Here is a 228,739-nt window from a genome sequence, read left to right as displayed (position 1 = left end):
GATGACCTGCTCTTCTACTGACCGCGATTTTGATTATTCGACAATCCCGCTGTTTGATATTGTCAGCGCCTATCGTGCGCCTGCTTTTACCATGTCGCGCAATGGCCCCATTTCCGGGACCTCGGTCATGGGCGTCATACGCCCGGTGTTTGACCGGCAAGGTGGGTACCTTGGCTATGCCAGCGCCTGGTTGCCGCATGAAAAACTGCAGATGCTGAAAGATGCCGATGAAATCACAGACCCCAACGACGTGCAGTTCTGGACCTTCAACCGCGAAGGCGACATCCTGACCGCAAGTATGGGGATTGATAACGTGGGCAGCGTATTGCCGACCGGGATCACGCTGGACAGTTTTATCGGCAAAGAAGCGCGGGTCTTTACCGCCAGCTCGGTATTGGGGGCAAAAACCACCTATGCCGTGCTGCCACTGGTCAAGGAACAGCTTTACCTGATGTCAAGCTGGCCAAGCAAATCCGCCAAATCTGCCATGCCTTTCGGGCTGGGGCCAACATGGTTTCCGATATTGCTGTGGATTGCGGGGCTTGGCATGTCGGTTTGGGCGGCGGAAATTCTGGTTGTGCGCCATGTCCGCGCTTTGCATCTGTCGATTTTATACTTCACCCGCGGGCAGCGCCGACACACTGAGGTTTCATTGAAAGGGGCGCCGCTTGAATTGCGGGAAATGGCCGACGCTTATTCGACGATGACAGATGACATAATGCGCAATGAGGCGAGCCTGGAAGACGAGGTTCATCAAAAAGAGGTGCTGCTGCGTGAGGTGCATCACCGGGTCAAGAACAACCTGCAACTGATTGCCTCGATCATGAATATGCAAATCAGGCAAGCCCGCACCCCCGAGGCGAAAGGGCTGCTGAAAGGCTTGCAAGAACGGATCATGAGCTTGGCCACGATCCACCGCGGCCTGTATCAAACCACCGGCCTGTCGGATATTTATGCACAGGAATTGCTGTCTGACATAACCCGCCAAACTGTAAACATCGCGACGGGGCCGGGGCGGCAGATTGATGTCTCAACCGATTTTGATGATATTCGCCTGACCCCTGATCAGGCCGTGCCGCTGTCCTTGCTGCTGACCGAGGCGCTGACGAATGCCATCAAATACGCCCGCGCGCCAAATGGGGGCCGCCCCAAGCTGGCCGTTTCGATGAAGCGAGAGCCAAATGGGCTGGCCGTATTGGATGTGACCAATACCGTTTTCGAGGCGCCCGCGATGACGGGTGACGGGGTTTTGAACACCAGCACCGGCCTGGGCGCGCAATTGCTTGTGGCTTTTGCACAGCAGATCGGTGGAACCCTGAGGCAGGCGCATGAAGCCGAGTCTTACCGCCTTCAAGTCGTGTTCAAGATCACCGACCTGTTGAAAGCTGAAAATCGCGCAGCCCCACCGGATGAAGATGACACGGGCAATGAGCCGCCAACTGCGGTTTGATCTGCCCATTCATGGCGGCGATTCTGTGCAAGGGGGACCAGGGGCTGTGGTTTGTGGCCACTTGCACTGCCAAAAGCAAAATAGTCACATTCCCGCAGCAGGGCCGGGAACCGACCGCCGCGCCGCACGTTCTCTATGTATGAAAGGCCTGCAGCGGGCGGGCCATTTGCAAGGAGACAGCCATGAATATGGATCAAATCGAAGGCAAGTGGAAACAGATCAAAGGTGCCGCCAAAGAGCGTTGGGGCGAACTTACGGATGATGATCTTGATCGCATTGAAGGCAAGCGCGATCAGTTGATCGGCAAGGTGCAAGAGCGCTACGGCCATTCCAAGGAAGTGGCCGAGCGTGAAGTGGACGAGTGGATCAGCAAGGCCTGATTGCACAACGATCTGATCCGGCACGCCTTGTTGGAACGGATTGGCCCAATACCGCTTGCGGTGCTGTTCGAAAGGTTCGGATGGCACTGCAGGCGGCTTTTTTATGGGGCTTATGGTTACGGTAACGCGTTTCGCCTTATCCCTTGAAATCACCCCGCGCATACATGTCACGCAGCAGGTTTTTCTGCACCTTCCCCATGGTGTTTCTTGGCAAATCCGGCACCAAGAAAATCTCTCGGGGCAGTTTGAATTTTGCCAGGGATTTTTCTAGCGCAGCGTGCAGATCCGCGACCGCAATACCCGGCTTTTCCGCTACCACAATCGCCACCGGGCTTTCCCCGAAATCCGGGTGCGGCACGCCGATCACCGCTGATTCCACAACGCCGGGCTGATCATCCAGCAGGGTCTCGATTTCCTTGGGATAGATATTATACCCCCCTGCAATTATCAGATCCTTGTTCCGACCCACGATCGAGACATAGCCATCGCCATCAATCACCCCCAGATCGCCGGTGATGAAAAACCCGTCCGGCCGCAATTCCTCGGCGGTTTTTTCGGGCATCTGCCAGTAACCTTTGAAGACATTTGGCCCGCGCACCTCAATCAGGCCAATCTCTCCTTGCGGCAGGTCTGCGCCGGTGGCCGGGTCAGTCACCTTCAGCTCAACCCCTGGCAGGGCCATGCCGACGGTGCCTGCACGGCGTTCACCCTTATAGGGGTTGGAGGTATTCATATTGGTTTCCGTCATGCCATAGCGTTCCAGAATCCGATGCCCGGTCAGCGCCTCGAACTGACGATGGGTTTCGGCCAGAAGCGGGGCCGAGCCGGACACGAACAACCGCATATGCCGGGTAAGATCACGGGTGAAACGCGGGTGGCTTAAAAGCCGTGTATAGAAGGTTGGCACCCCCATGAGGGTGGTCGCCGCTGGCATCGCGTCTATCAGCGCATCCACGTTGAAACCGGGCTGAAAGATCATCGAGCCGCCGACAACAAGCGTGATATTGGTGCCGACAAACAGGCCATGTGTGTGAAAGATCGGCAAGGCATGCAACAGCACATCTTGATCGGTGAACTGCCAGAAATCGGCCAGTACCCGTGCGTTTGACAGCAGATTGTCCTGGCTTAACATCGCGCCCTTTGATCGCCCGGTCGTCCCCGATGTGTATAGGAATGCTGCCAGATCATCCCCTTGGCGGGGTGTAACGGCCTTCAGCGGGGTGCGTGTATCGGCGGCTTGGGCAAAACTGCCTTCGCCCTTTGCCCCAAGGCTGCGGAGCGTGGCGCCCGCTGCTTGTGCCACCGGGGCCAAAGCCGCTTCATCGGCGGGCCGACACAAAAACAGCCGCGCGCCAGAGTTCTCGACGAAATAGGCCACTTCGACGGGTGTATAGGCCGTATTCAATGGCAAAAAAATCACACCCAACTGGGCGCAGGCGGCATAGACGGCCAGGGCATCAGGCGATTTGTCAATCTGAACGGCAAGCCGGTCGCCCGCTTGCAGGCCCAGCGCCGTGATCTCTGCCGCAAATCCTTGCCCGCGTGTCAGAAAGTCGGCATAGGACAATGTGCTGGTGCCAAGGTGCAAAAACGCATCTTTGCGGCCGGAATGACGGCCAAAAAGCGTGTCGTAAAGCGGGTTTGTCATGGTGGGGCCTTTTGTGCTGACGCGGTTCGTTTCAAGTTTCCGCTATCTGGGTGGCATCGTAAAGGTATCGCTGCACCAATCGCTTGGCTTTTGACGCGCGGCCTGCCTATAAGCGCGCAATCCGACCATAGCCGAAAGCAACGCCTGATGACCATTTTCCTGCATCAAAACGATCTGCCCGATGGGCTGAACCTTGGCGCGCTTGTCGCGATTGATACGGAAACCATGGGGCTTGATCCGCGCCGCGACCGATTGTGTGTGGTGCAACTTTCAGCCGGCGATGGCAATGCGCATCTGGTGCAGATTGCCAAGGGCCAAACCTCGGCCCCGAATCTGGAAAGGTTGCTGACCGACCCGGCCGTGACCAAACTGTTCCATTTTGGCCGCTTTGATGTGGCCGCTTTGCTGAATGCGTTTGGCGTGGTTACGGCGCCGGTTTGGTGCACAAAGATCGCATCGCGGCTGATTCGTACCTTTACCGACCGGCATGGGCTAAAATACCTGCTGGCCGAACTGGTGGGCGTGGATGTGTCGAAACAGCAGCAAACCTCGGATTGGGGGGCAGTGCAACTGACCGATGCGCAAAAGGAATATGCGGCCTCTGACGTGCTGTATCTGCACAAGCTGAAAGAGGCGCTGGAGGCGCGTCTGATCCGAGAGGACCGGATGGATCTTGCAAACCGGCTGTTCCATTTTCTGCCGACCCGCGCCGAATTGGACCTTATGGGGTATGATACGCCGCTGGATATCTACCATCACTAAGCGGATCGGCGCCGTTCTTGCGGGCATCGCTTGGCCCTTTGGCGTGTAACGACTATTCTGATGGTGCAAACAATCGGCCCGAGGGCGCAATGACTGGCCATGACAATTTTCACTCGACCGCCGTTGCCTGGCTAAAGATTGTCTTGCCGCTGCTGGCGCTTGCGATCTTGTCTACGCTGTTTCTTGTCTCGCGCACGATTGACCCGTCAGATGCCATTCCCTTTGCCGAGGTCGATATTGCCGACCGCATCCGCGAACCCCGGTTGACCAGCCCGACCTGGGCTGGCGTTACCGATGATGGTGCCGCCCTGACGATTGCCGCCGATGAGGCGCGGCCGCAGCAAGCCACGGGGGCGGGTGCCAGTGCTGCAGCCCTGATCGTTGACCTGAAAACCCCGGACGGCGCCCGCACACAGCTTGTTGCGGCGCGCGGGCTGCTGGATACAAAGCTGAATACGCTGCTGGTTGAGGGCGGAGTGACAATCACCACCTCATCCGGCTATGCCCTGCAAACCGAGGCGATGACCGCCGCACTGGATCGCACGTCCTTGGTCAGCGAAACCGCTGTTGCAGGCCAGGGCCCCGCCGGAGATCTGACGGCTGGCGCGATGGAAATCACGCAGATGCGTGATGGATCCGGCAGCTATGTTCTTGTTTTGAAAAACGGCGTAAAACTGCTATATCAACCCCCAGAGCAATAAGACATTCAGGACAGGGCATGTTACAGGCGTTTCGGATCACGACATTTTTGGCATTCATTGCCCTATCTCCGGCCTTGGCGCTTGCGCAGGGGGCCAGCGTTGCCTTTGGCGGTCTAAAGCAAGATACCACACTTCCCGTAGAGGTTTCGGCTGATCAGCTTACGGTCAATCAGGCCGATGGAACCGCAGTATTCGTGGGGAATGTGCTGGTTGGCCAAGGCGAAATGCGGCTTTCGGCGGGCCGGGTCAAGGTGGAATACACCAGCGATGGCAGCGGCATATCCAGGCTGTTCGCCAGCGAGGGCGTGACCCTGATCAACGCGACCGATGCCGCCGAATCCCAAGAGGCGGTGTATACGATCGACAGCGGCAATGTGGTGATGACCGGCGAAGTGCTGCTGACGCAGGGCGGCAATGCACTGTCGGGGCAAAAGCTGGTGATTGACCTAAAGGCCGGAACCGGCGTGATGGAAGGCCGCGTGCAAACCGTCTTTCAGCCGGGCAAGGCCAAGAACTGATGCCCGCGCCCGAGCTGAGAGTGACCGCCGGGGATGCGGGGCTGCATATTGAGAACCTGCGCAAAAGCTATAAAAAGCGGCCGGTGATCCGGGATGTTTCGATGCATCTGAACCGGGGCGAGGTGGTGGCGCTGCTTGGGCCGAACGGCTCGGGTAAAACGACGTGCTTTTATGCGATTGCGGGGCTGGTCTCACCCGAGGGCGGTCGGGTCTTGATTGATGGGCAAGAGGTGACGGGCCTGCCGATGTATCGCCGCGCCCGGCTTGGCATTGGCTATTTGCCGCAAGAGGTCAGCATTTTTCGGGGGCTGTCGGTTGAGGATAACATTCTTGCCGTTCTGGAAATCACCTTGGACGACCGGCACAAACGGCGTGAGCGGCTGGAAGAACTGTTGTCGGAGTTTTCGATCACCCACCTGCGCCGCGCCCCGGCCCTGGCGCTTTCAGGCGGGGAGCGGCGGCGGGTTGAAATTGCACGCTGTCTGGCGGCAGATCCGAAGTATCTGCTTTTGGATGAACCCTTTGCCGGGGTAGACCCGATCGCCGTTGGCGAAATTCGCCATTTGGTCGGTGACCTGAAACGCCGCGGCATTGGCGTGTTGATCACCGATCACAACGTCCGCGAAACGCTAGAGATCGTCGACCGCGCCTATATTTTGCATGATGGCACGGTGCTGATGAGCGGTACAACCGAAGAGGTGGTGCGCGATGAAAATGTGCGCCGGGTTTATCTGGGGCAAAATTTTCGGATAAGCTGAATCGGCCTCTTGATTTTTGTATCTCCTTAACAGGTTTGTGGAAGTTTGGTCTGGGCGGGCAATTGCGATAGTTTTCACAAGACCCCATTGACAAAGCGGCCTTCTGTGTCGCCAAATACCTTGGATGCAAGCACGAACCGAACCGCTCTACGATCTTTGGATTTTTAGCGTAACTGCCGAAGAAAAAAGGGTTTTAGTTGGGCGGGGGGCGTGCCTAAAACCCATCGACAGGCCCTTTGCAAGGTGCAGGGACGCTTTGTCGAACCAAGCAGGAGGGACTATGCGGTATCAGATCAGCGGGAAGCAAATCGACATTGGTGAAGCACTTCAAACCCATGTGAAGGCAGAGCTTGGCGAGACGGTTGAAAAATACGCCCAGCGCCCAACCGAAGCCATCGTCGTTTTCTCACGCAATGGCCATGAACTGGTTTGCGAAGCGACGATCCATCTGTCCACCGGACTCAATGCGCAGGCCAGAGGGCATGCGACCGAAATTTATGCCGCGTTTGAATCCTGTCGCGAAAAGATGGACAAGCAGTTGCGCCGCTACAAGCGCCGTTTGCGCGACCACCATCGTGATCGTGTAACGCCTGTTGAATTCGACGGCGGTTCCTCTTATATACTTGCCGCGAATGAGGAGCACGGGCAGGACGAGCCCGAGTCACTTCAGCCGATGATCATTGCCGAGATGGAGACCAAGGTTCCGACCGTCTCTGTTGGCGAAGCGGTCATGCAGCTGGAACTGGCCGAGCAGCGGATGCTGGTGTTTCGCAATTCAAAGCATGGCGGGGTAAACGTCGTTTACCGTCGTGATGACGGGAACGTCGGTTGGATCGACCCGCGACATACAAAGTAAAACGCCCTTTGTGGCGTGGGATAAAAAGCGGACCATGGAACTTACCCATATTTTGGCACCCGGTGCCGTACGCATCGTTAGCCATCTGACCAGCAAGAAGCGGCTTTTCCAGGAAATCGGAGAGGTTATGGCGGCTGTCCATGGTCTGAATGCTTCCATCGCCATTGATGGCTTGCAAGAACGCGAAAGCCTTGGCCCTACAGGTGTGGGCCATGGCATCGCGCTGCCACACGCGCGCTTGCAAGAGCTGGACAAGATTACCGGGGTGTTCTTACGCCTCGAAAAACCTTTGGATTATGACTCGGTTGATCGTCAGCCGGTTGATCTGGTCTTTGCGCTGTTTGCCCCCAAGGATTCCGGGGTAGACCACCTGAAAGCCTTGGCGCTGGTGTCGCGCACCATGCGAGATGCGGGGATCTGTTCCAAATTGCGGGCCAACACAGACCCTTCAAAGCTTCACGTGATTCTGACCGAGGCGCGTGCGCCGCTTGCTGCGGCCTGATCAGGCCAGTGGACACGTCAGCCTTTCGTGAAACCCTGCGCAACCGCGCCCTTGCCGAAGGGTTTTCGGGTATGGGCATTTGTGCGCCTGATGCGACCCCGGATACTGCCGCGCGATTGTCCGATTACGTTGCCCTTGGCCGTCATGGCCAAATGGGCTGGATGGCCGAACGCATGGCGTGGCGCGGGTCTGCCGCAGCGCTTTGGCCCGAGGCGCGGTCGGTTATCATGCTGGCCGAGGTCTATACACCCGAAGGCAACCCGCGCGATGTTTTGGCCCAGCGCGACCGCGCGGCAGTATCGGTTTACGCCCAAGGGCGCGACTATCATGATCTGGTGAAAAAGCGTCTGAAACGCGTGGGGCGCTGGATGGTAGAGACAACGGGTGCCGAGATTAAGGTCTTTGTGGATACCGCCCCGGTGATGGAAAAGCCGTTGGCGCAGGCGGCGGGTTTGGGCTGGCAGGGCAAGCACACCAATCTGTTATCGCGTGATTTGGGCAGTTGGTTCTTTCTGGGGGCGATTTTCACCACGCTTGACCTGCCGCGCGACGTGCCGGAAACCAGCCATTGTGGCAATTGCACTGCCTGCCTTGATATTTGCCCGACCAAGGCATTTCCTGCCCCCTATCAGCTGGACGCGCGACGCTGCATTTCCTATCTGACGATTGAACATAAAGGCCAGATAGACCCTGAATTGCGGCCGCTGTTGGGGAATCGTATTTATGGCTGTGATGATTGTCTGGCCGTTTGCCCGTGGAATAAATTCGCCGTCACCGCCTCAGAAATCGGCTATGCCCATCGCATCGGCGCGCCGCCCCTGACCGAGCTGGCCGCATTGGATGATGCTGCGTTCCGCACCCGGTTTTCCGGCAGCCCGGTCAAGCGGATGGGCCGTGACCGCTTTTTGCGCAATGTCCTTTATGCTATCGGAAACTCTGGCGACCCGGCGTTGATTGCCACGGCACAACAGCATCTGTCTGACCCGGATCTGGCGGTTGCAGATGCCGCCGCCTGGGCCATAGAGCGCCTGTCTTGACCGACAGCATGCGACCCGCCGCGCAACTTTCAGGCGACTCGCGCCGATTTTCATGCTAGGCTGCACGCGTGAACCCCTGTGGGAGGATAGTATGACCAAGCACCTTGCAGATCATCGCAGCGCGCCTCAGACCGCCCGGAAAAAGCATTTCTGGGCTATGGAAAAGCGCGGCGAAACCGATAGGCCACATCCGGCGATCAGCGCGCTGCGCCAAAGACCGCAAGCGCATAATGAAAGCGCCCGTATGGTGCATTATTTGCGGATCGAACGCGGCGCGACCACCTGAGGTTGGTGCCGAATATGCCCAGCGCGGCCAAACCCGATGCGGGTTGCGCCCAAACAGATACGGGGCAAACGTAAACCAGAACAGAGGCGCGTTTGGCCTGACGCAGCAGGCCAAACGCAAAACGCATTACCTGCGAACCAACGCCTCATACTCGCTGGAAATATCACGGGTCAGTTGCCCAACTTCAAAGTTGTAATCACCGATCTGCCCAACGGGCGTGATTTCGGCCGCAGTCCCGGTTAACCAGCATTGCTGCATGCCTTCCAATTCGCCCGCTTCGATCCGCCGCTCTTGCACCTCGATGCCCTTTTCCTTCAGCATCTCGATCACGGTTTGCCGGGTGATGCCGTTCAGGATGCCGTCGGCCAGCGGTGTATGCACGATGCCATCCTTGACGAAAAAGATGTTTGCGCCCGTCGCTTCGGCCACATAGCCGCGATAATCAAACATCATCGCATCCGAGCAGCCCTTAGCCTCTGCAGCGTGTTTTGACATGGTGCAAATCATATATAGCCCCGCAGCCTTGGCCGCGTGGGGGATGGTTTCCGGGCTGGGCCGCTTCCATTTCGCGATGTCCAGCTTGGCACCTTTCATTTTGGCATCGCCATAGTAATTCCCCCACTCCCACACAGCGATTGCCAGATGGATCGGGTTGCGCTTGGAGGCAACGCCCATATCTTCGCCCACACCGCGCCACGCCACCGGGCGCACATAGGCGTTGGTCAGCCCGTTGGCCTTCAGGGTGGCTTCCTTGGCGGCCTCGATCTCGGCGACTGACCACGGCAATTCCATATCCAGCAATTCACCCGATTTGCGCAGCCGCTCGGAATGCTGAACCGATTTGAAAATCTTGCCGTTATAGCACCGCTCGCCCTCAAACACGGATGAGGCGTAGTGCATCGCGTGGGTCAGGATGTGGACCTTGGCGCTGCGCCAATCAACCAATTCGCCATCCATCCATATTTTTCCATCGCGGTCGTCATATCCTGCCATTTCAGTACACCTTCCCAAATTTTTGTAAATGTTGCGCATTCTGGTCAATGGTTGACATAAAGTTGCGCAAAATCGAAAAATTCGTACCAGTTGAGGCTTGGAAAGTCAACAAGGCTGACATAAAATGTGCGCATGGAATTGAGCGAGGCGGGCGATGGAACATTCTCATGCGGGCGCAAGCCATAGCGAAAGCTTGCTGTTTCTGACAGATGATCAGTTGCGCAAAGGGATTGAGGCGATGTTTTTTGCCTATCGTGGTTTCACCGCCGACCCTGACCGTATTCTGGAGGGGATGGATTATGGCCGCGCCCATCACCGCGCCTTGCATTTCATCCATCGCAGCCCCGGCACCACTGTCAACAACCTTCTCGGGATTCTGGGCGTTACCAAGCAATCGCTGAACCGGGTCTTGCGCGCGTTGATTGAGGATGGTCTGGTAGAAAGCCGGGTTGGCCGTGCGGACAAGCGTGAACGCCATTTGCATCTGACCACAAAAGGGGCCGAGCTGGAGCGCAGCCTGTCTGACGCCCAGCGCGCCCGCATGCGCGCCGCCTATCGCGCGGCTGGGCCGGGGGCGGTACAAGGGTTTCGCCAGGTGCTTGAGGCAATGATGGACGAGAACGCGCGGCGGCACTATCAAAGCCTGAAGGAGAGCACAGTATGATACCCGATCCACAGGCCCATCTGCTGGTTGTTGATGATGACGAGCGTATTCGCGGCTTGCTGCAAAAATTCCTGATGCGGCATGGGTTTTTGGTCACCATTGCCCGCGATGGCGCGCAGGCCCGGCGGCTGCTGCAGGGGCTGGAGTTTGACATGATCATTCTTGACGTGATGATGCCCGGAATTGATGGCATCGCCTTGACCCGCGAGCTGCGCGAAACCCTGTCGGCGCCGATCATGCTGCTGACGGCGCGGGGCGAAACCGCCAGCAGGATAGACGGGCTGGAGGCGGGTGCTGACGACTATCTGTCAAAACCGTTTGAGCCGAAAGAGTTGCTGCTGCGTATCAACGCCATCTTGCGCCGCGTGCCGCAGGCACAGGCCGAGATCGGGCCAAAAATGTTGTATCTGGGAAGCGTGCGCTATGATGTGGATCGTGGCGAGCTGTGGCAAGGCGGCGACCCCGTGCGCCTGACGGCAACCGAGGCCCAGTTGATGCGGGTTTTTGCGGCGCAACCGGGCCAACCGATCAGCCGTGAAACCCTTGCGGGTGATCTGGGCCGAGTAGAAAACGCCGAGGAAAAGAGCGGCCAGGAACGCGCTGTCGATGTTCAAATTACCCGCCTCCGGCGCAAGATCGAAAACGACCCCAAGCAACCGCGTTACCTGCAAACGGTGCGCGGCGCAGGCTATATGCTGGCGCCAGACTAGCGCGCCCAGCGGTAAATGTTTACCAGTGACCTGTGATCAACCTTCACCATTTTGAATTCTGGAATATCAAATGACCTTACGACTGCTTCTGCCAGCCCTCGTTTTTGCCGCATTTACCCTTCCTGCCACCGCCCAAAACCTTGTCAAATGGGGCGAGGCGGGTGGCTGGGATGTGCTGGTAGACCCTTCTGTCGGCAATGGCTGCCTGATCGCCAGCGAGTTTGAGGACGGCTCGGTTGTGCGCGTTGGCATCGACGCCGAAAAAGACGAAGGCTATGTGATGGCCTTCAATGCCGCCTGGGGTGATATTGTGGAAGGTGAAACCTATCCGATTTCTTTCGATCTGGATGGCGAAGAATATGAGGGCGAGGCGCTGGGCGTTTGGCTGGATAATACCCCTGGCATCGAAATCGCCTTTGACAGCGAAGAGTTCATCATGGATCTGGCGCTGAAAAATACCATGACCCTGTCGCATGACGGCGAAGTTGTCATGGCAATTGATCTTTCCGGCTCTTTCGCCGGGCTGGAACAAGCCATCGCTTGCCAAGAGGCGCAGGGCAACTGACGCCTTTCGGGCCTTTTGCCGCGTAGAAGAACGCCCTGCGGCAAACCGGCCGAGGCTGAATGAGTGCCTTGAAACCTTCACCAGCGCCCGTCCATTCGGGCGCCGGTCTTGCCAAAGGCCTTTCAATGACAACTGCATTTTTTACGCATCCCGACTGTGATCTTCACCAGGAACCGCCCGGCCATCCTGAACAGTCTGCACGGCTGGTGGCAGTCAGGGCGGCGCTGGCCGATATGGATTTGCTGCGCCTTGATGCACCTTTGGCCAGGGAGGCAGATGTCATGCGGTGCCATCCGGCGCAGTACATCGCCCGCATCCGCGCCGCTGTTCCCGCGCAGGGCTGGGCGCAGATTGATGGTGATACCTACCTTGCCCCCGGCAGCATGCAGGCGGCTTTGCGCGGTGTGGGCGGCGTTTGTGCTGCGGTGGATCTTGTGCTTGCGGGCGGGGCGGCCAACGCCTTTGTTGCCACGCGCCCGCCGGGGCATCACGCCGAACGTGATACGGCCATGGGGTTTTGCCTGTTCGGCAGTATCGCCATTGCCGCCAAACACGCGCTGGACCATCACGCATTGTCCCGTGTGGCGATTGTGGATTTTGACGTGCATCACGGCAACGGCACCCAGGATCTGCTTTGGGATGAACCCCGCGTGCGCTTTGCCTCGTCCCATCAGATGCCGCTTTACCCCGGCAGCGGGGCGACGCATGAGGTGGGGGCGCATCGCCAGATCATTAACCTGCCCTTGCCCCCCGGCAGCACCGGGGCCGATATGCGTGCCGCCTACAGCGCCCATATCTTGCCGCAAATCGACGCCTTCGCCCCCGAATTGATTCTGATTTCGGCGGGGTTTGACGCGCATCGCGATGACCCGCTGGCCAATCTGAACTGGGCAACCACAGATTTTGCCTGGCTTACCGCACAGATTTGCGATCTTGCGGATCGCCATTGCGCGGGGCGGGTGGTATCGGCGCTTGAGGGCGGTTATGATTTGCGCGCGCTGGCGGCCTCTGCCGCCGCCCATGTGACAGTATTGAAGGACCGCGGACATGACCGATACGCCAGCCAGTAAGCCGACCGACAAGCCGGTAGCAGAAATGACCTTTGAAGAGGCAATGACCGCATTAGAGCAGGTCGTGACCGCGCTGGAACGTGGTGAGGTGCCGCTGGAGGCGTCAATTGCGCTGTATGAACGCGGGGCCGCGCTCAAGGCGCATTGCGCCAAAAAGCTCAAGGATGCCGAAGACAAGGTTGAAATGATCCGCGCCAAGGATGGACAGGCCAACGGCACCACCCCGGCGGAGGGGATGTGAGCTTTTCCACCCTTTTGGCGGCCTCTGCGCACCGGGTACAGACCCGGCTTGATACCGCATTGGCGGCGCTTGATGATGAGCCGGTGATTCACGCGATGCGCTATGCGTGTCAGGGCGGCAAGGGGCTTCGCGGGTTTTTTGTGCTGGAATCGGCTGCTTTGCACGGCATTTCGGCTGATAATGCCGTCGCTGCCGCCGCTGCGATAGAGGCGATGCACGCCTATTCTCTGGTGCATGATGATTTGCCTTGCATGGATAATGATGCGCTGCGCCGGGGCCTGCCCACCGTTCACCGCAAATGGGATGAGGCGGTTGCCGTGTTGGCTGGTGACGCGCTGCAATCGCTGGCGTTTGAATTGCTGACCGACCCCGCGCTGGGCGCAAACCGGCTTGATCTGATCGCAGGTATGGCGCGGGCGGCAGGGGCGCGCGGCATGGTGCTGGGGCAAGCGTTGGATATAGCCGCCGAAACTGCCACCACCCCGCTGACCCTGGCGCAAATCACCCGGCTGCAGTCGGGCAAGACCGGGGCGCTGTTTGAATGGTCGGCCACGGCGGGCGCAGTACTGGCCGGGGCCGACCCCGCCCCTTTGGGGCGTTACGCTGCCGCCACAGGTCTTGCCTTTCAAATCACCGATGACATCCTGGATGTAACGGGCGATGCCAGCAAAACAGGCAAACGGCTGGGCAAAGATGCCGAGGCGGGCAAAGCAACCTTCGTTTCGCTTTTGGGGTTGGAGGGTGCAAAAGCCCGTGCAGCGGCCCTGATTGATGACGCAAAAACCGCCCTTGCGCCTTACGGTGCGCGGGCAGACACTCTCATCCTGGCGGCACGTTTCGTGATCGCGCGCGAAAGCTAGGCCCAAGGGGGCGCCCATGACTGATCAAACCACCCATCGACCCAAAACGCCACTGCTGGACCGCGTGACCCTGCCGTCCGACCTGAAGGCCCTGTCTGACCGCGAATTGCGGCAACTGGCCGATGAATTGCGGGCCGAAACCATTTCCGCCGTGTCAGTCACCGGGGGCCATTTGGGCGCAGGGCTGGGCGTGGTGGAGCTGACCGTGGCACTTCATGCCATTTTTGATGCCCCGCGTGACAAGATCATCTGGGATGTGGGGCATCAATGCTATCCCCATAAAATTCTGACCGGGCGGCGTGATCGTATTCGCACCCTGCGCGCGGAAGGGGGGCTGTCTGGCTTTACCAAGCGATCCGAGTCGCCCTATGACCCTTTTGGCGCGGCCCACAGCTCTACCTCCATTTCAGCGGCTCTGGGCTTTGTGGTGGCTGCCGATCTGGGCGGCGACCCCGGCGATGCGGTGGCTGTGATCGGTGATGGTTCGATGAGCGCGGGCATGGCGTTTGAGGCAATGAACAACGCAGGCGCGCTGAAAAAGCGGCTGTTTGTGGTGTTGAATGATAATGAAATGTCCATCGCCCCGCCGGTTGGCGCGATGTCGTCTTACCTGTCGCGCCTTTACGCCGGTGCGCCGTTTCAGGATTTGAAAGCCGTGGCCAAAGGGGCTGTCAGCTTTTTGCCCGAACCGTTCCAGGAAGGCGCGCGCCGGGCCAAAGAGATGCTGAAAGGTATGACCATCGGCGGCACCTTGTTTGAAGAACTGGGCTTTAGCTATGTCGGGCCGCTTGATGGGCATGATCTGGACCAGTTGCTGCCGGTTTTGCGCACCATCCATGATCGCGCGACCGGGCCGATGCTGATTCATGTGATCACCAAAAAGGGCAAAGGCTATGCCCCGGCCGAAAGGGCGCGCGACAAGGGCCATGCGACGGCCAAGTTTGATGTGCTGACTGGCGAGCAGAAAAAGGCCCCCTCCAACGCGCCAAGCTATACAGCCGTGTTTGCGCAGGCGCTGATGGCTGAAGCCGCGCGGGATGATAAAATCGTCGCGGTGACGGCGGCAATGCCGGATGGAACCGGGTTGAACCTGTTTGCCGAGCGTTTTCCCCGGCGCTGTTTTGATGTGGGCATTGCCGAACAACACGCCGTGACCTTTTCGGCGGGAATGGCGGCGGGCGGGCTGAAGCCGTTCTGCGCGCTGTATTCGACCTTCTTGCAACGCGGTTATGATCAGGTCGTGCATGATGTGGCAATTCAGCGGTTGCCGGTTCGGTTCGCGATAGATCGCGCGGGGCTGGTTGGCGCTGATGGCGCAACCCATGCGGGGGCGTTTGATGTGGCGTTTCTGGCAAACCTGCCCGGCATGGTGGTGATGGCCGCTGCGGATGAGGCCGAGCTGGTCCATATGGTCGCCACGGCCGCCGCGCATGACGATGGGCCGATCGCCTTTCGGTTTCCCCGTGGTGAAGGCGCAGGGGTGGAAATGCCGGAACGCGGCATCCCGCTGGAAATCGGCAAGGGGCGGGTTATGCAAGAAGGCAGTCGGGTTGCGATCCTATCCTTTGGAACGCGGCTGTCAGAGGTGACGCGCGCCGCCGAAAGCCTGGCCCTGAGGGGAATCACGCCGACGGTTGCGGATGCCCGGTTCGCCAAGCCCCTGGATCGGGATCTGATCTTGAAACTGGCGGCCGAGCATGAGGTTCTGATCACCGTGGAAGAGGGCGCAATCGGGGGGTTTGGCAGCCATGTCGCCCAGCTTTTGGCAGAAGAAGGCGTCTTTGATGCGGGGTTGAAATATCGGTCGATGGTGCTGCCGGATATCTTTATTGATCAGGCCAGCCCCGAGGCGATGTACAAGGTTGCAGGTCTGGATGCGGCGCAGATAGCAGACAAGGTTCTGGAGGTTTTGGGCGTGTCGGTGGTGGGCAAGCGCGCCTGAGATCCGTCGCGCGAAAGGCGTGTCTGGATTTCCCGGCGTCACGCGATGAAGCTGGGCTTTGATCTTTTGGGGTCATTTTTCCGCGCGCGCCAAACTGCCTGCTGTGCCATGCGCCAAATCGGTTGATAAAGATTGCTTTGGGTGCCCGGCCTTGAAAGGGCCGGCGAGCCCCCGAAATTGCCGGTGCAACCTTTGCCCGATCTATGCCTGATTGCGTGCAGCCGCCTCAACTGCCACGGTAGGTAGAAAAGGAATAGGGCGAAAGCAAAAGTGGCACATGGTAATGGCTTGCCTCGGACATTCCAAACCGCAACGGTATCTGGTCAAGAAACTTTGGCTGTGCCAGATCAAGCCCGCAACCTTCAAGATAGGCGCCTGCGAAAAACACCAATTCATAGGTGCCGGTCACGAATTCAGAGGCTGGCAGAATATGGCTGTCGGTGCGGCCGTCTGCATTGGTGACAAGCGTGCGCAGCAGCGTTCTTTCGGCGCCGTCGATCCTGAAAAGGTCTATCTTCATACCTGCGGCGGGGCATCCGCGCGCGGTATCAAGAACATGTGTGGTCAGATATCCAGCCATCTTGGCCTCCTATGAATGCCCTGTCAGTTTGTCCTGTTTCATGCATTTATTGCAGTGCAAACCTGCAATAGGCTGCTTCAAAAATTAATTGAAAGCTTTTCGAATTGCTCTGGGTTACGTTGGTAAAAACAGCAAGAGGGCCCCTGCAACAATGAACCGATATCCCCGCGATTTCCGAGGCCATGGTGCCAAACCGGTTGACCCGAACTGGCCAGATGGGGCCAAAATCGCCGTGCAATTCGTGATCAACTATGAAGAAGGCGGAGAAAACTGCATTCTGCATGGAGATGCGGCATCCGAGGCGTTCTTGTCCGAAATCGTTGGCGCGGCGGCTTGGCCGGGGCAACGCCACTGGAACATGGAATTTATCTATGAATACGGGGCGCGGGCCGGGTTTTGGCGGCTGCATGACCTGTTCACCGAAATGAACATCCCCGCAACCGTTTACGGCGTGGCCACCGCCCTTGCCCGCAACCCCGAACAGGTTCGCGCCATGCAGGCCGCCGATTGGGAAATTGCCAGCCACGGCCTGAAATGGATTGAATACAAAGACTATGCCGAGGCGGATGAGCGCGCCCATATGGATGAGGCAGTGCGCCTGCATACCGAAGTCACCGGCGCGCGCCCGACGGGATGGTATACGGGCCGTTGTTCGGCCAATACCGTGCGTTTGGCTGCCGAGGAAGGCGGGTTTGATTATGTTTCCGATGCTTACGCCGACGACCTGCCCTATTGGGAGCAGTACGGCGAAAAGGATCAGTTGATCATCCCCTACACGCTTGATTGCAACGATATGCGCTTTGCAACGCCGCAGGGGTTCAATTCGGGCGATCAGTTTTTTGCCTATCTGAAAGACAGCTTTGATGCGCTTTATGCCGAAGGCATGGCGGGCAAGGCCAAGATGATGAATATCGGCCTGCATTGCCGCCTTATTGGCCGCCCTGGCCGGATCATGGCGCTGCGCCGTTTCATGGACTATGCCAAATCGCATGCTGACGTGTGGTTTGCCCGCCGCATCGACATTGCGCACCATTGGCAAAAAACCCACCCGCCCGTGCATTTTACCCGCCCCAGCCAGATGGACAAAGACACGTTCGTCAAAGCCTATGGCAGCATTTTTGAACATTCCCCCTGGATCGCGGAACGCGCCTGGGCGCTGGAGCTGGGCCCTGCCCATGACAGCGCCACTGGTCTGCACCATGCGCTGACCCGCATGTTCAGGTCTGCAAGCCCCGATGAACGTCTTGGCGTGTTGACCGCCCACCCCGATCTTGCCGGAAAACTGGCTGCCGCGGGGCGACTGACGGCTGAAAGCACATCAGAACAGGCAGGGGCCGGGCTTGACAACCTGACAGATGCCGAGCGGGACATGTTCACCACATATAATCAACGCTATGTCGCCACACATGGGTTTCCGTTCATCATCGCGGTGCGTGACAATACCAAAGCCTCGATCAAGACGGCATTTGAACGTCGTATCGAAAATGACCGTGAAACTGAATTCGCCGAGGCCTGTCGCCAGGTGGAGCGGATTGCGGAGCTTCGCCTAAAGGATGTTTTGCCCCAATGACCCAGGTTCTGACTGTCGTTCCGTTGAATGCGGCTGATTTTGCGCCTTATGGCGACGTATTGGACGCGTCGGGTGCGCCCGATAAAATTATCAACGCGGGCATGTGTGGCCGGTTTCACAACCGCGCCAGGCTCGATTTCGCGGATGGCGCTGCGGGGATCAGCATTTTTGATGCCAAGGCCCGGCACCTGCCACATGTGGTGGATATGGTAGAGCGCCACCCGGATGGAAGCCAGGCCTTTATCCCGATCAGCCAGACCTGCTTTCTGGTTGTCGTTGCTGATGACCTGAACGGAACGCCAGTCAATCCAAAGGCATTTTTGACCCAACCGGGCCAATCCATCAACCTGCATCGCGGCATCTGGCATGGGGTGCTTGCACCTTTGGCAAAATCCGGCCAATTTGCTGTGATTGACAGGATCGGTGCTGGGCCCAACCTTGAGGAACATTGGTTCACCGACCCTTTTGTCATCGAGTCCGTTCCTGTCTGACAGGCAGTTTTTCCCATTCCATCCATCCCATCCCCATTCCGGAGATTGCCCGAATGAACGATAAGCCAACCGATATCGACCAGATCGAAACCCAGGAATGGCAGGATGCCATTGCCGATGTGATCGAGAGGGATGGTGCAAATCGCGCCCATTTCTTGTTGGACAAGGCCGTACAGCAAGCCCGCGCTGCAGGCGCAACCTTGCCATTTTCCGCGACGACCCCATATCAAAACACCCTTGCGGCCGATGATCTGCCCGAGTTTCCGGGCGATCTGGAAATGGAATGGCGCATTCGCACCATCAACCGCTGGAATGCGATGGCGACGGTGGTGCGGCGCAATAAGGAAAGCAGCGAATACGGCGGGCATATCGCGTCTTTTGCATCCTCGGCGGTGATGTATGACATCGGGCTTAACCATTTCTGGCGGTCAAAATCGGCCATTCATGGCGGCGACATGGTGTTCTTTCAGGGCCATGCGATCCCCGGAATTTACGCAAGGTCGTTTATGGAGGGGCGGATTGACGAAGAAACCCTGACCAACTTCCGATCAGAGGTGAATGGCAAGGGCCTTTCCTCCTACCCCCACCCGTGGCTGATGCCCGATTACTGGCAGTTTCCCACCGTTTCCATGGGGCTTGGGCCGCTGATGGCGATTTATCAGGCCCGTTTCATGAAATACATGCACAACCGGGGCCATATCGACATGGCTGACCGCAAGGTCTGGTGCTTTCTTGGCGATGGCGAGATGGACGAACCCGAAAGCCGTGGCGCGATCAGCCTTGCGGCGCGTGAAGGTCTGGATAACCTGATCTTTGTGGTCAACTGCAACCTTCAGCGGTTGGATGGTCCGGTGCGCGGCAACGGCAAGATCGTGCAAGAACTGGAAGGCGATTTCCGCGGCTCTGGCTGGGAGGTCATCAAGCTGCTTTGGGGCCGGGGCTGGGATGACCTGCTGGAAAAAGACACATCCGGCAGGCTGCGTCAGTTGATGGATGAAACGGTTGATGGTGATTATCAAACCTTCAAATCCAAGGATGGCGCCTATATCCGCAAAAACTTCTTTGGCAAATACCCCGAAACGGCAGCGCTTGTTGCCGATTGGACGGATGACCAGATCTGGGCCTTGCGCCGGGGCGGCCATGACCCGGAAAAGGTTTACGGGTTGTTCAAGCGTGCAACCGAGGTTAAAGGCCAGCCAACCTGTCTGTTGGTCAAAACCGTCAAAGGTTACGGCATGGGCACGGGCGGCGAAGGGCAGAACACCTCGCACCAGCAAAAGAAACTGGCCGAAGATCAGCTTCGCGCCTTCCGCGACCGTTTCAAAATTCCGGTCAGCGACGAAGATCTGGGCAAAGCCCCCTTTGTTACCTTGAACAACGCGCAAAAGGCCTATCTGGCCGAACGCCGTCAGGCGCTGGGCGGTGATTTCCCGAAACGGGTCTGGCGCGATACGCCTGCGCTGCAAATCCCGCCGCTCAGCGCGTTCAAGGCGCAGTTGGAATCATCCGGTGACCGTGAAATTTCAACCACCATGGCCTTTGTGCGGATTTTGACAACGCTGCTGCGGGACAAGAATATCGGCAAGAATATCGTGCCGATTGTGCCGGATGAATCGCGCACTTTCGGGATGGAGGGGCTGTTCCGTTCGGTCGGTATCTACAACCCGCTGGGCCAGCACTATACCCCCGAAGACGCCGAGCAGATGATGTATTACCGCGAAAGCGAATCCGGTCAGGTGCTGCAAGAGGGCATCAATGAGGCCGGCGCCATGGCGGATTGGGTTGCGGCGGCGACGTCCTATTCCAACCACGGCGTCGCTATGGTGCCGTTCTTCATCTATTATTCGATGTTCGGTTTCCAGCGCATCGGTGATCTGGCATGGGCCGCAGGTGACAGCCGGTCGCGCGGCTTCATGCTGGGTGGCACGGCGGGCCGCACCACCTTGAACGGCGAAGGTTTGCAGCATCAGGACGGCCACAGCCATATCCTTGCCGGCACCATCCCCAACTGCATCACCTATGACCCGACCTTTCAGCATGAGGTCGCTGTGCTTATCCAGCACGGTATGGACCGGATGTATGCCAAGCAAGAGGATGTGTATTTCTACCTGACCTTGATGAATGAAAACTATCTGCATCCCGAAATGCCGGCCGGATCCGAAGAAGGGATCATCAAGGGCCTGTATCGGTTGAAGAAAACCAAACCCGGCAAGCTGCATGTCAACTTGCTTGGCTCTGGCACCATTCTTGTGCAGGCGATGCATGCCGCCGATATGCTGGCGGCCGATTTCGGCGTGACGGCTGATATCTGGTCGGCAACCAGCCTGAATGAACTGGCCCGCGATGGTCAGGATGCGCTACGCCACAACCGCCTGAACCCGCTGGGCAAGCAGCAGGTGCCTTATGTGACCACCCTGCTGGAGGGCGTCAAAGGCCCGATCATTGCCGCCACCGACTATATGAAAAACTATGCCGAGCAAATCCGCGCCTTTGTTCCCGGTCGTTACACCGTATTGGGGACTGATGGTTTCGGCCGTTCCGACAGCCGCGTAAACCTGCGCCGCTTCTTTGAGGTGGATGCAAACCATATCGCCGCCGCCGCCATGGTCGATCTGTTCCGCGACGGCACGATTGATGAGAAAACATTGAAAGCGGCGCTTGCCAAATACGAAATCGACGGCACCAAGCCGAACCCCCGTTTGGTTTGATCGGGTAAAAGGAGAGAAAATATGGCTATAGAAGTCCAGGTACCCGACATCGGCGATTTCAACGATGTTCCCGTTATCACCATTCTGGTCAGTGTTGGTGATACCGTCGCCGCCGAAGACCCGTTGATCGAGCTGGAATCGGATAAGGCGACGCTTGAGGTGCCATCGCCCAGCGCGGGCAAGGTTGCCGAAATTCGCGTGAAGGAAGGCGACAAGGTTTCCAAAGGTTCGGTTATCCTGATGCTTGAAGCCGAGGGCGCAGCCGCGACCCCTGCATCAACCGAGCCGGCCAAAGCCGCCAAAGCCCCTGCTGCGGCACCTGCCCCTGTTGCCGCCCCGGCACCTGTCGTTGACAGCGGCTTTGGCAAGGCGCATGCCTCGCCTTCCATCCGTGCCTTTGCGCGGCAGTTGGGCATTGATCTGACCACAGTAAACGGCACAGGCCGCAAAGGCCGTATTCTGCGCGAAGATATCACCGCCCGCTTCAAAACCACTGCGGCCCCGGCAAGCGGTGGGGCGGCTGCGGGCGGTATGGGCATCCCGCCGATGCCCGTCATTGATTTTTCCAAATTCGGCCCGGTCGAAGATGTCGAAATGCCGCGCATCAAAAAGCTGTCTGGCCCCGCGCTGCACCGCGCCTGGCTGAACATTCCGCATGTGACCGTTAGCGAAGAGGCCGACATCACCGAACTGGATGCTTACCGCAAGGAACTGGATACCGCCGCCAAGGCCGATGGCTACCGCGTTACGCTGTTGTCCTTTGTCATCAAGGCCTGCGTTTCGGCGCTGAAAGAACATTGGGAGGTTAACTCCTCGCTGCATCCAGACGGCGACAAACTGATCAAGAAAAACTTCTACAACATCGGTTTCGCCGCTGACACGCCGCAAGGCCTGATGGTTCCGGTGATCAAGGATGCCGACCGCAAAGGCATCATCCAGATTTCCAAGGAACTGGGCAGCCTTTCGGCACAGGCGCGCGATGGCAAGCTGAAGGGCCCCGATATGCAGGGGGCGACCTTTACCATCTCGTCGCTGGGCGGCATTGGTGGCACCGGGTTCACCCCGATTGTCAACGCGCCCGAAGTGGCGATTCTGGGCCTGACCCGCGCCAAAATGGCGCCGGTCTGGAATGGCACGGAATTTGTGCCGCGCCTGATGCAGCCGCTTGCGCTGTCGTTTGACCACCGCGCGATTGATGGCGCGCTGGGCGCGCGGTTCAACGCCAGCCTGAAACACCTGCTCGGCGATGTGCGCCGGCTGATGTTGTAAGGGGGGCATGGGAAAATGGATATCAAAGTCCCCGATATTGGCGATTTCAAGGATGTTCCTGTCATCACCATTCTGGTTGCAGTTGGTGATACCGTCGCCAAGGAAGACCCGCTGATCGAGCTGGAAAGCGACAAGGCCACGCTAGAGGTGCCTTCGCCCGCGGCCGGCAAGGTTGTTGCGATCACGGTGAAGGAAGGCGACAAGGTTTCCCAAGGCTCGGTGATCATGGTGCTGGAAGGCGCGGCGACCAGTGACGCGCCCGCACCAGCGGCGGCACCGCCGGCAGCCGCCCCAACCGCCGTTGCCCCCACGGGCAGCGCCACCGGCAAGGGTGACATCCACGCCGAAGTGGTCGTTCTCGGCTCTGGTCCCGGTGGCTATACGGCGGCGTTCCGCGCGGCTGATCTTGGCAAATCGGTGGTCTTGATTGAAAAAGACAGCACCCTTGGCGGGGTCTGCCTGAATGTGGGCTGTATCCCGTCCAAGGCGCTCTTGCATGCCGCCAAGGTGATTACCGAGGCCGAGGAAATGGGCGCGCATGGCGTCAGCTTTGCCAAGCCAAAGGTTGATCTTGACACGCTGCGCGGTTGGAAATCTTCGGTTGTGACCAAGCTGACCGGCGGGCTTTCGGGCCTTGCCAAGGCGCGCAAGGTGACGGTTGTCACTGGCTATGGCACGTTTACCGGCCCCAAGATGATTGAGGTTCAGGGTGCGGATGGCAGCAAAACCGTCAGCTTTGATAATTGCATCATTGCGGCGGGGTCCGAACCCGTCGCCCTGCCCTTCATCCCCAATGACGACCCGCGCGTGATCGACAGCACCGGCGCGCTGGAATTGGCCGATATTCCAAAGCGGTTGCTGGTGCTGGGCGGCGGTATCATCGGGCTGGAAATGGCCTGTGTCTATGACGCTTTGGGCAGTAAAGTGACCATTGTGGAATTGATGGATCAGATCATTCCGGGCGCGGATAAGGATATCGTCAAACCGCTGCACACCCGCATCGCCGGGCGCTATGAAAAGATACTGCTGAAAACCAAGGTCACGGCGGTTGAGGCGCAAAAATCCGGCCTCAAGGTGACGTTTGAGGATGACAAGGGGGCAACCACGACCGACACGTTTGACAAGGTTCTGGTCGCAGTTGGTCGCCGCCCCAATGGCAAGCGGATCAATGCCGAGGCCGCAGGCGTTGCGGTGGATGAGCGCGGCTTTATCGCGGTTGATAACCAGCAGCGCACCGGCCAGCCGCATATTTTTGCGATTGGCGATGTGGTTGGCCAGCCAATGCTGGCCCACAAAGCTGTGCATGAAGGCAAGGTTGCCGCCGAGGTTTGCGCCGGGCTTCCACGCTATTTTGATGCCAAGATCATCCCTTCGGTGGCCTATACCGACCCCGAGGTTGCATGGGTTGGCGTGACCGAGACAGAGGCCAAAGCCAAGGGTATGAAAATCGGCAAGGGCGTATTTCCTTGGGCCGCGTCTGGCCGGGCGCTGTCTATTGGCCGGTCGGAAGGCATCACCAAGCTGATCTTTGACCCGGTCGATGACCGTCTGATCGGTGCGGGCATTGTTGGCCCCAACGCGGGCGAGTTGCTGTCAGAAGTGGTTGTCGCGATAGAAATGGGCGCAGATGCGGTTGATCTGGGGCATTCCATCCACGCGCATCCCACGCTTTCTGAAACCATAAACTTCGCAGCCGAGATGTTTGAAGGCACGATCACCGACCTGATTCCGCCCAAAAAGAAACACTGAACGCGGCGCAGCACACTGAAAAGGCCCCCGTTTGGGGGCCTTTTTCATTTCACGGCCATGTCGCGCTTATCCCAACAAGATCGCCAAGGCCGGCAGCCAGCCGGTAAAGATACCGCTGAACAGCGTAACCGCTGCGGTCGCGTTTGAAATCGGCTTTTTCAGCGTCAGTAGCAAAAAGAACATGAACCACAGCACGGCCCAAACACCCCATGACAGCGCCAGCCACAGATTCAGAAAGCCATCAGCGCGCCAGCTATCCTGAAGGCAAACCGGAACCACGGTAACAGCGACAAACAGGCTGAACCAGCCAAGCCCGCGCCCATCAACCCCCGTTAACCGGTTATAGGCAAACCACAGATAGGTGGTTGAAAACAGCAGCGTCAGGGCCGCCGATTTTACCGCCATGATATCTTGCGCCCCAATCGCGGTGATCGCCGCCACGCTGGCCGTAATTCCTGCGACGGCCAGATTGATCAGCACGATCTCTTTGTCGGAAATCCGCCCCCACATCCAAAGGCTGTTCAAAACAAGAACCGCCCCGACAAACAAAAGTGCAAGCCCTGTCAGCATGGCCTCAACGCTCCGATGAATAAGCACCCGAAAGGGCGCATTGGAAAAGGGGAAGGCGCCCTGAACGCCTTCCCCGATGTTTCGCTGTTTAGCGCCAGGCAGGCCTAGTGACCACCGTCATTTGCCAAAGCGGCTTGCCGTGCTTCTTCATCAGTTGCGGCAGTCGCACCATTGAAAAAGAAATTCAGCGCAACCGCCATGATGGATGCCAGCAAGATACCGCTGTCGATCAATGGATGGATCACATGGGGCATGTGCATCTTGAAGTCAGGCGCGATCAGGGGGATCATGCCAAAACCGATAGAAATGGCAACGACAAACAGGTTGAACCGGTTGCCCTTGAAGTCAACGCTGCCCAGAATACGAATACCCGTTGCCGCAACCATCCCGAACATCACAAGCCCGGCACCACCAAGCACGGCAGTCGGCAAAGCCTCGACCAGGGTTGAAACCTTTGGCGTCAGGCCAAGCACGATCATGATCAGACCGCCGGTGATACAAACCCAACGGCTGCGCACACCGGTTACACCCACCAGACCGACGTTCTGGCTGAACGAGGTATAAGGGAAGGTGTTGAAAATGCCGCCAATCAAGGTGCCAAGGCCATCGGTGCGCAGGCCAGCCGTCATCATCGCAGGCGTGACCTTTTTGCCGGTCATATCACCAAGGGCCAGAAACATGCCCATGGATTCGATCATCACAACGATCATCACCAGCACGAATGTAATGATCATGACCGGATCAAAGATTGGCATGCCAAAATGGAATGGCAGGATGATACGAACCCAGGCTGCCTCTGCCACGTTACCAAAATGCATCATGCCAAGCAAACCTGCCAGAACGCCACCAGCGATGATACCGCATAGCACGGCGATGTTGGACAAAAAGCCCTTGGCATATTTTGCCACCAGCAAGATAACGACCAGCACAGCAGCGGAAACCGCAATGTTCAGGCCGTTGGCATATTTGGCGTTTTCCAGCGTTTCATCCAGCCGCAACCCTTTTGGCATTTCAGGAATGACACCCGGTGCCAGATCTTTGAGCGCGTTCAGCCAGGCGATATGCTCAGGGTTGACAATTTTTGGCGCTGTCGGGCCAACCGGCACACCAAATATCCACTGAATACCAACGCGCATCAGCGTGACACCAATAACCAGAATGATCGTGCCGGTCACAACCGGCGGAAAGAACCGCAGCATTCGCCCCATAAACGGCGCAATAAGCATGCCAACAATGCCAGCGCCGATAATGGCCCCAAAGATCATCCGCGCGCCCTCGGCCCCCGGATTGGCCAGCGCGATGGACACCATCGGACCAACCGACGCAAAGGTAACGCCCATCATAACCGGCAGACGAATGCCAAACCACGGCGTCAGACCATAAGATTGAATGATCGACACGATCCCGCAGACAAACAGGTCAGCCGAAATCAGAAAGGCAACGTCTGCCGGATCAAGTTTCAGCACGCGGCCAATGATCAGCGGCACCGCGATGGCCCCGGCATACATGACCAGAACGTGTTGCAGGCCAAGCGTAAACAGCTTGGCCGGGGGTAGCATTTCATCCACTGGATGGGTTTTTGATGACATTATGGAACTCCTCCTCTTGTTCCGTTTCTTTTAAAGCTACGGCTGAGTCTTCAGCCGTAGCTCTCGACACTCATCCCCGCCAACGCCGCCAGATTCAGCAAACCGCGCACTGTGATAGAGGGGGTGGCAATATGGACGCGATTGCCCATACCCATCAGGATCGGGCCAACCTCGATGCCTTCGCCCACTGATTTCAGGATGTTGCGGGTGGCCCCGGCAGCATCGGTATTGGCGTAAACCAAAACATTGGCCTTGCCGGTCAACCGCCCGCCGGGGAATAGCCGTTCGCGCAAGATCGGGTCCAGCGCGGCATCTGTGTGCATTTCGCCCTCATATTCAAAATCGAGCTTTGCGGCTTGCAAAATGGCCAACGCCCCGCGCATCCTGCGCCCCGAAGAGCTGTCAAGATTGCCAAATTGCGAGCCAGAACACAGGGCTATCTTTGGAACAATCCCGAACCGCCGAACATGGCGGGCGGCTGCGATGACGGTTTCCGCAATCTGCTCGGCGGTTGGTTCGATGTGAACATGGGTATCAGCAACAAACAGCGGGCCTTTTTCCAGCAAAACCAAAGACATCGCACCCACCGGATGCACGAGCTCTGATGACAGGATGTCGGTGACATGCTGCAAATGCCAACGATATTCACCAAAGGCCCCGCAAATCATCGAATCCGCATCGCCGCGGTGAACGGCAATCGCCGCGATTGCGGTGCTGTTGGTCCGCAAGATGGCGCGTGCCAGATCGGGGGTCGCCCCGCGCCGGTGCATGATCTGGTGGTAGGTAGACCAGTAGTCGCGATAGCGGACATCGCTTTCGGGGTTGATCAGTTGGAAATTGACGTCGGGGCGAATTTCAAGCCCGGCCCGTTCCAGCCGGTTGACGACAACCTCTGGCCGCCCGATCAAGGTAACCGCATTGCCGATTTCTTCTGCGATTGCCTGGGCGGCCCGCAAGACGCGCTCATCCTCGCCTTCGGCAAAGATGATCCGGCGGCTTGCCGATTTGGCTGACGCATAGATGGGCCGCATGACCAGCGACGAGCGGATAACCTTGCCGCGCAAACCTTCGCGGTAGGCATCAAGATCAATCTTGCGGGTGGCAACGCCGCTTTCAATGGCGGCTTTTGCCACGGCATGTGCAATCACCGGCAGCAACCGCGGGTCAAACGGTTTGGGTATCAGATATTCCGGGCCAAAAGTCAGCGCCTCGCCGGCATAGGCCTGGCCGACAACCGCATCTGCAGGCTCGCGTGCCAGCCCGGCAATCGCCTCGGCGCAGGCCAGTTTCATTGCTTCATTGATCTCGGTTGCGCCCACATCAAGCGCGCCGCGGAAAATGAACGGAAAGCACAGTACGTTATTGACCTGATTGGGATAATCCGAGCGGCCCGTCGCAATCAACGCACCCGGAGACGCCGCGCGCGCCTCTTCTGGCATGATTTCTGGCGTGGGATTGGCAAGCGCAAAGATAATCGGGTTCGGGGCCATCTTGGCCACCATTTCACCTGTCAGCAGGCCGGGGCCCGACACGCCAAGAAACAGGTCTGCGCCTGCCATCGCCTCATCAATTGTGCGCAATTCGGTATCGCGCGCGAATTCGGCCTTTTCGGCGGTCAGATTGTTGCGTGCCGTATGCACGACGCCCTTGCTGTCAAGCATGGTGATATTGCTTTTCGGCACCCCCATAACCATGAACATTTTCAGGCAGGCAATACCGGCAGCCCCCGCCCCCAAGGCCACAACCTTTATGTCACCGACCTTTTTGCCCGCAACCCGCAGCGCATTCATCGCTGCCGCAGTGGCCACGATCGCCGTACCATGCTGATCATCGTGGAAAACCGGAATATTCATCCGCTCTTTGCACAGCTTTTCCACCAAAAAGCACTCTGGCGCCTTGATATCTTCAAGGTTTATCGCGCCAAATGTCGGCTCTAACCGGCAAATCAGATCGGCCAGTTTTTCAGGGTCCGTCTCATTCACTTCGATGTCAAAACAATCAATGCCTGCGAATTTCTTGAACAGAACTGCCTTGCCTTCCATAACCGGCTTGGAGGCCAGCGCGCCGATATCGCCAAGGCCCAGAACGGCAGTGCCGTTGGAAATAACCGCAACAAGATTGCCTTTGGCGGTATAGCGGGCGGCGTCGCTGGGGGTCTTTTCAATTTCCAGACAGGCCTCGGCCACGCCGGGTGAATAGGCGTTTGAAAGATCGCGGCCGGTTGCCATTGGCTTGGTCGCGCGAATTTCCAGTTTTCCCGGCTTGGGGAACTCGTGGTAATCCAGGGCCTCCTGGCGGGCTGCGGCTTTCTTATCTTCTTGTACAGACATTATTTTCTCCTGACTAGAGACACGCAAGGACGCGCGTCCAGCATGCGGTTGGAACGACCACTTTTGGTATCATATCAGCCGAAATTCCACTGTGGCCCAGAATCTACGCAGCTTGCATGATGATCTCTGTCGAGGCCCCGGGGGCTGCGTTTTTGTGTGGCGTTCCTCTGCGGCGCTTTTGCCCTAAAAATCAACCTCGATGGCAACCCCTTTGGCAATCGCCAGATCAACCGCCGCCGCTGCGACCGCCAAGTCCTGCAAGCCAACGCCGGTGCCGTCGAACAGTGTCACCTCGGCCTCGGTCTTGCGGCCCGCATGGGTGCCGTTGATCACCGCGCCCAATTCGGTAATGGCGGATTGATGCAAGCTGCCCTTGGCAATCGCGTGCTGGCATTCGCCAATCGTCACCGATTGCGCAATCTCATCGGTAAAGACGCTGGCACGGGCGACCAGTGCTGCTTCGACCTCTTGCTTGCCTTTGGTATCGGTGCCCATGCAGGCGATATGCGTGCCGGGTTTGACATGGATGTCTTTCAGAATTGCAGTATGTGCAGACACGATGGTCACGATCACATCCGATTGCGCGCCAAGCGCTTCCAGCGAAACACTGTCAAACGGCAGGCCGATCTCATCGGCCACAGCCTTTAGCGATGCCAGTTTTTCAGGGCTGCGGTTCCAGGCAATGACCCGCTCAAACCCGCGCTGCTCGACTATGGCGCGCAGTTGGAACGCGGCCTGATGACCCGCACCGACAATGCCCAGAACTTTGGCATCCTTGCGCGCCAGATAGGCGACCGAAACAGCGGCGGCGGCGGCAGTGCGCAACGCGGTCAACAGGTTACCCCCCACGACCGCCCGGCATTTTCCGGTATCTGCGTCAAACAAGAACACGGTGGATTGGTGGTTGGTCAGCCCCTTGGCCATATTGCCCGGCCAATAGCCACCGGATTTCAGCCCAAGATGAAGCGCCTGACGGTCAAACCCGGATTTGAACCCATAAAGCGCATCGGCGTGGCCGATCGCCTCACGGATCACCGGAAAATTATAGGCAGATTTGGATGCCATTGAAGCAAACACACCCGCAACCGCCTCAAAACTCGCCTTGCGGTCCATTAAACCCGCAATCATCGCCTCAGGAACAATCCACATAGCAGCCCTTTCCACAAGGCAAAGGCCTTGCTTTCTTTTCGGTAAAAATATCCCACGGGGGTCTTGGTTGGTACGCCACTGGTTCGAGAACCAGCCGAGGCGGGGGCGTAAAACCCCCGCGGTTGATCACAAGCCCGATCTTAAAACGCTTTGCCGCGGGCTGAAACCGGCCAAACCACCTCAACCTTGCCGCCACGAACACCGACATACCAATCATGCACATTGCAGGTCGGGTCACAGTGGCCAGGTACAAGCCGCAGCTTGTCATTGACCTTCAGCACCCCATCAGGGTCGCTTACCACGCCATGCTCATCCGAACATTTCAGGTATTTCACGTCATCGCGGCCAAAGATTGTGGGCAGGCCGCTATCAACCGACTGCGCCTTTAGGCCCGCATCCACGATTGCCTTGTCCGCCTTGGAGTGGCTCATGACTGTTGTCAGGATAAACAGCGCATTTTCCCATTCTCCCTGGTCAATCCGCTTGCCGTTTTCATCCAGAATACGGCCATAGTCAGCATCCATGAACGCATAGGATCCGCACTGCAGCTCGTTGTAGACGTTAGAATTACTTTCGAACTGATAAGACCCGGTTCCACCACCGCCAACGATATCGCAGTCAAGCCCGTTGCTTTTCAGGCCCTGAACCGCATCTGCCACCTGTGCGATTGCCAACGCCAGCTTTGCCTTGCGGTCAGCGAAAATATCCATGTGCTGCATCGCGCCCTGATAGGCTTGGATGCCAGCAAATTTCAGGCCCGGTGCTGCGTCAATCAACTTGGCAATATGCACCACGTCCTGGGTGGTGCTTACGCCACAACGGCCGGCACCGCAGTCAATCTCGACCAGACATTCGATCTGCGTGCCATGCCTGACAGCGGCAGCCGACAGATTGGCAACATTCTCGGGGTCATCGACACAGACCAGAACACGGCATCCCAGCTTGGGCATGCGGGCCAGACGGTCGATCTTGGCAGGGTCGGTTACCTGATTGGAAACCATCACATCCTTGATGCCACCGCGCGCGAATACCTCTGCCTCGGATACTTTCTGGCAGCAAACACCGACAGAGCCGCCCAGTTTCTCTTGCAACTTGGCCACATCGACCGATTTGTGCATTTTTCCGTGCACGCGGTGGCGCATGCCGTGTGCCTTTGCGTAATCCCCCATCTTTTTGATGTTGCGCTCCAGCGCGTCCAGATCAAGGATCAGGCACGGGGTCTGGATATCCGCCTCATCCATGCCCGGCTTTGCGGGAATGTCATAGCCCACGTCGAATTTGTCAAAGTTCACAGATGCGTTCATTTCAAGCCTCCAAATTCAGGGCGCTGCCAAGGCAGCAGATCAAGATCGACGTTGCCGCCGGTAATCACCACGCCGACGCGCATGCCGGCAAAGATCTTTTTGTTTTTAAGGATAGTCGCCAAAGGCACCGCACTTGATGGCTCCATCACAATTTTCATCCGTTTCCAGATCAGCTTCATCGCCTCAACGATGTCTGCTTCTGATGCCGTCAGAATGTCGGTGACGTGATTGGAAACGAAATGCCACGTCAGGTCTTTCAGCGGCACTTTCAACCCATCTGCGATGGTTTCGGGCGCATCATCCGCAATGATGTGCCCGGCTTTGAAGCTGCGACAGGCGTCATCGGCCTGCTCCGGCTCGGCGGCATAAATTTTTACCGATGGTGCCAGATTGGACAGGGTCAGACAGGTGCCGGAAATCATCCCGCCACCACCGATCGGGGCGATAACCGCATCAAGCCCTGCGACCTGCTCCAGCATCTCGCGCGAACAGGTGCCTTGCCCGGCGATCACACGATGATCGTTATAGGGATGCACAAATTCGGCCCCGGTTTTCGCGACAACCTCGGCGAATACCGCCTCACGGCTGGTGGTTGATGGCTCGCATTCCACAACCACGCCGCCATAGCCGCGCACAGCGTCTTTCTTGGCTTGCGGGGCGGTATGCGGCATTACGACTGTGCACGGAATGCCCCGACGCCCGGCCGCATAGGACAAACATGTCCCATGGTTGCCGCTTGAATGGGTGGCCACGCCGCGCTTTGCCTGCGCATCCGTCAGGCCGAACACGGCATTAGAGGCCCCGCGTGCCTTGAACGCACCTGCCTTTTGCAGGTTCTCGCATTTGAAGAACAGCTCGGCCCCTGTCAGGGTGTTGATGAACTCTGACGTCAAGACCGGGGTTCGGTGGATATAAGGCTTGATTCGCTCATGCGCGACAAGCATGTCGGCGAGGGTGGGGATATACATCTTGGGTCGGTCCTTTCTTTACGCGGCCAAACGGCTGCTTTTGCCAGACCCGATACGGTAGTATTCCTGCGCCGCAGCAACACCCGAACCCAGTTTTATCGCCAGCCCCAGATCAACCATCACCATCTCGGCCGTCGCCAGGCCCGATAACATCATCGCATCCGTCAGGCTGCCCAGATGGCCGATGCGGAACAGTTTGCCCGCAACCTCGCCAAGGCCTACACCAAAGGCCATACCATAATCGCGGGCGGCCACGGTCACGATGTCGGTCGCGTTGAACCCTTCGGGGGTGCAAATCGCCGACACGGTGTCGGAATAAACATCAGGACTGGTTGCGCACAGCTTCAGCCCCCAGGCCGCAACGGCCAAACGCACGCCCTCGGCGATGCGGTGATGGCGGGCAAAGACATTTTCCAGACCCTCGGCCTGAATCATCTCCAGCGACAGTTTCAACCCGTTCATCAGGCCAACCGGTGGCGTATAGGGAAAGGCGTTGTTGGCATAGCCCTTGGCCATGTCCCGCACATCAAAGAAGGTCCGTGGCAGCTTGGCGGTCTCAACCGCTTTCATCGCTTTTTCGCTAAGGCCGACAATCGCCAGACCGGCAGGCAGCATGAAACCCTTTTGTGACCCGGTAACGGCAACATCAACGCCCCATTCATCCATCCGAAAATCCATCGAGCCGATAGAAGATACGCCATCCACAAACAGCATCGCCGGGTGACCTGCTGCATCCAGTGCCTTGCGCAGCGCGGCAATATCCGATTTCACGCCGGTTGCGGTTTCATTATGGGTTGCCAGAACCACCTTGATCTTGTGGTCCTTGTCGGCACGCAGCGCGTCTTCGTATTTGTCGGCAGGAATACCATTGCCCCACGGGGTTTCAACCACGGTCACATTCAGGCCATGACGCTGGCACATATCAATCCAGCGATGGCTGAACATGCCGTTGCGGGCCGCCAGAACACCGTCGCCTGCTGAAAGCGTGTTGCTTAATGCGGCTTCCCAGCCACCCGTGCCGGTCGATGGAAAGATGAAGATATGGGCGCTTTCAGATTTCAGAACCTTGCGCACACCGTCAAGGCAAGGGTGCAAGATCTTGCCGAACACAGGCGAGCGGTGGTCAATCGTCGGCATGTAACAGGCCTGCCGAATAGCTTCGGGCATGTTGGTCGGGCCGGGAATGAAAACAGGGTTCTGAAAGCTCATGACAATCTCCTCGTTTGGGTTAATCTATTTGTAGGGCGCACCATATTTTTTCACAATTTTTTTGAAAACAGATTTCATTTTGCATGAATGAGTCTATTGTTGTTTATTTACAGGTATTTGTAATTTTTCACTGATTGTATGGAATTATCAGGAAAAATTTGATGGTGTTGATAGAAAGCTAGGGAAAGATGATAATGGACAGCGATAACCGTAACCGAGGCCGCCCGAAAAAGTTTCAGGAGTCTGAAACCCCGATCACCATTCAAGCCGTTGACCGTGCGATTGATGTCTTGGAGGCGCTGTCCAAAGGCGGGGCCTTGACCCTGTCGGAACTGGCCAAGCGGATGGATCAATCGCCCGCTACGCTTTACCGTGTTCTGTCCACCTTTCAGGCGCGGGGCATGGTTGAAAACGAACCGCTGACGCAAGAATGGTCTGTTGGGGCCAGCGCCTTTCGCATTGGTGCCAGCTTTTTACGGCGCAGCAACGTGACCGCCCGCGCCTTGCCCGCCATGCGCCATCTGATGGAAGCAACGGGCGAAACCTCAAACCTTGGTATTGAAAAATCGGGTATGGTGATCTTTATCAGTCAGGTGGAAACTCACGAATCCATTCGCGCCTTTTTCCCCCCCGGCACGCAAGCCCCGATGCATTCATCCGGCATCGGCAAGGCCCTGCTCAGCACTTTTTCGGATGCCCGCCTGCACAAGTTTTTACAAGACGGCCCGTTTGAAAAATTCACCCCGCAAACGATTGTGACACAAGATGGGCTGTTGTCCGAAATGCAGGCGATCCGTGCCAAGGGTTTTGCCTTTGACAATGAAGAGAAAAGCAACGGCATGCGGTGCATAGCCGCCCCCATACTGAATTTTCAGGGGCAAGCCGTTGCCGGGATTTCCATTTCTGGCCCCTCGCACCGCGTTACGCAGGATAATGTTGCGCAGTTTGGGGCCTTGGTCAAAGCCGCCGCCGAGGACGTGTCTCGTAGCCTCGGCGCCGAACTTTAGGGGGAACGCCGCTGCGGTTATCTGGCCAACCCGCCCGAGAACCGCATGTGCCGGTTCACATCCTTATAGAGAAGATAGCGGAATGGCCCCGGCCCACCAGCGTAGCAAGCCTGAGGGCAAAAGGCCCGCAACCACATATAATCGCCGGCCTCTACCTCGACCCAGTCTTGATTAAGCCGGTAAACCGCCTTGCCTTCCAGAACGTAAAGCCCATGTTCCATCACATGTGTTTCCGCAAAGGGGATAACCGCGCCGGGCTGGAAGGTTACCACTGTCACATGCATATCATGCCGCATATCGGCCATATCGACAAACCGGGTGGTCGCCCATTTGCCATCGGTGCCCGCCATCCCGGTGGGGGCCACATCATTTTCGTTGGTCACAAACGCCTCTGGCACATCCAGACCATCGACGTATTCATACGCCTTTCGGATCCAGTGAAACTTGGCCGAGGCCTGACTGTTGTTCTTGATCGTCCAGTTGCAGCCCGGCGGCAGAAACGCGTAACCGCCTTCGGTCATCACATGGGTCTGGCCTTCGATCGTAACGTCTATCGTGCCGGTCACAACGAACAGAACCGCCTCGGCAGTCTTGTCCAGCTCGGGCCGGTCAGAGCCGCCACCCGGCTGTATATCGGCAATATATTGCGAAAAGGTTTCGGCAAAACCTGACAGCGGCCGCGACAAAACCCAGAAACGTGCACCCGTCCAGAAAGGCAGAAAGCTGGTTACGATGTCACTGAACGTGCCTTTGGGAATAACCGCATAGGCATCGGTAAACATCGCCCTGTCGGTCAACAATTGCGTTTGCGGCGGAAGCCCCCCGACCGGCGCATAATAGGAATTTTTTGACATGACAGGCCTTTCTGGAAATCCACCCACAAGATCTATCCAACAGGTTTCGCCGCCACTTTCCAATGAGATTGTGTTGATTGATCACGAGATGATCTTACAAAAAAAAATTGGCAATATGCGGGCGTTTCAGGCCATCAGCCTTGTAAAGGCAAGCCTGACCAGCCGCGGCAGAGAAAGCGGCCCAGCCACCAGGCCAGCCCGGTCTTTACTTTGCCCCCCAGGTATCGGTCAACCGATAGCCTTCGGGCCAGGGGTCAGATGGGTCAAGCATATGCTGGTGGATGCCGGTTATCCAACCGCGCCCCGACAGTTCCGGGATAACGGCGGCATGGTTGCCCACCGTCGTTTCGCCCACAATCCGCCCGGCAAAGGTAGAGCCGATCACCGACACGATTGTCAGCCGATCTTCTGGCCCCATCTGCCCTTTGGCATGCAGCACCGCCATCCGTGCCGAAAGTGCCGTGCCGGTGGGGGAACGGTCTACCTTGCCGGGCTGGATCGCGACTGCTGATCCCGCCCGCAATTCATTCCCGTCGCGCGTGACCGGGCCCGCAAACAGGCAAAAGGAAAAATGTGTCCAATCGGGGTTTTCAGGGTGGTGAAAGCGCAGTTGTGCATTGGCGGCATTGGTGATTTTTACCCCCATCCTGGCGATGAAATGCGCCTCATCCGCCACCAGATTCAGCCCCAAGGCCTCGGCATCGACGATCACGAAACTGTCGCCGCCGTAAGCGGTATCAACGGTCAGGGTGCCAAGCCCCTCTACCTCTAGCGTCACGCCCAGTTCGGCGGCGAAACTGGGCAGGTTTTGCACGAAAATCCGCTCGGCCTTGCCATTCTTGCACTCGGCGCGCACATGCACCAAACCGCCCGGTGCCTCCAGCACCATATGGGTTTCCGGTTCCTGCATCGGAAACAGGCCCCCATCCAGCAGCACTGTCGCCACGCAGATAGAGTTGGACCCAGACATCGGTGGCGTATCCTCCGGCTCCATGATGATAAACGCAGCATCGGCGCGCGGGTCGCGTGGCGGCACCAGCAGGTTCACATGGCGAAAGACACCGCCGCGCGGCTCATTCAGGACAAAGTTGCGCAGGGTCTGATCCTGCGCAATCCAGCGCGATTGCGCCCAGATGGTATCGCCGGGCGGGGGCAGAACGCCGCCCACAATCACATCGCCCACTTCGCCTTCGGCATGGGCCGAGATGACATGAATGGTCTTGCTGCTGCGCATTTTATACCTCTTTTAGCCAATCGGGTGGGGTTGCCGGGGCCTGCCCCGTGCGCGCCGCAATGGCGCAATCGGCAAGTGACCCAAACCGCACCGCGCGGCCACTTAGCCCCGGTGCGTAATGGGCGTATTTGCCGGAATTGGTCATCAGGGTTTTGGCGGTGGTGGGAAAGACCGGCTCGGTGATCGAACACCAGCAGATATCCGGGATGACCCGCGCGCCAAACGATTCCAGCCGCGCCAGCGTGCCATCGGCGCGAATATCGGCCAGCACGTTCTGGCCCACAGTTACAATCACCTCGGTCGTTGCAGCCCGCGTACCTGTGGCCAGTTCAGCCAGCGCGCGGCATTCACTGGCCGCGAAATGTGGGCTGCCAAAGGCAACCAGATCAACCTGCCGTGGCGCTTGGTTCAGCTCGGCCCAGACGCGGGCCAGATCGGCTGGGGTGACGGTGATACACTCATCCGGCATCACAAAATCGGACGCCTCGGGCGTGTGGCCCGCGACATGCAGCATTGGCGCGGCCGAGGTGGTGCCAAAGGCCGCGCACATCGCTTTCAGGTCATCCTGGCTGGGCGCTGTACCTTCCAACCCGGTAAGCACCGGAATCCGGTCGGGCGCCAACTGCCCCGCGATATAGCCCAGCATCGGCCAAAGCGCATCGTCATGGCCGGCGGGCAGATCAACATGCAAGCGGCGGCGCGGCGCACGATTGGCGGGCAAATAGACGCCCGATAGTGGCGCGCGGCCTGTCATTGCAATGAAAAGATCAAGATAATCCGGGTGTTTTACCGTCCGCGCCGCCAGCACCGTATTGGCAAAAATCACCGCATTTGATTCCGACCAGCCGATATTTTCCCCGGCTTTCGGGGCGCTGTCCAAAAGATAGGGCGCACAGGTGAAACTGGGCCGCGCCCCCATTTGAACATAGGCATCGGCCAGACGCGCGGCCTTTAGCCCGAACACCGGCGGCACGCCTTGGTCGCGCCAATTGCCATGATCGACCGAGATCGCGTTGATCGTGGTCGGTATCGTCACCCGCCCCCCCATCTGCGCCATGGTTTCGGCAAAGCGCAGGTTGGCTTCATTGGCAAGGATACAGCCGTCGATATGGCCTTGGGTTACGTCGATCAGGTCGGTGGCACCTTGCAGCGCCGCCATGGCACAGATCACCTCCATCGCGATGCGTTGGGCGGGGCCATCATCACCACGCAGCATCGCACGGTCTGCATCGGTCAGCGCAAGATCGGGCACTGGCAACGCCGCCAATGGCAGGGCCATACCATCAACCATCAGCGCCTTATCAGTCAGCTCGGCGGTTTTGGCGGCCGCTGCCTTGGCAAAGCTCGCCGCCTCCAACCGCAAAACCGGGATAGGCCGGTCAAACATCCGCGCCGCGATCATGGCGCCAAGGGTCACAACATCCTCGGCCTCGCGAAATACAAAGGCAGCAGGGGCAATGCCGTTCAGCGCAAGGTCAAGCATCACGCCGCTACCGCTGCATGACCCGCGCGTCGTGGGCATCACCAGCACGCGGCCAGAAATTGACTGCCCATGCAGCGGATGATGCGCGTCGATCACCAGCCCCGTCAGCGGGTCAACCCCGCCCCAAAAAGACAGGCCCTCAGCCGTCGCCAGAATATCACCCTTGGCGCGACCGGGGATAACCGCGTATCCCGTCACTTTACGACAAAGCCATGCGCAAAGGGGTCGCGATCATCAATGAATATGGTGTTGATGCCGGTCACCCGCGCCCATCCGGCGATTGAGGGGATAATGGCGGGCTTGCCAGCGACAGTTGTCGCCGCCTCTACCCGGCCCTTGAACAGCGATCCGATGATGCTTTCATGCACAAATTCATCGCCCACGGCCAGCTTGCCCTTGGCCGCCAGTTGCGCCATCCGCGACGATGTGCCGGTGCCGCAGGGTGAACGGTCAATCGCCTTGTCACCGTACAGCACCGCATTGCGGCCATGCGCCGATGGGTCACGCGCAGCACCTGTCCACAAGATATGGCTCAGCCCGCAAATGGCGGGGTGTTCGGGGTGGATGAACTCATACTTTTCATTCAGCGCATCGCGCAGCTTGCGGCCCAGATGCACCAGCTCGCCCGCCGAGTAATCGGCCATATCGCGGAAATTTTTCTGCGGGTCCACAATGGCATAGAAATTGCCGCCATAGGCCACATCAACCACCACTTCGCCCATGCCCTCGACCTGCGCCGTCAGCCCTTCGGAATGGAGGAAGCCGGGGACGTTGGTCAGGCGCACTTCTTCGATAAAGCGGCCTTCCTGTTGGTAGGTTACATCAACCCGCCCCGCAGGCGTATCCAGCCGCAAGGTGCCGGGGGTGGACGGGCGGATAAGCCCGTTTTCCAGTGCAATCGTCACCGTGCCAATCGTGCCATGCCCACACATCGGCAGGCAGCCCGAGGTTTCAATAAACAGCACGGCAACATCACAATCATCACGCGTTGGCGGGAACAGGATTGATCCCGACATCTGGTCATGGCCGCGGGGTTCAAACATCAACCCGGTGCGGATCCAGTCATATTCCGCCAGAAAATGCGCGCGCTTTTCCAGCATGGTAGCGCCTTTCAGCATCGGCGCGCCGCCAGTGACAAGGCGCACAGGGTTGCCGCAGGTATGGCCGTCAATACAGGGGAAAGTGTAGGTCGTCATGGTGTCAGCTTTCAAAAACGCGATGGAGCGAAGGGGGTAAGATCAAGGCCGGGCGCTTTGCCCGCCAGCAGGTCTGCGACAATTTCGGCTGTGCCTGCGCATTGGGTCAGGCCCAGATGGCCATGACCAAAGGCGCAGATCGTGTTGGGCTGGCCGGGCAGCGCACCAATCGCGGGCAGGCTGTCGGGCATGGACGGGCGAAACCCCATCCATTGCACCCCGTTTGAGGTATCAAGCGCGGGCAAAAACCGTTTGGCTTTGGTCAGCATCGCGTCGGCGCGCGCATAGTTCGGGGGCAGCTTCAACCCGCCCAATTCCACGGCGCCGCCAACCCGAATACCCGAAGAAAGTCGCGTGATAACAAAGCCATGGCCGCCAAATGTGACCTGACAGCGCAGATCAATAGCAGAGGCGGGCAGGGTGGTGTTATAGCCACGCTCGGTTTCCAGCGGAATTTTTACGCCGGCGGTCCGGGCCAGCAGATGCGAGAACGCCCCCGCAGCCAGCACCACACGGCCTTTCATTACGCCCGCCGATGTTTCCACGCCATCCGGCAACAACCGCAGCGCCTCGGCAATCACGACCTCGCCACCATTCGCGCGAAAGCGTTCCGCCAAAGCGATGGTAAAATCCTTGGGGTCAGCAATTGAAAACCAACCCGGCGTAAAGGTGGCATGGGTAAAGCGGGCATCAAGGCCGGGTTGCTTGGCGGCAATCGCCTCGCCGGTCAGATGCTCAAACTCAATCCCCGCCTCGGCGCGTGTGGCCCAGCTTGGCAGGCTGGCGTCAAATTCGCCCTTGCCCTCATAGACTTGCAACTGCCCATCGCGGCGCAGCATTGACGTCAGGCCATGCTGCGCCAAAAACGGCTCCAGCGCGGCCTTTGACAGGGCCATCAACCCGGTTTGCGCGATGGTCGATGCCCGTACTTGCCCCGGCCAGCTTGCCCGCCAAAACCGCAGCATCCACGGCGCGATTTTCAACGCATAGCGCGGTGGCACCGTCAGCGGGCCCAGCGGATCAAGCAGCCATTTCGGCGCTTGCCGGATCACGCGGGGCGAGGCCAGCGGCAGAATGTCGGTAAAGGCAAACGCGCCCGCATTGCCCGCCGACGCCCCCGCGCATACCCCTTCCCGGTCAATCACGCGCACTGAAAACCCACGCGCCTGCGCAGCAAGCGCAATGGAAAGCCCCACCACACCCGCGCCGATAACGACGACCTTTGCCGATTTCATGGTCTTATGCTTTCGTTAGCGAATGTTTGACAGAAACGCTTGCGTTTCCGGGTGCTGCGGCGCGCCAAAGAATTCGGCAGGCGGTGCAATCTCGGCCATGATGCCCTTGTGAAAAAACGCCACCCGGTCCGACACATCGCGCGCAAAGCTCATCTCATGCGTGACGCAGATCATGGTCATGCCCTTGTCGGCCAGCATTTTCAGCGTATCCAGCACCTCACCCACCAGCTGCGGGTCAAGCGCCGAAGTCACCTCATCAAACAGCATATAGTCGGGCGACATCGCCAGTGCGCGCGCAATAGACATACGCTGTTGCTGCCCACCCGAAAGCCGCCCCGGATAAACCGCCGCTTTTTCTGCAAGGCCCACCGCTGTCAACTGCTTCATGGCAATTTCTTCGGCCTCGGCCTTGCCCATCCCCAACACCTTGCGCGGCGCGAGCGTGACGTTTTCCAGCACCGTCAGATGCGGAAAGGCGTTGAACTGCTGAAACACGATGCCGATCTTGCGGCGCAGCTTGTTCAGATCGGTGGATTTCGCGTGAACCTCGGTGCCATCAACAAGAATGGTCCCGGAATTGATCGGCTCCAAGCCGTTGATACAGGTCAGCAGCGTGGATTTGCCAGAGCCGGACCCACCAATAACAGAAAGCACTTCGCCGTTTTTAACCGTCAGGTTGATGCCTTTCAGCACCTCCAACGCGCCAAAGGATTTGTAGACGTCTTTAATCTCAATCATTGGACCACCGTTTTTCCAGATAACCACCCAGACGGGCGATTGGGAAGCTGATAAGGAAATAGAACAAACCGCCAATGGTCAGCAGGAACAACGGCTCTTGCAGGCGGGTGATCAATATCTGCGTCGATTTCAAAAGTTCGGTTACCTGCACCACATAGACCAGCGCGGAATCCTTCATCACGCCCAGCGCAAGGCCAATCCAGCTTGGCAAGGCCACGCGCGTCGCCAGTGGGGCCACGATATAGCGCATATCCTGAAACCAGTTCAGCCCAAGCGACCGCGCGGCGCGGCGGGTGGTAAACGGTACCGCCTCAATCCCGCCCCGCACGATTTCCGAACAATAGGCGGCGGTGTAAAAGGTCAAAACCCCGCAGGCCACCGTAAAGCCCGAGATTTGCAACCGCAGCACAATCCCCAGAAACGCATTGACCAGCACTAGCTGGATAAGCAGCGGGATTGACCGGAAAATATCCAGCACAAAGGTAACCGGCGCGCCCCACCATGGGCCAACCTGATAGCGCAGAACCCCAAAGAATATGCCGAAAATCGTGCCCAGAAACACCGAGATGATGGTGACAAGAATGGTTATCCAGGCGCCTTGCGCCAGAAACATCACATCCTCGAATGACATTGACGTGTTAAACATGGCCAGCCCCCTCAATACCGAAAGAGGCGGGCTGCAAGCAACCGTGCGCCAAAATTGATGACTTTGACGATGATATAGAAAATCACCGCTGCAAGCGCGAACAGCTCAAACGTGCGGAAGGTCAGCGCGTTCAAATCCTGGGTTACGCCGTAAAGGTCATAATTCATGCCAACGGTGACCCCAAGCGAGGTCATCAGCACCGCCCAAACCATCTGGTTCGACATTGGCAAAAACGAAATCCGCAGCATTTGCGGCAAGATCACGGTGTTGAACGCCATGATCGGCGGCATGCCAAGTGACCGCGCAGCACGGGTTTGCGTTTCGGGAATGGCCTTCAGCGCGCCACGGAAATTTTCCGCCAGATAGCCCGCGTTGTTAAAGGTGATGCCGATCAGCAGCGAGGTGAAAGGGCTGAAATGGATGCCAAAACTTGCCACACCAAAATGCGCCATATAGATCTGAAACAGGGCAGGGGTGTTGCGGGCCACTTCGACCCATGACACGGCAATCGCATTCAGAAACTTGTTACCCGAAAGGCGAAACCCGGTCAGGGCGACGGCAAGCAAAATGCCCAGCACCATCGACAGAATGGCCACTTCCATAGTGACCAGTGCGCCTTCAAGCATTTGCGGAAGTCGGGCAAGCGCCTGATTCCATTGAAAGGTATAAGAGAACATCGCCACCTCTTTTCAGCCAGAGCGGAAAGGGCGCGCAGGTTGCCCCACGCGCCCGGTATCGGCGATCAGATCAGCGCGAAACGCCCTTGACCGTCAGGTCTGCGGGAACGCCTTCGCCAACCCACTTCTTGTAAAGCTCGGCATAGCGGCCGGTCCGGACCTGCTGGTTCACAAACAGATCAAGATAGTTGATCAGGCCATATTCCTGACGCATGGTGAACAGGGCCACATAATCCGGCACCATCGGCGCTTTATCAACAATCGACACGCCGGGGAACTTGCCCGATTTCACGTTGGCTTCCGCGACTTCAACAGTTGAAACCGTTGCGTCAATCTGGCCCTGGCTTAGCGCCAGGAAAACATCGGCCTGTGTCTGGTAGGGGCGCAATTCACCCGCACCCCATTCCTTGATCTGGCCTTCAATCCAGATCGCTTCATAGGTGCCGGCTGTTGCGCCGATAACCTTGCCCTTCATGTCTTCCCAGGACTTCATCGCGGCTTTTTCATTGCCGACAACGGCGTTTTCAAACGCATAGTAGGGGATAGAGAAGCCAACGGTTTTCGCCCGCTCCAGCGTGTCGGAGGTCGAGGCCACGCCCACATCAACCCGGCCACCCATCAGCGCAGGAATACGCTCGGGGAACGGTGTTTCAACGATTTCAGCTTTTACGCCAAGTGCGGCGGCAAGATCGTTGCAATAATCAACGTCAAAGCCGATCGGGTTATTGGCATCGTCGCGCATCCCCATCGGCGGGAAGTCAAGCACAACCGCACAGCGCAGCGTGCCTGACGAAATGATATCGTCAAGCATGTCAGCGCTTGCAGCCGAGGCCAGGCAGGTTGCGGCAAGCATGCCGCCCAGAAGTACGGATTTTTTCATAAGTCTCTCTCCCAAGGTTTGGATCGTTTTTTGATTCGTGGCTTTGACTGACTATGTGGCCGCTTTGGCAATGGCGCAAGCTGAAATAACGAAAATATACTTGATGTATACAAATCTCTTGCGTCTTTACAAAGCCCCCCACCAAAAGGCGGGGGACGATTGGCACAGTTTACTGCGGCGACAGTCAGAGTCAAATTGCGGGCAACAGCCCTTGCGGCATGTTCTGATAGGCCACCGGGCGCAAGAAGCGTCGGATGGACAGCGTGCCAACGCTGGTTGCGCCAAAGTTGGTGCTGGCCGGGTAGGGGCCGCCATGCACCTGCGCATCAACCACCTCTACCCCGGTTGGGAAGCCGTTCACCAAAACCCGGCCTGCCTTGCGCTCCAACACCGGGCGCAGACGAAGGGCGGCGTCCATATCGCCCGCATCCATATGCAAGGTCGCGGTCAACTGCCCGGCAAAGCCTTTGGCCAAAGTGACCATCTCATCCACTGACCCCACGCGCACGATCAGGCCAAGCGGGCCAAAAACCTCTTCGGCAAGGTCGTGGCTGGCGGCAAAGGCTGCGCCTGTGGTTTCGAACAGGTTTGGCTGCGCCTCACGCCCTTCGGACTTGGCACAAAGAATCGGCTTTACGCCCTTGGCACCGGTAAAGCGGGCCTCGCCCTGATGATAGGCGTCGGCAATGCCGGGGGTCAGCATGACCTGCGCTGGAACCTTTTCCAGCGCGGCCTTGGCGGCGGCAGTGAATATGTCGGCCTGAGGGCCGTCAATCACCACAGCAATTCCGGGGTTGGTGCAAAACTGCCCCGCGCCCATGGTCAGCGACCCCGCCCAACCCGCACCGATTGCTTCCGCCCGCGCTGCCATCGCTTCTGGCAACAAAAACATCGGGTTGACCGAGCCAAGCTCGCCAAAGAAGGGAATCGGCTCGGGGCGTTGCGCGCATAGATCAAACAGCGCCCGACCACCCGCCAGACTGCCGGTGAAGCCAACGGCCTTGATCAGCGGATGCTGCACCAGCGACGTGCCAACGTCGCGCTTGCCGCCCTGGATCAACGAGAAAACACCCTTTGGCATCCCGGTCTTTTCAATCGCGGCCTTGATTGCCTCGGCCACGATTTCTGCCGTGCCCGGATGGGCCGAATGGCCCTTCACGACCACCGGGCAACCTGCTGCCAGCGCCGCTGCCGTATCACCGCCTGCAGTTGAAAAGGCCAAGGGAAAGTTGGACGCACCGAACACGGCAACCGGGCCGATGGGCTGCTGCATCATGACAATTTCAGGCCGGGGGGCGGGTTGGCGATCAGGCTGCGCCGCATCATGGCGGCGGTCCAGGTAATCACCCTTCAGAATATGGTCGGCAAACAGCCGCAACTGGCCAACGGTGCGCCCACGCTCTCCTTGCAAACGTGCGGCTGGCAGGCCGGTTTCGGCAGACCCCACTTCGGTAATCGCGTCGCCGCGTGCGTCAATCTCATCCGCAATGGCATTCAAAAACGCCGCCCGGTCGGCGCGGCTGGAATAACCATAGGTCCAGAACGCATCCTCTGCCGCCTCGGCCGCGCGGTTTACCAGCGCAACCGTACCGACTGAATAGTCATGGGCGGGGCCGGTTGCCGGCTCTGACTTAAAGCTCTGCTCGCTGCCGACCCATTCGCCTGCGATCAAATGCTTGCCATGTGGGGTAAATGTCATGTTCATGCCCTTTCCGGTTTCCGCGCCCCTTGCTGGGTGCGGCTATTGCTGTCCAAATCGGGGCGCAGATGGCTTGCCCCTGCTGTTGATTCATGCATACAATATGTATGCAGAAACGCAACCGCTTTCTGCGATACCACTAGCCGACCCTGCGACAGGACACAATCAAAGGAGCGTCAGGATGACCACGAAAACCACGCTAACCCCCGCCGAGTTGTTGACAAAAGTAGAGGCTATTTTCCGCCAAAGCGGCCTTTCCCCAACCCAGGCCGGAGCCGTCGCGCGCGTTATTGTCGCAGGCGAACGCGACGCCTGCAAATCGCATGGCATCTACCGGATCGAGGGCTGTTTGCGGACGCTCAAGCAAGGCAAGGTTGATCCCAATGCCGAACCCACGCTGACGCAAGACGATAGCGCAATCGTTCGGGTTGATGCCAAGGGCGGCTTTTCCAACCCGGCGTTCGAGTTGGGCGCGCCCGTTTTGGCCGCGCGGGCCAAGGCGCTTGGCATTGCCGCCCTTGTGATCAACGATTGCACGCATTTTTCGGCGCTTTGGCCAGAAGTAGAGGCCCTGACCGCCCACGGGCTTGCCGCTATTGCCATGTGCCCCAGCTATGCCACGGTGGCCCCGACAGGTGGCACCACGGCCCTGATGGGAACGAACCCGCTGGCCTTTGGCTGGCCGCGTGCGGGCAACCCCTATGTGTTCGACTTTGCGACCAGCGTCGCGGCGCGTGGCGAGGTGGAGCTGCACCGCATTGCCGGCACACCTCTGCCCGAAGGCTGGGCCATAGACGCGGATGGCAAGCCGACCACTGATCCCACAGCGGCGCTGGCTGGTGCGCTTTTGCCATTCGGTGGGCATAAGGGCTCGGCCATCTCGATGATGATTGAATTGCTGGCGGGCGTGATGATCGGCGATATGACCAGCCCCGAGGCGCTGGCGTTTCTTGGCACCATGACGGTTGCCCCGCGCCATGGTGAATTGATCATCGCCTTTTGCCCCGAGCGTTTCGCTGCCGCCAAAGGTGGCGTCAACCTGGCCAGTGCCGAGGCGCTGTTTGATGCGGTTCTGGGCCAGGGTGCGCGGCTGCCGTCGGGCCGGCGTTTTGCCGCCCGACAACTGGCAGATGCCGAGGGGATTCATCTTACGGCGGATGAAATGGCCATTCTGGAGCGGCTGTACAAGGGCGGTTTGGACGCGGTATCATAAGGCACTAAAAAAATGGCCCGCTCGGATGAGCGGGCCATTTCAATCAATCTGCCAAGCTCAGGCGACGGCGCCCGGCAGTTTCGACCATTCTGCATACCATGTGCGGAACAGTTCCAACTGCGCCTTGGCAAAGCCCTTCTGGCTATCCGACAGTTCATCCGTCTCGATGAAATGCAGGTCATAGCCAGCATCGCCGTTCAGAACCAACAGATATTTGAAGAACAGTACCAGATCCACGCCAACGTCAAAAGTTGACAGCACGGCAAGGGCTTGCTCCAATTCCTGTGCACGCTGGCGGGCCATGGCGTTGCCTTTGGCGGCGGCTTGCGACAGGCGCACAAGGTTCAGCACTTCGGCGGGCAGCACGCCACCAATGCCGGTAATCGCGCCGGTTGCCCCGCAATTCACAAAGCCATGAACGACGCAGGTATCCACGCCCACCATCAGCTTTACATCATCATCACGGCTGGTGATGAATTCGGCTGCATAAGACATCGCGGCTTCGCCGCCGAACTCTTTGAAACCGATCAGGTTCTTGTGGTCCTTGCGCAGTTCGGCGAACAGGTCGGCGCCGGTTGCAAAGCCGTAATGCGGGCTGTTGTAGATCACGGCCGGCAGATCAGGTGCGGCGGCCAGAATCGCCTTGAAGTGGTTTCTTTGGGCCGGAATGGACGAGCCGCGCGACAATACCCGCGGAATAACCATCAACCCATGTGCGCCAACCTTTTGTGCATGGGCAGCATGGGCCACAGCCGAGGCAGAGTTGACGGCGCCGGTGCCCACGATCACGCGCAGACCGGCCTTGACCAGCCGCTCTACCCCTTCCATCCGCTGCGCATCGGTCAGCAGCGGCCAATCGCCCATCGAGCCGCAGTACACAACTGCCGACATGCCCGCCGCGATCAGCTCTTTGCCCTTGGCGACCAATGCGTCAAAGTCAGGGCTGCGATCGGCTTTGCATGGGGTCATCAAGGCGGGGATCGTGCCGGAAAAAATATCTGATGTCATTGGGGGCTCCTTGGTTTGCGATTCTGGCAATGTGGGTTTTCAGCAGGAATCATGCTTGTTTCAGAAGCTATAGTGCATTGCATACTATTTGTCGACACAAAACATGCGGGGCGCAGATCATGTGGCACTTGAACGCCCTTGGCAGTTCCCATATCCAGACGACAGGAAAAAGGATGAGGCATGGGCAATCCACCATCAGCCACCAAACCAGACCGGAGACGGGGTTCTGGTGTCAAGCATGTTTATGACGTGCTGCGTGATGAAATCATTGATCTGGCGCTGGCACCGGGCAGCCCGATTGATGAGATTCAGCTTGCGGACCGTTTTGAAATGTCGCGCACCCCGATCCGCGAGGCTTTGGTGCGCTTGGCGGCTGAGGGGCTGGTGACCACGCTTCCCAACCGCTCTACCGTGGTTTCAAATATCAATTTTCTGACCATGCACACGTTTTTCGATGCGCTGTCGTTGATGTACCGCGTCACCACCCGGCTTGCGGCGGAATATCATACGGATCAGGATCTCGAGATAATCCGCGCCCTGCAGGCCGATTTTGCGCAGGCGGTCCAGCAGCAAGACGCGCTGACGATGATCTCGACGAATCGCGATTTTCATGTTGCCATCGCCGCTGCCGGGCAAAACACCTATTATGAGGGCTTGTTCATCCGCCTTATGGATGAGGGGCGGCGGATTTTGCGGCTGTATTACCAATCCTACCACGATCAACTGCCACAGCAATATGTTGCCGAACATGAAAGCATGATCGCCGCGATTGCCGCGCGGGATATTGAGGGCGCGGACAAGCTTGCCCTTGAACATGCCAATCAGATTGTCGCGCAGATACAGCAGTTGATCGCCATTGACCGGCGCCAGAAAATCACCCTCTGAGCTTTGCCTGATGTGCAGGAAGTCAGATCAAGGCGCGGACCGCCGCCGAAGCGGGGCCGGTAGCGTTTTGCCTTCAACCTGAACTTAACCCCTCACATAGCGCGGTGAAACCTGCGATTTCAGGCAGCGATATGTGAGGAAGGCTTCAAGGCAAAACACTTTAATGCGCTATGCGCCCTTTAAACATAGCGGCTGACGATGTTTTCCAATTTTTCTTGCTGCCCTGACACTGGTTTTGGGGCGAGGGCCGCCGCTTCTGCCCGTGCGGCAATGTTTTCCAGCGTTGCCCCTTCGGCCAGCATTGCCTGTGCGGCGTCGGTTTCCCAGCCAGCATAGCGCGCACGGCGCGGCCCCTCCAGTGCATCATCCGCAAGCATCGCATGGGCCGCTTTCAAGCCGCGTGCGCAAATATCCATGCCGCCGATATGGGCAGCGATCAGATCACTTGCATCCAGCGATTGCCGCCGCAGCTTGGCGTCAAAATTCGTGCCGCCCGTGGTAAAGCCGCCTGCCATCAGCACCTCATAATAGGCCAGCGCCGCCTCGGAGGGCGAGTTGGGAAACTGGTCTGTATCCCAGCCCGACTGGTAATCATTGCGGTTCATGTCGATGGATCCGAAAATCCCCAGCGTTCGCGCCATCGCCAACTCATGCTCGAACGAATGGCCCGCAAGGATGGCGTGGCCTTGCTCGACATTCACTTTCACCTCATCTTCCAGCCCGAACCGTTTCAGAAAACCATAAACCGTGGCCACGTCGAAATCATATTGATGTTTGGTCGGTTCCTGCGGCTTCGGTTCGATCAAGATCGCGCCTTTGAAGCCGATCTTGTGTTTGTAATCGACAACCATGCTTAAAAAACGGCCCATCTGCGTCAGTTCACGCGACAGGTCGGTGTTCAGCAGGGTTTCATAGCCTTCGCGGCCCCCCCATAGCACATAGTTTTCGCCCTGCAGGCGGTGGGTCACATCCATGCAGGTTTTCACGGTTGATGCACAATAGGCAAACACATCCGGGTCCGGGTTGGTCGCAGCCCCCGACATATAGCGCCGGTTAGAGAACATATTGGCCGTGCCCCACAGCAGTTTCGGGCCACCCTGCGCCATCATTTCGGCAAAGTAATCGGCCATCTCATTCAGGCGCTTGTGGCTTTCTTGCAAGCTGTCGCCTTCGGGGCGCACATCATGGTCATGAAAGCAGAAATACGGCACGCCAAGAATGCGGAACATATCAAAGGCAGCATCGGCCTTTTGCCGGGCAAGTGCCATGGTATCGGCAGGGAACCAAGGGCGTTCAAACGTCTGGCCGCCAAAGGGGTCATTCCCCTCCCACACAAAGTTATGCCAATAGCAGACCGCAAAACGCAGATGCTCTTGCATCGTTTTGTCACCGACAACCTCGGCAGGGTTGTAGTGCCGAAACTGCATTGGGTCGGTCGTATCGGGGCCACCATAGGTGATTGCGGGGATGTCAGCAAAATATCCAGTCATCATATGTTCTCTCGGCAATAAAGGTTAAGTCGGATTTTCCCGGCATCGGGTGGCAGGTCGCGCCCCTCGGTCAACTGGCGCATGATTTCTACTGCGGCGGCCGTTGCGGCCAAGGTGTCTTGATCCAGCACCAGGGTAATCGTGCCATCGCGCAGCCCGGCGCGTGAGGTGGGTGTCAGCTCATGGACGATGGTTACAGGCTTGGGTGTGATGGCGTTGACGGCCCGCACCAAGCCACGGTTTCCCGCCCCGATCGCGTAGATGCCAGCAAGCGGTCGCGCGGCAGCCGCAGCCAGAACAAGACGCTCAACCGTTGCTGCGTCATCACTGCCCTCCACGACTGGCAGCAACCCAAGGGTTTCAAACCGCTCTTGCATGACCAGCCGAAACCCCATGAGGCGTTCTGTGTGATCCCGTGATGTCAAGGAACCGGCAATCATCAAGACCGGCCCGGCCCCGTGGACAAACCGGCCCATGAATTCGGCGGCAGTTCGGCCTGCCGCCACATTGTCAATGCCAACATAGGCGCTGCGCCCGGATTGCGGCAAATCGGCGACCAGCGTCACAACCTGTATTCCGGCGGCCATCAGCCGGCTGACCTCTTCCTGAATCTCTGGCGATTCGCTGACCATGAGCGCAACCGCATCACAGTCCAGACTTCGCAAGACGGCGACCTGACCCGCGACATCGAAGGCGCGGGTTGGTACGATCTGGATCAGGATTTGTCTTTGCATCAGATGACTGCGTTGCGCTTCGATGGCATTTTGCAACAGCGCAATGAACCCGGTGTCGCCAGCAGGCACGACAAAGCAAAACCTGTAAACCCGGCGCTGTGACAGATTGGCCGCCGCCAGATTGCGTATATAGCCTGATTGGGCAACCGCCGCCCTGACCTTGGCAATCGCCTTGGCCGACACGCCCTTGCGATTGTTCAGCACACGGTCAACCGTGGCCAGGCTTACATCAGCAAGCGCTGCAACATCGCGCACAGTTGGACTGGTCATGGTTCACGCCCTCAATGAACCAGCAATTTAGAAACGTATTTGAGGTACGTCAATCAAATTAGTGATGATGCACGTCATTTGTGGCGTTGACACAACCAGACAGCCTGCCAACAGGCTGTGTTCTGGTCGTGGCCAGCGGGTTTGCGCCATGCAACAGGTGCTGGCTGGCGCCGCGCCTTGCCCCACAACCCGCAAGGCCGATCACATGGCCTTGATCATCGGGGGCCCAACCTTTGGCTTGACTAAGGCCGCAGCGCAGTTTCATCTTGACCAAACCATCTTGGCGACCAATCAGGGCAGCGCCCCGGTTTCGCGGATGACAGCAAGGCACATCATGACCATCTATTCCCTCGGCTCTATCAACATTGACCATGTGTACCGTGTGCCGCATCTTGCCCATCCCGGCGAGACGCTTGCCGCCATCGGTTACAGCATGGGCCTGGGCGGCAAGGGCGCGAACCAATCGGTCGCGGCCGCGCAGGCAGGGGCCAGAGTGTTGCATATCGGGGCCGTCGGTAAAGAGGCCGATTGGGTGCTGGGGGAATTGCAAGGCTATGGGGTCGATACCAGCCATGTTCAGCAGCTCGCCACGCCCACCGGCCACGCGATCATTCAAGTTGACCTTGCAGCAGAAAACACGATCACGCTTTTTGCGGGCGCCAATCGGCAAATCACCGAGTCTCAGGTCGCCAAGGTGTTGGCCACGGCCCGCCCCGGCGATACCCTGCTGATGCAGAATGAAACCTCGGCGCAATCCGCCTCTGCACGGCTTGCGGTTGGTATTGGTCTGCGTACCCTCTATTCCCCCGCCCCGTTTGAGCTGGCCCCCCTGAAAGAGGTGGTGCCCTACGCCGCGTTGTTGTTGATGAACGCGGGCGAGGCAAAGGAAATGGTCGCAGCCTTTGGCGGCTTGCCCGATTGCGATGTCATCATTACCAAAGGCGCGGATGGGGCCGAGTGGCACAGTTTGGGCGTGGACCCGCTGCACATACCGGCCTTTCCGGTCATTCCGGTTGATACAACGGGCGCGGGGGATTGCTTTGCGGGCACCATTGCCGCCGCCCTTGACGCGGGAATGGACCGCACCCAAGCCCTGCACCGCGCCGCCGCCGCAAGCGCGCTGCAAGTCACCCGCCCCGGTGCCGCCGTTGCCATGCCCAGCCGCGCCGAGGTCGATGCGTTTTTGTCCTCAGCGCCTTAGCGCGTGTGGCACATGCTTGCCTTCAGTCAATGCCCCGAACGCGTTAAAGCGTTTCGCCTTGAACCTGCCTTACATATCGCGGCCTGAAATCAAATATTTCAATGCGTTATGGGGCAGGCCTTGGTTCAAATCAAAGGTGAAACGCCATATGCGCCGCAACCATTGGTTCGGGGCACCGGCTGGCTTCGGGCCTCTGGCGGGCGCAACAGGCTTTAATGGGTAAACGGGGCCGCCGCGCCCCAAAGCTCTTTCACGCGGGCATCGCGCCCGCAGGCCTTGCGGTAGAATTTGTAAGCCTCTGACTGCCGTTTTGGCCCCCCACGCGTAAGGACGATATTGCCCCCTTTGTAATAATCCTGATGATAGTCTTCGGCGGTGTAAAACGGCATTGCAGGCGTGATCGGCGTTACGATCTTTTGCCCCAATGCTTTTTCTGCCTTGCTTTTCTCTGCCTGCGCCGCCGCCGTCTGGTCTGGATTTAGCGGAAAAACCGCCGTGCGATAGCTTTCGCCCCTGTCACAGAACTGCCCGCCCGCATCGGTCGGGTCAACCGAGCGGAAAAACATCTCCAGAATTTTGGCATAGCTGATCTGGGCCGGATCGAATGTTATCGTGACCGCTTCATAATGCCCGGTGCCACCCCGCCCCACCTGTTTATAGGTCGGGTTGGTCGTGGTTCCGCCAGTATAGCCCGATACAACCGACTTCACCCCCGGCACAGATTCAAAATCCGATTCCACGCACCAAAAACAGCCCCCCGCCACAATCGCCTTTTCTGTTGCGGCCTGCGCCGTGCTTGCAGCCAGCGCCAACAGGGCCGCCACTATCCAGTTCTTCATTACCAACTCCCTTTTTCTGCCCAGCTTTCAGCCTGCGCGCACAACCGCTGCAACCGCAACGCACTGGCGCGTTACCTCACAGCAAGGTGAAGCAGAGGGGCAGAGTTCATCGTGGGAAAATATCTTTGGAAAGACGCCAGACAGGAAACAGGCCGCCACCCTTCACAAAGGCCGGGCCAAAATGAATAGGCCGCGCAAGTTTTTGCGCGGCCCTACCAAATGCCCGGTGCCTGTAGCAAAAACCGCTGTCGGTTACTTTACCCGCGCGTTGCGGGTTGCGATCAGTTTTAGCCGCAGCGCATTCAACCGAATGAACCCCGCAGCGTCTTTTTGGTCATAGGCACCGGCATCGTCTTCAAACGTGACATGAGCCTCTGAATACAACGAATGATCTGACCAACGGCCCACACAGCTTGCAAGGCCTTTGTACAGTTTCAGGCGAACCGTGCCGGTAACATGCTCTTGGCTTTTATCAATCAAGGCCTGCAACATTTCCCGCTCGGGGCTGAACCAGAAACCGTTGTAAATCAGTTCAGCATAGCGGGGCATGAGGCTGTCTTTCAAATGCCCTGACCCGGAATCCAGCGTGATCTGCTCCATTGCGCGGTGGGCTTCCAGCAGCACGGTTCCGCCGGGGGTTTCATAGATACCCCGCGATTTCATTCCGATAAAGCGGTTTTCCACAAAGTCCAGCCGTCCGATTCCATGGGCACCGCCCAATTGGTTCAGCTTGGTCAGGATCGTGGCTGGCGACATCGCTTCACCATTGATCGCGACAGCATCGCCCTTTTCAAACGTCACCTCGATGTATTCGGGCGTATCGGGGGCGTTTTCTGGCGAAACGGTGCGCTGATACACATATTCCGGCGCTTCAACGGCCGGGTTTTCCAGCGCCTTGCCCTCGGACGATGTGTGCAAAAGATTCGCATCGACCGAGAACGGCGCCTCGCCCCGCTTGTCCTTGGCAATCGGAATCTGGTTCGTTTCCGCAAATTCCAGCAGTTTGGTCCGGCTGGTCAGATCCCATTCCCGCCAAGGCGCAATGACCTTGATCGCGGGGTCCAAAGCATAGGCTGAAAGTTCAAACCGTACCTGGTCATTGCCCTTGCCCGTCGCACCGTGGGCCACGGCATCGGCGCCATGTTCATGGGCCAGTTCAACCAAACGCTTGGAGATCAACGGGCGGGCGATAGAGGTGCCAAGCAGATAGAGCCCTTCATACAGGGCGTTTGCGCGAAACATCGGGAAGACGAAATCGCGGACAAATTCTTCGCGCACGTCTTCGATATGGATGTTTTCGGGTTTGATCCCCAACAACACCGCTTTCTGGCGTGCGGGTTCCAGTTCTTCGCCCTGGCCCAGATCGGCGGTGAAGGTCACGACTTCGCAGCCGTATTCAGTTTGCAGCCATTTCAGGATGATCGAGGTATCAAGCCCCCCCGAATAGGCAAGAACGACTTTTTTCGGGGTAAATGGTGTGGCGGCAGACATGGGATTCTCCTTCGCGATTTCCCCGCGATTACTGGGAATTTGGGCCGAGGGCAAGCGGTGGGGCGCAAGACGCGTGCTATTGGCAATGGCTATCAGCCGCGGCACGCGTTTTTTTGCGCTTTGGTCTGGCTTGTCTTTGGCGGCAGGATCGGTCTAATCGGGGCTATGAGTGATTTTGCCCAAGCTGCCCGCCATGCCACCGCCGCCCTGCGCGATCTGTTTGATCCGACGCCGCTGCAACGCAATGACCATTTGTCGGCACGCTATGGAGCCGAGATCTGGCTAAAGCGTGAAGATCTGGCACCAGTACGATCGTATAAAATTCGTGGTGCCGTGAACGCGATGCGTAAAATGCGCAGCACCAACCCGGCACAGGGGCAGTTTGTTTGTGCAAGCGCTGGCAACCACGCGCAGGGCGTGGCCTATGCGTGCCGTCATTTTGGGGTGCGCGGGACGATTTTCATGCCGGTCACCACGCCCCAACAAAAGATTGATAAAACCCGTACTTTTGGCGGTGACAGTGTCGATATCGTGCTGTCGGGCGATTATTTTGACCAGACGTTAAGTGCAGCGCAATCGTTCTGCGCGAATATCGGGGCACATTTTCTGTCGCCGTTTGATGACCCTGATGTGATTGAGGGGCAGGCCAGCGTTGCGGTGGAAATATTGGAGCAATTGGGCGGCGCACCGGATTTTGTGATCCTGCCCGTTGGCGGCGGCGGGCTTGGCTCGGGTGTGACAGGGTTTATGCGATTGGTCGCGCCACAGGTGCAGTTTCGGTTTGTAGAGCCCTTGGGCGGTGCCAGCTTGACGGCCGCACTGGCAAACGGCGCACCAGTGACGATTCCAAAGATGAATTCCTTTGTCGATGGCGCGGCTGTGGCGCGGCTTGGCACATGTACTTTTGAGATGTTGAAATGGGTTGACCCGGCGCATGTGCTGCTTGCGCCCGAGGATCGGATTTGCGTGACGATGCTTGAGATGTTGAATGTGGAAGGCATTGTGCTGGAACCGGCCGGGGCGCTTTCGGTGGATGTGCTGCCGGAACTGACTGAACAGATCAAAGGGAAAACGGTGGTTTGCGTCACCTCTGGCGGGAACTTTGATTTTGAGCGGCTGCCGGAAGTGAAGGAACGGGCGCAGCGCTATGCCGGTTTGAAAAAATATTTCATCTTGCGCATGCCGCAGCGCCCCGGTGCTTTGCGCGAATTTCTGCTGATGCTTGGCCCCGATGATGACATTGCGCGGTTCGAGTATCTTAAGAAATCAGCGCGAAACTTTGGTTCGGTTCTGATCGGAATCGAAACCAAAGATGCGGATAACTTTCGGCAATTGTTTGGCAATATGGAAAAGGCTGGATTCAGCTTTCGTGACATCACCGCAGATGAAGCGCTTGCCGAATTCCTGATTTGATTTCAGGCGGCATCTTCAGCCTGTTTGCCTGCCGCAAAAGCAATTTTTGATTGCTCATACGCGGTTACCACCATGCCAAGATCTATGCCGCCAGATTGTCCGCTTGCCGCCGCTTTTTCGCCGGTCTGGCAGAGGGCCGCAAGTTTGCTGAAACCAAGGTTCAAAGCGCTGCCTTTCAGAAAATGAAGCGCCGCTTCAATAGCTTGAGGCGTAGTGTCTTTTTTGATGTTTTTGATAACCGCATCGGTTTCTTCTAAAAAGAGCTGGGCAACTTCGGCAAAATCTTCTGCACCGATTTCGTCACGAAGCTCACACACACGTTCCCAATCAATCATAATCACCCCCAAAGGTTTATTGCTTCCACACCCACGCAAAGAAGTGTGCGGGGCGATGTTTAATAATTGGTAAGGCAAAACCGGCCAGAAATTGCGAATTTTAGCTTTCACCACGCCTTAAGCTTTTCGCCGCATACCGATGAAAAGTTACGCAAAGGAAACCCGGTGGCTTTGATGGTGCCAGAAAAACAGCAGATGCCATACGCGGTGGCGGCAGTGAGGCGGCATGTGTTGGTGGTGGATGATAGCCGGGCGCAGCGGCGTATTTTGTCATTGGCACTGGCGCGTGGCGGATACCGGGTAACCGAGGCTGATTCCGGGGTTTCGGCGCTGGCACTGTGCCGGGAAACCGCGTTTGATATCGTGTTGAGCGATTGGATGATGCCCGAAATGAACGGCCTTGATTTTTGCCGCGCTTTCAAGGCGTTGCCGCGTGACGGCTATGGGTATTTCATTCTGCTGACCTCCAAATCCGAAAAGGGCGAGATTGCCGACGGGCTGGATTGCGGGGCAGATGACTTTCTTGCCAAGCCGGTCAATTTGGGAGAACTGCGGGCGCGTTTGCGTGCAGGTGAGCGGATTTTGGGCATGCAATCGGAACTGATGGCAAAGAACCGGCTTGTCGGATCAACCCTCAGCGAGTTGCAGAAGCTTTATGATTCGCTGGATCGGGACTTGATCGAGGCGCGAAAGCTGCAACAAACGCTGATCCGTGAGCGTTTTCGTGATTTCGGGCGCGGTGAAGTGTCGGCGCTGCTGCGGCCGTCGGGGCATGTTGGCGGTGATTTGGTTGGCTTTTTTGAGATTGATTCGCATCGAATCGGCGTATTTTCGGTAGATGTCTCGGGGCATGGCGTTGCGTCTGCGATGATGACGGCGCGCTTGTCGGGGCTGCTGTCCGGGTCTTCGCCCGATCAAAACGTGGCTTTGACGATTGATGTTTTTGGCCAGCGCGATGCCCACCCGCCCGAGGAAGTGGCGGCGCGCCTGAATCGGATGATGTTTGAGGATATTCAGGTTGAGCAGTATTTCACCCTGGCCTATGCCGATATCAATTTACAGACGGGGCACTTGAAACTGGTGCAGGCGGGCCACCCGCATCCGGCGCTGATTCGGAAAAATGGTGCGATTGAATATATTGGCGAGGGGGGGATGCCGATTGGCCTTATCCCCTATGCCACCTATGAGCGGGTTGAGGCCTATCTGGCGCCGGGCGATCGTCTTTTTCTTGTGTCTGACGGCGTTACGGAATGCCCGTCACCCCGTGGTGAGGAACTGGGCGAAGACGGTTTGACCCGCATCCTTCAAGCGAATCAGGGCATGGAAAACCCAGCCCTGCTGGAGGCGCTTATTTGGGATCTTTCCACCCATTTTGGTGGTGAGGACTTTCCCGATGATGTGTCTGGTGCCCTGTTTTTGATGAAAGGCTAGACGTTACTGGACCCGTTTGATGAAATTTTCCATCATCGCCCGGTCGCCGGGATTGCCCAGGGCAGGTGCCGCCCCTGACAGTGGCAGCCAAAGCGGTGAATGGAACGGCTCTGTTGGTGCAGATATTCGCAGCGTTGGACGGCCGACATAGATTGTGCACAGTTTTTCGGCCCACAGGTCGTATTCGGGCATATAGGTGAACCGGCGAAAGGCACCCAAGCGGAAATGCAGGGTCATATGCCAGCCGGTTTCTTCAAAAACCTCACGGTGAAGGGCCGCAATCGGATGTTCTCCGGCATCAATTCCACCGCCGGGAAGCTGGATTTCAGGCTGTGGTTTCGCCTGATGCGTCACCAAAACCGCGCGATTGCGTACCAAGATGGCATAGACGCCTGGGCGCCTGGTGTAGGTTTGACCGGGTTTTGGCGCCTCGCCGTAGCATTTGATCATGGGTAAGCCCTTGGTCCTGTGGTTGCCGTACCTATATGTTCGCGGTATGCCAAGGCTGGCTTGCCAAGGGAACCCCATGACCATCGGAACAAAAATTGCTTGGGACGATACCGTCCTGCCATTTCAACTTGATCACTCTGACGTCCGTGGCCGCGTTGCGCGGCTGGATGTTGCTTTGGACTCGGTGCTGAAGCAACATGCATATCCACCGCAAATAGAGGCGTTGGTTGCGGAAGCCACGCTTTTGACAGCGCTGATCGGCCAAATGATCAAGCTGCGCTGGAAATTGTCGCTGCAAATTCGCGGCAATGGCCCGGTCAGCTTGATTGCAACAGATTATTATGGCCCTACCGATGACGGCGAACCTGCACGGGTGCGCGCCTATGCCGGCTATGACCGCGCGGCCGATCTGAGCGAGGCCGAGCCATTCAGCCTGATTGGTGAGGGATTTTTCGCGATCTTGATAGATCAGGGTGAAGGCACGGTACCCTATCAGGGAATCACGCCGATTGCAGGCAGCTCGCTTTCTGATTGCGCCGAGACGTATTTTGCGCAGTCCGAACAGTTGCCAACGCGGTTTCAGTTGAGTTTTGGCAAAACCACCCTGCCGGGAGAGCTGGCGGCGTGGCGGGCCGGGGGGGTGATGCTGCAGATGATGCCAAAAGCCTCGCCGTCTATTCAGGGTGAGGGGGGCTCGGGTGTCGGCGGGTTGCTGGCGCATCAGGATTTGCTGGCGGACGACGAGGGCGAAAGCTGGGCCCGCGTGAATATATTGCTGGATACGGCTGAGGACGCCGAGCTGCTGGGGCCAGATGTCGCGCCGACCGATCTTTTGGTGCGTCTGTTTCACGAAGAACAACCGCGCGTGTTTGACCCGCAACCCATCCGCTTTGGCTGCACCTGTTCTGAAGACCGGGTGCGCCAGTCGCTGTCGATCTATGGGCAGGAGGATATTGCCGAAATGACAACCGATGAAGGGGTTTTGACGGCGGATTGCCAGTTCTGCGGCGCGCATTATGTGCTGGATCCGAAAACGCTTGGGGTGGGGGCCGATGACGCCTGATGCCAGATGATATATGATGCTTTGGGCCGGGCGCTTGAACGCGATACCGGCGCATCATCGGATTTTGACCTGAATCCGGGTCTTGTCTTGGCCGAGGGGCGAAAACTGCGGGCCGCAGCCGTGTTGATTGCGGTGCAAGACCATGCCAACGGGCCGCGCGTTTTGCTGACCAAGCGGTCGTCGCACCTAAAGCACCATCCCGGCCAGATTGCTTTTCCGGGTGGCAAGGTTGAGGTCTATGACGCCAGCCCTACCGCCGCCGCGTTGCGCGAAGCGACCGAGGAGGTCGGTTTGCCCGCGTCCTTGGTGCAGGTCATTGGGGCCTTGCCCTGCCATGAAACCGTCACCGGGTTTATGGTGACGCCGATTCTGGCGCATGTTTCGGCGGCATTCGACCCGGTGCCCGAGGCGGGCGAGGTAGAGGAAATCTTTTCAGTGCCTTTGGAATACGTCATCAATCCTGCCAATTTTCAGGTAGAGGCAAGGTTGTGGCGTGGGGATTGGCGGCGCTATTATACCGTGCCCTATGGCCCGTATTACATATGGGGCGCCACTGCGCGGATTTTGCGCGGATTGGCCGAAAGGATGGCGTGATGCGGGTTTTAGGGGAATGGTTGCACCATCCGGGCACGCAGGCGCTTTGTGCTACGCTGGCGGCTGGCGGCTTTCAGGCGCTTTTCGTCGGTGGCTGCGTGCGCAACGCGCTTTTGGCAGAGCCTGTAAATGATATTGACATGGCAACCGACGCACGCCCTGAAATTGTCAGTGATCTGGCCAAAAGGGCTGGTTTCAGGGTGGTCCCCACAGGGATAGACCATGGCACTGTGACAGTCATCGCGCAGGGGGTCGCGCATGAGGTGACGACCTTTCGGCAAGATGTCGATACGAATGGCCGCCATGCCGTTGTGCGCTATTCAACCTTGGTGGCCGACGATGCCGCGCGGCGCGATTTTACGATGAATGCCCTATATGCGCGGGCGAATGGAGAGGTTGTTGACCCGTTGGGTGGTTTACCCGACCTTGTGGCACGTCGTGTACGGTTTGTTGGCAATGCCGATCTGCGTATCACCGAAGACTACCTGCGCATTTTGCGGTTCTTTCGGTTTTTTGCGTGGTATGGCGACCCGGTGCAGGGTGTGGATGCCGAAGGGCTTGCCGCCTGTGCGGCCCATTCTGCCGGAATAGCGACGCTTTCGCGCGAACGGGTGGGGGCAGAGTTTCGCAAATTGCTCTCGGCGCCCGATCCATCGCTTGCTGTTGCGTCAATGGCGCAAGCGGGGGTTTTGGCAGCGGCCTTACCGGGGGCCAATGCACGGGCTTTGCCGCTTGTGGTGCATTTTGGTGCCGATTCCTGGGTGGCACGATTGGCCGTCCTTGGCGGAGAGGTGGAAACCTTGCGGCTTTCGCGCGGTGACTTGGCTGCCATCAAGATCATCCGTGAAGAAATCGGCAGCCTGCGTTCGGCACAAGAGCTTGGCTATCGACACGGGCAAAAGCGCGCCGAGCAGGTTATTCGCTGCCGTGCAGCGATGTTAGAGACAGAATTGCCCGAAAATTGGAAAGCGGATGTCGCCAAAGGGGCCGCTGCGGTGTTCCCGGTCAAGGCCGCTGAGTTGATCGAGGCCTATCAAGGCAAGGCGCTTGGCGAGCAATTGCGCTGTCTGGAACACCGCTGGATCGCCTCGGGCTTTGCGCTGACAAAAGCCGAGCTGCTGGGCTGAGTGTTTCCCTTTCGCGCAAGGGGGGCTATATCGGGGCAAGCGCCGCATGATTTGAGCGGCGGCGGCTGCCATCGCTGAAATTGGCAAGCACCGCGCGCTTTTGGCGCAAGGCGGGCTATATGCAAAGGTCTGAGATCGGCAATCTGGCGGATTTCTGGGGCGTAAGAGGAAACGGCATGAATATTGTGATGCGCATCGGCGGTTTGATCCAGGCCTTTCGTCCGGCAGACGGCCCACCACCGCAAAACCTGGCTGCATTCTTTCGCTGGTGCCTGAGCGGTAGCTGGCCGATGCTGTGGGTGGCCGGGGCGCTTTCGGCGGTCGCGGGGGCTATGGAGGTGATTTCCGCGCTGTTTCTGGGCTGGGTGATTGATGCCGCCCTGGCGTCGGGCGCAGAGGTGTTTTTCACCGATCATTTCTGGCTGTTGTTCGCCTTTGTCGGGTTTTACCTGATCTTGCGGCCCTTGGCCTTTGCTGCTTCGGCGGCATCAAACTCGATCATTGTCGGGCCCAATGTGCTGCCTTTGGTGCTGTCGCGGCTACATCGCTGGACCTTGGGGCAGGCAGTGACCTTCTTTGACAATGATTTCGCAGGGCGGATTGCGCAAAAACAGATGCAGGCGGCGCGTGCCGTCACCGATGTTGCGACCGAGGTGATCAACACCGTGGCCTTTGCTTTGGCCTCGGTTATCGGGTCGGTGGTGTTTTTGGTGTCGATTGATTACCGTGCGGCGCTGGCATTGGCGGTTTGGCTGGTGGTCTATGTGCTGACCATACGCTATTTTATGCCGCAGGTGCGCAAGAATTCGGCGGCGCGTGCTTCGGCCCGTGCGATGGTGACGGGGCAGGTGGTCGATACGATTACCAACATCAAAACCGTAAAGCTGTTTGCCCATGCCGCCTTTGAAGATCGCGTTGCCCTGAAGGCGATGCAGGTGTTTCGTGACCGGTCGCTGGAATATGGCCGAATTTCCACCGTGTTCCGCTTTGTCTTGATGACGCTGGCAGGGGCGCTGCCGTTGCTGCTGATTGGCGGTACGCTGTGGCTGTGGTCGCATGGGTTGGCCACGGCGGGCGCGATTGCGGCGGCGGGGGCAATTTCGATGCGGATCGCGCAGATGTCGGGCTGGGTCAGCTTTACATTGATGTCGATCTACACCTCAGTCGGTGAGGTGGAGGACGGGATGCGCACGCTGTCGGTTCCGCATACGCTGGCCGATTCGCCGGGGGCTGTGGCCCTTGCGCGGGTCAAGGGCGAGGTGACGTTTCAGGATGTGTCCTTTGCCTATGGCCGCAAGCGTGGCGGGGTAGAGCATATCAATTTGACCATACGCGCCGGCGAAAAACTGGGAATTGTGGGCGCGTCAGGCGCGGGGAAATCGACCTTGGTTTCCTTGTTGTTGCGGCTTTATGATACCGAAAAAGGCGCTGTTTTGATTGATGGGCAGGATGTGCGCGACGTGACGCAAGAAAGCCTGCGGCGGCAGATTGGCATGGTGACGCAGGAAACGGCGATGTTCAACCGATCCGCCCGCGACAATATCAAATATGGCCGCCCCGATGCCGAGGATGCCGAGGTGATTGATGCCACCCGCGCCGCCGAGGCGCATGAGTTTGTGGAGCATATGATCGACCACAACGACCGCAAGGGGTATGATGCCTATCTTGGCGAGCGTGGTGTCAAGCTGTCGGGTGGGCAGCGCCAACGAATCGCGCTGGCCCGAACCTTTTTGAAAGATGCCCCGATTCTGGTGCTGGATGAGGCGACAAGCGCGCTGGACAGTGAGGTGGAGGCGGCGATTCAGGAAACCCTGACCCGGGTGATGGAGGGCAAGACCGTGCTGGCGATTGCGCACCGTTTGTCGACGATTGCCGCGATGGACCGCATTGTGGTGCTGGACAATGGCCGCATAGTCGAAGAAGGCAGTCATGATACGCTTTTGGCCCTGAATGGGCTATACGCGCGCTATTGGAACCGCCAATCCGGCGGCTTTATCGGATCGGAAGAGGCGGCAGAGTGAAACTAACCATCGAACGGCTGGGCCATTTGGGCGATGCAATTGCGCAGGGCGAAAATGGCCCGATTTTTGTGGCGCAGATGTTGCCGGGAGAAGTGGTCGAGGGCGAGCTTGCAGGCGACAAGCTGCTGAACCCGCGAATCCTTACGCCCTCGGCTGACCGGGTTCGCCCGCCTTGCGCCCATGCCCGCACCTGCGGCGGGTGTTTGATGCAGCACGCGACCGATGATCTGGTGGCGGCGTGGAAAACCGAAGTGGTGCGATCGGCGCTTGCCGGGCAGGGGATAGATGTGCCGCTGCTGCCGATTCTGACCTCGCCCCCCAAATCGCGGCGCAGGGCAACGATTGCGGGGCGGCGCACGAAAAGCGGGGCGATGCTTGGGTTTCATGCGCGCGGCTCTGATGCGCTGGTTGCCGTGCCGAATTGCCTTTTGTTGCACCCTGATCTGATGGCCACCTTTCCGGCGCTGGAAGCGTTGGTGATTACAGGCGGCTCGCGCAAATCCGAACTGGCCCTGACCATTACGCGCAGCCTTGCGGGGCCGGATGTTTCGGTTGCCGGGGGCAAGCCGCTGGATGGGCAGTTACGGCTGGCGCTGGCGCGGGTGGCCGAGGCGCATGGATTGGCGCGCCTGACCTGGGAGGGTGAGGTGGTCGCGCTGCGCACCGCCCCAATGCAGGCGATGGGCCGCGCCAAGGTTGCGCCGCCGCCGGGTGCGTTTTTGCAGGCCACTGAACAGGGGCAGGCCGATTTGCTGGCGGCAGTACAACAGGCTGTGGCAGGGGCGAAGCGGATTACGGACCTGTTTGCAGGCGCGGGCACCTTTGCCTTGCCCTTGGCCGAACGGGCCGAGGTACATGCGGTTGAAGGCGATGCGGCCATGATCGCGGCGCTGGACAAAGGCTGGCGGCAGGCCGAGGGGCTAAAACGTATCACGTCTGAGGCCCGCGATTTGTTTCGCCGGCCGCTGGAACCGGATGAGTTCAAGAACGTGCAGGCCGTGGTTATTGACCCGCCGCGCGCAGGGGCCGAGGCGCAGACCAAGACCCTCGCGCTGTCCAGGGTGCCGATCATTGCTTCGGTGTCGTGCAACCCGGTTACCTTTGCCCGCGATGCCCGCATCTTGCTGGCGGCTGGCTACCGCCTTGACTGGGTTCAGCCGATTGATCAATTTCGTTGGTCAGCGCATGTGGAGCTTGCAGCGCGCTTCAGCCTGTAGAATATGGCGGCTTAAACCTGAAATCGAAATGAGTCCCCAATGATACTGCGCCAGCGTGTTGCTTTTTGGATCAGCAAGCCCTCGACCCAGCGGCTTATTACGGCGGTAATCATGTTCAACGCCGTCTTGTTGGGGTTGGACACATCTGAAACCGTCATGTCCAGAATCGGGCCGATGATAAGCGCGCTGGATACGCTTTGCCTGATTATTTTCATTTTAGAGATTTCGCTGAAACTATTTGCTTTGGATGTCCGGTTTTTCAAATCGGGGTGGAATATTTTTGATACTCTGGTTATCGGCATTGCGATTCTGCCGGGCGCGCAGTCACTGTCTGTTCTGCGGGCGCTGCGAATATTGCGGGTGCTGCGGGTCATCTCGGTCGCGCCCTCGTTGCGCCGGGTGGTCGAAGGCTTTGTAACGGCGCTTCCCGGAATGGGGTCGGTGTTTTTGCTGATGGCGATCATTTTCTACATCGGCTCGGTCATGGCGACAAAGCTGTTTGGCCCAACCTACCCTGAATGGTTTGGCACAATCGGTCATTCAGCCTATTCCTTGTTTCAAATCATGACGTTGGAAAGCTGGTCTATGGGCATCGTGCGCCCGGTGATGGTTGATTACCCCTATGCCTGGGCGTTTTTCGTACCCTTCATCATGATGACCACATTTGCGGTTGTGAACCTTTTGGTGGGCCTGATCGTGAACTCGATGCAAGACGCGCATAATCAGGCCGAAAACGAGCGAACCGACCAGTACCGAGAGGATGTGCTTGGTCGTCTGATGGCGATTGAACAACGTCTTGTCGAGCAGGAGCAGGCGAAAACCAACGCCAAGATAAACGATTCGTGAGCCGGGCGCTTGGGCGGGCCGGTGCTCTGGGCGAATCATGCAAGCCGCACTATGGTCATAAAAAAATAACCGTTCTGCGGATAATGAGGCATGACATGCGGGTAATAAAGCTGGTTGCAGCGCTCTTTCTTATTTTGGGATTGGCAGCCTGTGGCAGCGATTCAAAATTCAAAACCTACAACGGGCCTGCGGTAACGAAAGTTGTCGTTCATAAGGGGGCGCGCAAGATGCAGCTGTTCCATAATGACAAAGTGCTGAAAACCAATGAAATTTCACTGGGTTTTGCCGCGTCGGGTCACAAACAGTTTGAAGGCGATGGAAAAACGCCCGAAGGTGCGTATTTTATCGACCGCCGCAACCCCAACAGCCGCTACCATTTGTCGATTGGAATCAGCTATCCCAACAAGGCTGATATTGCCTTTGCAGAATCCCAAGGCAAAAAACCTGGGGGTGAGATTTTCATCCATGGAAAAACCGGTGATGGCGGGCGGAACAAGGGCGATTGGACCTTTGGCTGTATCGCAATTCCCGACCGCGAGATGGAAAAGGTTTATGCCATGGTGCGTGATGGCACCCCGATTTACATCTATCCCTGAAACAAGGCCGTTTGCCACGCAAAAGGCCCCAAACACAGGTTAAGGTGTCTGGGGCCTTTGGGGGGGCGCGGTTCAGGCCAGGCGAGTGTTCACGCGCCGGTTACCATCGTCCACCATATCTTGCCGGAAGGTTCCTGGAACCAGGCGAATCCGATTTCACGGGCCTGCGGGTCCATTATCACCTCACGCGTGTCCGCTTTGCTCATCCAGGCGGAAAGGGTTTCCAGCTCTGTCTGGAAGGTCTCAGAGATATTTTCACCGACCAGCCGCCCGGTATAGCCAACACGGTTGACCCGATCCAAGGGTGACGACCCGTCTGACCCGAAATGCCAGGGCCGATTCTGAACCGACATGTCGCGCGAATGTGTGGCCGCCGCGGCGTTCAGCTGGGCATTGTATTGCAGCGGCGTTGCGCCTTTTGCGGCCCGCAGGGCGTTTACCGAATCAAGCAGGTGGAAGGGAATTTTGGCCTCTTGTTGGCTGGAAATGCGATAAATCTGGGGCAATGGCCGCCCATCGGCGCCCACCCTGATTTCGCTGCCTGTGGTACAGGCGGCAAGCGTAAAAGCAGCACAGACTGCGACAACTGACAAAGTTTTCATTTCATTCCCATCCGGTGCAAGCGAGTCCTGTCTTTAACGCTTTGTCACAGCATGAGCAAATGCAACCCTGCATTTTACCGCCGATCCACGCCACTGTGATTTGAAAGCCGCGTCAAAAGGCTGTACTTTGCTGCCATACGCTTGAAAAGGAGTCTGGCGCATGAATGCCGACCGCACAAAATACTTGAATCGCCGGGCCCTGATGGGTGCGGCCGCTGCAAGCCTGGGCTTGGCGGCGGTGCCAGCGCTGGCGCAAGACAATTCCACAGAAATGGATGCCCCGAGTACGGGACCGGTTCACAACAACACATCCAGTTTTCGGATGCTGGATTGGCGCCCTTATTTCTCTGATACGCGGAATGGTGCGATTCTTGTTGATACTACGTCGCGCGCGCTGCATTTCTGGTCTGAGGATCAGTCGATTTACAAGCTGTACCCGACCTCTGTGCCGCTGACCGAAGATTTGACCCGTCGTGGTCGGACGGAGGTTGTACAAAAGGTTGTTGGCCCCACTTGGCGCCCCACCCCTGCGATGAAAGAGCGTAATCCAGAATGGCCGGATTTTGTGCCCGCCGGCCCGGAAAACCCACTTGGAACGCATGCGCTTTACCTGTCGTGGACCTATTACCGGATTCACGGAACCCATGACACACGCAAAATTGGCCGCCGGTCTTCGAATGGCTGTGTCGGGCTGTACAATGAGCATATTGCAGTGCTGTTCGGCCTGACCAAGGTGGGAACACAGGTTTTGCTTGTCTAGAACGCCTGAGGCTTGTGAATATGTTGGGAATGACAGGGGGCCAGTGGCCCCCTTTTTGCTGGCATTGTCTTTAAGCCTGCTGAAACTATTGGCCTTAGGTGGCCGATAGTGTTGCTAAATTGACGATACCGGCAAAGGACAAATCATAATTCAACGACCCAGATTGCAATCTTTCCCGCAAGCTGGTTAGAAAAAACCACGAGGTATAGTCTTGGGTGTGCGGCATCGTCCTCTGAAAAATTCGGTGACGCACGAAAACTGGAGGTTACTATGAAGAAACTTGCACTCGCAGCGGCTTTGTCCGTTGTTGCATCGACCGCTTTCGCTGGTGGTATGGCTGAGCCTGTAATGGAGCCCGCAGTTGTTGAAGCTGCGACTTCGTCGTCGGCTGGCGGGATCATTGTTCCGCTGTTGCTGTTGCTGGTTATCGCAGCCGCTGCATCGAAGTAATCCTAACCGGATTGCATCGAATTAAAGGGCGGTAGGGAAACCTGCCGTCCTTTTTCTTTTTGCCGTGCGTTTGGCGGTTTTCGGTTTGGCATGCCACGCTTTTGCAAGCCATCACAGTTGCCAAGGCGGTGCCGAAAGGGGCCTTGGGGCAGTTGTGGCCAAGCCTGCCCCAGGGTTTTACAAAAGCCTTTTGCGGCGCGCTATTCTACCCAGCCCATAAGGTTTTGCTTGATCACGGCCACAAGCGCCGCGATATGCGCGGCCTCATCATTCAAACAGGGAATATAGGTAAAGCTTTCGCCCCCTGCATGTTCAAACGCCTCTTTGATTTCACCGTTGATTTCTTCCAGTGTTTCAATGCAATCGGCGGAAAAGGCGGGCGCGATGACGGCAATGCGTTTCTTGCCTTGCCGGGCCAGTTCGGCAACATGCTCTACCGTATAGGGTTTCAACCATTCCTCACGGCCAAAGACCGACTGAAAGCTGGTATCAATATCGGCCTTGTCCCAGCCCAACCGTTCCCGCAACAAGCGCGTGGTTTTGGCGCATTGGCAATGGTAGGGGTCGCCCTCCATCAAATAGCGGATCGGCATGCCATGATAGCTGGCAACCAGAACATCGGGGCGGTGGTCAAGCGCCGCATAGGCCCGCTCAACAGATCCGGCAAGCGCGTCGATATAGGCGGGGTGATCAAAATACTCGGGCACGGTACGCGCGGCGGGTTGGCGTTTTTCCTTCATCAGCGCAGCGAAAAAGGCATCATTCGCGGTGGCCGAGGTTGCGCCTGCATAATGCGGATACAGCGGAAAGAACAAGATTTTTTCACAGCCGGCCGCAACCATCGCCTGCACCTTTGACGCGGTAGAGGGATTGCCGTAGCGCATGCAGAAATCGACCATCACGTCATCGCCGTAGGCGGCGGCAATTTCCTTGGCGATGGCGGTTGTCTGGTCGCGTGTGATCGTCAGCAGCGGGCTTTCGTTTTTCTCATGATTCCAGATCAGCTTGTAATTCGCGCCCGAGGCAAAGGGCCGCTTGGTCAAAATCACCAGTTGCAGCAACGGTTGCCAAATCCAATCCGAGATGTCGATGACGCGTTTGTCCGACAAGAACTCGTTCAGATAGCGGCGCATTGACCAGTAGTCATAGTTGTCGGGCGTTCCAAGATTGGCGATCAGGACGCCGATCTTGGGGGCCTTTACCGGGGGGTGATCGGCAGGGGCATGGGCCAGCCGCCCTTGGCCTGCGGGAATGTCGGGCTTATTATACATGGCTTGCGGCATGGCGGCGCTCCTGTTTCTTTTCATCTGCTTGGCAGATAAAGCGTTGTGGCCTGGGGTCAACCTTCGCCCTTTGTCGCAGGCAGCGGAATTTCCGGGGCGTTCAGCGCCTCAGCCAGCCGCTTGGTCGCAGAGCCGGGGCGCAGCGGTTTTTGCTGGCTTTCATGCGGGGCCCAGCCTGTCAGAAAGATCATCTCGAAGGTAGCAGCGATTCTGTCGTCTGCAACGGCGTAGCTTTGGGCGTAAACTGCGGCGGCTTTGGCAAACACAGCGCGCCGCGTCGGGTGGCGCAGCCGGGCGGTCAGGGCATTGCCTTCGCCCATCGCGCGCAGGTCGTGCATCAGGTGATAGGCGTCGCGGTAGTGAACCTTGCGGGTGAACCCATCCGCCACCGGCAGGGCAAAGCCCGCGCGTTGCAAAAGCCCGCCCAGATCGCGGATTTCGGCCATGGGCAATATCCGCGGTGATAGCCCGCCGGTTACTGTGGCCTCGGCCTCGGCAAGGCAGGCCCGCAATTCATGCAAGGTTTGCCCGCCCAAAAGCGCAGCCAGAAACAGACCATCCGGTTTCAGCGCCCGCAGGCATTGAATAAGCTGCCCTACCGGGTCATTGGCCCAATGCAGGCCCATCGCATGGATAACCAGGTCATGGGCGCAGGGCTCCAGCGCCAAAACCTCATCTTCCGCGACAATATGCGCTTGGGGAAAGGCGTCACGCCAGAAAACCGGAAAACCCGTGATAATCGCCACTGACGTAAACGTCTTGTTAACCTCTGTCAGCCTTTCCTTGATCTCATCACGCAAGTCCTCATGCAAGAACAGGGCGGGCGCGGGCATTGCCACGGCACGGGCGCGGTTTCGGGTCAGGGCTTTGGTATCTGTAAGGATGGGCGTTTTCATGCGCCGGACAATAGGAGGGATGGGTGGGATTGCAAGCCATGCTGCGATTGATTTATCCACCGCAATGTCTTGGCTGTGATGAACTGGTTACATCTGATTTTGGCCTTTGCGGGCGGTGTTGGCGCGATACTCCGTTTATTGCTGGTCTGGTTTGCGATGCGTGCGGCCTGCCACTACCGGGCGAAGATACTGGCCACGCGGTTCATTGCGATGATTGTCTGACGCTGCCACGGCCTTGGGTGCAGGGCCGTGCGGCGCTGCTTTACAAAGACAATGGCCGCAAGATGGTGTTGCAGTTGAAACACGGTGATAGGCTGGATCTGGCAAAGCCCGCGGGTGCATGGCTGTTTCGGGCCGCAAAACCGCTGTTGCGCCCAGATACTTTGATCGCGCCTGTCCCGTTGCACTGGCTTCGCATGCTGTGCAGGCGTTACAACCAATCTGCTCTGCTTGCGGCCTCGTTGGGGCGTTTGGCGCAACTGGACCATTGCCCCGATTTGTTGATTCGCCCCAAGCGCACCCCCAGCCAGGAAGGGCGCGACAGGCATGCACGTTTCGAAAATATGCAGGATGCGATTCATGTACACCCCCGCCGTGCCGGGCGCCTGCAAGGCCGGCATGTTCTTTTGGTCGATGATGTCATGACTTCGGGGGCCACACTTGCCGTGGCGACCGAGGCCTGCCTTGCTGCTGGTGCAGCCCAGGTTTGCGTGTTGGTGCTGGCACGCGTTGCGAAGGATGCTTAAACGCCTATAGTCACAGGGAGCAATCGGGACGATCAAGGGAAATCTGCGCATGAAACCTGTCGAAATCTATACCTCGCCGCTCTGCGGCTATTGCCATGCGGCCAAGCGGCTGTTGACCAAAAAGGGCGTGACATTTACGGAACATGACCTCTCGCGTGATCCCGCTTTGCGGGCGGTGATGATGAAGCGGGCAATGGGGGGCCGCACGGTGCCGCAAATCTTCATCGGTGACCTGCATGTCGGCGGTTCGGATGATCTGCACGCGCTGGAGCATGCGGGCAAGCTTGACGCGCTGTTGGCGGGGTAAGCGATGCGCATTGGTCTTGTTCAGCTTTGCGTCAGCGATGATCCGGCGGCAAATCTGCCGAAAACCATTGATCTGCTGCGCGAGGCGGCCGCTGGCGGTGCCCTGTTCATTCTGACGCCCGAATGCACGAATGGTCTGTCCTCTAGCCGCGACCACCAGGCGGCGGTGTTTCACCATGAGGCGGGCGACCCAACATTGCAGGCGCTGCGCGATGAGTCGGCGCGGCTTGGGGTTTGGCTGTTGATCGGCTCATTGGCCTTGTTGACCGGGGATGCCGATGGCCGTTTTGCCAACCGCTCTTTCCTGATTGACCCGAAAGGTCAGATCGTCGCGCGGTACGACAAGATTCATATGTTCGACGTGGATGTCTCGGAAACCGAGCGCTACCGCGAATCGCAGGGTTATCGGCCCGGTGATCAGGCGGTGTTGGCCAAAACCCCTTTTGGCGCGGTGGGGATGACCGTGTGTTATGACCTGCGCTTTGCTGGTCTTTACCGCCGGTTGGCGCAGGCCGGGGCGCAAATCCTTACTGTTCCGGCCGCGTTCAATCACATTACAGGGGCAGCCCATTGGGAAGTTTTGTTGCGCGCCCGCGCGATCGAGACGGGGTGCTTTGTGCTGGCACCCGCGCAAAGCGGCTTTCATCCCGAAACCGCAGGCGGCAAAGGGCGGCGTACCTATGGCCACAGCCTGGCCATAGCCCCATGGGGAGAGGTGCTGGCCGATGCGGGCGAGGGTGTGGGCGTGACTTATGCCGAGATTGACCTTGACCGCGTGGCTCAGGCGCGGGCACGGGTGCCCTCGCTTGCGCATGACCGGGTGATCAAAGGGCCGTAATGTCAGAAAATGCCGAAGACCTTGCCGTTGCCCTGTTTGGAGAGTTGTTCATGGCCGACCAACTGGCCCGCAACCGCATTTCCAAAGTGCTGCCGCGTGGGATGGAACTGTCGCATTTTGGGGTGTTGAACCATTTGGCGCGGGTGGGCGACGAAAGATCCCCTGCACAACTGGCCCGCGCGTTTCATGTGACGCGCGGGGCCATGTCGAACACGCTGAGCAAGCTGGAATGGGCGGGCCATGTGCATATCCGCCCGGATTGGGATGATGCACGGCGCAAATTTGTGGCAATCAGCCCTTCGGGGCGCGCGGCGCGGGATGCGGCGGTGCAGGCGGTGGCCCCGCTGATTGCTGAATTTGTGACAGATCTGGGGGCGGATCGCGTGCGCGCCTTCATGCCGGTGCTGCGAGAGTTGCGCACCCGGCTGGAGGGCAATGAGTAGGAATGGATGACAACTGAAGCCACACCACTGTTGATCGTCGGGGGGACGGGGCGGATTGGCCGCGCCCTGCGCCGGCAGGATACGGCGTTTGAGGCAGCCCATCTGCGGCCCATCTGGCAATCTCGGGCACAGACACCGGGGTTTATGGCATGGGACATTCTGGCAGAGCAGTGCCCGGCAGGTGCTGCGCGGGGTGTGGTGCTTTGCCTGGCGGGGGTTATTCGAGGCGGGCCGACGGAACTGGCACGAAATGAAGCCCTGGCGCTGGCAGCCTGCAGCGCGGCGGCAGAGCAGGGCGCACGGCATGTATTCCTGGCGTCGTCAGCCGCGATCTATGGCCCTTCGGACAGCGCGTTGAGCGAGCAGGCGCGCCCGGCGCCCCCCGGACCATACGGCGCGGCAAAGCTGATGATGGAAAGGGCGGCCGCGCGGGTGGCGCGCGATTGGCACAGGGCAGATGGGCCGGGGCTGACGATTTTGCGCATCGGGAACATTGCGGGGTTTGACGCGCTTTTGGGGGGGATGATACCCGGAACGCCTGTGTGGCTTGACCCGGTTGAGGGGCAAAGGGGCGGGCCTGTGCGGTCATATATCGGGCCGCTGACGCTTGGCGCTGTTTTGGCGCAGCTGATGGGGTTGGCCGCCACTGGGAAACGCCTGCCACGGGTGTTGAACATCGCCGCCGCCCCGGCCGTCAGCATGGCCGACTTGCTGGTGGCTGCAGGGGCTGATTGGGGCTATGGCCAGCCTGACCCGGCAGTGGTTCCTCGGGTCGAGCTGGATACAGGCTTGCTGAGGCGCTTGGTGGACATGCCTGCGCAGGCCGGACAAGCGGCGGCACTGGTGGCTGAATGGCGGAGCATGGCGGAATGAGGTCGAGCAAACGCATATTGGATTTGGCTCTGGTCGTCATTTTGTCGGGGGTTCTTGTGATCCCGTTTTCAATTCTGCTGGTCGTGATGTTGGTTCGCCAAGGCTTGCCCCTGTTCTATGTCGCCGAGCGGATGAAGGGCGTCGGGCAACCCTTTTGGTTGTGGAAGCTGCGAACCATGACCATAGCTGCCGCCGATTCGGGTGTTTCGGGGGGCGATAAGGCGGGCCGGATCACACCGATGGGTGCCTTTATTCGCCGGGCGCGCATGGATGAAGTGCCCCAGCTTTGGAACGTGTTGAAAGGCGATATGAGCATTGTCGGCCCCCGCCCCCCCTTGCGCGAATATGTCGAGCGGTTTCCAGATATTTACGCCGCAGTCTTGCAAAGCCCGACGGGGATAACCGGTTTGGCCAGTTTGCATTATCACGCGACCGAAGAACGGCTGTTGGCGGCTTGCCGCACCGTGGAAGAAACCGACCGCGTCTATGCCGGGGTTTGCATTCCGGCAAAGGCGCGTCTGGACCTGCTGTATCAGCGCAACTGGTCACTTTGTCTTGACCTTGTGCTGATCTGGAAAACAGGAACGGGGATCTTGATAAAACGCTTTTTCAAGGGGTATCGGGGCTAGCCTTGGCATCGGTATGGTCTTTGTGGAAATCATGGGTGCCTCCGGCGGGGATATTTTACCCAAAGAGAACGCGGGAGGGGAAAGCGGGGCGCTGGAAGACGTATCGGCAGGGGGCAGGGCAATTTTATCTGGGCCCATCCGTGACTTGGCATCATAATGTAGCAAAACAGGTTGCAACGTTAGCGCAACCGTTGCAACGTGACAGCATAAGAACACCAAGTCAAAAAATATCCTGGGAGGGGAATCATGCGTTACTACACTCTCGCCGCGTCCGTCGCGGCACTGTCCGTTGGGCTTTCGGCTGGCGGTGCAATGGCCGCTGGAAAACTGAACTTCTATTGTTCGGCGCAAGAGGATTGGTGCCAGCTTATGGCCCGCAGCTTTGAAGAAGCCTCGGGGATTGATGTTGATATGACCCGCAAATCCTCAGGCGAGACGTTTGCGCAGGTAAAGGCCGAAGAAGCGAATCCAAAGGGGGATGTTTGGTGGGGCGGCACGGGTGACCCCCATTTGCAAGCTGCCGAGGAAGATCTGACAGAACCCTATATTTCACCGATGCGCGACCAATTGCACCCTTGGGCGATTGCGCAGGCTACCTCGGCGGGCGATAAAACCATCGGTATCTATTCCGGCGCGCTGGGCTTTGGCTATAATACCAAACTTTTGGCCGATAATGGTCTGGCCGCACCCGCCTGTTGGGAAGATTTGACCAAGCCGGAATTCAAGGGCAAGGTGCAGATGGCGAACCCGAATTCCTCGGGTACGGCCTATACCGCACTTGCGACGATGGTACAGTTGTTTGGCGAGGAAAAGGGCTTTGACTATATGAAGCGCTTGCATGCCAATATCAACCAATACACCAAATCCGGCTCTGCCCCGATCAAGGCGGCCGGGCAGGGGGAAACCACTGTCGGCATCGTGTTCATGCATGATTCTGTGGCGCAAACCGTTGCCGGCTTTCCGATCGCGACAGTCGCCCCCTGCGAGGGAACGGGGTATGAGATTGGCTCGATGTCGATCATCAAAGGCGCGCGCAACATGGATGAGGCCAAGCAGTTTTACGATTGGGCGCTTTCAGCCGAGGCGCAGACCCTTGCGCTGCAAGTGAATGCGTTTCAGGTGATGTCGAACAAGGGCGCGCAATCGTCGGACAAGGCCCCGAAACTGGATGAGATCAAGCTGATTGACTATGATTTCAAGCTCTACGGCTCTTCTGATGAACGCAAGCGCCTGCTTTCAAAGTGGGATAACGACGTGTCCACTCTGCCGCAGTAATCCCTTTGCGCATCGTTACAACCGAACGCACGCGCCACCCGGTCTTGATCTTTTGGATCCTTGCCGGGTGGGTCGGATATCTCCTCCTCCCCTGGTATGGGGTGGAGGATTTCTATACATTCGAATGGCTGTTTGATGGCTATCCGATGCATTCGGATTATGCCCCGGCTGCGGTATTGATCGCGCAGGGAAAAAAGCTGTGGCTGGCGCCAATGGTGCTGGCGTTGATCGCGCCGCTGTTCGTGATGCACCGGCGCAAGACTGACCCGATTTATGGCAAGGTGCTGATTGTTGCGGGCGGCTTTGGCTTTGCATGGATGATTGCGCAGGGGCTTGGCATTGGCTTGCGCGGTTTCTCTTATGGGTGGCTGACGGCGCTGTTTGGCCCGTTGGAGGACCGGCAATTTGGCATGGGATATGGCGCGTTGGTCGTCGCCTCCTCGTTTCTGTTTCTGTTTACCCAAGGCATTGCAGCGCGTGGCGCGGTGAATGGCGATGTGTTTGTGACGGCAGCGATTGGTGGCGTGATCACGATCGTCAGCATCTTTGTGTTTTTCCCTATCATCAAGATGCTGGGGGCCGCATTTGTTTCAGATGATGGAGGCTATTCGGTTGTCGAATTTCTGGGCAAGTTCGTAGACCGGCGTATTTGGGGGCTTGGCTGTTTTACCGGCACCAATTGCGGTTCAGCGTGGAATTCGCTGTTTCTGGCGGTGTTGGTCGGGCTGATTACCACCATTTTGGGCCTGATTTTCGCACTCGTCCTCACCCGGTCAAGTTTTAAGTACAAGCAGGCTTTGCGTGCGTTGACGGTGCTGCCGATTATCACACCGCCTTTTGTCATTGGCCTTGCGCTGATCTTGTTGTTCGGCATGTCTGGCACCGTCACTCAATGGGTTTCTGGCCTGTTGGGCATACAGCCGACCCGCTGGCTTTACGGCCTTCCGGGGCTGTTGATCGCACAGGTTCTGGCCTTTACCCCAATTGCCTTTTTGGTGATGATCGGCGTGGTTGAGGGCGTTTCGCCCAGCATGGAAGAAGCGGCGCAAACCCTGCGGGCAAATCGCTGGCAGGTGTTTCGGACGGTCTCTTTGCCGCTGATGCGCCCCGGTCTGGCGAACGCGTTTTTGCTGGGTTTCATCGAGTCGATGGCCGATTTTGGTAACCCGCTGGTGCTGGGCGGCAATTTCGATGTGCTGAGCACCGAAATATTTTTTGCCATCGTCGGCGCGCAATATGACCAAAGCCGCGCGGCGATTCTGGCGATGGTTCTTTTGGGTTTCACCCTTGGCGCATTCTATTTGCAACGCTTCTGGCTGGGCAAGAAAAGCTATACGACCGTCACCGGCAAGGGTGATGCCGGGGTGCACCCGCAGATGCCATTGGGCCTTGCGCTGCCGGTTTACGCCATCGCGGCGCTGTGGGGGCTGTTTACCATCGGGGTCTATGTTTACATCGTCTACGGCTCTTTCGTGCAGCTTTGGGGGGTGGATGACACGCTGACCTTCAAGCATTATCTGACCGCTTTTGCCGTAAGCTGGGGTGATACCGGGTTCCGCTGGACCGGATCGGCCTGGGACAGTTTCTTTACCACGATCATGATCGCAACCATTGCGGCGCCCTTCACGGCTGCGGTGGGGTTGATTACCGCCTATTTGCTGACCCGTCAGGATTTTGCCGGCAAGAAATCGTTTGAATTCGGGACGATGCTGTCTTTTGCCATTCCGGGCACGGTGATCGGGGTTGCCTATATTCTGGCGTTCAACGTTCCCCCGATCGAGATTACCGGGACGGGGATCATTTTGATCATCAGCTTTGTGTTCCGCAACATGCCGGTTGGTGTGCGCGCGGGGATTGCGTCGATGAGCCAGTTGGACAAGTCGCTGGACGAATCTTCGCTGACGCTTGGGGCGAATTCGTGGCAAACTTTCCGGCTGGTCATTCTGCCCTTGCTGCGCCCCGCGATTCTGGCCGCATTGGTGTATAGTTTCGTGCGCGCGATGACGGCGATTTCGGCTGTGATCTTTCTGGTTTCGGCGCGCTATGACATGGCGACCAGCTATATCATCGGGCGGGTTGAGAATAACGACTATGGGCTGGCGATTGCCTATTCAACGGCGCTGATACTTGTGATGCTGATTGCGGTTGGGCTGCTTCAGCTGGCGGTTGGGCGGACAAAAATCGGGCGGCGGTCGTCATCACATTCCGGAGGGCATTAACATGGTCAAGATCAACGCCAAGGCCGCCTCGGTCAGTTTTCGAGGCGTGACCAAGATTTACGGGCGCGATGTGGTGGCTGTGGACAACATTGATCTGGAGGTGGCTGCGGGGTCTTTGGTGACATTGCTGGGGCCTTCGGGCTGCGGAAAAACCACGACATTGCGGATGATCGCCGGGCTGGAGATGGCCAGCAAAGGGCAGATCTTTATTGGCGACAAGGATGTGACCACCCTGCCGGCTACGGATCGCGATGTGTCGATGGTGTTTCAATCCTACGCGCTGTTTCCACATATGACGGTGATGGAAAATGTAAGCTATGGCCTGAAGTTTTCCGGCTTTGACAAGGCGGAAACCAAGGATCGGGCGGTGGCTGGGTTGGGGTTGGTTGGGTTGACAGGCTATGGCGACCGATTGCCAAGCGAACTTTCGGGCGGGCAGCAGCAACGGGTCGCGGTGGCACGCGCGCTTGTCCTGGAACCGCAGGTTTTGCTGTTTGATGAGCCGCTGTCGAATTTGGATGCAAAATTGCGGCGACAGGTACGCGAGGAAATCCGCGAGATTCAGCAAAATCTGGGCCTGACGGTGGTTTATGTGACCCATGATCAGGAAGAGGCGCTGGCCGTTTCGGACGAAATTGTCGTGATGCGCAATGCGGGAATCGCCCAGAAAGGCACGCCGCGGGATTTGTATGAAGCCCCGGCAAGCGCCTTTGTCGCAGATTTTATCGGCGAGGCGAATTTGATCCCCTGCGAAATTCTATCCGTCTCGGGGGATATGGCCGAGATTGGCATCGGGTCGTTCCGCCATTCTTTGAATTCCCGTGGGTTAAAGCCCGGAAAGGCGAGGGTTGCGGTGCGGCCCAGCCGGGTCAGAATCGGCGCGGACGGGCAGGGGATGCCCGCCAGAATCGCCAAGGCGACCTATGTGGGCAGCCGGATGGAATATACGGTTGAGGCCGAGTTTGGCAGCCTTTTTGCGGTTCTGGATGACGTGACCCGACCGCTGAAAATCGGGGATGAGGTCATGCTGTCTTTTGCTGCCTCGGGGCCGGTTCTGGTGCCTGAATAGGGGCGGGTGCCGTTCCGGATCAGCCGATATGAAAATTTATGGTCTACCGCCCCGGTGCCGACCCTTGGCGCAGCGTTCCGGCAAAAAAACCTAAATCGCCAATACCCTGCCGGGCTACGCGCCGTTGGGATGCTGGCGGTCAACGAAGTATCATGTATTTCCCGAAACCTTTAAATCCCGCGCCGTGATATGGCTTGCCAATATGTCGCGCATGGTTTTAGGTGAGGGCGTTCTCGGGGCGGGGCGCAATTCCCCACCGGCGGTAATAGCCCGCGAGCGCCCTTGTCATAAGGGGTCAGCAGACCCGGTGTAATTCCGGGGCCGACGGTATAGTCCGGATGGAAGGAACAACGGCTGCGGTGGTTTTTACTGCCTTGGCTGCGCCTTGGGGGCCTTACAGGTAACGGGAAGGTTCCTATGACTGAAAAACTGACTATCGCCTTTATCAAGGCGCGCTGGCACGCCGGGATCGTAGATCAGGCTTTGCTGGGATTTATAGAGGAAATGAAGGCCGCCGGGCGTGATGCGCATGTGGTGACCTATGACGTGCCCGGCGCGTTTGAAATGCCGCTGCTGGCGCAAAAACTGGCGGCGACCGGCAAGTTTGATGCCATTGTGGCAGCGGCTTTGGTGGTCGATGGCGGAATTTACCGGCATGATTTTGTGGCTGCTGCCGTGGTAAACGGGCTGATGGAGGCGCAGATGAAAACCGGGGTTCCGGTGTTTTCCGTCAGTCTGACGCCGCATCATTTTCAGCCGACGAATGAGCATGTGAATTTTTTTGCCCAGCATTTCCTGACCAAAGGCGCCGAGGCCGCGCAGGCGGTCTTGGCTGTGGTGGGTATTGATGTGGATGCGCCACTTGCGATGGGCAGCACTGCGGCCCCGGCCCCGCCAGAGCCGAAGACGAAGGGTAAGTAAAGCGTCAGGATCGGTAAGACTGATCGGCCAAGCGCTTGATTTCGTCAAATAATTCAGCGGTGGCTACGATAACGCGGCCACCGTCTCTTATCATCGCATCGGCATTTTGCGCCTCAACCCTGCCGCCCGCCTCTTCGATCATCAACTGGCCTGCAAGGCAGTCCCATGCGTTCATATGTTCTTCGACATAACCCAGCAGCTTGCCCTGCGCGACATAGGCCAGGCTAAGCGCGCCCGAGCCATTGCGCCAAAACACGCCGCCAGCCTTGGTGATCAGGTCAATCAGGGTGATGACAGCGCCGCCTGCACGGGTCCGGCCCGAAAAGCCAACGCCAAGCGAGCCGTTGGTCAGCGGGCGGCCCTGTAGCACCCGGATCGGTTTGCCATTGCAAAAGGCACCGCTGCCGCGCTGCGCGTGGTTGCATTCGTCATGCACAGGGTCGTGAATAACGCCCACCACGGTTTGCGCGTCTTGCACGATGGCGATCGCGACGCACCATTGCGGAATGCCGTGAATGAAATTGGTGGTGCCGTCGATCGGGTCGATGACCCAGGTAAAGCCAGAGGTGCCTGTGGTTGCTTCCTCCTCCTCGCCTACGATGGCATCCTTGGGAAAGGCCGCCGCGATGGCCGTGCGGATAAGGGCCTCGACATTTTTGTCGGCCTCGGACACGAAATCCTGATGCGATTTGGATTCGATTGTTAGGGTATCAAAGCTGTTGAAATACGTCAGGCCAAGTGCGCCAGCTTGCCGCGCGATGGATTGGGCGGCGGTATAGCGGCTGGTAATTTCACTGGTCATGGCAGGCCCCCTGTTATGCGTGGCCAGCATGCCGAAACAGGGGGCCGATGCAAGCAGGTTGTCTTGCCCAAATTTGACTTTTGTAAAAACCACCCCGGCATTTTTGTCGCCGGTTCGTCGAATATAGTGGGGCGATTGGTCGATATACTAGGCGCTGGCAAGATCGCCCCATACATCCAGATGTTCGGCATCATTTCCGGCCTGCGGGCGGCCTGACGCCAATGGTGGCGCGGGCCTTGCCTCTCGCCAAGGACGAAATCACCGGACCAGACAGGATCGCCATCAGACAGCGGGACCAGTCCGGCATCGGGCAAGGTCAGCATGAATGCGGCAAAGCCTGCGCGGGGCCGATCACCTGGCAACACTGATAGTGCCGGGTGAAAACGACGGCCTCGTCCATCTTGGCTGGCCGCGGCACTTCCCCGCGGGATTTCACGCCTTTTGCCATGGGTCTATCGCCCCCTCTCAGCCGCCGAGGGTGACCTTGACTTCCGAAGCCCTGCGTTTTGAAAAAACGGATGTGGATAGGGTCGGCATCTGCCCCCGCCAATGCGCCAAAGTTAAAGGTGGCAACCGCAAGCGTCGGGTTGCCCCAGCCAATTTCAGAATGACAGAGGCGTCGGGTGCAAAAACAGACACGGAAACCGTGTTGCCGCTTTCAGCAATTTTTGGTGCAGTCAGGCTAACGCCTGTACCATCGGCGACCGACCACTCCCGATAGGAAAAACGCGACCATCAGCAAAATGCAGGGCGGCAGAAAGCTCCAAAACCCGGCAAGTGCCGCGCCTGTCCTGCCCGTTTTCTTTTCGGCACAAATATCCCACGGGGGGTCCGGGGGGTGTGAAACCCCCCGGCCTTTCCCAAAGGGTTGCCCTATAAGGGCTTGCACCCACACTTATTCATATTACAATGTGAATATGTCTTGGCGGGTCATCACTCATGCTCATCACTGCCAAAAGCCACTTGTCTGCGCTGCACCCCTGCCTGTTGGCGGTAGCTTTTGCAGTGCCGAGGGTCGCTTTGGCGCAGGGTCTGACGCTGTACATGGTTGAACAGCCCGGTTGCATTTACTGTGCGCGCCGGGATACCGGGGGCGGTGATGCCTCTCACAAGGGCACCGGGTGGCAGGCCGCATCTTTGCAGCGCATCCAGTTGCGCGACCCACTGCGCCAAGATGTCCGCCTTGCCCGCAAGGCGGCTTTCACGCCGACCTTCGTTCTGATGCATGATGGGCAAGAACCGGAGCAGGCTGGGGGATACCTCGGCGAGGATTTCTTTTACGCGGTGCTGGGGGTGGGGCCGAAAAACGCCGCTCTTGCGCCCGACCAATTGACGTGACTGGCTTTATTTGTGGTGGCGCGGCTGTTCGTGCCATAAGCGGGCAAAGTCAAACGGGCCGATCGCCCAAGGGAGAGCGCGGGGCATGCCGCCTGACACAACCAGATCAATACCCCAGACCGGCGCAACCTGTGCCGCAATTCCGCCTGAAAAGATGCTGGAAAACGCTGTCGATGCGGCGAACTTCCTGAAGGCGCTCGCGCATGAGGGGCGGTTGATGATCCTGTGTCACCTGTCCTCGGGGCCGAAAAGCGTGACGGAATTGGAAAACCTGTTGTCGTCGCGACAGGCGGCGGTCAGCCAACAGCTTGCCCGGTTACGGCTGGAAGGGCTGGTTTCGGCGCGGCGAGAGGGCAAGGCGATTTTTTATTCCTTGCGAGATCCCAAGGTCATTCGGGCCGTAGCCCTGGTTTACGAAATGTTTTGCAACCCAAGCTGATCATCGCCAAAGGGACTCTGCATGGGAAGTTTTCCCTTTGGCCTATGGCTGGCTTTGGTGGGGCCGGTTGCAGCGCCGGTTACGGGGCTTGTGCGGGGCCTTGCTGCGGCTTGCGGCAGTTGATTGGGGGGTATCAGCCGGGTCAGGCAGGCGCCGCGATTGTCAGCTTTACCCCCGCCTGTTTCAGGCTGCTGGCTGTGGGGCCCGAGACGGGCGCATCGGTGACCAGCGCATCCAGCCCATCAAAGCCGCAAACCGTGACCAGCCCGCGCCGCCCGAATTTGGTCGCATCGGTCACCAGCACGCGGCGTTCGGCGCGTGCCAGCAGGGCGCGGGCAAATTCGACCTCGGTTGCCTCATAATCCATCACCTCGGCCCCGGTGACGGCCCCGGCTGAAATAAAGGCATGGGTCGCGGAAAACCCGTTCACAAAGCGCACGGCCGCAGCCCCCAGCACCGCCCCGCTGTCACCGATGATTTCGCCCCCCGCCAGAAACACCCGGTTGCCTTCGCCCCCCGCCAGCGTCCGGGCGGCATCGGTGGAATTGGTGATGATGGTCAGCCGCTTATGCCTGGTCAGCGCGCGGGCAAGGAAACTGGTCGTGGTGCCGGTGTCCATCATCACCGCGTCACCATGGCACACGCTTGCGGCAGCGGCGGCGGCAATCGCCTGTTTGGCGGCGGCATTTTCACGCATGCGGCGGCGAAACGGGGCCTCACCCGCCTGCAAAGACAGGCTGATCGCGCCGTGCATCCGCAACACCGTACCGCCATCAACCAAAGGGCGTACATCGCGGCGGATGGTTTCAAGGCTGACATCCATCGCCTCGGCCAGTGCCGAGATGGTCACGGTGCCTTCGCTATCCAGTATCTTCAAAATCTCGGCATGGCGTTTTGACAGCATGGTTTGCCCTGGGTATGTGCCCGTTATTTTGGCTCTACCCCAGAAAATCGGGCATAACCAGTCATAAAAAACACATAAACCCACAAAATACATTTGACTCGTGTACAGAGCCGCGCGTTACTTGGTGGAATAAGTGCAAAGTATTGGAAGGGGGGAGATGACAATGACGCATAAATTCCGTTTGGCCGTTTCAGCCATGGCGATAGTGGCGGGGGCTGCAGCAGGCGGGGCCGCAGCGCAGGAAAGCAGCGACCCGATCAAGCTGACGTTGCATGATTGGACGGGGCAGTTGATCACGACACAGATCATGGGATCAGTCCTGCAAAAGGCCGGCTATGCTGTGGAATATGTGCAGGCCGATTACCTTGCGCAATTTGCCGGGCTGGAAACCGGCGATCTGCATCTGGCGATGGAGATGTGGGAAACCACCGGGCGCGATGCGATGGACGTTGCAACCGCAACCGGCAAGGTTGTCAACCTTGGCCCGACCGGGCTGAAAGCCAAGGAAGAATGGTGGTATCCGGCCTATATGGTCGAGCAATGCCCCGGCCTGCCGGATTGGAAGGCCCTGATGGAACCCGCCTGCGCCGAGGCGTTTGCAACTGCGGAAACCGCACCAAAGGGGCGCTATCTGGGCGGCCCGGTAACATGGGGCGGTTTTGATGAGGAACGGATAGAGGCGCTGGACCTGCCGTTTGAGGTGATTCATGCAGGCACCGATGCGGCCCTGTTTGCCGAGCTGGAATCAGCCATTCAGCGCAAGGCCCCGGTGTTGCTGTGGATCTACGCGCCGCATTGGGCCCCCGCGAAATATGAGGGCGACTGGGTCGCCTTTCCGGAATACACGCCCGAATGTTACAGTGACCCGGCCTGGGGCATAAACCCCGATATGGCCTATGATTGCGGCAAACCCTTTGGTGAGATTTGGAAAGTGGCTTGGGCAGGCATGGCGGAAAAATGGCCGGGGGCCGAAAAAGCGGCAAAGGCATTCACCATTGATAACACAGAGATGGGCGCGATGATTACCGAAGTTGATCTGAACGGCCAGACGGTCGACGCCGTGGTAGCCGATTGGATGACCAAGAATGAGGCGCGCTGGTCGGGCTGGATCAACTGATCTGGCGCAGCCCCTTTGGCTGCTTCCCGCGATCCCATCACGGGGGGCGGCCTGCCTTTTGATCGGAGATTTGCGTGACTGACCCTGCGCCAAAGCTGCTGTGCCGCGATGTTTGGAAGATTTTTGGCCCGAATGGGGCGGGTGTGTTGGCCGATTTGGGGGCCGATGCCACGGGGGCCCAGTTTGATGCGCGCGGCCATGTGGCGGCGGTGCGGGCGGTGGATTTGGCAGTGAATGAGGGCGAGGTTTTTGTCATCATGGGCTTGTCGGGTTCGGGAAAATCAACGCTGGTGCGGTGTTTGTCACGGTTGATAGAGCCAACCTCGGGTGAGATCTGGTTTCTGGGCCAGAATTTGCTGGCCGCCAGTGACGCTGAAATGCGGCACCTGCGGCGGCACAAGATGGGGATGGTGTTTCAGCATTTCGCGCTGTTGCCGCATATGTCGGTTTTGCACAACGTCGCGTTTCCATTGGAGGTGCAGGGCGTGGCCCGTGCCACCCGCGAGAGTACCGCCAGAAAGATGATCGCCCTTGTCGGCCTTGCCGGGCGCGAAGATGCCTTGCCGCGCCAGCTTTCGGGCGGGCAACAGCAACGGGTCGGCATTGCGCGCTCGCTTGCGGCCGACCCCGAGCTGTGGTTTCTGGATGAGCCATTCTCGGCGCTGGACCCGCTGATCCGGCGCGAAATGCAGGATGAATTCATGCGCCTGCAATCGGTGCTGAAAAAGACCATCGTGTTCATCACGCATGACTTCGATGAGGCGATACGCCTGGCCGACAAGATCGCCATCATGAAAGATGGCGCAGTGGTGCAACAGGGCACACCCGAAGATATCGTTTTGAACCCGGCGACCGATTATGTTGCCGAATTTACCGGTGCGGTGCCGCGTGCCAAGGTGGTGCGGGTGGCCTCGGTTATGCGGGCCGCTGGTGGGGCTGTGCCGGCGCTGTCGATTGCCGCCAGTGCCAAGGTGGCCGAGGCAGCGCCGCTGTTTTTGACCGAAACCGTGCTGCGCGTGGTGGATGCGCAGAATGAGACCCTTGGGCATTTGCAGCGCGAGGATGTCGTTGCGTTGATGCTGGGGGGCTAGGCGATGCGGGTGGCGGCGATCTGGGTAGGGGTTTTGGGGCTGTTCTGGGCGTTTGCAGCCTTGGCCCGGCCGTTGCTGCCCTGGGCGTTTGACTGGCCGAAAGCCATGGTGATGCCCGCCGCCAAGTGGATTTCCCGGTTTACCAAATGGCTGTTGAATGACGCGAGTTTCGGGCTGTTTACATTTCAGGAACTGACGCGCTGGATTTCGGCGATGGTCGAGGCCCCCTACCGCATTGTCACGGGGGCGTTGTCAGAGGGATGGGGCGGGCTGCCGCCGCTGTCCTGGCTGGCCGTGGTTGTGTTGGTGGTGCTGGTTGGGCATCGGGCAGGCGGGCTGCGCCTGGCGCTGTTGTCGGGGGCGTGCTTTTTGTTTGTTGCGATCTTTGGGCAGTGGACATCTGCAATGATCACGCTTGCCTCTATCTTGATTGCGGTGCCGATCGGGGTGGCGGGCGGTATGGCTTTGGGGCTTGCAGCCTATCGCTGGCCGGGTTTTGCAAAGGCGATAACGCCAGTATTGGACCTGATGCAGACCATCCCGGTTTTTGCGTATCTGGTGCCGATTCTGATCTTGTTTGGCTTTGGCCCGGTGGCGGCGGTGATTGCGACGGTGATTTATGCAATGCCGCCGATGACGCGGATCACGCTGCTTTCCTTGCAGCGGGTGCCGGATGAATTGCGCGATCTGGGCAATATGGTTGGTTGTACAAACCATCAGATGACCTGGCGGGTGATGGTGCCATCGGCCAAGGCAGGGCTGATGGTGGGGGTCAATCAGGTTATCATGCTGTCGCTGAACATGGTGATTATCGCCTCGATGATCGGGGCGGGGGGCCTTGGGTTTGATGTGTTGGCGGCCCTGCGGCGGCTGGATTTCGGCGCGGGGCTGGAGGCGGGGTTTGCCATTGTTGCGCTTGCGATTGCGCTGGACCGCATTTCGCAGGCCCTGGCGCAAGAGCGGGTGATTACAGCCACAGCCCGCAATGCGTATTTGTGGGCGGCGTTTGCGACGATCGGGCTGGCGGCGGTGCTGGCCTTGGTTCTGCCGGGGGTGCAGCGCTATCCCGAGGGCTGGCAGCTTTCGACCGGCACATTCTGGGGCGGGGTGGTCGAATGGATCAACGTCAATTACTTCGACATGCTTGAGGCTGTGAAAAATACGCTGCTGCTGAATGTGCTGATCCCGTTCAAGCGGTTGTTGATCGGGTTGCCCTGGGCCGGGGTCGCGTTGCTGTTGGGCTTTGTTGGCTGGCGGTTGCAGGGGTGGCGTCTGGCCGGATTGGTGGCTGTGCTTGTGGTGCTGATCGCGGCCACCGGGCTGTGGGACAAGGCGATGACCACGGTTTATCTTTGCGGAATCTCGGTGGCAATTGCGATGCTGATCGGGTTGCCGATTGGCGTTGCGGCAGCGGAACGCGACAGCCTGTGGCACTGGGTGCGGCTGGCGATTGATACGCTGCAAACCTTGCCGTCCTTTGTGTATCTGATGCCTGCGGTCATGCTGTTTCGGGTGGGTGATTTTACCGCGATGATTGCCGTGGTGGCCTATGCGATTGCGCCGGCCATCCGTTATACTGCGCTGGGCTTGCAAGGCGTGGACCCGCGCTTGATAGAGGCAGGGCGGGCGATGGGTTGCACGCCGTGGCAAATACTGACGCGGATCAAACTGCGCCTCGCCCTGCCGGAAATCATGCTGGGCGTGAACCAGACCATCATGTTCGCGCTGTCGATGCTGGTGATCACAGCCCTGGTCGGCACGCGCGACCTGGGGCAAGAGGTGTATATTGCGCTGACCAAGGCGGATTCCGGGCGCGGTTTGGTGGCCGGGCTTGCGGTGGCGTTCATCGCAATCATTGCTGATCGGCTGATCGGCGCTGCGGCGGCACGCGCACGGGCGCGGCTGGGGATGGCGGGGGTGGGCAATGATACCTGACCGGATATTGGCGCTGCCCTGCTGGCAGGGTGATGTGGTGGCGGAACCGCTGTCGGGGGGGCTTTCAAACGAGATTTGGAAGGTAACGGATGCGGCGGGTGCGCATGTGGTGCGCTTTGGTGTCGATTACCCGTTTCACCACGTCAGCCGTGCGCGCGAGGCAATGGCGTCGCGGGCCGCCCATGCTGCGGGTTTTGCGCCTGCGGTGGAATACTCTGCGCCGGCGGTGATGGTTTCGGCGTTCATTGAAGCGCGAACATGGACGGCGGCGGATGTGGTGGCGCAGCCCGAACGGGTCGCGAATTTTCTACGAAAATTCCACCAAACCATGCCGGAATATGTGCGCGGTGAGGCCGCGCTATTCTGGGTGTTTCATGTTGTTCGTGACTATGCGCGGGTATTGGCCGGGTCATGCCATGCCAAGGCCTTGCCCGGATTTCTGGCGCTTTCCGCCGCGCTGGAGGCGGTGCAGGTACCGCTGCCGATTGTGTATGCCCACAATGACCTGCTGCCTGCGAATATCCTGGATGACGGCGCGCGATTGTGGCTGATTGATTATGAATATGCCGGGTTTTCGACGGGTTTGTTTGATCTGGCGGGGGCCGCGTCAAATGCCGGAATGACGGCAGAACAATCCCTGATCCTGCTGGAAACCTATTTCCAAAAACCGCCGGATGCTGGCCTGTTGCGCGCTTTTGAGGCGATGAAATGCGCGGCGCTGCTGCGCGAAACCATGTGGGCCATGGTCTCGGACCTGCATTTGTCGGCACCGGGGGCCGATTACGGCGCCTATATCCGTGAAAACCAAACCCGTCTGACCACACAGATTGCCGCCTATGAGGCGCATTATGGAAAGCTTTTGCCATGACCCTGCCCACCCATGCCCAAATTGTCGTTATCGGGGGCGGCATCATCGGATGTTCGACCGCCTATCATCTGGCCAAAGATCATGGCGCCGATGTGGTGCTGCTGGAGCAGGGCCGCCTGACCAGCGGGTCAACCTGGCATGCGGCGGGGTTGGTGGGGCAGTTGCGGTCGTCGGCCTCGATCACCAAGGTCTTGAAATACTCGGTTGATTTGTACAAGCGGCTGGATGCCGAAACCGGGCTGGAGACGGGTTGGAAGATGACGGGCTGTTTGCGGCTGGCGACGAATGAGGATCGCTGGACGGAATACAAACGGCTGGCGACCACGGCGGGCAGTTTCGGGATGGAGATGCATCTGATCTCAGCCGCGGAGGTCAAGCGGATGTGGCCGTTGATGGATGTGTCCGATCTGGTCGGGGCCAGTTGGTTGCCGACGGACGGCCAGGCCAGCCCGTCAGATATCACGCAATCGCTGGCCAAAGGCGCGCGGATGCATGGGGCCAGGATTGTTGAAGGCGTGCGGGTGACGGGCTTTGCGATGGACGGCGCGCGGATAACCGGCGTTCACACCACAAAAGGCACGATTATGGCGGAAACGGTGGTCAATTGTGCGGGGCAATGGGCGCGGCAGGTGGGAAATATGGTGGGCATCAACGTGCCGTTGCAGCCGGTCAAACATCAATACATCATCACCGACCCGATTGCGGGCCTGTCGCCCGATGCACCGACGTTGCGTGACCCGGATCGGCGCACTTATTTCAAGGAAGAAGTTGGCGGGTTGGTGATGGGCGGCTATGAGCCGAACCCGCAGCCTTGGCTGACGGATGATGTGCCCGATGATTGGGAATTTCGCCTGTTTGGCGATGATTTCGACCATTTTGAGCAGCACATGGAACAGGCGATGTTTCGTGTGCCTGCGCTGGCGGATGCGGGCGTCAAGCAGATGATCAACGGGTCAGAAAGCTTTACCCCGGATGGCAATTTCATCCTTGGTCGCGCGCCGGAATGTGAAAACATGTATGTCGGCGCGGGGTTTAACGCCTTTGGCATCGCCTCGGGTGGGGGCGCCGGCTGGGTGCTGGCCGAATGGGCGATGAGCGGCGAGGCACCGCTGGACCTGTGGGCCGTGGATATCTTGCGGTTTTCACAGATGCACCGCGATCGGCAGTGGGTTTGCGCCCGCACGCTGGAGGCTTACGGCAAGCATTACAGCATCGGCTTTCCGCATGAGGAATATACCTCTGGGCGGCCCCGTATCGTCTCGCCTCTCTATGCGCGGTTGCAGGCACAAGGGGCGGTGTTCGGCTCTAAACTGGGGTGGGAGCGGCCAAATTGGTTCGCGCCGGAGGGGGTGGAGGCGTGCGATATTTATTCCATGGGGCGGCAGAATTGGTTTGAGGCGGTGGGGGCGGAACATGCCCATGTCCGAAACCATGCAGGGCTGTTCGACCAAAGCTCATTTGCGAAATACGAGCTGTCGGGGCCGGGGGCCACCGATGCGCTGGCCCGGCTTTGTGCGGGGCATGTAGGGCGGCCCGTGGGGCGTGTGACCTACACCCAGCTTTTGAATACCCGCGGCGGGATTGAGGCAGATCTGACCGTGGCGCGGCTGGCCGAGGATCGGTTTTATATCGTTACGGGAACAGGGTTTCGGACCCATGATATGGCGTGGATTGCCAGCCATTTGCCAGACGAGGGCTGCGTGTTGCGCGATGTGACCGAAGATTTCGGCACCCTGTCGCTGATGGGGCCCAAAGCGCGGGATATTCTGGCACTGGTGACGGCGCAGGATGTGTCCAATACGGCGTTTCCCTTTGGGGCGGTGCAGGAATTGACCATCGCTGGCGCGGATGTGCGGGCGCTGCGCCTGACCTATGTCGGAGAATTGGGCTGGGAGTTGCATGTGCCGATTGCCGCGATTGGCAAGGTATATGACGCGCTGATGGTGGCGGGTGCGGCGCATCGGCTGCGGCCTGTGGGGTACAGGGCGCTGGAAAGCCTGCGGTTGGAAAAGGGCTATCGCGCGTGGTCGTCGGATATCACACCGAATGACACACCGATGGAGGCAGGTTTGGGCTGGGCTGTGCGCAAAACCAATGCGGGCTTCATCGGAGCAGAGGCCTTGGCGAGGCCGGGGCCGCTGACCAAGCGTTTTGCGGGCTTTACGCTGGAGGATCACGCGGTGGTTCTGGTGGGGCGTGAGACGATTTTGCGCAACGGTGAGGCGGTGGGCTATCTGACCTCGGGCGGCTACGGCTATACCATCGGGAAATCGGTTGGCTATGGCTATGTGCGCAATTCCGGCGGGGTTAGTGACGATTTTCTGGCCGCCGGCAGCTATGCTTTGGTTGTGGCATCCCAAACCTACCCGGCGCAAATCATGCTGGAGGCGCCGTATGATCCCTCCAATTCACGCGTGAAGACGTAGGACGATAGCGCGGCTGGGGGCGGTTGCGGCCTCGCCCGGCATCGAGATGTAGGGCGCGGTTTCCTCGGCCAAGGTTAGCAGGCCCTCGCCCGCCAGTCGCGCTATTTCAGTGGCAAACCCGCCTTCCCAAACCGTGCCTTTTACCGTGGCCACGATGACGCCACCGGGGCGCGTGATGCGAACCAGTTCGGCCAGGGCCTCGGCCCCGACATGGCCTGTGGTAAAGACGCCTGTGCACAAAACCGCCGCATAGGCCCCGGCTGCAAAGGGCAATGCGGTGCCAAGGGCGATGGTGTGCAGCTTGGTGTAAACGCCTTTGCGCGCGGCAACCGCCAACATCCCCGCCGAGATATCAAGCGCCTCAACCACCGGATAGCCGATGATCCCCATCCACTCGCCGACCATGCCGGTACCCGCGCCCGCGTCCAGAATCGGCCCCGCACCGGGCGGCAGGTGCCGGGCCAGAAGGGCCAGCGCGATTGAGGGGTGGCGGTAGCCCGCTTGCCGCATTTCGGCCTCATAGGTTTCGGCCCAGTTGTCATAGGCCTGCGCCACCTGCGCCGGGTTGCTGGCACCGTAAACCGCGCCCAGATGGCCATCGTGTTTGTCTTTCCCCACGGTTCCTCCTGGGTTTTGCCCCTGCAGTCGTTACCAACAACTATAGCCAGATCGCGGCATTTGTGAAACCGTGATGATAAGGTGGTGGAGGAGAAACATGATGGATGATAGCGCAGAGGTTCGGGAAATTATTGGCACTATTCCAGCGTTTTCGGGCTATTTGGGCCCGGTGGAAAGGTTGGGTGGGCTGACCAACCGTGTTTACCGTCTGGGCGATCTGTGTCTGCGCCTGCCGGGCAAGGGAACCGATGCCTATATCGACCGCGCGAATGAGGCCGTTGCCGCCGAGGCGGCGGCGCAGGCCGGGATTTCGCCCGAAGTGATCTTTGCCGATGCGCAAACGGGGGTGATGGTAACACGGTTTATTGCCGATGTGGTCACCATGACACCCGAAAACTTTGCGATGCGGCGGGGGGCGGCGGCGCGGGTGGGGGTGGCATTTGCACGGTTGCACAGCTCTGGCGCGGTGTTTCCGTTTCGGTTTGAACTGTTTGCCATGATTGATGACTATCTGGCGCTGTTGGCGACCAAGGATGTGGCCTTGCCCGATGGCTATCATGCTGTGGTGGCCGAGGCGGGGGCGGTGCGTGCCGCATTGGCGCGTGCGCCGGTGGCGCTTGTTCCTTGCCACTGCGACCCGCTGTGTGAAAACTTTCTCGATACCGGCGAAAAGATGTGGATCGTGGATTGGGAATATTCCGGCATGAATGACCCGATGTGGGACCTTGGTGATTTTTCGGTAGAGGCTGGGCTGAGCGCTGCGCAAGAGGATGAATTGATGCGCGCCTATTTCGGTGGGGTGCCAACGGCGGCGGATCATGGGCGGATGGTGGTTTACAAGGCGATGTGTGATCTGCTCTGGACGCTGTGGGGGCTGATCCAATTGGCCGACGGCAATACCGCCGATGATTTTCGCGCCTATGCTGAAGGGCGCTTTGCGCGCTGCAAGGCGCTGATGGCCGACCCGCTGTTTGCGGTGCATCTGGCGGCGATAGGCTAGGCTTTGGTGGCCCAAGGGGTGTTGCACCGAGTGGCTGCGGCCTTGCCCGTGCCAATGGGCTGGCATAGGCTGGCCAGTGGCCGTGGGGCGTTGATGCGGTTGGAGCAGGGAGAACAAGATGCTGTTGGATGAAAGCGCAAGCGGGGTTTATGTGATTGCGGTAACCCCATTCTTGCCGGATGGTGCCGTGGATATGGCAAGCACCGACCGGATGGTGGATTTTTATCTGGAGGCAGGTGCTACCGGGCTGACGGTTCTGGGGATCATGGGCGAGGCGCCAAAGCTGACGGGCGAGGAAAGTGCCGCCTTTGTGCGGCGGATTTTGGCGCGGGTTGCTGGGCGTGTTCCGGTGATCGTAGGGGCCTCGGCGCCCGGATTTGCGCAGATGGAGGGGCTGACGAAATCAGTCATGGATGACGGTGCCGCGGGGGTGATGATTGCACCGCCGGGGCATTTGCGCACCGATGACCAGATTGTAGGCTATTACGCCCAAGCGGTGGAGTTTATCGGGGATACGCCTTTTGTGGTGCAGGATTTCCCCTTGGTGACCGGGGTGCAAATGTCGGTTCCGGTGATAACGCGGATCGTGCAGGATTTACCGACATGTGTGTGCCTGAAGCATGAAGATTGGCCGGGGTTGGAAAAAATCAGTGCGCTGCGCAAGGGGCTGGATCGGCGGGTTTCTATTCTTTGCGGCAATGGCGGGGTTTTCTTGCCCGAAGAAATGGCACGGGGGGCCGATGGGGCGATGACGGGGTTTGCCTATCCGGAGATGATGGTTTCGGTGGTAAAAAACCATCGGGATGGCACGCCGGAACGGGGGCGCGACCTGTTTGACGCCTATCTGCCACTGGCACGGTTTGAGCAGCAACCGGGGCTGGGGCTGGCCATTCGCAAGCATGTTTTGGCAAAAAGAGGCGTGATTGCCCATACCACACAAAGGCGGCCCGGGGCGGGGCTTTCACCGGCGGGGGTGGCAGAGGTGGACCTGCTGATGGGGCGGTTGACGCAGCGTTTGGCAGAGTTGGGCTAGGGCTGCAAGCCCCGCCCCGGTTTAGTCGCCCCGCAGTGCCCATGGGCCGTGGCGGCCTGCGCCGCCATCCGTGCGATCAAAGCCATGCGCACCAAAGAAATCACGCTGGGCCTGAATCATGTTGGCGGTGGAATGCTGGGTGCGCATCATGTCAAACCATGCGAGCCCCGAGGCCAGCGCCGGGACGGGCAGGCCATGCAGGGCGGCCTGCGCCACCACTTTGCGCAGGGCGCTGTGGGTGTTTTGCAGATGATCGGCAAAAAACGGTGCCAGTATCAGGTTGCGGGCCGGGTCTTGGGCCAAAGCTGTCGCCATATCATTGAGCATGGTCGAGCGGATGATGCATCCCATCCGCCAGACCTTTGCAATCTCGGGCAGCGGCAGCGACCAGCCGAATTCGGCAGAGGCGGCAGTGACAAGGGCGAAACCTTGGGCATAGCACAGGATTTTGCCCGCGATCATTGCGTGTTCAAGGTCTTTTATCGTCAGGGTGCCGGGGGGCAGGCCTTGGGGGGCCGCGCCGAAATGGGCCTGCCCCTTGATGCGCTCGTCAAGCCTTGCCGAAGTGTTGCGGGCCATGACCGCAGCCTCGATCACCGGAATCGGGGCAGACAGGTGTTGCGCCTCAATCACGGTCCAGCGGCCTGTTCCCTTTTGCCCGGCGCGATCAAGGATGACATCAATAAGGGGTTGGCCGGTTTTGGTATCGGTGACGGCGGTAACAGCGGCAGAAATCTCTATCAGGTAGGATTGCAGCGGGCCGGCATTCCACGCGTCAAACACCGTGGAAATCGCAGGGGCGGGCATCGCCATGCCGTCCCGCATGACGCCGTACACCTCGGCAATCATTTGCATGTCGGCGTATTCGATGCCGTTGTGTACCATTTTGACGAAATGGCCCGCGCCCGCCTCGCCCATCAGGGTGGCGCAGGGGGTGCCTTGGTATTTGGCCGAAATCGCCTGCAAAATGGGCTCAATGCGGGCCCAATCCTCGGCGCGGCCGCCGCCCATGATCGAGGGGCCGTGGCGTGCGCCGTCTTCGCCGCCCGACACGCCAATGCCAAGAAAGCGCGGGCCGCCCTTGGCGGCATTTTCGGCGCGGCGGTTGGTGTCGCGGAAGTTGGCGTTGCCTGCGTCGATGATCATATCGCCAGCCTCCAGCAAGGGGGTCAGCGCGGCGATCTGATCGTCAACCGCTTGGCCCGCCGGGACCATCAGAATGATCGCGCGCGGGGCTTTCAGCGCGGCAACCAGTGCCTGCAGCGTCTGGGTCGGGGTGATCTTGGGGGCAAGCTCGCCTGCGGTTTTGACGAATTTATGCGTGACCTCTGTCGTGCGATTCCAGACCGCGATGGCAAAGCCCTTTTCGGCGATGTTCAGGGCAAGCATCGCGCCCATGGTGCCAAGGCCGATCAGGCCGATATCAGATTGGGTCATGGCTGCTGTGCTCCGCTTTGGTTTGGCGTGTTTGTATAAAGGCTGGTGGGGGCCGCGATGTAAAGCAGGTGCTTGGGGGTGATGTCAGCGGCAGGAATTCTGCCCGGCAATGCGCATTGGGCGTTTGCCCCTGTCGCGGTCAGCAGGCACGGCTATCTTGCGGTTCTGTTCGTGTTGCGGCTTGGCATCGGAAATGGCCATTGCGGATTTGCCTTCGGGCTGATTGACTGGGCGCAAGCTGCGATTGAGCAGAGGTTAGCCAATGGGGATTGTTATGGAATTTTTCGAAGATTCGAAGGTGTTGAACGATGCCGCGATTTTGACAATGCTGGATGCAGGCTGTGCCAAGGCCGGGGAAATGGGGCAGCCGCAATGCCTTGTGATCGTTGATGCTTCGGGGGTTGATCTGGGCGTGATGCGCATGCGCGGGGCCAAGTTTCTGTCGCTGAAATCGGCGCGGGCCAAGGCACAGACCGCCGCCAGTACCGGCGCGCAAAGCGCCAAGATCCCTGAGGGAATACGCGCGGCACTTGCGCAGGCTACGGGGGGGGGGCTGTGACCGGGCTGGCTGGCGGGTTGCCGATATTTGTGGCTGGCCGGTTGGTGGGTGGCGTTGGCGTTGGCTCGGGTAGCGGCATACAGGATATAGAGGTCGCCGAGGCGATGTTGGCCGCGATTGGCGCTGACCCGGCCTAAACGGGGCTGCGTTGGCTTTAAATCTGTTTGGGCAAATAGCGTTAGTGGCAGGACCGATTCCCAGAACATGCCTATTGCGGCCCGCGCGCAGGCTGTGAGGAAAACCTTGGGGTATCTGTCAGCACGGGTTGCCGCCTATCGGTAAGCCCGTGCAAAGCAGTCGGGCACCGTAATTGTGCGCCGTCACACCACGGGAACGGGGCCTTTGTTCTGCCGGCATGCGAGGGCATCAGCGTGCAACCCAAATGCCTTTTTACCGGAACCGCGGCTTCACTTTCATGTGGCGGGCCCACGCTTGCAGAGTCAAACAGCCCGCAGCGCTTAGCCTATTGAAGCGACTTCAATCTGATGTTGCAGTCTTGCGAATTTCGCGTCTACGAGGGCCAAAAACTGCGTTGCAACCCGTGACGGCTCGCGCAAGACAGGCAGGAGCAAGTCGTAGCGGAAGGGTTGTTCTGGCTGCAGCGGGCGGGCGACAATCCGACCTCTGTCGACAAAATTAAGCGCCGTCACCGGCTCTACAATCGACACGCCGGCACCATTGGCCACCAGTTCACAAATGGAGGCTGAAAGCTGGGCCACGGCCACCAAGCGAGGGTGCGCGTTTCCCAAGGCCAGAAACGCATCTGTCTCGGACCGTGTGGTGATTTCGGCCCCTAGCGCAATGAAGGGTTGGTCGTGGAAATCAGCAGGCTCCAACCGGGTATTTTTTGCCAAAGGGTGGCCGACGGGCAGCACAGCCATCATCGGCGCGGTACAAATCGGTGTGCGGCGCACGGCGGGATGATCGGTTTCAAGCGCTGCAAAACCCAGATCGAACTGCTGCGAAACCAGATGTTGCAATACCGCTTGTGAGCTGCGCGCACGCAGCGACACGACAATGCCAGGGGCAGTCTTTGCAAAATCTGCCATCACTTGCGGCAAGAATTGCAACGCCAGCGCGGGCATTCCGGCAATCGAGAGGCTGCCTTGCCGAAAATCGCGGATATCACGAACCACGCGCGAAATCTCGGCCAGCCCGACGAAAGAGCGTTCAACCTCCTCATAAAGCGCCAGCGCCTCGGCGGTGGGGACCAGGGTTCGGCCAGCGCGTTCAAACAGCCGAAAGCCGACTGCCTGTTCCAGATCTGCGATCTGGCGGCTGATTGAGGGTTGCGTGGTGTTGAGCAGGGCCGCCGCCGTTGTGACCTTGCCGCTTTCAATCACGGCACGGAACGCTTCGAGTTGGCGATGGGAGAGGCGATGCAACATCGCCAATACATATCACAACCGTATGGGTTTTGTAAAAAGAAGAATTATTCGTATGAATGGTTTTATGCGATTTTCTGAACGGGAGGAATCGCATGGGCCAATCAGACATCACCATTATCGGCGGCGGCGTTGTGGGCCTGTCGGTGGCGCTTGGCCTGCTGCGCGCGGGGCAAGTGGTGACGGTTCTGGACGGTGCGGATGGTGACTTTCGCGCCAGCCAAGGCAATTTCGGGCTGGTCTGGCTGCAAGGCAAAGGGGCCGGTTTTGCGCCCTATGCGCGCTGGACGGCGCAGGCCGTGGCCGCATGGCCAGAGTTCGCCGCAACCTTGCGCCAGGTATCGGGCCTTGACGTGGCGCTGTCGCAGCCCGGCGGATATGAGTTTTTCACCGATGCGGCTGAATTGGCTGATTTTGCGGCTGGTTTGGAACGTCAGCAGGCCAATCTTGGCTATAAAGCCCATGAAATCTTGACGGGTGACGACCTGCGCCGGGATATTTCCGGCATCGGGCAAGGTGTGGTGGGTGCCAGTTTTTGCCCCCGCGATGGTCATGTGAACCCGCTGCGCTTGCTGCGCGCGCTGCGGATTGCGGTTGTGACGATGGGCGGGCGGATTGTCGCAGATGCCAGCGTGACAAAGATCGCGGCGGCCTCGGGCGGTGGTTTTGATTTGACCTTGCAGAACGGCACAAAGCGGGGTGCGGGCAAGCTGGTTCTTTGTGCCGGGCTTGGTGCAGCACCCCTTGCCACTGATCTTGGTTTTACCGCACAAATCCGGCCGCAGCGTGGTGAGTTGCTGATTACCGAAAAGCTGGCCGACCGGCTGCCCTTTTTGTCCAGCACGATCCGGCAGGTCGATGAGGGGGGGGTGCAGATCGGCGGCACCCATGCCGATGCGGGGCTGAATGACGCAGAAACGCTGGGCATGATGACGGGCCTTGCGCGCCATGCGGTTACGGTCTTTCCGGCGCTGGCGGGGGTGCGGGTGGTGCGGTCCTGGGGCGCGTTGCGGGTGATGTCGGCCGATGGCTATCCGGTTTACGCGCGCTCTGCGCTGCATCCAGATGCCTGTTTGGTGACCTGTCACAGCGGCGTCACGCTGGCGCCGCTGCATGCTTCTGACCTGACGGATTGGATTGTGAACCGCACCAGTGCACCAGAAAAGGGGGCTTTCGATGACACGCGTTTCGCGCTTTCAACCGCGGCCTGAGGGGGCATTGCACCTGACGCTGGATGGTGCGCCCCTGCGCGCCCATCCCGGCGACAGCCTTGCCGCCGCGTTGCTGGCCCATTCGGGGGCCGCCAGCCGCACAACGGGCCGTAATACGCCGCGCACAGCGTTTTGCATGATGGGGGTGTGCTTTGACTGTCTGGTCGAGGTGGACGGCCAGCCCAATGTGCAGGCCTGCATGACCGAAGTGCGCGACGGCATGGCCGTGCGCCGCCAGATGGGTCTGCGCAAATTGGGGGCAGCCGATGTTTGACGCCGATCTGATCATCATCGGTGCGGGCCCCGCAGGCATGGCCGCAGCCGTAACCGCAGCACAGGGTGGCTTGCGCGTGTTGATGCTGGATGAACAGCCCCGCGCCGGTGGGCAGATTTACCGCAATGTCGGGAACGGCAAGGCGCGCGCATGGCTGGGCAAGGACTATGCGGCCGGCAAGGTTTTGGTGACGGTGCTTGATCATCCAAATATCCGCATCGAATTTGGCGCGATGGTTTGGCGGGTGGAAACGGGCCCGCGCGTGATCTGGTCGCAAGGCGGCATCAGCCATATCAGCACAGCCGCGCATTTGCTGCTGGCAGGGGGCGCGCAGGAACGCCCGATGCCGTTTGCGGGCTGGACCTTGCCGGGCGTGATGCCCGCAGGGGCCGCGCAAATCTTGATGAAAACGGCGGGGCTGTTGCCGCGCGATGCGGTTCTGGCAGGTTCTGGCCCGCTGCTTTATCTGATCGCGGCGCAGATGATTGATGCAGATGCGCCGCCCAAGGCGCTGGTGGAAACGCAGACGCGCGCGATGCTGCTGCGCGCCCTGCCGCATTTGCCGCGCGCGCTGATGGCGTTGCCGGTGCTGGTCAAGGGCCTTGGGCTGTTGCAGAAGATCAGCGCCGCAGGGGTGCAGCGTTATACCGGGGCTGCCGCGTTCCTTGCCGCCCAGACCGACAGTGGCGATATCGCCTTTTCCTTTACCGCCGGGGGGCGCAGACAGCAGTTAGAGACGCCACTTTTGCTGACGCATCAAGGCGTTATACCCGCCACCCATATCAGCCGCGCCGCAGGGATTGGCCATCGCTGGAATGATAGGCAACAGGCGTTTGAGCCCATCACCGGCCCTTGGGGGCGCACTGATAAGGCCCAGATTCACATCGCGGGCGATGGTGCAGGCATTGGCGGGGCAGATGCCGCACAGGCCACGGGCACGCTGGCCGCGCTTGATATCTTGCACCTCTCGGGCCGCATCAGCGAAGACAACCGCGACCAACGCAGCACTGCCCCGCGTGCCGCCCTGACCCGCGCCCGCGCGCTCCGTCCGTTTCTGGATACCGCCTATGCCCCCTTGCCCGAATTTCTGGCCCCCACAGGCGACACCATCATTTGCCGCTGTGAGGAAATTACCGCCGCCGACATTCGCCAATCGGTGGATGAGGGCGCAAACGGCCCCCGTCAGGTCAAAATCGCAACCCGCGCCGGGATGGGGCCGTGCCAAGGCCGCATGTGTGAGGTGACAACGCGCGGCATCCTTGCCGCTTGCGGCGCCCCCCCCGGCCCGGCCCGTGCGCGCAGCCCGATCAAACCCATAACCCTCGGCGAACTCGCCACCTTGCAGGAGCCTGTATTATGACCGAAGCCGCCCTGAAAGTCGTTGATCTGCATAAAAGTTTCGGCGCGCATGAGGTGATAAAGGGTGTCTCGCTAGAGGCGAAAAAGGGCGATGTGATCGCCATTCTGGGTGCCTCTGGTTCCGGCAAAAGCACGTTTTTGCGCTGTATCAACCTGCTGGAGACGCCCAATTCCGGTGATGTCTACCTTGCCGGGGAAAAGATGCGGATGACCCGCAACCGCCATGGTGAAGTGATCCCCGCCGATATTTCCCAGGTTGAACGGATGCGCGCCCGCGCCGCGATGGTGTTTCAGGGGTTCAACCTGTGGTCGCATATGACCGTGATGGAAAACGTGTTGGAAGGCCCGCTTTATGTGCGCAAAATCCCAAAGGCGCAGGCCCGCGAACAGGCCATGGCCTTGCTTGCCAAGGTTGGGCTGTCGGATCGTGCCGATTATTACCCCGCGCATCTGTCGGGCGGCCAACAACAGCGCGTCGCCATTGCCCGCGCCTTGGCGATGGACCCCGATGTGATGCTGTTTGATGAACCCACCAGCGCGCTTGACCCCGAATTGGTCGGCGAGGTTCTGGCTGTGATGCGCGATCTGGCCGCCGAGGGTCGCACCATGCTGGTGGTCACGCATGAAATGGCCTTTGCCCGCGATGTATCGACCAAAACCGTGTTTTTGCACAAGGGCGAGGTCTGTGAGGCCGGCCCGCCCGATCAGTTGTTTGCCAACCCGCAAACCGACCAGTTCCGCGCCTTTCTGGCCCGGATGAATTGACCCTGAACCCGCAACCGAAAAGGAAATCCCATGTTTCGACGCACCCTTCTTTCCACCTTTGCCGCCCTGATGCTGGCCACCCCCGGCTTTGCCGCCGACCCGCTGCGAATCGGCGTTGAAGGTGCCTATCCGCCGTTCTCGTTCAAAGAGGCAGACGGCACACTTGCTGGCTTTGATATCGACATCGCCAAGGCGGTTTGTGCGCAGATGCAGCGTGACTGCGAGATGGTCGAACAGGAATGGGATGGCATGATTCCGGCGCTGAAGGCCAAGAAATTCGACGCCATCGTCGCCAGCATGTCGATCACCGAAGAGCGCAAGCGCCAGATTGATTTTTCCGCGAAATACTACCAAACCCCGGCGCGTCTGGTTGCCAAAAAGGATGCAGGCTTTGAAGGCACAGCCGAGGGCCTGACCGGCAAGCGCATCGGCGTGCAGCGTGGGGCAACCCATCAGTGCTACGCCGAAAAGATGTTTCCGGGCGCGGAAATCGTGATGTATGGCACGCAAGAAGAGGTGTTCCGCGATCTCGCACTTGGCCGCATTGACGCACAGCTTTCTGACAGCCTGATTGCGCAGGAAAGTTTCTTGTCTACGGGCGAAGGTGCGGATTACGGCTTTCTTGGCGGCGACCATCTGGATCTGGAATGTTACGGCGAAGGCGTAGGGATTGCGGTGCGCAAGGGCGATGACGCCCTGCGCGAGGCATTGTCTGCCGCGATTACCGCGATCCGTGACGATGGCACCTATGCCAAGATCAACGATGCCTATTTCCCCTTTGACATCTATGGCGGCCGTCCGACTGGCAACTGACACAAACAGGGGGCCGCTATTGGCCCCCTTCCCCACAAGGAGACAGCGATGGACCTGATCTATGAATATCGTGCGCAATTGCTGTCTGGCACCTTGCTGACGGTGCAACTGGCGCTGGCATCCCTGGTGATTTCGGTGGCCTTTGGCCTGCTGGGGGCCTGGGCGAAACTATCCTCCAGCCGCATCGCGCGCCGATTTGCCAATGCCTATACCACGCTTGTGCGCGGTGTGCCGGACTTGGTGCTGATCATGCTGGTGTTTTACGGCGGTCAGGTCACGCTGAACAATCTGGGTGAGGTGTCGGGCCTGTGGGGCTATATCGAGATCAGTCAGTTTGTCGCGGGTGCGGGCACCATCGGCGTGATTTTCGGCGCTTATTTCACCGAGACCTTTCGCGGCGCGATCATGGCGATTCCGCGCGGGCAGATTGAGGCGGGGATCAGTTGCGGTATGCCGCGCGGGCTGATCTTTCGCCATATCATCTGGCCGCAAATGGTGCGCTTTGCCCTGCCGGGGTTCACCAATACCTGGCTGGTGCAGTTGAAAACCACAGCGCTGGTATCAGTGATCGGGCTGCAAGATCTTGTCTACAACGCCTTTACGGCGGGCCGTTCAACCGGGCAATTGTTCACCTTCATGGCCGCCGCTTTCGTGATCTATCTGGCGCTGACCGCGATTTCTGATGTCGCGCTGCGGGCGCTTGATCGGCGCTATAGTGTTGGTGGGGTGCGGGCATGATGGAACAGTTCCTTGCATGGTTCCCGCTGGATATCAGCCTGATTGCGGCCAATTTTGACCGCTTTCTTTATGGCGTCTGGATGACGCTGAACCTGACCTTTTTGTCGTTGATTCTTGGCGGGCTGCTGGCAATACCCATGGCAATTGCCCGCGCCAGCCGTCACCGTATCCTTAACCCGATTGTCTGGGCCTATACTTACGTCTTTCGTGGCACGCCTTTGCTGGTGCAAACCTACCTGATCTATTACGGCGTTGGCCAGTTTGAGGTGATCCGCCAAAGCTGGCTTTGGGACCCGATTCTTTCCTCGGCGTGGTGGTGTGCGCTGATCGCTTTCACCCTGAACACCGCCGCCTATTCAACAGAACTGCTGCGCGGCGCGATCGTCGATACGCCGGTGGGCGAGGTAGAGGCCGCGATTGCCTCTGGCCACAGCGCGCGGGGCCGTCTGCGCCGGATCATCCTGCCATCGGCGTTTCGCCGCGCCATTCCCGCCTATTCCAACGAGGTGATCTTTATGCTGCACGGTTCGGTTGTGGCCAGCACCATCACGCTGCAAGATATTTTGGGCGTCGGGCGCTGGCTGAATGGCCGCTATTACCTTGCCTATGAAGGCTTTATCACCGCAGCCGGGCTTTATTTCCTGATTGTGCTGGCGATCACCTTCGCCTTTCGCGCGGCCGAACGCCGCTATCTGCGGCATTTGGGCCGCCGCGCGGTTCCGGCCTCAGCGGCCTGAAAGCGGGCGTTTCGATCACGGATTGCAAGCACCTCATTTTCGCACCCTACGCGGGCCTAATTCTTGAAACTTGGCGCAAGACCGCCGTTGATTAGGCCGGACAGGGTGCACGATTATCGCATCGTGCACAAGCGCTGATTTTGGCGTGGGGGATGCAAGGGGCCAAGCCCCGCCATGCGCGTTGCCTGACGAAACACCCTTTGGCCAAAGGCCTGCTGTTGCCGCCGATTGCCCTGCTGATTCCCTGCGCGTCCACTGTTTTGTTCCACAGGCAAGGCCCCGTCTTGATCGGCGCCCGGCTGTAATTCCGCCTTGGTGGTACGCAGGTTGTGGCAGTTGGCGCCTGCTTCAATTTGCGCCTTTCCACCCTTAACAAAAGTCAAGGCTGCAAGGGTACTATACAGTCCATACACCATTTGTCTCACCAGCAAATGGAGAGTGATAATGTCACTTAGAATCACCAATAGAACATCGAGCCTTGCGCTTGGCGTTGGCTTCGCGCTTACGCTCAGCGGCTTTGCAGGGGCCGCGCTTGCAGAAGTGCCGACCCTTAGCGACGAAGCCTTTGAAAGCTCCAAGCAGCTTTACTTTGAGCAATGTGCGGGTTGTCACGGCGTGTTGCGCAAAGGCGCGACCGGCCAAAACCTGGAGCCGCATTGGAAGAAAACCGCAGCCGATGGCACTGTGACCGAAGGCGGCACAGTCAAACTTGGCCAGGAACGTCTTGAAAAGATCATTACCTGGGGCACCGAGGGCGGCATGAACAACTTCTCGGATATTTTGTCCGAGCAGCAGATCAAGGATATGGCAACCTATATCCAGATGGATGCGCCTAAACCCCCGGAAATGTCGCTGACGCAGATGCAAGCGACCCGCAAGGTTTATGTCGAAGAAGCCGACTATCCGACCGAGCCGCTGCATGGCCGCAACTGGCAAAACTTCTTTGTTGTGATCGAACGCGACGCGGGCAAAGTGGCCGTGATCGACGGCGACACCAAGGAAGTGCTTGTTCACATCCCGACCGGCTATGCCGTGCACGTGATGAAAGCGTCCGAGCATCATGCGCTGTCCGAACCTGAAAATCCGGGCCGGTTCTGGTACACGATGGGGCGTGACGGCAAGATGACCAAGATCGACCTTTGGCAGACGCCAGACAAGATGTTGGTTTCCGAAGTCAAGGTTGCCTATGATGCGCGCGACGTCGCCGTATCGGGTGATGGCAAATATGTGATTGGTGGGGCATACTGGCCGCCGCATTTCGCGATTGTCGACGCCATGACCATGGAGCCGCTCAAGGTGGTATCGACCCGCGGTGTCAACGTCGATGGTGACTATGTGGAAGAAGCACGTGTTGCCGCGATCTACACCACCCCGAACGAGCCGACCTGGATCGTCGCAGTCAAAGAGCTCGGCCAGCTTTGGCAGGTTCACTATGACGACATCGACAATCTGCGGATCGACAAGATCGACAGCGCCAAGTTCTTGCATGACGGTTTCTTTGACCCGACAGGCCGCTACTTCCAGATCGCGGCAAACGCATCGAACAAAATGGTTGTGGTAGACACCGAGACGCACAAGCTTGAGGCGATGATCGACGTGGCCTCTTTGCCGCACCCAGGTCCGGGCGCGAACTGGGATGACCCGAAATGCGGGCCGGTTTCAGGAACAACCCACCTTGGTGTTGGCACCGTAAGCGTTTGGGGCAACGACCCCAAGGGCCATCCGGATAACGCCTGGAAGCTCTGCTATGAGGTTGAAACCGATGGCGCGGGTCTGTTTATCCGGACGCACCCCAACTCCAAGTATATCTGGGCCGACCAGACCAAACACCCCGAGCCGGAAATCCAGCAATCGGTGAAGGTCATCTCGAAAGAGACCGGCGAAGTCGTGAAAACGATCCAGATTACCGAAGACGAAGGCTCTGCTGCGGTTCACTTTGAGTTCAACGCAGATGGCACCGAAGTTTGGGTCTCCAAATGGAACCTGTCGGACTCGTTGGAACCAAACGGAGAAATCGTCATCTATGATGCCGAAACTCTGGAAGAAACTGGCCGTATCAAGGGGCTTTATGCACCAACCGGCAAGTTCAACGTCTTCAACCGGTCGAACCACGTCACCTGACGCGACCTGACCTTACTACAGAAGGGCGTGCCAAGGGCTCGCCCTTCTTCAATCCGGCGGGAACATCGGGGACTCGCACAAACAATATCCCCCGTGACACGAGGCCGCTCAAACAGCGCCAGGACGGAGCCCAAGCATGACATCGAGCAACAATCCCGAACCAAAAAAGCCAATCTGGCGCCGATACTTCCTTTGGGGAATGCCGATCGCAGCTATCGCAGGGATATTCGTTGCGGGCATCGTTTTCTGGGGCGGTTTCAACACCGTGATGGAAGCCACCAACAAGATGGAATTCTGTGTTGGCTGCCACGAAATGAATGATTACCTTTATTCGGAATACGAAGGCACGGTGCATGATGTGAACCGTTCGGGTGTGGGGGCTGCCTGTGCTGATTGCCATGTGCCCAAGGATTGGACACATAAGATGATCCGCAAGATCCAGGCCTCACGCGAGGTTTGGGGCAAGATCACCGGCACCATCTCAACCCCGGAAAAATTTGACGCCAAGCGCCTGCATCTGGCGCAGCGCGAATGGAACCGGATGAAGAAAACCGATTCGCGCGAATGCCGCAACTGTCACGGCTTTGATTCGATGATGCCCGAATTTCAACAGCCACGGGCGCGTCAGCAACACCTGAATGCGATGGAAACCGGGCAAACCTGTATTGATTGCCACAAAGGCATCGCCCACAAGGATCTGCGCGACCGCGCTGATGGGGACTATCTGGAGGCGTTGGAGGCACCAAACCCGGCGTTCATCCGCGAGGTGCCGCAGGCCTATCTTGACAGCCTGGCCTTTATCACCGCCAAAGAAGCCGAAGAAGCCGAAGTTGCCAAGGCAGCGAAACAGGCAGAGCGTGACGCGATCCAGACGCATATCGAGGAGGCAGTTGCTGCCGCCCGCGCTGAAGACGCGGCCAGTGCAGCCGGTGCCGCAGCCGATACAACCACCACCACCACCGCAAGCACAAGCGCTGGTGGCGCTGTTGCCGCCGATGTGGATTGGAGCGCGGTTGCGACTGCTGATCTGACCTTGTTCTATCCGGGGCAGGCGTCTTTTGAATGGGTACAAAACGGCAAGACCCATGGCGGCGCGCGGCCCTTGACCAAGGGTGGTGATGCGTGTTCAACCTGCCACGCCAAAGAGCTGGAAACGATTGGCAACAAGATCGTTGCGGGTGGTGATCTGGAGCCAACCCCGATCCCCGGCAAACGTGGCACAATCGACGCAACGCTTCAGGCCACCCATGACGATGCCAATATCTATATCCGTCTGCAATGGCCGGATGCCGGGCACCACCCCGCCCCCTTTGTCGAGGGTGGCAAGATGGACCCCGACAACCAGATCAAAGTGGCCATGATGATTGCCGGAACCGGTATCGAAATGGGCGAACAGGTCGGGTGCTGGGCCTCGTGTCATGCGGATAACAGCTATATGCCCTTTGATCCCGGTGCAGAGGCGATTGGTGCCAATGCCGATGTGGCAGCCCGGCTTGGGGCTACCACCACCATCACCAAATACCTGAGCGAAAGCCGCAGCGATGTCGAAATCAGCGGTAAGGGTGGCAAACCGCAAGGCGGTTGGGACAAGCTGAAATCCGCGACAGATATCGACCAATATCTGGCCGATGGCACTTTCCTTGACTTGCTGCGGGTCAACGCCGATGGCAGCTCCAGCAATGGCTATCTGCTGGAAAGCCGGACCGTGAACGATGGCGAGATGGCCGCAGAGGCAAGCCTGTCGGGTGGTATCTGGACTGTGGTTTTCTCACGGCCGCTTAATTCGGGCGCGCCAGGGGATGTGCCGCTGGAGGCGGGCAAGACCTATACCGTTGGCTTTGCCATCCACGATGATTATGCCGCTGCACGCTTTCACCATGTGACGCTGAACACCAGCCTTGCACTGGATGATGCAGCCGCTACAATCAACGTGACCAAGCAATAAAGCAAAGGGCGGCGGCCGGGTTTGATCTGCCGCCGCCCTTTTTCGTCAGGAGGTTTACATGAACGCCGTACCGACCCTTGTTCTTGGACTGGTAATGCTGCCCCTGGCACCTGTAGCGGCCTTCGCCAATGCCGATGAAGAGGCGGCCAAAACCGCCGCAATCTGCGCCGAGGCTGAGGAGCGTTATGTCGAGATTTTCGGTCATCCCTCGTCCGAGGAAGAGGGCGTGACCGTTGTGACCATGTATAAATACAATTTCTGCCCGGCTGAAATCACGGTGCCGGTGGGCACAACGGTGCGCTGGGTCAATGTCGACCAGCGCACCAGTCATAGCGTCATCGTCAAAGAGTCCGGCATGCCGGAATCCGACCGTGCCTTTCCCGAGGAAAGCATCGAGTTCACGTTTCTGGTGGCCGGACCACAAGATTATCTCTGCGGCCCCCATTGGAAGACCCAGAACATGATTGGCATGGTCACCGTCGAACCGTGATCGCCGCGTATGATCAACAGCAACCGGCCCTGACGCAGGTCAAGGCCGGTTGCTGTTGATACCCAGCCTGGCCCAGGGGGCAGTGACAACCCGGCGATTGTGGCGGCGCAGGCGCAACCGGAACCCGCCCAATATGAACTGGCTTCGACTACCATGCGGGCGCCGCATTTTGGCGTGGTGACCAATGTCTTGCTGTCCGAAGGCCAATTCATGGGCACAAGCCGCTCAGCAAGTGACGTGCCGCAAATTCCATAAAAGCATCGACCGTGAAGACTGCGCCAGCGTAAGGCCATGGTGCATGGCGGTATCGTCGGTCAAGAAAACCCAAGACCTGTTATTGCAGTGCCGGAAAATACTCGGCTGGTGACAGGTGGATATGGTCGAAACCTTGATCATCGCGGGTCAAAAGCGCGACCTTTGGGCCAACAACGCTTTGCTGGTTTGGTCTTGATTTCAACAAGACAGCCTGTCGGATTGCCAGTATGCCTTGTTGGACAGGGTCGTCAAACGATGCAGCAAGAACCTGCCCGTTTTGCAACCCTCGCAAGATCGCGTGGCTCATATAGGTTGATACCAGAATGGGCCGGGTTGGGTAGGTTTGCGTGGCAAACAGGCCAAATGCGGCCTCGATCGCGGGGGCATCGCCGATAAGGTAATCTGCATCGGGGTGACGCATAAGGGCGGTTTCGACAAGATCCAGCTGCGCACGAAGGCCGGTATCGGCTTGGAACACGGCAAGAATTGTGACCGAACCACCTGCAAGGCCATCGCGTAATCCGGCCTCCAATGGCCCGGTCCAACCCGCTTCGGCGGGGCCCGTCAGGAACAGGGCGGTTTTGGGGGGCGACCCTGCCGGGTGCAACTGGCGCAAATACCGACCCGCGGCACTGCCCATATCCCGCCAATCGACACCAATACGCCCGCTCAGCGCATCGGAATGCAGCGCATTGACCAGCCCAAAGACGGGAACACGCTGTGCTGCCCGCGTGATTGCATCGGTAAGGTCGGGATGATCCGAGGTGACCGCACCAATAAGGATGGCATCAACACCCCGTGCCAGACAGGCATCAAGCTGGGCAATCTGCGTCGCGCGGGCGCGGTATCCGCCTGCCTCATAAAACAAAAGCGCCACATTCTGCCGCGCCGCTTCCTGCTCTAGCCCAAAGCCGACGCCCAGCCAGTAATCATCCTTGAAATGCGGGACAAGCACGCAAAACAACGGGCGCGTATCGGCACGCCCATGAGATGGAAAATACACAAGGCTTACAGCAATTGCGCAGATTGTGCAGACACAGGCAGTCACATACTGTCGGCCCATGCGACGAATGAATTTTGACACGCGGCTGACCCAAATTCTAAGCGCCATGGCGGCGCTGGCCATCATGGTGGGTGTCGCTGCGATTGGCGTCAACCGGTATTTGGTGCGGGCACAGGACGATCTTGTTCAATCCAACCTGCCCGCTATGGAACTTGCCAGCAGGATCGGCGCCTCGGCCGAGGTGGTGGGGTCGCTGGCCTCGGCTTTCGTGCAAGCAGACACCGACGATGCCATTGACCAGATCGCCACAGCCCTGTCGCAGGCGGTCATCAGCATCGAAGACGGGGCGCAGAGGTTGGAGGAGATGAGCCCGACTGGAAATCGTGACCTGCAAAGCCTGCGTGCCAATGAGGTCGTATCCCGGATGACCGCGAATGCGCATCAAGACGTGCAGCTTGCAACGCGCATTCGCGCCACGGCCCTTGAGATTGCAAAAGACGGGGTGCAATTGGATGCCCTGATCGAGGCGGGAACCGATCTGGCCCGTATTCGGATCACGGCAGCCATTGCCGACCTCTATTCATCACGAGGGGCCGATCCGCGCCCGCCGTTGGATGCCTTGGCAGACCGCTATTTCTTTGCGTTTGAGCGATTGACAGAACTGGCGCGCATGGTCGATGCAACCCGGCTGCAGTTTCAGCAGGTGCCGTCGATCACGACGTCACAGGCATTAGAGGCGGCCCGCGCCGACCTGTCAGCGCGGCTTGACTTGGCAACGCGCCGCGTGGTCTTTTTGCCATCCCCTTTGGCCGCGGCGCAAGCGTCAGCCCATTTTTTGCGGCAAAAACAGGCTGTTGCAACAGGCGGTTTGATTGACCTGCAACGCGACAGGATCACGCTGCAGGCGTCAATTGCGCAGGATCGGATGCTTTTGCAAAAGACCGTGGCAACCCTGTCAGCGCGGGCGCATCAAGTGCGCGACGCGGTTCAGGCAAAAGGTTTGGCACAAATCTCAGTTGCCAAGCAACGGTCAACCTATGTGATTTTTGTGTTGGTTGTCGTGGTTGTCGCTGCGGTGATTGCCGGGATGGTGCTGTGGCTTTATGCCCGCAGGCAATTGGTTTCACGGCTGGGGGCCGTTTCGCGCCGCATTGTTGCCGTGGCCGGCGGGGATTACGGCGCGCCGATCACCATCAGTGGACATGATGAGATTGGCCGTGTGGAAAAGGCGCTGAACATTTTGCGCCGCCGTGCCCGCGATGCAGGGCAGTTGCGTGACAGTCTGGAACAGGCCGTGATCGCGCGGACCGGCGATGTTGTGGCGCATATGCAAGCCTCTGACATAGCCCGCGCTGCGGCCGAGGCCGCCGATCGCAGCAAGACCGAATTTCTGGCCCGCATGAGCCATGAAATCCGCACGCCCCTGAACGGCATCATCGGCATGCTTGATTTGTTGGCGGTCGATGAACGGGATATGGCGCGCAAGCCCCGCATTCTGACAGCGCTGAACTCTGCCCGTGAGCTATTGGATATTACCAATGATATTTTGACCTATGCCAGCGGCGAGGATCGCAGCAATCGCGGCAATCCGGTGCATTTCAAGTTGCGGGAACTTGTCGGGCAGATGGGCCATCAATTGCAATCCTTAGCCGCGCCAAAAGGGCTGGAGGTGGTGGTGGATCTGGCCGATAATGCACCGCTGGCCGTGTTCGGGGATGTGGTGAAAATCCGTCAGATCGTTGGTAATCTGATGTCGAATGCGGTGAAATACACCAAGCGCGGCGTTGTTTCTTTGACCGTTGATCACGCCGTGGATGATCGCAGGAATCAGCCGGTGGTCAGCTTTACCGTGGCCGATACCGGAGTCGGGATGACACGAGAGGCGATTGCCCATGCGTTTGATGCCTATACGCGCGCCGATTCTGCCAAGCGCGCGGGGATAGAGGGGCTTGGGCTTGGGCTTGCGATTTCGCGCAATCTGACCGAGGCGCTGGGTGGGGGGCTTAGTGTCGAAAGCGCGGTGGGGGTGGGCAGCCGTTTTACGCTGACGGTGCCGTTGCTGATGGGTGACGCGGCCCTTGCCGGGGCAGATGATGCGCCCGCGCCGCAAGCCAATATGGGGCATGAGGTGTTGGTGATTGATGACCATAAGGTAAACCTTATGGTGGCGCGGGGCTATCTGGAAAGGCTCGGGTGCCGCGTTACCGAGGCTGCCACCGGCGCCGCCGGATTGAAGGCTATGGCCAAACAGCGCTTTGATCTTGTGCTGATCGACCTCGACTTACCCGACATGCGCGGCGAAGACGTGGCGCAACGGAGTGTCAAAGACGAAAACGCCCCGGTATTGGTCGCGCTGACGGCGCATTTAATCGCGGACACGTCTGAAAACCGACTGCGACTCGGCGTGGCGCGAATCATGTCGAAGCCAATCTCGCCACGGGTGCTGGCCGAGGTGCTGGCCGAGGTTGGGGCCAATGTTGGGGACAGATGCGCAACCGCCCCTGTGCGCTTGGACCACGCAGAGGTTTTCGCAAGCCTGATACAAGATATTTCAGATTTGGGGGCAGAGACGACCGGGCTGATCGTGCAAGAGTTTCTTGCGGATTTGCCGGCTGCTGTTGCCACAATCCTGTCCGCCCCGGCAGAGGGCCAGCGCAAGGCCGCACATAAACTGAAAGGGGCTGCGTCAAACTTTCGGCTGGACCAGTTTTGTGCCGCCTTGGCGCAGGTTGAGGCGGCCAAAGACGGCGCAGACGCGGATTTGCTGGGGGTGGTGCAAAGGCAGGCATTGGCCGCAGCGGCTGCGCTGGAAGGCGCGGCAAAAGAGGCGGGGCTTCAGCCCTTGGCTGGGTCGACGAAGTGATAGCCTTGGCCGTGTTCGGTCAGTATCCATTCGGGGTTTGTGGGGTCTTTTTCCAGCTTTTTGCGCAACCGCCCCACGACCACATCAATCATTCTGTCGTTTGATCGCAACGCGTCTCGCCCCATCATCTCGGCCAAGCGGGCGCGGCTAAGGGTTTGGCCGGGGTGATCCGCCAGCGCGGACATCACGTCAAATTCCTGTTTGGTAAGGGGCTCTACCCTTGCCGCAGAAACCAGCCTGCGGCGGATACGATCAAAACACCACGGCCCGAAATAATCCACTGCGGCAGCGCCTTGCGGTGCCTGCCCAATATCGGCAATGCGCGCCAGAAGGTTTTTGATCCGCGCCGCCAGTTCCCGTTTGTCAAAGGGCTTGGTGACATAATCATCGGCCCCCATTTCCAGACCGACAATCTTGTCTACCTGATCATCGCGTGCCGTCAGCAAGATGATACCAACCCGCGAAACCGTGCGTTGCTCGCGTGTTATGGTCAGGCCGTCTTTGCCGTCAAGATTGATATCGACCAGCAGCAGGTCGGGCGGGTCGGCGCTGATTATATCTTCCATATCGGCGGCGTTTTCAGCCTCGCTCACGCGATGCCCCTGTTCGCGCAAATAGGCTGCAAGGCGCATGCGCGTTATGCGGTCGTCTTCAACGATAAGGATATGTTGGGCCATGTCGGCACTATTACAAATCTTTACATCATCGAACAAGCCCCCATGCGCAAGATCAAGACAGCGCAAAGCGCATAAGAATAATCTGTGCTCAAAGAAACAGGTATTGGAGGACCATATGTCACTGACCACACCAACCCGCCGCGGATTTTTGCAAGGTGGCGCTGCGTTTTTCGGGGCTGCGAACCTGATGGGCACCACAGCGCTTGCTGGCCTTGACCCCAACTCATTTGAAAATCGCATCTTCCACGCAACACATTTTGGCGCGTTCGAGGCGATTGTGCGTGACGGCAAGATGGTTGCGATCGATTCCGTCGAGGCCGTCGACAAGCGCCCGACATCAATGTTGAACCTCGGCATCATGGACCGCACCTATGACAAGTCCCGCATCAACTATCCGATGGTCCGCAAGTCCTATCTGGAAGGCTGGGAAACCGGTGACACCAAGCCCGAGCTGCGCGGCCGCGAAGAATACGTCAAGGTTGACTGGGACACTGTATGGAGCCTGACGGCGAAAGCCCTGCTCGACACTGCCGCCAATCATGGCAATCAGGCGATCTTCAGCTCGTCCTATGGGGGCTGGTCGAACGCAGGCAGCTTCCGCCCCAACGTGCTGCAAGGGCGTTTGATCAACCTTATCGGTGGCTGCACCAACACGGCGGGTGACTGGTCTGCCGGTGCGTCGCAGGTGTCATTGCCGCATATCATCGGTGATATGGAAGTTTACTCGCCCCAGTCTGCGTGGGAAACCATCCGCGACGAATGTGACGTGTTCGTTCTGGTCGGTTGCGACCCGGTCAAGAACAACCGGATCGAATTCACCGTGGCTGACCATGATATGTCCCAGCGTTGGGAAATGATCCGCGATGCAGGCGTCAAGTTCATCTCGATCAACCCGCAGAGAACGGCCTCGGATGAGGTTTTGAACGCTGAGTGGGTCAAGATTGTGCCGAATACAGACGTGGCACTGTTCTGTGCCATGGCCAACCATGTGCTGGAAATGGGCCTGCAAGACCAAGCCTATATGGACAAGTATACGGTCGGTTCCGAAAAATGGATCGCCTATGTCAAAGGTGACGACGACGGCGTGGCCAAAACACCTGAATGGGCGGCCGAAATCACCGGCATCGACGCGGCGAAAATCCGTGAACTGGCCGAACTGTTCGCCAAATCCAATACAAACATCGCGGGTGCCTGGTCGTTGCAACGCGCCCAACACGGCGAGATGACCCATTGGGCCATTATCAACTTTGCGTCCCTGACAGGTAAAATCGGCAAGCCCGGCTGTGGCGTTGGTTTCTCGTGGCATTATGGTGGTGGCGGTATGCCGCAATCTGGCAAAGGCACACCTGTTGGCATGTCTCAGGGGCGTAACTTTGTCAAAACTGTTTGCCCAGCAAGCCGTATCACCGACATGTTGGAAAACCCTGGCAAGGAAGTGTTCTATAACGGAAACACCCACACCTATCCGGATGTGAAGGTGATCTTCAACGCTGGCAACAACTTCATGAGCCACCAGCAGGATACCAACCGCCTGATCCGCGCGCTTGAAAAAGTCGAAACCATCGTCAGCGTCGACGTCTGGTGGACCGCAGCAACGCGTTGGTGTGACATCGTTATGCCTGCGGCATCGACGCTGGAACAAGACGACATCAGTGTCGGCGGCACCTACTCCAACGACAAAATCTATGCGATGAAGAAGGTGATCGAACCCATTGGCGACAGCCTTCCAGATTACGAAATCTTTGAAGGTCTGGCGGACAAACTCGGCCTGTGGACGCAGTTCACCGAAGGCGAAGACAAGATGTATCACATCAAGCTTGCCTATGAGGCGACAGATGCATCCAAGCATGTGCCTTTCGAGGAATTCTGGGAAAAAGGCTATGTGCGCCAAGAGGTGCCAGAGGCCGCGCATAAGTGGACACGCCACGGCGCGTTCTACAATGACCCCGAAGGCAGCCCGCTGCACACGACATCCGGCAAGATTGAAATGTTCTGCGAAGATTTCGCAAAACTTGAGATCGAAGATTGCCCCGGCATGCCGATGTGGATGGAAAAGCATGAGTACCTCGGCAATGCCAAAGAAGGTCAGTTGCACGTTGTATCGCCGCACCCGTGGTTCCGCCTGCACAGCCAGATGGACCAGTCGGAAAGGCTGCGCGAACTCTATAAAATCCAGGGCCGCGAGCCGGTTCGGATCAACTCGGAAGACGCCGCCTCGCGCGGTATCGAAGATGGCGATCTGGTCGAGCTTTACAACGATCGCGGCACAGTGATTGCCGGCGCGGTTATCAGCGATGATATCATGCCGGGTGTGGTCTCGATCTATGAAGGGGCATGGCCATCGCTTGACAGCAAGGGGCGCTGCAACTCGGGTCTGGTCAACTTCCTGACCTCGACACAGCCGTCGTCCGGTCTGGCGCAGGCGACAACTGCCAACACCGTGCTGTGCAGCATGCGCAAATGTGAAGACCCTGACGGTCCGAACATGGCCTATGAAAAGCCTGCGATCATCGAAGACATGGAGATCGCCGAGATCGACGAAGACAAGCTGGGCCTTGACCGTCTGGAAGCACTGACCGAAAAGCTCTATGCTGGTATGGGGCCGGGTGAAAAGATGTATTACGAGCGCTGCACTGTTTGCCACGCGCCTCGTGAAGTCACCCACTTTACCACGCAGCAGTGGAAGGGCATCACGCCGTCGATGTTCCCACGCGCAGGCCTAAATGACGACGAGGCTGAACTTGTCATGGAATTCCTGATGAAAAACGCCTCTGACGCGCCAAAGTAAAGCGTCACGGCAGGGGGCCGGTTCTCTGGCCCCCCGCCTTTCCCCAAGACCAAGGAAAACCCCCAATGCATATGGCCCATATCCCCAGCGGATGCGGCTGCGACAGTCTTTCGTCGCGCGCCGATATGATGAGCGTCACCGACGCGCTGGACCGCGCGCTGGCGCTGGTCGCACCGATTACAGATACGCAGCCTGTGGCCGTGGGGGATGCCCTTGGTCGCAGCACTGCTGCGCCCGTGCGCGCCACAAGGGCGATGCCGTTTTTTGACAATTCCGCGATGGACGGTTTTGCGCTGCGCCGTGCAGATCTGGCGGGGCGGTGCTGTTTGCCCATCGCTGGCACCGTTGCTGCGGGCGATGCCCCGCGCGACTTGCCCCAAGGGGCGGCGTTGCGTATTTTCACGGGCGCACCCTTGCCTTTGGGTGCCGATGCCGTTGCGATGATCGAATCCTGTATCGACAAAACCCATAAAGTGCATTTCAATTGCACCCCCACCGACAGTGAAAACATCCGCCGCGCGGGCAGCGATCAGGCCGCAGGGCAGGAATTGCTGCGCGCAGGTATCCGCATTGCGCCACATCACATCGGCCTGTTGGCGGCCAACGGGATTGCGCAGGTCGATGTGATCCGCCGCCCCCGCGTTGCAATCTTTTCCACGGGTGATGAGGTGCAAGATGGCACCTGCGCCCCCGGCCAAATCCCCGATGCCAACCGCCCCATGTTGATGGCGCTGGCACGGCAAGCGGGGGCCGCGGTCACCGATCTGGGTATCTTGCCCGATGATGCCGCCGCCACCGCTGCCGCCTTGCACGGGCTTGGCGCGCAGTTTGATCTGATCTTGTCTTCGGGTGCCGTTTCCATGGGTGGCAAGGACCATATCCGCGATGCGCTGACCGCTGCGGGTGGCACGGTTCACGGCTGGCGCGTGGCGTTGAAGCCGGGCAAGCCGGTGATGTTTGGAACCCTTGGTCGCGCTGCGTTTACCGGCCTTCCGGGCAATCCGTTCGCGGTGTTTGTGGGCTTTCATATGTTCGCGCTGCCGCAAATTGCCCGCCTGCTGGGGGCAAGGCCCGCCCCCTTTGCGCCAGTTCCTGCCGTTGCGGGCTTTGATTGGTCGCGCAAACCGGGCCGGGCCGAGGTGTTTCCGGTGCGCCTGTTGGCCTATGCCGAAAACGGCCTGCCTGTGTTGCAGCGCCTTGGCCACAGCGTCTCGGCCACGCTTTTGCCGTTGGGTGATGCAGACGGGCTTGCCATTGTTCCCGCCGAAACCAACCAAATTCAGTCAGGTGCGCGCCTGTTTTGGCGCCCGTTCTGTGCTAACGGAGGTCTATGATGCGTTTTGTTTCCCTTGCGGCTATCCGCTTTGACCATGGCGACATTGACGGCTTCTTGGCAACCACAGCCCAAACACTGACCGGCATGGGTTACCGTGTGCGTGGTGCGTTGCAAACGCGCGGGGCTGTTGGGGGCGAATGTCACTGCGCCGATATGGACCTGACAACGCTGGGTTCAAACCGGGTTTTCCGCATTTCGCAACCCTTGGGGAACGGCTCACACGGCTGCCGCTTACATCCCGGTGCGCTTGCGGAATGTTCCGCCTTCATCGAACAGGAATTGGGGCAGGGTGCAGACCTGCTCATCCTTAACCGCTTTGGACGCGGCGAAAGTGAAGGGCGCGGATTTCGCGATCTCATTGGCAAAGCCATCGCATTGGGGGTGCCTGTCCTTACGGCTGTGCGCCCAACCTATGCCGAGGCATGGGGCGCGTTTGGCGCAGGCATGGCCTGCGACCTGATGATGGATCAAGATGCCGTGTTGAAATGGTTCGCAGAAGTTCACGAGGCCCGCGATGCCGCTTGATATGCCGCCAAAAGCGCTGCGGGATCGCTGAGAGCTGCGCCGATCATACCGATCTGCAAAAATGGTCGGTCGGGAAAAGGGGGGCTGCCCGGCGACGATAGCCAGAAAAACCAACCCCCGCCCGCCACTCCGGCAGGGCGTTTTGAAAGCGTTGGCCCCGATGCCATGCCCAAAGCCGGGCCGCGGCCAAGATGCGCTTGCCGGTTCAACCCCAAGGCCCTCGGGGGCGGGGGCGCATCGCGGCAAGCGCCCCCGCCCCCTTTGGGATGTTTTTTGCCGAAAAGATCGCGGTTCAGTCGCAGGGCGAGATTTCCCAATTGTCGATGACAGAGATTGCCTCCTCAGCGGTTTCCACAAATCGAAAAAGGTTCAGGTCTTCTGGTGAGATGGTTCCCGCCTCGGCCAGCGCTTGCCAGTTGATGATACGCTCCCAAAAGGCCTGACCGAACAGCAAGAAGGGGATGCGGTTCATCCGCCCGGTCTGGATCAGCGTCAGGCTTTCAAACATTTCGTCCAGCGTACCAAAGCCGCCGGGAAAGACGCAGATTGCCGCCGCACGCATCAGGAAATGCATTTTGCGAATCGCGAAATAATGGAAGTTGAAGCACAGGTCAGGCGTGACATAGGCGTTTGGTGCCTGTTCATGCGGCAGCACGATATTCAGCCCGATGCTTTGGCCGCCAGCCTCGGCCGCGCCGCGATTGCCTGCCTCCATCACGCCGGGGCCGCCGCCAGTGATGATCACATTCTTGCGGCCATAGCTGGCCATTGACCGTTCAGTCATGATCCGGGCAAAATTCTGCGCTTCGGTATAGTATTTGGTCAATTCGGCCAGAGTTTCGGTCCGGGCCGTATCTTTGTGCGCGGGTTCGGGAATGCGCGCGCCGCCGAACAGTACAATCGTGGAATCAATGCCGCGTTCATCCATCACCATCTGCGGCTTGAGAAGTTCAAGTTGCAGGCGCACTGGCCGCAGCTCCTCTCTGCACATGAAATCGTGGTCGGTGAAGGCAAGGCGATAGGCCGGCGCACGGGTTTGCGCGGTGTCGGGGATGTCACGCGCTGCCTTTACGTCTTGCTGGCTGTCACGAAACGGATGGCGGCGGGGTTCTTCTTTCATTGGTATTCCTTGGTCTGCAATTGCGTGGCTTTGCGTCAACGTCTATAGGCTTGGGCCAAGCCTGACCATCGCAAAGGAATATGACATGAGCAATGCCGCCCTTGAAACCGCAATCGAGACCGCTTGGGAAAACCGTGATTCGATCACGACTGCCACCAAAGGCGAGGCCCGCGAGGCGATTGAAGCGACCCTGACCGCGTTGGACAGCGGAACATTGCGCGTGGCCGAAAAGCGCGGGGCGGATTGGCATGTGAACCAATGGGCCAAAAAGGCGGTACTTTTATCGTTCCGGCTGACCGATATGTCCGAGATTTCGGGCGGCAATGGCGGGACGAACTGGTGGGATAAAGTGCCTTCCAAGTTTCAGGGCTGGGTTGAGGCCGATTGGCGCGCGGCTGGCTTTCGGGCAGTACCGGGCGCAATTGTGCGGCGGTCGGCCTTTATCGGCAAGGGCGTGGTCTTGATGCCGTCTTTCGTGAATATCGGGGCCTATGTCGATGAGGGGTCGATGGTGGATGGTTGGGCCACGGTCGGCTCTTGCGCGCAGATCGGCAAGAATGTGCATCTTTCGGGCGGCGTCGGGATTGGCGGCGTTTTAGAGCCGATGCAGGCGGGGCCAACGATCATCGAAGACAACTGCTTTATCGGTGCCCGGTCCGAGGTGGTCGAGGGCTGCATCATCCGCGAAGGTTCGGTTCTGGGAATGGGTGTTTTCATCGGGCAATCGACCAAGATTGTGGACCGCGAAACCGGGGCTGTGATGTATGGCGAGGTGCCGTCTGGGTCGGTTGTGGTGGCGGGGTCGATGCCGTCGAAAAACGGGGTCAACCTGTATTGTGCGGTGATCGTGAAAAAGGTCGATGCGCAAACGCGAAGCAAGACCTCGATCAATGAGCTGTTGCGGGATTGATTTTCCGTCGGGCGTGCGGGGCGGCATTGCTGTATTGACCGGATGCTGGCCGCAGCCCCTTTATGGGCCAAATGTCAGAACTGAGCAGCGCGCCCCTGCCCCGGCGGCGTGGGGGCGGCAAGCCAGACAAGGTAGGATTGGTTGGCAGAGCAAAGCCGCCCTTGGCCAAGGCGTTGCGGGGCAGGCCAAGGCGGAAAGCCCCTTTGTGACCGCCACAACCCGCGTGACGTTTTGGCAAATTGCCTTTGGGCAAGATCGGATTTACCGTTAGCGTCTGTTTGCGTTTGCGTTTGCGTTTGCGCTGCTGCGCCAGCAAGGACAGCGTTATAGAAAAGGGCCGAACGCACGCCGAACGCACTGTGTCATCGTGCTTGGTGGCAAGCGTACAAGTCATCCAACAAGGAGCCGTAAAGTGACCAAAGAAAGCATTTGTGGCCGTGTGCTCGTCATCGCGGCAGGGGTTGCGGTTGTGTTTGGTGCGTTGACCGTTCTTTCCGGTGGGCGCGCGTTGTTCGGTGGGGCAGAGGCGCAGGCGGCGGTCGGCAACGCCGTGGGCTTTGTGCTGTGGTTCAACTTTTTGGCTGGTTTTGCCTATATTGTGGCCGGTATCGGGCTGTACCTGCGGCATTTGGTGGCGCTTTGGCTGTCGATTGCGATTCTGGTCAGCACGGTTCTGGTCGGGGTGTTTTTCGGTATCCATGTGCTGCAAGGTGGCGCGTATGAGTTGCGCACGGTCGGGGCGATGATTTTGCGCGCCGCTGTTTGGGGCGTCATTTCCATTGTGGCCTGGCGGAACCTTGGCAAGGCGGCACAGTGCTGACCGAAGCGATCTTTGCAAAGGTCAATGCGCATCTGACCGACAGCCATGAAACCTCTGCCGCCAAGCGCTGGCGCGTGTTTCGTGCGGGGGTATCTGATGCTGGATTCGCTGTGTTGAGGGGCGCCACAGCGTTCCATGTCGCAGCCCGCCCGGCCCCGTTTATGGGTTGATGGGCCACTTAACCATCTGGCCGCGTCAAGATGAAAAGCGCGGCCCCGGCCATGAACACCACCTGCACGACCAGCGCAAACATCGGCGCACCAACGACAAGCGCTGCGACAAACGCAGCCAGCATCATCGTCAGCGCCATTGCCTTGTGGCGTCTGGCAATTGCACCCTTTGCCTGCCAGCTGGCAATGGCAGGGCCAAAGGTTCGACTTTGCACCAGTTTGGCATGCAGCGCCGGCGCGCTTTTGGCAAAAGCAAACGCCGCAAGGATCACAAACGGCGTTGTTGGCAGCAATGGCAAAACAACCCCGATCGCGCCAAGAACCAAAGCGGCCCCGCCAAGCAGCCGCCACCCCCAAAGTGACAAAAGGGCGCGTTTGCCGATGCGGCGAGAGGTTTGGGTCATGCGGCTGGGTTCCTTAACGTGGTGGCCCCACATTAGCCCGGCATCACCGCATGGGCAATGAAGCGCGCTTGCGAATTGGCCAAACAAGTGGTTCCGGCGGCTGCCAACTGGCATGTCGAACGCGATCATCCCCAGAAAATACAGAGCGCACCAAGGTCGGGCGGATACCGGGCCAGTTTTGGCTCAGGCGCTGGGGATCTTGAGGGTCCTGGCCTCAACGCGGCTTAGTTGTTCGCCTTGTTTGCGCCGCAAGAGAACCTCGCGGGCCTGGCCGTATTGGTCATCCTGCCAGAAGATCATGCAGCCATTGCAGCCCTTGCCGCAGCAGCCCTCGGTGCCGACACGGTTGGTCTTGAACCGCTTTTCATTGCTGTCTTGCGCGATGCTTGCCGCCAGCGCGTCGCGGCGGCGGGCATAGGCGGCGGGGTCGCCGCGCCCTGAAACCTCCATACCTTGCGTCAGCTTGTCAAAGCGGATGCGGTTCCATTGCTCCTCGTTCAGGGCGCGCTCTTTGCGCAGCACGGTGAAGGCGGGAAAACGGGCGCGCAGCTCGTCCAGGTCTTCGTGATCGAACAGCGAGAACGGGATTCGGATCACGGTCTGGGTGCTGCCCTGCACCATTTCCAGCCGTTCCCCATCTGCGGCGCGCTCAAAATCATACATCCGCAGCAGCACGGTTTCGCGCGCGATGGGCGAGACGAATTCCAGCACCTCGCCGGCCCCCAGCTTGTTCTTCACCTGCACCAGAAAGGCGTCTTCGGTTACCTCGGTCACCACGCCAGCATATTCCCACTGGGCCAGCGCGGCGGTGTGCTCATAGTCATGCGCGTAATTGGTCAGCCGCCCGTCATGGAAGGCCAGCGTATAGCCGCGATTTCCCACCGCCTCCAGCTCGCGCATATAGGGTTTCGGGTTCCAACCTTCAGGATCGGCATAATAGTCGTCGATGGCCATGCGATAGGCGCGCGCCACGATGGCGCAATAATATTCCGACTTGCCGCGCCCTTCGACCTTCAGGCTGTCCACCCCGATTGACAGGTAATCGTTCAGTTTCGGCATGATGCACAGATCGCGTGAATTGAGGATGTAAGAACCGCGCGCGTCTTCTTCGATCGGCATCAGCTCGCCGGGGCGGCAGCCCTCTTCCAGCAGAAATTCAAACATGTCCTTGTTGGTGTCATTGATTTCCAGATCTTCGACGGTGCCGTCTTTCAGGCGCATTTTCAGCGTATAGTTCCAGCGGCAGGAATTGGCGCAATTGCCTTGGTTGGCGCCGCGTTCGGCCATGAAGTTGGACAGCAGGCAGCGGCCCGAATAGGTCATGCACATGGCGCCGTGCACAAAGGCTTCCAGCTTGATATCCGGGCATTTTTCGCGAATTTCGGTCAGTTCCGCAAAGGAGACTTCGCGCGCCAATACGCACAGGTCTGCCCCCTGACCCTGCCAGAATTTGACTGTCATCCAAGAGCAGACATTGGACTGTGTCGAGATATGCAGCGGGATTTCCGGCGCATGTTCGCGCACATATTGAAACACGCCGGGATCGGCGATGATCAGCCCGTCCGGCTTCACCCGGCGCACGGTTTCGATATATTCATCCAGTTTCGGGATGTCCTTGTTGTGCAAGAACAGGTTCAGCGTCAGATAGGCGCGCCGCCCGTGGGCATGACAGAAATCGACCCCTTCGATCACCTCCTCCAGTGAAAACTCGGACTTGGTGCGCAGCGACATGTCTGGGGTGCCCAGATAGACCGCATCGGCCCCGTAAAGGATCGCCATTTTCAATTTGCGCAGATTGCCCGCAGGCATCAGTAGTTCGGATCGGTGTTGGGTCATGTGATCGCCGGAGTTTGGAACAAGGGCGCTGTTTAGGGCAAATGCGGCGGGATGTGAACGCGCGCAGTTGCCGCAGATTGACATTGGCCTGACCGCAAGAACCATTGCTGCGGCTGATTGACCGGCTGTGGCTTCTGGCTGGCCTTGGGTGGTCGGAAATGGCAAGAGACGCCCGATTGACTCGGTAATCGGCTGGGCGATGATGCGCAAATGCCCGGATCACGTTGCAGTGCAGTGGGAATGAAGTGAAAATGAACAGCAAGCCACAAGAACCGCGCCTGACCTCACTGTCGCATGGCGGCGGGTGCGGCTGCAAGATAGCCCCCGATGTATTGGCCGGCATTCTCAGGTCGACGGCGTCGATGCCGATGCCCGACGAACTGCTGGTCGGAATTGAAACCTCGGATGATGCGGCGGTTTACCGGATCAATGACCAGCAGGCGCTGGTCGCCACAACCGATTTCTTCATGCCGATCGTGGATGACCCCTTTGATTTCGGCCGGATCGCGGCGACCAACGCCATCAGTGATGTCTACGCGATGGGCGGGCGCCCGATCATGGCGCTGGCGCTGGTCTGCATGCCGATCAGCGTGCTGTCGCCCGAAACCATCGGCCGCATCCTTGAAGGTGGTGCGGCAAGCTGCCGGCAGGCCGGGATTCCGGTGGTCGGCGGCCATACGATTGACTCGGTCGAGCCGATCTATGGTCTGGTGGCGCTTGGGCTTATCCATCCCGATCTGGTCCGGCGCAACGCGGGCGCAAGGCCCGGCGATCTGCTGGTGCTGGGCAAGCCGCTTGGCGTTGGCGTGATGGCCGCGGCCCTCAAGAACGGCGCGCTCAGCGCTGCGGGCTATGGCGAGTTGATCGCAACAACAACGCGGCTGAATACACCGGGGCCAGAGCTTGCGGAAATCGAGGGCGTTCACGCGATTACGGACGTGACCGGGTTTGGGCTGGCAGGCCATGCGCTTGAGATGGCACGCGGGTCAGATTGCGAGATTCATCTCGACTGGGCCTCGGTCCCCTGTCTGGCTGGTGCCCGGTCGTTGGCGGCGCGGGGGTTTGTCACCGGGGCCTCTGGGCGAAACGTCACAAGCTATGGCGATGGCGTCACCTTCCCGATGAGCTTCGCGGCCGAGGACAAGGCGCTGATGTCGGACCCGCAGACCAGCGGCGGCCTGCTTGTGTCTTGCGCGCCCGCCGCACTGGATGCGGTTCTGGCGATTTTCGCGCGCCATGGTTTCGGGGCGGCGGCAGTTGTCGGCACCGTCCGGCAGGCGGGCGGCGTGCCGCGCGTGGTGATCGGCTGATTGCGACGATTTTCGCGCAGCCATGCCCCCATATTCGTGGCGGCGGGGAAATTGCCGGTTTCAGCCTGCTCTTGTATAGCTTGTGTTTTCTTGACAGAGAACACGGTGACGCAGCGCAGGGCACAGGGGGCGAAACCTATGCAGGAAATGCCGGATTTTGGGGCCAGACCGATTGATTTGGCCGGTGCGGTTCTGAATGATCCGCTACATTGGCTGACCAATCCTGCCCTGTGGCGACAGCTTGCGCTGTTGCCCGTTACTTTTCCAATCGTCGTTCCACGGGCGCGGTGCTTGCATGCGGTTTTGGCCCAGCCTTTGATCCCGGCCACCATGCGCGCTGCGCTTTATGACCCAGATTGCGGGCTGCGCCGAATTGCGGAAAACGGTGTTGATTTTGTCGGTGGATATGGGGGCTTTGGTATTGCCGGGGGCAAGAACACAGATCAGGGCAAGGTAATGTTTGCACTATGGAATTGGCTAAAGGGTAATGGGCTGGAAAGCTTTTATCCGCATCGGGCGCTGGGGTTTCAGCGCGCCGCGCCTTGGCTGCCATGATCGAGCCCCCCCAGACAGACGCATTGGTCATTGGCGCAGGCCCTGCCGGGCTGATGGCCGCCGAGGCGCTGGCCGCCGCTGGCCGCCGGGTGCTGGTGGTTGAGGCCAAAGCAAGCCCGGCCCGCAAATTCCTGATGGCGGGCAAATCAGGGCTGAATATCACCCACGCAGACCCCGATTTCATCGCGGCCTACCCAGAGCCGTGGCTGGCCCCGATGCTGGCTGAATTTGGCCCTGAACAGGTGCAAGATTGGTGCAGGGGCTTGGGGCAAGAGGTGTTCACCGGGTCCTCGGGGCGGGTTTTTCCGGTTGCCATGAAGGCCTCGCCGTTGTTGCGGGCATGGTTGGCGCGGCTGGCAGCGGCGGGCGTGGAGCTGCGAAGCCGTTGGCGCTGGGCCGGGTTTGAGGGCGATAGCTTTGCTTTTGAAACGCCAATGGGTCGCGCCACCTTGCGGCCCGGCGTTACCGTTCTGGCGCTGGGCGGTGCAAGCTGGGCGCGGCTTGGTTCTGATGGTGCTTGGGTGCCGTGGTTGGCGGGGCATGGGGTGCAGATTAATCCGTTTCAGCCTTCAAATATGGGGTTTTGCGTGAATTGGTCGCCACATATGGCGCGGCATTTCGGCCAGCCTGTAAAAGCGGCGGCGCTGTGCCTTTCGACGGGGCAGCGCGAACGGGGCGAATTTATCATCTCATCCAAAGGGGTGGAGGGGGGCGGGATTTACGCGATCAGCCGCGCCCTGCGCCAAGGTGCCACGCTTGGGCTTGACCTGTTTCCTGACCTCAAGATCGAGGCGCTGCGCGCACGGCTGGCCAAAGCCCGCAAAGGCGATAGCGTAACCGGGCGGCTGCGCAAACTGGGCCTGCCCCCCGTGGCGATTGCCTTGGTGCAAGAATGGGGCCGCCCGCTGCCCGATGACCTCGCGCCGCTGCTCAAGGCGTTGCCGGTGCCGCTTGCGGGCCCGCGCCCTATGGATGAGGCGATTTCGACCGCCGGTGGTATCGCCCGCAACGCGCTGACCGATGGGCTGGAATTGTGCGCCATGCCGCGCGTTTTTGCCTGCGGTGAGATGCTGGATTGGGAGGCGCCGACCGGCGGGTATTTGTTGACCGCTTGCCTGGCGACAGGGCTGTGGGCCGGGCGTGCCGCTGCACAGGCAAGGTAGAGGGCCAATGGTTGCAGGGCTGGCCGTGATAGGCTGGCCGAACAATCAGGCCCGCGTCGGTTTCCATGCGCCACTGGGTTTGCACCGGCAGGCAGCACGCCACCGTATTTGTAGCCGTATTCACCACGACCTTCTGGGGGATTGCGCGACAGGGCGCGTGTGGCAAAACGCTTGGCGATATTCTGTCTTGCCCGCGCGCTGGCCTTGGCGGCCCTATGGGTTTGCGCCCTCAGGCGCCAGCTATGGCAGGCTTCCTTTGTGGATATTGTGCCTTGGCCAGTGCGGCAATCAAATCAGCGCGGCTTACCAGCCCGACGAGCCGCCCTTGGTCCAGCACCGGCACAGCCTGCTGTCCACCCTCGGCCAAAAGGTCGATCAACACGCCCAGCGGTGTTGTTTCGGTTGCGGTGCCGACCGTTTTTTCCATCACATCTGCTGCCACGGGTTCCACAGCGTCCTGGCTGGGCCGCAACAGCCGGGTCAGCACGCCGGTTTTTACGGCCTTGGGCGGCTTGTCCCATGATCGGACCAGATCAAAGGCGCTGACCAAGCCCTGAAACATGCCATCTTGATCAATCACCGGCAAGGTTCGCAGCTTATGCTGGCGGATCAGGGCTGCCACTTGGCTGACGGGCATTTGCGGAGGGGTGGTCACCACATCGCGTGTCATCACCTGCCTGCTGACAACGCCGCTGAACAGATGTTCCGCGGCAATGCCATGCGCCGCATCAATCAGCCGGGCAAGGTCGGCAGGGCCGATGTTGGCATCCAGCCGCAGATCTTGCAGGATTTGGGTCAGTTCCCTGGCCTCTATCGCCGGTTGCAGCCCCGGTTGGGCCACCTGTGTCGGGGCCTGTTCCTCGGGTTGACGGAACGGATAAACCCGGCCAGTCAACCGATTATAGACGACTGCGACCAGCAATAGCAGGCAGGTATCCAGAAGAACCGGGCTGAATGCATAGGAAAAGCCAACCTCGCGCACCACATCAGCGGTCAGAACCACGCCAAGCGCGACCCCCGCCGCAGGTGGATGCGTGGCGCGCAACAGCATCATCGCCCCCATCGCCAAAGTGACGGACAGGCCTATTGCCAGCCAGGGCTCGGTCACGGTCATCACCAAAGCCACGCCGATCAGCGCCGAAACCGTGTTGCCCACCATCGCCGCCCAAGGCTGCGCCAACGGGCTTGAGGGCACGGCAAAGGCCAGCATCGCCGTCGCCCCCAAAGGCGCAATCAGCAACAAGGTCGGGTCTGGACCTTCGGGCAAAAACGGTGCCCGAGTCACCCTTACCAAAAAAATGCACAGCGTCAGCCCGACCCCTGCACCAATACAGGCGCGCAGCATTTCTTTGGTGCGGGGGCGGCCGATCGACGGGCCAAGTGACCGCAGGACGCGCTGCCAGCGCTTCATTTCGGTGCCATCGCAAGCCGGATCAGGGCGCGTTCCATCACAGCCATAGCGGGCGCGCGGCTGGTTGATCGTAGCGTCAGGTCGGTTTCCAACAGCTCGGCCAGCGCCCATTCCAGCACCGGAACGCGCCAGCCCTGCAGTTGCCGCAGCATCCGGTCGCGGCGCGGGCCAAAGACCCGCATCCGAAGCATGCCATTCGCCGCACCACCCGAATCAATTGCGGCACCATGCAGGGCCTTGAAATGCCGCATTGCACCAATGCACAGGGTCACGGGGGCCACGCCTTGCCCCTCCAGCCGCCGCATCAATGCCCCTACCTGTTGCTGGTTGCGCTCGGCCACGGCATAAATCACATCATCCACGTCGGCCTCTATTGTGCCGGGGGCGCAGGCCGCCACATCTGCTGAACCAAGCGGCGCGGCTACGCCCCATTGATACAGCACAATCTTTTCCAGCGTTTGTCGGAAATCACCGGGGTCAAGCGCGCGGGCCAAGATGCCAAGGTCGGTCATTGCCTCGGGGGTTATGGCGCTCAGCCCGGCCCGTTTCAGTTCGGCCTCGATCTCTTCTCGGCTTGGCGGCTCGTCATAAAGCCCGATGCATACGGCATTGCCCGAATCGTCAAACACCTTTTTTAGCGGTGATTTTGCGGTCAGGCCGCCAGCCGTGACCACAATCGCGGCATCACCCGGCCGCCATTCGCGCAAAACTTCGGCCAGCAGCGGCGCCATGCCATCGGTGGCATCCTCGACAAAGGCCACGCGCGGGCCGGGAAAAAAACCAACCGACCGAATCGCATCCGACAGCGCCGCATTATCCTTGCGCAATTCAGCGGCGGGCAGGCGGGTCAGGCGCATTTCGGCCTCTCCTTGCGGGCCAACCAGTGCCAGAATCGCCTCTTGCCGTTTCAAAGCCACGCGCATCGGATCGGCCCCGAAAATCAGCAACCCTGCTTTTTTGGGGTCAGGGGCGGCCAAATACTTTGCCGCTTGCTGGCCTTTCAGGTTCATTCCGTAACAGGCCGGGCAGCAGCAGCCCATTGCCCAGAGGTCGCCAAAAGCTGGCTGACAATCTGATCCGCGATAATCCGCATCAGGCGCTGCGCCGCGTCTTCTTGTGCCGCCAGCCCCGCCACGGTGGACCCGGTTGCGGAATAAGACGTGAAGTTTTCGATCTTGCCCCCGGTAAGTCGCGCGCGGGTGGTGACATCAGTCAATTCCCACTCGACCACCCCAATCAGGCTGTAGCGCGTGACCGCGTTATCGGGGGTAATTCCAAGACCAACGGGATTCAGGGCGATTCTATAGCTTAGCCCGTAAAGCGGGCTGTCCGATGGCCCCAGCCGTTCTTCCAGCCGCTCTACCAAATCGAATGCCGGCTTGTCGCGCGGCTCGGCGGCCAGCACGGTGTTTTGCAACGCCGTGCCGCCGCCACCCGGTGCATAGGCGGGGGTAAAGCCGCAAGCGGCCAGCATTATCGCACCCAGAAAGAAAGCTTTAGATAACCACATTCACAATACGCCCCGGAACTACGATCATTTTCTTTACAGGTTGGCCTGCAAGGAATTTGATCACAGCATCATCCGCCAGAACAAGTTTTTCAACCTCGGATGCAGCCATATCGGCGGGAACCGTGATTTCGCCGCGCCGTTTGCCATTGATCTGGATCGGCAATGTAACCGTGTCTTGCAGCAGCATGTCGGGCAGGGCCTTGGGCCATGCCGCCTGTGCAACAAGACCCGCGCCACCTTGCATTGCCCAAACCTCCTCGGCAAGATGTGGCACCATCGGCGACATCAACTGTGCAAGCGTGCGCATCGCCTCGGCCATTGCGGCCTTGCCCGCTTTGGCTTTGAGCAGCGTGTTGGTAAATTCATACAGTTTGGCGATGGCTTTGTTGAACGCAAAGCCTTCAATGGCATGGGTCACGTCCTCAATCGCGCGGTGCATGGCGCGCAGCAGATCGTCATCTTCTGCGCCTGTACCCGCGGGCATCATGGCGATCCGTTCGCTCAGCGCCCAAACCCGGCCAAGATATTTCGCTGTCGCCTCGGCCCCTGATGCGGTCCATTCCACATCGCGTTCGGGGGGGCTGTCTGACATCACGAACCAGCGGGCTGTATCGGCACCGTAGGTTGCAATAATATTCATCGGGTCCACGACGTTCTTTTTCGACTTGGACATCTTGATGATCGGCCCGACCTCTACCGGGGTCCCATCTTTCAGTGTCGCCCCCGATTCATGTTTCACCACGTCTTCCGGCATTTGCCACACCGGGCGGCCATCCGCGCCGCGGGTCGCATAGGTTTCATGCGTTACCATGCCTTGGGTGAACAGCGCGTTGAACGGTTCAATCGCCGATGCGGGCAAATGCCCGGTCTTGTGCATCGCGCGGGCAAAGAACCGCGAATAGAGCAGGTGCAGAATCGCATGTTCAATTCCGCCGATATATTGGTCTACATTCATCCAATATCCGGCATCTTCTGCGTTGGTCGGCGTATCGGAATGTGGCGCGGTGAAACGTGCGTAATACCAGGACGAATCGACAAACGTGTCCATCGTATCGGTTTCCCGCTGCGCCGCCGCCCCACAGTTGGGGCAAGTGCAGTCACGCCATGTCGGATGGCGATCAAGCGGGTTACCCGGAATGTCAAACGTCACATCATAGGGCAGCTCGATCGGCAGGTTTTCCTTGGCCTCCGGCACCACGCCGCAGGTATCACAATGGATCACCGGAATCGGGCAGCCCCAATAGCGTTGCCGCGAAACACCCCAGTCGCGCAGGCGGTAATTGGTGACACCATGCCCAACCCCTTTTGATTCGCAAAAATCAATCGCCAGATTGACAGCCGTAGCCCCTGTCTGCACCTCATCGCCAGCAAAGCCGCGAACATAGCGGACAGGTTCCGATTTCAGCGGCACATACGCTTCGCTCAGCGCCGCTTCCTCGGTACCTTCGGGCACAAACACGGGCGGGATCGGCAAGCCATATTTCGTCGCAAACTCAAAATCGCGCTGGTCATGCGCCGGGCAGCCAAAAATCGCCCCCGTCCCGTATTCCATCAGCACGAAATTCGCGATGTAAACTGGCAATTCCCACGCCGTATCAAACGGATGCCGAACCCGCACGCCGCTATCCAGCCCCCGCTTCTCGGCCTTTTCCAAGGCCTCCTCGCTCGTGCCAATCTTGCGACATTCGGCGACAAATGCCGCCACGTCCGGGTCATGCCGCTCCAAATGCCTGGCAAGCGGGTGATCGGGTGAAATCGCTGCAAACGATGCCCCCAGCAGCGTATCGGGCCGCGTGGTGTACACCTCCAGACGGTCAAACCCTTCGGGGGCATCCACGGTGGAAAACGCAAACTGCAAGCCGCGCGATTTCCCGATCCAGTTTGCCTGCATCAGGCGCACCTTTTCGGGCCAGTCCTTCAGCCCGTCCAGCGCCTCCAGCAACTCGCCCGAATAATCGGAAATCTTGAAAAACCACTGCGTCAGCTCGCGCCGCTCTACCGCCGCACCTGATCGCCAGCCCTTGCCGTCGATCACCTGCTCATTCGCCAGCACGGTCATATCTACCGGGTCCCAGTTCACCACCGCATTCTTGCGGTAGACCAGGCCTTTTTCCATCATGTCGATGAACATCGCCTGCTGCTGGCCGTAATATTCCACATCGCAGGTCGCAAATTCGCGGCTCCAGTCAATCGACAGGCCCAGTGGCTTCATCTGCCCGCGCATGTCGGCGATATTGCCATAGGTCCAGTCTTTCGGGTGCCCGCCCCGTTCCATCGCGGCATTTTCGGCGGGCATCCCGAAGGCATCCCAGCCCATCGGATGCAGCACGCTGAAACCCGCGCTGGCCTTGTACCGCGCCACCACATCGCCCATGGTATAGTTGCGCACATGGCCCATATGGATGCGCCCCGAGGGGTATGGGAACATCTCCAGCACATAGTATTTGGGGCGCGAGGCGTCACGCGTGGCGGTAAACACACCGGCCTTCTCCCAGGCCTCTTGCCAACGCTTTTCAATTGCTGCGGGTTCATAGGGCATGATGTACTAGGCCTTTTGGCAAGAGATCAGATTTTCCGCGCAGTTAACCCAACACCACCCCCAAGGTCCAGAGACCCGATGAGTTTCGTCTTGGCAAAAATACCTGAATCCGACCGTGGCCGCGCCCTTACAGCTTGCTGTCGCGAATCCGCAACTGCCGCGCCCGGGTCAGAATCGCATCCTCAACCGCGCGCTGCGTGTCACGGCTAACCGAGGCGCCGCCCCGCGTTTGCAACGACAGCTTCAGGCTGCGCGCATCCAATGCCGGGTCTTGAACGTAAATTGTTGCGCGATACGCCTGCCCGCCACCCGGCGGCACGCCGTATCCGGTCACGATAACCCCAGTGAACGGGTCCACTGTCTCAACCGGCAAAAAGCTGAGAATATCCAGCGAGGCGTTCCAGATATACTTGTTCACCTCAACCTTGGTGTTCGGATCGTCGGATTTGTTGAACAGATCCCAGAATGACGACCCGTTATCCCTTACGCCGGTACGGACCAGATCGTCTTGCTGCGCGCGCATTTCATATTCTGCGTCATTGTTGCGCTGCGCGGCTGCGCGCACCAACTCAACATCTGACGGGCCGCCAAACATGCGGCCCATGCTTCCGCCGCAGGCGGTCAATGAAAATACCGCGGCCCCAAACATGGCAGCGCGAAGGAAAGGATGCAGGCTCATACGGGTCTCCCGGCTCTTAACTAGGAGTGTCTAACTTAGCGCCCCCCGTGGAACAAGGGCTTTCAAGGCATTGCACGCATTACTGGCCAAGTTTTGGCCTTATATAGGGTGTAGACTGGATATTAAGCACGGAATCACCCGCGCATCACCCGTTTGCATGCCCATAGGGCGCCCCAACAAAGGCCCGCCTTGGGGTGCGCCGCCGCCTTGGGCATTGCCCGGCCCTGCAATTCCCCGCGCGGGGGCCGCTTTTATCCGATAAACCCGCCTGCCGGGCGGTGCACTGTGACATTGACGCACCACACATGACGTCTTTCCACATTGCTGCCCCAGTCTTCGTTGCAATCGTGGGCGTAACGGTGGATTAGAAGTGCATACCCAGTTCGAATTTCCTTGAGTTGGGCAGCACCTTTGAAAAAACACGAGGGAAAACATGAAAAAGATTTTGATCGCGACATCCGCACTTGTCGCAACCGCTGGCATCGCACACGCTGAAGTCTCGGTATCGGGTAAGGCAATCGCTGGTTTGGTCTACAACAGCGAAGGCGTTGAAAAGACACGTTTGCTGAACAAAGTAAACATCGAGTTTAACGGCTCGGGCGAATCCGATGGTGGCCTGCAGTTTGGTTTCAACACCAACCACATCGTAACCAACAATGGCGGTTCGGTCGACAACGACGACACAACTGTTTACATGTCGGGTGCATTCGGCAAGCTGTCCTTCGGTGCTGTTGCAGAAGCTGACGAAGTTGCTGGCCTGTCCGACATCGGTTGGGATGGCTTGGACGTTGATGACGTTGCAGAAGCGCTGGTTGGCGACGAACTGGGCGACATCATGGGTATGGGTATCGGTCACAACGTAAACTACACCTACTCGACTGGCCCGGTAACTTTCTCGCTGTCCGGCAAGCTGGCAACTAGCCACACTGCAACCAACGACAGCTATGCTGCTGGCGTTAAGTACAACTTCGGCACAGGCTATGTTGGCTTGGGCTATGGTGACCACGAGTTTGCAGGCCTTCGTGCTGCTAGCGTTGTGTCCGTATTCGGTGGTGCTACATTTGACGCCATCAAAGTTTCGGCACTGTACTCCGACGCACGTCTGAAAGACGGCGCTGGCGTGAAGACAGACGCTCAGGCTTACGGCTTCAACGCTTCTTACACCATGGACGCTTTGACCCTTTCGATGGGTTACGGCAAAGCCAAGTTTGATGCGAACACCATGGGTATTGCTCTTAAGCAGCAGTCGTTCGGTGTTGGCGCTGCATACGACCTGGGTGGCGGTGCTTCCGTCTCCGGCGGTATCGCACGGGTTGAGTCGGTTGGCGACGAGAACCTGTCGGGTGCTGCAGCACGCGTTGGTGCAAAAACCAAAGAAACACGCGCAGACTTCGGCGTGACCTTCAAGTTCTGATCCAACCGGATTGGTCTTAGGGAAAGAGCGGGCCTTGTGCCCGCTCTTTTCTTTTTACCGCCAGCGCAGGTTTCCTAGCGATTTTGGGGCGGCAAAGCCGGCATATCCCCACCCATTGCGTCTTTGGCTTGCCAAATTCGCCGCGCCGTACCATCTTGGGCTGATCCGCCGCGCCAGACCTTGGGTCTTGCAAGCGCTTTCAAACAAAGGAGATGGCGATGAAAATCAGGGCATATGTGCTGGCTTTTGCTGCATCCCTGGGCTTTGCCCCAAATCTTGCAACCGCCCAGATCGCCCTGACGGGTGAGGCCAAAATGGGCCTTAGCCATGTCAACGGAAAAACCAATGCCGCCGCGGGCACCCGTATCACGGCGCGGTTTAGCAGGGTCACGGATGGCGGCATGGAATTTGGCGCGATCGTCGATCTTGATCAAACCGGCACGGGCACTGACGCGGTATTTCGTGGCAATGCGCCACGGGCGCAAGTGTTTATAGCCAGCGGAAACCACAGCCTGCGCGTTGGTAAAGCCGTTGACAGCGCCACGCAAAGCCTGATGGCCACGCAAAGCCTGATAGACTGACGCGGTCAACCTGTGATTTGGTGCCAACAGTCACCGCGCACCCAAAAAGGCCGCCTGAAATGTCTCTCTCAGCTATAAAATCCCGTCTGATGTCTGCCTGCACCGCCGCAGGCCGCGCGCCTTCCAGCGTGACCCTGATCGCCGTTTCAAAAGTTCAGCCGCTTGATCGGCTCCGCGCTGTTCTATCCGAAGGGCAGATGATTTTCGGTGAAAATTACGTTCAGGAAGCGGCTGGAAAATGGCCCGATCTGCGCGCCGAATTCGGCCCGGTTCAGGTTCACATGATCGGCCCGCTGCAAACCAACAAAGCCAAACCAGCGGTCGCGCTGTTTGACGCGATCCATACGCTTGATCGCCCGTCCTTGGCCAGGAAACTTGCCGCGCTGGCCCAGCAACGCGGTGCCAGCCCCGATATTTTTATCCAGATCAACATTGGCGAAGAGCCGCAAAAAGCCGGTGTTCTGCCCGCCGAGGCCGATGATTTCATCACCGAAGCCCGCCAGCTTGCCCTGCCGATTCGCGGCCTGATGTGTATTCCCCCCGAAAATGAAGATAGCACCCCGCATTTCAAAGCCTTGGCCGCCATCGCTGCCCGCAACGGCCTTGACGGCCTTTCGATGGGGATGAGCAGTGATTTTGAGGCCGCGATTGCGGCAGGGGCCACGCATATCCGCGTCGGTTCGGCCATTTTCGGCGCGCGGGACTATGGCTGACGCGGCCTTGGGCCGATAGAGGGGGCCACCACCAACCGCGCGCCCAGCCTGAGCCGCGCCGCGATCCAAAGCAGATCGGCGGGGGCAAAGGCCACGCAGCCCGCCGTCGGGTATCCGACCCGCCGCCAGCGATGCAGAAAAATGGCCGATCCGCGGCCTTGCACCGCGTCGGGCCAGTTCCAATCGGTCATCAGCACCAGATCATACAACGGGTCTGCGCGGCGCATGGTTTCGTGGCTGAAGGGATGGGGCGCACGGACAAGGTGGTTATAGTCAGGGTCTGCAACATCATCCGACCAAAGATCACGCAAACCGATCGGCTGGGCCCAACGCGGCAAGCGGGCGCCGCGCAGACGGTCAGGCCGATAGAACATGCCCAGAATGCGATGCGTGCCTACAGGCGTGGCCATGTCACCTTCGCGCTTGTCGGTTGTCACACCGCCGCGCCCGATGGTGCAGGCAAATTTGCGCCCCGCAAACCGTGCGCCGCCGGGGGATACAACAATATCATGCACGCTCATAGCAGATGCCCCGATTTGGCGGCCTTGGTCGCCAGATAGGATGCGTTTTGATTGGTCTGTCCAACACGCAGCGGGACGCGTTCGGCAACGGTAATTCCCATCGCCTCCATTATCCTGATCTTGGCAGGATTGTTGGTCAGCAAGCGGATTGATGAAAACCCCAGACTGCGCAAAATGGCCGCGCCAAGGCGAAAATCCCGTTCATCATCTTCAAAGCCAAGCCGGTGGTTGGCCTCGACAGTGTCAAAACCCTGGTCTTGCAAGGAATAGGCGCGCAGCTTGTTGGCCAGCCCGATCCCGCGCCCCTCTTGGTTGAGATATAGCAAAACGCCTGCCCCCTCGGCCCCCATCTGGGTAAGGGCGGCGTGAAGTTGCGGGCCGCAATCACATTTCAGGCTGTTCAGCACATCGCCGGTAAAGCAGGCCGAATGCAGGCGGGCCAGAACGGGGGCAGCCCGGTCCGGGCGACCGACCTCTATCGCGTAATGTTCTGGCCCACCATCTTCGGGGCGCAGCACATGCACACGCCCCGCGCCCGCCGCAGCCATCGGCAAGCGGGCCGCGCTGACCGGATGCAGGGGCGAGGCGCGGCCAAGCTCGGGCAGGATTGCCGGCAGGAACAACTGGGTCAGCGCCTCGGTGCCGGCCAGGGTCGGTGCGACAGGCACGGCAAGAATCGCAGGCAAAAGCGGTGCTGATTTTGCCAGAAGGATCGCGGCGCGGTGCAGGTCGGCGGGGCCGTCGCGCAGGCAGCGCAGCGGGCCCTTCATCGGAAAGCGCAGATCATCGGCCGGGTCGGCCAAAGCACGCAGCCACGCCAGATCGGCCTCGGGCGGTACGGATATGCGCAGCAGATCGCCGTCATAGGCCGGGGTTTTCAGCGTTTCAGCCCGCCGCGCGGTCAGTGCCAGTTCCAACGGCCCAAGGCTGCGCAAGGCGGTCAGCCTGTCAAGCGTCAGCGCCTCGACTGCGATTACCAGCGCCGCTTGATCGCCGTTGCGCAGCAACACCGGCACGCCCATGCGCAAATCGCCGCGTGCGCGGGTCAATTTTTCAACTATCGACAGACCCAAGGCCATGCTTGCCCCCTCATATCCTGCAAGTGATGTAACCGCAGCGCGGGGAAATTGAAACATAAAGCCCATAGCGCACACGTCCGCGTGAGAAGTTTGACGCATATCTTGTCGAAACCGTGCTTCGGGCGCATCTCAATCACAGTGAAGAGGAGAACGACAATGGCACAATTGCGCAAAATTCTTTTGGTGGATGATGATGATGACCTGCGCGAAGCGTTGAGCGAGCAGTTGGTCATGACCGAAGATTTCGACGTTTTCGAGGCCGCCACAGGTGCCGAGGGCATGGAAAAGGCCAAAGAGGCCTTGTACGATCTTGTGATTCTTGATGTCGGTCTGCCTGATACCGATGGGCGCGAATTGTGTCGCCGGATGCGCAAGGTGGGGGTGAAAAGCCCGATTCTGATGCTGACCGGGCATGATACCGATGCCGATACTATTCTGGGCCTTGACGCTGGCGCCAATGATTACATCACCAAGCCGTTCAAGTTTCCTGTGCTGTTGGCCCGAATTCGGGCGCAGTTGCGCCAGCATGAGCAATCTGAAGATGCCGTGTTCCAGCTTGGGCCATATACTTTCAAACCCGCGCAAAAAATGCTGCTGGATGACAAGGAAAAAAAGATCCGTTTGACGGAAAAAGAAACAAATATCCTCAAGTTTCTGTATCGTGCGTCGTCGGCGGTGGTGGCGCGGGATGTGCTGCTGCATGAGGTGTGGGGGTATAATGCAGGGGTTACGACCCACACGTTAGAGACACATATTTACCGTCTGCGCCAAAAGATAGAGCCTGATCCATCAAACGCGCGTTTGCTGGTAACCGAGTCGGGCGGATACCGACTTGTTGCCTGACTGCCATACAACGGCTAGAATCGTCAGCTACCCGATGATTATTGCGAAATTGTAGCGTAAGGTTGAATCATTGGTTCCCCTTGTCGCGTCGGGGTTATGGCGCGGCATCCTCCCTGTTGGACCTTGGCCGGGCCTTGTGCCCGGTCTTTTTTTGGCTAACGCATGAAATTCCATTTCCGAGCAAGCTTGGTTAACCTTTTTGGGCTTAACTGGGGTTTCCTCCCTGTTGTACTGGGCCGGGTTGCAGCGGGTGCTGCGCCCGGTCTTTTTTACAACCGGCTTTTTTACAACCGGCGCTGCGTGCACCAAGGGGTTGAGGCTTTGGTCGCCCGGCACTAGGGTATTGCTACGCCTGCACAGGAGCCGCCAATGTCTTTCACCCTTGCCACCTGGAACATCAACTCTGTCCGTCTGCGCGAAGGGTTGGTTGCCCGGCTGATGGCAGATGAGGCGCCAGACGTGCTGTGTTTGCAGGAATGCAAAAGCCCGGTAGAAAACATTCCGCTGGAGCAGTTTCAAGCGCTTGGCTATCGCTACATGGTGGCGCGGGGGCAAAAGGGCTATAATGGTGTGGCGATCTTGTCCAAGCTGCCGATCATGGATGCGGGCGACAAGGATTTTGCCGGGCTTGGCCATGCGCGCCATGTTGCGGCGCGGCTGGAAAATGGGGTGACCATCCATAATTGCTATGTGCCTGCAGGCGGCGATATTCCTGACCGCGAACAGAACGAAAAATTCGGCCAAAAGCTGGATTATCTGACCGAGTTGCGGGATTGGTTCCGTTGGGAAAAGCCGTCCCGCTCCATTCTGGTCGGTGATTTGAACATCGCCCCGCGTGAGGATGATGTCTGGAGCCACAAGGCCTTGCTGAAAATCGTCAGCCATACCCCGATCGAGGTAGAGCATTTCAACCAGGTGATGGAGGCTGGTGATTGGGCCGATATTACCCGCGCCGATATTCCCGAAGGTTTGCTGTATAGCTGGTGGTCGTATCGCGCCAAAGATTGGGATGCCGCCGACAAAGGCCGCCGGCTCGATCATATCTGGGCCACCGGCGATATCGCGACAGCGGGCCATTCCAGCCGTATCTTGCGCGATGTGCGCGGCTGGCAACAGCCCAGCGATCATGCCCCGGTCTTCGCCAGCTTTGATCTGTGATCACTTGGCCTGATACAGCGGAATCGCGGAAATAGAGGTTTTCGCCGACCCTTTGCTGACCTCGCTGCCATGCGCCAGATAGATCAGAGTTTGGGCTTTCTCATCATAAACCCGCGTCACGCGAATTGACTTCAGAATGATCGACTGGCTTTCACGAAACACCTCTTCGCCGCCTTTGCCGCGCTTGATGTCACCCATGGCGATCGGCCCGGTTTGTGTGCAGGCGATGGAAGAGTTCGAGGGGTCTTCAAACCAGTTTCCCTGTTGCAGCCTGTCGATGATACCGCGTTCAAAATAGGCCAGATGGCAGGTTACACCCTGCACCTTTGGGTCGTTGATGCTTTCGATGATGATATCATTGCCGAACCAATCCACCCCGACCTTGCCGACCACTTCGGCATGTAAGACAGGGGCAAAAAGGCAAAGGGCGGTTGCAAAAAATGTCGTGCGGATCATGGGGCATTCTTTCAAAGTTCGATCTTGCATAACATAACCATCACGGCTTTGGTTCCCCAAAGCGATTTTGAAAACCATCTGCAACATTTTTGCTGGCCTATGGCGTTTCGCCTTTGGGCGGATCATTCGCGCCAGAGAGTTTTTCCACATGCGCTGGCCCAAAGATAGCAGAGGCGCTGTCGGTGATCGTCACAAATCATCAAGTCGCGGGCGCAAGGTTATGGCGGCCGCTTTCGGGCTGGGGTGCCGCGGCTTTTAGCCCGCCACCTCTTGCCCGCCCGCATCCAGAACCGTCACCTTCAGGGACAGCTTCTGCAAGCGGAAGTATTTCTTCAGCTTTTTTGCAAGCCCTGGTACGAGCTTTTCACAAGCCAAGGTCAGGGTTTTGCCCTCAGCCGTAACTGTGCCAAACGCGACCTTGGTCTGCTCTGATTCCTTGCGCAGTATTTTGCCCAAGATAGCGGGCTTTTTGCGGCGGTGCAGGGAAAATAGGGCATCAGCATCGGTCGCGGGGCAGAACGCAAAGGAAAGCGCTTTGTTGCGCGCCAGTTTGACGAGCTTTTTCAGCTCGGCACCCTCGGTTTTAAATTCGCTCATTGTCCCCTCCGGGGGAAAAAACAGTCATAAAAACTGCCGCAAGCAGACGCGAAATATCAGATTCGGTCAAGCCTGGATCGAAAGTGATGATTTTTTTGTATCGCCCAAGGGGAACGAAATTGAATTCAGCCCCTGGGCAGGGGCCAAATTCCACGACCGGTATTTCCCCCTTTCAGCCGAATGGTGAAAGTCTACGAAGTTTTTTGATGCGGATTCAGATTGTCGTCAGAAAACGCTGGCTTGAAAGGTTTGTTCTGCTAACCTTTGCGCGACATGCCGCCTGTATATTTTTGAACATGAAGAACTTTGAGAGCTTTTAATGGACCTGTCTGCTTTTCTCACCAGCCACGGCGATGCTGAACCCAGTGGTGAAAACCTTGAATATGACACCGCGTTCATATCGCTGGAGCTTGCTGCACAACCCGGCGAGGAACGTCAGGTCGGTGACAGCATCATTGCAGCCGAAGACCCTGACCATGATGAGGTTTTCATTCACGCCGCCGATGTCCTGAGCCGCAGCCATGATCTTCGCGCGGCGGTACTTCTTGCACATTCCTTGATAAGAGTTAATGGTTTTCAAGGGCTTGCAGAGTCTACCGGCTATATTCGCGGATGCCTGGAAATGTGGTGGGACAGCTGCCACCCGCAGCTTGATGCCGATGACGACAATGACCCCACGATGCGGGTCAATGCCGTTTCATCACTGGTTGATGGTGACACGATTTTACGCGCCGTGCGCTTGGCCCCGCTGACCGAAAGCCGGGCCTTTGGCCGGATCAGTTTGCGCGATTTTGCAATCGCAGCAGAAGAGATGGCACCGCCGGCAGGCATGGAAACCATTCCCGACACAGGCACGATTTCCGCCGCGTTTCAGGATACGGACCCGGATAAATTGCTGGTCGTCAGGGAATCAATTGCCAGCGCCTTGGCTGATGTGAAAGCGATTGGCGTCGTTTTTGACGAACAGATACCGGGGCAGGGGCCAGATCTTGGTCCTTTGGAGAAATTATTGAAGCAAGCCCTTCGTCATTTTTCAGATGTTGGCATTGGGGCTGATGCGGTCGCCGAGGGCGAAACAGATGATCCGGGCGAAGCCGCCGCCAGCGAGACGGCCGCGCGACCTGCATCTAATGCTGGTGGGGGTGCCATCAATGGGCCACAAGATGTGCGAAATACGTTGGATCGGCTGATTTCCTATTACGCCAAGGCCGAACCTTCCAGCCCGGTGCCGATGCTGCTTGAGCGGGCAAAACGTCTTGTCGGTGCGGATTTTATTACAATTGTCAAAGATATGGCCTCGGGGGGATATCCCAATGTCAAAACAATCGGAGGGCTGTCGGATGAGGACGATTATTGACCAAAGGCCCGTCTTGGCTGCATGCTACAAGACATACTTCTAAAATTCAGGGAGCCCAAAAATGGCCAGTTCACAGAAATTCATTGCCAGAAATCGCGCCCCAAGGGTTCAGATCGAATATGATGTTGAACTTTATGGCGCGGAAAAGAAGGTGCAACTGCCGTTCGTGATGGGCGTCATGTCTGATCTTGCGGGCAAATCCGAGGCCCCGCAACCCGCGATTGCAGATCGCAAGTTTCTGGAAATTGATGTCGATAATTTTGACAGCCGGATGAAAAGCATGAAGCCGCGCGCGGCCTTTACGGTGCCCAATACCCTGACGGGCGAGGGCAATATGGCCGTTGACATCACCTTTGAATCTATGGACGATTTCAGCCCCGCCGCGATCGCCGCCAAGGTTGAGCCGTTGAAAAAGCTGCTGGATGCGCGGACACAATTGTCAAACCTGATGACCTATATGGATGGCAAGTCGGGCGCGGAAAACCTGATTGCCACCGTTATCCAGGACCCGGCTTTGCTTTCGGCATTGGCGGCACAACCTGCGCCCAAGGGCGATGCAGCCGAGAAAGACAAGGGGTAAGACATGGCCGAAACAGAGCTACAATCATCGGGCGGTGCGACACAAGAAGCATTCGGCTCTTCGGAATTCGCCAATTTGCTGCAAAAAGAGTTTCGTCCGAAATCGGACCAGGCCAAAACAGCAGTAGAGCAAGCGGTTAAAACCCTTGCCGAACAGGCGCTTAGCAATACTGCCTTGGTGTCGGATGACGCGCTGCGGACCATTGAGGGTATTATCGCCGAGATTGACAAGAAGCTGACAGAGCAGGTCAATCTGATCATTCACCACGCCGATTTTCAGCAGTTGGAAAGCGCATGGCGCGGGCTGCATTATTTGGTGAACAACTCTGAAACCGACGAGATGCTGAAAATCCGCGTCTTGAACATTTCCAAAAAGGATATGGGCAAGACGCTGAAAAAGTTCAAAGGCACGGCTTGGGATCAATCGCCGATCTTCAAAAAGATCTATGAGGAAGAGTTCGGGCAGTTTGGGGGCGAGCCATATGGCACATTGGTTGCCGATTACCATTTTGATCATTCCCCACCTGACGTAGAGTTGCTGGCCGAAATGTCCAAGATCGCCGCGGCGGCCCATTCGCCGCTGATCACAGGGGCGAAACCGACGCTTTTCCAGATGGATAGCTGGTCAGAGCTTGCCAATCCACGCGATCTGACCAAGATTTTCCAGACGCCGGAATATGCATCCTGGCGGTCATTGCGCGAATCCGAGGATAGTAAATACGTTGGCCTCGCGATGCCGCGCTTTTTGGGCCGTTTGCCCTATGGTGCTAAAACCGACCCAGTGGATGCCTTTGCCTTTGAAGAGGATACCGAAGGCGCGGATTCGGAGAAATACGCTTGGGTCAATGCGGCTTACGGCATGGCTGTGAATATCAACCGCTCGTTCAAGGCCTATGGCTGGTGCTCGCGGATCAGGGGGATTGAGTCGGGCGGCGCGGTTGAAAACCTGCCCTCGCATACTTTCCCGTCGGATGATGGCGGCGTCGACCAGAAATGCCCAACCGAAATCGCCATTTCTGACCGCCGCGAGGCCGAGTTGGCACGCAATGGCATGATGCCGTTGATTCACCGTAAAAATTCGGATCTTGCTGCGTTTATCGGGGCGCAATCGCTGCACCAGCCCGCCGAATATGATGATGCAGATGCAACCGCCAACGCCAATCTTGCGGCGCGTTTGCCCTATCTTTTCGCTACCTGCCGCTTTGCGCATTATCTGAAATGTATTGTGCGGGACAAAATCGGGTCGTACAAAAGCCGGGAAGATATGCAAGCGTGGCTGCAGGACTGGATCAACCAATATGTTGATTTTGCATCGGCATCATCACCCGAGGATGAAAAGGCGCGCAGACCGCTGGCCGCAGCCGAAGTCGTTATCGAGGAGGTTGAGGGAAACCCAGGTTACTACACCTCCAAATTCTTCCTACGTCCGCATTATCAGCTTGAGGGCCTTTCGGTCTCATTGCGGCTTACGTCAAAATTGCCTTCTGAAAAGGGGTAATGCCAAGCGCCCTGAGGGACAGGGCGTCATTGAACGGTGGTTAAGTCGGGTATTTTCCGCAAGCCATCCTTAACGAGGCATCTTAGGATGCCGTTTTATCAGCGGGTTCCGCAAGGAATTCGTACCGGTTACGGAAAGGCCGTCAGCCGGTCAACTCAGTAAATGGAGACTGCAGATGTCTTTTGACGCATTTCTTTTTTCGAAAACACATAGCTCGGAAACCGTAGATATTGGCGGTATTCCGGGCGAAACCCAGGATGAAGCCTATTCCAAGAAGGGCGCGTTCGAGATTTTGTCCTTTGAGATTGGCGCAGAAAACAATATCAATATCGGCTCGCTCAGCTCTGGCGGTGGTGCCGGCAAGGCAACATTCAAAGAGTTCACGATCACCAAGAAAACCGACTCGGCTTCTGCCGGCCTGTTTCATGGGCTTGTGACCGGTAAACACTATCAGGACATGACCGTTGAATTGCGCCGGTCGGGTGAATCGACAAGCGTGACTGGCGGCGTGTTTATGCGGTTCGAGTTCCGTCTGGTCATGGTGCAAGACATCAGTTGGTCCGGGTCGGATGGCGATGACACACCGGAAGAAACGGTTATCTTTCAATTCGGTGCCATCGAAATCACCTACAAGCAACAGAGCGTCAAGGGCCAGATGGAAAAAGACAAGGTTACCCGTTGGAGCCGCGTCAAGAACAACGCTTCGCTTACGGTCTAATCGGGCGCACCGGTCCGGCCCTGTTTTGGGGCCGGATCGCTTTTTTTGCTGGCATGGGGTCCATGGCTGGGCTTGTCAGGTATTGTGCCGGGCCGAACCCGGCGTGATATTGGGCAAGCATGAAAGGAATTTTGATGGACAGCGGCAAGGAACAATCAGGCAAGGCAGTAAGCGCCGAAGATCTGATCCGTCAGGGCAACCCCGAGGCGGCACTCGTCGCCCTGCAAGCCCGGATCAGGGCCAATGCCGCCGACCCAAAGCTGCGGGTTTTCCTGTTCCAGCTTTTGTCGGTGATGGGTGATTGGAAACGCGCGATCACTCAGCTAAAGGTTTCGGCGGAACTGGATGCATTGGCGACGCCAATGGCGCAAACCTACCGTGAGGGCATCATCTGCGAGGTTTACCGCGAAAAGGTGTTTTCGGGCGAAAAAGATCCGTTGGTATTTGGTGAGCCGCAAGAATGGGTTGCCCTGTTGATTGAGGCGCTCAAGGTACAGGCTGCGGGCCGCATTGCTGATGCTGCGGCCTTGCGGGCGCGGGCGTTCGAGGCGGCACCTGCCGTTGCCGGCACGCTGAATGATGCCCCGTTTGAATGGGTGGCAGATGCCGACATGCGGCTTGGCCCGGTGTTGGAAGTGGTTGTAAACGGGCGCTATTTCTGGCTGCCGTTCAATCAGATCGGCAGCATTACCGCCGAGGCCCCTGCCGATTTGCGCGATTGTGTCTGGACGCCGGTAAAGCTGACACTGCGCAACGGCGGCGACATCGTGGCGCTGATTCCGACGCGCTATGCCGGAACCGCTGACCATGGCAGCGCGGCTGAAAAATTGGCGCGTGAAACCAATTGGATCGACATCGGGGCGGATACCTTTTTGGGCCGTGGTCAGCGCCTGCTTGCCACGGATGCGGGCGATACGGCCTTGATGGACCTGCGCAGCCTGATCCTGACCCAACCCGATGAGGTCAGCTGATGGTCGAACATGCGTTAACCGAACGGCTCCAGCCCTCGCTGCTTGATCGGTTGACCGATGATGACCCGACCAACCCCAAGGAAACCCGCGACAGCCGGGTGATTGATCTGCGCCGCCTGCGCGAGATCATTCAGCGGGATCTGGTCTGGTTGCTGAACACTTTTGACAACAGCTCTCTCGTTGATCCTGACCGCTATCCCAATGTCACCAATTCGGTGCTGACCTATGGCGTGCAAGAGGTTGCGGGTGAGTTTTCGACAGCCGCGCGGGCGACAAAAATCCGAACCTCGATCCACAGGGCGATAGAAAAGTTTGAACCGCGCATCATTCCGGGATCTTTGGATGTGATCTTGCGCGATACTGAATCCAGGGGCCAAACTCTGGTTACCTTTGATATCGCTGCCGATATGTGGGCGCACCCCCTGCCGATGGAGCTGTATCTGCGATCAGAAGTTGATATCACAACGGGTGAATTGAAATTGGAGCGTCCGGGCCCCGGCGTGGCCTCGGTACGGAAGCGCTGATGGATACCCGGCTTTTACGACATTATGAAAATGAGCTGTCTTATCTGCGCGAGATGGGCGGGGAATTTGCCGAGGCGTACCCCAAGATCGCCGCGCGGTTGGGGATGGAAAGCGCCGAGGTGCTTGACCCTTATGTTGAACGTCTGCTGGAAGGTGTGGCGTTTCTGTCGGCCCGTGTGCAGTTGGAAATGGAGCTGCAATTCCCGGCGTTTACCCGGCATCTGCTTGAAATAGTCTATCCGCATTATCTGGCCCCTACCCCTTCGATGATGGTTGCGGCCTTTGATCCCGACCCCGCCAATGCCGCGATGGCCGATGGCTATACTTTGGCACGCGGCACACAATTGCGCTCGGCTTTGGGCGAGGGCGATCAGACCGCCTGTGTTTTCACCACCTCACAGGATGTCACGCTGTGGCCGATTGATATTGTCGAGGCCGAATATCTGGAGGGGCGCGGTGAGTTGGTCGCGGCAGGCATTTCGCGCGAGGTAGAGGCGAGGGCAGGTATTCGGCTGCGTCTGCGTCGGCGTGGGGTTGAACCGATTTCGGGCCTTTCGCTGGATAAATTAACGCTGTTTTTGAACAACAAGATCGGCCGTAACTGGGATTTGCATGAATTGCTGTGCACCCAGGTTACCGGAATGGCGGCCCGCTCTACCGACCGCCGGGCCGATTGGGTACTGGATTTGGCGGGGGCCAAGGTCACCCCGCGCGGCTTTGACATGAAAGAGGCGCTGTTGCCCACGCAGCAACGGTCTTTTGATGGCTACCGCCTGCTGCAAGAGTATTTCGGCATGCCCGAGCGGTTCCATTTTGTGGATCTGTCGGGCCTGTCGCCTGCGTTGAAAAAGGCAAAGGGCACCGAGGTTGATATTTACATCATGCTGCGTGATGGCATGCCTGATCTGGCTGCGTCGGTCACACCAGAGGCGTTTACCCTGCATGCCACCCCCGCCGTGAACCTGTTTGAAAAGCGCTGTGACCGGGTGCTGCTGACCACGGCAGATGTTGAACATCATATTGTCCCCGACCGCACCGCGCCCCTGGACTTTGAGATTTATTCTGTGAAATCGGTGCACGGAATTTCCGAAAAAGGGGATAAGGATGTCGAGTTTCGCGCCTTCTATTCCTCGGATGATTTCACGGCAGCGGGCGATATGCACCCGTCCTATTACACCCAGTTTCGCCGGATGCGGCAGCGCAGCGAGAAAGAGCGGCTGAAGGGTGTGCGCACGTCTTACCTGGGATCAGAGCTTTATTTGACCTTGGTTGACCCGCAGCAAGCGCCCTATCCTGTCGATCTGGGGCAGTTATCGGTGCAGGCCACCTGTACCAACCGCGATTTGCCGCTGCTCTTGTCTACGGGGGGGGCGGATATATTTCATCTGCCCGATGGCGGCCCGGTGGCCCATGTGACCACCCCCGTTTCGCCCACGCGTCCGCGCCCGAGTCTGGGGCAGGGGGATACCGCGTGGCGCTTGATCAGCCATCTAAGCCTGAATTACCTGTCCATTGCCGATACAGACAACGGTGGCGGCATAAAGGCCCTGCGCGAGTTGGTTGGCATCTATGCGCCCGCCGCCGATAAAACCGTGGAAAAGCAGATTGAGGGTATGATTTCAATTGAAAGCCGCCCGATCGTGCGCCGCATGTCGGATGGTGTTTTGTCAACTGCCGTGCGCGGGCTGGAATTGAAACTGGGGTTCGACGACAGCTTTTTTGAGGGGACAAGTGCCTATGTGCTTGCCTCGGTGCTGGAGCGGTTTTTCCGCAGATATGTTACGATCAATAGTTTTACCGAAACCGTGCTGTTCACGCGGCAACGGGGGGAAATTGCAAGATGGAAACCGGAAACGGGGCTGGCGAGGATCATCTGACGCATTACGCGCGGCTTCTTCAACAGCCAGAAAAATATCACATTTTTCGCGCGCTTCGCATTGTTGAGGCGCAGTTTCCCGATTTGCCGCGCTTGGGCGAAAGCAGTCGCCCCCGGCAAGAAGCTTTCCGGCTGGAGCAAGAGGCAGAGCTGGCTTTTCCTCCCTCGACCATCGCGCGCATGGTGCCGCCTGCACAGGACAAACCGGGGCAGGGCAAACCGGGGCGGCTGATCAACCGGTTTTTTGGCCTGTTTGGCCCGCATGGCCCCTTGCCGCTGCATCTGACGGAATATGCCCGCGACCGGCTGCGCAACCACCGCGACCCGACTTTCCTTGCCTTTGGCAACATGCTGACGCATCGCTTGTTCGGCCTGTTTTACCGTGCCTATGCCAACGCCCACCCCGCGCCTTCGTTTGATCGTTCGCTTACAGGCAACCGCGCGGGCCGCGATGGCGACCCGTTCGCCCGCAAGGTGGCCGCCCTTTCGGGGCATTATGAAAAGGGTTTCAACAACCGCGATGCCATGCCCGATATGGCCAAGCGCCATTTCGTCGGCCATCTGACGCCGGGCCCGAGGCATGCGCTGGGGTTGGTGTCGATGATGTCGGCGTTTGTGCGTGCGCCCGTCACCTTGCAGCAATTTGTCGGCCAGTGGCTGGCGTTGGAGCCGGGTGATCGCTGGCAATTGGGCAGCCCCGTCGGGCTTGGCCATGGCACCTCTATCGGCAACCAGGTCTGGTCACATGCCGCCAAGTTCCGGCTGCGCATTGGCCCGCTGAGCCTGGCTGATTTTGAACGGATGATGCCCGGCTCGCCCTCATTGGCGCGGCTGGAGGCGATTGTGCGCAATTATGTCGGTGACACGCTGGATTGGGATATCAACCTTGTGTTGCGCAGCGATGAGGTGCCGCAGGCAGTGTTGGGAAAAACCACGATGCTGGGCCATACCAGTTGGATCGGCACCAGATCAGACGACAGCGACGCCGATGACCTGTATCTTATCCCCGGAAGCTTGGTGCGCAGGCGGTCAAACGCGGGATAGTCGGTAACGAACACGATGACAATCAGGCAAAAGCCTGAGGATTTGATAGGGAAGGGTTTTGAAGATGAGCGATATCAGCCGCGTTGCGCTTTTTGGCAAACTGAACAAATTGGGCTATCAGGCGATTGAAAGCGCCGCTGTTTTTTGCAAATTGCGCGGCAATCCCTATGTTGAAATCGTGCATTGGTTTCACCAGATCTTGCAAGGGGCCGACAGCGATCTGCACCGCATCGTTGCCCACTACAGGCTGGACCCGTCCAACCTTGCCCGCGATATGACCCGCGCGTTGGATGCTTTGCCGCGCGGGGCCTCGGCCATTTCTGATCTGTCAAGCCACTTGGAGAACGCGGTAGAGCGGGCTTGGGTTTACGGCTCGCTTAAATACAACTCTGGTCAGGTGCGCACGGGGCATATTGTGCTGGGAATGTTGAAAACCAAGGATATGCAGAATATCCTTTTTGGCGTCTCGGATGAGTTTCGAAAAATCAAAGCCGATGATTTGGCCGATAATTTTGACGCGGCTGTTGATGGCTCTCCTGAAGGCAACATGCGGGCGCAAGATGGTTCAAACATAGGCGGAGGCGTCTCGCCGGGCGAACATTCCGGCGCGATTGCACCTGCCCAGATGGGCAAGGAAGAGGCGCTGGCCCAGTTTTGCACCGATCTGACCCAGCAGGCCCGCGACGGCAAGATTGACCCGATTGTGGGCCGGGATGAGGAAATCCGTCAGGTCGTTGACGTGCTGATGCGGCGCCGCCAGAACAACCCGATTTTGACAGGAGAGGCGGGGGTAGGAAAAACTGCCGTTGTTGAAGGCTTTGCGCTGCGCATCGCGCGGGGTGATGTGCCGCCAGCGCTGAAAGACGCCAAATTGATGAGCCTGGACGTGGGGCTGCTGCAAGCGGGCGCCAGTATGAAGGGCGAGTTTGAAAACCGCCTGCGCTCGGTGATTGATGAGGTCCAGGCCAGCACCGTGCCGATCATCATGTTTATTGATGAAACCCATACCCTTGTCGGGGCAGGGGGGGCGGCAGGCACCGGCGATGCCGCCAACCTGCTGAAACCCGCCTTGGCGCGGGGTACGTTGCGCACCATCGGGGCCACAACCTGGGCCGAGTATAAAAAGCATATCGAAAAAGACCCGGCTCTGACCCGGCGCTTTCAAACCGTGGTGGTCGATGAACCCAGCCCTACCAAGGCAATCATGATGATGCGCGGCATCGCCTCGATGCTGGAGAAGCACCATAAGGTGCAGGTCTTGGACGAAGGGATTGAGGCCGCTGTAAATCTCTCGGCCCGTTACATCCCGGCGCGGCAACTGCCGGATAAATCGGTGTCGGTGCTGGATACCGCCTGCGCCCGCGTGGCAATCAGCCAATTTGCCGTACCCGCCGAGGTGGACGACAGCCGCCGCCGCATTTCCGCGCTGGAAACCGAGTTGGAAATCATCGGCCGTGATGAAACCGCTGGCTATGATGTCGAAGACCGCCGCGCCGCCGTCAGTTTCGCCATGGCCGAGGAAGAAACCCGCCTGACCGGCCTGACCGCCCGTTGGGATGCCGAGAAAGCGGTGGTAGATGACATCCTTGCCATCCGTGCCGAGCTGCGGATGGGCGGTGCCCCGGTTGAGGCCAAAGACGCCCCCGCCAGCCCATTGGGGCCAGAAGCGCGGGCGGCGCTGATCGCACAGCTTAAAGCCAGGAACCAGGACCTGATCACCATGCAAGGCGACAGCCCGCTGATTTTGCCCATCGTCGATGCGCAAGCGGTGGCAACTGTTGTCGGTGATTGGACTGGCATCCCCGTTGGCCGCATGGTCAAGGATGAGCTGGAAACCGTGCTGAACCTTGAAACCCATCTGGCCAAGCGGGTGATCGGCCAGGACCACGCGATGAAGATGATCGCCAAGCGCATTCAAACCAGCCGCGCAGGCCTTGACAACCCATCCAAACCGATTGGGGTTTTCATGCTGGCCGGCACCAGTGGTGTGGGCAAAACCGAAACCGCGCTGGCACTGGCCGAGGTGCTTTATGGCGGCGAGCAAAACGTCATCACCATCAATATGTCGGAATACCAAGAGGCGCATACCGTCAGCAGCCTGAAAGGTGCGCCCCCCGGCTATGTCGGTTACGGTGAAGGTGGGGTTCTGACCGAAGCAGTGCGGCGCAAGCCTTATTCCGTGGTGTTGCTGGATGAGGTCGAAAAGGCCCACCCCGACGTGCATGAGATTTTCTTTCAGGTCTTTGACAAGGGGGTGATGGAAGATGGCGAAGGCCGCTCGATTGATTTCAAGAACTGCCTGATCTTGCTGACGACCAACGCAGGCACCGAAATGATCATGGATCTGTGCGCCGACCCCGAGTTGATGCCAGACCCCGAGGCAATGGCCAAGGCGCTGCGCGACCCTTTGCTGAAAATCTTTCCGCCTGCCTTGCTGGGCCGCTTGGTCACCATCCCCTATTATCCGCTATCGCCTGATATGATTGGCGAAATTACCAAGCTGCAACTGAATCGCATCAAAAAGCGGGTCACGGCGGCGCATGGCGTGCCGTTTGAATACAGTCAGGCCGTCGTGCAAACCATCGTCGATCGCTGTCAGGAATTGGAAAGCGGTGGCCGCATGATCGACGCTATCGTCACCAACACCATGCTGCCCGATATATCGGCAGAATTCCTGCGCCGGATGATGACAGGTGGTGAGGTAAGGAAGGTCGCGATTGACGCCGCCGATGGTGAATTTACCTATTCGTTTGAATGACATGAAAACACGACCACGCTGCCCACCGCCCTATGGACCGAACACCTGCGCGCATGGGCACTGAATAAAGGAATGTCGAAGACAAGCGTGGGGCAGATGCCATTTCGGGCGCAGGATGAAAGAGGCCCAAGGCCGGCAAGACTGCCTTGGGTACGATGAAAGGGCACCATGTGCCTGCAAGCGCTGATAGCATTGCCAAAGCTGTGACGTAAAAAGCGAACCGAACAAAGCTGGGGGGAGACATGACAGATCAGGCAAAGATCGGCGATCCGGCCCCCGATGGGTCGCGGGAAAAGCTGCGCGGCTGGGTAGAGCACCCGGCTGTGCGGACCACGATCATGGCGCTGGTCATCGTGAACGCCGCGCTTTTGGGCCTGTCAACCTCGCCTTGGGTGATGGAGCGGGCAGGTGGCCTTATCTGGTTTCTGGATCGGTTGATCCTTGCGATTTTTGTGTTGGAGATTTTGACAAAGCTGGTGGCTTACGGCACGTCCTTTTTCCGCGATGGCTGGAATGTGTTTGATTTTCTGGTTGTCGGGATTGGGCTTTTGCCGTCGGGCAACGGGCTGTCGGCGTTGCGGGCATTGCGGGTGATCCGCGCGCTGCGTATTCTGTCGGCGGTGCCGCAAATGCGCGATGTGGTGCAGGCTTTGTTTGATGCCTTGCCGGGCATGGGCGCGGTTGTCATCATGTTGTCGATCGTGTTTTATGTCTTTGCCGTCATGGCCACGATCATGTTTGGCCCTGTCTTTCCTGAATGGTTCGGCACGGTGGGGGAATCGCTCTATTCTCTCTTTCAAATCATGACCTTGGAAAGCTGGTCAATGGGTATTGTGCGCCCGGTGATGGAGGTTTTTCCCCTTGCCTGGGCCTTTTTTGTGCCCTTTATCGTGATGACCGCGTTTTCGGTTTTGAACCTGTTTATCGGCCTGCTGGTGAACACCATGCAATCGGCGGTGGAAAGCGATGCCGAGCAGGAGTTTGAGAAGCTGCGGGATCTTGTGCGGTCTGAAACCGATCAGGTTGATGCCCATGTTATCGCGCTGCAAAAAGAGATTGCGGAACTGCGGTCCGAAATCCGAGGGATGATAGGGAAGACATAATGGCCAGTTCACAGAAATTCATTGCCAGAAATCGCGCCCCAAGGGTTCAGATCGAATATGATGTTGAACTTTATGGCGCGGAAAAGAAGGTGCAACTGCCGTTCGTGATGGGCGTCATGTCCGATCTTGCGGGCAAATCCGAGGCCCCGCAACCCGCGATTGCGGATCGCAAGTTTCTGGAAATTGATGTCGATAATTTTGACAGCCGGATGAAAAGCATGAAGCCGCGCGCGGCCTTTACGGTGCCCAATACCCTGACGGGCGAGGGCAATATGGCCGTTGACGTCACCTTTGAATCTATGGACGATTTCAGCCCCGCCGCGATCGCCGCCAAGGTTGAGCCGCTGAAAAAGCTGCTGGATGCGCGGACACAATTGTCAAACCTGATGACCTATATGGATGGCAAGTCGGGCGCGGAAAACCTGATTGAAAACCTATTGCAAGACCAAAGTCTGCTGTCGGCGCTGGCGTCTGATTCTGTCGCAAAGATGGACCAAAGCACTGCGCTGCAGGCGTTGCGGGTGCGGGCGGACCTTGCGCAACAAGTGGCAGCAGAGGCCGCGGCCAATGCAGCGTCAGAAGCCGGGACGGCCTTTGATGCCCTGCGCGCCTCTGCCCCGATGGTGCCCCAAGCGCCGGATGCAGCCGCCGCCGCATTGGATGCTTTGCGGCGCGCGGCCCCCGCCCCCGCAGGACCGGCAAAAGCCGTGGCGGTTTCGGATGATCCGCTGGCGGATTTGCTGGCCGATGCGGCCCCGACAGTCGATGACATTGAAATCGCGGTGGCAAAAACCGGCCTTGGCGGCTTGATTCACCCGCTGGAAGATGATGCCTTGGCGGCTTTGCTGGCCGATGCCGTGCCCTCTTGGCAAGACTCTGGGCCGCAGGCCGGTGAAACAGCCTGTGTTGCCGCAGAATTGGACAGTCCGGCCTTTGACTTGCCTGTGGGGGGGGCCGCGGCGGATGCCCCAGGGCCAGACCCGATTTCCGGTTTGGATGATTTTTTGGGCACTATACCTCCATCTGAGGCGGCTGATATGGCGGCGGGCGCCGACCCATTGGATGACCTGATGGCAGAGTTTGCTGTGCCCGACGCCTTGTCTGATCCGCTGGCGGATCTGGACTCTTTGCTGGGGTCAGAGCTGGCCGCCCCCGCAGACGCCACCCCCAAAGCACAGGCCGAGCCGGAGGAAGATGCGATGTCGTTGTTGGAGGAACTGCTGGGCGGGCCTGCCGCCGCGACCCCGGCCCCGAATGGCGCGCCCCCGGCAAGGGGCCAACCCGCCAATGCCAGTGGTTTTGGCACAATTTCTGCACCCCAACCCAGCGCGGCGGCCTTGGACAGGCCCCGTTTTCGCCTGGCAATTTTCGGTGACTTTTCGGGCCGGGCCGCGCGCGGTGAAATGGAGGTTGGCGATACGCTTGCGAAACGTCGCGCCATTGCGCTGGATGTTGATACCGTGGAGGAGGTGATCGACGGCTTTGCCACCACGCTGGTGCTGCCGATCGGGCCGGATGGCAAGGGGATCGCGGTCAAACTGGCGGGGGTGGATGACCTGCACCCGGATGAGCTGGTGGAAAATCTGGAACTTTTCGAGGCGCTGAAGGGCTTGCGCGCACGGCTGTCAAACCCCTCGACGGCTGCTGCGGCGCTGAAAGACATGCAGGGCTGGAATGATAGCTTTCCTTTGCCTGTAGCAGCCACTTCTGGCCGTTCGGCGGCCTCAACCGTACCTGCCGATAAAAGGCTGACCGATTTTCAAAAGCTGATCGGTGATACCACGGGGCGGCTTACACAGGTTTCGCCGATTGAGGAGATGCTTGGCCAAATCGTTGGCCCCCATATCGTGCCCGGCCCGAATCCCGCGGCCGAGGCGCTGAAAGCTGCGGTCGATACAGCGATGTCATCCGCGATGCGCCTTGTGTTGCATCACCCCGAATTTCAGGCGCTGGAATCGCAATGGCGGACGCTGGATTTGCTGGCCCGGCGCATTGAAACCGATGTAAAGCTGAGCATCAGCCTTTATGATGTGTCTGCCGAGGAGATTGCCGCAGATTTGGCTGCGGTCGATGATCTGGCGCAGTCGGGGCTGTTTCGCCTGCTGAATGACCCCTTGCAAAGCGAAGATACCGTCGGGTTTTCGGCCCTGTTCGGTATGTATGGTTTTGAAGAAACGCCGCCCCATGCCGATCTTTTAGGCCGCTTGGGCAAAATTGCCGCCCATGTGCAGGCGCCATTTTTTACCGCGATGACCCCCGGTTTCATGGATGTGCCGATAGAAGATCGCCACCCGCTGACGGCGCTGGCATGGGAAAATCTGCGCAAGCTGCCCGAAGCCGCCTACCTTGGGCTTGCCGCGCCCCGTTTTATGCTGCGCCGGCCCTATGGCAAGAAAACCGAGCCAATCGACGCCTTTGCCTTTGAGGAGTTTACCCAAAGTGAGGGTCTGAAAGGCTTGCTCTGGGCCAATCCGGTGGCATTGGTGGCGATTTTGGTGGCGCAGGCGTGGAAAGACGGTGGGCAAAAGATGGTTTTGGGTGATGTCATGTCGCTGGATGATATTCCGTTCCATTTCGTGACCGATCAGCATGGCGATCAGGTGGCCTTGCCCTGCACCGAACGCAACCTGACCGAGGCCCGCACGCAAGACGTGATCCGGCGGGGCTTTATGCCTGTCGTCTCTATGCGCGGGCGGGATGTGGTGCGGCTTGCGTCTTTTCAGTCAGTCGCGGGCACAAGGATTGCAGGCCCATGGTCTGGCCCGCACGTGATCCGCGCTGCACCCGAAAGCAGTCCGCTGGATGTGACAATGGAGGTGAAAGCCGCCACGCCAGACGCCGAGGCAGGTTTTGACGCTGGGCCTGATGATCTTGACGCCCTGCTTGCCGGTTTCGGCGCGCTTGCGGGGCCCGCCGACCCCGAGTCGATTGATGCCGAACTCGCCGCTTTGTTGGAGAGCCTGTGATGCACGACACACCAGAACGCCCAGAATTGCACGGCGATGATGACGATGCCCCAATGACTTTGCTTGCAGTCAACCAAGGTTACAGGCTTTATAGGGGTGAGGACTTATTGAACGACATGCTGTTTGGGCGTGGAGCCTATCCATTCAAGGTGAAATGCTATGTCTTTGAGTCGATATACGGCCTGAGACGATTTTTAGGAGACGAAACACCGGCTACATCATTCTGGCATATTAATCCGGATATTGTGGATCGGCTTAGAAATGAAAACTTACTGATTGAGATATTTTCACCCGACGGCTGACCCGAGGATTGTCGGGACGAGAGGATAAAATTATGGCCGACCAAGCAATTTTAGAGAACCGAAAGCTCCGGATGAAGGGACCTCTTCCGGAAACCCAAATGTTTATCAAGGCCGCCCGTGTTGATGAAGGCTTAAGCAAGCTGACGGAAATGACTGTCGATTTCATGTCACCGGATAGAAAGCTTGATCTGGGCAAGGTGGTGGGCAAGTCGATTACCGTCAAGATAATGACCGGTGAAGATGCCAGCCGCGATTGGCGCGAATTTGTCGGCACCTGTGTCGAGGCCCAGTATATCGGCCTGCACGAAGGCTATGGGTATTATTCGCTAGAGGTGCGGCCGTGGCTTTGGTTTCTGACGCGAACCCGCAACAACCGCATTTTTCAGGACTTGAACGCGATTGATATCATCAAGAAAGTCTTGGGCGACCATGGGTTTGCCGATTTTACCGTACAGCTTAGCCGTACCCCCGATGTGCGGGTCTATACGGTGCAATACAACGAAAGCGACTATGATTTCATTTGCCGCTTGATGGAGGAAGAAGGGATTTATTTCTATTCCACCGTCAAGGCGAGCGTTGACCATTTGATGATCGTTGATGACATCGGCGCGCATAGCCCGGTTGAAGATGCCGCGTCGATCAAGTTTTTCCTGCGAGAGGCGACGTATCGGCGCAACGAAGACCATGTGTTTGAATGGCGCGGTGCCGAGGCGGTGACCCCGGGCAAAGTGACCCTGAAGGACTGGAACTTTGAAAAGCCAAAAGCCGATCTGAAAACGGCCAAGGCGCTGCCAAGGGGGGGGCACAGCCACAAGGGCTATGAGCTGTACCGCTACCCCGGCAGTTACCGCGAAACGGCCCTGGGTGATATTTATGCCCGCATTGAAATGGAGGCGAACGCCGCCGAATTTCAGGTTCGCCATGGCATCGGCAATGTTCGCACGCTTGCCACCGGGGCTACTTTCAAGCTGACTGATCATTTCCGCGATGATGAGAATCAGGATTACCTGATCTTGTCGGGCATCCACATGATGCAGATCGAGCCCGATGCGACAGATGAAAGCCAGGAGGTGCAGGATAACGACAAGGTGCCGCATACCATCACGTTTGAAAAAGAGAACCGTGATGTCTATCGCTGCATGTTTTCGGCCTTACCCAAGGCGACGCCTTTTCGGGCTAAACGCACAACACCATGGCCGCGCATTCCGGGCATCTTGATTGCCAAGGTGACGGGCCCGAAGGGCGAAGAGATTTACACCGATAAATATGGCCGCATCAAAGTGCAGTTCCCATGGGACCGCGACGGCAAGAATGACGAAAAGACCACCTGCTGGGTGCGGGTGACAACGCCGTGGTCCGGGAAAAACTGGGGCATGATCCACGTTCCCCGCATCGGCCAAGAGGTCGTGATCCAATTCGAAGACGGCGACCCGGATCGCCCGATTTGCACAGGCATGCTCTACAACGCCGATACGATGCCGCCTTATGCTTTGCCCGACAATATGACGCAATCCGGCATCAAAACCAACAGTTCCAAAGGCGGCGACGGGTTTAATGAGCTGATGATGGAGGATAAAAAGGGCGAAGAACTGGTGCGACTTCAATCTGAAAAAGATTATGTCGAGATCATCAAGAACAATGCCACCATCACCATCGGCATGGAGAAAAAAGACCCTGGCGATCTGACCCAGACAATTTACGCCAACAAAACTGAAACCATCAAGACGGGGGATATGACCTTTACGGTCGAAACCGGGTCCGAACATCGTGACATCAAGACGGACAAAAACGAAAAAATCGGCGCCAATTCCGACTTGAAGGTCGATGGCAACGTGACTGCTGCCGTTAAAGGTGATCAAACCCATGAAACCAAAGGCAAGTTTGATGAAAAGGTAACGGGTAGTTTTTCGTCGGATGTGACAGGGTCGGTCACAATTGAATCCAAGCAGAAAATCGTACTGAAGGTCGGCGGCAACTCTATCGCCATTGATCAGTCAGGCATCACGATCAAAGGGATCATGATCGAGACAAAAGCCAGCGGTATGGCAACACATAAAGCAAGCGGGATCATGGTGATCCAGGGCTCGCTTGTGAATATCAACTGAGGATGTCATGACACAGCGTTTTGCAGCCCTCAAAAAAATCCCGCCAGAGCCTGCGGCCAGAATGTTGGCGATGGCGAACACCAAATTGCAGACCCCGATTGCAGCGCCCGCCAGTGCTGCGATTGAAATTGTGCTAAAGGAACTGGACGCCAAGGGTGCCAAGATTGACATGTTGCGCCTGCTGTCGGTCGCCCTCCCCCCGCGTGAGGCGACTTGGTGGGCCTGCCTTGCCGGCCATGATCTGATTGGCCCGGAGCCCAAGCTTGTGCCGCCGCCCTTAGCCTGTGCAGAGCGCTGGGTATTCAAGCCGACGCCGGAAAACCGTATCGCGGTGCGTGATGCCTATGAAACCGCCGATATGGATGATGATACGACATTTTGTGCAATGGCGGCCCTGTATGCCGATGGCACGCTTGGCCCCGGTGACCTGAATGAGACACCGGCCCCGCCCAATGGCGTCTCTGCGGCCGTGTTTGCCATGAACCTGTTGTCGATGAAGATGAATGTCGAACGGATGCAAGTGCATCTTGATATTCTGATTGATCGTGCGGTTGATATTGCCCGGGGCGGCAATGGCAACATCAAGGCTGGTTCTGCTTCGGGTACGAAACCCATCGCCCCGGCAGAAGGATGATCTGATATGCCCGGCCCCCCCCAAGCCCGCGTTTTCGACATGCATATCTGTCCGATGTGCGCGCCACCCGCCCCGGTTCCTGTGCCGGTGCCAATGCCGATCTTGCCCCCCTGTGAGGTGACGGTGCTTGTCGCCAAAATGCCCGCAGCCCGCATGGGGGATATGTGTGCCTCGGTGACGCCGCCGGCGCCGCATCCGATTGCAAAGGGTTCCATGACGGTTATGATAGGCAAGAAACCAGCGGCGCGCATCGGTATGGACCTGTGCGCAGGGGGTGGGGTTATCTTGCCGCCGGGCGCTGTAACTGTCTTTACCGGAGGCTGATGCCTGAATGTCTGTAACACTGCGATTTCAATCGACGGGCGCTGTGCCCGGTGACGGTGCGCCGATCGTCATGATCGGCCCCAGCCTGACTATTGGTCGCGGGCCGGAAAATGATGTCGTGCTGCCCGACCCGGATCGCCTGATCTCAAAAAATCATTGCGCGATAGAGGATAATAACGGCGACGTGACCGTAGTGGATTTTTCCACCAACGGCACCTTTTTGAACTACGGAAAAAACGCATTGGGCCGGGTGCCAACGCCGCTGAATGACGGCGATGTGCTGTCGATGGGGGCCTATGAAATGGTTGTTGCCATTTCCTCCAGCACCTCATCCGACCCGCTGGCAGGGCTACCGCCGCCGGTCGATGATGCCCCGGTGTCCCATGGCAAGGCCGCCGCCTCGCCCCAAAGCCTGTTGGATTTGCTGGATGATCCGGGGTCGAAACGGGCTGACTTTCTGGATGACCTGATGGGGGGGCAGGCCCCGCGCGGCCCTTCGCAGGTCATTCGTGAGGATGCGATTGACAGCCTGATGTTGCCCAATGTCGGTGATGGTGATGACCCTATTCTTGGCCCGCTGCCTGACCCGCTGGATGATGCAACCGGCGCTTCGCTTGGCGAGCATGGGCCCTCGATCTCGGACAGCTTTTCGGCGCGCAGGCAGGCCCCCTCGGTGATACCGGATGATTGGGACGATGATTTCCTAAGCCCGGCAGCACCGCCCCCCGCCCCAAACCCGCCCGCCCAAAACCCTGTCGCCTCCAAGCCGGTGGCCGATTTGCCACCCTTGGCTGATAAGGACTTGCTGCCGCCAACGCAGGCCAGCCCCTTACCCGCAGCCCCGGAAAAGCCAAAGCCGGCACCCGCCAGCGAGGATATACCGCAGGGCGATGAATGCTCGCCTTTTGCGGCGGCGGTTTCGTCCAAAGTGGCGTCTTCGGTTGTTCCGCCACCGCCGCCTGTACAGCGCAATGCCGCTGCCCGCCCGTCAGTTGTGGCGGCCAAGCCGGTGCCACACGCGGCCCCCGCTGCCACAGGCAACAACCATGACGCCGCCCGTGCCTTTTTGCGCGGTGCCGGGGTAGAGGACCTGTCGATCCCCGATGATCAACTGCAAGAAACCATGGAGCGTCTGGGCGGGGTCATGCACACGCTGATCGCTGGTTTGCGTGAAATTCTGATGACCCGCACGTCGATCAAATCCGAGTTTCGGATCGAGAAAACCGAGCTGTCAGCCGGCGGCAACAACCCCTTGAAATTTGCGCTTAGCCCCGAACATGCCGTTGAATTCATTGTGAAGCCGCGCAAGGGCTATATGCCCGCAGCCGAGGCGGTAGAGGAAGCGTTGGGCGATATCAAAGCGCATGAGGTCGCAATGGTCACCGGCATGGAGGCCGCGATCAAGGACGTGCTGGCGCGGCTGGACCCCAAGACATTAGAAGAAAAAATCGGTAAGGGTGGCGGCTTTGCCGATATGCTCAAAGGCCGCAAATCGCGCTATTGGGAAACCTATGAAAAACTGTTTGCCGAGATTTCCGAGCAGGCCGAGCATGATTTTCATGAGTTTTTCAGCAAGGAATTTGCCAAGGCTTACAAAAAGCAATTGGAAAGATTGAAATGACAGATACACCAAGGGCGGCTAGGATTGCCCTGAAGGAATTTGGATCACGGAATTTGGTTGGAGGAGTTGGCAGTGTCCTGGGATAGCAAGGTTCTCTGGACCGAGGGGCTGTTTTTGCAGCCTCATCACTTTCAACAGGCAGACCGATATGCCGAAGGGCTTATCAGCGGTCTGGCGCGGCGGGTTGCGCCCTATTTATGGGGTGTGAACGCGCTTGAGATTGACGACGAGGTTTTGAAGATTGGCAAATTCTCCATCAAGGGCTGTTCTGGCCTGACCCCGGATGGCGCCACCTTTCGCGTGCCGCAATCCGTCGATCATCCGCCTGCGCTGACTGTGCCCGAGGAAACAAAGGATTGCGTGGTCTACCTGTCGGTTCCGCAGCGCCGCCAAGGCGTGCTGGAAGTGGATATGACCGGGGCCGAACGCTCTGCCGCCCGCTTTCGCCCGGCTGAAATAGAGGTCACCGATACCACGGGCGAGGGGCGCAAACCCGTTACCCTGGGTGTTGGCAAGATGCGGCTGCAATTCGCGCTGGAAGTGGATGATCTGGCCGATCGCCTGACAATCCCGATTGCCCGCATAATAGAGCGTAAGCCTGACGGCGAGGTGGTGCTGGACAAGGGCTTTATGCCGTCTTGTCTGGATGTGCGCGCAGCCCCCACCCTGGGCGCGTTCTTGCAGGAACTGGAGGGGCTTTTGGGCCACCGCGTCAAGGCGCTTGCCGGGCGGTTGTCGGAAAGTGGAACCACCAAGGGTGTGGCCGAAATTCAGGACTTTTTGCTGCTGATGTGCGTGAACCGCGCCTTGCCGGTGTTTCGCAATATGCTGGAGATGGAAAACATTCACCCCGCCGACCTGCACCGATGCTGCATTGCATTGGCGGGAGAGTTGGCAACCTTCATGGCCGCCGACAAGGTTGCGCCGGTCTTTCCACCTTATCAGCACGCCAATTTGACCGCGACATTCGCGCCGGTGATCCGCAGCTTGCGGCAATACCTGTCGTCGGTTCTGGAACAGACTGCCGTGTCCATCGCGCTAGAGGCCCGCAAATATGGCATCAGCGTTGGGATCATTGCCGATCGCAAGCTGATTTCCACAGCGGGTTTCGTGCTGGCGGTCAAGGCCGATATTCCTGCCGAAACCGTTCGCCGGCATTTTGCCGGGCAGGCCAAAATCGGCCCCGTCGAGGAAATTCGCCAGCTTGTGAACTCGGCCCTGCCGGGGATTACCTTGCGCCCCTTGCCGGTGGCGCCGCGTCAGGTGCCGTATCATTCCGGGGTGGTTTACTTTGAACTTGACCGGGAAAGCCCCTATTGGCGCAAGATGACAACCTCGGGCGGCATCGCGGTGCATGTCTCGGGCGACTACCCCGGCCTGACGATGGAGCTGTGGGCGATACGCTTGTCTTAAGGGTGACAGAAGGATTGAGCCATGTCGAATAATGACCCTTTTGCAGAGCCGGACGATTCCGAACGGACCGTCATTCGGCCCAATCCGGCAGGGCGCCGCCCCGCTGGCGGTGCTGGTGCTGGGGGCGTGCCGAACTATCCGGCGCAAACGCCAGCACCCGCGCAAGGTCAACAGGGTAATTTGGGCTATGGTATACCGCAGCCCACGGCGCAGGCCGCCCCTGACAGTGGCAAAAGCGCTGAATCCCCGATAGCGCTGGCGATGACCGGAATGAACCGGCTGAACGCGGCGGCGGCAACCCTGTTTGCATTGGTAAGCCGCATCCGCAACCGCGCGCAGCATATGGAGCCGGAAACACTGCGCCGCAATGTCGTGGCCGAAATCCGCGGCTTTGAATCTCGGGCCATTCAGGGCGGCGTGGACCCGCAGCAGGTCAAGGTGGCGCGCTATGCGATTTGCGCCACGATTGATGATGTGGTGCTGAACACGCCCTGGGGTGAACAATCCATCTGGGGCATGCAGTCGATGGTTGGCACGTTCCACCGCGAAACGGTTGGCGGCGACCGTTTTTATGATGTTCTGGCCCGGTTGGAGCAAGACCCATCAAACAATATCGAACTGTTGGAGTTCTTGTACATGTGCCTGTCACTTGGCTTTGATGGGCGTTTGCGCGTCGAACAGGGCGGAGTCGACAAGCATTTACAGATTCGCAATGGTCTTGCCCGTATCATTCGCGCCCAACGCGGCCCCGCAGAGCAAGACCTGTCGCCACATTGGCAAGGCGTCGACCGCCCGCACAAGGCGCTGTCGGCGTGGAAGCCGGTTTATATCGCTGTGGGGGCAATTGCGGCGCTGCTGTCGATCAGTTTCGGCGGCATCTCTATCGCGCTTGGTGGCCAGACTGAACGGTTGCTGGGGCAGCTTGGTGCGGTTGATCCGGGCCGCCCGCCGGTGCTGGAACGCCCGGCCCCGCCCCCTCCTCCCCCTCCGCCGCCGCCCGGCCCCGATCAGGTGCAAGTGGTTTCGGGTTTTCTGGAAAAAGAGATCAAGGCCGAAACCATCAAGGTTTTTCAGGACGCCAATACCCTGACCGTGCGCATCAATGGCAATGGCATGTTTGGCTCGGGGTCTGACAGCCTGTCCAAGGACATCGAAGACACGATTTCCCGGCTGACAAAGGCGATGGACGGCCAAAAGGGCAAGATCATCGTGGTGGGCCATTCCGACAACGTGCCGATAAAATCTTCGCGGTTTCCGTCCAACATGCACCTGTCACTGGCCCGCGCCGAAGCGGTCAAGGCTTTCATGGAGAAAATGTTGACCGACGCCAGCCGCATTTCAGCCGAGGGCCGATCCGACAAAGAGCCGATTGAATCCAACGATACACGCGAAGGTCGCGCCGCGAACCGCCGGATCGAGATCGTTCTGCTAAGGGAAGAAAGCTGATGATCAACCGTTTTATCCGGCCGCTTTTCCGTTCGCTTTACACGGCGATCTTGTTCAGCACCTTTCTGATTTGCTGTGCGCTTTGGTATTTTGGCCCGATGCTGCCTTGGGGCGGCATCTACCCGTTTGAAACATTTTATGCCCGCGCCGTTGCAACCAGCGTTTTGATGGGCATCGCGATTTTTGTGGTCTTGCTGATTTTTCTGCTGCGCCGCCGCCGCAACAGAAAAATGACTGATGATATCGTCGCCTCGGTCGAGGAATCCGGCGCGGATGAGGATGAGGTCTTAAAGGGCGAAATGGATGAAATGCGGGGCAAGCTGAAGACCGCTTTGACCACGCTGCGCAAATCCAAACTGGGGCGCAAATCGCTGTATGAGCTGCCCTGGTATGTGATGATAGGCCCGCCCGGCGCGGGTAAAACCACGGCGATTGTGAACTCTGGCCTGAAGTTTCCGCTGGCTGAAGAAATGGGAAAAGCCTCGATCGGGGGGGTGGGGGGCACGCGCAACTGTGATTGGTGGTTTACCGATGCTGCCGTTTTGATTGATACGGCGGGCCGCTACACCACGCAAGAAAGCGATGCCGAAGGCGATAACGCCGGCTGGCTTGGCTTTCTTAATCTGCTTAAACGTCACCGCAAACGCCAGCCGATCAATGGGGCGCTGATTGCGATTTCTCTGTCCGATCTGTCGATGCAAGATGAGGTGACGCAGGCCAGCCACGCCAAGGCCATCCGCCGCCGCTTGCATGAATTGCGTGAAAAGCTGGGCGTGCGCTTTCCGGTCTATGTGCTGTTTACCAAGGGCGATCTGATTGCGGGCTTTGCTGAATTTTTTGATAATCTGGGCAAGGATGCGCGCGAACAGGTCTGGGGATTCACCTTTCCGCTGGATAAGGCGACCAAGAAAAACACCCCGCCCATCGCCCTGTTTGATGAAGAATTTTCCGGCCTTTTGACCCAGCTTAACACCCAGTCGCTGGAACGGATGCAAGCGGAAACCGACCATCAGCGCCGCAGCCTGATCGCAGGCTTTCCGGGGCAGGTGGCAAGCGTGCGGCAAGTTGCACGCGATTTCCTTAATGAGGTGTTTCTTGAAAGCAAGTTTGAGCATCGGCACATGCTGCGCGGTGTTTACTTTACGTCCGGCACCCAGGAAGGCACGCCGATTGACCGCCTGATGATGGGCATGGCCCGCACCTTTGGCATCGGGCGGCAGGCGATCGGCTCGGGCAAGGGTACGGGGCGGTCTTTTTTCCTTACACGATTGTTTGAATCGGTGGTGTTCAAAGAGGCGGGGCTGGTTTCGGCAGATGACAAGGTTGAACGCCGCTATCGCTGGATCCGGCGTGCAGCCATTGCGGCAACCATTCTTGTTGCCTTGACGGCAGGGGGGCTTTGGACCCGCAGCTACCTGGCCAACAGCGCCATGATCGCCGATGCAACCGACAGGTTGAATGCCTATCAGGCCGCTGCGTCTGAAATTCCGTCCAACCCGATTGCCGATAGTGATCTGGTTTCCGTCATTCCTGCGCTGAACATCCTTTATGAGATTCCCAGCAACAAGGCGCGTGGTGAGGCCGCAACCATCGCGCCCGAGGGCTCTGGATATGGGCTGTTTCAGGGGGATGTGATCGGCGATCAGGCTGCGCAATCGTACCGTGCGGCACTGAACCAGCACTATCTGCCCCGGTTGCTTTTGCGGCTGGAGGATCAGATTCAGGGGAATATCAACAACCCGGATGTTCTTTATGAAACGCTGAAAGTCTATCTGATGCTGGGCCAGCAAGGCCCGCTGAACACTGAATTCATCGCTGAATGGATGAACCAGGACTGGGATCTGTCCTTTCCTGGCCCGTCCCGGCAATCTTTGCGTGACGACCTGAACCGGCATCTGCAAGCCATGCTGGCGCAACCGATGCTGAAGGTGTCGCTGAATGGGCCATTGGTGGAACAGGCGCAAACCCTGCTGGCGGCGATGCCGATGGCGCAGCGCATTTACAACGGCATCATCAACAGCCCCAAGGCGCTTGATCTGCCACAATGGCGAATCGTTGATGTGGGGGGGCCAGCGGTGACGCGGGCGCTGGTGCGGTCATCGGGCAAGCCGCTGACCGAAGGGGTCGAAGGCATCTTTACCTACCGCGGCTTCAACACCGTGTTTCTGGAAGAGGCGCTGTCGGTTGCCCGCCGTATTCAAAATGAAAACTGGGTTCTGGGCGCGCAAGCGGGCGGCGACCAGTCGGATGCCGCAATTCTGGCGCTGACCCGGGATGTGCTCGATCTTTATTACAACGATTATACCGCGCGCTATGAAGGCATCTTGTCGGATGTCGACATCATTCCGATGGAATCGCTGCGCCATTCGGTTGAGGTGACGAATATCCTTGCCGGGCCAACCTCGCCTATCGTCAACCTGCTGAATGCCATTTCGGATGAAACAAAACTGACCGAAGATCGCAGCGCCGTCAGCACCGAGGCGATTGGGGATGGCGTCAATGCGGTTGCGAACCTTGAGCTGAAATCCCTGTTGTCGGTGCAGGCGCAAACTTTTCTTTTCGCGCTTGAAAATGCCGAAGCCGCGTCAGGCGCCAAGCCCAAGCCACCCGGCCGCTATGTCGAGGATCGTTTTTCCTGGCTGCATGATCTGGTAAACCGCCCCGAGGGTCAGCAGTCGCAGCTGGATGAACTTATCCAGATTCTGGATGAGGTGTACCGCGAGATGAGCAAGCTGTCGTTTTCCGGCGTGGCGAATGCGTCGACCGACCCTGAAAGCAGCGCCATCTTTCATCTGACCCAAGCGACCGAGCGCTTGCCCGGACCGATGCAACGGTGGACTACCCAAATCGCCACCGGCTCTTCCGGGATCACGGCTGACGGCAATCGCTCGGCGATCAACGCCAAGTGGCAAAGCGCGGTGCTGCCATTTTGCGAACAGTCCTTGAATGACCGTTATCCGCTGAACCGCCGTGCGCAAAATGAGGTGGGCATCCAGGACTTTACCCGGATGTTTGCGCCGGGTGGGTTGCTCGACGCGTTCTTTGTTGAAAACCTGGAGAAATTTGTCGATGTCAGCAATCGTCCGTGGGTCTGGAAACGGGTGAACGACGCTGATCTGGGCATTTCGCCAGATGTCTTGTTGCAGTTTGAACATGCCGCCACTATCCGCGCCGCTTTCTTTCCCACCGGCGCTACGCCTTCGATCAACTTCCAGATCACGCCTGAGGCACTGGACCCCAAAGCCACCTCTGTCCGGTTGGAAATTGATGGCACCATCGTAGAGTTTGCCCAGGGGCAAGGCCAGCCGGCACCTGCTGCGGTGCAGTGGCCGGGTGCGGCGGGCTTTGGCAGCATCACGTTTTCTCCGCCCGGCCAAGGCACGGAAAGCAAGCTGCGCCGCGATGGAGCGTGGGGCTGGTTTCGGTTGCTTGATGCTGCGGAAACGCGCAACACCAGCGTTTCCGACAAAAAACGCGTGATCTTCAACATCGGTGGCCGCATTGCGATTTTCCAGATGCAATCCGGCTCTTCGCTCAATCCGTTTGCTTTGCCTTCGCTCAGCAAATTCAGCTGTCCAAAGTCGTTTTGATGGGGGTGCGGTTCGGGGCCTTTGGCAAACTGCCTGCGTTGGGTGATTTCTTGCGGATGGATCTGCCGCAGGGCTTCATTGACCCGTGGGATCGCTGGTTGCAAGAGGGGCTTTTGGCCACAAGATCTGCCTTGGCGGACCGTTGGCAAGATTGCTATTTCTCGGCGCCGATCTGGCGTTTCAACCTGTCAGCGGGGCTTTTGGGGGCGGCCCCGGTGATGGGGGTGATGATGTCTTCGGTGGACCGGGTGGGCCGCCAGTTTCCCCTGACCTTGGCCGCGCCGATGCCTGATGGCAACCCGGCCTTGCTTGATCATTTTCTATCCACGCCGACCTTTGAGACATTGGAAGACATCGCGCTGGCCGCGCTAGAGGATGACATGACGCGCGATGCGCTGAAGATGCGGCTTGCCAGCGTTTCTGCCCCGATGCGGCCCGGCAACATCTCTATCAAGCAGGCGCAAGGCGGCATGGTCGTAACCGGCGCTGCACCCGAAGCCTTTGTACCCGAGCTTGCGGCAGGGCTTTCAGCCGGGGCGTTTCGCAAGCCCTCGGTCTGGTCGGCCCAGGGCGAGGATGGCATGCGGATGATGGTGTGCGAGGGTCTGCCAGCCGGCGGGCAAATGCTGGGCCTATTCGATATGGCCGCGCAAGTCTGGAAGAATGAGGAAACAGAATGACGATCCGCTTTAGCGCCGCTACCCATGTCGGGCGTGTCCGCAAAATCAATGAAGACAGCATTCTGGCGCTGCCCGATCAGAAAATCTGGGTGGTGGCCGATGGTATGGGCGGTCATGCTGCGGGTGATTACGCCAGCCAGACCATCGTCGATACCATCGCGATGATAGAACCCGATCTGCCGCCCGGCGATTTGATGCGGGGGCTGCGGCAGGCCATCTTGCAGGCGCATGGCATCATCCGCGATGAGGCAAAAGCCAAAAACCTTGGCACGATCGGGGCCACCATCGTCGCGCTTATTCTGACCGATGAACATTTCGTTGCCTTCTGGGCGGGTGACAGCCGCCTTTATCGCTTTCGCGATGGAAAGATGGCAATGCTGACAACCGATCATTCGCTGGTTGCCGAACTGGTACTGTCAGGCGAATTATCGTGGGATGAGGCCGAGTTGCACCCGCAATCCAACGCTATCACCCGCGCTGTTGGTGTGGGTGATGAGCTGGAGCTTGATAAAATTCGCGGTGATGTTGTCAGCGGAGATCGGCTTTTGCTGTGCTCGGATGGGTTGACGAAATACGCAACCTTCAACACCCTTGAGAAGATGGTGATTGGCGCCCCGATCGAAACAATCGCCGACCAGTTGATAGGGTTTGCCTTGGATGCGGGCGGCGGGGACAATATTTCGATCATTGTAATTGATGTGATCTGACGTGTCTGTCGGGCCGGTTTTTGGCCTGTTGGCCGCGCCCCTGAAAAGGCCGGGTGCCGATATCACCTGTTATGAGGGCCTGCATCGTTTCAGAATATATGGGTGATGCTTTGCTTGCCAAAGCAAGCTGCACCCGCCCGGTAGCGGGCTGGTGCGTCTGGGTAAATCTGTTTCTTTGAGGTAAGAAATGCGCTATTGTCATTTGACGAATAACCAATTGAAATATCGGCCCTGAATATGCGTCTCATTCCCGCCCTTGCCATTGCAGGCGCCGTTGTTGCGCTGCCCTTGATCTGGATCGGCTCGGCCTATTTTTTTGCTCCGCCAGATCCTGATGGCGCGGGTAAACCGCTGTTTTCCAACGCGCCTGCTGGTTCGGCGGTGGATAGTGCGGCGCGGATTGAAATTGAAATATTGCGCCAGCAGATGGAAGATCTGCAAAAACGTCTTGGCACGGTTGAGGATGACCTTACCCGCCTGCAAAATATGCCGCGCGACCCCACTGACTTTGGCAATCAAGGCAGTGATGAACCGCTGGAGCGGCTTGGCGATAACCAAATTCTGGACAGCTATGCCCAGACGGTTTTGATCGCTGGGCGCCGCAAAATCAACGAAGGTCTGTCGGTATCGCGCCCCAGCTTTCTGATTGAAATGTTCGGCCTGCCGCGCGAACAGCTTTCGGATGATTGCGAATCGATGACCAACCCGAAGCTGAAAGAAATGTTGATTACCGGCGATGTTGGCCCGATTCGGGTGTCAATGCTGCGCCCTGCTGTGGCGTCGATGACTCGGGTGTTTGAAAAGGTGAAAGCGGTTGATGTTGATCTTTACAACCGCATCTCTACCGCCGGTGCGCTGTGTGTGCGGCGTATTCGCGGCTCGCAAAGCTCGGTCTCGGCGCATGCTTTTGGGCTGGCGGTTGACTTGAACATTGACGGCCATCTTGACACGCTGGGCGATGGCAAGACCCAGTTGGGCCTGACCATCCTGTCTGATTTCTTTCAAGAGGAAGGTTGGTTCTGGGGGGCCGCCTTTTCGCGCGAAGACAGCATGCATTTTGAGGTCGCCAAGGAAACCATCGAAAAGTGGCGCTCTGCGGGTGAGATTTAGCGGCCGGGTTCGGGCATTGCTGAAATCACCTTGGCATCAGCCAGCCCCGCAGCAGGTCTTGTTCAAAAGGCCGCTTGGAATGGGCTGGGTTTCAAGCCAAAGGCGAAACGCTGTAAGCGTTTCGCCTGAAACCTAACTCACATATCGCTAGCTGAAATCAAAGATTTAAACGCGTTATGTGATTGGCCTTGTTTGAAATTAAAAGCTATAGCAAAGCGAATAGGGTTCACCCGAAATCTGAACCTTCACTTTGCCACATAGACAGCTTCCCTTGATCATCCGCTATCCTGCCTTTGCGCCCCGAATGATTTGAAGGTAGCGTGAACGCCTCAGCACCCCCCAAACCGTCGCTGCGCAAACTTGCAAGCGCCAATCGCTACAGATCCAGCGCCCGGTCGCCTGCGGCATCCTTGATCCGTGTCGGCAGGCCCATCCTGGCCAGCATCCCAAGAAATGGTTTGGGATCAAGGTCTTCGACATTGGCCATATGCCCCACATCCCAAACGCCGCTCGCGATCAGCACCGCGGCAGCCACGGGCGGCACCCCGGCGGTATACGAAATACCCTGACTGCCCACCTCCTCATACGCAGCCTTGTGGTCAGAAATGTTATAGACAAACACCTCCACCGGCTTGCCGTTTTTGCTGCCCTTCACGAAATCACCGATGCAGGTTTTGCCGGTGTAATTTGGGGCAAGGCTGCTTGGGTCGGGCAGGACAGCTTTCACCAGCTTCAGCGGCACCACTTCCAGCCCTTCGGCGGTGGTAACCGGCTGTTCCGAGAGCAGGCCAAGGTTTTGTAAAACGGTGAAAACATTGATGTAATGGTCGCCAAACCCCATCCAGAACCGTACATCGGCATGGGGGTAACGCGCCGCCAGAGAATGCACCTCATCATGGCCCGACAGATAGGATTTCTGGCGTCCCACGACGGGCAAATCATCTTCGCGCCCAACCTCGAACATCTTGTTCTCGGTCCATTCGCCATTTTGCCAAGCGTAAACGGTGCCGGTAAATTCGCGAAAGTTGATTTCAGGGTCAAAATTGGTGCTGAAATACCTGCCATGATCGCCGGCATTGATATCGACGATATCAATGCTGTGCACTTCATCCATACATTCATCCACGGCATAGCGCGCAAAGGCATTCACCACGCCGGGGTCAAACCCGGCGCCCAAGATAGCCGTCACACCCGCAGCCTTGCAGGCCTCGCGTTTTTTCCACTCATAATTGCCATACCACGGCGGGGTTTCGCAAATCTTGGCCGGGTCTTCGTGGATTGCGGTATCAATATAGGCGGCACCCGCCGCGATGCAGGCGTCCAATACCGTCATGTTGACAAAAGGAGAGCCGACATTGATCACGATCTGCGCGCCCGTCTGACGGATCAGCGTTGTCACTGCGTCAACATCCATCGCATCCAACGCATAGGCATGAAACGGCCCCGGCACTTTCATCGCCGCTTTGTCGCGCACGGTTTGAATGATCGCCTCACATTTGGCGACGGTGCGGCTGGCGATATGCAAATCGCCCAAAACATCGTTATTTTGTGCGCATTTATGCGCTACGACCTGCGCCACACCCCCGGCACCGATGATCAGAACATTGCGTTTCATAGTCAGCCCCCTTCAGCCCAAATTGCCTTCAAAATCGGCGTAATCAAACACCCGTGCCACGGTCAGCGATCCGTCCAACTCTCGCAACACAAGCGAAGGCATTTTGACGCCGTTGAACCAGTTTTTCTTGACCATGGTATAGCCCGCAGCATCGGCGATGCTAAGCCGGTCACCCACCACAAGCGGTGCCGGAAAGGTGAATTCGCCGAAAATATCGCCAGCAAGGCAGGATTTCCCGCAGATCATATAGGGGTGATCGCCAGAAACCTTGATCTTGGCGGATTCGCGGTAGATCAGCAAATCAAGCATATGCGCCTCGACTGAACTGTCGACAATCGCCAGGTCCTTGCCATTGTTCAGCACGTCCAAAACCGTCACCTCAAGCGAGGCCGCGCCGGTAATTGCCGCCTCGCCCGGTTCCAGATAGACCTGCACGCCAAAACGCGCAGCAAAGGCTTTCAGCCGCGCGCCAAGCGCCTCGATGGGGTATCCCTCGCCGGTAAAGTGAATCCCACCACCCAGGCTAACCCATTCCAACCCTTGCAGAAAATCACCAAATTCCGACTCGATCCGTGTCAATTGCCGATCAAACAGCGCGAAATCATCATTTTCGCAGTTGTAATGAATCATCACCCCCGAAATCTGGTCTGCTACCGCAGTCAGCTTGGCCAGATCCCATTCACCCAAGCGGCTAAAGGCGCGGGCCGGATCGGCCAGATCAAAATGTGACGTGGAAAATTGCGGGTTCAGCCGCAAGCCCCGCGCGATGCCTGTCGTCTTATCCGCAAAGCGCTGCAATTGGCTGATGGAGTTGAAGATGATTTTATCGGCATAGCCTACCGCCTCATCCACCTCATCCTCGGCCCAGGCGACCGAATAGGCATGGGTTTCGCCGCCAAACCGCTGCCGCCCCAGGCGCAATTCATACAGGCTGCTGGATGTCGTGCCGTCCATATGGCCGCGCATCACGTCAAACGCGGGCCAGGTCGCGAAGCATTTCAGCGCCAACAAGCACTTTGCGCCAGAAGCGGTGCGCAACTGGTCCATCTTGGCCATATTTGCGGCCAGGCGCGTCTTGTCGATCAGGTAGTAAGGCGTCGGTATCATGGCGTCCCCCCCAAATAAGGCAAGAGGGGGGCATATAGGCCAAGTGCCCTGTTGGTGCAAGCGACACAGGCGAAACGAAGGCAGTTTTTGCGCGACCCGGCCAAGTTTGACGCAATGCACTGGTAAGCGCCACGATGGGCGCGCCCCCCTTTTCATTTCGTGCCTGATCGGCTTTGGTCAGGGGATGATAAAACAAGTACCAGATGACCGCTATGAAGCCGCCGCCCGCGACCGTGGCGCCATGTATATTGCCGGGGTGGATGAGGTGGGGCGTGGCCCGCTGGCAGGCCCGGTGACGGCCGCTGCGGTGCGCCTGCTGCCAGGGCGGGTGCCGCCGGGCCTGAACGACAGCAAGGCGCTGACGGCCCGCCGCCGAGAGGCGCTGTTCGATGCGATTATCGAGATGGCCGAGGTTTCGATTGCCCATGCCTCGGTTGAGGAGATTGACACGTTGAATATCTTGCGGGCCAGCCATCTGGCGATGGTGCGCGCGCTGCGTGGCCTGCCGAACCGGCCCGACTATGCGCTGATTGATGGAAATCTGCTGCCGCGTGACCTGCCCTGCGACGGTGAAGCGATTATCAAAGGGGATGCGCTGTCGTTATCAATCGCTGCGGCCTCGATTGTGGCAAAAGTAACACGCGATCGCCTGATGGTGGATTTGGCGCAACAGCATCCGGGTTATGGATGGGCCCGAAATGCAGGATACCCGACAAAAGAGCATCAGTTGGCGCTCCTAAATCTTGGGGTGACCGCGCAACATAGACGTTCGTTCAAACCCGTACACAATATCTTGTATCAAGATAAATCTATAACCCGTTGATTCAATAAAGAATTTGACGGCGAATCAGTAATGACTCATCTTTGGCCCCAACAACACGACGCATAATGCGCGGGACAGAGGCAGAGATGACAATCAAGATGAAAGCGCCGGAGGCAGCTGTGCTGCCATTGAATCAGATACTTGCGGGTGACTGCATTGCCGCGATGAACAGCCTGCCCGCAGGGTCGGTTGATCTTATCTTTGCAGACCCCCCCTATAATCTGCAATTGAAGGGCGATTTGCATCGCCCCGATAACTCGCTGGTGGATGCGGTGGATGATCACTGGGACCAGTTCTCCAGCTTTGCCAAATATGACGAGTTCACGCGCGGATGGCTGGCAGCGGCCAAGCGGCTGCTAAAGCCGAATGGTGCGCTGTGGGTGATTGGGTCGTATCATAATATCTTCCGGGTTGGCGCGACCTTGCAAGATCAAGGCTATTGGGTGCTGAACGACGTTGTGTGGCGCAAATCAAACCCGATGCCGAATTTCCGTGGCAAACGCCTGACGAATGCGCATGAAACCCTGATCTGGGCCAGCCGGGACGAGGGCGCGAAATATACCTTCAATTATGAGGCGCTGAAGGCGTTGAATGAAGGGGTGCAAATGCGCTCAGATTGGGTTTTGCCGATCTGTACCGGGCATGAGCGGTTGAAGAACGAGGCTGGCGACAAGGCCCACCCAACCCAAAAGCCGGAAAGCCTGCTTCATCGAATTCTGGTGGCGACGACCAATCCGGGCGATGTGGTTTTGGACCCGTTTTTCGGGACAGGCACAACCGGGGCTGTGGCCAAGATGTTGGGCCGCGATTATATCGGGATCGAGCGCGAGGAGGCTTATCGCAGGGCTGCGGAAAAGCGTATCTCGAAAGTGCGAAAATTCGACGCTTCGGCGCTGGAAATCACTGGCTCAAAACGGGCCGAGCCAAGGGTCCCCTTTGGGCAGGTGGTTGAGCGGGGCATGTTGCGGCCGGGCGAGGAATTGTATTCTATCGGCAGCCGGTTCAAGGCCAAGGTGCGTGCCGATGGTACGCTTGTGGGCAATGATGTGAAAGGTTCCATTCATCAGGTCGGGGCCGCGCTGGAAGGCGCGCCAAGCTGCAATGGCTGGACCTATTGGCATTTCAAGCGCGAGGGGAAAATGGTTTCCATTGATATCTTGCGCCAGCAAATCCGGGCTGAAATGGATGACCGCCGGCCGCACTGAGCCCGCCGAACGGCCCAGACCAATACCTGTTTTGGCAAGGCAACCCCTTCGGATCCGCGCTGCGCGATCTGAAGGGGGGCAAAATGCAGCGTTATGCCACTGAAAGCGAGGGGCGATCAGCGCGGGGCGGGGTTCAGCGCTTTGTTATAGCTGTGCCAATCGGTGATGTCGGGGTAGTGCATGCGGCGCCAAGCGCGGACCCGTGGGTTCATCATGCGTCTGAACAGCGGCGGCATCATCGCGGCGGTGGTCATCACCGGATAGCCATAGGGCAGTTGCGGGGCCTCATCCGTGGTATAGGTTTGCAGCAGCGGAAAGCGGCGGTCGGGCTTGTAGTGGTGGTCGGAATGGCGTTGCAGGTTGATCAACAGCCAGTTTGAGGCTTTGTGATCCGCGTTCCAAGAGTGGCGCGGCAAGACGTGTTCGTATTTGCCCGCGCCCAGATGGCGCCGGGTCAGGCCGTAATGCTCGACATAATTGACCAGTTCCAACTGCCAGATGGCAACAAAGGCCTGATACAAAAACAGGGCAAGGCCTGCCCAACCGCCGATCACAAACGCCAACATCACCATGCCGGTTTGCAAGGTTGCATAGCGCCAGAACGGGTTGCTTATATGGGTTACAGGCAAATTACGCCGCGCCAGCATTGCCTTTTCGGCCTGCCAGCTTGAGCGGAGGCATTGATGCAGCACGCGCGGGAAAAAGCGGTGAAACCCTTCGTTGTAGCGGGCCGTTACCGGGTCACGCGGGGTGCCGACATAGAGGTGATGCACACGCAAATGTTCCGACCGGAAATGCCCGTAAAGGACCGAGGCCAGCAGCAAATCGCCCATCCAGCGCTCTATTTTCGATTTTTGGTGCATGAGTTCGTGGCTGTAATTGATGCCAACCGTCCCCGAGATCACGCCCATACCAAAGAAAATCAGCACCGCTTCCCCTGCGCCAAGGTGGTCAGCGCGGGGCACATAATAGAGCAGCCAAAGCAGCAAGGTGAATTGCACCGGAAACCAGAGTATCGTGATGGCGCGGTACCAGAACAAACCCGACAGGGGTGTTTCAGGGTCGGGGTTATTGGCATTGCGCCCCAGAATGGCATCCAGCAGCGAGAACATTCCCCAAGAGGCGACGGGCATCAGCAGGACCGTCCAACCCCCGAAAAGCGCGCTGATGATCGCGACCGGGACCAGCAAAAGCGACAACCAGAACGGCAAGGCACGATTGATACGGGCAATGTCAGCGGCGCGGATGGTTGTTGTCATGGTTCACCTTTTGGATGGCGCATGGTGGGGGTGGCGCAGGGCTTGGTCAACGCTGCAAAAGTGCCGGTGCCGCAAGATTATGGGCTTTGCGCATCAAACTTGGCAGGTCGTCAGGGTTAACCGGCTGAAACATTCCGTGATCGGGCTGGGCAGAGGTCGTGGCGACCAGCACGGTTAGGGCGGCATGAAAATGGGTGAATGTGTGGCGAACCTGACCAATATCTTGCCAATTGGCGGTGATCGGGGCAGTTTGATGCGGAGATTTGCTATCCCAGCCATTGCCGGGAAAGCCGATGGTCCCCCCCAGCAAGCCCTTTTCGGGGCGCTGTTCCACCAGCCATCGGCCATCGGGGTGGCGGGCAAGCCAAAGCAGGCCAAGGCGGGTCGGTTTTTCCGGTTTCGGGGATCGGCGGGGCAGATCGGCTTGGGTGCCAGCTGCGTGCGCGGCGCAAAAACGGCGCAATGGGCAAAGGCCACAGGCCGGGTTGCGCGGGGTGCAAAGGGTCGCGCCAAGGTCCATCACCGCTTGGGCGTAATCGCCGGGACGGTGCTGGGGGGTAAGGGTTTTGGCCAATGCGGCCAGTTCGGGCTTGGCCTTTGGCAAGGGGGTGCTGACATTGAACAGCCGCGCGATCACGCGCTCTACATTCCCATCGACCACCGTTGCGGGCTCATTGAACGCAATAGCGGCAATGGCGGCGGCCGTATAAGGGCCGATGCCGGGAAGACCAAGCAGCCCGGCATAGGTTGTAGGAAACCCCCCAAGCGCCTGCACCATCCGGGCGCATTTCAGCAGGTTACGGGCGCGGGCATAATAGCCAAGCCCGGCCCATTCCGCCATCACCGCCGCATCCTGTGCCTGCGCAAGCGCGCTGACGGTTGGCCAGCGGGTGGTGAAACGGTCAAAATAACTGCGCACAGCGGCGACCGTGGTTTGTTGCAACATCACCTCAGACAGCCAGATACGATAGGGGTCGGGGCGTTGCGGGCTGTGCGGCGGTATGCGCCATGGCATTTGCCGCGCGTGCTGATCGTACCAGGCCAGCAGGGCTGCGGCTGCATCTTGCATGATTTATACCTTTTTATGGTCATTCGTGCTGGCACGTGGGGCCAGTCGGGTTAAGATAGAGAGACGTGGGGGAATGACCAGATGAAGCAGCCGACTGGCAATCAATTTCAGGGAAAAAACCGCCGGATGCGCGGATTTGAGGCGGCTTCAGGGCTGTTGAAAGAGCGGATCAGGACGGCAGGCGAGGCGCGGGGATTCGCGGTGACCCGCTTGCTGACAGCCTGGGCCGAGATAGTCGGTACAGAATTGGCGGCAATCACGCGGCCCGTCAGGATCGGCTATTCAAAGGGCGGGATGGGGGCAACGCTGACCCTGCTGACCACCTCAGTCAATGGGCCGATGGTGCAGATGCAACTGCCCGCAATCAAGGAAAAAGTGAACGCCTGCTATGGCTACGCCGCGATTTCCCGCATTGCCCTGACGCAAACAGCGCCAACAGGCTTTGCCGAAGGGCAGGCCGAATTTACCCCCGCACCAAAGCAAACCCCCGCCCCAGACCCCGCGATACAGGCCGAAGCAAGCCGGGTCGCGATGGGTGTTCACGATAATTCGTTGCGCGAGGCCCTTGAAACTTTGACGCAAAACTTCTTATCTCGGGCCAAATCACAAAGAGGCAGACCATGAACCGTAGAGACTTTTCGCTAGCCCTTGCCGCGGCCTTGGCCACAGCCGGGCTTCCCATGATGCCGCTTTGGGCGCAAACCACGGACAGCACGGCCCAGCCTGCCTTGCCAGAGGTGGCGGATCTGGTGATTGGCAATCCAGATGCCAAGGTGGTGCTGACGGAATATGCGTCCTACACCTGCCCGCATTGCGCGACATTTCACGCCCAGGTTTTCAAAGATCTGAAGCGTGACTATATCGACACCGGCAAGATCAAATTTGTGTACCGCGAAGTCTATTTTGATCGCTACGGCCTTTGGGCTGGCATGCTGGCACGCTGCGGCGGTGAAATGCGCTATTTCGGTATTCAGGATATTCTGTTCACCAATCTGAAAGAATGGGCAGCCTCGGATGATCCGGCTGCGGTGGTTGAAAACCTGCGCCGGATCGGGCGGACAGCAGGGCTGGAGGATGCGGCGATTGATGCGTGTATGAATGATGGTGCCATGGCCCAGGCGATGGTGAACAAATACCAGGCTGATACCGAAGCCGATGGAATTGATTCCACCCCGTCGTTCATCCTGAACGGCACCAAGCACAGCAATATGAACTATGCTGATCTGAAGGCGTTGCTTGACGCCGAACTGGCGAAATAAGCCATGGATGCCCCTCTCAAAGGTGTGCGCGTCATTGAATTGGCGCGTATTTTAGCCGGCCCATGGGCGGGCCAGACCCTGGCCGATCTGGGCGCAGATGTGATAAAAGTGGAGGCCCCGGAGGGTGACGATACCCGCCGCTGGGGCCCCCCCTTCGTGGACCGTGAGGGCGACCGTTCGGCCGCCTATTTCCACGCCACCAACCGCGGCAAGAAATCGGTAACGGTTGATTTCCGCACGCCTGAGGGCCAAGAAACGGTGCGCCGTCTTGTCGCCGATGCCGATGTGGTGATTGAGAATTTCAAGCTGGGCGGGCTGGCGAAATACGGGTTGGACTATGCCAGCTTGGCAAAGGTGAACCCGAGGCTGATCTATTGCTCGATTACCGGGTTTGGCCAAACCGGACCCTATGCGCATCGGGCAGGCTATGATTTCATCATTCAGGGCATGTCGGGCCTGATGTCGGTGACAGGCGAGCCCGATGGCCAGCCGCAAAAGGTCGGTGTGGCCGTGACCGACATTTTCACCGGAATTTATGCCGCGACCGCGATTTTGGCCGCACTGCATCAGCGTGGGCCAGCGGGGCAAGGCCAGCATATTGATATGGCGTTGCTCGACGTGGCCACCGCGATCATGGCCAATCAGGCGATGAACTATCTGTCCACGGGCAAACCACCGGGCAAAATGGGCAATGCCCATCCGAATTTGGCCCCCTATGCAGTGTTTGATTGCGCCGATGGCTGGATCATCATCGCGACCGGGAATGATGGGCAATACCGCCGCTTGTGTGACCTTCTCGGCCTTGCCGCCCTTGGCACAGCGCCCGAATTTGCCACCAATGCCGACCGCATCGCCAACCGGGTTGCGCTGACCGAGGCGCTGACCCGCGCCACCAGCCAGCGCAGCAAGGCCGACTTGCTAGAGGCCTGCGAGGCTGCTGGTGTTCCTGCTGGCCCGATCAATGATTTGGCCGAGGTGTTTGCCGACCCGCAAGTCATTGCGCGGGGGCTGCAAATCGCGCCGGATGGGTTGACGGGCGTGCGCTCTCCCATGACATTCTCGGGTGCGGATTTGGCGCTGGACAGGCCAGCTCCGAAACTGGGTGAACATCAGGACGAAATATTGGGCAAGCTTTAGCGCTCCTCCTTCATTCTCTTTGGAAAAAATATCCTCGCCGAAGGCATCCGCAGTTTCATGCGGGTGCTTTCCTAACGGTATTGTGCGCGGCTGTAACACCATAGGGGGCTGACAAATGCGCTGCGGCTGCGCTAAATCGGGGTCACTTCAACCCGTAATTCCCTGCGCTGCGACCAAGGCACGCATGCGTTTTTCGTTCAGGCTGCCTTGGCCAAAAGCCGGGCAAACATAGGCCGAATGAAACACCCAGAAAGGCCATGCCGATGATTGACGCCGCCCTTGTGCCTGTGTTGCGGGCCGTTCTGGAGGCGCCGGCACGGGCGTTGGTCGCGCGGGGTATCGGGGCCGATCAGGTAACATTGGCCGGTTTTTGCATCGGGCTTTTGGCGCTGCCGGCATTGTGGCTGGGCTGGTATGGGCTTGCCTTGGGGCTTATTCTGGCAAACCGCGTCGCGGATGGTCTGGATGGTGTTATGGCGCGGCAGGTTGGGGCCACCGACCGCGGCGCATTTCTTGATATTGCGCTGGATTTCTTTTTCTACGCCACCGTGCCTTTGGGTTTTGCACTTGCTGAGCCCGAAAATGCCTTGGCTGCGGCAGTGTTGATTTGCGCTTTTGTCGGAACGGGTTCCAGCTTTTTGGCCTTTGCGGTGATTGCGGCCAAGCGGGGGCTGCAGGCGGGTGCCCATCGTGCAAAAGGTATCTATTATCTGGGTGGGCTGACCGAAGGCACGGAAACGATTGGGGTATTTGTTCTTATGTGCCTCTTTCCGGCGTGGTTCGTCCCTTTGGCTTTTGGGTTTGCTGCGGCCTGTGCAGTGACGACCGTTTTGCGCTGGCTTCAGGGCTGGCGCGTTTTTTCTGACCTTTGATAAAGGAGTTGTGATGCGTGCACTTATGATAGCGGCGTTTGGCCTTGGCCTTGGCACCCCGGCGCTGGCCGATTGGCAGCAGACGCTTGATGCCGCGCGCGGCCAGACGGTCTATTGGAATGCCTGGGGCGGCGACGCGCGCACCAATGCGTTTATCGCCTGGGTGGGCGCACAGACCGAGGCCCAATACGGCGTGAAGGTCGTGCAGGTCAAGCTGACGGATACGGCCACGGCGGTAACGCAAGTGATTTCGGAAAAAGCAGCGGGCAAGGATAGCGGCGGTTCGGTTGATATGATCTGGATCAACGGGCCGAATTTTCTGTCAATGAAAGAGCAGGGCTTGCTGCATGGCCCGTTTGCTGCCGACTTGCCAAACGCCAGGTATCTTGATCTGTCGCCCAATTCTGCGGCGGCCATGGATTTCACTGTGCCGGTCGACGGCTACGAGTTTGCCTGGCGGCTGGCGCGGTTTGTGTTCACTTATGACAGCGCCGTAACGCTGGCCCCGCCTTCCGATATGGCCGGGTTTCTGGCCTATGCACAGGCGCATCCGGGGCGGGTAACGCACCCGAATGTCAGCAACTTTATGGGGGCAAGTTTTCTGAAACAGGCGCTGATCGAATTTGCACCCGATCAGGCTGTCTTGCAATCACCCGTTACCGATGTTGCGTTTGACATGGCGACGCAGCCGCTTTGGGCTTGGTATGATGCAATGCGCCCGTTTATGTGGCGCGAAGGTAAGACATTCCCGGAAAACCAGTCGGTGCAGCAGCAATTGTTGAATGATGGTGAGGTGGATTTCGGCGTGTCGTTTGATCCCGCGTCGGCGGCTGGGGCGATAGCCGAGGGCCTGCTGCCCGATACTGCACGGGTATTTGTGCCGCTCGGCGGCTCAATCGGCAATATCTCTTTTGTGGCGATTCCGTATAATGCGGCGAACCGCGAAGGGGCAGAGGTTGTGGCGAATTTCTTGCTGGACCCGGCTACGCAGGCGCATCAACAAAACATCGAGGTTTTGGGCAGTTTCTCGGTGCTGGACCCGGCGCGGTTAAGCGCAGATGAGGCCGCCGTGTTTGCGGCGTTGCCATCCTCGCCTGCTTTGCCAAAGCTGGAAGATCTTGGGCCGACCTTGCTGGAGCCACATCCAAGCTGGATGACCAGGCTGGTGGCGGCATGGGGCGACCGTTACACCAAATGAGCGGTGAGGGTCGCGCGCTTCGGGTTTTGGTGGCGGTTGCTGTGATGGGCGGCCTTGTGTTGCCTATTCTGGCGGGATTTGCCCAGACGCTGCGCGCCGCTTTTGGCATCTTGCCCGCGATTGGCGCGGTGGAATGGTCGCTGGCCCCCTGGCATCAGCTTATGGCTTTGCCGGGGTTCGGCACCAGCCTGCGGCTGTCTTTGGTGACGGGTGTGGGCGCAACTATATTGGCACTTTTACTGGCGACGGGGTTCTTTGCGCTGATGCATGGCCGGATAGGCCATGGCGTGATCGGGCGGGGGGCGATGCCGTTTTTGGCGGCTCCGCATGCGGCTTTGGCAATCGGGTTGGCGTTTCTGCTGGCCCCCTCGGGGTGGATTGCGCGGCTGCTCTCGCCGGCGCTGACGGGCTGGGACCGGCCGCCGGATTGGGCCACGGTGAACGACGGCTGGGGGCTGGCGCTGATTGTCGGGTTGCTGATCAAGGAAGTGCCGTTCTTGCTGCTGGTGATCGGGTCGGCCTTGGGCCAGCTTCCGCTGCGGCAGCATATGGCGGCAGGGCGGGCGCTGGGCTATGGGCGTGGTGCGGTTTGGGTCAAGGTAATCATGCCGCAGGTTTACCCGTTGATACGGCTGCCGATTTTCATCGTATTGGCGTTTTCGCTTTCGGTAGTGGATATGGCGATCATCCTGGGGCCGTCGAACCCGCCAACGCTTGCCGTGGCGATCACCCGGTGGTTTTACGCAACCGATACCGCGCTGATCTTGCCTGCGTCGGCTGCGGCACTGATGCAGGCGGCGGTTGTGGCGGCGGCGGTTGCGGCGTGGATCGCGGCCGAGCGGGTGGCCAAGCGGCTGGGGTTGTGGTGGCTGCGGCGCGGTGGGCGCGGGCGCAGGGCCGCGCCGGGGCTTTGGCTTGCCGGGTCTGTGGTCGGTATATTGATGGTGTTGGGGGTGCTGGCGCTGGCGGGGTTGGTGCTGTGGTCATTTGCCTGGCGCTGGTCCTTTCCACAGGCTTTGCCGCAAAGCTGGTCAGTCAAGGGCTGGCTGACGCCGGAAAGCGGCTGGGGGCGGGCCTTGCGGGCGACTTTGATCATTGGCAGCAGTGTCACAGCCGCCTCGCTCCTGTTGGCGATTGCGTGGCTGGAGGGCGAGGATCGCGCGCGGCGGGGCCGGGCGGGTTGGGCGCAGGCGCTGATATACCTGCCGCTTTTGGTGCCGCAAATTGGGTTTCTATATGGGTTGAACGTGCTGTTTCTGAAGATCGGGGTCAGCGGCGGGATGCTGGCGGTGGTTTGGGCGCAGATGCTGTTCGTGTTCCCCTATGTCATGATTGCGCTGTCGGACCCGTGGCGCGCCCTGGACCGGCAGCATTTGCGGGCGGCGGCGGCCCTGGGGGCAGGGCCCTGGCGGCGGTTGATGGTGGTGAAACTGCCAATGCTGGTGCGGCCTGTGCTGGCGGCGGCGGCGATTGGGTTTGCCGTTTCTGTCGCGCAGTATCTGCCCACCCTGTTCATGGGCGCGGGGCGTGTGGCCACCCTGACGACCGAGGCGGTGACGCTGGCTGGTGGGTCTGACCGGCGGGTCGTGGGGGTTTACGCGGTGTTGCAGGCGGGCTTGCCGTTCTTGGCTTATGGGGTCGCGCTGTTGGTGCCAGCGGTGGTGTACCGCAACCGGCGCGGCTTGCTGGGGGGCACGGCATGAGCCTTGACTTGCAAGACGTGGCTGTGGGGCCAAAAGGCGGTGCGCCGTTGTTTGAGGCGCTTTCCCTTTCTGTGGCACCGGGAGAGGTGGCCACGCTGATGGGGCCGTCTGGCATCGGAAAATCGACCCTGCTGGATGCGATTGGCGGGCATCTGGCGCATGGTTTTATTGTCACCGGATCGGTGCGGTTGAACGGGCGCTGCGTGCTGGGCCTGCCTGCCGAGGCGCGGCGTATTGGCGTGTTGTTTCAGGACGCGATGCTGTTTCCGCATTTGTCGGTGGGCGATAACCTGGCCTTTGGGCTGGCGCGGTCGGTACGCGGCGTTGCGCGGCGCCTGGCGGTTGATGCGGCGTTGGAGCAGGCGGGTTTGGCGGGGTTTGCAGGGCGTGATCCGGCCACGCTGTCGGGCGGGCAGCGGGCACGGGCGGCGCTGATGCGGGCGTTGCTTGCACAACCCGAGGCGTTGTTGCTGGATGAGCCGTTTTCGCGGCTGGATGCCGAGTTGCGGGCCGAAATTCGCGGCTTTGTCTTTGAACATCTGCGCAAATGCGGGATTCCGGGGTTGTTGGTAACCCATGATGCCAGTGATGCCGATGCGGCGGGTGGTATGGTGGTGAACCTGTAACTTGCTTTCCTTGTCCGGGCGGCTAAGCTGGCCCCTATGAGCGCCGAGCCACCCATTCAGTTTCATGCCCATATCCCCGAGCAGGTCAGTTTTGATCGGCGCGAATTGGGGGTGATATTGTCGCTTTATGGCCAGATGGTCGCGCGGGGCGAATGGCGCGATTACGGGATCTCGGCGCTGCGCGAATTTGCGGTGTTTTCGGTGTTTCGGCGCACAGCCGAAAACCCGATGTACCGGATTGAAAAGCGCCCGAAACTGCGGAGCAAGCAAGGCATGTATTCCGTTCTGGGCATGGACGGGCAAGTGCTGCGGCGCGGGCATGATCTGGCGATGGTGCTGCGGGTGCTGGAACGCAAGCTGATCCATGGGGTTGATTGAGGTGGGTATGAAACCCGGTGCGCGAAACCTGATAACGGATGTTTCGGGGCTGTATGTGGGCAATATGGCCGACGCTGCGTTGCGGTCGGGGGTTTCGGTGCTGGTTGGTGATGCGCCGTTCACGGCGGCTGTGCATGTGATGGGCGGCGCGCCCGGCACGCGGGAAACGGATTTGCTGGCCCCCGACAGGTTGGTGCAAGAGGTGGACGCGCTGGTGCTGGCTGGCGGGTCGGCCTTTGGGCTGGATGCCTGTTCGGGGGTGGTGGATGGGCTGGCCGCGATGGGCCGCGGCTTTGCTGTGGGCGCTGTGCGGGTGCCGATTGTGCCGGGGGCGATCTTGTTCGACCTGCTGAATGGTGGGGATAAGGGGTGGCGCCACAACCCTTACGCGGGCATGGGGCGGGCGGCGCTGGCGGCGGCGGAAACGGGGTTTGCGCTGGGGTCGGTTGGGGCTGGGTTTGGTGCGGCGACCGGCTTTTTGAAAGGTGGTTTGGGGTCGGCCTCGGCGGTGCTGGGCAATGGGGTGACGGTAGGGGCCTTGGTGGCCGTGAACGCGCTTGGCTCGGTGACGGTGGGCGACGGGCCGCAGTTCTGGGCGGCACCCTGGGAATTGAAGGATGAGTTTGGTGGCCTGGGCCTGCCGATGCTGTTTGATGGCGCGGCAGAGCCGGTTCCGCGCAAACGCATGGGCGAGGCGACGACGCTTGCGATTGTGGCCACGGATGCGGCCCTTACCCAGGCGCAGGCGCAGCGGATGGCGATTGCGGCGCATGATGGCATGGCGCGCGCGATTGTGCCAAGTCACACGCCGATGGATGGCGATCTGGTGTTTGCCGTGTCTACCGGCGCGCGGACAGTGGCGGACCCTGTGGCCGACCCGTTCTTGCTGGGCCATGCGGCGGCCTGTGTGCTGGCGCGGGCGATTGCGCGCGGCGTTTACGCGGCGCGGGCGATGCCGGGTGATTTGCAGCCCACATGGGCCACGCGGTTTGGTGAGGTTTTACCAGCGTTTTAACGCGGCCTCGTCCTCGTCCCGCGCGGCGACCCAACCCGTGCCGGATTTGGTGATCTCTTTTTTCCAGAAGGGCGCGCGCGATTTCAGGTAATCCATCAGGTATTCGGCGGCGGCGAATGCGTCGGCGCGGTGCCGCGATGCGGTGGCGACCATCATGATCAGGTCTGTCGGCGCAAGGCGGCCGTGGCGGTGGATGATAAGGCAATTTGCCAGCGACCAGCGCGACATCGCCTGTTCGGCGATTGTGGTCAGGGCGCGTTCAGTCATGCCGGGGTAATGTTCAATCTCCATCACCTCCAGATCGCCGGCGGCGCTGTCGCGGGTCAGGCCGGTAAAGGTGACGATGGCCCCTGCACCGGGGCAGGCGCTGGCGAAAGCGTTGGCCTCGGCCCCCATGTCGAACGCGCCCGATTGCACGGAAATGCGCATGGGCTAACCCCCGGTCATGGGGGGGAATATGGCAACCTCGCGCACGCCTTTCAGGGGCGCGCTGAAGTCGGCAAGTTCCTGATCCAGCGCCACGCGGAGTGAGGAAAGATCCGCAAAGGCCATGGCGTAACGCTCTTCTCGCGCGGATAGTTCCGCGATCAGATCGGCCACGGTGGCGGCGGTGGTTTCCACTTTTTCGCGCGGCAGGCCGATGCGTTCGCGGACCCAAGCGAAATAAAGCACGTCGATCATGTGTCGTCCTTCAGATAGGGCTGCGCCTTGCGGAAATAATCCCAGCCGGTGACCGCAGTCAGCAAGGCCGCAATCCAGATCAGCGCCATGCCGACATGGGTGGCCATTGCTGCAGCCGAGAAAATGACCCGCAATTCGCCTTCACCAGCACGGGGCGGGCGGCCATCTTCGAGATAGGCAAGGCCGGTGCCGAGAAACAACACGGCAAGCGCGACCATTTGCGCGGTGGTTTTCCATTTGGCAAGCCTGGTGACTGTAAGCAGCCCCGCCTTGGCCCCGAGAAATTCGCGCAGGCCGGAAACGAACACCTCGCGGAACAAGATCACCGCAGCGGGCAGGATAAGCCAGGGGTTCATGCCGGAATAACCGGTAATGACCATGATCGCGATAACGACCATTGCTTTATCGGCAATCGGGTCAAGCATCGCGCCGAATTTGCTTTCCTGTTTCCACAGCCGCGCAAGATAGCCATCAAAGAAATCGGTGATGGCGGCCGTGACGAACAGCGCCAGCGCAAACCAATCGGCCCAAGGGCGCTGAAAATACAGAAACATGATCGCAACGCCGGGCGCGGCGAGCAGGCGCAAGACAGTCAGGATATTTGGCAGCGTCCACTTCATGGAATGATTGGTAGCCCAGAGGCGGGGCGGTGGGAAGGGGCATTTTGCCGCCACTGCCACAGATGCCTGCAAGCAAGGGGGTGCCTGCATTCTTTACACCGCCCGGCCCGGACATTTGGGGGGCGCTCATGCGTCAGGCTTGTCAGTTTTTCTTGTCCTGCAAGGCCTTGGCCAGCGCCATATACGCTTTCAACGCCGTAATATAGAGGATCATCGCCATCAGAACCAGGGCCGTTGCCTGAAGGTTGGTCGTGTTTACGGGCACCGGCGGAAGCGACTCTTTTATCGGGACGCTTTTGTAGTATTTCAGCTCTTTTTGGGCCTTTACGATGATGCTCATAAAGCGCGACTGCATCTTGACATCATCAGACCGTTCCTTGATCGCGCCCTCGATTTCCTTGAGCGTGTCGCGCAAGGTTGTATCGAGCCTGTCAAGCTTTTGGGCCTTTTTCCCAAGCTTGCGCTGCCAGTCTTCATAGGCCTTCTTTTTGTTTTCCTTGATGTTTTTCTTGGTTTTATGCGCCTGAAGAACGAGTTTGTTGAAATTGACGAAGCTAGTGGGTCGCGCCATAATGGTCAGCCTCCAAATGATACATTAAATATCTTTTCAGGCTGGGTGTTTTGCGGGGGCCTGTCAATGGTTTCGCATGGGGCCGCACAGGGGCAGGCGGCGGCCAAAAGGCACGTTGGGTCAGGCGACCGGGGCCCAGATCACATGGTCAATGCTGGGTGCCGCGGTGGCAAGCATGACAAGCCGGTCAAAGCCCATGGCGATGCCGGCGGCTTCGGGCATATGGGGCAAGGCTGCCAGAAAATCCTCATCCAGCGGGTAGCGTTGGCCGTAACGGCGGTGTTTTTCGTCCATTTCGGCGGTAAAGCGGGCGCGTTGTTCGGTGGCATTGGTCAGCTCGCCAAAACCGTTGGCAAGTTCGACCCCGCAGGCATAGACCTCAAACCGTTCGGCGCAGCGCGGATCATCAGGGCAAGGGCGCGCGAGGGCGGCCTCGGGCAGCGGATAGCGGTCAAGCATGGTCATCCGGCCATGGCCCAGATGGGGCTCGATGCGGTCAGACAAGGTCCGAGAGAACAGGTCGGACCATGTGTCATCGGGGGCAAAGCGGATATTTTGCGCCGCAAGTTGGGCGGCAAGGGCCGCGCTGTCGGTTTTTCCATCACGGGTGATGGTTGCCAGCAGGTCAATGCCGGCATGGCGTGTAAAAGCATCGGCGACCGAAAGCCGTTCAAACGGCAGGTTCGGATCGCATTCATGGGATTTATAGCGCAGCTTGGTACTGCCCGCCGCGATGGTGGCAAGGCGGGCGAATTGGGCGCAATCCTCCATCAACAGGCAGTAATCCTGCCCCACGCGATACCATTCAAGCATGGTAAATTCCGGGCTGTGCAGAGGGCCGCGTTCGCGGTTGCGCCAGACATGGGCAAAGGCATGGATGCGGTGTTCCCCCGCTGCCAGCAGCTTTTTCATCGCAAATTCCGGCGATGTGTGCAGATACATCGTTTGCGGCCTGCCATCATTGCCAATGGCGCAGGTTTCAAACGCGTGCAGATGGGTTTCATTGCCGGGGCTGATGACGAGGGCGGAGGGATCGACCTCGATGAAATCCTGTTCGGCAAGCCAGCCACGCAGGGCGGCCTGAATACGGTTGCGGGCCAGAAGGGCGGGGCGGCGACCTTCATGCGCGCCAGGCTGCCACCAGTTTGCCGGATTCGTCATGTTCTGCGCCTTTCGTCTGGAGATTTCGGCCAAGATAGGCTATTGCCTAGCGCCAACGGCCCGCGCATTAGGCGACGGGCGCCATAGTTACAAGGAAATTCGCGTGAAAGTCATCGCCTCCTCGCTGCGCAAGGGCAATGTCGTTGAGATGAACGACAAGCTCTATGTTGTTCTGACTGCTGAAAACTTCCACCCCGGAAAGGGGACGCCGACAACATCGGTGAACATGCGGGGCATTCTGGACGGTGTGAAGGTATCCGAACGCTGGCGCACGACCGAACAGGTCGAGCGCGCACATGTGGATGAGCGCAAGTATAATTTTTTATACGCTGACGGTGAAGGCTATCACTTCATGGAACCGGAAAGCTTTGACCAGATTTCGGTACAAGAAGATATTATCGGCGAGACGGCGATGTTTTTGAAAGACGGGCTGGAAGTTTCGTTGAAGACCTTCAACGGGGTCTGCATCGCGATTGAATTGCCACAGCGTTTGACTGTTGAGGTGACCGAGACGGAACCCGTGGTAAAGGGGCAAACCGCGTCGTCATCTTACAAGCCCGCGATCTGCGATGAAAAGGTGCGTGTGATGGTGCCGCCGCATATCGGGGTTGGTACGCGCATTGTGATCAACACCGAAGACAATTCCTATGTGGAACGCGCCAAGGATTGATTGACTTCAGCGGTTGAAAAAGGCCCTGCCGGCTGGTGGGGCTTTTTTTGTTTGGGGATGGGCGGCTTTGGTTCTTTGGCTGCGCAGGATCGTATCAGGATGAAAACGTTCAGGCGTGCATCGGGCAGCGATATGTGAGGAAGGCTTCAAGACGAAACGCTTTAGGCCTGCCATGGGGGCGGTCAAAATGTTTCAGCCCTGTTCAAACCCCCGTAAACTATCACGAAACAGGTCCATGAATTCCAGCGTGATCATCGAGGGGTGTTTATGGACTGGCCGCACGAGCGAAAGCCTGTGCGCGATTGCGGGCGCGAAGGGGCGGTAGGCAAGGCCGCGACCCGCGTAGCCTGCGGCATCAAGTTCCGATATGATCGAGACGCCAACGCGGCGGGCGACCAGTTCGCAGGCGGCGGTGAACTGGCGGGCCTCGACCACAGGTTTTATCTCTACCCCGGCGGCAAGAAAGGACTCGTTCAGGTCCCGAAAAAAGCTGCTGTCGCGGCGGGTGTGGATCAGGCGTTCATCGGCCAGATCGGCGGGCGTGATGAGTGTCTTTGCCAACAAGGGATGATCATCGGGCAGCACGCAGACCGACCGGATAAGGATGGTTTCGCTTTCTACCGCCGGATGCCCATCGAATCCGTCGGTGATGCCGCAATCATATTGCTCGCCGATGATCCATTCAAGGATGCGTTCGGGGCGGTCGGGTTCGATTGTGACGGTGACGCCGGGGCGCTGGGCAAGGAAGCTGGCGATGATTTCGGGCAGGTGGCTGGTCGCGAATCCGGGCAGGCAGGCCACGCGCAAATGGCCGGCCTTGCGGGTGGTGATGTTGCGGCTGACATCGTGCAGCTGATCCATCATTTCCAGCATGCGCCGAATGTCGGGAAGCAAGAACCGTGCCTCTTGTGTGGGAACAAGGCGGCCTTCGCGGCGATCAAAAAGCTGAAAGCCCATTTCCGATGAAAGATCGGAAATCAGCCGACTCACGGCGGGCTGCGAGATGCCAAGTTCGGCGGCCGCGCGCGTCATGGAGCCGTGCGCGGCCACGGTATTCAGCGCTTCGAGTTGGCGAAGTTGGAAGCGAGATTGCATAAGGGGCCTGTTTTCCGGGGCTTTCCAGAATTTCATAACGATTTGTTATGACCGTGTAAAAATAAATGTGGTTGTCTTATGATTTTCATAGGGTATCGTGATGGTATTGGAAGCGCGACGCCGGGCAACAACGGTGTTGGCTTCTGATCAATTTGCCTGCCTGTTCGGGCGGCTATTCCTGTTGGGAGGATATGATGAATAAGTTCGCAATCGGTGCATTGATCGCCGGAACCACAGCGCTGTCGCCACTGGTTGCCAGCGCGCAGACCGAAGTTCAGTTTTGGCATGCCTTTTCCGGGCGGCTGGCAGAGTTGGTTGACGCGCAGGTCGCGGATTTCAACGCCGGCCAAGCCGATTACAAGGTCGTGGCGACATCAAAGGGCAACTATTCCGAGGCATTGAACGCAGGGATTGCCGCGTTCCGTGCGGGTGAGCAGCCCGATATCTTGATGGTGTTCGAGGTGGGCACCGCGACGATGATGGGGGCCAAAGGGGCGGTTAAGCCGGTTTTTCAAGTGATGGCGGATGCGGGCGCGACCTTTGACCCTAACGCCTATATTGGCGCGGTGAAGGGCTATTACACCGATACCGACGGCCAGATGCTGTCGCTGCCGTTCAACTCCTCTACCCCGGTGTTGTGGGTGAACCGTGATGCGCTGACTGCGGCGGGAATTGACCCCGATGTAGACCTGTCGACATGGGATAAGATTGGCCCGGTGCTGGATACGTTGAAAGCGGCAGGCAGCACTTGCCCGCTGACAACCGCTTGGCAAAGCTGGATTCAACTGGAAAACCTGTCAGCCTATCACAACACGCCATTTGCCACGCAAGACAATGGTTTTGCCGGGCTGGATACGGAACTGGTGTTCAACAGCCCGCTGCAGGTAAAGCATATCCAGGCTTTGGGTGATTGGGCCAAGGACGGAAAATTCTTTTATGCGGGCCGCCGGAATGAAGGCGGGGCGAATTTCCGCGCGGGCGATTGTGCGCTGTTCACAGAAAGTTCGGCTGGCTATGCCGGTATCAAGGCCGAAGCGAAATTTGCCTTTGATGTTCGCCCCTTGCCCTATTGGGAAGGTGTGGCCGATGCGCCGCTGAATACGATTATCGGTGGTGCTTCGCTGTGGGTGATGGCTGGCAAAGAGGATGCCAATTACAAAGGCGCGGCAGAGTTTTTGAACTACCTGTCTTCGACCCCTGTGCAGGAGCAGTGGCACAAGGATACGGGCTATCTGCCGATTACGATTGCCGCGGGTGACGCAACGCGCGCATCCGGGTTCTATGAAGAGAATCCGGGCACCGATGTTGCCGTGATCCAGATGACAAAGAACCAGCCGACTGCCAATTCCAAGGGCATCCGTCTGGGCAACTTTGATCAGATCCGCACGATCATTGATGAGGAGCTGGAGGCAGTTTGGGTCGGTGACAAAGACGCGCAAACCGCGTTGGACAGCGCCGTATCGCGCGGTAATGAGTTGCTGCGCCGCTTTGAAGCTACCAGCCGATAAACGGATATGTCAGGCGGGGGTATCATGCCCCCGCCTGATGTCTTTTCGGGGGTGAAATGGAAAAACGCGTAACCTTCAAGGGCTGGAAGCTGCCCTTCTTGCTGATTATGCCGCAGGTTCTGGTTTCGGCGGTATTCTTCTTTTATCCGGCAGGGCAGGCGATCTGGCAGTCTATGTTCATCCCGGATCCCTTTGGCCTTTCAACGCGATTTGTGGGCCTTGGGAATTTTGAATATCTGTTTGGCAACAGCCATTACCGGGCCTCGTTTGTGACGACGGCGGTGTTTTCCTTGCTGGTGACGGTCTGTTCGATGGTGCCTGCGCTGTTTCTGGCCGTGCTGGCTGATCGGCTGGTCAAGGGCGCGGGGACGTATCGGACGCTGCTGATCTGGCCTTATGCGATTGCGCCGGCTGTGGCAGGGGTGCTGTGGCTGTTCATGTTCAACACCCGCATCGGGATTGTGGCGTGGTATCTGGGCAAGCTTGGCTATGACTGGAACCATGTGCTGAATGGGGCCGAGGCGATGGGGCTGGTGGTTGTGGCCAGCAGCTGGGGGCGAATCAGCTATAACTTCTTGTTCTTTTTTGCCGCGCTGCAAGCGGTGCCAAAATCGGTGATCGAGGCGGCGGCGATTGATGGTGCGCGATTCTGGCGGCGGTTTTTCACGATGGTTCTGCCGTTGATCTCGCCAACCATGTTTTTCCTGTTGGTGGTGAATGTGGTCTACGCATTCTTTGAAACCTTCGGCGTTATTCACACGATTACCGGTGGCGGGCCGCAGCAAAGCACGACGATCCTTGTCTACAAGGTGTTCTCGGATGGGTTTGTTGGCCAAGATCTCGGCTCCTCTGCCGCGCAATCGGTGGTGTTGCTGGTGGTCGTTGGGGTACTGACGGTGGTGCAGTTCAAGTTCCTCGAAAAGCGGGTGCATTACTGATGGTATTCAGGCCCAAAGATGAGCCGACAGGCATGGTAGAGCGGCGCGGCGCGGGGCTGTGGCTGACGCATCTGCTGATGATTTGTGGCGTGCTGGTGGTGTTTTTCCCGATCTGGCTGGCCTTTGTGGCGTCAACCGTCACGCAGGCCGATATTTCCAGCCCGCCGCTGCCCTTGCTTCCTGGTGGGCATTTTCTGGAAAACTACAGCCGCGCGTTGTTTTCAGGCGTGAATGTGCCGGTAGGAACGATGCTGATAAACAGCCTGATCATGGCGATTGGCATTGCGGTGGGCAAGATTGTGATCTCGTTGCTTTCGGCCTTTGCGATTGTGTATTTCCGCTTTCCGGGGCGAAATATGTTCTTTTGGCTGATTTTCCTGACGCTGATGCTGCCGGTGGAGGTGCGGATCGTGCCGACCTATGAGGTGGTGGCAAGTTTCGGGATGCTGAACAGCTATTCCGGGCTGATCTTTCCGCTGATCGCCAGTGCCACCGCAACCTTTCTGTTTCGGCAATTCTACCTGACGGTGCCGGATGAATTGACCGAGGCAGCACGCGTTGATGGTGCCAGCCCGATGCGGTTTTTCTGGGATATCATCTTGCCGATGAGCCGGACCAATATCGCGGCGCTATTCGTCATTTTGTTCATCTATGGTTGGAATCAATATCTCTGGCCGCTGCTGGTGACGACCAAGCCCGAGATGAATACGATTGTGATGGGAATCAAGCAGATGTTCCCGTCGGGCGACGATCTGGCCGATTGGCCGGTGATCATGGCGACCTCTATTCTGGCGATGGTGCCGCCGATTTTTGTCGTCGTATCCATGCAAAAACTGTTTATCCGCGGACTTGTGGACAGCGAGAAGTAAAAGAATGGCAACTGTAGAACTGGACCACGTCAAGAAGCGCTTTGGCAAGGCCGAGGTAATTCAAGGCATCAGCGTTGATATCGCGGATGGTGAGTTTATCGTGATCGTCGGGCCATCGGGCTGCGGAAAATCGACCTTGCTGCGGATGGTGGCAGGGCTGGAAACGATCAGCGAGGGCGAAGTTCGGATTGGCGGCATACGCGCGAATGAAAAAGAGCCGATGGAGCGCGATATTGCGATGGTGTTCCAGAATTATGCGCTTTACCCGCATTTTTCCGTGGCGCAGAACATGGGATATGGGTTGAAGATCGCGGGGCTGCCCCGCGCCGAGATTGACCGAAAGGTGCGCGAGGCGGCGGATCTGCTACAACTCTCGGCGCTGCTGGATCGGCGCCCGCGCGAGCTGTCGGGTGGGCAGCGGCAGCGGGTGGCGATGGGGCGTGCGATTGTGCGCGAACCTGCGGTGTTTTTGTTTGATGAGCCGCTGTCGAATCTGGATGCGAAGCTGCGGGTGCAGATGCGGCTTGAAATCAAGGAATTGCAGGCCAAGCTGGGCATTACCGCGCTTTATGTGACGCATGATCAGGTAGAGGCGATGACAATGGCCGACCGCATGATTGTGATGAATGGCGGTATAGCCGAGCAGATCGGGACGCCGCTGGATGTCTATGAACGGCCGCAAAGCCTGTTTGCAGCGCAGTTTATCGGCAGCCCGTCGATGAATATCCTCGATTCCAAGGTCAGCGGCGGGCGGGCATCAGTGCCCGGCGGGTCGTTTGCGGTTACGGCGGCGGATGGGCCGGTAAAACTGGGTCTTCGGCCCGAACATGTGGTGCCGGATGAGGCCGGCCCATTGGCGCTTGCCGTGCATCTGGCCGAGCCTTTGGGGGCGAACACCCTGTTGCATGGCGTGCTGGATGGTACGGATATCAGCTTTACCGCCAGCCTTGCCGGCGTGCATCGCAGCCAAAAACGGGGGCAGGTTGTGCGGCTTAACGCCGACCCCGCCAACCTGCATCTGTTTGATATGGCAGGCCAGCGACTAGAATAGGGCGTTACGCCCTGAACCTGGCCGGTATATCGCTGCCCAAGATCAAAAATCAATGTGTCATGTGCTGGGCTTGTTTCAAGTCAAAGGCGAAACGCTGTAGGCGTGCGCCAAAAGCGGCTTGCAATCGGCATGGCGCAGACAGATTGTAAACCGCTTTGGTTTTTTCAAAAAGGCACTTCAAATGCGCGACCCCCTTGCTGCGACAACAGATGGCTATTGGCTGAATGATGCTGTGCATCGCGCCTATCTTATTCGCGACGCCTTGCGACAGCTGGATTTCTTTGATGCCAGCCTTGGGGCAAAGACGGGGCTGGTCACGCTGGATTTTGCCGGGAAACCGCTGCCGGGCGCGCAGGAGTTGATTACAACGACACGGCTGACCCATTCCTATGGGCTGGCCCAGATCGCAGGCAGGCGTGATGGCGCAGGGATTATTGATCGGGGGATGGCTGACCTTTGGCATCGCCACCGCGACAAGGGGTATGGCGGCTATGCCTGGGCCGTTGATCAGGCCGGCGTCACGGATGGGGTCAAACTGGCCTATGGGCATGTGTTTGTTTTGCTGGCCGCAGCCACCGCGAAACAGGCGGGGCACCCAGAGGCGGATCGGTTACTGGCCGATGTGTCCGAAATCATCGACCGGCACTATTGGGATAAGGATGCAGGCCTGTTGCGCGATGAATTCACCCAGGATTGGCAGGCATTTTCCACCTATCGTGGCATGAACGCCAATATGCACGGGGTTGAGGCAATGTTGACCGCCTATGAGGCGACAGGCGAAGCGCTGTATCTAAGCCGTGCCCGCAGTATACTCGACTTTTTTGTGGGTCGGATCGCGCCTGCTGAAAACTGGCGCCTGCCCGAACATTATACCCAGGATTGGCAAGTTGATCGCGTTTACGAAGGCAACCCGATGTTTCGCCCCGCAGGCTCCACCCCCGGCCATTCGTTTGAGATTGCACGAACTCTTGCTGCAAATGTGGGATCTTTCGGGGCGTGTCGGTACGGATGCGCCAATCGCTGCGCGCCGCTTGATCGGGCAAGCGCTGGCGGATGCCTGGCATGCCGAGCGTGGCGGTCTTGTCTATACGCTGGCGGTTGATGGTACTGTGGCGCGAAGCGCGCGCTATTGGTGGCCAGTGACCGAAGCAATCGGCGCAATTGCGGTATTGATCAAGCTGGACCCGCAGCCGCAGGATGAAATCTGGTATCGTCGGCTGTGGCAATTTGCCGATGACCATCTGATCGACCATGCCCGCGGCGGCTGGTTCCCCGAACTGTCCGACACCAACGCAGTGGCTATGGCGCAATTTACCGGCAAGCCAGATATTTACCACGCGTTGCAGGCCGAACTTTTCCCGCTGGTGTCTGGCACCAGCCGTTTCTCAAGCGCTTTGGCGGCGGACAGGCCTTTGGCATGACCCGACGCGCCAGCCTCAAAAAATTCGGATAGGGGGTAAAGTGCTTTTGCAAAGGCAGACGGATGGGGCAGAGACAGCGGCAGTTGCTACAGGCCGCGCTGCGTTGATACGTCAGCCAAGGCCGTGCACCTGATCAGGTTTTTGCGGAAACGCAGTAGCAGCTAGTGTTGTGGCGCAGGGAACCGATATGCGGCCCGGCGCGTTTCTTGGTGAGATGGGCTATTCTTGCCCCCATGCTCTTTTCCAGAATCGGATAGCCAACCGTGTCTCCGTCACCGCATTCATTTCCGATACATTCCACCGCGAAGCAAACCAATCAAGCCCTGACAAGGGCTTGCGTCTTTATGGCGTTCATTCTGGCCCTGTTTGCCATTTCTTTGGCCAGTGGCTTTTTGATCCCGGTCACACTGGCCTTTTTGCTGTTCTTTGTGTTTGCCCGCCTGCGCCGATCCATGGTGCGGCGCAAGATTCCGGCAGGCATAGCGGCTGGCCTGATCGTGTTGACTGTGGTCGTGGCGGTTGCCCTTGTGTTGATGGCGATTGCAACCCCGGCCAGTCAATTGCTGGACCGCATCCCGGAAATCACTGGCAGGCTTGAAAGCAAGATCCAGGGGCTTCGCGGGTCTATTTCGTTGCTGGACGCAGCGGTCATGCAATTGCGCCGCAATGGCGACCCGGAATCGGCGGTGGTGACCAGTTCGGCCTTTATCGCCATCGTAACGGCGATGCCGGAATTGGTGGGTCAGGTTTTCTTTGTGCTGTGCCTGCTGTTCTTTCTGATCCTGTGCGGCGATTTGCTGTACCTTAAAATTGTTCAAAGTTTTGATGCGCTTAGCGATAAGCGGGCGGCCTATAAGGCCCTGCGCGATATCGAGGATAGTTTGGGCCAGTATCTTGGGGCGATTACAATCATCAACGTCGGGTTGGGGGTGGCAATTGGGCTGGCGATGTGGGCGCTTGGGATGCCAAGCCCGGCGGTTTTTGGCCTGATGGCCTTTCTGTTCAATTTCGTGCCCTATCTTGGTGCGATTGCTGGGGCATTGGTTGCCACATTCGTTGCGCTGATGACCTTTTTCGGCATCGGCTACCCGCTGTTTGTCGGTCTGGTCTATATGGCCCTGACCGCGATCGAAGGGCAATTGATCACGCCATATTATGTCTCGCGCAGGCTGCGCATGAATCCGGTTGTCGTGTTTGGCGCAATTGCGCTTGGCGCCTATCTATGGTCAATCGTGGGCATGGTTGTTGCGGTGCCTTTGCTGGTGGTGACAAGTGTTATCGCTGATCATTTGCCCGCGCTGCACAAATTCGCGAACTTCCTGTCAGGAGAGTCACCGCCGCTTTTGGCCACGACAGACACGCCAACCTGAAGCGTTTCCGGTACTTGTTGAAATTACCTTTGCGGCCCAAAAAAAGCGCCTTGGCATGACATGCCAAGGCGCTTGATATTGTATCATAAGGGTCTGTTACGACACGGTTTTTGTCAAACAGGTGGCCGCCCCTTCAGCGCGCGGGCAATCATTGCCACGACAAATAGCACGATAAAGATGAAGAACAGGATCTTTGCGATCCCGGCAGATGCGCCCGCAATGCCACCAAAACCGAGGGCGGCAGCGATCAATGCGACGACAAGAAATGTAAGAGCCCAGCCAAGCATTCGGTATCTCCTTATTGGTTACAGCGATGCTAAGAGAACGTCTTGACTGGCCGTCTGGTTCCGTACTTTGGCTGTAGATCTTTCGGGCAGCGGTGGTTTGTTGCGCCAAAAGGGCTGGCCCCTTTTGCAAAGGCCCCACAGGTCCATCCGGGAACCAAAGCTGCAATCGGTGCGTTGATGCACGAATACCCACCACGGAACCAGCCACGGAGAGCCGCGATGACAGAGTTGAGCATGTTCGAGTTTTCAGGGATCGGCGGCCTGATCGTTTTGGCGCTCGATATTTGGGCCCTGATAGGTATTGTCGGGTCCAGCGCATCAACCGGGCGCAAGGTTCTTTGGGTTCTATTGGTCGTCTTGATGCCGATACTGGGTTTCGTGCTTTGGCTGTTTTTCGGCCCGCGCACAGAAAAAGGGCGGGCGTAGCGCTGGCACGTCTCGCATGATCCGCAGTTTTCCTTATGGTTTGGAATTCAGACGGCCTGACACTTCAACACAAACGGAATGGAGATTATCATGGCAAAACCAGAGCGTGAAATTACTGAAACGGTATCGGCGCTGGAGCAGCATAGCCTTGCTGCCGCTGAAGATATAACCAGCTACGCCAAAGAAGCGGTCGAGGAGGCAGCCCATAGGGCAGCGGATGCGGCGGTTGCGGCGAAAGAAGTCATGCAGCAAACGGCAGGCCGAGCAAAAGCAGCTGCGCATGACGGTGTCGAAAAAGCGTCTACCGCCTTGCGCGAGGTTTCGGCCAGCGATGTGGTTGGGCGCACCAAAAGCTTTGCCAAGGAACACCCCGCCCTGTTCGTGGCGGGTCTGGCCCTGGCCGGCTTTGCCCTGACCCGTGTCTTGCGCGCCGGAGGTTCGACGGATGAGGCGCAGGCAGACATCTCGCGCCGGGTTGCGGAGGACGTCAAGGCGCAAGCCACGAAAGCCGCACCTAGGCAAACCGCACCCAAAAACCCTAAAAGGGCCAAAGCGCTGGGCTAATGATGCCTGATGCCGGGCCCAAACACGCGGGCGGTCTGATCCTTCAGGCGCTTTGCCATCTGCGCCGCATTTTCGCGGCAGAGTTGGCTCTGACCAAGCTGGATATCCGGGCGGCCATCGTGGCGGCGATTTTGGCCGTGGTTTTTTGTTGCCTCGCCGTCATCATCGCCTTGGTGGCTGTGATGCTGTTGGGAATGGCGGTTGCCAGCGCTTTGGTTGCCAACGGGGTGGCGCCGTGGATGGCGCAGCTTGTGACGTCTGCTGGGTTTTTGGTCGCTGCGGGGGCTGCATTTTGGGGGGCCATACGATTTATGCGCCGCGTTCTTGGCCTGCCGGGGCGGGTATATACGCGGATCGTGGAGGATCTGGAACGGGTCCTTCAAGCTGTAGCAGCGGGAGAGGAAGATGAAGCGGAATGAGTTGCGTGCGCTTGTGCAGGCCGAGACCCAAGGGCTGGCAGACACAGTATCGGGCCTGAAATCCAGGCTTGATCCCAAGCAAACCGGGGGGAATGCCAGCCCGCAAAGCGCCGGCGGCGGGCTTGGGGCGAGGCTGGCTTTGGCTGTCAAAGCGGGGGGCAAAGCCGGGGGCAAAGCTGTGGGTGACCGCATTGCGCGAAATCCGCTTGCTGCGGTGATTGCCGGGGCCGGGCTGTGTTGGCTGATGTTCGGCAAGCGGGAAACAGCACCGCCGCCAAAAACCAAAGACCATTGGCGGGGCGATGCTGGCATCAAGGCGCCAGAATCACAAACCCCGGATGCCGACGACCACAGGCCAAAGCCGGAACCGACCGAGATCATGGCCAGCGGTATCGCCGCACTTGCCCTTGGTATTGCCGCAGCCGCATTGCTGCCGCGCAGCAAGCCCGAGGACAAGGCTTTGGGCGGCGCGGGTGAAACCCTGCGCGACCTGGCCACCGCGACCAGTGATGAGGCGATCTCCTTGCTGGGGGGCGCGCTTCGTCACATGGGGACAGAGGCGATTTGGCACTGTGAGGCCGCACTCAAAGAGGCGTTGGACAGCATCGTTGAGCAGGCCGAAACCGCTTTTGAGGAGAGCGGCCAAAAATCAGAGTGAGCCCATCAAAGGCAAAAAGCAAAGGGTGCCAATGTTGCCCCCCAAGCGCCAGCTCAACCGCAAAACACGTCAGCGCCGCAGTTTCTTGACGATTTCGTCCGACAGCTTGTCAATGGCGATGCCGGTCGCCTGTGCCACTGCTGCGGGCGAACTGTCGGCCATGGGCGCAGTCACCGCAAAGCGCTGAACCGATTCCCGAATTGCGCCATTTGGCGCGGCAATGGCGAACTGGCCGCTCAGCTCAAAACTGCCATCGGTTTTGGCAATCATCCGGTCAATCCGCACTTCGACGCGCACATCGGCTGGCTCGGCCAGTGGCCACGGCTCTGAGGCAACCGATGCCGTCGATCGCAGATCCAGACTGCGCGACAGCGCCCCTGTTACACCGCGCACGGGGTCATCCGCCCAAATCGCCTTTGGCACAACCGACAACGCGCCGCCGCTTTGTTCGACAACGATCTCGGAGGCCGCCGCATAGGCAGGCAAAGACACATCCCGCACTTCAATTGTTCGCACCGCAACGCGCGCTTTTGTTACCGTCGCTTCGGCGCTGGTGGCAATTGGAAAACGCGCGTTTGTATCGCCACAAGACATCAGCGGCACTGCGGCGGCGAGGGTAATGGCAGCAAGACGGAAGGTCATATCAACGTCCTAAAATAAGGGAATTTGGGTTGCGCTCAATCGTGCGGGCCAGTTGTGAAACAGCTCTTGCTGCTATTTTCAACTCTCGCAAAAGATCAAGCGTCTCGGCGTTGAAGGTCGATTTTTCACCGTAAGAGGCGATCAGCGCATCGGCCTTGGAAATAACCGCGTTCAATTGGGCGGTCACGTCGGGAAAGTTTTTCGCAGCCTGCGCCACCGCATCCGCCGCCTGGCGGGCCGAAGCAAGTGCTGCGTTGGTGTTTTCAACCGCGCCACCCTCGCGCAATTCGCGCAGTGCGGCCTGCACCTCGGTCAGCGCCGAGGCAAGCGCGGGCGGTATGCTTTTGGCACCTTCCGTCCCGATCAGCGCATCGGTGCTTTCCATCACACGGGTTACGGCTGCAACCAACTCTTCGGCTTTCAGGTCCTGAACCTTGGCGGCAATCGCCCGCAAGTCCACGATAAGGTCGGGCAAATCACCCGAAGCGGTGGCGATATCGGCGGATGCCTTGTCAAAGCTGTCCAAGGCACTGGACAGGTTTTCGACTGCGCCCCGCTCTTTCAATTCAGCCATGATGCTGCGCAAATCCACGATAACCCCGCGCAATTCTTTCGGAATGGCCTGGGTGTCTTCTTTGCCAATCAGGCCGCGGGCATCCTCAATCAGGCCCAGGATGGCGTCTGGCGCGCGTTGCGTGCCCTGGGCGGTGGCAATCGCCTCGATCGAGGCCATAAGCGATACCGCCTGGTTCATCACCGCCTCAATCGGCAGCTTGTTCACGCGTTCCAGCACCCCTTCGGCGGTTGCGGTGAAATCCGGCAGGTCTGATGTCACGCTTGGAATGATCGGGGTTCCATCCGCGTCAAGTTTGAGGCTGGCGGGCAACGCATCGGGAATATCGGCCAGTTCAATTTTCAACGCCGAGCTGAAGATGCTTGTTGTTGACAGGCGGGCGCGCATGCCCTTGGAAATCAGGCCTTCGATAAATGACTGCGTGGTTTCCTTGCCCGCATCGGCATCAAGGCCAAGCGATTGCGGATCAATCGAAATCAGCGCCCGCATATGGACCGAACTTCCTGCCGGATTTTTCATGATGAACGCGCCGATACTGGTCACCTGCCCGATACGCAAACCCCGAAACTCTACCGGCGCACCCGAGGCCAAACCGCTGACGGATTCACCAAAGACGACCGACATCGTTATGGAATTGGCGCTAAGCTGGGTAAAGATACTGTCGCGCGCTGCGGCCTCATTCTTGAAAAGCCGAAACAATGTGTCGTCGGTAACCGGGGCGCCGCCCGACACCACATTTTCAAACGCAACCCCGCCGGTCAAAAGCGACCCAAGGCTGGCGACATTCAGATCCAACCCCGCAGGCCCAAGCGTGACCGAAAAACCCGCCAAATTCCAGAACCGTAAATCCGTGGTCAGGAACTTGTCAAAAGGTGCGTTGATGAAAGCCTCTACATCGGTGCTATCGCCGGTTTCCGACAGGCGCGGGGTGTCTAGTTGCCCCACTTCCATGCCGCGAAAGAACACGGGGGCGCCGGGGGTAAGGCTGGTTCCGTTCTTGGACCGGATCATGACGCGGGTGCCTTCATGGCCGGGCCGAATAAGTGGCGTTTCAGATAGCCCTTCAAACGCGCGCGCGTCCGAACCTTTAATCGGCGTCCAGGCCGCATCAATATAAACGCCCGAAAGAACGGTTGAAAGCCCGCTGATGCCGCGCGCGCTTACCTCGGGGCGAACCACCCAGAACAGGGTTTCGGGGCTAAGGGTGGCGGCGACATCCTTGTTGATGCGGGCCGACACCTCTACCTGCGACATATCCTTGGAAAAGCTGACATCTTCGACAGCGCCGATGATCACATCCCGAAACCGGATCGTGGTATCCTTGGGGGTGATGCCCGCAGCATTGGTGAAAACGATGGTAATCAGCGTACCCTTGTTGCTGTAGCTTTGCCACGCCACGCCCAGCGATACGATCAACGCCAGAATTGGCACCAGCCACACGAATGACAGGTTGCGCCACGGCGACCGCTTTGCTGGTATCAGGTCCATAACGGGTAGGTCTTGTGGCGTCATTTAGCGTGATCCTTGTCAGCGTCCCAGATGAGCCTTGCATCAAAGCTTTGGGCCGAGAGCATTGTGAAAGCAACCGAGAGCGCAAAGCTTACGGCCGCGATTCCGGGGTGGATGCTGGCCGCCGAGCCGAGTTGCACGAGCGCGGTCAGAATGGCAACGACGAACACGTCGATCATCGACCAGCGGCCCACGAATTCCACCACCTCATAAAGCTGATGGCGACGATGGGCGGTAAGGCGGCTGGGGCGGTTTATGCCCAGTGCAAGGTAAGCGATGGCCAAAAACTTGCTGGCGGGGATGACGATGCTGGCAAAGAAAACAATCGCCGCGATGCCAATGGACCCGTGGTGTAGCAGTTCGACAATGCCGCCAAGCAAGGTACTTGCTGTTTCGGTCCCCAGGGTGGCGGTTTTCAACATTGGGTAAACATTGGCCGGCACAAAGGCGATGACGCCGGCCAGCCACCACGCCCAGACCTTTTGCAGGCTTTGCGTGTCGCGGCTGGCGAGGGTGGCCCCACAGCGCAGGCATGTTTTTTCGCGCGCGGCATGCACCCGGCCACAGCTTGTGCACCCTATCAGACCCGCATCACGCGCGGTCAGGTAGAGGCGCGTGTTTCCAGCGTTTTCCATATAATCAGGCTACTCATGAAATTGTCTTTAAGGACGGTGATAAGAACAAGTGCGGCAAAGGCCCAGAATGCAGGGCCAATGGTCAGGGTGGCAAGGCCGCCCACTTTGACCAGGGCAACCGCCACGCCGACGATGAACACCTCGGCCATGGCCCAGGGTTTTAGCTGTTGCGCCAAACGAAAGGCCTGGGCGGCACCGCGCGCCGGGTGATGCCCCAGCGCCATCGGGGCCACGGTGTATAGAATTGCCCCCAGTCGCATCAGCGGCAGCACCACGATCAGCGCCGCCATGGCAAGCGATAGCGGCACCATCAGCCCATCGGAATAGGCCAGGATTGTATCAATCACCGAGGCTTGTTGGCGCAGCCCGTGGGTTTCAATCGTCAGAAACGGAAAGCTGATTGCGGCCATCATCAAAATCGTGCCCGTCACCGCCAGCATCACTATCCGCGTCATTGCGTTTGGGCGCGGCGTTACCAGCTTGTGGTGACAGCGCGTGCACCGACCCTGCGCGCCCTGTGGAATGGCAGAAAAACGGTGCAGCGTATCGCAAACCGGGCAGGCCACCAGATCCTTGAGATCGGCGGTGGCAAGAACAGGGTGTGCGCCAGCGGTGTTTTCCATTGATGCCGTCTATAACATCGCTGAACCGGAGAAAAGGGCATGAAATTTGCATGCAATTGCATACATTTCATGTTTGTAACACGGTTTCGTGCCGCTGTTGCAAAGGGCTGGCTGCGCCGCGTTTTCGCAAACGATCGGGCGGGTTCTGTTAGCGCAAATCAAGGGGGAAAGCCCTTGCAGGGCAGCGTTTCAAACGCCGCGCTGCAAGGTTGGTCATACGCGGCGCTGGATTATTGCGCCACGCAATCGGCAAAGTAATGCACCACGCCGAGATCGTCGGTTTCCTGCACCAAGCCGTGAATATCGGTTTCAAATCCGGGGCATTCATGTGCGAATTCGCGGTTGAACTTCAGGTAGTCCACGATTTTTGTGTTGAACACCTCGCCCGGTATCAGCAGCGGGATGCCGGGTGGATAGGGCGTTACAAGGCTGGTCGTGATTCGCCCTTCCAACGCATCAATCGGCACCCGTTGGGTGGTGCGTCTTGCGATATGCGAAAACGCGTCTGTGGGTGTCATGGCCGGGGTGTGATCGCTGAGGTACATCTCGGTTGACAAGATCGCGACGTCATATTTCGCGTAAAGCTTATGCACATGCTGGCACAGGTCACGCAGGCCCATCTGCTCATAGCGCGGGTATTTCGCGCAAAACTCGGGCATCGTCCGCCACATCGGCTGGTTTTTGGCGTAATCATCCTTGAACTGCTGAAGCGCGCTTAGCAAAGTGTTCCAACGGCCTTTGGTGATGCCGATGGTGAACAGGATGAAAAAGCTGTAAAGGCCGGTTTTTTCAACAACAACGCCATGTTCGGCCAAGTATTTGGTAACGATAGAGGCGGGAATACCTTCATCTTCAAACCGGCCGTCAAGGTTCAGCCCCGGCGTGATCAGCGTTGCCTTGATCGGGTCGAGCATGTTGAAACCGGGCGCCATATCGCCAAAGCCATGCCAGGAATCGGTGCCGTCAGCGGCCTGCACGCCCTCGGCATCGGTGCGTTTCAGCACCCAATCCTTGGCGTGACCAATGCCCTCTTCCTCTAGCGCGTCGGGGCCCCAGACCTGAAACCACCAATCCTCTGCGCCGTATTCCGCCTCTACCTTGCGCATGGCGCGGCGAAAGTCGAGCGCCTCGGCGATGCTTTCTTCAACCAATGCGGTGCCGCCGGGGGGTTCCATCATCGCTGCCGCCACATCACAGCTTGCAATAATGCTGTATTGCGGGCTGGTGCTGGTGTGCATCAGATAGGCTTCGTTGAACAGGTGCCGGTCCAGCTTGGTATCTTGGCTGTCTTGCACCAGAACATGGCTGGCCTGGCTAATGCCTGCCAGCAGCTTGTGAATGGATTGCGTGGCATAGGTGACAGAATGCTGCGGGCGATCCCGTTTACGGCCCATTGCGTGGAAGCTGCTGTAAAACGGATGAAAGCTGGCATGTGGCAGCCAGGCCTCATCAAAATGCAGGTTCTCGATATAGCCATCCAGCGCGCTCTTGATGGTTTCGGTGTTATACAGCACCCCATCATAGGTGGATTGCGTCAGCGTCAGAATGCGTGGTTTCACCGTTTCGGCATTTACGCCTGCCAGCAATGGGTTGGCGCGGATCTTGGCCTTGATCGCCTCTATCTCAAACTCGGCGCGGGGAATTGGCCCGATGATGCCGTAATGGTTGCGCGTCGGTTTCAAAAACACCGGAATCGCGCCGGTCATGATGATGCTGTGCAGGATGGATTTGTGGCAGTTGCGATCCACCACCACCACATCGCCGGGCGCAACCGTATGATGCCAAACCATTTTATTAGAGGTGGAGGTGCCATTGGTCACGAAAAAACAGTGATCGGCGTTGAAGATACGCGCGGCATTGCGCTCTGACGCGCCAATCGCGCCGTTATGGTCAAGCAACTGCCCCAGCTCCTCAACCGAGTTGCAGACATCGGCGCGCAGCATGTTTTCACCGTAAAACTGGTGGTACATCTGGCCAATCGGGCTTTTCAAAAACGCCACGCCGCCGGAATGGCCTGGGCAATGCCACGAATACGACCCGTCTTCGGCATAGTTCAGCAGAGCCTTGAAAAAAGGCGGCTGGATGCCGTCCAGATAGCTTTTCGCCTCGCGGATGATATGGCGTGCCACAAATTCAGGCGTGTCTTCAAACATATGGATGAAGCCGTGTAATTCGCGCAAGATATCATTGGGCAAGTGGCGGCTGGTTTTGGTTTCGCCATAGATATAAATCGGCACATCGGCGTTTTTCCAGCGCACTTCTTCAATAAAGCTGCGCAGGTTCACCACTGCGGGGTCCAGATCAGGCCCAAGGCTGAATTCTTCGTCGTCGATGGAAAGCACAAAGGCGCTCGCGCGGGATTGTTGCTGCGCATATTTCGACAGATCACCGTAACTGGTCACCCCGGAAACTTCAAAGCCTTCTTTTTCTATCGCCTCGGCCACGGCACGGATACCCATGCCCGAAGAATTTTCAGACCGAAAGTCTTCGTCAATGATTACAACAGGAAAACGAAATTTCATGGGAATACTCCTAACGGGACAACCGCAGATAGGGTGACAAATTGCAACAAGCAAGGCTTGGCCGCTATGTCGGGCGCAGGTTTCGCACCCAGCGTGTTTCTTTCTTTTGATCGGGGGGCTGTCAAGCACCCACACCCCCGGCCTTTATCGTCCTTTGACCCAAATCACAGGCGGCACAATTACCCTTGCAGTTTCACACGCCCTTCGGCAATGCTCAACCCATCCACCTGCATCCTGTCATGGGATGCCAGAGATTTGATTTGTTTTGCAAGGATCATAAAATGCTTAAAGTTGGCCTTCTTGGTGCGGGGCGTATTGCGGGCGTACATGCGACAGCAATCACCGCACATCCCGGCAGTACGCTTGTCGCTGTTTCGGATCATATTCCCGAATACGCCCAGAAGCTTGCCGCGCAATACGGCTGTGAGGCCCGCACGACGGAAGCGATCATCGCTGACCCAGGCATTGATGCTGTGTTGATTGCAACGCCAACCGACACCCATTCGGATTTGATAGAGGCGGCAACGGCGGCAGGCAAAGCGGTTCTGTGCGAAAAGCCGGTGGATTTATCCTTGAAGCGGGCGCAGGCCTGCATGGCTGTTGTCGCCGCCCATGGCAAGCCTGTCATGCTCGGCTTCAACCGCCGTTTTGACCCAAGTTTCGGCGCGCTGAAGGCGGCTGTTGATGCGGGCGAGATCGGCAAGACCGAGTTGCTGTCGATCACCTCGTTTGATCCTGCGCCGCCGCCCGTGTCTTATGTCAAGGTTTCCGGCGGGTTGTTTCGCGACATGATGATCCATGATTTTGACATGGCCAATTTCATCATGGGGCAGGCCCCCGTCACCGTCACGGCGGTCGGCTCTTCGATCATAGATCCGCAAATCGGTTTGGCAGGGGATGTTGATACTGCGGTTGTCACATTGACCTATGCCGATGGCCGCATCGGAGTCATCAAGAATTCACGTCGCGCGGCCTATGGCTATGATCAGCGGATAGAGGTTTTGGGGGCTGACGGGCTGCTTCAGGCGCAGAATATGCTGGAAAATACGGTCGTAAAATCAAATGCGGGTGGCGTAACGGGGGCAAAGCCGACCTATTTCTTTCTTCAGCGCTATATGGCGGCCTATACTGCCGAATGGGCTGCCTTTGTGGCGGCGCTGGCAGATGGGTCGGCTATGCCCGTCACATTGGCGGATGGCGTGGCCGCACTGGCAATGGCCGAAGCGGCGACTCTTTCGGTTAAAACAGGTGGTCCGGTTCGGCTGGACAGTGTCTGAGCAGGGGTAACACGCGGCGCATCCCGGCAAAGGGCAGATTGCACTGCGGCCGGAATTTGGTTCGGGCCGACTTGCCGGAAGGGTGAAAAGCGAAAATGAAACGCACAGGCAAGACGGACGCTTTGGGCAATCCACGCGCTTTCCTGCGGGGATTGTTCCTAACGGCTGTCGCCTGTGCAGACCCAATGCTGTGCCTGAAGCCGCATCTGCCACCCCGCCAGCCGGGCCGTCTGGTGGTCATTGGTGCAGGCAAGGCCAGCGCCCGCATGGCCGAGGCGCTGGAGTCACATTATGGCCCCTGTGAGGGGCTGGTGATTACCCGCTATGGCTATGGCCGCCCGACCCAGCGCATCGAAATTGTACAGGCCGCGCATCCGGTGCCAGATGCCGCAGGCGTAGCGGCGACCCAGCGGATGCTTGACCTGGTCAGCGCACTTGGGCCTGCGGATCAGATCATCGCGTTGATTTCGGGGGGCGGTTCGTCATTGCTTTGCGCCCCCGCCCCCGGTTTGTCGCTGGCGGACAAGCAGGGGCTGAATGCGGCCTTGCTTGGCTCGGGTATGCCGATTTCGCAGATGAACATGATCCGAAAGCAGGTGTCAGCGGTCAAAGCTGGCAAGCTTGCAGCACTGGCACATCCCGCAAAAATCCTGAGTCTGGTCATTTCGGATGTACCGGGTGATGACCCCTCCGAGATTGCCTCGGGGCCAACGGTTGGCAGCACGGCGACACCTGCGATGGCGCTGGCCGCGCTTGATCGCTGGCAGGTCGATTTGCCGCGCCATATTCGCGACGCGATTGCACGCGCCCCGGCCCCCATCTTGCCCGATGATCCCCGGCTGGCCGGTGCCACGCTTGCAATTGTTGCGGCCCCGGCCCAATCGCTGGCTGCAGCCAGCGCCGAGGCCACGGCCCTTGGCGTGGATGTGCGCCATTTGGGTGACGCGGCGGAGGGCGAGGCCCGCGACCTTGCCCGCAGCCATGCCGCCCTTGCGCAAACGCTTGCCGCCGAAAACCACGATCACGCGATCTTGCTGTTATCAGGGGGCGAATGCACGGTGACCCGTCGTGGCGACGGGCGCGGCGGGCCGAATGCCGAATATGTTCTGGCCGCTGCATTGGCCTTGAACGGCCACGCGCAAATCCACGTCCTTGCCTGTGATACCGATGGCGTTGATGGGGTAGAGGAGGTGGCGGGCGCCTATGCCGGGCCCGATACGCTGGCCATCGCGGCGCAGCAAAGCGTCTCTGCCGAAACGGCGCTGGCACATAACGATGCGCATGGCTTTTTCAAGCAGGTCGGCGGCCAGATTGTCACCGGGCCAACCCTGACGAATGTCAATGATTTTCGGGCGATCCTGATCTTGCCCAAGGGCTGAGAATGTCGGGCAGCCTGCCCGGCAAACAAGACGCGCGTTCGGCGGATCAAAGCGTCCGGGCGGATAGGAGGAACTGCATGGCTGTGTTGGTCGAAAACCGATCGTTGCCGCCCGAACCCTTGCCCACGCGCCGGTTTGCAAGGCCCAAACCCTTGCCGCTTGCGCAGATAGCCCAAGGGCGGGGCAGGCCAGATGTTGGTCATTGCAGCACAGGTCTTGGCCTGGATGGAGGCTGGCTTGCCCGCTAATCATTTGACATGCCGTTTCGCCCCGCGCCCCGGCGTTGGTATCGTGCATCTGGGCCTGGGTGCCTTTTATCGGGCCTTTGGCGCGATTTATGTGGCCGAGGCGATGGCTGCACGCGGCGGTGATTGGGGCATTGTCGGTGTCTCGCTTAAAAGCCCCGGCACGCGAGACGCCCTGGCCGCCCAAGGCTGGGCCTATACCTCGGTCACCCTTAGCCCACAGGGTGAGGAGGCAAAGGTGATAGAGGTGCTGCAAGATGTTCTTGTTGCCCCCGAAAGCCCTGCCGCGGTAGTGGCAGCAATGGCCGACCCCGGCGTGAAAATCGTGTCGCTTACCGTGACAGAAAAAGGCTATTGTCACAATCCGGCGACAGGGGCGCTGAACCAAGATCACCCTGATATCCTGCATGATCTTGAAAACCAGCTTCCGGTATCGGCTGTGGGCTTTCTGGTGCGCGGCTTGGCGGCCCGGCGCGCAGCGGGGCTTGACCCGTTCACCGTGCTGACCTGCGACAATCTGCCAGAGAATGGCACGCTGCTGCGTGGCATTGTGCTGGAACTGGCCCGGCTTATCGACCCGGATCTGGCGGATTGGATCGCAGAAAAAGGCCGCTTCCCCGCCACGATGGTAGACCGGATAACCCCGGCCACAACCGATGCAGACATCGCGCGGGTTGCCGAAATGACGGGCCGCCGTGATGCGGCCCCCGTCTTGCACGAACCCTTTCGGCAATGGGTGATTGAAGACAGTTTCGTCAACAACGACCGCCCCGATTTTGCTGCCGTCGGGGTTCAGTTGGTCGCCGACGTCACCGCGTTTGAACATATGAAGCTGCGGATGCTGAATGGCACCCATTCCTCGCTTGCCTATCTGGGCTATCTGGCAGGGTATGAAACCATCGCCGACACCATGGCCAACCCCGCCTTTGCCAGCTTTGTGGAAAGGCTGTGGTCCGAGATCATGCCCGCCGTTGCCACCCCGCCGGGCACCAGCCTGCCTGATTACGCCCGCGCCCTGAAGCAGCGCTATGCCAATTCGGCCATCCGGCACCGCACCTGGCAAATCGCCATGGATGGCAGTCAAAAGCTGCCGCAGCGCCTTCTTGGCACGTTGGAGGCGAACCTGCAGGCGGGGCGTCCCTCGCCCTGCCTCTGCCTGGCACTGGCGGCATGGATGCGCTATGTTGGCGGCGTGGATGAAGCGGGGCAGCCGATTGACGTCAAAGACCCGCTTGCCAGCCGCCTGCGCGCGCTTTCGGATGCGGCGGGCACCCCGGCGGATAAGGTGACCGCGCTTTTGACGGTGACAGAGGTTTTCCCCCCGGCGCTGGCCGCACAGCTGCACGCGCTTGTCACTGCGGCCGCAGAACAGCTATGGGCGATTGGCGCGCAGGCCTCGGTGGAGACGTTGGGGTTGGGGCCGGCGGGGTTGGGGCCGGCCAAACCCTGAGCCGGGACGGGATATTCGGTTTTTTTGGCGCGTTGTGCTGGAAATATCAGCTATTGGGTTTCATGGCTGGGGCAAGCCGCAGTTCAGCCACAAAATCATAGGCATCGCCGCGATATATGGAGCGGGTGAATTCAACGGCGCGGCCACTGGCCAGATAAGAGGTGCGTTCTATGCGCAACCCCGCCGCGCCAGTCACCACCCCCAACAAATTGGCATCGGCTTCACACAGGTTGATCGCTGAAATTTTCTGGATGGCGCGAACCGGGCGGTTTCCACCGGCCTCCATCTGCTCATATAGCGAGGTTTCAACGGCCGATGGATCAGGTAAAATATCGCTCGGCAGCGAGGCGCGTTCTATCGCCATGGGGCGGCCATCGGCCAGCCGCATTCGGGCGATACGCGCAACCGAGTCGCCCATGGCAAGGGCGAGTGCGACACTTTCTTCGGGCGATGGCATGAAAATGCCGCGCTGCAACCATTGCGCCGATGTGGTCAGCCCGCGTCGCGCCATATCTTCGGTGAAGGACGTCAACCGCGAAAGCGATTGTTCAACCCGCGGTTTGCGGTCAACCACAAAACTGCCAGCCCCTTGCCGCTGAATGATTGCGCCCCGGTCAACCAGTGCTTGCATCGCCTTGCGCACGGTCACCCGCGACAAACCGGTCAATGCCGCAATTTCACGCTCGGGGGGCAGAGGGTTTTCTGCAGTCAAAACCCCTTGGGCAATGCCTTGCTCGATACGCTTTCGCAGTTTCACATAGCGCAAACCGCCAGCATCTTGCAGCCATTGCTCCGGGCTAAGAAATGCCAGGGCGTCCATGCGCATTCCCCTTGTTGCGCCGCATACAAACAATACCAATACAACACCTGTTCAGCATAATAAAGGCTGTTATTGCAGCGTTTTGGGTGTTGTTCGGATATTACGCGCCGTCTATAGAAAATGTTGGACAATAGGTCTTTTAAAGGTATCCTTATTGGGCCGCAGGAGAAAGAATCATATGCCATCGAAACAAACAGAAGCGTCTGGCCCTATTGCCAAGGGTTTTGACCTTTTGTCTGATGTCGAAATCGCACAGGCCCTGGCGCAGGGGCAGCAGGCGGCGCTGAGGGCGCTGAATGCGGCCATTCCTGATATCGCCAAGGCAGGTGCGCGCATGGCGCAGGCAATCGCGGCGGGTGGCAGGCTGATCTATGTTGCTGCCGGCTCTTCGGGGTTGATGGCGCTGGCGGATGCTGCGGAATTGGGCGGCACATTCGGCATTCCACCTGCGCAAATTCAGATATTCATGGCCGGCGGCATTCCGGTAGATGCCAGAATGCCGGGGGATGTTGAGGATGACACCGGGGCAGCGCTGCGCGCCGCCGATGGCATTACCGCGCAGGACGTGGTTATCGCGCTATCGGCGTCCGGCAGCACGGCCTATCCGATGGCGGTGGCACGGATTGCACGGGCGCGTGGCGCAGGTGTGATCTGTATCGCCAATAACCCCGATGCGGCCATGTTCGAGCTTGCCGATATTGCGGTTCTTCTGGAAACACCGCCCGAGGTGATCGCAGGCTCTACGCGGATGGGGGCGGGGACGGCGCAAAAAGCGGCTTTGAACATGATGTCAACCCTGATGGGCGTGCGCCTGGGCCATGTCTATGATGGGCTGATGGTTAATGTTGTGGCCGACAATGAAAAGCTGCGGGCGCGGGCGGTGGGTATAGTTTGCCAGATAGCCGACGTGTCGCCCGAACGGGCAACAGAGGCGGTTGCGCTTGCTGGGGGCGCGGTTAAGATTGCAGCTCTGCTGGCTGCGGGTGCGCCCGATATCACGGCAGCCACGACGATTTTGGCCGAAACCCATGGGGATTTGCGCGCTGCCTTGGCGCGCCTGCAAGAATAGGGCTGCGAGGCTCTGCGTAAAAACGGAACTGAAAATTCAAGGGAGAGAGAGATGAAAAAGACGACATTGGGACTGGCGCTTTTGGCCTCAACGATGCTGGTCGGCGTGGCGCAGGCCGAAACGACGCTGATCATCGAAAGCTGGCGCAATGACGATTTGACGCTGTGGCAGGATAAGATCATCCCCGCTTTTGAGGCGGCAAACCCGGACATCAAGGTGAAATTCACACCCTCGGCCCCGGCGGAATATAATGCGGTGCTGAATTCGAAACTTGATGCCGGTTCGGCTGGTGATCTGATTACCTGTCGCCCGTTCGATGCCTCGCTGGCGCTGTTTGATGGCGGCAAGCTGGCCGATCTGTCCGACCTTGACGCGATGGCCTCTTTCTCAAATGTTGCGAAATCTGCCTGGCAGACCGATGATGGCAAGGCCACGTTCTGCGTGCCCATGGCCTCGGTTATCCACGGCTTTATCTACAACAAAGACGCCTTTGCCGAACTGAACCTGACCGTCCCCGAAACCGAGGATGAGTTTTTTGCGGCCCTTGACGCAATCAAGGCCGATGGCACCTATATTCCGATGGCGATGGGCACCAATGATCAGTGGGAAGCCGCCACGATGGGCTATCAGAACATTGGCCCGAACTACTGGAAAGGCGAGGAAGGCCGTCTGGCGCTGATCGCCGGCACCCAGAAGCTGAGCGATGAAGCCTGGGTTGCCCCCTATGCGACGCTGGCCAAATGGGCGCCCTACCTTGGCGACGGCTATGAGGCGCAAACCTATCCTGACAGCCAGAACCTGTTCACCCTTGGCCGCGCCGCGATTTATCCGGCTGGTAGCTGGGAAATTTCGGGCTTCAACGGTTTGGTCGATTTTGAAATGGGCGCCTTCAAACCCCCGGTCAAAGCCAAGGGCGACAAGTGCTATATCTCGGACCATACCGACATCGCGATTGGCATGAATGCGGCCAGCCCGAACGCTGAAGCTGCAAAGAAATTCCTGAACTGGGTTGGCACGTCTGAATTTGCGTCGATCTATTCCAACGCTTTGCCGGGCTTCTTCTCGCTTTCCAATCACGAATTGGCGATGGAAGATCCGGTGGCACAGGAATTCGTAAGCTGGCGTAGCCAGTGTGAGCCGACAATCCGCTCTACCTACCAAATCCTGTCGCGTGGCACGCCGAACCTTGAAAATGAAACCTGGGGCGCATCTGCCGCAGCGATCAAAGGCACCGAGGCACCAGAGGCCATCGGTAAACGTCTGCAAGAGGGCCTTGCAAGCTGGTACGCACCGCAGCAGTAAAAACTGTTGGTCCGGGCAAGGGGATTGCCCGGACCAATGCGCCGGAATGGGAGGGATGAATGACAACCAAAAGCGCGCCGCTGAAAATCAGATGGCATATTGTGGTTTTTCTGGCCCCTGCCGTTCTGATCTATACGGCGATCATGATCTTGCCTTTGTTCAACACGCTCCGCCTTGCGCTTTATTCCGAGGTTGACCATGCGCGCGTTTTCGTCGGGCTTGCCAATTTTCGCACCCTGTTCGGCGATGCGCATTGGGCTGATGCGTTTTGGAACGCGCTGGGCAATAACTTCTGGTTTTTCCTGATTCACATGCTGGTGCAAAACCCGATCGGGATATTGTTGGCCGCTATCCTCAGCGTGCCGCGCTTGCGGTTTGCCAGCCTGTACCGCTCGGCTATTTTCGTGCCGACCATTCTGTCCTTTGTGATTGTCGGCTTTGCGTGGAAGCTGATCCTTTCGCCAATCTGGGGCATCGCGCCCTCTATGCTGGATTTTATCGGGTTGAAAAGCCTGATGGCGCCGTGGCTGGGCAAGGAAGAATATGCGCTGACGACCCTGGCGCTGATTTCGGTCTGGCAGTTCGTCGGCATCCCGATGATGCTGATCTATGCCGCGCTTTTGTCCATCCCCGATGAGATTTTGGAGGCGGGCGAGATTGACGGCATCACCGGCTTTTCCGCCTTCTGGAAGATCAAGCTGCCGCTGATCCTGCCCTCTATCGGCATCATTTCCATCCTTACCTTTGTGGCCAATTTCAACGCGTTCGACCTGATTTATGCGGCCCAGGGCGCGCTGGCGGGCCCCGATTTTTCGACCGATATTCTGGGCACGTTCCTGTACCGCACCTTCTTTGGTTTTCAGTTGCAACTGGGCGACCCGCATATGGGGTCAGCGATTGCGACGGCGATGTTTGCGATCATCCTGCTGGGGGTTTGCATCTATCTGTTCGCAATCCAGACCCGGATTCGGCGCTATCAGTTTTAAGGAGGTCGCATGAACAAATCCCGGACAAGCCTGCTGAACACCTGCGCCGCGCATGGCATCTTGCTGCTGTATACGGTGATTGCGTTGTTTCCGGTTTTTGTGATCGTGATCAACAGCTTCAAGGCGCGCAAAGCGATTTTCCGCGAACCGCTGGCCCTGCCCAATACCGACAGCTTTTCGCTGATCGGCTATGAGACGGTGCTGAAACAGGGTGATTTTTTCCTGTATTTCCAGAACTCGATGATTGTCACGGTCGCCTCGCTGGCCCTGATCTTGCTTTTCGGGGCCATGGCTGCCTTTGCGTTGGCAGAGTATCGGTTCAAGGGCAATATGTTCATGGGCCTGTATCTGGCACTTGGCATCATGATTCCGATCCGCATCGGTACAGTGGCCATTCTGGAAATGATGGTGCAAACTGGCTTGGTGAACACGCATTGGGCGTTGATTTTGGTCTATACCGCGCAGGGCTTGCCGCTGGCGGTGTTCATCCTGTCCGAATTCATGCGGCAAGTGTCGGATGATCTGAAAAACGCCGGGCGGATTGATGGGCTGTCAGAATATACCATCTTTTTCCGGCTGGTGCTGCCACTGGTGCGGCCCGCGATGGCGACGGTGGCGGTGTTCAACATGATCCCGATCTGGAATGATCTGTGGTTCCCGCTTATCCTTGCACCGTCCGAGGAAACCAAGACGCTGACCTTGGGCAGCCAGGTCTTTATCGGGCAGTTTGTGACCGATTGGAACGCGGTGCTTTCGGCGCTTTCGCTCGCCATTCTGCCAGTGATGGTGCTTTACACAATCTTCTCGCGGCAATTGATCCGCGGCATTACCTCGGGGGCAGTGAAATGATTAAGGTCTTGATCGCAGGCTTGGGCAATATGGGCAAAAGCCACGCGCTGGCGCTGCACAACCACCCCGGGGCGCAGGTCGTGGGGCTGGTAAATCGGTCGGGCGTGGCCCCCGAAGGGGTGCTGCAAACCTATCCCTGCTATGATGATTTCTATACCGCCCTTGCCGCAACCAAACCCGATCTGGTCGTGGTCGCCACCTATACCGATACCCATGCCGATTATGCCATTGCCGCGATGGAGGCTGGCGCGCATGTGTTCGTGGAAAAGCCGCTGGCCATGACGGGCGACGAGGCCGACCGCGTGGTCGCCAAAGCGGTGGAAACCGGGCGCAAGCTGGTCGTGGGCTATATTTTGCGGCACCACCCCAGTTGGCAGCGCCTGATTGCCGAGGCGCGCGCCCTTGGCGGGCCTTATGTGTTTCGGCTGAACCTGAACCAGCAAAGCCGGGGGGCCGAATGGGAAACCCATAAATCCTTGATGGAAACCACCTCGCCCATCGTCGATTGCGGGGTGCATTATGTCGATGTGATGTGCCAGATCACCGATGCCAAACCCGTCAAGGTTCACGGCATTGGCCTGCGCCTGTCGGATGAAATTGCGCCTGATATGTATAATTACGGCCAATTTCAGGTCAGCTTTTCGGATGGCTCGGTCGGTTGGTATGAGGCGGGCTGGGGGCCGATGATCTCGGAAACCGCTTATTTCGTGAAAGACATCATCTCGCCCAATGGCTCGGTTTCCATCGTGGCCGAGGAGGCGTGGGATTCGGCCGATGTCGACCGCCATACCAAGGTGGGGGCGCTGCGGCTGCATCCGGTTGTGGGTGCCGACCGGATGATAGAGTTGCCGGATGAGCCGGGCCACCAGCAGCTTTGCGATGCCGAACAGGATTTTGTGCTGCGCGCGATTGCCGAGGATATCGACCTGACCCGCCATATGACAGACGCAGTGCAATCGCTGAAAATCTGCCTTGCCGCCGATCACAGCATCCGCAGCGGCCAAGCCGTTCTGCTGGAAGGAGCGGCGCAATGACGGCCCTGATCCTCGACAATGTTTGCAAATCCTTTGGCCCGGTCGAGGTGCTGAAAAACATCAACCTGACGGTAGAGGAGGGCGAGTTCGTGGTTTTTGTCGGCCCTTCGGGCTGTGGCAAATCCACCCTTCTGCGCGTGATTGCGGGGCTGGAGGATGCGACAAGCGGCACGATCAACATCGGTGGAGCAGTTGTGAACGGGGTGCCGCCAGCCAAGCGCGGCATTGCGATGGTGTTCCAATCCTACGCGCTTTACCCGCATCTCAGCGTTGAAAACAACATGTCGCTGGCGCTGAAACAGGAAAAGCAGCCCAAGGCCGAAATCGCTGCACGCGTGGCCGAGGCCAGCCGTATTCTGTCCCTTGACGACTACCTTGATCGTCGCCCGTCCGAGCTTTCGGGTGGGCAGCGCCAGCGGGTTGCCATTGGCCGCGCCATTGTCCGCGAACCAAAGCTGTTCTTGTTTGATGAGCCGCTGTCGAACCTTGATGCCGCGCTGCGCATGAACACCCGGATAGAGATCGCCAAGCTGCACCGCACGCTAAAGGCCAGCATGATCTATGTAACCCATGACCAGACCGAGGCGATGACGCTGGCCAGTAAAATCGTGGTGTTGCGCGATGGCCGCGTGGAGCAGGTCGGCGCGCCCATGGAGCTGTACAACAACCCTGCAAACCGTTTTGTCGCAGGCTTTCTTGGTTCACCAGCGATGAACTTCTTTCCCGCCGAATTGGTTGGTGGCAAAGCGGGCGAAGTGATCGGCCTGCGGCCCGAGCATCTGCGGATTACCAAAGGCGGTCGGTTGCCCGGTACGGTGGTGCATGTTGAACGGCTTGGGGGTGATACCAATGTGCTGGTCGATATCGGCGCCGAGGACAATCTGACGCTGCGCTTGTTTGGGCAATACGCGATTGAACCCGATGCAAAAACCGAGCTGGATTTTGACGATGCGCATGCCTTCCGCTTTGATATGGATGGCAACCGCCTGTAGCGGTTTGCCCCCGATCTGGCCCTGCCGAGGCCCGGAGTGGGTGCAAACCGCTTTCGGCGCCAAGGCGGGCTAGCCGCGCAATGTGCCGCCCGTCGCTTTACAGACTTTTTCGATGATCTTGGCCGAAACCGCCTCAATCTCTTTGTCGGTCAGGGTGGCGATGGTGGGTTGCAGGCGCACGGTCAGGGCGATGGATTTCTTGCCTGCCCCCATTTGCGATTCAGCTTTTTCACCGATGAATTGGTCGAAAAGCCGAACCGATCCGATCAGCGCCTTATCGGCCCCTTGGGCGGCGTTAAGCGCGGTCAGCGCCTCGACCCCGGTATCGACCACAAAGGCAAAATCCCGGTCAACCGCTTGCAGGTCACTAAGGATGAGAGCGGGGCGCATGCTGGTTTTTGTCTTTGGTTGCGGGACAGATGCGGGATAGACGGTAAAGCCCATAACCGGGCCTTTCAGGTCCATCTCGGCCACGATTCTGGGGTGGATTTCGCCGTAAGTGGCCAATGTATTGGGGCCAAGCGCGATTGTCCCCGCGCGGCCGGGGTGAAACCAGGCCGGCACCTTGCGATTGATCTGCGCACGGGCTGGGGCACCCAGGGCGGCAAGCACCGCCTCGGCATCGGCCTTGGCATCATAAATATCGACCGGGCGGCGCGACCCGAAAGGATCGCGCGGGGCCACATGGCCGACAAGGATGCCTGCGGCCTGGGTGTGCTGCTCGCCGGGTTCGCCGCCGCTGAAGGCGGGGCCAACCTCGGCCAAGGACAGGTCCATGAAACCGCGGGCCTGGTTGCGGGCCGCGGCACGCAAAAGGCCGGGCAGCAGGTCGGGGCGCAGATGCGACATTTCCGAGGAAATCGGGTTATCGACGCGCACCGCATCCGTTCCACCGCCAAAAAGACTGGCAGAGAGATGGTCGATGAAACTGTAGGTTACACATTCATTATAGCCCAAGGCGGCCAGCGTGCGCCGCGCCGCGCGTTCACGGATTTGCGCCGCCGTCAGGATCGGCGCGGGAACACCGGGTTGGCTGCGGGCCAAGGGCTTGCCGACCAGCTTTGAGAGGGAGGCAACGCGGGCGATTTCCTCAACCAGATCGGCCTCGCCTTGCACATCGGGGCGCCATGTCGGCGGCGTGGCGCGCGTGCCGTCCAACGTAAAGCCCAAGGCGCACAGGGTTTCGCGTTGCGTGGCTTCGGGAATATCCATCCCGACAAGCGACCCTGTTCGCCCCGCGTCAAACGTATACTGTCGGCTGGTGTCGATGGGCGCGCCATCACTGACCACCTCAGAGGCCTCGCCCCCGCACAGATCAAGGATCATCTGGCTGGCAGCCTGCAGACCGGGCAGGGTGAACGCCGGGTCAACCCCCCGTTCAAAGCGGTAGCGCGCGTCAGAGTTGATTTTAAGCGCGCGGCCCGTGGCGGCCACGGTGATCGGGTCCCACCACGCGGACTCAACAAAGACATCGGTGGTGTCTTGGGTCACGCCCGAGGGTTCGCCGCCCATGATGCCCGCGATGCTCAGGGCGTGTTGATCATCGGCGATGACCATTTGGCCGGGCAATGGTGCGTAGGTTTTGCCATCAAGCGCCGTCAGCGTCTCGTCATTCTGGCTGGGGCGAATATGCAGCGCGCCGGTAATCTTGGCCGCGTCAAAAACGTGCAGCGGGCGGTTGAGGCCGATGGTGAAATAGTTGGTGATATCAACCAGCGCCGAGATCGGGCGCAGGCCAATGGCGCGCAGCCGGGCTTGCATCCAAGCCGGTGAGGGGCCGTTCTTGACGCCTCTGATCAGGCGGCCGGTGAAATGCGGTGCAGCTTTGGATTTCAGGTCCGGGTGAATTTCGACGCGAATCGGGCAGGGAAAGCTGCCTTTGATTTCGGCGATTTCCATCGGCTTGAGCGTGCCAAGACCCCGCGCGGCCAAGTCGCGCGCCAAGCCGCGCACGCCAAGGGCATCGGGCCTGTTGGGGGTGATCTTGACGTAAATCATCGGGTCGTTCAGGCCACGATAGTCGATGAAACGCACACCCAGGGGGGCGTCAGACGGCAGGTCGATGATGCCATCGTGATCGTCAGACAGCATCAGCTCACGTTCCGAGCAGAGCATGCCGTTTGAATCAACGCCGCGGATATTGCCGGGCTTCAGGTCTACGCCGGTGCCAGGAACATGGGTGCCGACCGGGGCAAACACACCGACAAGGCCGGTGCGGGCATTATGCGCGCCGCAGACAACCTGCACCTCTTGTGGGGCGCCATCCGGGCCGTCGGGGTAGGTTTCCACCCGGCACAGGCGCAAGCGGTCGGCATTTGGGTGCTGAACCGCCTCTATCACCCGGCAGATGCGAAAGGCGCCCAGCGTATCAGCGGGGTTTTCGACGCCTTCCACCTCATGCCCAAGATCGGTGAGCGCATAGAGGATGTCATCAAGCGCGGCGCTGGTATCAAGATGATCCTTGAGCCAGGACAGGGTGAATTTCATGGCAGGGCTCCTTTTATGGCACCGTGGCGCGTGGGGGCCGGGTATCGCCCCGGTTTGCGCCAGTTTTTGACAGATTTTACCTACAGGATGCAGGGGGATTGCGAAAGGGTGGTACGATTATGTCAGCGAATTGAAAAGGCCGGATTGATGGAAACAAGCGGATTGTTCAGGCGTTGGGCGCGGGCAGGCCTTGTTTTGCCACCGGCGCATGGTTTTTGGCCCCGAGGGGGCGCATAGGCCAGGCCAAGGCGGCACCCCAGTAGCGCAGCTTTGATATTGGGCAAATAGCGGTGCGGGGCCGGATCTGGGCCGCGATTGCCAGGGGTTGTTTCCAGGCAGGAAACGGCATGTTGCGGGGTATTCGCATAGTGGCAGAGGTGTTTTTAAGAGTTTATGTGTAAAAGCACTTGGATGGACAAGTGGCTCGATATCCCCAAAAATCGCAAACGGCTGCCCGTGGGGCGGTTGTGTATAATCATGGCGCTGCTGGCCCTGATTTTTCTGGTCCTCGCTGGGCGCAAGGCCCCTGTATTGGCAGATCTGGGCCTTTCCCTGCTTGGGCAGGTTTAGGGCAGGTTATGCATGCCCACAGGGCAGAAGGGGCGCTTGGGGGTTTGTCAAATGCGCCAAAAGCCATGGCAGCGCCAAATCGTTCAAAACCTGCATGGGCTGGTCAAGGGCGGCTGGGTTTTGGTGTATATCAAGATAGGTCAGCGTGCCTGCCGTTGCTGAGGGTGGCGGGTAGAATCGGCCCAAAGGAATGAACTCATCTTGCCCCCAGGTGCCTTCCAAGGCCTCGGGCAGCGGCTGAAAGACAAGGTTGATTTGGCAATCAAAGCCATAGCGGCTGCGCTGCAAATGGATGGAGACAGTGCCAAGTGCACCAAGTTTGGCCCATGATTTCGGCTTTTTCGTGAAACCATGCGCCTGTGCCACCCTGTCAATCGCAGCAAGGATGGTTTGAACGGCGGCCTCGCGCTTGGCGGAAAATTGCGGGTCATGTGCGGCGATATGCATGCGAACACCCATATCAACGGTTTCGGGCTGGTCGATTTTTTGTGGCGTATGCGTCGCATCTGCCGGCTGCACCGCAAGGCCAGGATTGGCCGGTTTTGATGCTGGGGCTTTCCGCGCGGCCTCGCGCTGTCGCGGCAATAGCTTTTGGCGAAGCCAAGTGACGAAGGGCATGTTTTGGCCTTTATCCGTGGGGTGCCCTTGGGTCTATGCGACAGCAGGGCCCAGGCAGGTTTGCACAGACTGCGGGCTTTGGGAAAGGCGAAAGCGGCGGGCCTGTGTTTGTGGCCCCTGTTTTCATCGCCGCGGCTTTCTGCAATAGGCCTTTCACATCTGCGCGGTTTTATGCGGCGGCGCTGTTTTGCAAATCTTGCCGAGTTGCATTTGCGCCTCGCGCGGGTCATATACCGTACAGACCCTTGGGGAGCATGACATGAACTATCTCGAGTTTGAAAAGCCGTTGGCGGCGATTGAAGGCAAGGCCGAAGAGCTGCGCGCGATGGCGCGAACCAACAAAGAGATGGATGTGGAAAAGGAAGCGGCGGCGCTGGATGTGAAGGCGGCCGGTTTGTTGCGCGATCTGTACAAAGGCCTGTCGCCCTGGCAAAAGTGCCTTGTTGCGCGCCACCCTGATCGGCCGCATTGCAAGGATTACATCGAGGCGCTGTTTACCGAATACACGCCCCTGGCCGGGGATCGGAATTTTGCCGATGACCATGCGGTAATGGGCGGTCTGGCCCGGTTCAATGATATGCCCGTCATGGTGATTGGCCATGAAAAGGGCAATGACACCAAAACCCGGATCGAGCGGAACTTTGGCATGGCGCGTCCCGAGGGGTATCGCAAGGCGGTGCGGTTGCTTGATATGGCGCATCGCTTTGGTTTGCCGGTGATCACGTTGGTTGACACGCCCGGTGCCTATCCGGGAAAAGGTGCCGAAGAACGTGGGCAGTCGGAAGCGATTGCGCGATCAACGCAGAAATGCCTTGAGGTCGGGGTGCCGCTGGTCTCGGTTGTTATTGGCGAAGGGGGCTCTGGCGGGGCCGTTGCCTTTGCCACGGCGAACCGGATCGCAATGCTGGAACATTCGGTGTATTCGGTGATCTCGCCCGAGGGCTGCGCGAGTATTCTGTGGAAAGATGCCGAAAAGATGCGCGAAGCCGCCGAGGCGTTGCGCCTGACGGCGCAGGATTTGCAAAAACTTGGCGTGATTGACCGGATTGTGACCGAGCCTTTGGGCGGGGCACAGCGAAGCCCGCGCGAGGCGATTGCAGCCGTTGGCAAAGCGATCGAGGGGATGCTGGAGCAGATGAAGGGCATGAAGCCTGACGCATTGATCAAAGATCGGCGGGCCAAGTTTATCGCAATGGGTTCCAAGGGGTTGGCAGCGTAAAATGGGCGCGTGGCCGATATTGGTTCTTGCCGGGCTTTTTGAAATTGGCTGGGCCTTGGGGCTGAAGTATTCGGACGGCTTTACACGGCTTGTTCCATCCGTTCTGACGATAGTGGGGTCGCTTATCAGCTTTTGGCTGTTAAGTCAGGCGATGAAGACGCTGCCAGTGGGCACCGCCTATGCCGTCTGGGTGGGGATTGGCGCAGTGGGAACTGCGACGCTGGCCATGATACTGTTTGGCGAAGCGGCAAGCCCGTTGCGTCTGGGTGGCATCGGGTTGATCATCGCCGGGATCGTGGCCCTGAAACTGGCCTGACCTGACCGCCGCTTTCACCGGACCCAACGACTTTTGCGCGGGCCAGCTGTTCAGCCGGGCCAGCCAAGACGGCGATGAGGGCATCAAAAATCATCGGGTCTGGGCTGCCATCGGTATGGGCCGCGTTGAATTCGGATTGGCCGTGACGAATTAGAGAGAGGGGCATCTCGATGTTCCTTTCCTGCATGGTTTTTGCCGGGGTTTCGGTGAATTTCGTCAGGGGCGGCACCGTTTTTAGGCAAGTTGCGGGCAGCATGGCTGCGCTGCCGGAATTGGCATCCGTAAAATGCATCTTTGGCAGATATGTGTTTTATCGGGAACCGGACTTGGGTGCGCGGTGTTGTCAGGTCAGAGGGCACAAGACGTGCTGAACCTGGTAACATACGGAGAAGAATGATGAAAAATCTTATGATCTCAACGGCGTTGGTGGCATTTGCGGCGGTTGCTGCACAGGCAGATACGACCAGCCCTTTCCGCACGGAAGCGATGGTTGGCGAAGTTTACGCGTCTGATTTTATCGGGATGCGCGTCTATGCCGCTGAAACGGCCTATGAAGGTAACGCGGCGACCGGTATTCAGGACGGGTGGAACGATATTGGTGAAATCAATGACGTGATCTTGTCGCGTGAGGGCAATGTTGATGCCGTGCTGGTTGATATTGGCGGCTTTTTGGGCATGGGCGAACGGCAGGTTGCCGTGAACATGAATGCCTTGAAATTTGTGTCAGAGGATGGGACCGCAGACAATCCAGAGGATTACTTTCTGGTGATGACGGCCCAGGATGCGATGCTGCAAGAGGCGCCGGCGTATAATCGCATGGTCGGGCATATGGGCGCGGTTCCAAACACAACCGGACTCGCTGCGCAATCTGATGTCCCGGCGGGTGCCCAGGTCGCTGCCCCGCAGACCGATGGCATGATGGCCTATGATGGCTATGCGGCCGCCACGCCAGAGGCATTGACGGCAGAGGCGCTGACCGGGGCCAATGTCTATGACACCTCAAATGAAAACGTCGGTGAGGTGAGCGAATTGATCCTTGGCAGCGGCGGGCAGATTACGAATGTGATCGTTGATGTGGGCGGCTTTTTGGGGATGGGTGAAAAACCCGTATCGCTGACCCTGTCCGAGTTGCAGATTTTGCGCAACACCAACGGCGAAGATCTGCGCGTCTACGTCGCGCAAAGCAAAGCGCAACTGGAAGCCATGCCCGACTATGTGAAGTAACCTTGGGTATCGGAAACAAGGGGGGTGATGGCCAAGGCGTTTCGGCCTGAACCTGACGCACATGGCGCTGCCTGAAGTCACAGATTTCAATGCGCCATGTGACAGGCCTTGGTTCGCGCCAAAGATCAGAGGCTATACATATCGGCCCGCGCCCCCGAGATCGGGGCGCGGGCCCTTTGTTTTTTGGCGCCGCCTTTATGTTGGAGGCCGCGCTGTGGTGGCGCTCAATGCGCCATGAACACGGGAATACTGGTGTTTTCCAGCATGTTGCGGGTTGCGCCGCCCAGAATTGCCTGACGGAAACGGGAATGGCCGTAAGCCCCCATGACCAGCATGTCAGCATCTACATCCCTGGCGTGGCGCAGCAACACATCCGAAATGCGCGGCATGGTGCGGGCCAAGACCGATACCTCGGCGCGCACGCCGTGGCGCACCAACATCTGGCACAGGGCCCCGCCGGGGTCTGATCGCTCGGCACCATGTTTTGGCGGGTCGATTATGGTGATCCACACTTGATCAGCTTTTTTCAAAAAGGGCAGCGCAAGGCGAATGGCATTCATCGACTCGCGGCTTTGGTTCCACGCAATCACAATTCGCTTGCCGATATTGCTGGCATCCATCGGGACATCAGGCAGCACCAGAACCGGGGCCTGACCCTCAAACATCGCGGTTTCGACGATTGCCTCTTCCTCATCGCCATGTTTTTCGCCGTAAGGCTTGGTCAGCACCACCAGATCGGCAAATCGCGCGCGCTGCGCGATCAGGTCAGCCAGCCCGCCAATCATGGCTATCGCACTTTCCATGGACCAGCGCAGCGTAGGGCCAGCCGCCCGCGCGGCAGTCTGGATGGCCGCTTCAACCGCTTTGACATCGGCCGTGGCATTTTCTTGCGCGGCTTGCAGAATAATGGCACTGGCACCGACATAAGAGTAGCCAAGCTGCGCCCGGTCAACGCCAAGAGCGAGGGCTTCAAGATGCCCATCCTGGGCGATTGTCAGCGATGCGGCGGTTGCAAAGGTCTGCGGTGCGCGTACCGGATCGGCGGAAATCGTGAGTAGGGATTTATAAGCCATGAGCGTAACCTCCTGCTGTGACAAAAACACGCTATCGCTCTAGCATGGGTTGTGCTTTGATCTTCGTCAATAATAAGGCTTTAATTGATTGATGTGGATCAAGGCGGCGAGTCGCCGGTCCATACAAAAGCGAATGACAATAAATACCCTGCCGAAATCTTGTTCGGACGGGGAAAGGACGAAGGGACGCAAAATGTGGGATTACATTAAACTGATCGTGCTGGGTCTGATCACGGTACTGGCCGCGATCGGGGCCAATTACGCGCGCGATCCAGCCTATATGGCCAACGCCTTGACGATCATGCTTGCTGCGGGGGGCCTGTTCTTGTGGTCCGTGCGCCGTGTGGGTGAACCGAAGGTGGTTGCCTCGGAAATGGAATATTTTGACAGTGTTATCCGCGCAGGCGTGATTGCAACGGCAGTGTGGGGCGTTGTGGGCTTTTCGGTGGGCGTGTTCATCGCGTTCCAGTTGGCCTTTCCCAGCCTGAACTTTGAATGGGCGCAGGGCTATGCCAACTTTGGCCGTTGGCGGCCATTGCATACATCGGCTGTTATCTTTGCCTTTGGCGGTAACGCGTTGATTGCGACTTCGTTCTATGTTGTGCAGCGTACCAGTGCTGCGCGGCTGTGGGGCGGGAACCTTGGCTGGTTCGTGTTCTGGGGGTATCAGTTGTTCATCGTGCTGGCGGCAACGGGCTATTTGCTGGGGGCGACGCAGTCAAAGGAATATGCGGAACCCGAGTGGTTGGCTGATTGGTGGCTGACGATTATCTGGCTGGCGTATCTGGCTGTTTTCGTTGGTACATTGGTCAAGCGCAAAGAGCCGCATATCTATGTGGCAAACTGGTTCTACCTGTCGTTCATCATCACGGTTGCCATGCTGCATGTGTTCAACAACCTGAGCATTCCTGTGTCGCTGTTCGGCTCCAAGTCGGTTCAGGTGTTTTCGGGTGTGCAAGATGCGATGGTGCAGTGGTGGTATGGCCATAACGCCGTCGGCTTTTTCCTGACGGCCGGTTTCCTTGGGATGATGTATTACTTTGTGCCGAAACAGGCAGAGCGCCCTGTGTTCAGCTACAAGCTGTCGATCATCCACTTCTGGGCGCTGATCTTTCTCTATATCTGGGCTGGCCCGCACCATTTGCACTATACCGCGCTGCCTGACTGGGCCTCGACCCTTGGGATGGTCTTTTCGATCATGCTGTGGATGCCAAGCTGGGGTGGTATGATCAACGGTCTGATGACGCTTTCGGGCGCCTGGGACAAGCTGCGCACCGATCCGATCATTCGGATGATGGTGGTATCTATCGGCTTTTACGGCATGTCGACCTTTGAAGGCCCGATGATGTCGATCAAAGCCGTGAACTCGCTGTCGCACTATACCGACTGGACCATTGGCCACGTACATTCCGGTGCGCTGGGCTGGAATGGCATGATCACCTTTGGCGCGCTTTACTTCCTGACACCACGGCTGTGGAACCGTTCGGGGCTGTACAGCCTGAAACTGGTCAGCTGGCACTTCTGGCTTGCCACAATCGGGATCGTTCTTTACGCCTCTTCGATGTGGGTGACCGGCATCATGGAAGGCCTGATGTGGCGTGAAGTGGATGCGAATGGCTTCCTTGTGAATGCCTTTGCCGATACGGTGGCTGCAAAGTTCCCGATGAACGTGGTGCGCGGGATTGGTGGGACGATGTTCCTGACCGGCGGTATCATCATGTGCTACAACCTATGGATGACCGTGAAAGCACAGCCTGAAAAGGCCAGTGACAACGCGTTCGTTCCAGCTGAATAACCGGAGGCAAATATGTCCTTTCTTGACAAACATAAGGTCATTGAGACCAACGCCTCTTTGCTGCTGGTGCTATCCCTTTTGGTGGTGTCCATCGGCGGTTTGGTGCAAATCGTACCGCTGTTCTATCTGGAGAACACGATTGAAAAGGTGGAAGGGGTTCGCCCCTACACCCCGCTGGAGCTGACGGGGCGTGATGTTTACGTTCGCGAAGGCTGCTATCTGTGCCACAGCCAGATGATCCGCCCGATGCGTGACGAGGTGGAGCGTTATGGCCACTACTCATTGGCTGCGGAATCGATGTATGACCATCCGTTCCAATGGGGGTCCAAGCGCACGGGGCCGGACCTTGCCCGCGTGGGTGAGCGGTATTCGGACGCGTGGCATGTTGACCACCTGACAGACCCGCAATCGGTGGTGCCGGAATCCATCATGCCGAAATATGGCTTTTTGTCGAACAGATTGATCGACGGCAAATATATCGGTGACTCGATGAAGGTGCATCGTGTCGTGGGCGTGCCCTATACGGACGAAATGATGGAAAACGCGGTCGCGGATTTCAAGGCGCAGGCCGACCCCGACAGTGATTATGACGGGCTGGTAGAGCGCTATGGCAAGGCAACCGTGCGCAACTTTGACGGTGCGCCGGGTGTTACCGAAATGGATGCGCTGGTGGCGTATTTGCAAGTTTTGGGCACGATGGTCGATTTCTCGACTTTCCAGCCTGACGCAAGCCGGTAAAGGGGGCAGAAATGGATACCTATAGCGTATTGCGCGAATTCGCTGATAGCTGGATGCTGCTGTTCCTGACCTTGGTGTTTCTGGCGGTAATCGCCTGGGCGTTTCGCCCCGGCAGCCGCAAAACGCACCAGGATATTGCGGCTTCCATCTTTCGCAATGAAGACAAACCCGCCAGCAAAATGGCGGACCGTTCCGAGGAGGCGCGGACATGAGCAAGAAACCAGTACGTCACCAAGCCAAAAACCATCAAGATGGTGACCCAAGCACCACTGGCCACAGCTGGGATGGGATCGAAGAATTCGACAACCCGATGCCGCGGTGGTGGCTATGGTCGTTTTATGCCTGTATCGCTTTTGCGCTGGCCTATTCGGTTGCCTATCCGGCATGGCCGATGATCAGCCGGGCAACGCCGGGCTTGCTCGGGGCGTCAACCCGCGCGGATGTGGCGGCCGAGATCAAAGAGTTTTCCGACCGCAACGGGCCGATCCGGGCCAAACTGGAATCGGCGGAACTGACCGAGATCGCGGGCGACCCGGAGTTGGCAGATTTTGCCAATAATGCCGGCGCGGCTGTGTTCCGCACATGGTGTGCACAGTGCCACGGGTCAGGTGCCGCCGGGGTTCAGGCCTCGGGCTATCCGAACCTGTTGGATGATGACTGGCTGTGGGGCGGCGATATCGAGGCGATCCACACCACCATCACCCATGGTATCCGCAACACCACCGATGACGATGCCCGCCTGTCGGACATGCCCCGCTTTGGCGTGGATGAGTTGCTGGAAAAGCCGCAAATTGCGGAAGTTGTGCAACACGTTCTGGCCATTTCCGGGCAAGAGCATGATGCGGAATTGGCGACCGCCGGGGCCGTTGTTTTTGAGGACAACTGTGCCGCATGCCACATGGAAGATGGCACCGGGAATCGTGATCTTGGGGCACCGAACCTGACGGATGCGATCTGGTTGTATGGCGGCGATGTTGCGGCATTGACCGATACGGTCACCTATTCGCGCGGTGGCGTGATGCCGAACTGGAGCCCGCGCCTGTCCGAAGCGGATATCCGCGCCGTTGCAATCTATGTGCATGGTTTGGGCGGGGGCGAGTAAGCGCGCCTCAGGGAATGATAGCAAGGCCCCCTGGCTTATGCTCGGGGGCTTTGCAGATTTTGATCGGGTAAAGCAAGGGGCGCATGGAAAAGCTGTTGGCCAATATACGGGCCTGCCGGATTTGCGAAGGGCTGCCCTTGGGGCCGCGCCCCTTGGTTCAGGCCAACGCCTCGGCGCGGATATTGATTGCCGGGCAGGCGCCGGGGCGGTTGGCCCATGCCAAGGGTATTCCGTTTGATGACGCATCGGGCAACCGCCTGCGTGATTGGCTTGGACTGGATCGCGCGCAGTTTTATTGCGCGCAAAAGGTGGCGATTGCGCCGATGGGGTTTTGCTTTCCGGGGGCTGGCAAGTCGGGTGATCTGCCTCCCCGCGCCGAATGTGCGCCCCAATGGCGTGCACAACTGTTGGCGGCGATGCCCGCATTGGAGCTGGTCTTGATCATCGGGCGCTATGCGGTGGCGTGGCATTTGCCACAGATGAAGGGCCTGCCGCTGGCCGAGCTGGTCCGTGACAAGGTGGCCCCGCACGCACAGGTCTTGCCCCACCCCAGCCCGCGCAACAACCGTTGGCTAAAGCAAAATCCGTGGTTTGAGGCCAGGATTTTGCCGCAGTTGCGCAGCCGCATCGCCGAGGTGATGGCGTGACCCGCCACTATTTGTCCCGCAGTGCCGCAAGCGGGGCCAAGGGGCCTGCGGTTCAGGGCCCCCACCCCAAAGCCGCCCTTGGCTTGGCGCAAGTGCCGGTGCGGGGGGCTTTCCCCCATGGCTTACCAAGACGTGCGCAGATGACGCAGGCGTGCCGGGCTGTAAAGCTGTATCTGCAATGTTATGTTGATGCAGGTCAAAGCCGTGGCCCCGCCGATGCGGGATATCCAACCCTAATTGACGCCGGAGTAGTCGCGTGAGCAGTCCAGATACCGAACCCAAAAGCCTTTATCAAAAACGCGAGCCGATTTTTCCGCGTCGCGTGAAAGGGGCGTTTCGCAACCTGAAGTGGTGGTTGATGGCGTTTACGCTGGGCATCTACTATATCACACCATGGATCCGATGGGACCGGGGGCCAAGCCTGCCCGATCAAGCGGTGTTGATTGATATGGCCAACCGCCGCTTCTTCTTTTTCATGATCGAGATTTGGCCGCATGAGTTCTATTTTGTCGCGGGCCTGCTTATCATGGCGGGCCTGGGCCTGTTTTTATTCACCTCGGCAGCGGGGCGGGTTTGGTGCGGCTATGCCTGTCCGCAAACGGTATGGACAGATCTGTTCATCTTGGTCGAGCGCTGGATAGAGGGCGACCGAAACGCGCGGCTGCGGCTGCATCGCAGCAAATGGAATGCCGAAAAGATTCGCAAGACCGCCGTAAAATGGGGCGCGTGGCTGTTGATTTCCATAGCGACCGGGGGGGCTTGGGTGTTTTATTTCACCGACGCGCCAACCTTAGCGGTGAAGCTGGTTGCGGGGCAGGCGCATCCGGTCGCCTATATCACTATTCTTATCCTGACGGCGACGACCTTCTTTTTCGGCGGCTTCTTCCGCGAGCAGATTTGCATTTATGCCTGCCCATGGCCACGCATTCAGGCGGCCATGATTGATGAAGATACGTTGACCATCAACTATCGCCATTGGCGCGGAGAGCCGCGCGGCAAGCTGCACAAGGGCGAAATGGCCAGCGATCAGGGCGATTGCATTGATTGCATGGCCTGCGTCAATGTCTGCCCGATGGGGATTGATATTCGCGATGGTCAGCAAATGGCCTGCATTACTTGCGGGCTTTGCATTGATGCCTGCAATGATGTGATGGACCGGATCGGCAAGCCGCGCGATTTGATCGGCTATATGGCCCTGACCGATGAAGTCGCCGAGATGGCTGGGACCGAACCGAAATCGGTTTGGAAGCATGTTTTCCGCCCGCGCACGATCATGTATACGACCCTGTGGTCGGCGGTTGGCATCGGGCTTGTGGTTGCGCTGTTCCTGCGGTCGGCTATTGATGTTAACGTGACGCCGGTTCGCAACCCAACCTTTGTAACGCTGTCGGATGGTTCGATTCGCAACACCTATGACGTGCGCTTGCTGAACAAGCAGGGGCAAGATGAAGTGTTTGACATCTCGCTGACATCGGACGTGCCATTGCGGATCACGCTGGAAGGTGTTCAAGGCCTGTCGGTTACGGTCAAAGCCAATGAGCAGAAAACCCAGCGGGTTTATGTGATTGCAGACCCGGGCTCGGCTGCTGCCATTGCCAACCGAAGCGATTTGCGCCTGTGGGTTGAACAGATCGGGTCCACCAATCGGATCTATCACGACACGATCTTTAACGGCAAAGGCAAGTAAGGGATGACACGTGATATGAGCTTACTAACCTTTTTCACCCTGCCAGAGGTTCTGTTCTGCCTTGGTCTTGTGGCGGTTGTCATCTTGCTTGGTGTTGTGTTCAGCCGGGTAAAGCTGACAGGGGGGCGGGTGTTTGGCCTGACGGCTACGTTTTTCGGGGTCATTATCGCGGTCAACCTTGTGTTGGCCAATCGCGCGGTTTCCACCTTTCCGGGGCTGGAGGTCAGCAATTCCTACGTTGCCAGCCAAAGCTTTGATGCTGACCGCGCCGCCCAGAATGAACTTGGTTGGGTTCTGGTCCCGGAATATGACGGGGCCGCAAATGAACTGCGTCTGGCCTTTACCGACAAGACGGGCTACCCCGCCGAAGTGGCGAGCCTGTCTGTGATGGTGGGCCGCGCGACCGAGGCAAGCGATGACACCCGCCCCGAATTCCTGCGCAAGTCAGGGGTGTTCGTGGCCGCATTGGATTTGCCACAGGGCAAGTGGATGATGCAGGTAGAGGCGCTTGCTGCCGATGGCACCGCGTTTCGGCAGCGCATTGATCTGTTGGTAAAGGACTAGGCCGATGTCGCTTGCGGAAGACTACGACGCGGGGCATGTATCGCCCTCGGCTTGCCCGGCCTGCGCTGTTGCCCCTTCGGCCGAACGGATTGCCGCACTCAGCCAACCGACCAAGGCGCGGCTGATCCTGTCCTTGCCAACGGCGCATTGTGCGGCTTGCATGTCAACAGTCGAAAACGGCTTGCAGGCTGTGCCCGGTGTGCAATCGGCGCGGGTCAATCTGACCATGCGGCGGGTCAGCGTGGATGCTGACCCCGAGGTGACGGCACAAAGCCTGATCCCGGTTCTGGCAAGCCTTGGCTATGAGGCGCATGAGCTGGACCCAGGGCTGTTATCGGCCACCGAGACAGACAAGCAGGGCCGCGAATTGCTGATGCGGTTGGGCGTCGCGGGCTTTGCGATGATGAACGTGATGCTGCTCTCGGTCGCGGTCTGGTCGGGGGCAGGCGATGCCACGCGCGATCTGTTTCACTGGATTTCGGCTGCGATTGCCCTGCCAACGGTGGTTTTTGCGGGCCAGCCATTTTTCAAATCGGCATGGGCCAGCCTGCGGGTGGGCCGATTGGGCATGGATGTGCCGATTTCGCTGGCGATCATCCTTGCCTCGTCCATCAGCTTGTTTGAGACGATCAATTCC

218 protein-coding genes, 1 pseudogene and 1 riboswitch (2 of these 220 cut by a window edge) are annotated in these 228,739 nt (G+C 58.7%); of the genes and pseudogenes, 150 read left to right on the top strand and 69 right to left on the bottom strand.

The features are described 5' to 3' along the window. On the top strand, positions 1-1,450 hold the 3' portion of the coding sequence (locus VDP61_RS02270) for a histidine kinase dimerization/phosphoacceptor domain -containing protein (protein WP_323005310.1). 356 nt of this gene lie to the left of the window's left edge; 1,450 of the gene's 1,806 nt are visible here — the last part of the coding sequence; its start codon lies beyond the left edge, outside the window; it ends in the stop codon at positions 1,448-1,450. Between the two features lie 182 nt (positions 1,451-1,632). Next, entirely contained in the window at positions 1,633-1,830 is a 198-nt protein-coding gene (locus tag VDP61_RS02265; protein ID WP_323005309.1) for a CsbD family protein, read from the top strand. 136 nt (positions 1,831-1,966) lie between these two features. Here the strand turns inward: VDP61_RS02265 and VDP61_RS02260 are convergent, their stop codons facing one another. Next, positions 1,967-3,478, bottom strand: a complete 1,512-nt coding sequence (locus tag VDP61_RS02260; protein ID WP_323005308.1) for a malonyl-CoA synthase — start codon at positions 3,476-3,478, stop codon at positions 1,967-1,969. Between the two features lie 147 nt (positions 3,479-3,625). Between VDP61_RS02260 and VDP61_RS02255 the strand changes: the two genes are divergently transcribed. From VDP61_RS02255 to VDP61_RS02220, 8 genes are all read left to right on the top strand, one after another. Beyond that, a complete protein-coding gene (locus VDP61_RS02255; protein ID WP_323005307.1) occupies positions 3,626-4,240 on the top strand; it encodes a ribonuclease D in 615 nt (204 codons plus the stop codon). 89 nt (positions 4,241-4,329) lie between these two features. Then, positions 4,330-4,941, top strand: coding sequence for an LPS export ABC transporter periplasmic protein LptC (gene lptC, locus VDP61_RS02250; RefSeq protein ID WP_323005306.1), 612 nt, complete (start codon positions 4,330-4,332; stop codon positions 4,939-4,941). A gap of 17 nt (positions 4,942-4,958) precedes the next feature. Continuing rightward, complete coding sequence (locus tag VDP61_RS02245) at positions 4,959-5,459, top strand: LptA/OstA family protein (protein WP_323005305.1); 501 nt, start codon at positions 4,959-4,961, stop codon at positions 5,457-5,459. Beyond that, positions 5,459-6,217 carry an LPS export ABC transporter ATP-binding protein gene (gene lptB, locus VDP61_RS02240; protein WP_323005304.1) on the top strand — a complete coding sequence of 253 codons (759 nt, stop codon included), beginning with the start codon at positions 5,459-5,461 and terminating at the stop codon, positions 6,215-6,217. Before VDP61_RS02245 ends, lptB begins: the two co-directional genes overlap by 1 nt. A 280-nt stretch (positions 6,218-6,497) precedes the next feature. Further along, on the top strand, positions 6,498-7,073 hold the full coding sequence (gene hpf / locus VDP61_RS02235; RefSeq protein WP_323005303.1) for a ribosome hibernation-promoting factor, HPF/YfiA family: 576 nt from the start codon (positions 6,498-6,500) through the stop codon (positions 7,071-7,073). Between the two features lie 34 nt (positions 7,074-7,107). Beyond that, positions 7,108-7,575 (top strand): PTS sugar transporter subunit IIA, encoded by a 468-nt coding sequence (locus tag VDP61_RS02230; RefSeq protein ID WP_323005302.1) that lies wholly within the window; start codon positions 7,108-7,110, stop codon positions 7,573-7,575. Between the two features lie 8 nt (positions 7,576-7,583). Continuing rightward, positions 7,584-8,612, top strand: a complete 1,029-nt coding sequence (queG, locus tag VDP61_RS02225; protein ID WP_323005301.1) for a tRNA epoxyqueuosine(34) reductase QueG — start codon at positions 7,584-7,586, stop codon at positions 8,610-8,612. A 91-nt stretch (positions 8,613-8,703) separates the two neighbouring features. Continuing rightward, the gene (locus VDP61_RS02220) at positions 8,704-8,898 is read left to right on the top strand and encodes a hypothetical protein (protein WP_323005300.1); all 195 of its coding nucleotides are present in this window, start codon (positions 8,704-8,706) and stop codon (positions 8,896-8,898) included. A gap of 126 nt (positions 8,899-9,024) precedes the next feature. Here the strand turns inward: VDP61_RS02220 and VDP61_RS02215 are convergent, their stop codons facing one another. After that, a complete protein-coding gene (locus VDP61_RS02215; RefSeq protein WP_323005299.1) occupies positions 9,025-9,891 on the bottom strand; it encodes a branched-chain amino acid aminotransferase in 867 nt (288 codons plus the stop codon). A 154-nt stretch (positions 9,892-10,045) separates the two neighbouring features. On the opposite strand from VDP61_RS02215, the gene VDP61_RS02210 reads away from it, so the two are divergent. The 7 genes from VDP61_RS02210 to dxs all read left to right on the top strand — a co-directional run bounded on the left by VDP61_RS02210 (position 10,046) and on the right by dxs (position 15,943). Further along, positions 10,046-10,555 carry a MarR family winged helix-turn-helix transcriptional regulator gene (locus VDP61_RS02210; RefSeq protein WP_323005298.1) on the top strand — a complete coding sequence of 170 codons (510 nt, stop codon included), beginning with the start codon at positions 10,046-10,048 and terminating at the stop codon, positions 10,553-10,555. Continuing rightward, positions 10,555-11,265 carry a response regulator transcription factor gene (locus VDP61_RS02205; RefSeq protein WP_323005477.1) on the top strand — a complete coding sequence of 237 codons (711 nt, stop codon included), beginning with the start codon at positions 10,555-10,557 and terminating at the stop codon, positions 11,263-11,265. Before VDP61_RS02210 ends, VDP61_RS02205 begins: the two co-directional genes overlap by 1 nt. Before the next feature lie 70 nt (positions 11,266-11,335). Further along, positions 11,336-11,830, top strand: coding sequence for a hypothetical protein (locus tag VDP61_RS02200; RefSeq protein ID WP_323005297.1), 495 nt, complete (start codon positions 11,336-11,338; stop codon positions 11,828-11,830). 125 nt (positions 11,831-11,955) lie between these two features. Next, positions 11,956-12,900, top strand: coding sequence for a histone deacetylase family protein (locus tag VDP61_RS02195; protein ID WP_323005296.1), 945 nt, complete (start codon positions 11,956-11,958; stop codon positions 12,898-12,900). Continuing rightward, entirely contained in the window at positions 12,878-13,141 is a 264-nt protein-coding gene (locus VDP61_RS02190; RefSeq protein WP_323005295.1) for an exodeoxyribonuclease VII small subunit, read from the top strand. Before VDP61_RS02195 ends, VDP61_RS02190 begins: the two co-directional genes overlap by 23 nt. After that, positions 13,138-14,001: a polyprenyl synthetase family protein gene (locus VDP61_RS02185; protein ID WP_323005294.1), complete on the top strand. Its 864-nt coding sequence runs from the start codon at positions 13,138-13,140 to the stop codon at positions 13,999-14,001. Before VDP61_RS02190 ends, VDP61_RS02185 begins: the two co-directional genes overlap by 4 nt. A 16-nt stretch (positions 14,002-14,017) precedes the next feature. Next, a complete protein-coding gene (gene dxs / locus VDP61_RS02180) occupies positions 14,018-15,943 on the top strand; it encodes a 1-deoxy-D-xylulose-5-phosphate synthase (RefSeq protein WP_323005293.1) in 1,926 nt (641 codons plus the stop codon). A 226-nt stretch (positions 15,944-16,169) separates the two neighbouring features. Here the strand turns inward: dxs and uraH are convergent, their stop codons facing one another. Beyond that, positions 16,170-16,523: a hydroxyisourate hydrolase gene (gene uraH / locus VDP61_RS02175; protein ID WP_323005292.1), complete on the bottom strand. Its 354-nt coding sequence runs from the start codon at positions 16,521-16,523 to the stop codon at positions 16,170-16,172. A 151-nt stretch (positions 16,524-16,674) separates the two neighbouring features. Here uraH and puuE point away from each other — a divergent pair, with 151 nt between their 5' ends. Genes puuE through lpdA form a run of 5 tightly spaced genes read left to right on the top strand, consistent with a single transcriptional unit; the run spans position 16,675 to position 24,310 of the window. Next, positions 16,675-18,093 carry an allantoinase PuuE gene (gene puuE / locus VDP61_RS02170; RefSeq protein WP_323005291.1) on the top strand — a complete coding sequence of 473 codons (1,419 nt, stop codon included), beginning with the start codon at positions 16,675-16,677 and terminating at the stop codon, positions 18,091-18,093. Next, entirely contained in the window at positions 18,090-18,584 is a 495-nt protein-coding gene (locus VDP61_RS02165) for an ureidoglycolate lyase (protein ID WP_323005290.1), read from the top strand. Before puuE ends, VDP61_RS02165 begins: the two co-directional genes overlap by 4 nt. Before the next feature lie 53 nt (positions 18,585-18,637). Further along, positions 18,638-21,292: a pyruvate dehydrogenase (acetyl-transferring), homodimeric type gene (gene aceE, locus VDP61_RS02160; protein ID WP_323005289.1), complete on the top strand. Its 2,655-nt coding sequence runs from the start codon at positions 18,638-18,640 to the stop codon at positions 21,290-21,292. Between the two features lie 21 nt (positions 21,293-21,313). Then, positions 21,314-22,561, top strand: a complete 1,248-nt coding sequence (locus tag VDP61_RS02155) for a 2-oxo acid dehydrogenase subunit E2 (protein WP_323005288.1) — start codon at positions 21,314-21,316, stop codon at positions 22,559-22,561. 15 nt (positions 22,562-22,576) lie between these two features. After that, positions 22,577-24,310 (top strand): dihydrolipoyl dehydrogenase, encoded by a 1,734-nt coding sequence (lpdA, locus tag VDP61_RS02150; protein ID WP_323005287.1) that lies wholly within the window; start codon positions 22,577-22,579, stop codon positions 24,308-24,310. Positions 24,311-24,376: 66 nt separating this feature from the next. On the opposite strand, the gene VDP61_RS02145 is transcribed toward lpdA, so the two are convergent. The 7 genes from VDP61_RS02145 to bhcA all read right to left on the bottom strand — a co-directional run bounded on the left by VDP61_RS02145 (position 24,377) and on the right by bhcA (position 33,429). Then, a complete protein-coding gene (locus VDP61_RS02145; protein ID WP_323005286.1) occupies positions 24,377-24,880 on the bottom strand; it encodes an AmiS/UreI family transporter in 504 nt (167 codons plus the stop codon). Between the two features lie 104 nt (positions 24,881-24,984). Continuing rightward, complete coding sequence (locus tag VDP61_RS02140; protein ID WP_323005285.1) at positions 24,985-26,469, bottom strand: nucleobase:cation symporter-2 family protein; 1,485 nt, start codon at positions 26,467-26,469, stop codon at positions 24,985-24,987. A 50-nt stretch (positions 26,470-26,519) separates the two neighbouring features. Further along, positions 26,520-28,799 (bottom strand): NADP-dependent malic enzyme, encoded by a 2,280-nt coding sequence (locus VDP61_RS02135; RefSeq protein WP_323005284.1) that lies wholly within the window; start codon positions 28,797-28,799, stop codon positions 26,520-26,522. Between the two features lie 183 nt (positions 28,800-28,982). Continuing rightward, positions 28,983-29,948, bottom strand: a complete 966-nt coding sequence (gene bhcD, locus VDP61_RS02130) for an iminosuccinate reductase BhcD (RefSeq protein ID WP_323005283.1) — start codon at positions 29,946-29,948, stop codon at positions 28,983-28,985. Between the two features lie 140 nt (positions 29,949-30,088). Then, a complete protein-coding gene (gene bhcC / locus VDP61_RS02125; RefSeq protein WP_323005282.1) occupies positions 30,089-31,252 on the bottom strand; it encodes a 3-hydroxy-D-aspartate aldolase BhcC in 1,164 nt (387 codons plus the stop codon). After that, complete coding sequence (gene bhcB, locus VDP61_RS02120) at positions 31,249-32,220, bottom strand: beta-hydroxyaspartate dehydratase BhcB (protein ID WP_323005281.1); 972 nt, start codon at positions 32,218-32,220, stop codon at positions 31,249-31,251. The genes bhcC and bhcB overlap by 4 nt, the downstream gene beginning before the upstream one ends. 18 nt (positions 32,221-32,238) lie before the next feature. Next, on the bottom strand, positions 32,239-33,429 hold the full coding sequence (bhcA, locus tag VDP61_RS02115) for an L-aspartate--glyoxylate aminotransferase BhcA (protein ID WP_323005280.1): 1,191 nt from the start codon (positions 33,427-33,429) through the stop codon (positions 32,239-32,241). Positions 33,430-33,623: 194 nt separating this feature from the next. Between bhcA and bhcR the strand changes: the two genes are divergently transcribed. Further along, a complete protein-coding gene (gene bhcR / locus VDP61_RS02110; protein ID WP_323005279.1) occupies positions 33,624-34,436 on the top strand; it encodes an HTH-type transcriptional regulator BhcR in 813 nt (270 codons plus the stop codon). 17 nt (positions 34,437-34,453) lie between these two features. Here bhcR and VDP61_RS02105 read toward each other — a convergent pair whose 3' ends face one another. From VDP61_RS02105 to VDP61_RS02060, 10 genes are all read right to left on the bottom strand, one after another. Next, the gene (locus VDP61_RS02105; RefSeq protein WP_323005278.1) at positions 34,454-35,290 is read right to left on the bottom strand and encodes a bifunctional allantoicase/(S)-ureidoglycine aminohydrolase; all 837 of its coding nucleotides are present in this window, start codon (positions 35,288-35,290) and stop codon (positions 34,454-34,456) included. Positions 35,291-35,495: 205 nt separating this feature from the next. Further along, positions 35,496-36,524: a trans-3-hydroxy-L-proline dehydratase gene (locus VDP61_RS02100; RefSeq protein WP_323005277.1), complete on the bottom strand. Its 1,029-nt coding sequence runs from the start codon at positions 36,522-36,524 to the stop codon at positions 35,496-35,498. Between the two features lies 1 nt (position 36,525). Then, the gene (locus tag VDP61_RS02095) at positions 36,526-38,205 is read right to left on the bottom strand and encodes an aconitase X (RefSeq protein WP_323005276.1); all 1,680 of its coding nucleotides are present in this window, start codon (positions 38,203-38,205) and stop codon (positions 36,526-36,528) included. Continuing rightward, positions 38,202-39,203, bottom strand: a complete 1,002-nt coding sequence (locus VDP61_RS02090; protein WP_323005275.1) for a 4-hydroxyproline epimerase — start codon at positions 39,201-39,203, stop codon at positions 38,202-38,204. The genes VDP61_RS02095 and VDP61_RS02090 overlap by 4 nt, the downstream gene beginning before the upstream one ends. Positions 39,204-39,214: 11 nt before the next feature. Then, positions 39,215-40,438 (bottom strand): NAD(P)/FAD-dependent oxidoreductase, encoded by a 1,224-nt coding sequence (locus VDP61_RS02085; protein WP_323005274.1) that lies wholly within the window; start codon positions 40,436-40,438, stop codon positions 39,215-39,217. A 15-nt stretch (positions 40,439-40,453) separates the two neighbouring features. Further along, positions 40,454-41,176 carry an amino acid ABC transporter ATP-binding protein gene (locus VDP61_RS02080; RefSeq protein WP_323005273.1) on the bottom strand — a complete coding sequence of 241 codons (723 nt, stop codon included), beginning with the start codon at positions 41,174-41,176 and terminating at the stop codon, positions 40,454-40,456. After that, positions 41,169-41,822 carry an amino acid ABC transporter permease gene (locus VDP61_RS02075; RefSeq protein ID WP_323005272.1) on the bottom strand — a complete coding sequence of 218 codons (654 nt, stop codon included), beginning with the start codon at positions 41,820-41,822 and terminating at the stop codon, positions 41,169-41,171. Before VDP61_RS02075 ends, VDP61_RS02080 begins: the two co-directional genes overlap by 8 nt. A gap of 11 nt (positions 41,823-41,833) precedes the next feature. Next, on the bottom strand, positions 41,834-42,499 hold the full coding sequence (locus tag VDP61_RS02070; RefSeq protein ID WP_323005271.1) for an amino acid ABC transporter permease: 666 nt from the start codon (positions 42,497-42,499) through the stop codon (positions 41,834-41,836). 70 nt (positions 42,500-42,569) lie between these two features. Further along, positions 42,570-43,379, bottom strand: coding sequence for a transporter substrate-binding domain-containing protein (locus VDP61_RS02065; RefSeq protein ID WP_323005270.1), 810 nt, complete (start codon positions 43,377-43,379; stop codon positions 42,570-42,572). Between the two features lie 190 nt (positions 43,380-43,569). Then, the gene (locus VDP61_RS02060) at positions 43,570-45,078 is read right to left on the bottom strand and encodes an aldehyde dehydrogenase (NADP(+)) (RefSeq protein WP_323005269.1); all 1,509 of its coding nucleotides are present in this window, start codon (positions 45,076-45,078) and stop codon (positions 43,570-43,572) included. A 181-nt stretch (positions 45,079-45,259) separates the two neighbouring features. On the opposite strand from VDP61_RS02060, the gene VDP61_RS02055 reads away from it, so the two are divergent. Beyond that, on the top strand, positions 45,260-46,291 hold the full coding sequence (locus tag VDP61_RS02055) for an Ldh family oxidoreductase (RefSeq protein WP_323005268.1): 1,032 nt from the start codon (positions 45,260-45,262) through the stop codon (positions 46,289-46,291). A 57-nt stretch (positions 46,292-46,348) separates the two neighbouring features. On the opposite strand, the gene VDP61_RS02050 is transcribed toward VDP61_RS02055, so the two are convergent. Next, positions 46,349-47,299 (bottom strand): dihydrodipicolinate synthase family protein, encoded by a 951-nt coding sequence (locus tag VDP61_RS02050; RefSeq protein WP_323005267.1) that lies wholly within the window; start codon positions 47,297-47,299, stop codon positions 46,349-46,351. A gap of 180 nt (positions 47,300-47,479) precedes the next feature. Here VDP61_RS02050 and VDP61_RS02045 point away from each other — a divergent pair, with 180 nt between their 5' ends. Further along, complete coding sequence (locus VDP61_RS02045; protein WP_323005266.1) at positions 47,480-48,184, top strand: GntR family transcriptional regulator; 705 nt, start codon at positions 47,480-47,482, stop codon at positions 48,182-48,184. A 179-nt stretch (positions 48,185-48,363) separates the two neighbouring features. Here the strand turns inward: VDP61_RS02045 and xylA are convergent, their stop codons facing one another. Continuing rightward, positions 48,364-49,674: a xylose isomerase gene (gene xylA / locus VDP61_RS02040; RefSeq protein WP_323005265.1), complete on the bottom strand. Its 1,311-nt coding sequence runs from the start codon at positions 49,672-49,674 to the stop codon at positions 48,364-48,366. Further along, positions 49,674-50,678 (bottom strand): LacI family DNA-binding transcriptional regulator, encoded by a 1,005-nt coding sequence (locus VDP61_RS02035; RefSeq protein WP_323005264.1) that lies wholly within the window; start codon positions 50,676-50,678, stop codon positions 49,674-49,676. The genes xylA and VDP61_RS02035 overlap by 1 nt, the downstream gene beginning before the upstream one ends. A gap of 334 nt (positions 50,679-51,012) precedes the next feature. Between VDP61_RS02035 and VDP61_RS02030 the strand changes: the two genes are divergently transcribed. Further along, a complete protein-coding gene (locus VDP61_RS02030; protein WP_323005476.1) occupies positions 51,013-51,879 on the top strand; it encodes a ribokinase in 867 nt (288 codons plus the stop codon). Between the two features lie 212 nt (positions 51,880-52,091). On the opposite strand, the gene msrA is transcribed toward VDP61_RS02030, so the two are convergent. Next, complete coding sequence (msrA, locus tag VDP61_RS02025; RefSeq protein WP_323005263.1) at positions 52,092-52,718, bottom strand: peptide-methionine (S)-S-oxide reductase MsrA; 627 nt, start codon at positions 52,716-52,718, stop codon at positions 52,092-52,094. A gap of 252 nt (positions 52,719-52,970) precedes the next feature. Further along, a complete protein-coding gene (locus VDP61_RS02020) occupies positions 52,971-54,209 on the bottom strand; it encodes an argininosuccinate synthase (protein WP_323005262.1) in 1,239 nt (412 codons plus the stop codon). A gap of 165 nt (positions 54,210-54,374) precedes the next feature. Between VDP61_RS02020 and ilvA the strand changes: the two genes are divergently transcribed. Further along, complete coding sequence (ilvA, locus tag VDP61_RS02015; RefSeq protein WP_323005261.1) at positions 54,375-55,622, top strand: threonine ammonia-lyase IlvA; 1,248 nt, start codon at positions 54,375-54,377, stop codon at positions 55,620-55,622. A gap of 2 nt (positions 55,623-55,624) precedes the next feature. Here the strand turns inward: ilvA and VDP61_RS02010 are convergent, their stop codons facing one another. Further along, entirely contained in the window at positions 55,625-56,068 is a 444-nt protein-coding gene (locus VDP61_RS02010; RefSeq protein WP_323005260.1) for an Hpt domain-containing protein, read from the bottom strand. A gap of 63 nt (positions 56,069-56,131) precedes the next feature. Here VDP61_RS02010 and VDP61_RS02005 point away from each other — a divergent pair, with 63 nt between their 5' ends. Beyond that, positions 56,132-57,388 (top strand): PP2C family protein-serine/threonine phosphatase, encoded by a 1,257-nt coding sequence (locus VDP61_RS02005; RefSeq protein WP_323005259.1) that lies wholly within the window; start codon positions 56,132-56,134, stop codon positions 57,386-57,388. A 3-nt stretch (positions 57,389-57,391) separates the two neighbouring features. Here the strand turns inward: VDP61_RS02005 and VDP61_RS02000 are convergent, their stop codons facing one another. Continuing rightward, positions 57,392-57,838, bottom strand: a complete 447-nt coding sequence (locus VDP61_RS02000; RefSeq protein WP_323005258.1) for an NUDIX hydrolase — start codon at positions 57,836-57,838, stop codon at positions 57,392-57,394. 76 nt (positions 57,839-57,914) lie between these two features. Here VDP61_RS02000 and VDP61_RS01995 point away from each other — a divergent pair, with 76 nt between their 5' ends. The 7 genes from VDP61_RS01995 (at position 57,915) to VDP61_RS01965 (ending at position 65,302) form a co-directional block, all read left to right on the top strand. Continuing rightward, on the top strand, positions 57,915-58,901 hold the full coding sequence (locus VDP61_RS01995; protein ID WP_323005257.1) for an Hsp33 family molecular chaperone HslO: 987 nt from the start codon (positions 57,915-57,917) through the stop codon (positions 58,899-58,901). A 6-nt stretch (positions 58,902-58,907) separates the two neighbouring features. Continuing rightward, on the top strand, positions 58,908-59,495 hold the full coding sequence (locus VDP61_RS01990) for a CoA pyrophosphatase (protein ID WP_323005256.1): 588 nt from the start codon (positions 58,908-58,910) through the stop codon (positions 59,493-59,495). Next, entirely contained in the window at positions 59,495-60,622 is a 1,128-nt protein-coding gene (locus VDP61_RS01985; protein WP_323005255.1) for a CCA tRNA nucleotidyltransferase, read from the top strand. Before VDP61_RS01990 ends, VDP61_RS01985 begins: the two co-directional genes overlap by 1 nt. Before the next feature lie 176 nt (positions 60,623-60,798). Further along, a complete protein-coding gene (locus VDP61_RS01980; protein WP_323005475.1) occupies positions 60,799-62,643 on the top strand; it encodes an ABC transporter ATP-binding protein in 1,845 nt (614 codons plus the stop codon). Further along, on the top strand, positions 62,640-63,860 hold the full coding sequence (locus VDP61_RS01975) for a class I SAM-dependent RNA methyltransferase (protein ID WP_323005254.1): 1,221 nt from the start codon (positions 62,640-62,642) through the stop codon (positions 63,858-63,860). Before VDP61_RS01980 ends, VDP61_RS01975 begins: the two co-directional genes overlap by 4 nt. Positions 63,861-63,899: 39 nt before the next feature. Further along, positions 63,900-64,706 carry an ion transporter gene (locus VDP61_RS01970; RefSeq protein ID WP_323005253.1) on the top strand — a complete coding sequence of 269 codons (807 nt, stop codon included), beginning with the start codon at positions 63,900-63,902 and terminating at the stop codon, positions 64,704-64,706. Between the two features lie 95 nt (positions 64,707-64,801). Further along, positions 64,802-65,302: a L,D-transpeptidase family protein gene (locus VDP61_RS01965; protein ID WP_323005252.1), complete on the top strand. Its 501-nt coding sequence runs from the start codon at positions 64,802-64,804 to the stop codon at positions 65,300-65,302. Positions 65,303-65,391: 89 nt separating this feature from the next. Here the strand turns inward: VDP61_RS01965 and VDP61_RS01960 are convergent, their stop codons facing one another. Beyond that, positions 65,392-65,904: a CAP domain-containing protein gene (locus tag VDP61_RS01960; protein ID WP_323005251.1), complete on the bottom strand. Its 513-nt coding sequence runs from the start codon at positions 65,902-65,904 to the stop codon at positions 65,392-65,394. A gap of 160 nt (positions 65,905-66,064) precedes the next feature. On the opposite strand from VDP61_RS01960, the gene VDP61_RS01955 reads away from it, so the two are divergent. Together VDP61_RS01955 and VDP61_RS01950 are read left to right on the top strand one after the other, a co-directional pair. Beyond that, a complete protein-coding gene (locus VDP61_RS01955) occupies positions 66,065-66,664 on the top strand; it encodes a L,D-transpeptidase (RefSeq protein ID WP_323005250.1) in 600 nt (199 codons plus the stop codon). A gap of 270 nt (positions 66,665-66,934) precedes the next feature. After that, on the top strand, positions 66,935-67,114 hold the full coding sequence (locus tag VDP61_RS01950; protein WP_323005249.1) for a hypothetical protein: 180 nt from the start codon (positions 66,935-66,937) through the stop codon (positions 67,112-67,114). Between the two features lie 200 nt (positions 67,115-67,314). Here the strand turns inward: VDP61_RS01950 and hemH are convergent, their stop codons facing one another. Further along, complete coding sequence (gene hemH / locus VDP61_RS01945; RefSeq protein WP_323005248.1) at positions 67,315-68,397, bottom strand: ferrochelatase; 1,083 nt, start codon at positions 68,395-68,397, stop codon at positions 67,315-67,317. A 56-nt stretch (positions 68,398-68,453) separates the two neighbouring features. Next, positions 68,454-69,293 (bottom strand): SAM-dependent methyltransferase, encoded by an 840-nt coding sequence (locus VDP61_RS01940; protein ID WP_323005247.1) that lies wholly within the window; start codon positions 69,291-69,293, stop codon positions 68,454-68,456. Positions 69,294-69,316: 23 nt separating this feature from the next. On the opposite strand from VDP61_RS01940, the gene VDP61_RS01935 reads away from it, so the two are divergent. The 10 genes from VDP61_RS01935 to VDP61_RS01890 all read left to right on the top strand — a co-directional run bounded on the left by VDP61_RS01935 (position 69,317) and on the right by VDP61_RS01890 (position 78,612). Then, positions 69,317-70,039: a ComF family protein gene (locus tag VDP61_RS01935; protein WP_323005246.1), complete on the top strand. Its 723-nt coding sequence runs from the start codon at positions 69,317-69,319 to the stop codon at positions 70,037-70,039. Between the two features lie 49 nt (positions 70,040-70,088). Beyond that, positions 70,089-70,346: a glutaredoxin 3 gene (gene grxC, locus VDP61_RS01930; RefSeq protein WP_323005245.1), complete on the top strand. Its 258-nt coding sequence runs from the start codon at positions 70,089-70,091 to the stop codon at positions 70,344-70,346. Positions 70,347-70,349: 3 nt separating this feature from the next. After that, the gene (locus VDP61_RS01925; protein ID WP_323005244.1) at positions 70,350-71,183 is read left to right on the top strand and encodes a carbon-nitrogen hydrolase family protein; all 834 of its coding nucleotides are present in this window, start codon (positions 70,350-70,352) and stop codon (positions 71,181-71,183) included. Then, positions 71,183-71,626, top strand: a complete 444-nt coding sequence (locus tag VDP61_RS01920; protein ID WP_323005243.1) for a MarR family winged helix-turn-helix transcriptional regulator — start codon at positions 71,183-71,185, stop codon at positions 71,624-71,626. The genes VDP61_RS01925 and VDP61_RS01920 overlap by 1 nt, the downstream gene beginning before the upstream one ends. A gap of 6 nt (positions 71,627-71,632) precedes the next feature. Further along, positions 71,633-72,499 (top strand): NAD-dependent epimerase/dehydratase family protein, encoded by an 867-nt coding sequence (locus VDP61_RS01915; protein WP_323005242.1) that lies wholly within the window; start codon positions 71,633-71,635, stop codon positions 72,497-72,499. Beyond that, complete coding sequence (locus VDP61_RS01910; protein WP_323005241.1) at positions 72,496-73,128, top strand: sugar transferase; 633 nt, start codon at positions 72,496-72,498, stop codon at positions 73,126-73,128. The genes VDP61_RS01915 and VDP61_RS01910 overlap by 4 nt, the downstream gene beginning before the upstream one ends. 246 nt (positions 73,129-73,374) lie before the next feature. Continuing rightward, positions 73,375-74,403: an ABC transporter substrate-binding protein gene (locus VDP61_RS01905; protein WP_323005240.1), complete on the top strand. Its 1,029-nt coding sequence runs from the start codon at positions 73,375-73,377 to the stop codon at positions 74,401-74,403. Between the two features lie 5 nt (positions 74,404-74,408). Beyond that, positions 74,409-76,622: an iron ABC transporter permease gene (locus VDP61_RS01900; protein ID WP_323005239.1), complete on the top strand. Its 2,214-nt coding sequence runs from the start codon at positions 74,409-74,411 to the stop codon at positions 76,620-76,622. A 1-nt stretch (position 76,623) separates the two neighbouring features. Beyond that, on the top strand, positions 76,624-77,691 hold the full coding sequence (locus VDP61_RS01895) for an ABC transporter ATP-binding protein (RefSeq protein WP_323005238.1): 1,068 nt from the start codon (positions 76,624-76,626) through the stop codon (positions 77,689-77,691). Positions 77,692-77,916: 225 nt separating this feature from the next. Then, a riboswitch (FMN riboswitch) is annotated at positions 77,917-78,044 on the top strand. Positions 78,045-78,108: 64 nt separating this feature from the next. After that, entirely contained in the window at positions 78,109-78,612 is a 504-nt protein-coding gene (locus VDP61_RS01890) for a 6,7-dimethyl-8-ribityllumazine synthase (RefSeq protein WP_323005237.1), read from the top strand. 4 nt (positions 78,613-78,616) lie between these two features. Here VDP61_RS01890 and VDP61_RS01885 read toward each other — a convergent pair whose 3' ends face one another. Beyond that, positions 78,617-79,414 carry an inositol monophosphatase gene (locus tag VDP61_RS01885; protein ID WP_323005236.1) on the bottom strand — a complete coding sequence of 266 codons (798 nt, stop codon included), beginning with the start codon at positions 79,412-79,414 and terminating at the stop codon, positions 78,617-78,619. A gap of 939 nt (positions 79,415-80,353) precedes the next feature. Here VDP61_RS01885 and VDP61_RS01875 point away from each other — a divergent pair. After that, positions 80,354-80,752: a hypothetical protein gene (locus VDP61_RS01875; protein ID WP_323005235.1), complete on the top strand. Its 399-nt coding sequence runs from the start codon at positions 80,354-80,356 to the stop codon at positions 80,750-80,752. 85 nt (positions 80,753-80,837) lie between these two features. Beyond that, the gene (locus VDP61_RS01870; RefSeq protein WP_415234226.1) at positions 80,838-81,191 is read left to right on the top strand and encodes an ArsR/SmtB family transcription factor; all 354 of its coding nucleotides are present in this window, start codon (positions 80,838-80,840) and stop codon (positions 81,189-81,191) included. Between the two features lie 142 nt (positions 81,192-81,333). Here VDP61_RS01870 and VDP61_RS01865 read toward each other — a convergent pair whose 3' ends face one another. Beyond that, the gene (locus VDP61_RS01865) at positions 81,334-82,095 is read right to left on the bottom strand and encodes a DeoR/GlpR family DNA-binding transcription regulator (RefSeq protein ID WP_323005234.1); all 762 of its coding nucleotides are present in this window, start codon (positions 82,093-82,095) and stop codon (positions 81,334-81,336) included. Positions 82,096-82,258: 163 nt separating this feature from the next. On the opposite strand from VDP61_RS01865, the gene VDP61_RS01860 reads away from it, so the two are divergent. The 5 genes from VDP61_RS01860 to VDP61_RS01840 all read left to right on the top strand — a co-directional run bounded on the left by VDP61_RS01860 (position 82,259) and on the right by VDP61_RS01840 (position 89,532). Continuing rightward, a complete protein-coding gene (locus VDP61_RS01860; protein WP_323005233.1) occupies positions 82,259-83,212 on the top strand; it encodes an ABC transporter substrate-binding protein in 954 nt (317 codons plus the stop codon). Positions 83,213-83,286: 74 nt separating this feature from the next. Then, a complete protein-coding gene (locus VDP61_RS01855) occupies positions 83,287-84,303 on the top strand; it encodes a betaine/proline/choline family ABC transporter ATP-binding protein (protein WP_323005232.1) in 1,017 nt (338 codons plus the stop codon). Between the two features lie 3 nt (positions 84,304-84,306). Beyond that, positions 84,307-86,238, top strand: a complete 1,932-nt coding sequence (locus tag VDP61_RS01850) for an ABC transporter permease (protein ID WP_416236478.1) — start codon at positions 84,307-84,309, stop codon at positions 86,236-86,238. Continuing rightward, positions 86,228-87,106, top strand: a complete 879-nt coding sequence (locus tag VDP61_RS01845; protein WP_323005230.1) for a phosphotransferase — start codon at positions 86,228-86,230, stop codon at positions 87,104-87,106. Before VDP61_RS01850 ends, VDP61_RS01845 begins: the two co-directional genes overlap by 11 nt. Then, positions 87,103-89,532 carry an FAD-dependent oxidoreductase gene (locus VDP61_RS01840; RefSeq protein WP_323005229.1) on the top strand — a complete coding sequence of 810 codons (2,430 nt, stop codon included), beginning with the start codon at positions 87,103-87,105 and terminating at the stop codon, positions 89,530-89,532. The genes VDP61_RS01845 and VDP61_RS01840 overlap by 4 nt, the downstream gene beginning before the upstream one ends. On the opposite strand, the gene VDP61_RS01835 is transcribed toward VDP61_RS01840, so the two are convergent. Further along, entirely contained in the window at positions 89,515-90,150 is a 636-nt protein-coding gene (locus VDP61_RS01835; RefSeq protein WP_323005228.1) for a class I SAM-dependent methyltransferase, read from the bottom strand. The two genes, VDP61_RS01840 and VDP61_RS01835, sit on opposite strands and share 18 nt — an antisense overlap. A gap of 100 nt (positions 90,151-90,250) precedes the next feature. On the opposite strand from VDP61_RS01835, the gene VDP61_RS01830 reads away from it, so the two are divergent. Continuing rightward, positions 90,251-91,150: a phosphotransferase family protein gene (locus VDP61_RS01830; RefSeq protein ID WP_323005227.1), complete on the top strand. Its 900-nt coding sequence runs from the start codon at positions 90,251-90,253 to the stop codon at positions 91,148-91,150. A gap of 118 nt (positions 91,151-91,268) precedes the next feature. Further along, positions 91,269-92,183: a dihydrodipicolinate synthase family protein gene (locus tag VDP61_RS01825; RefSeq protein WP_323005226.1), complete on the top strand. Its 915-nt coding sequence runs from the start codon at positions 91,269-91,271 to the stop codon at positions 92,181-92,183. Positions 92,184-92,204: 21 nt separating this feature from the next. On the opposite strand, the gene gndA is transcribed toward VDP61_RS01825, so the two are convergent. Further along, positions 92,205-93,620 (bottom strand): NADP-dependent phosphogluconate dehydrogenase, encoded by a 1,416-nt coding sequence (gene gndA, locus VDP61_RS01820; protein WP_323005225.1) that lies wholly within the window; start codon positions 93,618-93,620, stop codon positions 92,205-92,207. A gap of 274 nt (positions 93,621-93,894) precedes the next feature. Between gndA and VDP61_RS01815 the strand changes: the two genes are divergently transcribed. Next, a complete protein-coding gene (locus tag VDP61_RS01815) occupies positions 93,895-94,179 on the top strand; it encodes a GlcG/HbpS family heme-binding protein (protein ID WP_323005224.1) in 285 nt (94 codons plus the stop codon). Further along, the gene (locus VDP61_RS01810) at positions 94,176-94,316 is read left to right on the top strand and encodes a heme-binding protein (protein WP_323005223.1); all 141 of its coding nucleotides are present in this window, start codon (positions 94,176-94,178) and stop codon (positions 94,314-94,316) included. The genes VDP61_RS01815 and VDP61_RS01810 overlap by 4 nt, the downstream gene beginning before the upstream one ends. A gap of 321 nt (positions 94,317-94,637) precedes the next feature. Here VDP61_RS01810 and VDP61_RS01805 read toward each other — a convergent pair whose 3' ends face one another. Beyond that, positions 94,638-95,567, bottom strand: coding sequence for a LysR substrate-binding domain-containing protein (locus VDP61_RS01805; RefSeq protein ID WP_323005222.1), 930 nt, complete (start codon positions 95,565-95,567; stop codon positions 94,638-94,640). Between the two features lie 92 nt (positions 95,568-95,659). On the opposite strand from VDP61_RS01805, the gene VDP61_RS01800 reads away from it, so the two are divergent. From VDP61_RS01800 to VDP61_RS01755, 10 genes are all read left to right on the top strand, one after another. After that, positions 95,660-96,775: an FAD-dependent oxidoreductase gene (locus VDP61_RS01800; protein ID WP_323005221.1), complete on the top strand. Its 1,116-nt coding sequence runs from the start codon at positions 95,660-95,662 to the stop codon at positions 96,773-96,775. After that, positions 96,741-97,049, top strand: coding sequence for a (2Fe-2S)-binding protein (locus tag VDP61_RS01795; protein ID WP_323005220.1), 309 nt, complete (start codon positions 96,741-96,743; stop codon positions 97,047-97,049). Before VDP61_RS01800 ends, VDP61_RS01795 begins: the two co-directional genes overlap by 35 nt. Further along, complete coding sequence (locus VDP61_RS01790; RefSeq protein WP_323005219.1) at positions 97,042-98,409, top strand: NAD(P)/FAD-dependent oxidoreductase; 1,368 nt, start codon at positions 97,042-97,044, stop codon at positions 98,407-98,409. Before VDP61_RS01795 ends, VDP61_RS01790 begins: the two co-directional genes overlap by 8 nt. Next, positions 98,406-99,173 carry an ABC transporter ATP-binding protein gene (locus VDP61_RS01785; protein WP_323005218.1) on the top strand — a complete coding sequence of 256 codons (768 nt, stop codon included), beginning with the start codon at positions 98,406-98,408 and terminating at the stop codon, positions 99,171-99,173. Before VDP61_RS01790 ends, VDP61_RS01785 begins: the two co-directional genes overlap by 4 nt. 30 nt (positions 99,174-99,203) lie before the next feature. Continuing rightward, positions 99,204-99,986 carry an ABC transporter substrate-binding protein gene (locus VDP61_RS01780; protein ID WP_323005217.1) on the top strand — a complete coding sequence of 261 codons (783 nt, stop codon included), beginning with the start codon at positions 99,204-99,206 and terminating at the stop codon, positions 99,984-99,986. Between the two features lie 48 nt (positions 99,987-100,034). Next, entirely contained in the window at positions 100,035-100,724 is a 690-nt protein-coding gene (locus tag VDP61_RS01775; RefSeq protein ID WP_323005216.1) for an ABC transporter permease, read from the top strand. Beyond that, positions 100,721-101,461: an ABC transporter permease gene (locus VDP61_RS01770; protein WP_323005215.1), complete on the top strand. Its 741-nt coding sequence runs from the start codon at positions 100,721-100,723 to the stop codon at positions 101,459-101,461. The genes VDP61_RS01775 and VDP61_RS01770 overlap by 4 nt, the downstream gene beginning before the upstream one ends. 444 nt (positions 101,462-101,905) lie before the next feature. Next, the gene (locus VDP61_RS01765; RefSeq protein WP_323005214.1) at positions 101,906-103,582 is read left to right on the top strand and encodes a cytochrome D1 domain-containing protein; all 1,677 of its coding nucleotides are present in this window, start codon (positions 101,906-101,908) and stop codon (positions 103,580-103,582) included. 199 nt (positions 103,583-103,781) lie between these two features. Continuing rightward, complete coding sequence (locus VDP61_RS01760; protein WP_323005213.1) at positions 103,782-105,527, top strand: NapC/NirT family cytochrome c; 1,746 nt, start codon at positions 103,782-103,784, stop codon at positions 105,525-105,527. A gap of 58 nt (positions 105,528-105,585) precedes the next feature. Beyond that, positions 105,586-106,017: a cupredoxin domain-containing protein gene (locus VDP61_RS01755; protein WP_323005212.1), complete on the top strand. Its 432-nt coding sequence runs from the start codon at positions 105,586-105,588 to the stop codon at positions 106,015-106,017. 334 nt (positions 106,018-106,351) lie between these two features. Here VDP61_RS01755 and torT read toward each other — a convergent pair whose 3' ends face one another. After that, complete coding sequence (gene torT, locus VDP61_RS01750; protein ID WP_323005211.1) at positions 106,352-107,383, bottom strand: TMAO reductase system periplasmic protein TorT; 1,032 nt, start codon at positions 107,381-107,383, stop codon at positions 106,352-106,354. Here torT and VDP61_RS01745 point away from each other — a divergent pair. Further along, on the top strand, positions 107,343-110,138 hold the full coding sequence (locus tag VDP61_RS01745; RefSeq protein WP_323005210.1) for an ATP-binding protein: 2,796 nt from the start codon (positions 107,343-107,345) through the stop codon (positions 110,136-110,138). The genes torT and VDP61_RS01745 overlap by 41 nt on opposite strands. Here VDP61_RS01745 and VDP61_RS01740 read toward each other — a convergent pair. Then, positions 110,111-110,815 carry a response regulator gene (locus VDP61_RS01740; protein WP_323005209.1) on the bottom strand — a complete coding sequence of 235 codons (705 nt, stop codon included), beginning with the start codon at positions 110,813-110,815 and terminating at the stop codon, positions 110,111-110,113. The two genes, VDP61_RS01745 and VDP61_RS01740, sit on opposite strands and share 28 nt — an antisense overlap. Before the next feature lie 115 nt (positions 110,816-110,930). On the opposite strand from VDP61_RS01740, the gene VDP61_RS01735 reads away from it, so the two are divergent. The 3 genes from VDP61_RS01735 to VDP61_RS01725 all read left to right on the top strand — a co-directional run bounded on the left by VDP61_RS01735 (position 110,931) and on the right by VDP61_RS01725 (position 115,464). Beyond that, positions 110,931-113,603: a molybdopterin-dependent oxidoreductase gene (locus tag VDP61_RS01735; RefSeq protein ID WP_323005208.1), complete on the top strand. Its 2,673-nt coding sequence runs from the start codon at positions 110,931-110,933 to the stop codon at positions 113,601-113,603. Positions 113,604-113,668: 65 nt separating this feature from the next. After that, positions 113,669-114,937 carry a gephyrin-like molybdotransferase Glp gene (glp, locus tag VDP61_RS01730; RefSeq protein WP_323005207.1) on the top strand — a complete coding sequence of 423 codons (1,269 nt, stop codon included), beginning with the start codon at positions 113,669-113,671 and terminating at the stop codon, positions 114,935-114,937. After that, complete coding sequence (locus tag VDP61_RS01725; RefSeq protein ID WP_323005206.1) at positions 114,937-115,464, top strand: DUF2478 domain-containing protein; 528 nt, start codon at positions 114,937-114,939, stop codon at positions 115,462-115,464. The genes glp and VDP61_RS01725 overlap by 1 nt, the downstream gene beginning before the upstream one ends. Positions 115,465-115,756: 292 nt before the next feature. On the opposite strand, the gene VDP61_RS01720 is transcribed toward VDP61_RS01725, so the two are convergent. After that, the gene (locus tag VDP61_RS01720) at positions 115,757-116,584 is read right to left on the bottom strand and encodes a TIGR00730 family Rossman fold protein (RefSeq protein ID WP_323005205.1); all 828 of its coding nucleotides are present in this window, start codon (positions 116,582-116,584) and stop codon (positions 115,757-115,759) included. An 85-nt stretch (positions 116,585-116,669) separates the two neighbouring features. On the opposite strand from VDP61_RS01720, the gene dapD reads away from it, so the two are divergent. From dapD to VDP61_RS01705, 3 genes are all read left to right on the top strand, one after another. Beyond that, positions 116,670-117,494, top strand: a complete 825-nt coding sequence (gene dapD, locus VDP61_RS01715) for a 2,3,4,5-tetrahydropyridine-2,6-dicarboxylate N-succinyltransferase (RefSeq protein WP_323005204.1) — start codon at positions 116,670-116,672, stop codon at positions 117,492-117,494. A 412-nt stretch (positions 117,495-117,906) separates the two neighbouring features. After that, a complete protein-coding gene (locus VDP61_RS01710; RefSeq protein WP_323005203.1) occupies positions 117,907-118,314 on the top strand; it encodes a hypothetical protein in 408 nt (135 codons plus the stop codon). Next, positions 118,308-118,484 (top strand): hypothetical protein, encoded by a 177-nt coding sequence (locus VDP61_RS01705; RefSeq protein WP_323005202.1) that lies wholly within the window; start codon positions 118,308-118,310, stop codon positions 118,482-118,484. The genes VDP61_RS01710 and VDP61_RS01705 overlap by 7 nt, the downstream gene beginning before the upstream one ends. Positions 118,485-118,492: 8 nt before the next feature. Here the strand turns inward: VDP61_RS01705 and VDP61_RS01700 are convergent, their stop codons facing one another. Both VDP61_RS01700 and VDP61_RS01695 read right to left on the bottom strand, forming a co-directional pair. Then, complete coding sequence (locus tag VDP61_RS01700) at positions 118,493-118,888, bottom strand: YbaN family protein (protein WP_323005201.1); 396 nt, start codon at positions 118,886-118,888, stop codon at positions 118,493-118,495. 183 nt (positions 118,889-119,071) lie between these two features. Continuing rightward, entirely contained in the window at positions 119,072-120,724 is a 1,653-nt protein-coding gene (locus VDP61_RS01695) for a peptidase U32 family protein (protein ID WP_323005200.1), read from the bottom strand. A 251-nt stretch (positions 120,725-120,975) separates the two neighbouring features. On the opposite strand from VDP61_RS01695, the gene selD reads away from it, so the two are divergent. From selD to VDP61_RS01680, 3 genes are all read left to right on the top strand, one after another. After that, positions 120,976-122,034 (top strand): selenide, water dikinase SelD, encoded by a 1,059-nt coding sequence (gene selD, locus VDP61_RS01690; protein ID WP_323005199.1) that lies wholly within the window; start codon positions 120,976-120,978, stop codon positions 122,032-122,034. Positions 122,035-122,172: 138 nt separating this feature from the next. Then, positions 122,173-122,589, top strand: a complete 417-nt coding sequence (locus VDP61_RS01685; RefSeq protein WP_323005198.1) for a hypothetical protein — start codon at positions 122,173-122,175, stop codon at positions 122,587-122,589. Further along, positions 122,586-123,752: a TIGR03862 family flavoprotein gene (locus tag VDP61_RS01680; RefSeq protein WP_323005197.1), complete on the top strand. Its 1,167-nt coding sequence runs from the start codon at positions 122,586-122,588 to the stop codon at positions 123,750-123,752. Before VDP61_RS01685 ends, VDP61_RS01680 begins: the two co-directional genes overlap by 4 nt. Before the next feature lie 229 nt (positions 123,753-123,981). Here VDP61_RS01680 and VDP61_RS01675 read toward each other — a convergent pair whose 3' ends face one another. The 5 genes from VDP61_RS01675 to VDP61_RS01655 form a co-directional block, all read right to left on the bottom strand. Next, the gene (locus VDP61_RS01675) at positions 123,982-125,163 is read right to left on the bottom strand and encodes an HPP family protein (RefSeq protein ID WP_323005196.1); all 1,182 of its coding nucleotides are present in this window, start codon (positions 125,161-125,163) and stop codon (positions 123,982-123,984) included. Next, complete coding sequence (holA, locus tag VDP61_RS01670) at positions 125,160-126,173, bottom strand: DNA polymerase III subunit delta (protein WP_323005195.1); 1,014 nt, start codon at positions 126,171-126,173, stop codon at positions 125,160-125,162. Before holA ends, VDP61_RS01675 begins: the two co-directional genes overlap by 4 nt. Further along, on the bottom strand, positions 126,170-126,673 hold the full coding sequence (gene lptE / locus VDP61_RS01665; protein ID WP_323005194.1) for an LPS assembly lipoprotein LptE: 504 nt from the start codon (positions 126,671-126,673) through the stop codon (positions 126,170-126,172). The genes holA and lptE overlap by 4 nt, the downstream gene beginning before the upstream one ends. Next, positions 126,660-129,215 (bottom strand): leucine--tRNA ligase, encoded by a 2,556-nt coding sequence (gene leuS / locus VDP61_RS01660; RefSeq protein ID WP_323005473.1) that lies wholly within the window; start codon positions 129,213-129,215, stop codon positions 126,660-126,662. The genes lptE and leuS overlap by 14 nt, the downstream gene beginning before the upstream one ends. Positions 129,216-129,339: 124 nt before the next feature. Then, complete coding sequence (locus VDP61_RS01655; protein ID WP_323005193.1) at positions 129,340-129,891, bottom strand: DUF3576 domain-containing protein; 552 nt, start codon at positions 129,889-129,891, stop codon at positions 129,340-129,342. 433 nt (positions 129,892-130,324) lie between these two features. Here VDP61_RS01655 and VDP61_RS01650 point away from each other — a divergent pair, with 433 nt between their 5' ends. From VDP61_RS01650 to VDP61_RS01640, 3 genes are all read left to right on the top strand, one after another. Beyond that, a complete protein-coding gene (locus VDP61_RS01650) occupies positions 130,325-131,305 on the top strand; it encodes a porin (protein WP_323005192.1) in 981 nt (326 codons plus the stop codon). Between the two features lie 218 nt (positions 131,306-131,523). After that, complete coding sequence (locus VDP61_RS01645; RefSeq protein WP_323005191.1) at positions 131,524-131,886, top strand: porin; 363 nt, start codon at positions 131,524-131,526, stop codon at positions 131,884-131,886. A 59-nt stretch (positions 131,887-131,945) separates the two neighbouring features. Then, positions 131,946-132,599: a YggS family pyridoxal phosphate-dependent enzyme gene (locus VDP61_RS01640; protein WP_323005190.1), complete on the top strand. Its 654-nt coding sequence runs from the start codon at positions 131,946-131,948 to the stop codon at positions 132,597-132,599. Here VDP61_RS01640 and VDP61_RS01635 read toward each other — a convergent pair. Both VDP61_RS01635 and ribA read right to left on the bottom strand, forming a co-directional pair. Beyond that, positions 132,590-133,120, bottom strand: a complete 531-nt coding sequence (locus tag VDP61_RS01635) for a L,D-transpeptidase family protein (protein WP_323005189.1) — start codon at positions 133,118-133,120, stop codon at positions 132,590-132,592. The genes VDP61_RS01640 and VDP61_RS01635 overlap by 10 nt on opposite strands. Then, on the bottom strand, positions 133,117-134,199 hold the full coding sequence (gene ribA, locus VDP61_RS01630; protein ID WP_323005188.1) for a GTP cyclohydrolase II: 1,083 nt from the start codon (positions 134,197-134,199) through the stop codon (positions 133,117-133,119). The genes VDP61_RS01635 and ribA overlap by 4 nt, the downstream gene beginning before the upstream one ends. A gap of 156 nt (positions 134,200-134,355) precedes the next feature. Between ribA and VDP61_RS01625 the strand changes: the two genes are divergently transcribed. Then, on the top strand, positions 134,356-135,042 hold the full coding sequence (locus VDP61_RS01625; protein WP_323005187.1) for a response regulator transcription factor: 687 nt from the start codon (positions 134,356-134,358) through the stop codon (positions 135,040-135,042). A gap of 369 nt (positions 135,043-135,411) precedes the next feature. Further along, complete coding sequence (locus tag VDP61_RS01620) at positions 135,412-136,200, top strand: exodeoxyribonuclease III (protein ID WP_323005186.1); 789 nt, start codon at positions 135,412-135,414, stop codon at positions 136,198-136,200. Here VDP61_RS01620 and VDP61_RS01615 read toward each other — a convergent pair whose 3' ends face one another. Both VDP61_RS01615 and VDP61_RS01610 read right to left on the bottom strand, forming a co-directional pair. Then, positions 136,201-136,656, bottom strand: a complete 456-nt coding sequence (locus tag VDP61_RS01615) for a CreA family protein (protein WP_323005185.1) — start codon at positions 136,654-136,656, stop codon at positions 136,201-136,203. It lies immediately after the preceding gene. Positions 136,657-136,911: 255 nt separating this feature from the next. Beyond that, a complete protein-coding gene (locus tag VDP61_RS01610; RefSeq protein WP_323005184.1) occupies positions 136,912-137,253 on the bottom strand; it encodes a hypothetical protein in 342 nt (113 codons plus the stop codon). A gap of 319 nt (positions 137,254-137,572) precedes the next feature. Here VDP61_RS01610 and tssA point away from each other — a divergent pair, with 319 nt between their 5' ends. The 23 genes and pseudogenes from tssA (at position 137,573) to VDP61_RS01495 (ending at position 166,579) form a co-directional block, all read left to right on the top strand. Continuing rightward, the gene (gene tssA / locus VDP61_RS01605; RefSeq protein ID WP_323005183.1) at positions 137,573-138,610 is read left to right on the top strand and encodes a type VI secretion system protein TssA; all 1,038 of its coding nucleotides are present in this window, start codon (positions 137,573-137,575) and stop codon (positions 138,608-138,610) included. Between the two features lie 61 nt (positions 138,611-138,671). Next, complete coding sequence (gene tssB, locus VDP61_RS01600) at positions 138,672-139,190, top strand: type VI secretion system contractile sheath small subunit (protein ID WP_323005182.1); 519 nt, start codon at positions 138,672-138,674, stop codon at positions 139,188-139,190. A gap of 3 nt (positions 139,191-139,193) precedes the next feature. Then, entirely contained in the window at positions 139,194-140,687 is a 1,494-nt protein-coding gene (gene tssC / locus VDP61_RS01595; RefSeq protein ID WP_323005181.1) for a type VI secretion system contractile sheath large subunit, read from the top strand. A 175-nt stretch (positions 140,688-140,862) separates the two neighbouring features. Then, the gene (locus VDP61_RS01590; protein WP_323005180.1) at positions 140,863-141,405 is read left to right on the top strand and encodes a type VI secretion system tube protein Hcp; all 543 of its coding nucleotides are present in this window, start codon (positions 140,863-140,865) and stop codon (positions 141,403-141,405) included. Between the two features lie 134 nt (positions 141,406-141,539). Next, a complete protein-coding gene (locus VDP61_RS01585) occupies positions 141,540-142,376 on the top strand; it encodes a type VI secretion system accessory protein TagJ (RefSeq protein ID WP_323005179.1) in 837 nt (278 codons plus the stop codon). Further along, a complete protein-coding gene (gene tssE, locus VDP61_RS01580) occupies positions 142,376-142,900 on the top strand; it encodes a type VI secretion system baseplate subunit TssE (RefSeq protein WP_323005178.1) in 525 nt (174 codons plus the stop codon). Before VDP61_RS01585 ends, tssE begins: the two co-directional genes overlap by 1 nt. After that, positions 142,900-144,777 carry a type VI secretion system baseplate subunit TssF gene (gene tssF / locus VDP61_RS01575; RefSeq protein WP_323005177.1) on the top strand — a complete coding sequence of 626 codons (1,878 nt, stop codon included), beginning with the start codon at positions 142,900-142,902 and terminating at the stop codon, positions 144,775-144,777. The genes tssE and tssF overlap by 1 nt, the downstream gene beginning before the upstream one ends. Continuing rightward, complete coding sequence (gene tssG / locus VDP61_RS01570; RefSeq protein WP_323005176.1) at positions 144,741-145,820, top strand: type VI secretion system baseplate subunit TssG; 1,080 nt, start codon at positions 144,741-144,743, stop codon at positions 145,818-145,820. Before tssF ends, tssG begins: the two co-directional genes overlap by 37 nt. A 64-nt stretch (positions 145,821-145,884) precedes the next feature. Continuing rightward, a complete protein-coding gene (tssH, locus tag VDP61_RS01565) occupies positions 145,885-148,578 on the top strand; it encodes a type VI secretion system ATPase TssH (protein ID WP_323005175.1) in 2,694 nt (897 codons plus the stop codon). A gap of 242 nt (positions 148,579-148,820) precedes the next feature. Then, positions 148,821-149,681, top strand: coding sequence for an ion transporter (locus VDP61_RS01560; RefSeq protein ID WP_323005174.1), 861 nt, complete (start codon positions 148,821-148,823; stop codon positions 149,679-149,681). Beyond that, a pseudogene (gene tssB, locus VDP61_RS01555) lies at positions 149,678-150,154 on the top strand (type VI secretion system contractile sheath small subunit); the annotation flags it as partial. The gene VDP61_RS01560 and the pseudogene tssB (VDP61_RS01555), both read left to right, overlap by 4 nt. Before the next feature lie 15 nt (positions 150,155-150,169). Further along, a complete protein-coding gene (locus VDP61_RS01550; RefSeq protein ID WP_323005472.1) occupies positions 150,170-152,647 on the top strand; it encodes a type VI secretion system contractile sheath domain-containing protein in 2,478 nt (825 codons plus the stop codon). Beyond that, positions 152,647-152,949, top strand: a complete 303-nt coding sequence (locus VDP61_RS01545; RefSeq protein WP_323005173.1) for a hypothetical protein — start codon at positions 152,647-152,649, stop codon at positions 152,947-152,949. The genes VDP61_RS01550 and VDP61_RS01545 overlap by 1 nt, the downstream gene beginning before the upstream one ends. A 32-nt stretch (positions 152,950-152,981) precedes the next feature. After that, positions 152,982-155,054, top strand: coding sequence for a type VI secretion system Vgr family protein (locus tag VDP61_RS01540; RefSeq protein ID WP_323005172.1), 2,073 nt, complete (start codon positions 152,982-152,984; stop codon positions 155,052-155,054). Between the two features lie 7 nt (positions 155,055-155,061). After that, positions 155,062-155,688, top strand: a complete 627-nt coding sequence (locus VDP61_RS01535; RefSeq protein WP_323005171.1) for a DUF6931 family protein — start codon at positions 155,062-155,064, stop codon at positions 155,686-155,688. A gap of 6 nt (positions 155,689-155,694) precedes the next feature. Continuing rightward, a complete protein-coding gene (locus VDP61_RS01530) occupies positions 155,695-156,012 on the top strand; it encodes a PAAR domain-containing protein (protein ID WP_323005170.1) in 318 nt (105 codons plus the stop codon). A 7-nt stretch (positions 156,013-156,019) separates the two neighbouring features. Further along, positions 156,020-157,633 carry a type VI secretion system-associated FHA domain protein TagH gene (gene tagH, locus VDP61_RS01525; RefSeq protein WP_323005169.1) on the top strand — a complete coding sequence of 538 codons (1,614 nt, stop codon included), beginning with the start codon at positions 156,020-156,022 and terminating at the stop codon, positions 157,631-157,633. A gap of 72 nt (positions 157,634-157,705) precedes the next feature. Continuing rightward, a complete protein-coding gene (tssK, locus tag VDP61_RS01520; protein WP_323005168.1) occupies positions 157,706-159,046 on the top strand; it encodes a type VI secretion system baseplate subunit TssK in 1,341 nt (446 codons plus the stop codon). Positions 159,047-159,067: 21 nt separating this feature from the next. Then, positions 159,068-160,492, top strand: coding sequence for a type VI secretion system protein TssL, long form (gene tssL, locus VDP61_RS01515; RefSeq protein WP_323005167.1), 1,425 nt, complete (start codon positions 159,068-159,070; stop codon positions 160,490-160,492). Further along, positions 160,492-164,082, top strand: a complete 3,591-nt coding sequence (gene tssM, locus VDP61_RS01510) for a type VI secretion system membrane subunit TssM (protein WP_323005166.1) — start codon at positions 160,492-160,494, stop codon at positions 164,080-164,082. The genes tssL and tssM overlap by 1 nt, the downstream gene beginning before the upstream one ends. Next, complete coding sequence (tagF, locus tag VDP61_RS01505; RefSeq protein WP_323005165.1) at positions 164,082-164,762, top strand: type VI secretion system-associated protein TagF; 681 nt, start codon at positions 164,082-164,084, stop codon at positions 164,760-164,762. Before tssM ends, tagF begins: the two co-directional genes overlap by 1 nt. Then, positions 164,759-165,469, top strand: a complete 711-nt coding sequence (locus VDP61_RS01500; protein ID WP_323005164.1) for a PP2C family protein-serine/threonine phosphatase — start codon at positions 164,759-164,761, stop codon at positions 165,467-165,469. The genes tagF and VDP61_RS01500 overlap by 4 nt, the downstream gene beginning before the upstream one ends. A gap of 237 nt (positions 165,470-165,706) precedes the next feature. Continuing rightward, on the top strand, positions 165,707-166,579 hold the full coding sequence (locus VDP61_RS01495) for a M15 family metallopeptidase (RefSeq protein WP_323005163.1): 873 nt from the start codon (positions 165,707-165,709) through the stop codon (positions 166,577-166,579). A gap of 376 nt (positions 166,580-166,955) precedes the next feature. Here the strand turns inward: VDP61_RS01495 and VDP61_RS01490 are convergent, their stop codons facing one another. Further along, complete coding sequence (locus tag VDP61_RS01490) at positions 166,956-168,194, bottom strand: saccharopine dehydrogenase family protein (RefSeq protein WP_323005162.1); 1,239 nt, start codon at positions 168,192-168,194, stop codon at positions 166,956-166,958. Between the two features lie 12 nt (positions 168,195-168,206). Further along, positions 168,207-169,301: a carboxynorspermidine decarboxylase gene (locus tag VDP61_RS01485; protein ID WP_323005161.1), complete on the bottom strand. Its 1,095-nt coding sequence runs from the start codon at positions 169,299-169,301 to the stop codon at positions 168,207-168,209. Between the two features lie 184 nt (positions 169,302-169,485). Between VDP61_RS01485 and VDP61_RS01480 the strand changes: the two genes are divergently transcribed. Then, the gene (locus VDP61_RS01480; protein WP_415234505.1) at positions 169,486-170,124 is read left to right on the top strand and encodes a ribonuclease HII; all 639 of its coding nucleotides are present in this window, start codon (positions 169,486-169,488) and stop codon (positions 170,122-170,124) included. 86 nt (positions 170,125-170,210) lie between these two features. After that, positions 170,211-171,329: a site-specific DNA-methyltransferase gene (locus tag VDP61_RS01475; protein ID WP_323005160.1), complete on the top strand. Its 1,119-nt coding sequence runs from the start codon at positions 170,211-170,213 to the stop codon at positions 171,327-171,329. 116 nt (positions 171,330-171,445) lie between these two features. Here VDP61_RS01475 and VDP61_RS01470 read toward each other — a convergent pair whose 3' ends face one another. Further along, positions 171,446-172,588: an alkane 1-monooxygenase gene (locus VDP61_RS01470; protein WP_323005159.1), complete on the bottom strand. Its 1,143-nt coding sequence runs from the start codon at positions 172,586-172,588 to the stop codon at positions 171,446-171,448. A 46-nt stretch (positions 172,589-172,634) separates the two neighbouring features. Beyond that, on the bottom strand, positions 172,635-173,657 hold the full coding sequence (gene mutY, locus VDP61_RS01465; RefSeq protein ID WP_323005158.1) for an A/G-specific adenine glycosylase: 1,023 nt from the start codon (positions 173,655-173,657) through the stop codon (positions 172,635-172,637). Between the two features lie 81 nt (positions 173,658-173,738). On the opposite strand from mutY, the gene VDP61_RS01460 reads away from it, so the two are divergent. From VDP61_RS01460 to VDP61_RS01420, 9 genes are all read left to right on the top strand, one after another. Further along, positions 173,739-174,281, top strand: a complete 543-nt coding sequence (locus VDP61_RS01460) for a DUF721 domain-containing protein (protein WP_323005157.1) — start codon at positions 173,739-173,741, stop codon at positions 174,279-174,281. Then, complete coding sequence (locus tag VDP61_RS01455) at positions 174,278-174,916, top strand: DsbA family protein (protein WP_415234501.1); 639 nt, start codon at positions 174,278-174,280, stop codon at positions 174,914-174,916. The genes VDP61_RS01460 and VDP61_RS01455 overlap by 4 nt, the downstream gene beginning before the upstream one ends. 3 nt (positions 174,917-174,919) lie before the next feature. Continuing rightward, on the top strand, positions 174,920-176,053 hold the full coding sequence (locus VDP61_RS01450) for a CaiB/BaiF CoA-transferase family protein (protein WP_323005156.1): 1,134 nt from the start codon (positions 174,920-174,922) through the stop codon (positions 176,051-176,053). A 263-nt stretch (positions 176,054-176,316) separates the two neighbouring features. Further along, complete coding sequence (locus VDP61_RS01445) at positions 176,317-176,925, top strand: CDP-alcohol phosphatidyltransferase family protein (protein WP_323005155.1); 609 nt, start codon at positions 176,317-176,319, stop codon at positions 176,923-176,925. Between the two features lie 13 nt (positions 176,926-176,938). After that, positions 176,939-178,123, top strand: a complete 1,185-nt coding sequence (locus VDP61_RS01440) for an ABC transporter substrate-binding protein (RefSeq protein ID WP_323005154.1) — start codon at positions 176,939-176,941, stop codon at positions 178,121-178,123. Further along, positions 178,120-179,826, top strand: coding sequence for an ABC transporter permease (locus VDP61_RS01435; protein ID WP_323005153.1), 1,707 nt, complete (start codon positions 178,120-178,122; stop codon positions 179,824-179,826). The genes VDP61_RS01440 and VDP61_RS01435 overlap by 4 nt, the downstream gene beginning before the upstream one ends. Continuing rightward, on the top strand, positions 179,823-180,452 hold the full coding sequence (locus VDP61_RS01430) for an ATP-binding cassette domain-containing protein (protein ID WP_323005152.1): 630 nt from the start codon (positions 179,823-179,825) through the stop codon (positions 180,450-180,452). The genes VDP61_RS01435 and VDP61_RS01430 overlap by 4 nt, the downstream gene beginning before the upstream one ends. 36 nt (positions 180,453-180,488) lie before the next feature. Next, entirely contained in the window at positions 180,489-180,830 is a 342-nt protein-coding gene (locus VDP61_RS01425) for a DUF2794 domain-containing protein (protein WP_323005151.1), read from the top strand. 7 nt (positions 180,831-180,837) lie between these two features. Continuing rightward, complete coding sequence (locus VDP61_RS01420; protein ID WP_323005469.1) at positions 180,838-181,845, top strand: P1 family peptidase; 1,008 nt, start codon at positions 180,838-180,840, stop codon at positions 181,843-181,845. On the opposite strand, the gene VDP61_RS01415 is transcribed toward VDP61_RS01420, so the two are convergent. From VDP61_RS01415 to epmA, 5 genes are all read right to left on the bottom strand, one after another. Continuing rightward, positions 181,831-182,274, bottom strand: coding sequence for a molybdenum cofactor biosynthesis protein MoaE (locus VDP61_RS01415; RefSeq protein WP_323005150.1), 444 nt, complete (start codon positions 182,272-182,274; stop codon positions 181,831-181,833). The genes VDP61_RS01420 and VDP61_RS01415 overlap by 15 nt on opposite strands. Before the next feature lie 3 nt (positions 182,275-182,277). Further along, positions 182,278-182,526 (bottom strand): molybdopterin converting factor subunit 1, encoded by a 249-nt coding sequence (gene moaD / locus VDP61_RS01410; protein WP_323005149.1) that lies wholly within the window; start codon positions 182,524-182,526, stop codon positions 182,278-182,280. After that, complete coding sequence (gene pgsA, locus VDP61_RS01405) at positions 182,523-183,146, bottom strand: CDP-diacylglycerol--glycerol-3-phosphate 3-phosphatidyltransferase (protein ID WP_323005148.1); 624 nt, start codon at positions 183,144-183,146, stop codon at positions 182,523-182,525. Before pgsA ends, moaD begins: the two co-directional genes overlap by 4 nt. A gap of 142 nt (positions 183,147-183,288) precedes the next feature. Next, positions 183,289-183,717 (bottom strand): hypothetical protein, encoded by a 429-nt coding sequence (locus VDP61_RS01400; RefSeq protein ID WP_323005147.1) that lies wholly within the window; start codon positions 183,715-183,717, stop codon positions 183,289-183,291. 120 nt (positions 183,718-183,837) lie between these two features. Beyond that, on the bottom strand, positions 183,838-184,878 hold the full coding sequence (gene epmA / locus VDP61_RS01395; RefSeq protein ID WP_323005146.1) for an EF-P lysine aminoacylase EpmA: 1,041 nt from the start codon (positions 184,876-184,878) through the stop codon (positions 183,838-183,840). Between the two features lie 103 nt (positions 184,879-184,981). Here epmA and efp point away from each other — a divergent pair, with 103 nt between their 5' ends. Further along, positions 184,982-185,548: an elongation factor P gene (gene efp, locus VDP61_RS01390; RefSeq protein ID WP_323005468.1), complete on the top strand. Its 567-nt coding sequence runs from the start codon at positions 184,982-184,984 to the stop codon at positions 185,546-185,548. 192 nt (positions 185,549-185,740) lie between these two features. Here efp and VDP61_RS01385 read toward each other — a convergent pair whose 3' ends face one another. Then, positions 185,741-186,643 (bottom strand): LysR substrate-binding domain-containing protein, encoded by a 903-nt coding sequence (locus VDP61_RS01385; protein WP_323005145.1) that lies wholly within the window; start codon positions 186,641-186,643, stop codon positions 185,741-185,743. 194 nt (positions 186,644-186,837) lie between these two features. Here VDP61_RS01385 and ugpB point away from each other — a divergent pair, with 194 nt between their 5' ends. The 7 genes from ugpB to VDP61_RS01350 all read left to right on the top strand — a co-directional run bounded on the left by ugpB (position 186,838) and on the right by VDP61_RS01350 (position 193,800). Beyond that, positions 186,838-188,151, top strand: a complete 1,314-nt coding sequence (gene ugpB / locus VDP61_RS01380) for a sn-glycerol-3-phosphate ABC transporter substrate-binding protein UgpB (RefSeq protein WP_323005144.1) — start codon at positions 186,838-186,840, stop codon at positions 188,149-188,151. Between the two features lie 56 nt (positions 188,152-188,207). After that, on the top strand, positions 188,208-189,089 hold the full coding sequence (ugpA, locus tag VDP61_RS01375; protein ID WP_323005143.1) for a sn-glycerol-3-phosphate ABC transporter permease UgpA: 882 nt from the start codon (positions 188,208-188,210) through the stop codon (positions 189,087-189,089). 32 nt (positions 189,090-189,121) lie between these two features. Further along, entirely contained in the window at positions 189,122-189,958 is an 837-nt protein-coding gene (ugpE, locus tag VDP61_RS01370; RefSeq protein WP_323005467.1) for a sn-glycerol-3-phosphate ABC transporter permease UgpE, read from the top strand. Between the two features lie 4 nt (positions 189,959-189,962). Beyond that, a complete protein-coding gene (locus VDP61_RS01365; protein ID WP_323005142.1) occupies positions 189,963-191,009 on the top strand; it encodes a sn-glycerol-3-phosphate ABC transporter ATP-binding protein UgpC in 1,047 nt (348 codons plus the stop codon). Between the two features lie 181 nt (positions 191,010-191,190). After that, on the top strand, positions 191,191-192,111 hold the full coding sequence (locus VDP61_RS01360) for an AGE family epimerase/isomerase (protein ID WP_323005141.1): 921 nt from the start codon (positions 191,191-191,193) through the stop codon (positions 192,109-192,111). Further along, positions 192,041-192,430: an AGE family epimerase/isomerase gene (locus VDP61_RS01355; protein ID WP_416236477.1), complete on the top strand. Its 390-nt coding sequence runs from the start codon at positions 192,041-192,043 to the stop codon at positions 192,428-192,430. The genes VDP61_RS01360 and VDP61_RS01355 overlap by 71 nt, the downstream gene beginning before the upstream one ends. A 344-nt stretch (positions 192,431-192,774) precedes the next feature. Beyond that, positions 192,775-193,800 carry an AI-2E family transporter gene (locus tag VDP61_RS01350; protein ID WP_323005140.1) on the top strand — a complete coding sequence of 342 codons (1,026 nt, stop codon included), beginning with the start codon at positions 192,775-192,777 and terminating at the stop codon, positions 193,798-193,800. Between the two features lie 113 nt (positions 193,801-193,913). Here VDP61_RS01350 and VDP61_RS01345 read toward each other — a convergent pair whose 3' ends face one another. Then, positions 193,914-194,087, bottom strand: a complete 174-nt coding sequence (locus VDP61_RS01345) for a DUF1328 domain-containing protein (RefSeq protein WP_323005139.1) — start codon at positions 194,085-194,087, stop codon at positions 193,914-193,916. A 234-nt stretch (positions 194,088-194,321) separates the two neighbouring features. On the opposite strand from VDP61_RS01345, the gene VDP61_RS01340 reads away from it, so the two are divergent. The 4 genes from VDP61_RS01340 (at position 194,322) to VDP61_RS01325 (ending at position 196,154) form a co-directional block, all read left to right on the top strand. Then, a complete protein-coding gene (locus VDP61_RS01340; RefSeq protein WP_323005465.1) occupies positions 194,322-194,513 on the top strand; it encodes a PLDc N-terminal domain-containing protein in 192 nt (63 codons plus the stop codon). A gap of 90 nt (positions 194,514-194,603) precedes the next feature. Beyond that, a complete protein-coding gene (locus VDP61_RS01335; RefSeq protein WP_323005138.1) occupies positions 194,604-195,077 on the top strand; it encodes a hypothetical protein in 474 nt (157 codons plus the stop codon). Further along, positions 195,077-195,496 carry a phage holin family protein gene (locus VDP61_RS01330; protein WP_323005137.1) on the top strand — a complete coding sequence of 140 codons (420 nt, stop codon included), beginning with the start codon at positions 195,077-195,079 and terminating at the stop codon, positions 195,494-195,496. The genes VDP61_RS01335 and VDP61_RS01330 overlap by 1 nt, the downstream gene beginning before the upstream one ends. Continuing rightward, positions 195,483-196,154 carry a hypothetical protein gene (locus VDP61_RS01325; protein WP_323005136.1) on the top strand — a complete coding sequence of 224 codons (672 nt, stop codon included), beginning with the start codon at positions 195,483-195,485 and terminating at the stop codon, positions 196,152-196,154. The genes VDP61_RS01330 and VDP61_RS01325 overlap by 14 nt, the downstream gene beginning before the upstream one ends. A gap of 69 nt (positions 196,155-196,223) precedes the next feature. Here the strand turns inward: VDP61_RS01325 and VDP61_RS01320 are convergent, their stop codons facing one another. The 5 genes from VDP61_RS01320 to VDP61_RS01300 form a co-directional block, all read right to left on the bottom strand. Further along, the gene (locus VDP61_RS01320; protein ID WP_323005135.1) at positions 196,224-196,796 is read right to left on the bottom strand and encodes a PqiC family protein; all 573 of its coding nucleotides are present in this window, start codon (positions 196,794-196,796) and stop codon (positions 196,224-196,226) included. Between the two features lies 1 nt (position 196,797). Beyond that, positions 196,798-198,882: an intermembrane transport protein PqiB gene (locus VDP61_RS01315; RefSeq protein WP_323005134.1), complete on the bottom strand. Its 2,085-nt coding sequence runs from the start codon at positions 198,880-198,882 to the stop codon at positions 196,798-196,800. Then, positions 198,879-199,514, bottom strand: coding sequence for a paraquat-inducible protein A (locus VDP61_RS01310; RefSeq protein WP_323005133.1), 636 nt, complete (start codon positions 199,512-199,514; stop codon positions 198,879-198,881). The genes VDP61_RS01315 and VDP61_RS01310 overlap by 4 nt, the downstream gene beginning before the upstream one ends. Then, positions 199,481-200,137, bottom strand: a complete 657-nt coding sequence (locus VDP61_RS01305; RefSeq protein ID WP_323005132.1) for a paraquat-inducible protein A — start codon at positions 200,135-200,137, stop codon at positions 199,481-199,483. Before VDP61_RS01305 ends, VDP61_RS01310 begins: the two co-directional genes overlap by 34 nt. 230 nt (positions 200,138-200,367) lie before the next feature. After that, a complete protein-coding gene (locus VDP61_RS01300) occupies positions 200,368-202,659 on the bottom strand; it encodes an arginine/lysine/ornithine decarboxylase (protein WP_323005131.1) in 2,292 nt (763 codons plus the stop codon). A gap of 281 nt (positions 202,660-202,940) precedes the next feature. On the opposite strand from VDP61_RS01300, the gene iolG reads away from it, so the two are divergent. The 3 genes from iolG to VDP61_RS01285 all read left to right on the top strand — a co-directional run bounded on the left by iolG (position 202,941) and on the right by VDP61_RS01285 (position 207,010). Continuing rightward, positions 202,941-203,936 (top strand): inositol 2-dehydrogenase, encoded by a 996-nt coding sequence (gene iolG, locus VDP61_RS01295; RefSeq protein ID WP_323005130.1) that lies wholly within the window; start codon positions 202,941-202,943, stop codon positions 203,934-203,936. A 95-nt stretch (positions 203,937-204,031) separates the two neighbouring features. Then, positions 204,032-205,315 (top strand): glycerate kinase, encoded by a 1,284-nt coding sequence (locus tag VDP61_RS01290; protein ID WP_323005129.1) that lies wholly within the window; start codon positions 204,032-204,034, stop codon positions 205,313-205,315. Between the two features lie 192 nt (positions 205,316-205,507). After that, complete coding sequence (locus VDP61_RS01285; RefSeq protein ID WP_415233952.1) at positions 205,508-207,010, top strand: mannitol dehydrogenase family protein; 1,503 nt, start codon at positions 205,508-205,510, stop codon at positions 207,008-207,010. 46 nt (positions 207,011-207,056) lie between these two features. On the opposite strand, the gene VDP61_RS01280 is transcribed toward VDP61_RS01285, so the two are convergent. After that, a complete protein-coding gene (locus VDP61_RS01280; protein ID WP_323005128.1) occupies positions 207,057-207,830 on the bottom strand; it encodes a GntR family transcriptional regulator in 774 nt (257 codons plus the stop codon). Between the two features lie 178 nt (positions 207,831-208,008). On the opposite strand from VDP61_RS01280, the gene VDP61_RS01275 reads away from it, so the two are divergent. From VDP61_RS01275 to VDP61_RS01250, 6 genes are read left to right on the top strand one after another with little or no spacing between them, the layout of a single operon-like run. Continuing rightward, positions 208,009-208,899, top strand: a complete 891-nt coding sequence (locus VDP61_RS01275) for an N-acetylmuramic acid 6-phosphate etherase (protein ID WP_323005127.1) — start codon at positions 208,009-208,011, stop codon at positions 208,897-208,899. 51 nt (positions 208,900-208,950) lie between these two features. After that, positions 208,951-210,201: an ABC transporter substrate-binding protein gene (locus tag VDP61_RS01270; RefSeq protein ID WP_323005126.1), complete on the top strand. Its 1,251-nt coding sequence runs from the start codon at positions 208,951-208,953 to the stop codon at positions 210,199-210,201. Between the two features lie 59 nt (positions 210,202-210,260). After that, positions 210,261-211,187, top strand: a complete 927-nt coding sequence (locus VDP61_RS01265; protein ID WP_323005125.1) for a sugar ABC transporter permease — start codon at positions 210,261-210,263, stop codon at positions 211,185-211,187. Between the two features lie 9 nt (positions 211,188-211,196). Further along, positions 211,197-212,036 (top strand): carbohydrate ABC transporter permease, encoded by an 840-nt coding sequence (locus VDP61_RS01260; RefSeq protein ID WP_323005124.1) that lies wholly within the window; start codon positions 211,197-211,199, stop codon positions 212,034-212,036. After that, the gene (locus VDP61_RS01255; protein WP_323005123.1) at positions 212,033-213,070 is read left to right on the top strand and encodes a Gfo/Idh/MocA family oxidoreductase; all 1,038 of its coding nucleotides are present in this window, start codon (positions 212,033-212,035) and stop codon (positions 213,068-213,070) included. The genes VDP61_RS01260 and VDP61_RS01255 overlap by 4 nt, the downstream gene beginning before the upstream one ends. Further along, positions 213,067-214,062, top strand: a complete 996-nt coding sequence (locus tag VDP61_RS01250; protein ID WP_323005122.1) for an ABC transporter ATP-binding protein — start codon at positions 213,067-213,069, stop codon at positions 214,060-214,062. The genes VDP61_RS01255 and VDP61_RS01250 overlap by 4 nt, the downstream gene beginning before the upstream one ends. A 69-nt stretch (positions 214,063-214,131) precedes the next feature. Here VDP61_RS01250 and pheT read toward each other — a convergent pair whose 3' ends face one another. Continuing rightward, complete coding sequence (gene pheT / locus VDP61_RS01245) at positions 214,132-216,549, bottom strand: phenylalanine--tRNA ligase subunit beta (protein ID WP_323005121.1); 2,418 nt, start codon at positions 216,547-216,549, stop codon at positions 214,132-214,134. A gap of 411 nt (positions 216,550-216,960) precedes the next feature. On the opposite strand from pheT, the gene VDP61_RS01240 reads away from it, so the two are divergent. Beyond that, positions 216,961-217,119 (top strand): hypothetical protein, encoded by a 159-nt coding sequence (locus VDP61_RS01240; RefSeq protein ID WP_323005120.1) that lies wholly within the window; start codon positions 216,961-216,963, stop codon positions 217,117-217,119. Between the two features lie 6 nt (positions 217,120-217,125). Here the strand turns inward: VDP61_RS01240 and VDP61_RS01235 are convergent, their stop codons facing one another. Then, positions 217,126-217,737 (bottom strand): DUF4304 domain-containing protein, encoded by a 612-nt coding sequence (locus tag VDP61_RS01235; protein WP_323005119.1) that lies wholly within the window; start codon positions 217,735-217,737, stop codon positions 217,126-217,128. A gap of 259 nt (positions 217,738-217,996) precedes the next feature. Between VDP61_RS01235 and VDP61_RS01230 the strand changes: the two genes are divergently transcribed. The 3 genes from VDP61_RS01230 (at position 217,997) to VDP61_RS01220 (ending at position 220,496) form a co-directional block, all read left to right on the top strand. Next, positions 217,997-218,956 (top strand): acetyl-CoA carboxylase carboxyltransferase subunit alpha, encoded by a 960-nt coding sequence (locus VDP61_RS01230; RefSeq protein WP_323005118.1) that lies wholly within the window; start codon positions 217,997-217,999, stop codon positions 218,954-218,956. Position 218,957: 1 nt separating this feature from the next. Further along, positions 218,958-219,272 (top strand): quaternary ammonium compound efflux SMR transporter SugE, encoded by a 315-nt coding sequence (gene sugE, locus VDP61_RS01225; protein WP_323005117.1) that lies wholly within the window; start codon positions 218,958-218,960, stop codon positions 219,270-219,272. A gap of 396 nt (positions 219,273-219,668) precedes the next feature. After that, entirely contained in the window at positions 219,669-220,496 is an 828-nt protein-coding gene (locus VDP61_RS01220) for a PRC-barrel domain-containing protein (RefSeq protein WP_323005116.1), read from the top strand. 224 nt (positions 220,497-220,720) lie between these two features. On the opposite strand, the gene VDP61_RS01215 is transcribed toward VDP61_RS01220, so the two are convergent. Then, on the bottom strand, positions 220,721-221,569 hold the full coding sequence (locus VDP61_RS01215; RefSeq protein WP_323005115.1) for a universal stress protein: 849 nt from the start codon (positions 221,567-221,569) through the stop codon (positions 220,721-220,723). 193 nt (positions 221,570-221,762) lie between these two features. Here VDP61_RS01215 and ccoN point away from each other — a divergent pair, with 193 nt between their 5' ends. The 8 genes from ccoN to VDP61_RS01175 form a co-directional block, all read left to right on the top strand. Further along, the gene (gene ccoN, locus VDP61_RS01210; protein WP_323005114.1) at positions 221,763-223,364 is read left to right on the top strand and encodes a cytochrome-c oxidase, cbb3-type subunit I; all 1,602 of its coding nucleotides are present in this window, start codon (positions 221,763-221,765) and stop codon (positions 223,362-223,364) included. 12 nt (positions 223,365-223,376) lie between these two features. After that, positions 223,377-224,102, top strand: a complete 726-nt coding sequence (ccoO, locus tag VDP61_RS01205; protein WP_323005113.1) for a cytochrome-c oxidase, cbb3-type subunit II — start codon at positions 223,377-223,379, stop codon at positions 224,100-224,102. 11 nt (positions 224,103-224,113) lie between these two features. Beyond that, a complete protein-coding gene (locus tag VDP61_RS01200; RefSeq protein WP_323005112.1) occupies positions 224,114-224,314 on the top strand; it encodes a cbb3-type cytochrome c oxidase subunit 3 in 201 nt (66 codons plus the stop codon). Then, entirely contained in the window at positions 224,311-225,204 is an 894-nt protein-coding gene (ccoP, locus tag VDP61_RS01195; RefSeq protein ID WP_323005111.1) for a cytochrome-c oxidase, cbb3-type subunit III, read from the top strand. Before VDP61_RS01200 ends, ccoP begins: the two co-directional genes overlap by 4 nt. Positions 225,205-225,287: 83 nt before the next feature. Next, positions 225,288-225,851 (top strand): uracil-DNA glycosylase family protein, encoded by a 564-nt coding sequence (locus VDP61_RS01190; protein ID WP_323005110.1) that lies wholly within the window; start codon positions 225,288-225,290, stop codon positions 225,849-225,851. 256 nt (positions 225,852-226,107) lie between these two features. After that, positions 226,108-227,538, top strand: a complete 1,431-nt coding sequence (ccoG, locus tag VDP61_RS01185) for a cytochrome c oxidase accessory protein CcoG (RefSeq protein WP_323005109.1) — start codon at positions 226,108-226,110, stop codon at positions 227,536-227,538. Between the two features lie 15 nt (positions 227,539-227,553). Then, entirely contained in the window at positions 227,554-228,102 is a 549-nt protein-coding gene (locus VDP61_RS01180) for a FixH family protein (RefSeq protein ID WP_323005108.1), read from the top strand. 4 nt (positions 228,103-228,106) lie between these two features. Beyond that, positions 228,107-228,739, top strand: the 5' portion of a protein-coding gene (locus VDP61_RS01175) for a heavy metal translocating P-type ATPase (RefSeq protein WP_323005107.1). The gene runs 1,560 nt beyond the window's last position; only the first 633 of its 2,193 coding nucleotides appear in the window; it begins with the start codon at positions 228,107-228,109; its stop codon lies off the right edge, out of view.

Source organism: Pseudorhodobacter sp. (assembly GCF_034675685.1).
Lineage (GTDB): Bacteria > Pseudomonadota > Alphaproteobacteria > Rhodobacterales > Rhodobacteraceae > Pseudorhodobacter.
The sequence above is the reverse complement of the archived record's forward strand: the minus strand, read 5'-3'. Positions and strand labels throughout refer to the sequence as shown.

Coding starts and splice junctions, on each gene's coding strand:
- VDP61_RS02265 (WP_323005309.1), top strand. CDS start 1,633: ATGAATATGGATCAAATCGAAGGCAAGTGGAAACAGATCAAAGGTGCC.
- VDP61_RS02260 (WP_323005308.1), bottom strand. CDS start 3,478: ATGACAAACCCGCTTTACGACACGCTTTTTGGCCGTCATTCCGGCCGC.
- VDP61_RS02255 (WP_323005307.1), top strand. CDS start 3,626: ATGACCATTTTCCTGCATCAAAACGATCTGCCCGATGGGCTGAACCTT.
- lptC (WP_323005306.1), top strand. CDS start 4,330: ATGACTGGCCATGACAATTTTCACTCGACCGCCGTTGCCTGGCTAAAG.
- VDP61_RS02245 (WP_323005305.1), top strand. CDS start 4,959: ATGTTACAGGCGTTTCGGATCACGACATTTTTGGCATTCATTGCCCTA.
- lptB (WP_323005304.1), top strand. CDS start 5,459: ATGCCCGCGCCCGAGCTGAGAGTGACCGCCGGGGATGCGGGGCTGCAT.
- hpf (WP_323005303.1), top strand. CDS start 6,498: ATGCGGTATCAGATCAGCGGGAAGCAAATCGACATTGGTGAAGCACTT.
- VDP61_RS02230 (WP_323005302.1), top strand. CDS start 7,108: ATGGAACTTACCCATATTTTGGCACCCGGTGCCGTACGCATCGTTAGC.
- VDP61_RS02220 (WP_323005300.1), top strand. CDS start 8,704: ATGACCAAGCACCTTGCAGATCATCGCAGCGCGCCTCAGACCGCCCGG.
- VDP61_RS02215 (WP_323005299.1), bottom strand. CDS start 9,891: ATGGCAGGATATGACGACCGCGATGGAAAAATATGGATGGATGGCGAA.
- VDP61_RS02210 (WP_323005298.1), top strand. CDS start 10,046: ATGGAACATTCTCATGCGGGCGCAAGCCATAGCGAAAGCTTGCTGTTT.
- VDP61_RS02200 (WP_323005297.1), top strand. CDS start 11,336: ATGACCTTACGACTGCTTCTGCCAGCCCTCGTTTTTGCCGCATTTACC.
- VDP61_RS02195 (WP_323005296.1), top strand. CDS start 11,956: ATGACAACTGCATTTTTTACGCATCCCGACTGTGATCTTCACCAGGAA.
- VDP61_RS02190 (WP_323005295.1), top strand. CDS start 12,878: ATGACCGATACGCCAGCCAGTAAGCCGACCGACAAGCCGGTAGCAGAA.
- dxs (WP_323005293.1), top strand. CDS start 14,018: ATGACTGATCAAACCACCCATCGACCCAAAACGCCACTGCTGGACCGC.
- uraH (WP_323005292.1), bottom strand. CDS start 16,523: ATGGCTGGATATCTGACCACACATGTTCTTGATACCGCGCGCGGATGC.
- puuE (WP_323005291.1), top strand. CDS start 16,675: ATGAACCGATATCCCCGCGATTTCCGAGGCCATGGTGCCAAACCGGTT.
- VDP61_RS02165 (WP_323005290.1), top strand. CDS start 18,090: ATGACCCAGGTTCTGACTGTCGTTCCGTTGAATGCGGCTGATTTTGCG.
- aceE (WP_323005289.1), top strand. CDS start 18,638: ATGAACGATAAGCCAACCGATATCGACCAGATCGAAACCCAGGAATGG.
- VDP61_RS02155 (WP_323005288.1), top strand. CDS start 21,314: ATGGCTATAGAAGTCCAGGTACCCGACATCGGCGATTTCAACGATGTT.
- lpdA (WP_323005287.1), top strand. CDS start 22,577: ATGGATATCAAAGTCCCCGATATTGGCGATTTCAAGGATGTTCCTGTC.
- VDP61_RS02145 (WP_323005286.1), bottom strand. CDS start 24,880: ATGCTGACAGGGCTTGCACTTTTGTTTGTCGGGGCGGTTCTTGTTTTG.
- VDP61_RS02140 (WP_323005285.1), bottom strand. CDS start 26,469: ATGTCATCAAAAACCCATCCAGTGGATGAAATGCTACCCCCGGCCAAG.
- VDP61_RS02135 (WP_323005284.1), bottom strand. CDS start 28,799: ATGTCTGTACAAGAAGATAAGAAAGCCGCAGCCCGCCAGGAGGCCCTG.
- bhcD (WP_323005283.1), bottom strand. CDS start 29,948: ATGTGGATTGTTCCTGAGGCGATGATTGCGGGTTTAATGGACCGCAAG.
- bhcC (WP_323005282.1), bottom strand. CDS start 31,252: ATGAACGCATCTGTGAACTTTGACAAATTCGACGTGGGCTATGACATT.
- bhcB (WP_323005281.1), bottom strand. CDS start 32,220: ATGTATATCCCCACCCTCGCCGACATGCTTGTCGCGCATGAGCGAATC.
- bhcA (WP_323005280.1), bottom strand. CDS start 33,429: ATGAGCTTTCAGAACCCTGTTTTCATTCCCGGCCCGACCAACATGCCC.
- bhcR (WP_323005279.1), top strand. CDS start 33,624: ATGGACAGCGATAACCGTAACCGAGGCCGCCCGAAAAAGTTTCAGGAG.
- VDP61_RS02105 (WP_323005278.1), bottom strand. CDS start 35,290: ATGTCAAAAAATTCCTATTATGCGCCGGTCGGGGGGCTTCCGCCGCAA.
- VDP61_RS02100 (WP_323005277.1), bottom strand. CDS start 36,524: ATGCGCAGCAGCAAGACCATTCATGTCATCTCGGCCCATGCCGAAGGC.
- VDP61_RS02090 (WP_323005275.1), bottom strand. CDS start 39,203: ATGACGACCTACACTTTCCCCTGTATTGACGGCCATACCTGCGGCAAC.
- VDP61_RS02085 (WP_323005274.1), bottom strand. CDS start 40,438: ATGAAATCGGCAAAGGTCGTCGTTATCGGCGCGGGTGTGGTGGGGCTT.
- VDP61_RS02080 (WP_323005273.1), bottom strand. CDS start 41,176: ATGATTGAGATTAAAGACGTCTACAAATCCTTTGGCGCGTTGGAGGTG.
- VDP61_RS02075 (WP_323005272.1), bottom strand. CDS start 41,822: ATGTTTAACACGTCAATGTCATTCGAGGATGTGATGTTTCTGGCGCAA.
- VDP61_RS02070 (WP_323005271.1), bottom strand. CDS start 42,499: ATGTTCTCTTATACCTTTCAATGGAATCAGGCGCTTGCCCGACTTCCG.
- VDP61_RS02065 (WP_323005270.1), bottom strand. CDS start 43,379: ATGAAAAAATCCGTACTTCTGGGCGGCATGCTTGCCGCAACCTGCCTG.
- VDP61_RS02060 (WP_323005269.1), bottom strand. CDS start 45,078: ATGACATTTACCCCACATGGCAAGCATTTGATCGCAGGCGAATGGGTC.
- VDP61_RS02055 (WP_323005268.1), top strand. CDS start 45,260: ATGACCACGAAAACCACGCTAACCCCCGCCGAGTTGTTGACAAAAGTA.
- VDP61_RS02050 (WP_323005267.1), bottom strand. CDS start 47,299: ATGACATCAGATATTTTTTCCGGCACGATCCCCGCCTTGATGACCCCA.
- VDP61_RS02045 (WP_323005266.1), top strand. CDS start 47,480: ATGGGCAATCCACCATCAGCCACCAAACCAGACCGGAGACGGGGTTCT.
- xylA (WP_323005265.1), bottom strand. CDS start 49,674: ATGACTGGATATTTTGCTGACATCCCCGCAATCACCTATGGTGGCCCC.
- VDP61_RS02035 (WP_323005264.1), bottom strand. CDS start 50,678: ATGACCAGTCCAACTGTGCGCGATGTTGCAGCGCTTGCTGATGTAAGC.
- VDP61_RS02030 (WP_323005476.1), top strand. CDS start 51,013: ATGACCATCTATTCCCTCGGCTCTATCAACATTGACCATGTGTACCGT.
- msrA (WP_323005263.1), bottom strand. CDS start 52,718: ATGAAGAACTGGATAGTGGCGGCCCTGTTGGCGCTGGCTGCAAGCACG.
- VDP61_RS02020 (WP_323005262.1), bottom strand. CDS start 54,209: ATGTCTGCCGCCACACCATTTACCCCGAAAAAAGTCGTTCTTGCCTAT.
- ilvA (WP_323005261.1), top strand. CDS start 54,375: ATGAGTGATTTTGCCCAAGCTGCCCGCCATGCCACCGCCGCCCTGCGC.
- VDP61_RS02005 (WP_323005259.1), top strand. CDS start 56,132: ATGGTGCCAGAAAAACAGCAGATGCCATACGCGGTGGCGGCAGTGAGG.
- VDP61_RS02000 (WP_323005258.1), bottom strand. CDS start 57,838: ATGATCAAATGCTACGGCGAGGCGCCAAAACCCGGTCAAACCTACACC.
- VDP61_RS01995 (WP_323005257.1), top strand. CDS start 57,915: ATGACCATCGGAACAAAAATTGCTTGGGACGATACCGTCCTGCCATTT.
- VDP61_RS01990 (WP_323005256.1), top strand. CDS start 58,908: ATGATATATGATGCTTTGGGCCGGGCGCTTGAACGCGATACCGGCGCA.
- VDP61_RS01985 (WP_323005255.1), top strand. CDS start 59,495: ATGCGGGTTTTAGGGGAATGGTTGCACCATCCGGGCACGCAGGCGCTT.
- VDP61_RS01980 (WP_323005475.1), top strand. CDS start 60,799: ATGAATATTGTGATGCGCATCGGCGGTTTGATCCAGGCCTTTCGTCCG.
- VDP61_RS01970 (WP_323005253.1), top strand. CDS start 63,900: ATGATACTGCGCCAGCGTGTTGCTTTTTGGATCAGCAAGCCCTCGACC.
- VDP61_RS01965 (WP_323005252.1), top strand. CDS start 64,802: ATGCGGGTAATAAAGCTGGTTGCAGCGCTCTTTCTTATTTTGGGATTG.
- VDP61_RS01960 (WP_323005251.1), bottom strand. CDS start 65,904: ATGAAAACTTTGTCAGTTGTCGCAGTCTGTGCTGCTTTTACGCTTGCC.
- VDP61_RS01955 (WP_323005250.1), top strand. CDS start 66,065: ATGAATGCCGACCGCACAAAATACTTGAATCGCCGGGCCCTGATGGGT.
- VDP61_RS01950 (WP_323005249.1), top strand. CDS start 66,935: ATGAAGAAACTTGCACTCGCAGCGGCTTTGTCCGTTGTTGCATCGACC.
- hemH (WP_323005248.1), bottom strand. CDS start 68,397: ATGCCGCAAGCCATGTATAATAAGCCCGACATTCCCGCAGGCCAAGGG.
- VDP61_RS01940 (WP_323005247.1), bottom strand. CDS start 69,293: ATGAAAACGCCCATCCTTACAGATACCAAAGCCCTGACCCGAAACCGC.
- grxC (WP_323005245.1), top strand. CDS start 70,089: ATGAAACCTGTCGAAATCTATACCTCGCCGCTCTGCGGCTATTGCCAT.
- VDP61_RS01925 (WP_323005244.1), top strand. CDS start 70,350: ATGCGCATTGGTCTTGTTCAGCTTTGCGTCAGCGATGATCCGGCGGCA.
- VDP61_RS01920 (WP_323005243.1), top strand. CDS start 71,183: ATGTCAGAAAATGCCGAAGACCTTGCCGTTGCCCTGTTTGGAGAGTTG.
- VDP61_RS01915 (WP_323005242.1), top strand. CDS start 71,633: ATGACAACTGAAGCCACACCACTGTTGATCGTCGGGGGGACGGGGCGG.
- VDP61_RS01910 (WP_323005241.1), top strand. CDS start 72,496: ATGAGGTCGAGCAAACGCATATTGGATTTGGCTCTGGTCGTCATTTTG.
- VDP61_RS01905 (WP_323005240.1), top strand. CDS start 73,375: ATGCGTTACTACACTCTCGCCGCGTCCGTCGCGGCACTGTCCGTTGGG.
- VDP61_RS01895 (WP_323005238.1), top strand. CDS start 76,624: ATGGTCAAGATCAACGCCAAGGCCGCCTCGGTCAGTTTTCGAGGCGTG.
- VDP61_RS01890 (WP_323005237.1), top strand. CDS start 78,109: ATGACTGAAAAACTGACTATCGCCTTTATCAAGGCGCGCTGGCACGCC.
- VDP61_RS01885 (WP_323005236.1), bottom strand. CDS start 79,414: ATGACCAGTGAAATTACCAGCCGCTATACCGCCGCCCAATCCATCGCG.
- VDP61_RS01875 (WP_323005235.1), top strand. CDS start 80,354: ATGCTCATCACTGCCAAAAGCCACTTGTCTGCGCTGCACCCCTGCCTG.
- VDP61_RS01870 (WP_415234226.1), top strand. CDS start 80,838: ATGCCGCCTGACACAACCAGATCAATACCCCAGACCGGCGCAACCTGT.
- VDP61_RS01865 (WP_323005234.1), bottom strand. CDS start 82,095: ATGCTGTCAAAACGCCATGCCGAGATTTTGAAGATACTGGATAGCGAA.
- VDP61_RS01860 (WP_323005233.1), top strand. CDS start 82,259: ATGACGCATAAATTCCGTTTGGCCGTTTCAGCCATGGCGATAGTGGCG.
- VDP61_RS01850 (WP_416236478.1), top strand. CDS start 84,307: ATGCGGGTGGCGGCGATCTGGGTAGGGGTTTTGGGGCTGTTCTGGGCG.
- VDP61_RS01845 (WP_323005230.1), top strand. CDS start 86,228: ATGATACCTGACCGGATATTGGCGCTGCCCTGCTGGCAGGGTGATGTG.
- VDP61_RS01840 (WP_323005229.1), top strand. CDS start 87,103: ATGACCCTGCCCACCCATGCCCAAATTGTCGTTATCGGGGGCGGCATC.
- VDP61_RS01830 (WP_323005227.1), top strand. CDS start 90,251: ATGGATGATAGCGCAGAGGTTCGGGAAATTATTGGCACTATTCCAGCG.
- VDP61_RS01825 (WP_323005226.1), top strand. CDS start 91,269: ATGCTGTTGGATGAAAGCGCAAGCGGGGTTTATGTGATTGCGGTAACC.
- gndA (WP_323005225.1), bottom strand. CDS start 93,620: ATGACCCAATCTGATATCGGCCTGATCGGCCTTGGCACCATGGGCGCG.
- VDP61_RS01815 (WP_323005224.1), top strand. CDS start 93,895: ATGGAATTTTTCGAAGATTCGAAGGTGTTGAACGATGCCGCGATTTTG.
- VDP61_RS01805 (WP_323005222.1), bottom strand. CDS start 95,567: ATGTTGCATCGCCTCTCCCATCGCCAACTCGAAGCGTTCCGTGCCGTG.
- VDP61_RS01800 (WP_323005221.1), top strand. CDS start 95,660: ATGGGCCAATCAGACATCACCATTATCGGCGGCGGCGTTGTGGGCCTG.
- VDP61_RS01795 (WP_323005220.1), top strand. CDS start 96,741: ATGACACGCGTTTCGCGCTTTCAACCGCGGCCTGAGGGGGCATTGCAC.
- VDP61_RS01790 (WP_323005219.1), top strand. CDS start 97,042: ATGTTTGACGCCGATCTGATCATCATCGGTGCGGGCCCCGCAGGCATG.
- VDP61_RS01785 (WP_323005218.1), top strand. CDS start 98,406: ATGACCGAAGCCGCCCTGAAAGTCGTTGATCTGCATAAAAGTTTCGGC.
- VDP61_RS01780 (WP_323005217.1), top strand. CDS start 99,204: ATGTTTCGACGCACCCTTCTTTCCACCTTTGCCGCCCTGATGCTGGCC.
- VDP61_RS01775 (WP_323005216.1), top strand. CDS start 100,035: ATGGACCTGATCTATGAATATCGTGCGCAATTGCTGTCTGGCACCTTG.
- VDP61_RS01770 (WP_323005215.1), top strand. CDS start 100,721: ATGATGGAACAGTTCCTTGCATGGTTCCCGCTGGATATCAGCCTGATT.
- VDP61_RS01765 (WP_323005214.1), top strand. CDS start 101,906: ATGTCACTTAGAATCACCAATAGAACATCGAGCCTTGCGCTTGGCGTT.
- VDP61_RS01760 (WP_323005213.1), top strand. CDS start 103,782: ATGCCGATCGCAGCTATCGCAGGGATATTCGTTGCGGGCATCGTTTTC.
- VDP61_RS01755 (WP_323005212.1), top strand. CDS start 105,586: ATGAACGCCGTACCGACCCTTGTTCTTGGACTGGTAATGCTGCCCCTG.
- VDP61_RS01745 (WP_323005210.1), top strand. CDS start 107,343: ATGAATTTTGACACGCGGCTGACCCAAATTCTAAGCGCCATGGCGGCG.
- torT (WP_323005211.1), bottom strand. CDS start 107,383: ATGGCGCTTAGAATTTGGGTCAGCCGCGTGTCAAAATTCATTCGTCGC.
- VDP61_RS01740 (WP_323005209.1), bottom strand. CDS start 110,815: ATGGCCCAACATATCCTTATCGTTGAAGACGACCGCATAACGCGCATG.
- VDP61_RS01735 (WP_323005208.1), top strand. CDS start 110,931: ATGTCACTGACCACACCAACCCGCCGCGGATTTTTGCAAGGTGGCGCT.
- glp (WP_323005207.1), top strand. CDS start 113,669: ATGCATATGGCCCATATCCCCAGCGGATGCGGCTGCGACAGTCTTTCG.
- VDP61_RS01725 (WP_323005206.1), top strand. CDS start 114,937: ATGCGTTTTGTTTCCCTTGCGGCTATCCGCTTTGACCATGGCGACATT.
- VDP61_RS01720 (WP_323005205.1), bottom strand. CDS start 116,584: ATGAAAGAAGAACCCCGCCGCCATCCGTTTCGTGACAGCCAGCAAGAC.
- dapD (WP_323005204.1), top strand. CDS start 116,670: ATGAGCAATGCCGCCCTTGAAACCGCAATCGAGACCGCTTGGGAAAAC.
- VDP61_RS01700 (WP_323005201.1), bottom strand. CDS start 118,888: ATGACCCAAACCTCTCGCCGCATCGGCAAACGCGCCCTTTTGTCACTT.
- VDP61_RS01695 (WP_323005200.1), bottom strand. CDS start 120,724: ATGACCCAACACCGATCCGAACTACTGATGCCTGCGGGCAATCTGCGC.
- selD (WP_323005199.1), top strand. CDS start 120,976: ATGAACAGCAAGCCACAAGAACCGCGCCTGACCTCACTGTCGCATGGC.
- VDP61_RS01685 (WP_323005198.1), top strand. CDS start 122,173: ATGCAGGAAATGCCGGATTTTGGGGCCAGACCGATTGATTTGGCCGGT.
- VDP61_RS01680 (WP_323005197.1), top strand. CDS start 122,586: ATGATCGAGCCCCCCCAGACAGACGCATTGGTCATTGGCGCAGGCCCT.
- VDP61_RS01675 (WP_323005196.1), bottom strand. CDS start 125,163: ATGAAGCGCTGGCAGCGCGTCCTGCGGTCACTTGGCCCGTCGATCGGC.
- holA (WP_323005195.1), bottom strand. CDS start 126,173: ATGAACCTGAAAGGCCAGCAAGCGGCAAAGTATTTGGCCGCCCCTGAC.
- lptE (WP_323005194.1), bottom strand. CDS start 126,673: ATGTGGTTATCTAAAGCTTTCTTTCTGGGTGCGATAATGCTGGCCGCT.
- VDP61_RS01655 (WP_323005193.1), bottom strand. CDS start 129,891: ATGAGCCTGCATCCTTTCCTTCGCGCTGCCATGTTTGGGGCCGCGGTA.
- VDP61_RS01650 (WP_323005192.1), top strand. CDS start 130,325: ATGAAAAAGATTTTGATCGCGACATCCGCACTTGTCGCAACCGCTGGC.
- VDP61_RS01645 (WP_323005191.1), top strand. CDS start 131,524: ATGAAAATCAGGGCATATGTGCTGGCTTTTGCTGCATCCCTGGGCTTT.
- VDP61_RS01640 (WP_323005190.1), top strand. CDS start 131,946: ATGTCTCTCTCAGCTATAAAATCCCGTCTGATGTCTGCCTGCACCGCC.
- VDP61_RS01635 (WP_323005189.1), bottom strand. CDS start 133,120: ATGAGCGTGCATGATATTGTTGTATCCCCCGGCGGCGCACGGTTTGCG.
- ribA (WP_323005188.1), bottom strand. CDS start 134,199: ATGGCCTTGGGTCTGTCGATAGTTGAAAAATTGACCCGCGCACGCGGC.
- VDP61_RS01625 (WP_323005187.1), top strand. CDS start 134,356: ATGGCACAATTGCGCAAAATTCTTTTGGTGGATGATGATGATGACCTG.
- VDP61_RS01620 (WP_323005186.1), top strand. CDS start 135,412: ATGTCTTTCACCCTTGCCACCTGGAACATCAACTCTGTCCGTCTGCGC.
- VDP61_RS01615 (WP_323005185.1), bottom strand. CDS start 136,656: ATGATCCGCACGACATTTTTTGCAACCGCCCTTTGCCTTTTTGCCCCT.
- VDP61_RS01610 (WP_323005184.1), bottom strand. CDS start 137,253: ATGAGCGAATTTAAAACCGAGGGTGCCGAGCTGAAAAAGCTCGTCAAA.
- tssA (WP_323005183.1), top strand. CDS start 137,573: ATGGACCTGTCTGCTTTTCTCACCAGCCACGGCGATGCTGAACCCAGT.
- tssB (WP_323005182.1), top strand. CDS start 138,672: ATGGCCAGTTCACAGAAATTCATTGCCAGAAATCGCGCCCCAAGGGTT.
- tssC (WP_323005181.1), top strand. CDS start 139,194: ATGGCCGAAACAGAGCTACAATCATCGGGCGGTGCGACACAAGAAGCA.
- VDP61_RS01590 (WP_323005180.1), top strand. CDS start 140,863: ATGTCTTTTGACGCATTTCTTTTTTCGAAAACACATAGCTCGGAAACC.
- VDP61_RS01585 (WP_323005179.1), top strand. CDS start 141,540: ATGGACAGCGGCAAGGAACAATCAGGCAAGGCAGTAAGCGCCGAAGAT.
- tssE (WP_323005178.1), top strand. CDS start 142,376: ATGGTCGAACATGCGTTAACCGAACGGCTCCAGCCCTCGCTGCTTGAT.
- tssF (WP_323005177.1), top strand. CDS start 142,900: ATGGATACCCGGCTTTTACGACATTATGAAAATGAGCTGTCTTATCTG.
- tssG (WP_323005176.1), top strand. CDS start 144,741: ATGGAAACCGGAAACGGGGCTGGCGAGGATCATCTGACGCATTACGCG.
- tssH (WP_323005175.1), top strand. CDS start 145,885: ATGAGCGATATCAGCCGCGTTGCGCTTTTTGGCAAACTGAACAAATTG.
- VDP61_RS01560 (WP_323005174.1), top strand. CDS start 148,821: ATGACAGATCAGGCAAAGATCGGCGATCCGGCCCCCGATGGGTCGCGG.
- VDP61_RS01550 (WP_323005472.1), top strand. CDS start 150,170: ATGGACCAAAGCACTGCGCTGCAGGCGTTGCGGGTGCGGGCGGACCTT.
- VDP61_RS01545 (WP_323005173.1), top strand. CDS start 152,647: ATGCACGACACACCAGAACGCCCAGAATTGCACGGCGATGATGACGAT.
- VDP61_RS01540 (WP_323005172.1), top strand. CDS start 152,982: ATGGCCGACCAAGCAATTTTAGAGAACCGAAAGCTCCGGATGAAGGGA.
- VDP61_RS01535 (WP_323005171.1), top strand. CDS start 155,062: ATGACACAGCGTTTTGCAGCCCTCAAAAAAATCCCGCCAGAGCCTGCG.
- VDP61_RS01530 (WP_323005170.1), top strand. CDS start 155,695: ATGCCCGGCCCCCCCCAAGCCCGCGTTTTCGACATGCATATCTGTCCG.
- tagH (WP_323005169.1), top strand. CDS start 156,020: ATGTCTGTAACACTGCGATTTCAATCGACGGGCGCTGTGCCCGGTGAC.
- tssL (WP_323005167.1), top strand. CDS start 159,068: ATGTCGAATAATGACCCTTTTGCAGAGCCGGACGATTCCGAACGGACC.
- tssM (WP_323005166.1), top strand. CDS start 160,492: ATGATCAACCGTTTTATCCGGCCGCTTTTCCGTTCGCTTTACACGGCG.
- tagF (WP_323005165.1), top strand. CDS start 164,082: ATGGGGGTGCGGTTCGGGGCCTTTGGCAAACTGCCTGCGTTGGGTGAT.
- VDP61_RS01500 (WP_323005164.1), top strand. CDS start 164,759: ATGACGATCCGCTTTAGCGCCGCTACCCATGTCGGGCGTGTCCGCAAA.
- VDP61_RS01495 (WP_323005163.1), top strand. CDS start 165,707: ATGCGTCTCATTCCCGCCCTTGCCATTGCAGGCGCCGTTGTTGCGCTG.
- VDP61_RS01490 (WP_323005162.1), bottom strand. CDS start 168,194: ATGAAACGCAATGTTCTGATCATCGGTGCCGGGGGTGTGGCGCAGGTC.
- VDP61_RS01485 (WP_323005161.1), bottom strand. CDS start 169,301: ATGATACCGACGCCTTACTACCTGATCGACAAGACGCGCCTGGCCGCA.
- VDP61_RS01480 (WP_415234505.1), top strand. CDS start 169,486: ATGATAAAACAAGTACCAGATGACCGCTATGAAGCCGCCGCCCGCGAC.
- VDP61_RS01475 (WP_323005160.1), top strand. CDS start 170,211: ATGACAATCAAGATGAAAGCGCCGGAGGCAGCTGTGCTGCCATTGAAT.
- VDP61_RS01470 (WP_323005159.1), bottom strand. CDS start 172,588: ATGACAACAACCATCCGCGCCGCTGACATTGCCCGTATCAATCGTGCC.
- mutY (WP_323005158.1), bottom strand. CDS start 173,657: ATGCAAGATGCAGCCGCAGCCCTGCTGGCCTGGTACGATCAGCACGCG.
- VDP61_RS01460 (WP_323005157.1), top strand. CDS start 173,739: ATGAAGCAGCCGACTGGCAATCAATTTCAGGGAAAAAACCGCCGGATG.
- VDP61_RS01455 (WP_415234501.1), top strand. CDS start 174,278: ATGAACCGTAGAGACTTTTCGCTAGCCCTTGCCGCGGCCTTGGCCACA.
- VDP61_RS01450 (WP_323005156.1), top strand. CDS start 174,920: ATGGATGCCCCTCTCAAAGGTGTGCGCGTCATTGAATTGGCGCGTATT.
- VDP61_RS01445 (WP_323005155.1), top strand. CDS start 176,317: ATGATTGACGCCGCCCTTGTGCCTGTGTTGCGGGCCGTTCTGGAGGCG.
- VDP61_RS01440 (WP_323005154.1), top strand. CDS start 176,939: ATGCGTGCACTTATGATAGCGGCGTTTGGCCTTGGCCTTGGCACCCCG.
- VDP61_RS01435 (WP_323005153.1), top strand. CDS start 178,120: ATGAGCGGTGAGGGTCGCGCGCTTCGGGTTTTGGTGGCGGTTGCTGTG.
- VDP61_RS01430 (WP_323005152.1), top strand. CDS start 179,823: ATGAGCCTTGACTTGCAAGACGTGGCTGTGGGGCCAAAAGGCGGTGCG.
- VDP61_RS01425 (WP_323005151.1), top strand. CDS start 180,489: ATGAGCGCCGAGCCACCCATTCAGTTTCATGCCCATATCCCCGAGCAG.
- VDP61_RS01420 (WP_323005469.1), top strand. CDS start 180,838: ATGAAACCCGGTGCGCGAAACCTGATAACGGATGTTTCGGGGCTGTAT.
- VDP61_RS01415 (WP_323005150.1), bottom strand. CDS start 182,274: ATGCGCATTTCCGTGCAATCGGGCGCGTTCGACATGGGGGCCGAGGCC.
- moaD (WP_323005149.1), bottom strand. CDS start 182,526: ATGATCGACGTGCTTTATTTCGCTTGGGTCCGCGAACGCATCGGCCTG.
- pgsA (WP_323005148.1), bottom strand. CDS start 183,146: ATGAAGTGGACGCTGCCAAATATCCTGACTGTCTTGCGCCTGCTCGCC.
- VDP61_RS01400 (WP_323005147.1), bottom strand. CDS start 183,717: ATGGCGCGACCCACTAGCTTCGTCAATTTCAACAAACTCGTTCTTCAG.
- epmA (WP_323005146.1), bottom strand. CDS start 184,878: ATGACGAATCCGGCAAACTGGTGGCAGCCTGGCGCGCATGAAGGTCGC.
- VDP61_RS01385 (WP_323005145.1), bottom strand. CDS start 186,643: ATGCAATCTCGCTTCCAACTTCGCCAACTCGAAGCGCTGAATACCGTG.
- ugpB (WP_323005144.1), top strand. CDS start 186,838: ATGAATAAGTTCGCAATCGGTGCATTGATCGCCGGAACCACAGCGCTG.
- ugpA (WP_323005143.1), top strand. CDS start 188,208: ATGGAAAAACGCGTAACCTTCAAGGGCTGGAAGCTGCCCTTCTTGCTG.
- ugpE (WP_323005467.1), top strand. CDS start 189,122: ATGGTAGAGCGGCGCGGCGCGGGGCTGTGGCTGACGCATCTGCTGATG.
- VDP61_RS01365 (WP_323005142.1), top strand. CDS start 189,963: ATGGCAACTGTAGAACTGGACCACGTCAAGAAGCGCTTTGGCAAGGCC.
- VDP61_RS01360 (WP_323005141.1), top strand. CDS start 191,191: ATGCGCGACCCCCTTGCTGCGACAACAGATGGCTATTGGCTGAATGAT.
- VDP61_RS01350 (WP_323005140.1), top strand. CDS start 192,775: ATGGCGTTCATTCTGGCCCTGTTTGCCATTTCTTTGGCCAGTGGCTTT.
- VDP61_RS01345 (WP_323005139.1), bottom strand. CDS start 194,087: ATGCTTGGCTGGGCTCTTACATTTCTTGTCGTCGCATTGATCGCTGCC.
- VDP61_RS01340 (WP_323005465.1), top strand. CDS start 194,322: ATGTTCGAGTTTTCAGGGATCGGCGGCCTGATCGTTTTGGCGCTCGAT.
- VDP61_RS01335 (WP_323005138.1), top strand. CDS start 194,604: ATGGCAAAACCAGAGCGTGAAATTACTGAAACGGTATCGGCGCTGGAG.
- VDP61_RS01330 (WP_323005137.1), top strand. CDS start 195,077: ATGATGCCTGATGCCGGGCCCAAACACGCGGGCGGTCTGATCCTTCAG.
- VDP61_RS01325 (WP_323005136.1), top strand. CDS start 195,483: ATGAAGCGGAATGAGTTGCGTGCGCTTGTGCAGGCCGAGACCCAAGGG.
- VDP61_RS01320 (WP_323005135.1), bottom strand. CDS start 196,796: ATGACCTTCCGTCTTGCTGCCATTACCCTCGCCGCCGCAGTGCCGCTG.
- VDP61_RS01315 (WP_323005134.1), bottom strand. CDS start 198,882: ATGACGCCACAAGACCTACCCGTTATGGACCTGATACCAGCAAAGCGG.
- VDP61_RS01310 (WP_323005133.1), bottom strand. CDS start 199,514: ATGGAAAACGCTGGAAACACGCGCCTCTACCTGACCGCGCGTGATGCG.
- VDP61_RS01305 (WP_323005132.1), bottom strand. CDS start 200,137: ATGGAAAACACCGCTGGCGCACACCCTGTTCTTGCCACCGCCGATCTC.
- VDP61_RS01300 (WP_323005131.1), bottom strand. CDS start 202,659: ATGAAATTTCGTTTTCCTGTTGTAATCATTGACGAAGACTTTCGGTCT.
- iolG (WP_323005130.1), top strand. CDS start 202,941: ATGCTTAAAGTTGGCCTTCTTGGTGCGGGGCGTATTGCGGGCGTACAT.
- VDP61_RS01290 (WP_323005129.1), top strand. CDS start 204,032: ATGAAACGCACAGGCAAGACGGACGCTTTGGGCAATCCACGCGCTTTC.
- VDP61_RS01285 (WP_415233952.1), top strand. CDS start 205,508: ATGTTGGTCATTGCAGCACAGGTCTTGGCCTGGATGGAGGCTGGCTTG.
- VDP61_RS01280 (WP_323005128.1), bottom strand. CDS start 207,830: ATGGACGCCCTGGCATTTCTTAGCCCGGAGCAATGGCTGCAAGATGCT.
- VDP61_RS01275 (WP_323005127.1), top strand. CDS start 208,009: ATGCCATCGAAACAAACAGAAGCGTCTGGCCCTATTGCCAAGGGTTTT.
- VDP61_RS01270 (WP_323005126.1), top strand. CDS start 208,951: ATGAAAAAGACGACATTGGGACTGGCGCTTTTGGCCTCAACGATGCTG.
- VDP61_RS01265 (WP_323005125.1), top strand. CDS start 210,261: ATGACAACCAAAAGCGCGCCGCTGAAAATCAGATGGCATATTGTGGTT.
- VDP61_RS01260 (WP_323005124.1), top strand. CDS start 211,197: ATGAACAAATCCCGGACAAGCCTGCTGAACACCTGCGCCGCGCATGGC.
- VDP61_RS01255 (WP_323005123.1), top strand. CDS start 212,033: ATGATTAAGGTCTTGATCGCAGGCTTGGGCAATATGGGCAAAAGCCAC.
- VDP61_RS01250 (WP_323005122.1), top strand. CDS start 213,067: ATGACGGCCCTGATCCTCGACAATGTTTGCAAATCCTTTGGCCCGGTC.
- pheT (WP_323005121.1), bottom strand. CDS start 216,549: ATGAAATTCACCCTGTCCTGGCTCAAGGATCATCTTGATACCAGCGCC.
- VDP61_RS01240 (WP_323005120.1), top strand. CDS start 216,961: ATGGACAAGTGGCTCGATATCCCCAAAAATCGCAAACGGCTGCCCGTG.
- VDP61_RS01235 (WP_323005119.1), bottom strand. CDS start 217,737: ATGCCCTTCGTCACTTGGCTTCGCCAAAAGCTATTGCCGCGACAGCGC.
- VDP61_RS01230 (WP_323005118.1), top strand. CDS start 217,997: ATGAACTATCTCGAGTTTGAAAAGCCGTTGGCGGCGATTGAAGGCAAG.
- sugE (WP_323005117.1), top strand. CDS start 218,958: ATGGGCGCGTGGCCGATATTGGTTCTTGCCGGGCTTTTTGAAATTGGC.
- VDP61_RS01220 (WP_323005116.1), top strand. CDS start 219,669: ATGAAAAATCTTATGATCTCAACGGCGTTGGTGGCATTTGCGGCGGTT.
- VDP61_RS01215 (WP_323005115.1), bottom strand. CDS start 221,569: ATGGCTTATAAATCCCTACTCACGATTTCCGCCGATCCGGTACGCGCA.
- ccoN (WP_323005114.1), top strand. CDS start 221,763: ATGTGGGATTACATTAAACTGATCGTGCTGGGTCTGATCACGGTACTG.
- ccoO (WP_323005113.1), top strand. CDS start 223,377: ATGTCCTTTCTTGACAAACATAAGGTCATTGAGACCAACGCCTCTTTG.
- VDP61_RS01200 (WP_323005112.1), top strand. CDS start 224,114: ATGGATACCTATAGCGTATTGCGCGAATTCGCTGATAGCTGGATGCTG.
- ccoP (WP_323005111.1), top strand. CDS start 224,311: ATGAGCAAGAAACCAGTACGTCACCAAGCCAAAAACCATCAAGATGGT.
- VDP61_RS01190 (WP_323005110.1), top strand. CDS start 225,288: ATGGAAAAGCTGTTGGCCAATATACGGGCCTGCCGGATTTGCGAAGGG.
- VDP61_RS01180 (WP_323005108.1), top strand. CDS start 227,554: ATGAGCTTACTAACCTTTTTCACCCTGCCAGAGGTTCTGTTCTGCCTT.